Origin of the sequence: Streptomyces sp. NPDC093260, from assembly GCF_040683715.1 — a bacterium.
Classification (GTDB): domain Bacteria; phylum Actinomycetota; class Actinomycetes; order Streptomycetales; family Streptomycetaceae; genus Streptomyces; species Streptomyces sennicomposti.
On record NZ_JBFBEK010000012.1, the window covers coordinates 1 to 230,686 of the forward strand.

The 230,686-nt window shown below is 72.6% G+C and carries 179 protein-coding genes, 3 tRNA genes, 6 pseudogenes and 2 riboswitches (1 of these 190 cut by a window edge); of the genes and pseudogenes, 111 read left to right on the plus strand and 77 right to left on the minus strand.

The annotated features are described in order from the left end of the window. The 5 genes from AB0N63_RS17035 to AB0N63_RS17055 form a co-directional block, all read left to right on the plus strand. On the plus strand, window positions 1-480 hold a 480-nt coding region (locus AB0N63_RS17035; protein WP_365529787.1), incomplete at its 5' end, for a flavodoxin-dependent (E)-4-hydroxy-3-methylbut-2-enyl-diphosphate synthase. Window positions 481-510: 30 nt separating this feature from the next. After that, on the plus strand, window positions 511-2,457 hold the full coding sequence (gene dxs, locus AB0N63_RS17040; protein ID WP_365529789.1) for a 1-deoxy-D-xylulose-5-phosphate synthase: 1,947 nt from the start codon (window positions 511-513) through the stop codon (window positions 2,455-2,457). Then, window positions 2,454-3,836: an aspartate aminotransferase family protein gene (locus AB0N63_RS17045; RefSeq protein WP_365529790.1), complete on the plus strand. Its 1,383-nt coding sequence runs from the start codon at window positions 2,454-2,456 to the stop codon at window positions 3,834-3,836. The genes dxs and AB0N63_RS17045 overlap by 4 nt, the downstream gene beginning before the upstream one ends. Window positions 3,837-3,955: 119 nt before the next feature. After that, window positions 3,956-4,579: an XRE family transcriptional regulator gene (locus AB0N63_RS17050; protein WP_365529791.1), complete on the plus strand. Its 624-nt coding sequence runs from the start codon at window positions 3,956-3,958 to the stop codon at window positions 4,577-4,579. Further along, complete coding sequence (locus AB0N63_RS17055; RefSeq protein WP_019984828.1) at window positions 4,576-4,695, plus strand: DUF6126 family protein; 120 nt, start codon at window positions 4,576-4,578, stop codon at window positions 4,693-4,695. Before AB0N63_RS17050 ends, AB0N63_RS17055 begins: the two co-directional genes overlap by 4 nt. Before the next feature lie 67 nt (window positions 4,696-4,762). On the opposite strand, the gene AB0N63_RS17060 is transcribed toward AB0N63_RS17055, so the two are convergent. Further along, on the minus strand, window positions 4,763-5,560 hold the full coding sequence (locus AB0N63_RS17060; protein WP_365529792.1) for a tyrosine-protein phosphatase: 798 nt from the start codon (window positions 5,558-5,560) through the stop codon (window positions 4,763-4,765). A gap of 268 nt (window positions 5,561-5,828) precedes the next feature. Here AB0N63_RS17060 and AB0N63_RS17065 point away from each other — a divergent pair, with 268 nt between their 5' ends. Further along, window positions 5,829-6,614 (plus strand): SGNH/GDSL hydrolase family protein, encoded by a 786-nt coding sequence (locus AB0N63_RS17065; RefSeq protein WP_365529962.1) that lies wholly within the window; start codon window positions 5,829-5,831, stop codon window positions 6,612-6,614. Window positions 6,615-6,860: 246 nt separating this feature from the next. On the opposite strand, the gene AB0N63_RS17070 is transcribed toward AB0N63_RS17065, so the two are convergent. Beyond that, window positions 6,861-7,457 (minus strand): TetR family transcriptional regulator C-terminal domain-containing protein, encoded by a 597-nt coding sequence (locus AB0N63_RS17070; RefSeq protein ID WP_365529793.1) that lies wholly within the window; start codon window positions 7,455-7,457, stop codon window positions 6,861-6,863. Between the two features lie 190 nt (window positions 7,458-7,647). Here AB0N63_RS17070 and AB0N63_RS17075 point away from each other — a divergent pair, with 190 nt between their 5' ends. Together AB0N63_RS17075 and AB0N63_RS17080 are read left to right on the plus strand one after the other, a co-directional pair. Then, the gene (locus tag AB0N63_RS17075) at window positions 7,648-8,829 is read left to right on the plus strand and encodes an MBL fold metallo-hydrolase (RefSeq protein ID WP_365529794.1); all 1,182 of its coding nucleotides are present in this window, start codon (window positions 7,648-7,650) and stop codon (window positions 8,827-8,829) included. Between the two features lie 107 nt (window positions 8,830-8,936). Next, a complete protein-coding gene (locus AB0N63_RS17080) occupies window positions 8,937-9,776 on the plus strand; it encodes a PhzF family phenazine biosynthesis isomerase (RefSeq protein ID WP_365529795.1) in 840 nt (279 codons plus the stop codon). Between the two features lie 281 nt (window positions 9,777-10,057). Here the strand turns inward: AB0N63_RS17080 and AB0N63_RS17085 are convergent. Together AB0N63_RS17085 and AB0N63_RS17090 are read right to left on the minus strand one after the other, a co-directional pair. Then, a pseudogene (locus AB0N63_RS17085) lies at window positions 10,058-10,701 on the minus strand (NAD(P)H-binding protein); the annotation flags it as partial. 87 nt (window positions 10,702-10,788) lie between these two features. Then, on the minus strand, window positions 10,789-11,811 hold the full coding sequence (locus tag AB0N63_RS17090) for an EamA family transporter (protein ID WP_365529796.1): 1,023 nt from the start codon (window positions 11,809-11,811) through the stop codon (window positions 10,789-10,791). Between the two features lie 78 nt (window positions 11,812-11,889). Between AB0N63_RS17090 and AB0N63_RS17095 the strand changes: the two genes are divergently transcribed. Continuing rightward, window positions 11,890-12,780, plus strand: coding sequence for a LysR family transcriptional regulator (locus tag AB0N63_RS17095; protein WP_365529963.1), 891 nt, complete (start codon window positions 11,890-11,892; stop codon window positions 12,778-12,780). A 184-nt stretch (window positions 12,781-12,964) separates the two neighbouring features. Here AB0N63_RS17095 and AB0N63_RS17100 read toward each other — a convergent pair whose 3' ends face one another. After that, window positions 12,965-14,491, minus strand: coding sequence for a chitinase (locus AB0N63_RS17100; RefSeq protein WP_365529797.1), 1,527 nt, complete (start codon window positions 14,489-14,491; stop codon window positions 12,965-12,967). A gap of 508 nt (window positions 14,492-14,999) precedes the next feature. On the opposite strand from AB0N63_RS17100, the gene AB0N63_RS17105 reads away from it, so the two are divergent. From AB0N63_RS17105 to AB0N63_RS17150, 10 genes are all read left to right on the plus strand, one after another. Beyond that, window positions 15,000-17,240 carry an ATP-binding protein gene (locus AB0N63_RS17105; RefSeq protein WP_365529798.1) on the plus strand — a complete coding sequence of 747 codons (2,241 nt, stop codon included), beginning with the start codon at window positions 15,000-15,002 and terminating at the stop codon, window positions 17,238-17,240. 77 nt (window positions 17,241-17,317) lie between these two features. Beyond that, window positions 17,318-17,752, plus strand: coding sequence for a roadblock/LC7 domain-containing protein (locus AB0N63_RS17110; protein WP_009191637.1), 435 nt, complete (start codon window positions 17,318-17,320; stop codon window positions 17,750-17,752). Further along, entirely contained in the window at window positions 17,749-18,126 is a 378-nt protein-coding gene (locus AB0N63_RS17115; protein ID WP_009191638.1) for a DUF742 domain-containing protein, read from the plus strand. The genes AB0N63_RS17110 and AB0N63_RS17115 overlap by 4 nt, the downstream gene beginning before the upstream one ends. Further along, window positions 18,104-18,739 carry an ATP/GTP-binding protein gene (locus AB0N63_RS17120; RefSeq protein WP_365529799.1) on the plus strand — a complete coding sequence of 212 codons (636 nt, stop codon included), beginning with the start codon at window positions 18,104-18,106 and terminating at the stop codon, window positions 18,737-18,739. Before AB0N63_RS17115 ends, AB0N63_RS17120 begins: the two co-directional genes overlap by 23 nt. A gap of 97 nt (window positions 18,740-18,836) precedes the next feature. Next, complete coding sequence (locus AB0N63_RS17125; RefSeq protein ID WP_365529800.1) at window positions 18,837-19,442, plus strand: GAF domain-containing protein; 606 nt, start codon at window positions 18,837-18,839, stop codon at window positions 19,440-19,442. Between the two features lie 241 nt (window positions 19,443-19,683). After that, window positions 19,684-20,712 (plus strand): L-threonine 3-dehydrogenase, encoded by a 1,029-nt coding sequence (gene tdh, locus AB0N63_RS17130; protein WP_365529801.1) that lies wholly within the window; start codon window positions 19,684-19,686, stop codon window positions 20,710-20,712. A gap of 35 nt (window positions 20,713-20,747) precedes the next feature. Next, entirely contained in the window at window positions 20,748-21,947 is a 1,200-nt protein-coding gene (locus AB0N63_RS17135; RefSeq protein ID WP_365529802.1) for a glycine C-acetyltransferase, read from the plus strand. A gap of 97 nt (window positions 21,948-22,044) precedes the next feature. Continuing rightward, entirely contained in the window at window positions 22,045-22,956 is a 912-nt protein-coding gene (locus AB0N63_RS17140; RefSeq protein ID WP_365529803.1) for a LysR family transcriptional regulator, read from the plus strand. A gap of 119 nt (window positions 22,957-23,075) precedes the next feature. Next, on the plus strand, window positions 23,076-23,435 hold the full coding sequence (locus tag AB0N63_RS17145; protein ID WP_365529804.1) for an MmcQ/YjbR family DNA-binding protein: 360 nt from the start codon (window positions 23,076-23,078) through the stop codon (window positions 23,433-23,435). Between the two features lie 338 nt (window positions 23,436-23,773). Then, window positions 23,774-25,192 carry an MFS transporter gene (locus AB0N63_RS17150; RefSeq protein WP_365529805.1) on the plus strand — a complete coding sequence of 473 codons (1,419 nt, stop codon included), beginning with the start codon at window positions 23,774-23,776 and terminating at the stop codon, window positions 25,190-25,192. Here AB0N63_RS17150 and AB0N63_RS17155 read toward each other — a convergent pair. Both AB0N63_RS17155 and AB0N63_RS17160 read right to left on the minus strand, forming a co-directional pair. Continuing rightward, the gene (locus AB0N63_RS17155) at window positions 25,145-26,056 is read right to left on the minus strand and encodes a transketolase (RefSeq protein ID WP_365529806.1); all 912 of its coding nucleotides are present in this window, start codon (window positions 26,054-26,056) and stop codon (window positions 25,145-25,147) included. The two genes, AB0N63_RS17150 and AB0N63_RS17155, sit on opposite strands and share 48 nt — an antisense overlap. Before the next feature lie 80 nt (window positions 26,057-26,136). After that, the gene (locus AB0N63_RS17160; protein ID WP_365529807.1) at window positions 26,137-26,844 is read right to left on the minus strand and encodes a transketolase; all 708 of its coding nucleotides are present in this window, start codon (window positions 26,842-26,844) and stop codon (window positions 26,137-26,139) included. 172 nt (window positions 26,845-27,016) lie between these two features. On the opposite strand from AB0N63_RS17160, the gene AB0N63_RS17165 reads away from it, so the two are divergent. Next, a tRNA-Pro gene (locus tag AB0N63_RS17165) sits at window positions 27,017-27,090 on the plus strand. Window positions 27,091-27,233: 143 nt separating this feature from the next. On the opposite strand, the gene AB0N63_RS17170 is transcribed toward AB0N63_RS17165, so the two are convergent. Then, the gene (locus AB0N63_RS17170; protein WP_365529808.1) at window positions 27,234-27,371 is read right to left on the minus strand and encodes a hypothetical protein; all 138 of its coding nucleotides are present in this window, start codon (window positions 27,369-27,371) and stop codon (window positions 27,234-27,236) included. A gap of 12 nt (window positions 27,372-27,383) precedes the next feature. Then, window positions 27,384-27,929, minus strand: coding sequence for a flavin reductase family protein (locus tag AB0N63_RS17175; RefSeq protein ID WP_365529809.1), 546 nt, complete (start codon window positions 27,927-27,929; stop codon window positions 27,384-27,386). Window positions 27,930-28,078: 149 nt separating this feature from the next. Between AB0N63_RS17175 and AB0N63_RS17180 the strand changes: the two genes are divergently transcribed. Continuing rightward, window positions 28,079-29,134, plus strand: a complete 1,056-nt coding sequence (locus tag AB0N63_RS17180; protein WP_365529810.1) for a 3-oxoacyl-ACP synthase III family protein — start codon at window positions 28,079-28,081, stop codon at window positions 29,132-29,134. A gap of 1 nt (window position 29,135) precedes the next feature. Further along, entirely contained in the window at window positions 29,136-29,369 is a 234-nt protein-coding gene (locus AB0N63_RS17185) for a phosphopantetheine-binding protein (protein WP_365529811.1), read from the plus strand. Here the strand turns inward: AB0N63_RS17185 and AB0N63_RS17190 are convergent. Together AB0N63_RS17190 and AB0N63_RS17195 are read right to left on the minus strand one after the other, a co-directional pair. Then, the gene (locus AB0N63_RS17190) at window positions 29,348-29,737 is read right to left on the minus strand and encodes a hypothetical protein (protein ID WP_365529812.1); all 390 of its coding nucleotides are present in this window, start codon (window positions 29,735-29,737) and stop codon (window positions 29,348-29,350) included. The two genes, AB0N63_RS17185 and AB0N63_RS17190, sit on opposite strands and share 22 nt — an antisense overlap. A gap of 454 nt (window positions 29,738-30,191) precedes the next feature. Continuing rightward, a complete protein-coding gene (locus tag AB0N63_RS17195; RefSeq protein WP_365529813.1) occupies window positions 30,192-30,965 on the minus strand; it encodes an AfsR/SARP family transcriptional regulator in 774 nt (257 codons plus the stop codon). Window positions 30,966-31,168: 203 nt separating this feature from the next. Between AB0N63_RS17195 and AB0N63_RS17200 the strand changes: the two genes are divergently transcribed. Continuing rightward, window positions 31,169-31,363, plus strand: a complete 195-nt coding sequence (locus AB0N63_RS17200; RefSeq protein WP_365529814.1) for a DUF6059 family protein — start codon at window positions 31,169-31,171, stop codon at window positions 31,361-31,363. 120 nt (window positions 31,364-31,483) lie between these two features. Here AB0N63_RS17200 and AB0N63_RS17205 read toward each other — a convergent pair whose 3' ends face one another. After that, window positions 31,484-32,056, minus strand: a complete 573-nt coding sequence (locus AB0N63_RS17205; RefSeq protein WP_365529964.1) for a heme-binding protein — start codon at window positions 32,054-32,056, stop codon at window positions 31,484-31,486. A 343-nt stretch (window positions 32,057-32,399) separates the two neighbouring features. On the opposite strand from AB0N63_RS17205, the gene AB0N63_RS17210 reads away from it, so the two are divergent. Together AB0N63_RS17210 and AB0N63_RS17215 are read left to right on the plus strand one after the other, a co-directional pair. Next, window positions 32,400-33,860, plus strand: a complete 1,461-nt coding sequence (locus AB0N63_RS17210; protein WP_365529815.1) for a sensor histidine kinase — start codon at window positions 32,400-32,402, stop codon at window positions 33,858-33,860. Between the two features lie 68 nt (window positions 33,861-33,928). Next, window positions 33,929-34,549 (plus strand): response regulator transcription factor, encoded by a 621-nt coding sequence (locus AB0N63_RS17215; protein ID WP_365529965.1) that lies wholly within the window; start codon window positions 33,929-33,931, stop codon window positions 34,547-34,549. Window positions 34,550-34,765: 216 nt separating this feature from the next. On the opposite strand, the gene AB0N63_RS17220 is transcribed toward AB0N63_RS17215, so the two are convergent. From AB0N63_RS17220 to AB0N63_RS17230, 3 genes are read right to left on the minus strand one after another with little or no spacing between them, the layout of a single operon-like run. Continuing rightward, window positions 34,766-35,293 carry an NUDIX hydrolase family protein gene (locus AB0N63_RS17220; RefSeq protein ID WP_365529966.1) on the minus strand — a complete coding sequence of 176 codons (528 nt, stop codon included), beginning with the start codon at window positions 35,291-35,293 and terminating at the stop codon, window positions 34,766-34,768. 24 nt (window positions 35,294-35,317) lie between these two features. Further along, a complete protein-coding gene (locus AB0N63_RS17225; RefSeq protein WP_365529816.1) occupies window positions 35,318-36,556 on the minus strand; it encodes an amidohydrolase family protein in 1,239 nt (412 codons plus the stop codon). Further along, window positions 36,556-37,959 carry a glutamine synthetase family protein gene (locus AB0N63_RS17230; RefSeq protein WP_365529817.1) on the minus strand — a complete coding sequence of 468 codons (1,404 nt, stop codon included), beginning with the start codon at window positions 37,957-37,959 and terminating at the stop codon, window positions 36,556-36,558. The genes AB0N63_RS17225 and AB0N63_RS17230 overlap by 1 nt, the downstream gene beginning before the upstream one ends. Window positions 37,960-38,277: 318 nt before the next feature. Between AB0N63_RS17230 and AB0N63_RS17235 the strand changes: the two genes are divergently transcribed. Next, on the plus strand, window positions 38,278-39,177 hold the full coding sequence (locus AB0N63_RS17235) for a Cof-type HAD-IIB family hydrolase (RefSeq protein WP_365529818.1): 900 nt from the start codon (window positions 38,278-38,280) through the stop codon (window positions 39,175-39,177). A 54-nt stretch (window positions 39,178-39,231) separates the two neighbouring features. Here AB0N63_RS17235 and AB0N63_RS17240 read toward each other — a convergent pair whose 3' ends face one another. From AB0N63_RS17240 to AB0N63_RS17260, 5 genes are all read right to left on the minus strand, one after another. Then, window positions 39,232-39,903 (minus strand): endonuclease, encoded by a 672-nt coding sequence (locus AB0N63_RS17240; protein WP_365529819.1) that lies wholly within the window; start codon window positions 39,901-39,903, stop codon window positions 39,232-39,234. After that, window positions 39,900-40,247 (minus strand): DUF3140 domain-containing protein, encoded by a 348-nt coding sequence (locus AB0N63_RS17245; protein WP_365529820.1) that lies wholly within the window; start codon window positions 40,245-40,247, stop codon window positions 39,900-39,902. Before AB0N63_RS17245 ends, AB0N63_RS17240 begins: the two co-directional genes overlap by 4 nt. Window positions 40,248-40,320: 73 nt before the next feature. Continuing rightward, window positions 40,321-40,803 carry a DNA starvation/stationary phase protection protein gene (locus tag AB0N63_RS17250; RefSeq protein ID WP_365529821.1) on the minus strand — a complete coding sequence of 161 codons (483 nt, stop codon included), beginning with the start codon at window positions 40,801-40,803 and terminating at the stop codon, window positions 40,321-40,323. Continuing rightward, entirely contained in the window at window positions 40,800-41,057 is a 258-nt protein-coding gene (locus AB0N63_RS17255; protein ID WP_365529822.1) for a WhiB family transcriptional regulator, read from the minus strand. Before AB0N63_RS17255 ends, AB0N63_RS17250 begins: the two co-directional genes overlap by 4 nt. A 194-nt stretch (window positions 41,058-41,251) precedes the next feature. After that, the gene (locus AB0N63_RS17260; RefSeq protein WP_365529823.1) at window positions 41,252-42,067 is read right to left on the minus strand and encodes an alpha/beta fold hydrolase; all 816 of its coding nucleotides are present in this window, start codon (window positions 42,065-42,067) and stop codon (window positions 41,252-41,254) included. Window positions 42,068-42,254: 187 nt separating this feature from the next. Between AB0N63_RS17260 and AB0N63_RS17265 the strand changes: the two genes are divergently transcribed. Continuing rightward, on the plus strand, window positions 42,255-43,442 hold the full coding sequence (locus AB0N63_RS17265) for a thiolase family protein (protein WP_365529824.1): 1,188 nt from the start codon (window positions 42,255-42,257) through the stop codon (window positions 43,440-43,442). Window positions 43,443-43,536: 94 nt separating this feature from the next. Beyond that, entirely contained in the window at window positions 43,537-45,045 is a 1,509-nt protein-coding gene (locus AB0N63_RS17270; RefSeq protein ID WP_365529825.1) for a long-chain fatty acid--CoA ligase, read from the plus strand. A 142-nt stretch (window positions 45,046-45,187) separates the two neighbouring features. Here the strand turns inward: AB0N63_RS17270 and AB0N63_RS17275 are convergent, their stop codons facing one another. Next, on the minus strand, window positions 45,188-45,376 hold the full coding sequence (locus tag AB0N63_RS17275; RefSeq protein ID WP_365529826.1) for a hypothetical protein: 189 nt from the start codon (window positions 45,374-45,376) through the stop codon (window positions 45,188-45,190). 296 nt (window positions 45,377-45,672) lie between these two features. Between AB0N63_RS17275 and AB0N63_RS17280 the strand changes: the two genes are divergently transcribed. Continuing rightward, on the plus strand, window positions 45,673-46,806 hold the full coding sequence (locus AB0N63_RS17280; RefSeq protein ID WP_365529827.1) for a serine/threonine-protein kinase: 1,134 nt from the start codon (window positions 45,673-45,675) through the stop codon (window positions 46,804-46,806). A gap of 109 nt (window positions 46,807-46,915) precedes the next feature. After that, window positions 46,916-47,374 carry an RpiB/LacA/LacB family sugar-phosphate isomerase gene (locus tag AB0N63_RS17285; RefSeq protein WP_365529828.1) on the plus strand — a complete coding sequence of 153 codons (459 nt, stop codon included), beginning with the start codon at window positions 46,916-46,918 and terminating at the stop codon, window positions 47,372-47,374. Between the two features lie 35 nt (window positions 47,375-47,409). On the opposite strand, the gene AB0N63_RS17290 is transcribed toward AB0N63_RS17285, so the two are convergent. Beyond that, on the minus strand, window positions 47,410-48,600 hold the full coding sequence (locus AB0N63_RS17290) for a galactosyldiacylglycerol synthase (RefSeq protein ID WP_365529967.1): 1,191 nt from the start codon (window positions 48,598-48,600) through the stop codon (window positions 47,410-47,412). Window positions 48,601-48,891: 291 nt separating this feature from the next. Between AB0N63_RS17290 and AB0N63_RS17295 the strand changes: the two genes are divergently transcribed. The 3 genes from AB0N63_RS17295 (at window position 48,892) to AB0N63_RS17305 (ending at window position 51,677) form a co-directional block, all read left to right on the plus strand. Further along, entirely contained in the window at window positions 48,892-49,740 is an 849-nt protein-coding gene (locus AB0N63_RS17295; protein ID WP_365529829.1) for an SDR family NAD(P)-dependent oxidoreductase, read from the plus strand. 10 nt (window positions 49,741-49,750) lie between these two features. Next, window positions 49,751-50,698, plus strand: a complete 948-nt coding sequence (locus tag AB0N63_RS17300) for a DMT family transporter (protein ID WP_365529830.1) — start codon at window positions 49,751-49,753, stop codon at window positions 50,696-50,698. 139 nt (window positions 50,699-50,837) lie between these two features. Beyond that, a complete protein-coding gene (locus AB0N63_RS17305) occupies window positions 50,838-51,677 on the plus strand; it encodes a polysaccharide deacetylase family protein (RefSeq protein WP_365529831.1) in 840 nt (279 codons plus the stop codon). An 84-nt stretch (window positions 51,678-51,761) separates the two neighbouring features. Here the strand turns inward: AB0N63_RS17305 and cobF are convergent, their stop codons facing one another. Both cobF and AB0N63_RS17315 read right to left on the minus strand, forming a co-directional pair. Then, window positions 51,762-52,532 carry a precorrin-6A synthase (deacetylating) gene (gene cobF / locus AB0N63_RS17310; protein ID WP_365529832.1) on the minus strand — a complete coding sequence of 257 codons (771 nt, stop codon included), beginning with the start codon at window positions 52,530-52,532 and terminating at the stop codon, window positions 51,762-51,764. Between the two features lie 93 nt (window positions 52,533-52,625). After that, on the minus strand, window positions 52,626-53,174 hold the full coding sequence (locus AB0N63_RS17315; RefSeq protein WP_365529833.1) for a DUF309 domain-containing protein: 549 nt from the start codon (window positions 53,172-53,174) through the stop codon (window positions 52,626-52,628). A gap of 102 nt (window positions 53,175-53,276) precedes the next feature. Between AB0N63_RS17315 and AB0N63_RS17320 the strand changes: the two genes are divergently transcribed. From AB0N63_RS17320 to AB0N63_RS17330, 3 genes and pseudogenes are all read left to right on the plus strand, one after another. Beyond that, window positions 53,277-53,350, plus strand: a tRNA-Pro gene (locus AB0N63_RS17320). Window positions 53,351-53,549: 199 nt separating this feature from the next. Further along, window positions 53,550-53,726 carry a hypothetical protein gene (locus AB0N63_RS17325; protein WP_365529834.1) on the plus strand — a complete coding sequence of 59 codons (177 nt, stop codon included), beginning with the start codon at window positions 53,550-53,552 and terminating at the stop codon, window positions 53,724-53,726. 459 nt (window positions 53,727-54,185) lie between these two features. Next, window positions 54,186-54,464, plus strand: a pseudogene (locus AB0N63_RS17330) (TauD/TfdA family dioxygenase); the annotation flags it as partial. A 118-nt stretch (window positions 54,465-54,582) separates the two neighbouring features. On the opposite strand, the gene iolD reads toward AB0N63_RS17330, so the two are convergent. The 3 genes from iolD to iolC form a co-directional block, all read right to left on the minus strand. Continuing rightward, entirely contained in the window at window positions 54,583-56,472 is a 1,890-nt protein-coding gene (gene iolD / locus AB0N63_RS17335) for a 3D-(3,5/4)-trihydroxycyclohexane-1,2-dione acylhydrolase (decyclizing) (protein ID WP_365529835.1), read from the minus strand. 63 nt (window positions 56,473-56,535) lie between these two features. Then, complete coding sequence (gene iolB, locus AB0N63_RS17340) at window positions 56,536-57,429, minus strand: 5-deoxy-glucuronate isomerase (protein ID WP_365529836.1); 894 nt, start codon at window positions 57,427-57,429, stop codon at window positions 56,536-56,538. Window positions 57,430-57,495: 66 nt separating this feature from the next. Continuing rightward, window positions 57,496-58,542 carry a 5-dehydro-2-deoxygluconokinase gene (gene iolC / locus AB0N63_RS17345; RefSeq protein ID WP_365529837.1) on the minus strand — a complete coding sequence of 349 codons (1,047 nt, stop codon included), beginning with the start codon at window positions 58,540-58,542 and terminating at the stop codon, window positions 57,496-57,498. A gap of 300 nt (window positions 58,543-58,842) precedes the next feature. Between iolC and AB0N63_RS17350 the strand changes: the two genes are divergently transcribed. Then, complete coding sequence (locus AB0N63_RS17350; RefSeq protein ID WP_365529838.1) at window positions 58,843-59,745, plus strand: sugar phosphate isomerase/epimerase; 903 nt, start codon at window positions 58,843-58,845, stop codon at window positions 59,743-59,745. Window positions 59,746-60,033: 288 nt separating this feature from the next. Next, window positions 60,034-60,639, plus strand: a complete 606-nt coding sequence (locus AB0N63_RS17355) for a GPP34 family phosphoprotein (RefSeq protein WP_365529839.1) — start codon at window positions 60,034-60,036, stop codon at window positions 60,637-60,639. Window positions 60,640-60,690: 51 nt separating this feature from the next. On the opposite strand, the gene AB0N63_RS17360 is transcribed toward AB0N63_RS17355, so the two are convergent. Further along, window positions 60,691-61,050, minus strand: coding sequence for a cupin domain-containing protein (locus AB0N63_RS17360; RefSeq protein ID WP_365529840.1), 360 nt, complete (start codon window positions 61,048-61,050; stop codon window positions 60,691-60,693). Window positions 61,051-61,295: 245 nt separating this feature from the next. On the opposite strand from AB0N63_RS17360, the gene AB0N63_RS17365 reads away from it, so the two are divergent. From AB0N63_RS17365 to AB0N63_RS17375, 3 genes are all read left to right on the plus strand, one after another. Then, complete coding sequence (locus AB0N63_RS17365; protein WP_365529841.1) at window positions 61,296-61,808, plus strand: hypothetical protein; 513 nt, start codon at window positions 61,296-61,298, stop codon at window positions 61,806-61,808. Window positions 61,809-62,074: 266 nt separating this feature from the next. Further along, a complete protein-coding gene (locus AB0N63_RS17370) occupies window positions 62,075-62,602 on the plus strand; it encodes a MarR family transcriptional regulator (protein ID WP_365529842.1) in 528 nt (175 codons plus the stop codon). A gap of 90 nt (window positions 62,603-62,692) precedes the next feature. Beyond that, window positions 62,693-62,766, plus strand: a tRNA-Pro gene (locus tag AB0N63_RS17375). A gap of 347 nt (window positions 62,767-63,113) precedes the next feature. On the opposite strand, the gene AB0N63_RS17380 is transcribed toward AB0N63_RS17375, so the two are convergent. Beyond that, entirely contained in the window at window positions 63,114-63,479 is a 366-nt protein-coding gene (locus tag AB0N63_RS17380; protein WP_365529843.1) for a metalloregulator ArsR/SmtB family transcription factor, read from the minus strand. Between the two features lie 80 nt (window positions 63,480-63,559). Continuing rightward, a riboswitch (cobalamin riboswitch) is annotated at window positions 63,560-63,770 on the plus strand. Window positions 63,771-63,797: 27 nt separating this feature from the next. Here AB0N63_RS17380 and AB0N63_RS17385 point away from each other — a divergent pair. The 10 genes from AB0N63_RS17385 to AB0N63_RS17430 all read left to right on the plus strand — a co-directional run bounded on the left by AB0N63_RS17385 (window position 63,798) and on the right by AB0N63_RS17430 (window position 74,128). Further along, on the plus strand, window positions 63,798-64,925 hold the full coding sequence (locus tag AB0N63_RS17385; RefSeq protein ID WP_365529844.1) for a HoxN/HupN/NixA family nickel/cobalt transporter: 1,128 nt from the start codon (window positions 63,798-63,800) through the stop codon (window positions 64,923-64,925). 952 nt (window positions 64,926-65,877) lie between these two features. Further along, a complete protein-coding gene (locus AB0N63_RS17390) occupies window positions 65,878-66,018 on the plus strand; it encodes a putative leader peptide (protein WP_365529845.1) in 141 nt (46 codons plus the stop codon). A gap of 102 nt (window positions 66,019-66,120) precedes the next feature. After that, entirely contained in the window at window positions 66,121-67,002 is an 882-nt protein-coding gene (locus tag AB0N63_RS17395; protein ID WP_365529846.1) for a glutathione S-transferase C-terminal domain-containing protein, read from the plus strand. Window positions 67,003-67,077: 75 nt separating this feature from the next. Continuing rightward, a riboswitch (SAM riboswitch) is annotated at window positions 67,078-67,187 on the plus strand. A 34-nt stretch (window positions 67,188-67,221) separates the two neighbouring features. Beyond that, window positions 67,222-67,365, plus strand: a complete 144-nt coding sequence (locus AB0N63_RS17400; RefSeq protein ID WP_158694059.1) for a hypothetical protein — start codon at window positions 67,222-67,224, stop codon at window positions 67,363-67,365. Between the two features lie 186 nt (window positions 67,366-67,551). Beyond that, window positions 67,552-68,571, plus strand: coding sequence for an amino acid ABC transporter permease (locus AB0N63_RS17405; RefSeq protein WP_365529847.1), 1,020 nt, complete (start codon window positions 67,552-67,554; stop codon window positions 68,569-68,571). Then, complete coding sequence (locus tag AB0N63_RS17410; RefSeq protein WP_365529848.1) at window positions 68,568-69,371, plus strand: amino acid ABC transporter ATP-binding protein; 804 nt, start codon at window positions 68,568-68,570, stop codon at window positions 69,369-69,371. Before AB0N63_RS17405 ends, AB0N63_RS17410 begins: the two co-directional genes overlap by 4 nt. 85 nt (window positions 69,372-69,456) lie before the next feature. Beyond that, window positions 69,457-70,482 carry an ABC transporter substrate-binding protein gene (locus tag AB0N63_RS17415; RefSeq protein ID WP_365529849.1) on the plus strand — a complete coding sequence of 342 codons (1,026 nt, stop codon included), beginning with the start codon at window positions 69,457-69,459 and terminating at the stop codon, window positions 70,480-70,482. 42 nt (window positions 70,483-70,524) lie between these two features. After that, the gene (locus AB0N63_RS17420) at window positions 70,525-71,730 is read left to right on the plus strand and encodes an LLM class flavin-dependent oxidoreductase (protein WP_365529850.1); all 1,206 of its coding nucleotides are present in this window, start codon (window positions 70,525-70,527) and stop codon (window positions 71,728-71,730) included. A 20-nt stretch (window positions 71,731-71,750) separates the two neighbouring features. Beyond that, window positions 71,751-73,124, plus strand: coding sequence for an NtaA/DmoA family FMN-dependent monooxygenase (locus AB0N63_RS17425; RefSeq protein ID WP_365529851.1), 1,374 nt, complete (start codon window positions 71,751-71,753; stop codon window positions 73,122-73,124). Next, window positions 73,121-74,128, plus strand: a complete 1,008-nt coding sequence (locus AB0N63_RS17430) for an LLM class flavin-dependent oxidoreductase (RefSeq protein WP_365529852.1) — start codon at window positions 73,121-73,123, stop codon at window positions 74,126-74,128. Before AB0N63_RS17425 ends, AB0N63_RS17430 begins: the two co-directional genes overlap by 4 nt. Before the next feature lie 443 nt (window positions 74,129-74,571). Here the strand turns inward: AB0N63_RS17430 and AB0N63_RS17435 are convergent, their stop codons facing one another. The 5 genes from AB0N63_RS17435 to AB0N63_RS17455 form a co-directional block, all read right to left on the minus strand. Continuing rightward, the gene (locus AB0N63_RS17435; protein WP_365529853.1) at window positions 74,572-75,891 is read right to left on the minus strand and encodes a cytochrome P450; all 1,320 of its coding nucleotides are present in this window, start codon (window positions 75,889-75,891) and stop codon (window positions 74,572-74,574) included. Window positions 75,892-76,170: 279 nt separating this feature from the next. Further along, on the minus strand, window positions 76,171-78,390 hold the full coding sequence (locus AB0N63_RS17440; RefSeq protein ID WP_365529854.1) for an NADP-dependent isocitrate dehydrogenase: 2,220 nt from the start codon (window positions 78,388-78,390) through the stop codon (window positions 76,171-76,173). 151 nt (window positions 78,391-78,541) lie between these two features. Then, window positions 78,542-79,039 carry a DUF4186 domain-containing protein gene (locus tag AB0N63_RS17445; protein WP_365529855.1) on the minus strand — a complete coding sequence of 166 codons (498 nt, stop codon included), beginning with the start codon at window positions 79,037-79,039 and terminating at the stop codon, window positions 78,542-78,544. 237 nt (window positions 79,040-79,276) lie between these two features. After that, the gene (locus AB0N63_RS17450) at window positions 79,277-80,359 is read right to left on the minus strand and encodes a mechanosensitive ion channel family protein (protein WP_365529856.1); all 1,083 of its coding nucleotides are present in this window, start codon (window positions 80,357-80,359) and stop codon (window positions 79,277-79,279) included. A gap of 304 nt (window positions 80,360-80,663) precedes the next feature. Beyond that, window positions 80,664-81,428 carry a crotonase/enoyl-CoA hydratase family protein gene (locus AB0N63_RS17455; RefSeq protein WP_365529857.1) on the minus strand — a complete coding sequence of 255 codons (765 nt, stop codon included), beginning with the start codon at window positions 81,426-81,428 and terminating at the stop codon, window positions 80,664-80,666. A 212-nt stretch (window positions 81,429-81,640) separates the two neighbouring features. On the opposite strand from AB0N63_RS17455, the gene AB0N63_RS17460 reads away from it, so the two are divergent. Beyond that, on the plus strand, window positions 81,641-83,566 hold the full coding sequence (locus AB0N63_RS17460; RefSeq protein WP_365529968.1) for an ABC transporter ATP-binding protein: 1,926 nt from the start codon (window positions 81,641-81,643) through the stop codon (window positions 83,564-83,566). Here AB0N63_RS17460 and AB0N63_RS17465 read toward each other — a convergent pair. Both AB0N63_RS17465 and AB0N63_RS17470 read right to left on the minus strand, forming a co-directional pair. Continuing rightward, window positions 83,523-86,897, minus strand: a complete 3,375-nt coding sequence (locus AB0N63_RS17465; RefSeq protein WP_365529858.1) for a LamG-like jellyroll fold domain-containing protein — start codon at window positions 86,895-86,897, stop codon at window positions 83,523-83,525. The genes AB0N63_RS17460 and AB0N63_RS17465 overlap by 44 nt on opposite strands. 204 nt (window positions 86,898-87,101) lie before the next feature. Beyond that, window positions 87,102-89,069, minus strand: coding sequence for a tachylectin-related carbohydrate-binding protein (locus AB0N63_RS17470; RefSeq protein WP_365529859.1), 1,968 nt, complete (start codon window positions 89,067-89,069; stop codon window positions 87,102-87,104). 494 nt (window positions 89,070-89,563) lie between these two features. Between AB0N63_RS17470 and AB0N63_RS17475 the strand changes: the two genes are divergently transcribed. From AB0N63_RS17475 to AB0N63_RS17485, 3 genes are read left to right on the plus strand one after another with little or no spacing between them, the layout of a single operon-like run. Then, the gene (locus tag AB0N63_RS17475; RefSeq protein ID WP_365529860.1) at window positions 89,564-99,220 is read left to right on the plus strand and encodes a polymorphic toxin-type HINT domain-containing protein; all 9,657 of its coding nucleotides are present in this window, start codon (window positions 89,564-89,566) and stop codon (window positions 99,218-99,220) included. A gap of 17 nt (window positions 99,221-99,237) precedes the next feature. Further along, window positions 99,238-99,531, plus strand: coding sequence for a hypothetical protein (locus AB0N63_RS17480; protein ID WP_365529861.1), 294 nt, complete (start codon window positions 99,238-99,240; stop codon window positions 99,529-99,531). A 60-nt stretch (window positions 99,532-99,591) separates the two neighbouring features. Next, complete coding sequence (locus tag AB0N63_RS17485) at window positions 99,592-99,831, plus strand: hypothetical protein (RefSeq protein ID WP_365529862.1); 240 nt, start codon at window positions 99,592-99,594, stop codon at window positions 99,829-99,831. Window positions 99,832-99,858: 27 nt separating this feature from the next. Here AB0N63_RS17485 and AB0N63_RS17490 read toward each other — a convergent pair whose 3' ends face one another. From AB0N63_RS17490 to AB0N63_RS17500, 3 genes are all read right to left on the minus strand, one after another. Next, window positions 99,859-101,079 (minus strand): metallophosphoesterase, encoded by a 1,221-nt coding sequence (locus AB0N63_RS17490; protein ID WP_365529863.1) that lies wholly within the window; start codon window positions 101,077-101,079, stop codon window positions 99,859-99,861. 177 nt (window positions 101,080-101,256) lie between these two features. Further along, the gene (locus AB0N63_RS17495) at window positions 101,257-103,473 is read right to left on the minus strand and encodes an FUSC family protein (RefSeq protein ID WP_365529969.1); all 2,217 of its coding nucleotides are present in this window, start codon (window positions 103,471-103,473) and stop codon (window positions 101,257-101,259) included. 327 nt (window positions 103,474-103,800) lie between these two features. After that, on the minus strand, window positions 103,801-104,910 hold the full coding sequence (locus AB0N63_RS17500; RefSeq protein ID WP_365529864.1) for a hypothetical protein: 1,110 nt from the start codon (window positions 104,908-104,910) through the stop codon (window positions 103,801-103,803). Between the two features lie 338 nt (window positions 104,911-105,248). Here AB0N63_RS17500 and uvrA point away from each other — a divergent pair, with 338 nt between their 5' ends. The 3 genes from uvrA to AB0N63_RS17515 all read left to right on the plus strand — a co-directional run bounded on the left by uvrA (window position 105,249) and on the right by AB0N63_RS17515 (window position 110,685). Continuing rightward, window positions 105,249-107,717, plus strand: a complete 2,469-nt coding sequence (uvrA, locus tag AB0N63_RS17505) for an excinuclease ABC subunit UvrA (RefSeq protein WP_365529865.1) — start codon at window positions 105,249-105,251, stop codon at window positions 107,715-107,717. 175 nt (window positions 107,718-107,892) lie between these two features. Further along, a complete protein-coding gene (locus AB0N63_RS17510) occupies window positions 107,893-108,555 on the plus strand; it encodes an SDR family oxidoreductase (RefSeq protein ID WP_365529866.1) in 663 nt (220 codons plus the stop codon). Window positions 108,556-108,903: 348 nt separating this feature from the next. Beyond that, window positions 108,904-110,685 carry a helix-turn-helix domain-containing protein gene (locus AB0N63_RS17515; protein WP_365529867.1) on the plus strand — a complete coding sequence of 594 codons (1,782 nt, stop codon included), beginning with the start codon at window positions 108,904-108,906 and terminating at the stop codon, window positions 110,683-110,685. A 49-nt stretch (window positions 110,686-110,734) separates the two neighbouring features. Here the strand turns inward: AB0N63_RS17515 and AB0N63_RS17520 are convergent. Beyond that, window positions 110,735-110,836, minus strand: a pseudogene (locus tag AB0N63_RS17520) (IS5/IS1182 family transposase); the annotation flags it as partial. A gap of 173 nt (window positions 110,837-111,009) precedes the next feature. Here AB0N63_RS17520 and AB0N63_RS17525 point away from each other — a divergent pair. Then, the gene (locus tag AB0N63_RS17525) at window positions 111,010-111,330 is read left to right on the plus strand and encodes a DUF2795 domain-containing protein (RefSeq protein ID WP_365529868.1); all 321 of its coding nucleotides are present in this window, start codon (window positions 111,010-111,012) and stop codon (window positions 111,328-111,330) included. A 282-nt stretch (window positions 111,331-111,612) separates the two neighbouring features. Beyond that, window positions 111,613-111,993: a DUF2267 domain-containing protein gene (locus tag AB0N63_RS17530; protein ID WP_365529869.1), complete on the plus strand. Its 381-nt coding sequence runs from the start codon at window positions 111,613-111,615 to the stop codon at window positions 111,991-111,993. A gap of 75 nt (window positions 111,994-112,068) precedes the next feature. Here AB0N63_RS17530 and AB0N63_RS17535 read toward each other — a convergent pair whose 3' ends face one another. After that, window positions 112,069-112,968 (minus strand): LysR family transcriptional regulator, encoded by a 900-nt coding sequence (locus tag AB0N63_RS17535; protein ID WP_365529870.1) that lies wholly within the window; start codon window positions 112,966-112,968, stop codon window positions 112,069-112,071. A gap of 266 nt (window positions 112,969-113,234) precedes the next feature. Between AB0N63_RS17535 and AB0N63_RS17540 the strand changes: the two genes are divergently transcribed. The 3 genes from AB0N63_RS17540 (at window position 113,235) to AB0N63_RS17550 (ending at window position 115,983) form a co-directional block, all read left to right on the plus strand. After that, window positions 113,235-114,422, plus strand: coding sequence for an MFS transporter (locus tag AB0N63_RS17540; protein ID WP_365529871.1), 1,188 nt, complete (start codon window positions 113,235-113,237; stop codon window positions 114,420-114,422). A gap of 93 nt (window positions 114,423-114,515) precedes the next feature. Next, window positions 114,516-115,361 carry an aldo/keto reductase gene (locus AB0N63_RS17545; protein ID WP_365529872.1) on the plus strand — a complete coding sequence of 282 codons (846 nt, stop codon included), beginning with the start codon at window positions 114,516-114,518 and terminating at the stop codon, window positions 115,359-115,361. Between the two features lie 13 nt (window positions 115,362-115,374). Beyond that, the gene (locus tag AB0N63_RS17550; RefSeq protein ID WP_365529873.1) at window positions 115,375-115,983 is read left to right on the plus strand and encodes an NAD(P)H-dependent oxidoreductase; all 609 of its coding nucleotides are present in this window, start codon (window positions 115,375-115,377) and stop codon (window positions 115,981-115,983) included. Window positions 115,984-116,278: 295 nt separating this feature from the next. On the opposite strand, the gene AB0N63_RS17555 is transcribed toward AB0N63_RS17550, so the two are convergent. From AB0N63_RS17555 to AB0N63_RS17565, 3 genes and pseudogenes are all read right to left on the minus strand, one after another. Then, entirely contained in the window at window positions 116,279-117,313 is a 1,035-nt protein-coding gene (locus AB0N63_RS17555; RefSeq protein ID WP_365529874.1) for an LLM class oxidoreductase, read from the minus strand. Window positions 117,314-117,330: 17 nt separating this feature from the next. Then, window positions 117,331-117,579, minus strand: a pseudogene (locus AB0N63_RS17560) (hypothetical protein); the annotation flags it as partial. A 126-nt stretch (window positions 117,580-117,705) separates the two neighbouring features. Beyond that, window positions 117,706-118,095, minus strand: a complete 390-nt coding sequence (locus AB0N63_RS17565) for a DUF2267 domain-containing protein (RefSeq protein WP_365529875.1) — start codon at window positions 118,093-118,095, stop codon at window positions 117,706-117,708. Window positions 118,096-118,769: 674 nt separating this feature from the next. Here AB0N63_RS17565 and AB0N63_RS17570 point away from each other — a divergent pair. The 11 genes and pseudogenes from AB0N63_RS17570 to AB0N63_RS17620 form a co-directional block, all read left to right on the plus strand. Then, the gene (locus AB0N63_RS17570) at window positions 118,770-119,219 is read left to right on the plus strand and encodes a DUF1931 family protein (protein WP_365529876.1); all 450 of its coding nucleotides are present in this window, start codon (window positions 118,770-118,772) and stop codon (window positions 119,217-119,219) included. Between the two features lie 315 nt (window positions 119,220-119,534). After that, a complete protein-coding gene (dnaK, locus tag AB0N63_RS17575; RefSeq protein ID WP_365529877.1) occupies window positions 119,535-121,439 on the plus strand; it encodes a molecular chaperone DnaK in 1,905 nt (634 codons plus the stop codon). 5 nt (window positions 121,440-121,444) lie between these two features. Beyond that, window positions 121,445-122,029: a nucleotide exchange factor GrpE gene (locus AB0N63_RS17580; RefSeq protein WP_365529878.1), complete on the plus strand. Its 585-nt coding sequence runs from the start codon at window positions 121,445-121,447 to the stop codon at window positions 122,027-122,029. Between the two features lie 6 nt (window positions 122,030-122,035). Further along, window positions 122,036-122,974 carry a J domain-containing protein gene (locus tag AB0N63_RS17585; RefSeq protein WP_365529879.1) on the plus strand — a complete coding sequence of 313 codons (939 nt, stop codon included), beginning with the start codon at window positions 122,036-122,038 and terminating at the stop codon, window positions 122,972-122,974. Further along, window positions 122,971-123,345 carry a chaperone modulator CbpM gene (locus AB0N63_RS17590; protein ID WP_365529880.1) on the plus strand — a complete coding sequence of 125 codons (375 nt, stop codon included), beginning with the start codon at window positions 122,971-122,973 and terminating at the stop codon, window positions 123,343-123,345. The genes AB0N63_RS17585 and AB0N63_RS17590 overlap by 4 nt, the downstream gene beginning before the upstream one ends. Further along, window positions 123,336-125,975, plus strand: a complete 2,640-nt coding sequence (gene clpB, locus AB0N63_RS17595) for an ATP-dependent chaperone ClpB (RefSeq protein WP_365529881.1) — start codon at window positions 123,336-123,338, stop codon at window positions 125,973-125,975. The genes AB0N63_RS17590 and clpB overlap by 10 nt, the downstream gene beginning before the upstream one ends. After that, a complete protein-coding gene (trxA, locus tag AB0N63_RS17600; protein ID WP_365529882.1) occupies window positions 125,972-126,418 on the plus strand; it encodes a thioredoxin in 447 nt (148 codons plus the stop codon). The genes clpB and trxA overlap by 4 nt, the downstream gene beginning before the upstream one ends. Before the next feature lie 5 nt (window positions 126,419-126,423). After that, on the plus strand, window positions 126,424-126,687 hold the full coding sequence (locus AB0N63_RS17605) for a UBP-type zinc finger domain-containing protein (RefSeq protein ID WP_365529883.1): 264 nt from the start codon (window positions 126,424-126,426) through the stop codon (window positions 126,685-126,687). Further along, window positions 126,687-128,501, plus strand: a complete 1,815-nt coding sequence (locus AB0N63_RS17610; RefSeq protein ID WP_365529884.1) for an FAD-dependent oxidoreductase — start codon at window positions 126,687-126,689, stop codon at window positions 128,499-128,501. Before AB0N63_RS17605 ends, AB0N63_RS17610 begins: the two co-directional genes overlap by 1 nt. Window positions 128,502-129,221: 720 nt before the next feature. After that, entirely contained in the window at window positions 129,222-129,584 is a 363-nt protein-coding gene (locus tag AB0N63_RS17615; protein ID WP_365529885.1) for a hypothetical protein, read from the plus strand. Beyond that, a pseudogene (locus AB0N63_RS17620) lies at window positions 129,581-129,980 on the plus strand (nucleotidyl transferase AbiEii/AbiGii toxin family protein); the annotation flags it as partial. The gene AB0N63_RS17615 and the pseudogene AB0N63_RS17620, both read left to right, overlap by 4 nt. Here AB0N63_RS17620 and AB0N63_RS17625 read toward each other — a convergent pair. After that, entirely contained in the window at window positions 129,917-131,935 is a 2,019-nt protein-coding gene (locus AB0N63_RS17625) for an N-6 DNA methylase (RefSeq protein WP_365529886.1), read from the minus strand. The pseudogene AB0N63_RS17620 and the gene AB0N63_RS17625 overlap by 64 nt on opposite strands. A gap of 166 nt (window positions 131,936-132,101) precedes the next feature. On the opposite strand from AB0N63_RS17625, the gene AB0N63_RS17630 reads away from it, so the two are divergent. The 4 genes from AB0N63_RS17630 to AB0N63_RS17645 all read left to right on the plus strand — a co-directional run bounded on the left by AB0N63_RS17630 (window position 132,102) and on the right by AB0N63_RS17645 (window position 142,173). Beyond that, window positions 132,102-133,019, plus strand: a complete 918-nt coding sequence (locus AB0N63_RS17630) for a serine/threonine-protein kinase (protein WP_365529970.1) — start codon at window positions 132,102-132,104, stop codon at window positions 133,017-133,019. 181 nt (window positions 133,020-133,200) lie between these two features. Next, a complete protein-coding gene (locus AB0N63_RS17635; RefSeq protein WP_365529887.1) occupies window positions 133,201-134,463 on the plus strand; it encodes a serine/threonine-protein kinase in 1,263 nt (420 codons plus the stop codon). A 145-nt stretch (window positions 134,464-134,608) separates the two neighbouring features. Then, window positions 134,609-137,851 (plus strand): DISARM system SNF2-like helicase DrmD, encoded by a 3,243-nt coding sequence (gene drmD, locus AB0N63_RS17640; RefSeq protein WP_365529888.1) that lies wholly within the window; start codon window positions 134,609-134,611, stop codon window positions 137,849-137,851. Continuing rightward, window positions 137,848-142,173 carry a DNA methyltransferase gene (locus AB0N63_RS17645; protein ID WP_365529889.1) on the plus strand — a complete coding sequence of 1,442 codons (4,326 nt, stop codon included), beginning with the start codon at window positions 137,848-137,850 and terminating at the stop codon, window positions 142,171-142,173. The genes drmD and AB0N63_RS17645 overlap by 4 nt, the downstream gene beginning before the upstream one ends. 85 nt (window positions 142,174-142,258) lie before the next feature. Here the strand turns inward: AB0N63_RS17645 and AB0N63_RS17650 are convergent, their stop codons facing one another. Continuing rightward, complete coding sequence (locus AB0N63_RS17650; protein WP_365529890.1) at window positions 142,259-142,465, minus strand: DUF397 domain-containing protein; 207 nt, start codon at window positions 142,463-142,465, stop codon at window positions 142,259-142,261. Then, the gene (locus AB0N63_RS17655) at window positions 142,462-143,283 is read right to left on the minus strand and encodes a helix-turn-helix transcriptional regulator (RefSeq protein ID WP_365529971.1); all 822 of its coding nucleotides are present in this window, start codon (window positions 143,281-143,283) and stop codon (window positions 142,462-142,464) included. The genes AB0N63_RS17650 and AB0N63_RS17655 overlap by 4 nt, the downstream gene beginning before the upstream one ends. 282 nt (window positions 143,284-143,565) lie before the next feature. Between AB0N63_RS17655 and AB0N63_RS17660 the strand changes: the two genes are divergently transcribed. After that, the gene (locus AB0N63_RS17660; RefSeq protein WP_365529891.1) at window positions 143,566-144,021 is read left to right on the plus strand and encodes an ATP-binding protein; all 456 of its coding nucleotides are present in this window, start codon (window positions 143,566-143,568) and stop codon (window positions 144,019-144,021) included. 10 nt (window positions 144,022-144,031) lie between these two features. Here the strand turns inward: AB0N63_RS17660 and AB0N63_RS17665 are convergent, their stop codons facing one another. Beyond that, window positions 144,032-144,400: a hypothetical protein gene (locus AB0N63_RS17665; RefSeq protein WP_365529892.1), complete on the minus strand. Its 369-nt coding sequence runs from the start codon at window positions 144,398-144,400 to the stop codon at window positions 144,032-144,034. A gap of 193 nt (window positions 144,401-144,593) precedes the next feature. Between AB0N63_RS17665 and AB0N63_RS17670 the strand changes: the two genes are divergently transcribed. From AB0N63_RS17670 to AB0N63_RS17680, 3 genes are all read left to right on the plus strand, one after another. Next, entirely contained in the window at window positions 144,594-146,165 is a 1,572-nt protein-coding gene (locus tag AB0N63_RS17670; RefSeq protein WP_365529893.1) for a hypothetical protein, read from the plus strand. Window positions 146,166-146,253: 88 nt separating this feature from the next. Further along, window positions 146,254-147,321 carry an EcsC family protein gene (locus AB0N63_RS17675; protein ID WP_365529894.1) on the plus strand — a complete coding sequence of 356 codons (1,068 nt, stop codon included), beginning with the start codon at window positions 146,254-146,256 and terminating at the stop codon, window positions 147,319-147,321. A gap of 98 nt (window positions 147,322-147,419) precedes the next feature. Then, complete coding sequence (locus AB0N63_RS17680) at window positions 147,420-147,818, plus strand: hypothetical protein (RefSeq protein ID WP_014676363.1); 399 nt, start codon at window positions 147,420-147,422, stop codon at window positions 147,816-147,818. A 22-nt stretch (window positions 147,819-147,840) separates the two neighbouring features. Here the strand turns inward: AB0N63_RS17680 and AB0N63_RS17685 are convergent, their stop codons facing one another. From AB0N63_RS17685 to AB0N63_RS17695, 3 genes are all read right to left on the minus strand, one after another. After that, on the minus strand, window positions 147,841-151,032 hold the full coding sequence (locus AB0N63_RS17685) for a type ISP restriction/modification enzyme (protein WP_365529895.1): 3,192 nt from the start codon (window positions 151,030-151,032) through the stop codon (window positions 147,841-147,843). Window positions 151,033-151,432: 400 nt separating this feature from the next. Beyond that, a complete protein-coding gene (locus AB0N63_RS17690) occupies window positions 151,433-152,515 on the minus strand; it encodes a MerR family transcriptional regulator (RefSeq protein ID WP_365529896.1) in 1,083 nt (360 codons plus the stop codon). A 73-nt stretch (window positions 152,516-152,588) separates the two neighbouring features. Then, window positions 152,589-154,598 carry a serine/threonine-protein kinase gene (locus AB0N63_RS17695; RefSeq protein WP_365529897.1) on the minus strand — a complete coding sequence of 670 codons (2,010 nt, stop codon included), beginning with the start codon at window positions 154,596-154,598 and terminating at the stop codon, window positions 152,589-152,591. 535 nt (window positions 154,599-155,133) lie between these two features. Between AB0N63_RS17695 and AB0N63_RS17700 the strand changes: the two genes are divergently transcribed. Next, window positions 155,134-155,529 (plus strand): hypothetical protein, encoded by a 396-nt coding sequence (locus AB0N63_RS17700; protein ID WP_365529898.1) that lies wholly within the window; start codon window positions 155,134-155,136, stop codon window positions 155,527-155,529. A gap of 519 nt (window positions 155,530-156,048) precedes the next feature. Here AB0N63_RS17700 and AB0N63_RS17705 read toward each other — a convergent pair. The 5 genes from AB0N63_RS17705 to AB0N63_RS17725 form a co-directional block, all read right to left on the minus strand. Next, entirely contained in the window at window positions 156,049-158,727 is a 2,679-nt protein-coding gene (locus tag AB0N63_RS17705; protein ID WP_365529899.1) for an ADP-ribosylglycohydrolase family protein, read from the minus strand. 127 nt (window positions 158,728-158,854) lie between these two features. Next, complete coding sequence (locus tag AB0N63_RS17710) at window positions 158,855-159,667, minus strand: hypothetical protein (RefSeq protein ID WP_365529900.1); 813 nt, start codon at window positions 159,665-159,667, stop codon at window positions 158,855-158,857. A gap of 40 nt (window positions 159,668-159,707) precedes the next feature. After that, the gene (locus tag AB0N63_RS17715; protein ID WP_365529901.1) at window positions 159,708-160,316 is read right to left on the minus strand and encodes a hypothetical protein; all 609 of its coding nucleotides are present in this window, start codon (window positions 160,314-160,316) and stop codon (window positions 159,708-159,710) included. A gap of 28 nt (window positions 160,317-160,344) precedes the next feature. Beyond that, on the minus strand, window positions 160,345-162,897 hold the full coding sequence (locus tag AB0N63_RS17720) for a DUF262 domain-containing protein (RefSeq protein ID WP_365529902.1): 2,553 nt from the start codon (window positions 162,895-162,897) through the stop codon (window positions 160,345-160,347). A gap of 104 nt (window positions 162,898-163,001) precedes the next feature. After that, window positions 163,002-163,352: a hypothetical protein gene (locus tag AB0N63_RS17725; RefSeq protein WP_365529903.1), complete on the minus strand. Its 351-nt coding sequence runs from the start codon at window positions 163,350-163,352 to the stop codon at window positions 163,002-163,004. Between the two features lie 850 nt (window positions 163,353-164,202). Here AB0N63_RS17725 and AB0N63_RS17730 point away from each other — a divergent pair. Further along, entirely contained in the window at window positions 164,203-170,010 is a 5,808-nt protein-coding gene (locus tag AB0N63_RS17730) for an AAA domain-containing protein (protein ID WP_365529904.1), read from the plus strand. Window positions 170,011-170,085: 75 nt separating this feature from the next. Here AB0N63_RS17730 and AB0N63_RS17735 read toward each other — a convergent pair whose 3' ends face one another. Next, window positions 170,086-172,257, minus strand: a complete 2,172-nt coding sequence (locus AB0N63_RS17735; RefSeq protein ID WP_365529905.1) for a UvrD-helicase domain-containing protein — start codon at window positions 172,255-172,257, stop codon at window positions 170,086-170,088. Window positions 172,258-172,439: 182 nt separating this feature from the next. Between AB0N63_RS17735 and drmA the strand changes: the two genes are divergently transcribed. The 4 genes from drmA (at window position 172,440) to panD (ending at window position 179,729) form a co-directional block, all read left to right on the plus strand. Further along, complete coding sequence (gene drmA, locus AB0N63_RS17740) at window positions 172,440-176,261, plus strand: DISARM system helicase DrmA (RefSeq protein WP_365529906.1); 3,822 nt, start codon at window positions 172,440-172,442, stop codon at window positions 176,259-176,261. After that, entirely contained in the window at window positions 176,258-178,153 is a 1,896-nt protein-coding gene (locus AB0N63_RS17745; RefSeq protein WP_365529907.1) for a DUF1998 domain-containing protein, read from the plus strand. The genes drmA and AB0N63_RS17745 overlap by 4 nt, the downstream gene beginning before the upstream one ends. Further along, on the plus strand, window positions 178,150-178,914 hold the full coding sequence (gene drmC, locus AB0N63_RS17750) for a DISARM system phospholipase D-like protein DrmC (RefSeq protein ID WP_365529908.1): 765 nt from the start codon (window positions 178,150-178,152) through the stop codon (window positions 178,912-178,914). The genes AB0N63_RS17745 and drmC overlap by 4 nt, the downstream gene beginning before the upstream one ends. A gap of 392 nt (window positions 178,915-179,306) precedes the next feature. Then, window positions 179,307-179,729: an aspartate 1-decarboxylase gene (gene panD / locus AB0N63_RS17755; RefSeq protein WP_365529909.1), complete on the plus strand. Its 423-nt coding sequence runs from the start codon at window positions 179,307-179,309 to the stop codon at window positions 179,727-179,729. A gap of 640 nt (window positions 179,730-180,369) precedes the next feature. Here the strand turns inward: panD and gndA are convergent. Beyond that, window positions 180,370-181,809, minus strand: a complete 1,440-nt coding sequence (gndA, locus tag AB0N63_RS17760) for an NADP-dependent phosphogluconate dehydrogenase (protein ID WP_365529910.1) — start codon at window positions 181,807-181,809, stop codon at window positions 180,370-180,372. Window positions 181,810-182,172: 363 nt separating this feature from the next. Between gndA and AB0N63_RS17765 the strand changes: the two genes are divergently transcribed. Next, the gene (locus AB0N63_RS17765) at window positions 182,173-183,429 is read left to right on the plus strand and encodes a transglycosylase family protein (protein WP_365529911.1); all 1,257 of its coding nucleotides are present in this window, start codon (window positions 182,173-182,175) and stop codon (window positions 183,427-183,429) included. A 243-nt stretch (window positions 183,430-183,672) separates the two neighbouring features. Here the strand turns inward: AB0N63_RS17765 and AB0N63_RS17770 are convergent, their stop codons facing one another. After that, a complete protein-coding gene (locus AB0N63_RS17770) occupies window positions 183,673-185,130 on the minus strand; it encodes a DMT family transporter (RefSeq protein ID WP_365529912.1) in 1,458 nt (485 codons plus the stop codon). Between the two features lie 328 nt (window positions 185,131-185,458). Between AB0N63_RS17770 and AB0N63_RS17775 the strand changes: the two genes are divergently transcribed. The 3 genes from AB0N63_RS17775 to glgC are packed head-to-tail and all read left to right on the plus strand — an operon-like array spanning window position 185,459 to window position 188,773. Further along, window positions 185,459-186,259: a (2Fe-2S)-binding protein gene (locus tag AB0N63_RS17775; RefSeq protein ID WP_365529972.1), complete on the plus strand. Its 801-nt coding sequence runs from the start codon at window positions 185,459-185,461 to the stop codon at window positions 186,257-186,259. Between the two features lie 55 nt (window positions 186,260-186,314). After that, window positions 186,315-187,502, plus strand: a complete 1,188-nt coding sequence (gene glgA, locus AB0N63_RS17780; protein WP_365529913.1) for a glycogen synthase — start codon at window positions 186,315-186,317, stop codon at window positions 187,500-187,502. 50 nt (window positions 187,503-187,552) lie between these two features. Then, a complete protein-coding gene (gene glgC, locus AB0N63_RS17785; RefSeq protein WP_027758698.1) occupies window positions 187,553-188,773 on the plus strand; it encodes a glucose-1-phosphate adenylyltransferase in 1,221 nt (406 codons plus the stop codon). A gap of 23 nt (window positions 188,774-188,796) precedes the next feature. Here glgC and AB0N63_RS17790 read toward each other — a convergent pair whose 3' ends face one another. Further along, complete coding sequence (locus AB0N63_RS17790) at window positions 188,797-189,174, minus strand: hypothetical protein (RefSeq protein ID WP_365529914.1); 378 nt, start codon at window positions 189,172-189,174, stop codon at window positions 188,797-188,799. Window positions 189,175-189,436: 262 nt separating this feature from the next. Here AB0N63_RS17790 and AB0N63_RS17795 point away from each other — a divergent pair, with 262 nt between their 5' ends. From AB0N63_RS17795 to AB0N63_RS17805, 3 genes are all read left to right on the plus strand, one after another. Next, the gene (locus AB0N63_RS17795; RefSeq protein WP_365529915.1) at window positions 189,437-191,758 is read left to right on the plus strand and encodes a GH92 family glycosyl hydrolase; all 2,322 of its coding nucleotides are present in this window, start codon (window positions 189,437-189,439) and stop codon (window positions 191,756-191,758) included. A gap of 145 nt (window positions 191,759-191,903) precedes the next feature. Beyond that, window positions 191,904-193,277 (plus strand): wax ester/triacylglycerol synthase family O-acyltransferase, encoded by a 1,374-nt coding sequence (locus AB0N63_RS17800; RefSeq protein WP_365529916.1) that lies wholly within the window; start codon window positions 191,904-191,906, stop codon window positions 193,275-193,277. A 104-nt stretch (window positions 193,278-193,381) separates the two neighbouring features. After that, a complete protein-coding gene (locus tag AB0N63_RS17805) occupies window positions 193,382-194,905 on the plus strand; it encodes an SDR family NAD(P)-dependent oxidoreductase (protein WP_365529917.1) in 1,524 nt (507 codons plus the stop codon). Between the two features lie 24 nt (window positions 194,906-194,929). Here the strand turns inward: AB0N63_RS17805 and AB0N63_RS17810 are convergent, their stop codons facing one another. Next, window positions 194,930-195,373 (minus strand): hypothetical protein, encoded by a 444-nt coding sequence (locus tag AB0N63_RS17810; RefSeq protein WP_365529918.1) that lies wholly within the window; start codon window positions 195,371-195,373, stop codon window positions 194,930-194,932. 429 nt (window positions 195,374-195,802) lie between these two features. On the opposite strand from AB0N63_RS17810, the gene AB0N63_RS17815 reads away from it, so the two are divergent. Both AB0N63_RS17815 and AB0N63_RS17820 read left to right on the plus strand, forming a co-directional pair. Continuing rightward, a complete protein-coding gene (locus AB0N63_RS17815; RefSeq protein ID WP_365529919.1) occupies window positions 195,803-195,976 on the plus strand; it encodes a hypothetical protein in 174 nt (57 codons plus the stop codon). A gap of 162 nt (window positions 195,977-196,138) precedes the next feature. Then, window positions 196,139-196,520, plus strand: a pseudogene (locus AB0N63_RS17820) (GNAT family N-acetyltransferase). 32 nt (window positions 196,521-196,552) lie between these two features. Here AB0N63_RS17820 and AB0N63_RS17825 read toward each other — a convergent pair. Both AB0N63_RS17825 and AB0N63_RS17830 read right to left on the minus strand, forming a co-directional pair. Next, the gene (locus AB0N63_RS17825) at window positions 196,553-197,923 is read right to left on the minus strand and encodes an amidase family protein (RefSeq protein WP_365529920.1); all 1,371 of its coding nucleotides are present in this window, start codon (window positions 197,921-197,923) and stop codon (window positions 196,553-196,555) included. 338 nt (window positions 197,924-198,261) lie between these two features. Next, the gene (locus AB0N63_RS17830; RefSeq protein WP_365529921.1) at window positions 198,262-199,683 is read right to left on the minus strand and encodes a lipase maturation factor family protein; all 1,422 of its coding nucleotides are present in this window, start codon (window positions 199,681-199,683) and stop codon (window positions 198,262-198,264) included. 166 nt (window positions 199,684-199,849) lie between these two features. Here AB0N63_RS17830 and AB0N63_RS17835 point away from each other — a divergent pair, with 166 nt between their 5' ends. Next, window positions 199,850-201,937 (plus strand): SpoIIE family protein phosphatase, encoded by a 2,088-nt coding sequence (locus AB0N63_RS17835; RefSeq protein WP_365529922.1) that lies wholly within the window; start codon window positions 199,850-199,852, stop codon window positions 201,935-201,937. Window positions 201,938-202,032: 95 nt separating this feature from the next. Next, entirely contained in the window at window positions 202,033-202,896 is an 864-nt protein-coding gene (locus tag AB0N63_RS17840; RefSeq protein ID WP_365529923.1) for a DNA-formamidopyrimidine glycosylase family protein, read from the plus strand. Window positions 202,897-202,959: 63 nt separating this feature from the next. Here the strand turns inward: AB0N63_RS17840 and AB0N63_RS17845 are convergent, their stop codons facing one another. The 3 genes from AB0N63_RS17845 to AB0N63_RS17855 all read right to left on the minus strand — a co-directional run bounded on the left by AB0N63_RS17845 (window position 202,960) and on the right by AB0N63_RS17855 (window position 205,078). After that, complete coding sequence (locus AB0N63_RS17845) at window positions 202,960-203,619, minus strand: zf-HC2 domain-containing protein (RefSeq protein WP_365529924.1); 660 nt, start codon at window positions 203,617-203,619, stop codon at window positions 202,960-202,962. A gap of 248 nt (window positions 203,620-203,867) precedes the next feature. After that, entirely contained in the window at window positions 203,868-204,383 is a 516-nt protein-coding gene (locus AB0N63_RS17850; protein WP_365529925.1) for a hypothetical protein, read from the minus strand. A gap of 146 nt (window positions 204,384-204,529) precedes the next feature. Further along, the gene (locus AB0N63_RS17855) at window positions 204,530-205,078 is read right to left on the minus strand and encodes a sigma-70 family RNA polymerase sigma factor (RefSeq protein WP_365529926.1); all 549 of its coding nucleotides are present in this window, start codon (window positions 205,076-205,078) and stop codon (window positions 204,530-204,532) included. 332 nt (window positions 205,079-205,410) lie between these two features. Between AB0N63_RS17855 and AB0N63_RS17860 the strand changes: the two genes are divergently transcribed. Then, window positions 205,411-206,571, plus strand: coding sequence for a CapA family protein (locus tag AB0N63_RS17860; RefSeq protein WP_365529927.1), 1,161 nt, complete (start codon window positions 205,411-205,413; stop codon window positions 206,569-206,571). A 115-nt stretch (window positions 206,572-206,686) separates the two neighbouring features. Here the strand turns inward: AB0N63_RS17860 and AB0N63_RS17865 are convergent, their stop codons facing one another. Together AB0N63_RS17865 and AB0N63_RS17870 are read right to left on the minus strand one after the other, a co-directional pair. Further along, window positions 206,687-208,123, minus strand: coding sequence for an amino acid permease (locus tag AB0N63_RS17865; RefSeq protein ID WP_365529928.1), 1,437 nt, complete (start codon window positions 208,121-208,123; stop codon window positions 206,687-206,689). A 123-nt stretch (window positions 208,124-208,246) separates the two neighbouring features. Then, window positions 208,247-208,726 (minus strand): universal stress protein, encoded by a 480-nt coding sequence (locus AB0N63_RS17870; protein ID WP_365529929.1) that lies wholly within the window; start codon window positions 208,724-208,726, stop codon window positions 208,247-208,249. Window positions 208,727-208,895: 169 nt separating this feature from the next. On the opposite strand from AB0N63_RS17870, the gene AB0N63_RS17875 reads away from it, so the two are divergent. Then, window positions 208,896-209,732 (plus strand): polysaccharide deacetylase family protein, encoded by an 837-nt coding sequence (locus AB0N63_RS17875; protein WP_365529930.1) that lies wholly within the window; start codon window positions 208,896-208,898, stop codon window positions 209,730-209,732. A 96-nt stretch (window positions 209,733-209,828) separates the two neighbouring features. Here the strand turns inward: AB0N63_RS17875 and AB0N63_RS17880 are convergent, their stop codons facing one another. Then, window positions 209,829-210,512, minus strand: coding sequence for a class F sortase (locus AB0N63_RS17880; protein WP_365529931.1), 684 nt, complete (start codon window positions 210,510-210,512; stop codon window positions 209,829-209,831). Between the two features lie 330 nt (window positions 210,513-210,842). On the opposite strand from AB0N63_RS17880, the gene AB0N63_RS17885 reads away from it, so the two are divergent. Then, window positions 210,843-211,925 (plus strand): hypothetical protein, encoded by a 1,083-nt coding sequence (locus AB0N63_RS17885; RefSeq protein WP_365529932.1) that lies wholly within the window; start codon window positions 210,843-210,845, stop codon window positions 211,923-211,925. Between the two features lie 92 nt (window positions 211,926-212,017). Here AB0N63_RS17885 and AB0N63_RS17890 read toward each other — a convergent pair whose 3' ends face one another. The 3 genes from AB0N63_RS17890 to AB0N63_RS17900 all read right to left on the minus strand — a co-directional run bounded on the left by AB0N63_RS17890 (window position 212,018) and on the right by AB0N63_RS17900 (window position 213,605). Continuing rightward, entirely contained in the window at window positions 212,018-212,425 is a 408-nt protein-coding gene (locus tag AB0N63_RS17890) for a hypothetical protein (protein ID WP_365529933.1), read from the minus strand. Window positions 212,426-212,694: 269 nt separating this feature from the next. Further along, window positions 212,695-213,459 carry a hypothetical protein gene (locus tag AB0N63_RS17895; protein WP_365529934.1) on the minus strand — a complete coding sequence of 255 codons (765 nt, stop codon included), beginning with the start codon at window positions 213,457-213,459 and terminating at the stop codon, window positions 212,695-212,697. Window positions 213,460-213,476: 17 nt separating this feature from the next. Further along, window positions 213,477-213,605, minus strand: a complete 129-nt coding sequence (locus AB0N63_RS17900) for a hypothetical protein (RefSeq protein WP_365529935.1) — start codon at window positions 213,603-213,605, stop codon at window positions 213,477-213,479. 865 nt (window positions 213,606-214,470) lie between these two features. Between AB0N63_RS17900 and AB0N63_RS17905 the strand changes: the two genes are divergently transcribed. From AB0N63_RS17905 to AB0N63_RS17915, 3 genes are all read left to right on the plus strand, one after another. Continuing rightward, a complete protein-coding gene (locus AB0N63_RS17905) occupies window positions 214,471-215,433 on the plus strand; it encodes an SCO0930 family lipoprotein (protein ID WP_365529973.1) in 963 nt (320 codons plus the stop codon). 338 nt (window positions 215,434-215,771) lie between these two features. Beyond that, window positions 215,772-216,584 (plus strand): SAM-dependent methyltransferase, encoded by an 813-nt coding sequence (locus AB0N63_RS17910; RefSeq protein WP_365529936.1) that lies wholly within the window; start codon window positions 215,772-215,774, stop codon window positions 216,582-216,584. Continuing rightward, window positions 216,581-218,722, plus strand: a complete 2,142-nt coding sequence (locus tag AB0N63_RS17915) for an EAL domain-containing protein (protein ID WP_365529937.1) — start codon at window positions 216,581-216,583, stop codon at window positions 218,720-218,722. Before AB0N63_RS17910 ends, AB0N63_RS17915 begins: the two co-directional genes overlap by 4 nt. 139 nt (window positions 218,723-218,861) lie before the next feature. Here the strand turns inward: AB0N63_RS17915 and AB0N63_RS17920 are convergent, their stop codons facing one another. After that, window positions 218,862-219,695 carry a LysR family transcriptional regulator gene (locus AB0N63_RS17920; RefSeq protein ID WP_365529938.1) on the minus strand — a complete coding sequence of 278 codons (834 nt, stop codon included), beginning with the start codon at window positions 219,693-219,695 and terminating at the stop codon, window positions 218,862-218,864. 174 nt (window positions 219,696-219,869) lie between these two features. Between AB0N63_RS17920 and AB0N63_RS17925 the strand changes: the two genes are divergently transcribed. Beyond that, the gene (locus tag AB0N63_RS17925) at window positions 219,870-220,766 is read left to right on the plus strand and encodes an NAD(P)H-binding protein (protein ID WP_365529939.1); all 897 of its coding nucleotides are present in this window, start codon (window positions 219,870-219,872) and stop codon (window positions 220,764-220,766) included. Between the two features lie 179 nt (window positions 220,767-220,945). Here AB0N63_RS17925 and AB0N63_RS17930 read toward each other — a convergent pair whose 3' ends face one another. Beyond that, window positions 220,946-221,833, minus strand: coding sequence for a LysR substrate-binding domain-containing protein (locus AB0N63_RS17930; protein ID WP_365529940.1), 888 nt, complete (start codon window positions 221,831-221,833; stop codon window positions 220,946-220,948). Window positions 221,834-221,952: 119 nt separating this feature from the next. On the opposite strand from AB0N63_RS17930, the gene AB0N63_RS17935 reads away from it, so the two are divergent. From AB0N63_RS17935 to AB0N63_RS17955, 5 genes are all read left to right on the plus strand, one after another. Next, complete coding sequence (locus AB0N63_RS17935) at window positions 221,953-222,624, plus strand: succinate dehydrogenase (RefSeq protein ID WP_365529974.1); 672 nt, start codon at window positions 221,953-221,955, stop codon at window positions 222,622-222,624. Between the two features lies 1 nt (window position 222,625). Beyond that, a complete protein-coding gene (locus AB0N63_RS17940) occupies window positions 222,626-224,575 on the plus strand; it encodes a fumarate reductase/succinate dehydrogenase flavoprotein subunit (protein ID WP_365529941.1) in 1,950 nt (649 codons plus the stop codon). Next, complete coding sequence (locus tag AB0N63_RS17945; protein WP_365529942.1) at window positions 224,572-225,321, plus strand: succinate dehydrogenase/fumarate reductase iron-sulfur subunit; 750 nt, start codon at window positions 224,572-224,574, stop codon at window positions 225,319-225,321. Before AB0N63_RS17940 ends, AB0N63_RS17945 begins: the two co-directional genes overlap by 4 nt. Before the next feature lie 229 nt (window positions 225,322-225,550). Next, window positions 225,551-226,336, plus strand: a complete 786-nt coding sequence (locus AB0N63_RS17950; protein WP_365529943.1) for a GNAT family N-acyltransferase — start codon at window positions 225,551-225,553, stop codon at window positions 226,334-226,336. Next, the gene (locus tag AB0N63_RS17955; protein ID WP_365529944.1) at window positions 226,336-227,226 is read left to right on the plus strand and encodes a lysophospholipid acyltransferase family protein; all 891 of its coding nucleotides are present in this window, start codon (window positions 226,336-226,338) and stop codon (window positions 227,224-227,226) included. Before AB0N63_RS17950 ends, AB0N63_RS17955 begins: the two co-directional genes overlap by 1 nt. Window positions 227,227-227,260: 34 nt before the next feature. Here AB0N63_RS17955 and AB0N63_RS17960 read toward each other — a convergent pair whose 3' ends face one another. The 3 genes from AB0N63_RS17960 to AB0N63_RS17970 all read right to left on the minus strand — a co-directional run. Next, window positions 227,261-229,648 (minus strand): excinuclease ABC subunit UvrA, encoded by a 2,388-nt coding sequence (locus tag AB0N63_RS17960; protein WP_365529945.1) that lies wholly within the window; start codon window positions 229,646-229,648, stop codon window positions 227,261-227,263. Window positions 229,649-229,753: 105 nt separating this feature from the next. Beyond that, complete coding sequence (locus AB0N63_RS17965; RefSeq protein ID WP_365529946.1) at window positions 229,754-230,002, minus strand: hypothetical protein; 249 nt, start codon at window positions 230,000-230,002, stop codon at window positions 229,754-229,756. Between the two features lie 25 nt (window positions 230,003-230,027). Further along, window positions 230,028-230,686, minus strand: the 3' portion of a protein-coding gene (locus tag AB0N63_RS17970; RefSeq protein WP_365529947.1) for a serine/threonine-protein kinase. It continues 1,333 nt past the right edge of the window; the window shows 659 of its 1,992 coding nt (coding positions 1,334-1,992); the start codon falls outside the window, past its right edge — the gene reads right to left on this strand; it ends in the stop codon at window positions 230,028-230,030.

Consider the following 230,686-nt stretch of genomic DNA (forward strand, 5'->3'; position numbering starts at 1 on the left):
GCGGTGGCGTTCGGTGCGCTGCTCTCGCAGGGGATCGGGGACACGATCCGGGTGTCGTTGTCGGCGCCGCCGGCGGAGGAGGTCAAGGTCGGTATCCAGATCCTGGAGTCGTTGAATCTGCGGCAGCGGGGTCTGGAGATCGTGTCGTGTCCGTCGTGCGGGCGGGCGCAGGTGGATGTGTACAAGCTGGCGGAGGAGGTCACGGCGGGTCTGACGGGTATGGAGGTGCCGTTGCGGGTCGCGGTGATGGGGTGTGTCGTCAATGGTCCGGGTGAGGCGCGTGAGGCGGACCTGGGTGTGGCGTCGGGCAACGGCAAGGGGCAGATCTTCGTGAAGGGCGAGGTCATCAAGACCGTGCCGGAGTCGAAGATCGTGGAGACCCTGATCGAGGAGGCCATGAAGCTGGCCGAGCGAATGGAGGAGAACGGCGTCACGACGGACGCCTCCGGCACCGGGACACCGACGGTGACGGTGAGTTGACGAACGGCACGGACCGAGAGGGGGCCCAGTGTGACCATTCTGGAGAGCATCCGGGGACCACACGACCTGAAGGCGCTGTCCGAGGCGGAACTCGGGGAACTGTCCGACGAGATACGTGACTTCCTGGTGCAGGCGGTCGCCAGGACCGGTGGTCACCTCGGGCCCAACCTGGGGGTGGTGGAACTCACCGTCGCACTGCACCGGGTCTTCGAGTCGCCCGCCGACCGGATCCTGTGGGACACCGGCCACCAGAGCTACGTGCACAAACTCCTGACAGGACGTCAGGACTTCTCCAAGCTGCGCGGCAAGGGCGGCCTGTCCGGCTACCCCTCGCGCGAGGAGTCCGAGCACGACGTCATCGAGAACAGCCACGCCTCGACCGCGCTCGGCTGGGCCGACGGCCTGGCCAAGGCGCGCGACGTGCGCGGGGAGAGCGGACACGTCGTCGCGGTCATCGGCGACGGCGCGCTGACCGGCGGCATGGCCTGGGAGGCGCTGAACAACATCGCCGCCGCCCGCGACCGGCCCCTGATCATCGTCGTCAACGACAACGAGCGCTCCTACGCGCCCACCATCGGCGGCCTCGCCAACCACCTCGCCACCCTGCGCACCACCGACGGCTACGAGAAGTTCCTCGCCTGGGGCAAGGAGGTGCTCCAGCGCACCCCGGTCGTCGGCGGCACCCTCTACGAGTCGCTGCACGGCGCCAAGAAGGGCTTCAAGGACGCCTTCGCCCCCCAGGGCATGTTCGAGGACCTGGGACTGAAGTACGTCGGCCCGATCGACGGGCACGACCTGCGCGCCCTGGAGTCGGCGCTGCGCCGCGCCAAACGCTTCCACGGGCCGGTCCTCGTCCACTGCCTCACCGAGAAGGGCCGCGGCTACGAACCGGCCCTCGCGAACGAGGAGGACCACTTCCACACCGTCGGCGCGATGGACCCGCTCACCTGCGCCCCGCTCGCCCCGTCCGGCGGACCGTCCTGGACCTCCGTGTTCGGCGACGAGATGGTGCGCATCGCCGAGGAGCGCGAGGACGTGGTGGCGATCACCGCCGCCATGCTGCACCCGGTGGGTCTCGCCGAGTTCGCCGAGCGCTTCCCGGACCGGGTGTGGGACGTCGGCATCGCCGAGCAGCACGCGACCGTCTCCGCGGCCGGCCTCGCCACCGGGGGACTGCACCCCGTCGTCGCCGTCTACGCCACCTTCCTCAACCGCGCCTTCGACCAGCTCCTCATGGACGTGGCCCTGCACAGGTGCGGGGTCACCTTCGTCCTGGACCGGGCCGGCGTCACCGGCACCGACGGCCCCTCCCACAACGGCATGTGGGACATGTCCGTCCTCCAGGTCGTCCCCGGACTGCGCATCGCCGCGCCGCGCGACGCCGCCCAGCTCCGCGCCCAGCTGCGCGAGGCCGTCGCCGTGGACGACGCGCCCACCCTGGTCCGCTTCCCCAAGGAGTCCGTCGGACCGGAGATCCCGGCCGTGGACCGGGTGGGCGGCATGGACGTCCTGCACCGGGCGAAGCGGCCCCAGGTGCTGCTCGTCGCCGTCGGCGTGATGGCGCCCGTCTGCCTCCGGGCCGCCGAACTGCTCGAGGCCCGCGGCATCGGCTGCACGGTCGTCGACCCGCGCTGGGTCAAACCCGTCGACCCCGCCCTGCCGGGCCTCGCCGCCGCACACCGGCTGGTGGCCGTCGTGGAGGACAACAGCCGGGCGGCCGGTGTCGGCTCCGCCGTCTCCCTGGCTCTCGGCGACGCCGACGTGGACGTTCCCGTACGGCGGTTCGGCATCCCCGAGCAGTTTCTCGCGCACGCCAAACGCGGCGAGGTGCTCGCCGACATCGGGCTGACGCCGGTCGAGATCGCCGGCCGGATCGGCGCGAGCCCGGCCGTACGGGAGCGCAGCGCGGACGTACCGGCCCCGCGGTCCGCCGAGGCGGCCGGGGCCCCCATGCCAGTCAAGGAGACAACTGAATGACCACGGAGTTCGACCTCGGGGCCCTGCTGGCCGAGCGGGGAGCCGAGCGCTACGAGCTGCACGCCAAGCACCTCAACCACCAGCTGCCGCGCATGCTGCACACCATCGGCTTCGACAAGGTGTACGAGCGGGCCGAGGGCGCCTACTTCTGGGACGCGGACGGCAACGACTACCTCGACATGCTCTCCGGGTTCGGGGTGATGGGCCTCGGCCGCCACCACCCCGTCGTCCGCAAGGCGCTGCACGACGTGCTGGACGCCCAGCTCGCCGACCTGACCCGGTTCGACTGCCAGCCGCTGCCCGGCCTGCTCGCGGAGCGGCTGCTCGCCCACAGCCCGCACCTTGACCGCGTGTTCTTCGGCAACAGCGGCACCGAGGCGGTGGAGACCGCGCTGAAGTTCGCCCGCCGCGCCACCGGACGGCCGCGCGTCCTGTACTGCGAGCACTCCTTCCACGGCCTGACCGCCGGCTCGCTGTCCGTCAACGGCGAGGAGGGCTTCCGGGACGGCTTCGCCCCGCTGCTGCCCGACACCGCCGTACCCCTCGGCGACCTCGACGCGCTCGCCCGGGAGCTGGGGAAGGGCGACGTGGCAGCCCTGATCGTCGAGCCCATCCAGGGCAAGGGCGTGCACGAGACCCCGCCCGGCTATCTGCGTGCCGCCCAGGAGCTGCTGCACCGGCACAAGGCGCTGCTCATCGCCGACGAGGTGCAGACCGGCCTCGGCCGCACCGGTGACTTCTACGCCTACCAGCACGAGGACGGCGTCGAACCGGACCTGGTGTGCGTCGCCAAGGCACTGTCCGGCGGCTATGTGCCGGTCGGCGCCACACTCGGCAAGGACTGGATCTTCAAGAAGGTCTACTCCTCCATCGACCGGGTGCTGGTGCACTCGGCGAGCTTCGGGTCCAACGCGCAGGCGATGGCCGCGGGCCTGGCCGTGCTGTCGGTCATGGAGAACGAGCAGATCGTCGCCAACGCCCGGGCCACCGGCGAACTGCTGAGGTCCCGGCTGGCGGAGCTGAAGGACAAGTACGAGCTGCTCGCCGACGTACGGGGCCGGGGCCTGATGATCGGCATCGAGTTCGGCCGGCCCAGGTCGCTGAAGCTGCGCAGTCGGTGGACCATGCTCCAGGCGGCCCGCAAGGGCCTGTTCGCGCAGATGGTCGTCGTCCCGCTGCTCCAGCGGCACCGCATCCTCACCCAGGTCTCCGGCGACCACCTGGAGGTGATCAAGCTGATCCCGCCGCTCATCGTCGGCGAGAAGGAGGTGGACCGGTTCGTGGATTCCTTCACCACCGTGATGGACGACGCGCACGGCGGCGGACTGATGTGGGACTTCGGGAAGACACTGGTCAAGCAGGCCGTCGCCAACCGCTGAAGGAGGTTCTTCGCAGCCGCTGAACGGGACCTCGGCGGACCGGGCCGCGGCCCCCGCGAGACTTTTGCCTCTGAGGCAACAAATTTGCCGCAGAGGCAAAGGTGCGGCTGAATGGAGGCATGAGCTCCTCCGAGTCCGAGCCCTCGGCGAGTCCGGCCGACAACCTGCACGCCGTCGCGCCCCAGCTGCGTGCGCTGCGCCGCCGCGCCTCCCTCACCCTGGAGGCCGCGGCCCGCGCCGCCGGGCTGTCGCCCGCCCACCTCTCCCGTCTGGAGACCGGACAGCGCCAGCCCTCGCTGCCGATGCTGCTCGCGCTGGCCCGTGTCTACGGTACGACGGTCTCCGAACTGCTCGGCGAGACGGTCGCCGACCGGGACGCGATCGTGCGCGCCGGGGACATGGAACCCACCCGGGCCGGCGGCTGGACGTACTGGCAGGCCGGTTCGCCCGGCCGCGGGATGCAGTCCCTGCGGGTGCGCGTCCCGCACGGCTCCCAGGGCGACATCGTCCGCGTCCACCCCGGCGAGGAATGGCTGTACGTCCTCAAGGGGCGGCTCAGGCTGCGGCTCGGCGACACCTCGTACCTGCTGGCGCCGGGGGACAGCGCGCACTTCGACTCGCTGACCCCGCACCGGATCGCCGCCGAGGACCCCGACGGGCTCGAGCTGCTCTTCGTCCACACCCTGCTGCAGAGTCCCACGGCCGCGCTGTGCCTGGGCCCCCACACCGGAGACACGCCATGACCGACATGGAAGAGAAGTTCCCCCGCGCCCTGTGGGTCCGGCTCATCATCTACATCGCCGTCGGGCACGTCTTCGCCGCCTTCATCTGGCTGCTGTTCGAGGTGGGCGCCAAGTAGCGGGCGCGCGGTGCCCGGGGGGGCGGACGGTTCGGGCCTCCGCCCGGCGCCGGACCGGCCCCGCCCGTCAGTCCAGCAGGCGCTCGCGCAGCCGCTCCCGGGTCGCCGGGGCGAGCCGCAGGCCCTGCTCCAGATAGGCGTCCACGTCGCCCCAGGTCTCCTCGATGGTCTCCAGGGCGGCCGTCAGATACTCGGCGCGGGCGTCGAACAGGGGGCTGAGCAGCTCCATGACCTCGGGGGAGTACGCCGAGGGCGAGGTGCTGGAGCGGTGCACCTTGTAGCGGCGGTGCTTGGCGTTCGACTCCAGGTAGTCCGCGACGATCGCGTCCCGCTCCACCCCGAGGGCGAGCAGGGTCACGGCGATGGACAGGCCCGCGCGGTCCTTGCCCGCGGCGCAGTGCATCAGCGCCGGGACGCTGTCCTCGGCGATGGCGTGCAGCACCCGCGAGTGCTCGCCGGTGCGCTCCTTGACGATCGTGCGGTACGAGGCGATCATCCGGGCCTCGCCCTTGCCGTCGGCCAGGATCGACCGCAGCTGGTCCAGATCGCCGTCGCGGACCATCTTCCAGAACTCCGCGCCGTCGGCCGGGTCGCTCAGCGGCAGGTTGACGTTGCGCACGCCGGGCAGCTCGACGTCCGGGCCCTCCAGCCTGCGGTCGGCCGCGTTGCGGAAGTCGAAGACGGTGTGCAGCCCCAGCGAGGCGAGGAACACCGTGTCCTTCGCGGTGGCGTGCGCGAGATGCCCGCTGCGGAACAGCACCCCGTGCCGCACCCGTCGTCCGTCCGTCGTGGGCAGCCCGCCCACATCGCGGAAGTTGCGCACTCCGGCCAGCTCGGGCTCGGTCGACGGGACCTGCTGCGTCACGGGAACTCCTCCCTGTCGGCCCCGCTCCACGGCTCGTCGGCGGGCGCGCTACGACGATACGACATGGCTTCCCGGGGCAACGGCGTGCCGACGGCCACGCGCCCCACCTGCCCCGTCACCGCCCGGCACCGTGTATTCCCGGATGATCCAGGAAGTTGAAGTGGCTTATCTCACCGACCGTCAACCCCTTCCTACGGTCGCGTAAGTCACATTCCAAGGTGAATCATGGGCCGACGTGGCAGACGATTCGAAGAGTGACAGCACAGCAGTGATCGGGTCGTACGTGGCGGTGGGGGACAGCTTCACCGAGGGCGTCGGCGACCCCGGCCCCGACGGGGCGTTCGTCGGCTGGGCCGACCGGTTCGCCGTCCTGCTCGCGGACCGCCGTCCCGAGGGCGACTTCCGGTACACGAACCTCGCCGTACGGGGGAAGCTGCTCGACCAGATCGTGGCGGACCAGGTGCCCCGGGCCGTGGAACTCGCCCCCGACCTCGTCACGTTCTGCGCGGGCGGCAACGACATCATCCGGCCCGGCACCGACCCGGACGACGTGGCCGAACGGTTCGAGAAGGCGGTGGCCCGACTCGCCGCCGTGGCCGGCACCGTCATGGTGACCACCGGCTTCGACACCCGCGGGGTGCCCCTGCTCAAGCATCTGCGCGGCAAGATCGCGACGTACAACGGGCATGTGCGGGCCGTCGCCGACCGCTACGGCTGCCCGGTGCTTGACCTGTGGTCCCTGCGGGCCGTCCAGGACCGCCGCGCCTGGGACCACGACCGCCTGCACCTCTCGCCCGAGGGGCACACGCGTGTGGCGCTGCGCGCCGGGCAGGTCCTCGGCCTGGAGATCCCGGCGGACCCGGAGCAGTCCTGGCCGCCGCTGCCGCCCCGCGGCACCCTGGAGGTCCGCCGAGACGACGTCCACTGGGCGCGCGAGTACCTGGTCCCGTGGATCGGCCGCCGCCTGCGCGGCGAGTCCTCGGGCGACCACGTGACGGCGAAGGGCACGCTGTCGCCGGACGACATCAAGTCGCGTATCGCCGCAGTGGCCTGACGCAGCGTCAGTGAGGCGGAGGGGCTTGCGGGACCCGGACGGGGGTCCCGCGAGCCCCTTCTCCGTGTCGTCGCCGCCGCGCTGCGGCCGTCGGATCCCCCGCCCGGCTCCGGGTGTGGTCGCCGGATCCGCCGCCCGCTCCGGGGGCGTTCGCCGCGCTGCGGCCGTCGGGTCCTCCGCCCGCTCCGGGTACCGCCGGCGGGCCGTGGCCGCAGGCAGGGTCCGCGCCCCCGCCCCGTACGTCGCTCACCGCGTCGTGGTCAGGGCCCCGCGGTCCAGGCCGAGTTCCCGGAGCAGGGCGTCGTCCACCCACTCCTGGGCGCGGGCCCGGGCGACCGTGCCGCCGTACGAGGTCAGCTGGACGGCGAGCCCGTCCAGGAGCGCGGTCAGCCGCAGCGCGGTGCCGGCCGGGTCCGGGCAGCAGAACTCGCCCGCCGCCACCCCCTCGGCCAGGACCTCGGTCAGGGCCGCCTTCCACTCCCGGTCGAGGTCCCGCGCCACCTCGCGCAGCGCCGGCTCGCGCAGCGCGGCCGACCACCCCTCGATCCACAGCCGCCAGCCCTTGGCCGTACCGGTGGGCGCGTACCAGCGCACGGCGGCCCGCAGCCGGCGCAGCGCCGTGGTGCGCCGGCCGAGCAGCTTGCGCAGGTGCGTGAGGTCGTCCTCGGCGGCGTGCGCGAACGCGGCGGCGACCAGCTTCTCCTTGGTGGAGAAGTGGTAGAGGACCAGCGCGTTGCTCACGCCGAGCACCGACGCCACGTCGGAGATCCGCACCGCCGAAACGCCCCGGGCCTCGATCTGCTCGATGGCGGCCCGCAGCAACTCCTCGCGCCGCTCAGCCACGCTCAACCGCAATCTCGCCACGCCGTCACCCTAACGGGTGTTGCCCGTGAGGCAATCGAATTGCCGTCCCGCGGTGCAACCCCCGCACGGGAGGGGCGGGCCCGGGCGGCAGCGCACGAACCGGAGGCGGAGTCCGGTTGTCGCGGGCTCCCTTCATAATGGAGATCTGACCGACCCCACTGGAGGTACCGTGTCCGGCTTCCGTCTCTCGAGCTCCGGGCTGCGCGCACTGCGCCCCGAGGCCTTCGGCGCGGACCCCGACGGAGCGCGCATGGCGCGTATCCGCCGCTCGCCCCACTTCAAGGACGGCGTCTTCCAGAACCCCGGAGGCCCCGCGCGCACCCGGCCCTCCGGCTCGATGCTCGACTTCGCCAGGCTGTACCTCGACAAGGAGCAGCGCCCCCGCCGCTCCCCGCAGGGCACGGTGCCGGTCCACCCGACCACCTACGCCGACCTGGCCCGCCCCGCGGCCACCGGCCTGCGGCTGACCTGGCTGGGCCACTCCAGCGTGCTCGCGGAGATCGACGGGCAGCGGGTGCTCTTCGACCCGGTGTGGGGCGAGCGCTGCTCCCCGTTCCCGTTCGCCGGTCCCGCGCGGCTGCATCCGGCACCGCTGCCACTGGCCGCGCTCGGCCCGGTCGACGTGGTCGTCATCTCGCACGACCACTACGACCACCTGGACATGCCCACGATCAAGGCGCTGGCGGGCACGGACACCCTCTTCGCCGTACCGCTCGGCGTCGGCGCCCACCTGGAGCGGTGGGGGGTCTCCGCCGACCGGCTGCGCGAGCTGGACTGGCACGAGGCCACGAAGGTCGGCGGCCTCACCCTGACCGCCACCCCGGCGCGCCACTTCTGCGGCCGCGGTCTGCGGAACACCCAGCACACCCTGTGGGCGTCCTGGGTGGTGGTGGGCGAGGAGCACCGCGTCTACCACAGCGGCGACACCGGCTACTTCGAGGGCTTCATGGACATCGGCGCCGAGCACGGCCCGTTCGACGCCACGATGATCCAGATCGGCGCCTACTCGGAGTTCTGGCCCGACATCCACATGACCCCCGAGGAGGGCGTGCGCGCCCATCTCGATCTCCAGGGGGGTGCGCCGCACGGTGTGCTGCTGCCGATCCACTGGGCCACCTTCAACCTGGCCCCGCACGCCTGGGCGGAGCCGGGGGAGTGGACGCTGGCCGCCGGCGAGGCGGTCGGCCAGGCGGTGGCCTGCCCGGTCCCGGGCCTGCCGTTCGAACCGGCCGGCGAGATCCCCGCCCACCCGTGGTGGCGGGACGTCTCCGAGAGCCTCGCCCGCGAGTGGCCGGCCCCGCACCTGGCCCTGAAGACGACCCGCGGCCTCGACCTGGTCGCCGAGGACTGACCCCGGCTCGCCGCAATCCGCGAACCTACGAGCGGTGCACGGGGGTTGCCCGTGCTGATCGTCCGTATCCCTTGGCGCTCCCGGCGCGCGGCGGCTACGTTCGGATCATGGACATCCTGCGCTACGTGGCCTTCAGCACCGACCCCCAGGGCGGCAATCCGGCGGGTGTGGTGCTGGACGCCACCGGTCTCGACGAGGCCGCCATGGGCGCCGTCGCGGCGGAGGTCGGCTACTCCGAGACCGCCTTCGCCGTGCCCCGCCCGGACGGGGCGCTCGACATCCGCTACTTCAGCCCGAAGGCCGAAGTGCCGTTCTGCGGTCACGCCACCATCGCCACCGCCGTCGCCCACGCCCGTCGGCACGGCGTCGGCGAGCTGCTGCTCCACACCCGGGCCGGTCAGGTCACGGTGACCACCTCGGCGCAGCCGGACGGGTCGGTCACCGCCACCCTGGTGAGCGTGCCGCCGCGCACGGAGGAGCTGGCCGAGGCCGATCTCGCCGAACTCCTCGCCGCGCTGCGCTGGTCCGCCGCCGACCTCGACCCCGCGCTGCCGCCCCGCGTCGCCTACGGCGGCGCCCGGCACCCGGTCGTCGCGGCCGGCAGCCGTGAGCGCCTGGCCGGCCTCGACTACGACATGGCCGCCCTCGACGCCCTGATGGCCCGCCGGGACTGGACCACCGTCGCGCTGGTCCAGCGTGAGTCGGACACCGTCTTCCACGTCCGCAACCCCTTCCCGCCCGGCGGCGTGGTCGAGGACCCGGCCACCGGCGCGGCGGCGGCCGCCTTCGGCGGCTATCTGCGCGAACTGGGGCTGATCGCCCCGCCCGCCGTCCTCACCCTGCACCAGGGCGTGGACATGGGGCGTCCGAGCCTCCTCACGGTGGGCGTGCCGGCCGACCCGTCGAGCGGCATCGAGGTCACGGGCGCCGCGGTTCCGCTTCCCTAGGTCCTCTCGTTCGGATCATGCCGGGCTCGCGGGCCCCGGCACCGTTCCCCCATGCTCTTCGAGCAGGGGACCCCCACGCCGCGTCGCCGTCGGTCGCCATGGCTCCGCCATGCCGCCCTCCTCCGCCTCGCGAGGCTCCCCCACTGCCTGGACGGCGTGGGAGGCGCCCCCCTCACCGGATCCCGCTCCCTGATCCGGCCTGATCCAGCCGAAAGACCCCAGCGGGGTTCCGCGACCGGCTCCCCAGGAGGATTCCGCGACCGGCGCGGGCCCCCGGCGGCGTGGACGACCGTGACGAGGCGTTCGCGGCCCGGGTCCTCGGCCTCGTCCAGCACGGCGACCGCCAGGTCCTCCACGCTGATCGACGACCGGCCGTCGGCGGCGGCGAGCAGGGTGTCGGTGCCGCGCCGACAGCGGCCGGTGCGCTCGCCGGGTTCCAGCAGGGCCGGCGGGCGCAGACAGAGCCGGTCCGCGTCGGGGTGGGTCCGGCAGGCCCGCAACCGGGCGGTTCCGGCGAGGGCCACCGGGCGTGTCGCGGCCGGTACGCGCTGCGGTCCTCAGCGCCCAGCAGCCCGGGGGCGCCGGGGCTGCGCAACGCTCCGGCGCCGCCGACCACCAGGACGCGGACGCCGAGCCGCGCGGCCGCGTCCAGCACCGTACGGGTCGCGCCGACCAGGAACTCCGGGTCCACCGGCTGCGTCCGGACGTCCGTCACCACGGCGTCCGCGGCGCCGTACGCCGCGGAGCCCGCGTGCGCGCGGTGTACGGTCCGGGGATCGTTCAGGTCGGCCGCGAGCGGCGTCACGGCCGGGCTCTCGCGCGCCGGTCCGCGGGACAGCGCGAGCACCCGGTGCCCTCGCGCGGCGGCCTCCGCGCTCACCCGGCCGCCGGCCGTGCCGGTGGCGCCGAGCACGGCGACGGTCAGGTCTTCCGGTTCCTTCCGGTTCCTCCGGTTCTTCCGTGCGGGCGGTCGCCGCCCCGAGGGCGGTGTCCGTCCGCGTGGCGGGCTGCATCACAGGTGTCCTTCTCGTACGGTCTCTTCGCGTGCCGCGTCCTCCCGCGGCGCGTGTGCGCGTGTGTCGTCCGCTCGTGGGTGTGGCGCCGGGGGCGGCTGCACAGGCGCGCGGCGGGCGGACCGGGGCGCAGGTGTGAGCTGCGCGGCGAGCAGCGCGGCCAGGGCGAGGGTGAAGCCGAGGCTCTGGACCAGGCTCAGCAACTCGCCGAGCGCGCCCCCGACGACCGCCGCGACCAGCGGCGACAGCAGCACCAGCGGCGCCGAGGCGCCGACGGGCAGCTTCCCGATCCCGTGGAACCACAGCGTGTACGCGATCAGACCGCCCACGCCGCCGAGCCACAGATAGCCGCCCACCGCCCCGGCGTCGATGTCCCGCGGCACGCCCTCGACGGTCAGGGTGACCGGGAGCAACAGCAGCCCGCCCGCGGTCAGTTGCCACCCGGCCAGCGCCATCGGGCCGACCCCCGCCGGGCGGCCCCAGCGCTTGGTGAGGACGACCCCGACGGCCATGGTCGCCGTCCCGCCGAGGCCGGCGAGGACCCCGGGGACGTCCAGCCGGGCGCCCGGCCCGAGCACGACGAGCCCGACGCCCGCCACGCCGATCACCCCCCAGGCCAGCCGCCACAGCGTCGGCCGGTCGTGCAGCACGGCGACGGCCACCGCGGCCACCAGCAGCGGCTGGGCCGCGCCGAGCGTGGCCGCGACACCGCCGGGGAGGCGTTCGGCGGCGAGGAACAGCAGCGGGAAGAACGCGCCGATGTTGAGCGCGCCGAGGACGGCGGCCTTCCACCACCAGTCGCCGCGCGGCAGGACGCGGGTGAGCGCGAGGGCGGCCAGCCCGGCGGGCAGGGCCCGCGTCAGCGACGCGAACAGCGGGTGGCCGGGCGGCAGGAGCTGCGTGGTCACCGCGTAGGTGGTGCCCCAGGAGGCCGGGGCGAGGGCGGTCAGGGCCACGGTCGCCGCCCGGTGTGCGGAGGAGGTCCGCGGCGGGCCCGGCGACCGTTCGGTCGAGGTGTGCATGCCCCCGAGTCTCGGCCCGGCCGGCCATGAATCCAAAGCATGCTTTTCATGGCAGCGATGAACGAGCACGATGGCCGGATGGACCTCCAGCAGATGCGCTACGTCGTCGCCCTCGCCGAGACCCGCAACTTCACCCGCGCCGCCGAGCGCTGTTCCGTGGTGCAGTCCTCGCTCAGTCACCGCATCGCCGGGCTCGAACGGGAGCTGGGGGTGAAGCTGTTCGCCCGCTCCAGCCGCCGGGTCGAGCCGACCAGCGCCGGGGAGGCGTTCCTCGCCGGCGCGCGGGAGTGCCTGGCCGCGGCCGACCGCGCGGCCGTGGACGCCGCCGCGGCGGCGGGCGTGGTGCGCGGCCGGCTGGCGGTCGGCGTGATCGTGACGACGGCCGCCGTCGACGTCCCCGAGCTGTTGCGGAGATACCGGGCCCGGCACCCGGACGTCCGGGTCGTCCTGCGCTCCGAACGCAGCGACCGGCTGGTCGCGGCGATCCGCGACGGCGACCTCGACATCGCCTTCCTCGGCCTGCCCGAGGACGAGCCCCCCTCCGGTGTGCGGACGCTCGTGCTCGACCGCGACCGGCACGTCCTGGTGGTGCCGGCCGGACACCGGCTCGCGGGCGCCGGCCGGGTCACGCTGCGGGAGATCGCCGGGGAGACGTTCGTGGACTTCGTGGGCGGCACACCCGCCCGAGCCCAGTCCGACCGGGCGTTCGCCGCCGCCGGACTGGCCCGTGACGTCGCCTACGAGGCGGGTGTCATCGAGCTGATGACCGGGCTGATCGCGCGCGGGCTCGGCGTCGCGCTGCTGCCGTCGGCGTTCGCCCGCCCGCTGGCCGAGGCCAGTGGGGAGCTGGCGCTCGTCCCGGTGGTCGACGGCCCGCGGCGGATCGAGTACCTGGCCTGGAGCCGCTTCAACCCGAGCCCGGCCACCCGCGCGCTGCTGGACGTCCTCGGCGTACGGCAGGAGGCGTAGCCCTGAACGAACGGGAGGGGGCGGACGGAAACGGCGTGGCGGGCCGCACTCCTCCTGCGAACCGCTCCGTCGAGGCGGGCCCCCGGTGCAGGGCCGAGCGGCCCGGAGGGCGCGCCGGGCGAGGCGCGGTCCGGGCCGCAGGCGGGCCGTGTGGGGGTCAGGCCCGGGGAGGAGGGTCGTCGGGTCAGCAGGCGCCGAGGTCCTGCCAGACACCCCACTCACCCGTGGTGCCGGGTTCCTCGCCCGTCGTCCACCACTTGGCCTTCCAGTTGTGGCCCTTGTACGAGACCGTCTGGCCGCCGGTGTAGACGGCGCTCCTGTCCCACGGCGCGGCGGTGCACTGGTGGCCGCTGCCGCCGGTGACGGTCAGGGTGTACGTCGCCGAGTGGCTGCCGGAGGCGCTGGAGCCGGTGACCGTGAGGGTGTAGGTGCCCGAGGCGGCGGCCGAGGTGGTGGCCACGGTGAGCGTCGCGGAGCCGCCCGCCGAGACCGAGGAGGGGCTCACGGAGGCGGTCACACCCGCCGGGGCCCCGCTCACGCCGAACTTCACCGTCTGCGCCTGGCCCGAGGTCACCGCGGTCTTCACCGAGGTGGTCGCGGACTGGCCGGCCGTCACCGTGCCGGAGGCGGAACCGAGCGAGACGGAGAAGTCGTTGCCCGGCTGGGTGCTGCCGCCGCCGGTGAACGGCGCGAAGATGTGGGTGAAGTCCCAGGTGTTCTGCTGGATGCCCGAGCAGTTGTCCGCGGCGGCGCCGCCCGCGCAACTGCCGTTGTCCCGTTGCAGCGCCCAGAAGGACAGGGTGTTGATGCCCTTGGAGACCGCCCAGTTGTACACCGTGGTGGCGTTGGCCAGGGTGAAGGTCTCGGCCGGGCCGAAGTCGTCGACGCCGGGCATCTCGGTGACGCCGACCATGTTCCACAGCTGCGCCGGGGTCTTGTTCGGGTACAGCTCGGCGAGCGTGTCGACCAGGCCCTGCGCGGCGGTCTGGGTGTCCTTCGCCATGTCGTGGGACTGGTTGTCGTAGTAGTCGAACGTCATCAGGTTCACGACGTCGATCCGGGTGCCGTTGCTGACGGCGTTGCGCAGCAGCGCCTCGCCGTTGTCGGCCAGGCCGTGCGTGGTCGTCGGCAGGGTGTACGAGAACTGCACGGTGCGCCCGTTGGCCGCCGCCCAGTCCTGGACCAGCTTGATGGCCTTGTTGCGGCGGTCGATGCCCGCGGTGTTGTCCAGCGAGTCGACCTCGATGTCCATGTCGAGCCGCGAGATGTCGTAGGTCGTGATGACCTTCTCGTACGCGGCGGCGATCTGCTGGACGTCGGTGCAGCTGTCGGCGATCTCGGTGCCGGTGGTGTCGGCCGTGTAGCCGCCGAACGAGGGGATGACGTCGCCGCCGTCGGCCTGGATGGTCTTGATGTCGCCGCCGAAGGTGGACGCGGCGATCGGCATGCCGGTGTCGCCGTTCCAGTACGGCGTGCACGAGCCCTTCGAGGCGGTCTGGAGGAAGGCCATCGTCAGGTGCTTGGCGCCGGACTGGGCGGCCAGCGCGGCCGGGCTCTCGCCGGTCCAGGCCTCGAAGTAGGGGGCGAAGACGTGGGCGGGCAGCGGGGTCGCCGCCTGGGCGCTGCCGGTGGCCGAGAGCGCGAGGCCCACCGAGGCCGCCGTGGTGACGGCCGCGGTGAGCGCCGCGCGGAAGGAACGCATGAGTCTCATGTCAGTCCCGGTGTGAGAGGTGGGGGAAGGTCAGTTCCCGTACGCGAGGAAGGGGTTGAGCCGTATGGGATGGTGCGCTCGCACACCGGGCAGGTCAATGGTCTGGACCAAAAAGGGACTAGACCAATTCTCGGTCAGGGCGGTCATGCTCCTGCACAGCGGCCGGGGGCTCGGACTGGACCAGCCGCGGGAAATTCGGAGCGAGGATGCTCGGCGCCCGTGATGTGGGCCGCGCCGGAGGGCCGTTCCGCGGTGCGCCCGTAACCCCTGTGGGGTCCGGCACGTTATCGGTCTGTCGTACGACGTCTCATACCAGAGCGGGGCGCTTCCCGGGGGATTTTGGCAACTGCCCGCCGCACATGACGGGTTGGTGACTACCGTGAGTGTCCGTCGGACGACGTAGCGCCGCATCGCCTGCGGTCCGGTCGGCCCGGCACAGCGATGGCGCACGCCCGCTCGCGCCCCCCCGCACGAGCACACCGGCCCGACGGACCCGTACGAGGAACAGATGTCTCACCTCCGCCCCCCGGCCGCCCGCGCAGACCGCCGTGAGGGCGGACGGCACGGACGGCCGGTGGCCCGCACCGCCCCCTCGCTGCCCGAACCCCGGCTGCGGCCCCAGCTGCTGCGCCTCGCCGTGCTGCCGCCCACCGCGGTCGCCCTCTGCGGAGTCGCCGCCGTGCTCTTCACCGTGCGGTCCACCGGGGCGCGCACCGGACCCGCCCTCTACGCGGTCCTCGCCGGGGCCTCGTCGGTGGCCTTCGCCGGCATCGTCATCGCCGCGGTCGCCGCCGGCCGCGCCGCCCGGTCCGTGCACGTACGGCTCGACGCGCTGCGCGACGCCACCACGCGCCGCGAGGCCGAACTGCACACCCTCGTCGACGCCCTGCGGCACGGCGAGGCCGCGCCCCAGCGCAGGTCGCGCGGCGGACCGCCCGACGACGCCGACGAGTTCGAACTCCTCGCCGCCGACCTGTCCCGCGCCCACGACGGGGCCGTCGCCGCCGTCGTCCAGGCCGCCCAGCTCTCCAGCCAGGCCGGCAGCGAACAGAAACTCGAGGTCTTCGTCAACCTCGCCCGGCGGCTCCAGTCCCTGGTGCACCGGGAGATCTCCATCCTGGACGAGCTGGAGAACGAGATCGAGGACCCCGACCTGCTCAAGGGCCTCTTCCACGTCGACCACCTCGCCACCCGCATCCGCCGCCACGCCGAGAACCTCGCCGTCCTCGGCGGCGCCGTCTCCCGCCGCCAGTGGAGCAACCCGGTCCCCATGACCGAGGTGCTGCGCTCCGCCATCGCCGAGGTCGAGCAGTACTCCCGCGTCAAACTCGTCCCGCCGGTCGACGGGCGGCTGCGCGGACACGCCGTCGCCGACGTCATCCACCTGCTGGCCGAACTCGTCGAGAACGCCACCGTGTTCTCCGCTCCGCACACCCAGGTCCTGCTGCGCGCGGGCCTCGTCACCTCCGGGCTCGCCGTCGAGGTCGAGGACCGGGGCCTCGGCATGCCGGTCGGCGAGCAGGTCCGGATGAACGCGCTGCTCGCCGACCCGGACCAGGTCAACGTCGCCAGCCTGCTCGCCGACGGCCGGATCGGCCTGTTCGTGGTCTCCCAGCTCGCCCGCCGCCACGGCATCACCGTCCGCCTCCAGACCAACATCTACGGCGGCGTCCAGGCCGTCCTCGTGGTGCCGCAGGCACTGCTGGGGGCCGAACCGGCGGCGCTCCCCGAGAGCGCCGGGGGAGTCGCGCAGGCGCGCAGGCCCACGCAGGCGCTTGCTGCGGCGGGCACGGCGGGTGCGGCCGGGCAACGGCCGCCCGGCGCGTCCGAGGGGCCGCGGACGACCGAGGCGCCGCAGTCGACCGAAGTGCCGAGGGCCGCTGAAGCGCCCCGTGCGCCCGAACCGGCCCACGCCGTCGAAACGACGGAGCCGGAGCCGGTGCCGGTGCCCTTCGGCACGGCCGACTCCTCCGGGCAGTTCAGCCTCGTCACCCCGCCCGGGTCCGTGACCCGGTCCGACCCGGCGCCGCCGTCCGGCCCCGCCGCTTCGTCCGGTCCGGCGACCGTGCCCGGCCCGGCCGCCCCGTCCGGCCCCGCTCCCCTGTCCGGCCTGTCGGTCTCCGCCGGCCCGGCGTCCGCTTCGGTACCGGCCGGTGACTTCGGTGCCTTCGAGCGGGCGGCCACGGAAGGCACCGGCCGTCCCGGCGCGGGAGCGCACGCCGCCGCCCCCGCCGGCAGCGCGGCGGGAACGGACGTACGCCTCCCGGACAGCGTTCCCGGGACGGACGTACGCACCCCGGACGCCACCCGGCCCGGCGGCGGTCCCGCGCCGCTGCCCCGGCGCGGCGACCGCGAGGGGCGGGCCAACCCGGCGGAGGCGGCGCCCGGAATCCGGCCCGGCGACCGGGCCGCCGTCGCCGCGCACGAGGGCGTCATGCCCACCCCCCGCACCGGCGTCGTGCGCGGCACCATGGAGCGGCCCCGACTGCCCCGCCGCCGCGCCCAGGAGCACATCGTCCCGCAACTGCGCGGCGGCCCCGCGCCCCGCCAGGACAGCGAGCACACCCCCGGCCACGACCCCGGTCTGATGGCCGCCTTCCAGCGCGGGATCGGACTCGCCGAGGCCGCCGAGCGCCGCCGTGAGCCCGACCGGCCGGACCCGTACCCGCCGAGCGCGTCCGACGCCCCCCACGAGACGCCCGCACCGGATCCCGCCCCCCGGCACGACGGGAGCGCGTCCGCCGGATGACCACCCCGACCCCCGCACCCGACCCCACCCCCACTTGCGCTCCCGCAGACCTTCGTACCCCAAGGAGTCGATCCACCATGGCGAGCGATGCGCCGACCGGCCATGCTTCCGACCTCGACTGGCTGATGAGCGGCCTCGTCCAGCGCGTTCCGCACACCACCAGCGCGGTCCTGCTGTCCTGCGACGGGCTGGTCAAGTCCGTGCACGGCCTCGATGCCGACAGCGCCGACCACATGGCGGCCCTGGCCTCCGGGCTGTACTCCCTCGGCCGCAGCGCCGGCGTCCGCTTCGGCGACGGCGGCGACGTACGGCAGGTCGTCGTCGAACTCGACTCGACCCTGCTGTTCGTCACCACCGCCGGCTCCGGCACCTGTCTCGCCGTGCTCGCCGGCCGCGAGGCCGACGCCGCCGTGCTCGGCTACGAGATGGCGATGCTGGTCAAGAGCGTCCGCCCCTACCTCGTGACCGCGCCCCGCCAGCACACCGCCGACCATCCGGCGCTGCGGCCTTGAGCGCGGCGGCGGCCGGCGACGGGCCCTGGCTCGACGACGCGGCCGGACGGCTGGTGCGCCCCTTCACGGTCAGCAACGGCCGCACCCGGCCCACCGTCGCACTCGACCTCATGTCGCAGGTGATGGCCACCGGCGTCACCCCCCTCGGGTATCTCGGCCCCGAGCACGGCCAGGCACTCGACCTGTGCCTCGCGCCGGTCTCGGTGGCCGAGGTCGCCGCCCAGCTGAGACTGCCCGCGGCGGTGGCCAAGGTGCTGCTGTCCGACCTCGTCGACTGCGGCGCGCTGACCACCAAGCCCCCCGAGTTCCACCACCACCCCACCGACCGGGCCCTTCTGGAGGCAGTGCTCGATGGACTACGACGACAGCTCTGACCACGCCGGCGGCCCCGACCACCAGGGCCGCTCCGACCCCTTCCCGACCGCGCTGAAGATCCTCGTGGCCGGCGGGTTCGGCGTGGGCAAGACCACCTTCGTCGGCGCCGTGAGCGAGATCGCGCCGCTCAGCACCGAGGAGCTGCTCACCACGGCCGGCGCGGACACGGACAACCTCGACGGCGTCGAGAACAAGGTCGAGACGACCGTCGCCATGGACTTCGGCCGCATCACCCTCGACCCGCGCCACGTGCTCTACCTGTTCGGCACGCCCGGTCAGGAGCGGTTCTGGTTCATGTGGGACGAACTGTCCGAGGGAGCCCTCGGCGCGGTGATCCTCGCCGACACCCGCCGTCTCGTGGAGTGCTTCGCCGCCGTCGACTTCTTCGAACAGCGCGGGCTCTCCTTCATCATCGCCGTCAACGAGTTCGACGGCGCCCACCGCTACGACCCCGAGGAGGTCCGCGCCGCCCTCGACCTCGCCCCGGACATCCCCGTGGTGCGCTGCGACGCCCGGATCTCCAGCTCGGGCGTCCAGACCCTGCTGACCCTGGTACGGCACCTCCTCGCCCAGACCCCCGCCCCCGCACCGACCCACGGCGCCCACATGTGACCGCCCGCCCCGCGACCCGCCCGCCGCCCCGATGTGAACCCCGCACCCCGCCACGGAGCCCGTACATGACACACCCGCACAGCGCCGGAGCCCGGCCATGAGCTACGACCCGCCGCGCCCGGCCGGTCGCCTGCTGCTCACCCCCGAGGACAAGGAGGCCCCCGCCCGCGCCGCACGTCTGCGCGAACTGGGCCTCGGGCAGCGTCCCGAACCGGCCCTCGACGCCTTCGCGGACCACCTCGCCGAGCTGACCGGGGCCCCGTACGCGATGGTCAACCTCCCGGACGAGGAGCGGCAGTTCTTCGCCGGACTGCACCGGCCCGAGCGCACCGTCCTGAACGTCGACAGCGCCGCCGCGCCGGCCGGCGCCGGCGCCGAGCGGGTCCGGCGCGAGGTGGGCCGCAGCCTGGAGCGCGGCCACGGCTTCTGCCCGCACGTCATGGTCCGGCGCAAGGCACTCGTGCTGGAGGACGTCCGCGACTACCCGCGCTTCGCGGGCAACCCCGTCGTGGACGAGTACGGCATCCGCTCCTACCTCGGCGCCCCGCTCATCGACAGCGCGCGGACCGTGCTGGGCACGGTGTGCGTCGTCGCGATGGAGCCGCGGCCGTGGGGACGCGAGGGCCTGGACGCCATCAAGTCCGCCGCCGCGGAACTCGTCCCGCGGCTGGAACGGCCGGGACCGGAGGGGCTGCGCCGCTGAGGCCGCCCGGCCTCCGGTCCGGGGCCGCCGCTCCTTCGGCCCGGGGCCGCCGTGAGCCCGGACCGGACCGCCGTGACTCCAGTCGGGCGGCGTGAAGCAAAGCTGTGGCCGCGCTTAAGAAAGTCTCGATGGACCAGCGCGCCGCCGTACGGCAGATTGCAGATCGAATCCACCCCTCACCCCGGATGCGGGCCCGTTCGGCATGCCTGGACCCGGGGCCCGACGTACAGGAGCCGTAGCGTTGAAGGCGCTGGTCAAGGAGAAGGCGGAACCCGGGCTGTGGCTCGCGGACGTGCCCGAGCCCGCCGTCGGGCCCGGTGATGTGCTGATCAAGGTCCTGCGGACCGGCATCTGCGGCACCGACCTGCACATCCGGGCCTGGGACGGCTGGGCGCAGCAGGCCATCGAGACCCCGCTGGTGATCGGTCACGAGTTCGTCGGCGAGGTCGTCGCCACCGGCCGCGACGTCACCGAGATCAAGATCGGCGACCGGGTCGGCGGCGAGGGCCATCTGGTGTGCGGCAAGTGCCGCAACTGCCTGGCCGGCCGCCGCCACCTGTGCCGCTCCACCGTCGGCCTCGGCGTGGGCCGCGACGGCGCCTTCGCCGAGTACGTCGCCCTGCCGGCAGGCAACGTGTGGGTGCACCGTGTCCCCGTCGACCTCGACATCGCCGCGATCTTCGACCCGTTCGGCAACGCCGTGCACACCGCGCTGTCCTTCCCGCTGGTCGGCGAGGACGTGCTGATCACCGGCGCCGGCCCGATCGGCCTGATGGCGGCGGCGGTGGCCCGGCACGCGGGCGCCCGCAACGTCGTGATCACCGACGTCAGCGAGGAGCGGCTGGAACTCGCCCGCAAGATCGGCGTCAGCCTCGCCCTCGACGTCACCACGACCACCATCGCCGACGGTCAGCAGGCGCTCGGCCTGCGCGAGGGCTTCGACGTCGGCCTGGAGATGTCCGGCCGCCCCGAGGCCATGCGCGACATGATCGCCAACATGACGCACGGCGGCCGCATCGCCGTACTCGGCCTGCCCGCCGAGGAGTTCGCCGTCGACTGGGCCCGCATCGTCACCTCGATGATCACCATCAAGGGCATCTACGGCCGGGAGATGTTCGAGACCTGGTACGCCATGTCGGTGCTGCTGGAGGGCGGCCTCGATCTGGCGCCGGTCATCACCGGCCGCTACGGCTACGCCGACTACGAGGCGGCCTTCACCGACGCCGCCGGCGGCAAGGGCGGCAAGGTCATCCTCGACTGGACCGCGTGACCCACACCAGCGCAAGCATCCCGGGAGCTATCCACATGTTCGACTCCGTGCGCGACGACCTGCGCGCCACCCTCGACGAGATCCGCGCGGCCGGACTGCACAAGCCCGAGCGCGTCATCGGCACCCCGCAGTCCGCGACCGTCGCCGTCACCGCCGGCGGCCGCCCCGGCGAGGTACTCAACTTCTGCGCCAACAACTACCTGGGCCTGGCCGACCACCCCGAGGTGATCGCCGCCGCCCACGCCGCCCTGGACCGCTGGGGCTACGGCATGGCCTCCGTGCGCTTCATCTGCGGCACCCAGGAGGTGCACAAGGAGCTGGAGGCCCGCCTGTCGGCCTTCCTCGGCCAGGAGGACACGATCCTCTACTCCTCCTGCTTCGACGCCAACGGCGGTGTCTTCGAGACCCTGCTCGGCCCCGAGGACGCCGTGATCTCCGACGCCCTCAACCACGCCTCCATCATCGACGGCATCCGCCTGTCCAAAGCCCGCCGCTTCCGCTACGCCAACCGCGACATGGCCGACCTGGAGCGCCAGCTGAAGGAGGCCGACGAGGGCGGCGCGCGCCGCAAGCTCGTCGTCACCGACGGCGTCTTCTCCATGGACGGCTACGTCGCCCCGCTGGACGAGATCTGCGACCTGGCCGACCGCTACGGTGCGATGGTCATGGTGGACGACTCGCACGCCGTCGGCTTCGTCGGGCCCGGTGGCCGCGGCACCCCCGAGCTGCACGGCGTCATGGACCGCGTCGACATCATCACCGGCACCCTCGGCAAGGCCCTCGGCGGCGCCTCCGGCGGCTACGTCGCCGCCCGCGCCGAGATCGTCGCCCTGCTGCGCCAGCGCTCGAGGCCCTACCTGTTCTCCAACACCCTCGCCCCGGTGATCGCGGCCGCCTCCCTCAAGGTCCTCGACCTGCTGGAGTCGGCCGACGACCTGCGGGTGCGGCTGGCCGAGAACACCGCGCTGTTCCGGTCCCGGATGACCGAGGAGGGCTTCGACATCCTCCCCGGCGACCACGCCATCGCCCCGGTGATGATCGGCGACGCGGCCAAGGCCGGCCGGATGGCGGAACTGCTGCTGGAGCGCGGCGTGTACGTGATCGGCTTCTCCTACCCGGTGGTGCCGCAGGGCCAGGCCCGCATCCGCGTCCAGCTGTCCGCCGCCCACTCGACGGACGACGTGAACCGCGCGGTGGACGCGTTCGTCGCGGCCCGCGCGGAACTGGAGGGCTGACCGCGGGCCCGGCCGGCGACCGGAGACCGCGCCGGGCGGGTTCCGGGCCGGGAGCCGCAGGTCCGGCGGGGGCCGAAGTCTTGCGATAATCGCTGACATGATCGAAGCGCGGCGGCTGCACATCCTCCGGGCGGTGGCCGACCACCGTACGGTGACCGCTGCCGCCGCCGCGCTGTACCTCACGCCCTCGGCGGTCTCCCAGCAGCTCACCGCCCTGGAGCAGGAGACCGGGCACCGCCTGGTGGAGCGCGGCGCCAAGGGCGTACGGCTCACCCCGGCCGGCGAGATCCTGCTTGCCCACACCCATGTCGTCCTCGCCCAGCTGGAGCGGGCCGAGGCCGAACTCGCCGCCTACGGCTCGGGGCAGGCCGGCACGGTCACCGTCGCCGCCTTCGCCACCGGCATCGCCGAGGTCGTCGCCCCCGCGGTGGCCCGGCTGTCCCGCGCGGCCCCCGGCATCCGCATCCGCGTCCAGGACGCCGAGGGCGACGCCAGCCTGCCGATGGTGCTCGACCGGCAGGTCGACGTCGCCGTCGCTGTCGAGTACCGGGGCGCGCCGCCCGCCGACGACCCGCGCCTGACCCACGTCCCGCTCTACGCCGAGCCCTTCGACGCCGTCGTTCCGGTGGACCACCGTATGGCCGGCGCCGCCGAGGTGCCGCTCGCGGAGCTGGCGAAGGACCCGTGGATCGGCCCGTACCCCGGCAACCCCTGCCATGACGTGGTCGTCCTGGCCTGCGAGAGCGCCGGCTTCCAGCCCCGCCTCGAACACTCCTCCGACGACTTCCGCGCGGTGGTGGCGCTCGCCTCCGCCGATGTCGGCGTGGCGCTTGTCCCGCGCTCCGCGCTGCGCGGGATGGACCTGACAGGCGTGGTCGTGCGCCCTGTGGACGGGATCGCCCCCACGCGCCGGGTGTTCGCCGCGGTGCGCCGGGGCGCGGAGGAGCATCCGCTGATCCGCCCGGTGCTGGACGCGCTGGGCGGGGTGGCGCGGGGCGGGACGGCGTAGGCACGGGGCGGGACGGCGGAGGCACGGGGCGGGACGGGCCGGCGTAGGGGCGCGCGGCTTCGCCGTGGCGGGCGTCGGCGTGGCGGGCGTTGTCAGTGGGAGGGGCTAGCGTGCGGGGCATGCCGGACGCAGAAGACGTACGCCGTGTCGCCCTGTCCCTGCCGGACACGGCGGAGAAGACCGCCTGGAACATGCCCACCTTCCGGGTCGCGGGCAAGATGTTCGCCACGCTGCCCGAGGACGAGACCTCCATAGCCGTGCGCTGCCCGAAGGAGGAGCGCGAGGAACTGGTCCTGGCGGAGCCGGAGAAGTTCTGGATCGCCGGTCACGAGGCGCAGTTCGCCTGGGTCCGGGTCCGTCTCGCCGCGCTGGAGGACGAGGGCGAGCTGCGCGACATCCTCGCCGACTCGTGGCGCCAGGCGGCCCCGTCCCGGCTGCTGGAGGCGCATCCGGAGCTGGGCCTGCCCGCAGCGCCCTGAAAAACCCCTCGGGCACCGTCCGCGGGCCGTGGCATGATCCGCGGTGATTCCCGGGAATGCGCGCGCCGCGGGACGTGGTTCAGACCACAGTTCGGAGTGGGCGGTCCGGGACTTCGGGACACGGGATCCGGAGACCCGGGTCGAGGACGCGTCGGCCGGGGACGGGAGTTGAGGCAGGGGTGGGGAGCGAAGCGGAGGCGGGGACCGGGACGGGAGCGGGCTCCGGGACCGGTGGTGCGGGGGCCGTGACCGGAGCGGGGTCCGTGTCCGTGGCGGGGAAGGACCCCGGCGGGGGGTCCGGGGCGGTGCCCGGGCCCGGGGCGGAGCACCCGGACGACATGGGCGGCGCAGGCGGTGTGGGAGGCGCGCGGCGGCGACCGGTCTGGTCGCGGGACTTCGGGCTGTTCTTCGTCGCGCGGGCCGTCGCCCGGCTCGGCGACACCATGCTGCCCGTCGCCCTCGCGGCGGGCCTGCTCCAGCACGGGTACGGCGCGGGCGCGGTCGGCCTCGCCATGGCCTCCACGGCGGCGTCCTTCGCCGGCCTGGTGGTCTTCGGCGGGGTGATCGCCGACCGGTTCAGCACCCGCAAGCTGATGATCGGCGCCGATCTGGTGCGGCTCGGCACCCAGGCCCTGGCCGCGGTGCTCTTCTCCTCCGGTCATGTGGTGCTGTGGGAGATCTGCGTCATCGGCTTCGCCAACGGCGTGGCCGGCGCGGTGTTCCAGCCCGGCGTGGCCAGCACGGTGCCCCGGCTCGCCGCCGACATCCAGGGCGCCAACGGGGCGATACGCATCGCCGAGTCGGCGGCCCAGCTCGCGGGCCCGGCGGTCGCCGGTCTTCTCGTCGGCTTCGCCTCGCCCGGCGGGGTCTTCGCCGCCCACGCCGCGACGTACGCCGTCAGCGCCCTGTGCCTGCTGCTGCTCAGGTTGCCCCCGGCGGCGCCCGGGTCCGGTGCCGTCGGCCACGATACGGCCACGTCGGGCACCTTCCGGGCCGATCTGGTCGAGGGCTGGCGGGAGTTCCGGGCGAGGCAGTGGCTCTGGGGCGTGATCGCCGTCTGGTGCCTCTACATGATCGCCGTGTGGGGGCCGACCGTCCCGCTGGTGGCCACGGAGGTGGTCCGGCAGCACGGTCCGCGCGCCTACGGCCTGGTCAACTCCGCCCTCGGCGCGGGCACCGTCGTCGGCGGCTTCCTGGCGCTGCGGCTCCGGCCCCGCCGGATGCTGCGGGCGGGCGCGTTCGCGCTGTTCGCCTTCGTCTGCTTCCCGGCGGCCGTCGGGGCGGGCCTCGGCGTGGGCGCCATGGCGGCGGGGGCGGCCGTGGCCGGCGCGGGGATGTCCTTCTGGGGCGTGATGTGGGCGACCAGCGTCCAGACCCAGGTCCCGCCCGACGTGCTCAACCGCCTGCACGCCTACGACGTGGCGGGCTCCCTGGCCATGATGCCCGTCGGCCAGGCCCTCGCCGGCCCGGCCGCCTCCGCCCTGGGCGCGGACCACGTGCTGCTGACGTCCGCCGCGATCAGCCTCGTCGTACCCGTCGCGCTGCTCGCGGTCCCGGCGATACGGGGGCTGGTGCGGGCGGACGCGGTGGAGGCGGCGCGGGTCGCGGGGGCGGGGAGTGCGCAGGGCTCGGGTGCCGGGCGCGGGCCTGCCTCGCCCTCGCTCACCGCCCCGGCCTCCGCGCGCCGTCGCGACCGCCGTCCCGCGCCCTCAGGCGGTGGCGCCGCCGCCGAGGAAGCCGGAGATCCGCTCCCGTAGGGACCGGGCGTCGAGGCCGTGGGCGGCGGTGTGCTCGTCCACGGTGCCGTAGCGGCGCAGCTCGGCGCGGCCCACGCCGAGACCGAGGACGCGGTGGGGAACGTCGGCGAGGGCGTCGTTCGCCGCGCCGACGGACGTGCCCGCCAGGTACGGCTCCACCAGCACGACGTCCGTCCGGGCCGCCGCCGCGGCACGGCGCAGCGCCGCCGCGTCGAAGGGCCGTACCGTCGTCGCGTACAGCACGGTCACGTCCAGGCCCTCCGTCGCGGCGAGCACCGGTTCGAGCAGGGGCCCCACGGCGACGACCACTCCGGAGCGGCCCTCGCGCACGGGCAGGAAGCCCCGGCCGTCCACCGGTCGAGCCTGGGCGTTGGACTGCGTGGACAGGCGTACGTAGACCTTGTCGTCGCCCGCGGCGACCGCGTGCCGCAGCAGCGTCTCGGCCTCGTCCGGGTGTCCGGGGACGTGGACGGTCCAGCCGTCGAGGGTGTCCAGGAGGGCCACGTCGCCGGGGGCCATGTGGGTGTAGCCGCCGGCGGGCCAGTCGTAGGAGGCGGCTGCGCTCACCAGCACCGCGCCCACGCCCTGGTGCCCGAGGTCGAGCTTGACCTGCTCGAACGGCCGCTCGACGAGGAAACTCGCGAAGGTGTGCAGCACGGGCCGCATCCCGGTCAGGGCGAGCCCCGCGCCGACGCCCACGAGCAACTGCTCGCGGATGCCGACGTTGAGCACCCGGTCGGGATGCCGGCGCAGTGTCTCGGCGAAGCCGTCCTTGCCGATCTCGGCGAGGACGACCGCGACCCGGGGGTCCTCGTCGAGGAGACGGGAGACGGTGGGCGCGAGGCGGTCGCGCATGGTGTCCATGGGGAGGGGCCCTTTCTTGCGGAAGGCTGGTGCGGGAGACCTTTCCCGGGGCTTGCGGGGCGTCCGGGGGGGAGGCGCGGTCAGGAGTTCTTGGGCTCCACGCGGGCGACGACCACGTGCGGCCGGCCCGGGTGCGGTGCGGTGAACGCGGCGTACAGCGCCTCGTGGTCGCGGCCGTCGACGGTGGCCGCCGACCAGCCGGCGGCCACGAACCGGGCCGCGATGCCGCCGGGGCGGGCGTGGCTGGCGGAGGAGTTGTCGACCACGACGGTGTGCAGGTTCTCCAGTCCCGTGGGCCCGGCGTAGGCGACGGCCTCGTGGTTGCTGCCCTCGTCCAGCTCGGCGTCGCCGATCAGCGCCCACACCCGGGGCCCGTGCAGCCCCTGGGCGCGCAGCCCCAGGGCGGTGCCGACGGCGATCGGCAGTCCGTGCCCGAGCGAGCCGCTGCCGATCTCGGCGCCCGGCACGAGCATCCGGTCCGGGTGGTGGCCGAGCGGCGAGTCGTACGCGCCGAAGCGGGACAGCCAGTCCACGGGCAGGAAGCCCTTCGCGGCGAGGACCGCGTAGTAGGCCATCGGCCCGTGGCCCTTCGAGAGCAGGAACCGGTCCCGCTCCGGGTCCTCCCGCAGCTCGGGACTGACCCGGAGCACCCGGTCGTAGAGCACCCACAGCACGTCGAGCGTGGACGTGGCCGCGGGCCCGTGCTTCTCGTCGCCCGTCATGAGCCCCATGAGACGGGGCAGGTCGGCGTATCCGTGGACGCGTCCGGATTCCTCGGTGATCGTCATGTGCCGATCGTGCAACCTCAACCAAAGTCGAGGTCAAGCGCGATCAGTACGCCTTCCCGGTCGGTGCGCCGGGGCGCCGTCCCGGCCGGAAAGGGGTGCGCGACCACCGACCCGAGTGCGGTATTGTTTCCCTGCGCGTTCGGTCAGGGGAAACCCCAGGTCAGACGGGCAACGGGACGTGGCGCAGCTTGGTAGCGCACTTGACTGGGGGTCAAGGGGTCGCAGGTTCAAATCCTGTCGTCCCGACTCATGAGAGTCGTGGATCAGGGCCGGGTCGGAGCAATCCGAGACCGGCCCTCGGTCGTTTCCGGGTGGGCCGGGAACCGGTGGCGCGGAGCGCCGGGCCGACGGCCCACGTCCCTACGGCTGCTCCGGGCCAGTACGACGGCTCAAGCCCGTACCGGGGCCAGGGGCGGAAGCACCTCTTCCACGATTCCGTCGACCCCGCCGGGATCGACCGTGCGTTTGTCCGCGGACTCGGCGATGACCAGGCGGGGGTCCACGGCGGCGACGCGGAGGCCGTCCATGCTCAGCGGCCCTCACGCCGGAGTGAAGCGGCCGTAGCCGCCCCGGTAGAACAGCAGCGGGCCGTCGCCGTCCGTCGTCCCGAGTGCGTGGACCCGTGCCACCACTATGTGGTGGTCGCCCGCCGGGTGCTGGGCCTCCACCGTGCACTCCAGCCAGGCGATCGTGCCGTCCAGGACCGGCTGGCCAGCGGGGGAGGGCGACCACGGCACCCCGGTGAACTTGTCCGGTCCGCTGCGGGCGAGCCGGCGGGAGGTCTCCTCCTGGGCCGCGCCGAGGATGTTCACACAGATCCGCTCGGCCGTCTGGAGCACCGGCCAGGTGCGGCTGGTGCGGCCGGCGCAGAACGACACCAGCGGCGGGTCCAGCGACACCGATGTGAAGGAGTTCACGGTGAGCCCGGCCGGCCGCGCCTCCGCGCCGACCAACCCGGTGACCACCACCACACCCGTCGCGAAACGGCTCAGAGCGCCACGGAAGGACGCCGCGTCCGGGTGCGCGGGCACGGGCGCACGTGCGGACTCGGACACGGACACGGACGCCGGGCGGGTGACTGTCACCCGCCCACCCTCCACGACCCCGCTGAAGCCGCGCTAAAGCAACGCCCCGCCGCCCGCACAGGATTAGGGCTGCTTTAGACCGCGCTCCTAGCGTCCGGACGGAAGCCGGAACCGCAACCGGAACGACCGGAACGAGAGGAGGACGCCACGTGGTTGACCTGCATCAGGACCGTACGGTGCGCGTTCTGTCCGCGGGGACCGCCCTGCCCGGACACCCCGTCGACACCGAGGCGCTGGCCGAACGGTTCGGCATGGACCGGCTCTGGCGGCAGTGGGTCGACACCTTCATCGGCACCCGCACCCGCCATCTCGCCCTCGACCTCGCCACCGGCGAACCCCGCGAGTCCCTCGCCGACCTCGCCACGACGGCCGCCGGGACCGCGCTCGCCAGGGCCGGGATGTCCGCGCAGGACATCGACGTCGTCGTCCTCGGCTCCGCGACCCCCGACACCCTGATGCCGGCCACCGTCAACGTCGTCGCCGACCGGCTCCGCATCGACGGCATCCCCACCTTCCAGCTCCAGTCCGGCTGCTCGGGCGCCGTGCAGACCTTCGACGTGGCCACGGCCCTGCTCGCCGCCGGCCGCCACCGCACCGCCCTCGTCATCGGCGGCGACGTCATCGCCAAGCACTACGACGTGAGCGCCGACCTGAGCACCCTGCTGCCCGAACTCCTCGTCAACTACGTCCTGTTCGGCGACGGCGCCGGCGCCGCCGTCCTCACCACCGAGCCCGGGCACGACGACGCCCCGATCGTCCGCACCGTACTGACCCGGCTGGCCGGCCTCGACCGCGAGCCCGGCCAGGTGCTGCGCTGGTACGGCACCGCCGACCGCGACCGCGCCGACACACCCGCGAACGAGGACTACAAGGCCATCGAGGAACTCGTCCCCGAACTCGCCGCCGAGGTGACCGACGAACTCCTCGACGACCTCGGCTGGGAGCGCGACGAGATCGCCTACCTGCTGCCCCCGCAGCTGTCCGTCACGATGACCGAGAAGATCGTCGAACGGCTCGACTTCCCGCTCGCCGAGGAGATCACCGTGGTCGGCGAGACCGGCAACAACGGCAACGCCCTGCTCTTCTTCCAGCTGGAGCGCCTGCTCGACACGATGAGCACGCCCTCCCGGGCCGTCGCCGTCGCCATCGAGTCCAGCAAGTGGATCCGCTCGGGCCTCGCCCTCGAACGCGACGGAGGCCGCTGAGATGAGCGCGACACTCGACCGGGCGGACTTCGCCGACCTCGTCCGCGACGAACTCGGCATCGACATCGCCGAGACCGAACTCGACTGTCCTTTCGACGCGTTGCCGGGCTGGGACTCCGTCCATCTGCTGACCCTGCTCAGCCTGCTGGAGAAGGAGACCGGAACCCCGCTGTCGCTGCCCGACTTCCTCGACGCACAAAGCCTCGCGTCCATCTACGAGTTGGTGACCCGTTGAGCGTACGACCGTTTCCCACCCAGCGCCGGCACACCCTCTTCTTCCTCGACCAGATACGGGACTTCGCGCCCGTCCACCTCGACACCGAGGTGGACGCGAGCGCGATCGTCGCCGCCCGCGCCAAGGCCCGCGAGAACGGCCGGCGCCGTTCCGTCGTCGCCTGCGTCGTCCACGCCGCAGCCGGAGTGCTGCGCAAGCACCCCGAGGCCAACGGCGCCATCCAGGGCCGACTCGACCCGACCGTCGCCACCTACGACACCGTCAGCGCCAAGGTCACCCTCGACCGCACCCTCGACGGCCGCCGCGTGGTCCTCGCCACCGTGATCCCCGGCCTGCAGGATGCCACCCTCGACACCGTCCAGGACCACCTCGAGGGTGGTGCGGCGCGGGGCGGTGCCTCGCGGGCGGGGCGAGGGGTGTGTGGGGGAGGACGCCTCAGGGAGGGTGCACGCGCCGGCGCGCCCGCCGGCGCCCGGCACTCCGGAGGTCCTCCGGCCCGGCCGGCCACGCTCGGCGCCGACTGCGAGGGCGGCGCGTCCTGCCCGGTGCTCGCCCGGTCCGTGCCCGGATCCCGCCCGGGCTGCGCCGGCGGCGCGTCAGCGTCCCGCGACGGCCCGGCACCGCGGCCGTCCGGCGGCCGGGACACCGTCCGGCGGCCGAGCCGCCGCGCCGCAGCCGGGACACCGCCCCTTGGCCGGGACACCGCCGCCGTGGCCGAGCCGCCGTCCCGAGGCCGACGGGCACGCGTCGTCGTCCGGAGAAGCCGATGCACGGGCCCGTACGCGGCCTCGTGCATCGGCGGCCTCGGGCCCGCGGGCCCGGTCAGCTCGCCGCGGGCAGGTCCAGCACCCGGTCGGAGGCCAGGATGGCCTGGTGCAGCCTGCGCAGCGAGCGGTGCGGGTCCAGGCCCAGTTCGGCGCGGAGCACCCGCTGCGCCGAGCGGTACACCTGCAACGCCTCCGCCTGCCGCTCCGAGCGGTACAGCACCAGCATCAACTGCCGGTAGAACGACTCACGCAACGGATACTGCGCGGTGAGCGTGCTCAGCAGTCCGATCACCTCACGGTGCCGTCCCAGCGCGGTACGCGCCTCCACCGACAGCTCCAGGCACTGCAACCGCTCCTCCTCCGCCCAGGTGGCGAACGAGGTGAGCGCCGGCCCCTCCGCGATCCCCTCCAGCACCGGCCCCCGCATCAGCGACAGCGCCCGCTCGAAACTCTCCAGCGCCCCCTCGTGCCGCCCGGCGGCCCGTAGATCGCGGCCCCGGCGCATCGCCTCCTTGAAGTCGTCCACGTCCCAGCCGGCCCCGTCGAGGCGCAGCTCGTACCCGAGCGGCCGGGTGACGATCGCCCGGCCCCCGGTGTCGCCCGCGCCCACCAGGAACTTGCGCAACTGCGAGATGTACACGTGCACCGCGGCCGAGGCCCGTCTGGGCGGCCGGTCTCCCCACAGCTCCGTGACGAGCTGCTCCTTGGTGATGACCCGGCCGCTGCCGATCAGCAGGGTGGCCAGCGTCGTCTCCACCTTCGGGGCGGACAGCGAATGGCTCTGCTCCGTGTGACGGACGCGGAGGGGCCCAAGGAATTCGTAGCGCATCGATTCCTCGTCCAGTAGGGGAACACGCGTTTGGTCGGTGGCGTGGTGATTCACTGTCATCTCCACGCCGCCGTCCGCGCATCGGGGAAAGTGCGTACGTACCGCGTATTGGCCGAAAACCTGCGCTCGCCGACCGGGGGCGGCGAGGCCGGGACGGGCCCCGCCTTTGGCCGCGCTTTGGCGCGCGCCCCCACAGTGGCGGGATGTCACTGTTCGTTCTGCGCTTCCTGATGGCCGTGGGGGAGGCGCTCACGATCTTCGGCGCCGTCTGGACCCCTGTGCCCGCCGACCCGCCCGCCGAACCGGCCCTGCCCGGCCCCGGCCACCCCGAACAACTGTGCCCCTGGGTCCCGCCGACAGAGCAGGAACAGGCCATCTGGGACGACGTCCGCGGGTGAGACGAGGGGAGACCGGGACCGGACGCCCCCGGAAACACGCTGGGGAGCGAACCCCGCCGGGCCGCCCCCAGGACGCGAGGCTGAGAGGAAGGACGAGAAGCGTGCCGGCCGGCCGCCGGATCAGCGGCCGTCGCCGAGCGCGGCCACGCCGGCCCGTGCGAACTTCTCGTCCAGGTCGCCCGAGGGCGCGCCCGCCACGCCGATGCCCGCGATCGGCGCCTCGCCGTGGGCGACCGGCGCGCCCCCCGCCAGGAACAGCGTGCCCGGGATGTCCTTGAGGGTGGGCGCCGACGCCAGGCGCTCGACCAGTTGGGAGGTGGGCGCGTTCCAGGACACGGCGGTGTACGCCTTCTTGATCGCGGAGTCGTACGACTGCGGCCCGGCGCCGTCGCCGCGCAGGGTGACGAGGGTGTTGCCGTTGCGGTCCACCACCGCGACGGTCACCCGCTGACCCTCCTTCCGCGCGGCCTTCAGGGCCGCCTCGGCGGCGTCGGTGGCGGCGTCCACCGTCAGATGGGTGCTGGTGGTGGTGGCCTTCGCCCTCACCGAGGTCACCGCGGCCACCGGCGCGGCGGCCGGGGTGCCGGCGGAGGCGGACACCGCGCCGGCCACACCGGCGCCGACCGCCGCGAGCGCCGCCGCCGTGGCGACGACCTTGACGCGGGCGGAGAACTTCCTGGCCTTGTGCTGCATCACGGGCAACTCCCCAGTCGTGTCGCGTCCCCGCGCCCGCGGCCGGCCGATGCGATCGGCGGCGGCCTCCTGTAGGCCGGGCGGTGGAGACGCAGCGCTTCCTGCGCTGTGCCTCCAGCCTCGGCCCGGAGTCGGCGCGCACCCGTCGGCGTACCGGCTGGTCCCGGCGACCGGGACGGACGACGGCGGGGTCATCCGAACGGTTGACCCCCCGGCCCGGCACCCGGGCGACAATGGCAGGGCACGCCCGGCTCGTACGGCACAGCAGGCGCCCATGGCGCGGACGGGGCCACCGGGCGGCAGCAATGACCGTACGCACGTCCCGGCCGGGGAGGAGCAACGCATGCCGTCCACGAGCCGTCCCTCCCCGGGCGCCCCGAACGCCACCGGGGAGGAGGCGCACCGCCCGTCCGGCGCCGGGAAGCCGCGGCCACCGGCCGACGCCGAGGCGCACCGCCTCGCCTTCGTCATCCACCTCGCCTTCTTCCTGCTGCTCGGCTCCGCCCTGGCCCGCTACGTCCAGCGGCACGGCGACCAGCCGCAGGAGCCCGCCGTCCTCGCCCTGGCCGGGGCGCTCGCCGCGCTGTACGTCATCGGCCGACGCACGGCGGCGGGCGCACCCCCGCCGCCGACGCCCCCGACAGCTCCACCGGCCTCGGCGCCCCGACCCGCCTCACCAGCCCCAGCTCGTGCGACCGCATCAACGCCCGGAACCGGCCCGAGGCCCCCGGCGGACACCCCCGCGCCCGTCCCCGCCCCCGCCGCCTCCGCACCCCGGGGCCTCCCGCCCCTCACCGCCCTGCTCTGGCTCGGCGCGCTCGTCGCCGTATGGGCCGTGCTGGTCGCCCTCGCCCCGAGCTTCGCCTGGTGCGCCGTACCGCTCTTCTACACCGCGCTGCGCACCCTGCCGACCCGCGCCGCCTACACCCTCGTCGCGCTGTTCACCGTCTTCGTGGTCGTGGCGCGACTGCGGCTGGCCGACCGGATCGACGTGGACCTGGTGGTCGGGCCGCCGGCCGTCGCCGTCCTCGCGACCGCGGTCTTCACCCACATGGACCGGCAGGCGACACGCCAGGCCGCCCTCATCCGCGACCTGGTGCACACCCGCCGCGAACTGGCCGCCACCGAACGCCGGGAGGGCACCCTCGCCGAACGGCAGCGGCTGGCCATGGAGATCCACGACACCCTCGCCCAGAGCCTGTCCAGCCAGCGGATGCTTCTCCAGGCCGCTGAGCGAGTGTGGGAGACCGACCCCGAACGGGCGCGGGCCCACATCGGCGCCGCCGCCGACATCGCCGAGAGCAGCCTCGCCGAGGCCCGCCGCTTCGTGCACGACCTGGTGCCCGCCGACCTGGCCGGAGGCAGCGGCCTGGACGTGGCGCTGCGCGGCCTGGCCGCCCGCGAGAGCACGGCCGAACGCACCGTGACCTGCCTGATCGACGGCGCCGCGGGGACGCCCGGCCTGCCCGACCGGGTCCAGTCGGCGCTGCTGCGCATCGCACAGGGCGCCCTCGCCAACGTCCGCGAGCACTCGGGCGCCACCCGGGCCGCCCTCACCCTCACCTATCTGGACGACGAGGTACGGCTGGACATCGCCGACAACGGGCGGGGCCTGGAGCCCGCCGCCCTGCCGGAGCGCGCCACCGGGGTCCGCGGGCACGGCCTGCCCGCGATCCGGGCCCGGGTACGCCAACTCGGCGGCACCCTCACCGTCGAGTCCGCGCCCGGCGACGGCACCGTCGTCTCCGCCGCCGTACCGTCCCACCCCGCCGCCCCCAGCGCCCCGGAGGCCACCGCCCCGTGATCCACAGCACCGGACCGTTCGAACCCACCGAGCCCGAGCCTGCCGAGCCCGCCGAAGCCGCCCCGCCGCTGCGGCTGGTGCTGTGCGACGACCACGCCGTGGTCCGCGCCGGACTGCGCGCCCTGCTCGGCAGCGATCCGGACGTGGCGGTGGTGGGGGAGGCGGACAGCGGGGCGGAGGCCGTCGCGCTCGCCGCGAAGCTCACCCCGGACGTGGTGCTGATGGACCTGCAACTGGGCCCCGGCATGGACGGCGTCGAGGCCACCCGCCGGATCACGGCGGCGTCCGGCGGCTCGGTCCACGTACTGGTGCTGACCACGTACGACACGGACGCCGACATCACCCGTGCCATCGAGGCGGGCGCCACCGGCTATCTTTTGAAGGCCGAGCGCCCCGACGAGCTGTTCACGGCGATCCACAGCGCCGCCGCGGGCCGCACGGCCCTGTCCGCGCCCGTCGCCCACCGGGTCATGGCGCGGATGCGCAGCCCGCGCCCCACCCTCACCGACCGCGAGCGCGACATCCTCGGCCAGCTCTCGCGCGGCCTGACCAACCGGGACATCGCCAAGGCCCTCTTCCTGAGCGAGGCGACGGTCAAGACCCATCTGGGACGCATTTACGACAAGCTCGGCGTCGACACCCGCGCGGGCGCCGTGGCCGTCGCCAAGGAGCAGCGCCTGCTGCCGTGAGCGGGGGAGCGGGCACGGGGGCCACCGCAGGAGTGCGGCGACCGGCCCGCGCATGTGGACCGCGTACAGCGCGGCGGCGTCCACGAGGCCCACGGGGAGCGCGAGGTCCATGCCGCCCGGGGCGGTGGCGGTGCGGGAGGAGGGTGTCCAGACAGGGGCCTGCCCGGCGGTGCCGACGAGCAGGGCGAGCGACGGCGCCGGCCGGTCCGACAGCCGTCAGCCCACGTACCCCACGTGCGCCAGCGCCTGCTTCAGCAGCACTCCGTGCCCGCCGGGCATCTCGCTCTGCACCGCCTCGGAGACGGCCTCCTGCGGACTGAACCACACCAGGTCCAGCGCGTCCTGCCGGGGGCGGCAGTCACCGGTGACCGGCACGATGTAGGCCAGCGACACCGCGTGCTGGCGCGGGTCGTGGTACGGCGTCACGCCGAGCGTCGGGAAGTACTCGGCCACGGTGAACGGCTGCAGCGAGGCGGGCACGCGGGGCAGCGCCACCGGACCGAGGTCCTTCTCCAGATGGCGCAGCAGCGCGTCCCGCACCCGCTCGTGGTGCAGCACCCGGCCGGAGACCAGGGTCCGGCTGACCGTTCCGTCCGGGCCGATGCGCAACAGGAGGCCGATGCTGGTCACTTCGCCGCTGTCGTCGACGCGCACGGGAACCGCCTCGACGTACAGGATCGGCATCCGGGCGCGGGCCGACTCCAGCTCGTCCGTGCTCAGCCAACCGGGCGTGGTCTCGGTCATGTCAGACATTGTTTGATCATACTTTCAGTCGTTCTCCATGGGCGGAACCGGTGCGGCGGTCGCCGCAGGGCCCCCGAAGTCCGTGGGGCTGTCGGAGTCCGTGGGGCCCCCGGAGCCCCGGGAGGCCGCGGGGTCCGTGAGGCCGTATACCCGCAGTGCGTTGTCCCGCCCCGTCCACCGCGCGATCCGTTCCGCGTCGGTCCGGCTCAGCTCGTCGGCGCTCACCCGGTCCGTCAGCAGTCCCGCGAGGCCACGCCGGAACGCCACCGCGCCGAGGTAGTGGAACTCGGCCAGACCGTACGCGTCGGAGCTGTACAGCAGCTTGCGGAACGGGGTGATCTCCAGGGCCTCCGCCAGGACGGCGCCGGCCCGGGCGGGGCCGACGTGGTGCAGGGCGAGGCCGACGTCGAGGTACACCTGCTCGAAGACGGCGGCGAGGTAGGCGGCCTGCCGCTGGTAGGGCCAGCAGTGCAGCAGCATCACCGGGACCGTGCCCGCCGTCAGGCGCAGCCAGTCCGTCAGCAGCAGCGGATCGGCGTGGTGCAGTCGCAGGTCGGCGTCCCCGAACCCGGTGTGCAGTTGCAGCGGCAGGCCCAGCTCGACGGCGGTCCACAGCAGGTGCCGTACCAGGACCGGGTCGGCCAGGCGGGTGCCGGGGCGGGCGAGCCAGCCGGCCGCCGCCCGCGCGACCTCCGCGGCCGAGGGGCGGGCCGGGTCCAGGGCGAAACCGGTGCGGTAGGCGGCCACCGACTTCACCGCCACGACGCCCGGCCGCCGCGCCGCGGCCTCGGCGGCGGCCCGCACGGCCGCCCCGTACTCCCCGGCCGTCACCCCGCCCGCCGCGACCGCCTCGGCGACGCTCTCCAGCCGTACGACCTCGTACGCCGCCGCCCCGGACGGCGCCGCCAGTTCGGCGGGGGTGGCCAGGCGGCCGGAGTCGAAGCCGGTGTCGACGCAGAGGACGGCGGCGCCCGCGGCGGCGAGGAACCGCCGGTTCACCTCGCGTGCCCCCAGCTCCGCCCGCCGCGCGAGATAGTCGTCGGCCGGGGCGTGCCGGGGCAGGCCGAGCACCGGGGCGCAGTGCCGACGCACGGCCGCCCCGACCGGCGTGTCGAAGAGCGAGATCCCGCTGCCCGGCCACACCTCGCCCTCGGTGAGCAGCGACTCGAAGCCCGTGCGGTCCAGGTCGGCGGTGACCACCCCGTGGCAGTGGTGGTCCACCAGCGGCAGCCCGGCGAGCAGCTCGTCCACCGGATCGGCCATCAGTACTTCCAGCGGTAGGCCGCCGCGATCTGCTCGTCGTCCAGTCCGGCCACGGCCGCGCTCTCGCCCTCCCGTACGGCGGTCACCGCGTCGGCCAGCACCGGCCCGAGCGCCTCCCGCAGCAGCGCGTCCTCACGGAACGCGGCCACGGCCTCCGGCAGTCCGGCCGGCAGCCGCCGCACGCCCCGCTTCGCGGCCTCCGGCGCGTCGAACCGCGCCGGGTCGCCGGTGATCTCCTCGGGCAGCGGCGCCGACGACGCCATGCCGTCCAGTCCGGCCGCGATCAGACAGCCGAGTGCCAGATACGGGTTGGCGGCGAGGTCGACGGGCTTGACCTCCAGGTTGGCGGCCTGGTCGCGCAGGCCGCGGGTTCCGGTGACGACGCGCAGCGCCGCCTCGCGGGTCTCCAGGCCCCACGCGGTGAACACGCCTGCCCACTGGGACGGCCTGAGCCGGAGATAGCTGGCCGGGCTCGGCGCGGTCACGGCGGTGAGCGCGGGCAGCCGGTTCAGCACCCCGGCGGTGAACGCCTCGGCGTCCGCCGTCATCCCGTGCCGCCCGGCGCCCCCGGCGTACAGGTTCGCGCCGTCGCGCCAGGCGGACAGGTGGACGTGGCCGCCGTTGCCGACGCCCTCGCCGCGCACCGCCGGGGCGAACGAGACCCGCAGCGCGTGCCGTCGGGCCACGGCCCGGACGGTCTGGCGCACCAGCACGCTGCGGTCGGCCGCCGCCACCGGGTCCAGCGCGCCGACCGAGATCTCGAACTGCCCCGCCGCGTACTCGGGATGGACCTGGTCGACGTCCACCCCCTGCGCCGCACAGGCCGCGAGGAGTTCGGCGAGGAAGTCGCTCAGCTCCACCTGGCGCGCCGCCCCGTACGCCGGACCCGTCGCCACGGGCTCGAAACGGTCCGCTGGCGCCGCGTCCGTGCCGACGGACCACTCGATCTCGACGGCCGCCTTGAACGTGACGCCGTGACGCTCCTCGGCGCCGGCGGTGATCCGGCGCAGGAAGGTGCGGGAGCAGCCGGGGTGCCGCTCGCCGTCCTGGGTGATCCGGTCCACCGGCGCCCACGCCCAGCCTGGCTGAGCCGCCAGGGCGACCAGCTGGTCCAGGTCCGGGTAGAGGCGCAGATCGCCGTCGGGGGAGCCGAGGACATCGGTGGTGACGGTCGAGTCGTTCGCCAGGAAGGTGTCGAACACCGGCGACATGCCCACGCCCCAGGCCGCCGCCGTGGGGAGCTTCGCGACCGGGATCGTCTTGATCCGGGTGATGCCGGCGGTGTCGACGTAGGACAGGACGACGCCGTGCACACCCCGTCCGGCCAGTTCGCCGCCGAGCGCGGTGGCCCGCTCGACATCACCGGGACGGCCGCCGGGTACGGGATCGGCGAGGGTGGTCATACGTCCTCCCCGCCCGGCAGGGGGTGGCTTACGGTCACGTCCGCGCTCCAGGGTGCTCTCGGGTCCGTCGTTGCTCGCGTGGCTGTCGTCGCTCTCGGGTCCGTCGTGCCGACGCCGCCCATTGTGCCGCCCGATGATCGGCGTGTCCCGGGAATCGGCGCACTCGACCCCGCCGGGCCTGTGCCTTTCCGGTGGCGCGTTTGCCCCGGGACGGTCCGACGTGTTTGCCTCGAAGGTCGGCGAGGACCGTGCCACGGCACCGGGACCCCGCCCCTCCAGCCCCCGGCGCGCCACCGCGCCCCGCACAGAGACCAGGACATGCCCAGCACCCCACAGCCCCTGCTCACCGGCCCCGCCTCCACCACCGTCCCCGGCCCGCAGCCCGCCGGCTCCACCGTCCCCGACGGTCCCGCCGACATACGGCTGATCGTCACCGACATGGACGGCACGCTGCTCGACGACGCCAAGCGGATCCCCGAGGGCCTGTGGTCCACGCTGGCCGAGCTGCGCCGCCGTGGGGTGCTGTTCAGCCCGGCCAGCGGACGCCAGTACGCGACGCTCGCCAAGGAGTTCGCCGGCGCGGACGAGGGCATGGTGTTCATCGCGGAGAACGGCGCCCACGTCGTCCGGGACGGGGAGGAACTCAGCTCGGACCCGATGGACCCGGCCGTCGCGCGGCGTCTGGTGCGGGCGGCGCGGGAGCTGGGGGCGGGCGGCACGGACGTGGGCGCCGTGGTCTGCGGCAAGCGGTCCGCCTACGTCGAACGCGGTGACGAGGCCTTCCTCGCCGAGGTCCGCAAGTACTACGTGGAGCACCGGGTGATGGCCGACGCGACCGAGATCGACGACGACGTCGTCAAGGTCGCCCTCTTCGACTTCGGCCCGGCCGAGCGGAGCACGGCGCCCGCCCTGGAGTCGTTCGCCGCCACCCACAAGGTCGTCGTCTCCGGCGAGCACTGGGTGGACGTCATGAACCGCACCGCGGACAAGGGCGCGGCCCTGCGCCGGCTCCAGCGGGCCACGGGCATCACGCCCGCGCAGACTTTGGTGTTCGGCGACTACCTCAACGACCTGGAGATGCTGGACGCCGCCGAGTGGTCGTTCGCCATGGCCAACGCCCACCCGGAGGTCGTCCGCCGCGCCCGCCACCTGGCCCCGTCCAACAACGACGACGGCGTCCTGCGCACCATCGCCCGGCTGCTGGACCTGCCGCGCTGAGCGCCGCGCCGCCTCCGGGGCGAACGGTCACCCGGAGGCGGTCTTCGACGGTGGTCACCCGGAGGCGACGGAATCGGCGATCTTCTTGTCCAGGGCCGCGCGCACCAGCGCCGCCGCGAGATGGGCGGGCGGGGTGTCGCCGGCCAGGTCGACGAGCCGGCCGGGGTCCTTGGGCAGGCCCAGCCGCTCGGCGCCGGACAGGGCCTTGGCGTCCAGGTAGGGGGCGGGCTCGGGCCACACGTCCTGGACCTCGCGCAGGAAGATGTCCGCGCCGGCCGGCCCCAGGCCGGGCACCTCCTGGAGCAGGCCGCGCAACGTGCCCACGTCGCCGCCCGCCTCCCGGTGCATCCGGCGCAGATCGCCGCCCCAGCGGTCCAGGACCAGCTCGGCGCCCTCGCCGAGCTGGGTGGCGGTGCGCTCGTCGTAGCGCCGGTAGCCGCCGCGGCCGAGCGCGTCCACGCGCTCCTGCCAGTCGGCGTCGGCCATGCGGCGCGGATCGCGCAGCCCGGCCTCGGCCAGCTCGCGGGCGGCGGCCACGGCGACCGAGCCGCGGATGCGGGCGCTGAGGAGGACGGCGAGGACCAGCAGCCGGTACAGCGGCTGCGGGGTGTCCTTCAGCGTGATGCCGGCCTCCTCGGCGAACGTCTCGCCGTGCGCATCGACCAGCTCGTGCAGCACCCGGCCGCCGTCCCGGTCCCGGCGGCCGCCGTCGCTCCCCTTGGTCACCGGCTCGCCTTGAGCGGGTCGTGGCCGATGGTCATCAGCCGGTGCCGGCGGCCGGTGTCCCCGGCGTCCTCCGGCTCGGGCTCGTTCTCGAGGTCCACCTGGGAGGTGACCGTGTCGACGACCTTCCGCATCACCCGGAGGTCGTCGTCGGTCAGGTCGGTGCGCCGCTTCTGGAGGATGGCGAGCACATGTTGCCCGGTGGGACTGCCCGCGTCGTCGGGCAGCGGCTCGGCGTCCTCCGCGGCGTCCCGGACCCGGAGCCAGGCGGCCAGTTCCTGCGAGGTCATGTTCACCACGCGGTGGAAGTCCTCCCACAGCGCGTCGAGTTCGAGGGCGTCGGTCATCTCTGCCCCTTTCGTTCGTGGTGCCGTTCGACGGGCCGGGCGCCCCGCACGGACCGGCGGGCGCCGTGCGGGGTCAGCCCTCGTGGGAGACGTTCTCGGCCGCGAACATCCAGCGCTGCTTCTCCAGTTCGGCGGTGATGGAGATCAACAGGTCCTGGGTGACCGGGTCGGGCTTGTCGGTCGCCTCGATGCGCTCGCGCAGCCGCACGATGGCGGCCTCCAGGGACTCGACCATCACCTCGACCACGTCGGAGTCGCGCACCCAGCCGTCCTTCGGGCCGGGCAGCGTGAACGCCGAGGCGATCGTCTCCGGCCGGCCGTCGGGGGAGACGCCGAGCGCGGCGGCGCGTTCGGCCACCGTGTCGGCGAACTCGCGGGCCGCGGACACGACTTCGTCCAGCTGCAGGTGGATGGAGCGGAACCGGGGGCCCACGATGTTCCAGTGCGCCTGCTTGCCGATCAGTGAAAGCCCGAGAAGATCCACGAGGGTGCTCTGCAACGCGTCCCCGGTGACCTGGAGGGCGGAGTCGGAAATCGTGCTCTTCACGACAGTCATACGGTGGTTCTCCTTGCGACATCGTCCTGGGCGGTACGGAGCAGTGCGACGCGTTCCTCCTCGCTCATCCCGCCCCACACACCCGTGGTCTGCGCGCTGCCGAGCGCGAAGGACAGACACTGGGTGCGCACGGGGCAGCGGGCACACACGCGTTTGGCCGCGGCGATCTCCCGCCGCGCCGGTCCGACGGCGCCCACGGGGAAGAACAACTCGGGGTCCTCGCCCACGCAGGCGGCACTGCGCAACCACTCCATGGTCGCGCGGGTGCCCGGTGCCGACGCCCGCAAACAGGGCGGACGCGCCCGGCACCGGTCCGCGCGGCGGGTCCCGGAGTCGCCCGGCCCGGACCGACGTGCCGGACTCGGCGCGTGTCCGCGCGCCGGGCCGGGCCCGGCCCCGGCCGGTGTCAGCGCGGCAGGCCGGGTCCGACCGGCCCCCCCGGCTGGTGTCAGCGCGGCAGGACCCGGTCCAGGAACCCGGTCAGGTCCGCGAACACCTCGGCCCGGTTCGTCTCCTCGAACACCTCGTGCCGGGCGCCGGGATACACGTGTTCCGTCAGGTCCCCGCCCGCCCCGGTCAGCCGCTCGACGCCGACCCGGCTCCCGGCGAGCGGGACCAGCCGGTCGTCGTCCCCGTGCAGCCACAGCACCGGCAGCGCCCCGACGCTCCCGCCCGCGGCCGCGGTCGCGAGGGTCCGGGCGAACGCCTCCAGCGTCGGCCGCTTCATCGGCCCGTGCCACACCAGCGGGTCGGCCGCGTATGCCGCGCCGACCGCCGGGTCCCGGGACAACGCGGCCGGACTGACGGACGTGTCCGGGATCTCGTCCAGGGCGAGCAGCCGGCCCGGCAGCTCCCAGTTCCCGACGACCGGACCCGACAGCACCAGCGCGGCCAGCTCCTCGCCGTGGCGCTGGGCGTAGCGGGCGGAGACCAGCCCGCCCATGGAGTGGCCGACCAGCACCAGCGGCAGTCCCGGGTGCGCGGTCCGGGCAAGATCGGCGACCGTGTGTACATCGCTCACCACGTCCTCGAAGTCGTCCACGACCACCCGCTCGCCGGCCGACCGGCCGTGGCCGATGTGGTCGGGCGCGTACACGACCGCGCCGTGCGCCCCGAGGACGCCGGCCACTTCCGCGTACCGTCCGCCGTGCTCGCCGTAGCCGTGGACCAGGAGGGCGGCGTAGCGCGGGCGGGGGTGCGGCCACTCGTGGACGTGGAGGGCGCCCCGGGTTCCGGCGAGGACGTGCGAGCGGGCGTCGGCCATGTCTTCCTCCTCCTGCTGCGGGGCGGGCGCCCGGCGGGGGTCCCCTTGCCGGGTGGGCTGGACGGGGGGATCTTCCCAGGGGGCCGGTCCGAGGTCTATAGTCCAAAACTAGCAGTGCTAATTAATGATTGGCAGTGCCGGTGAATCATCCGTGCGAGGCCGTGTGAGCCGTCTGAGGAGTTCTGTCGTGCGCCCCGTCCACTTCGCGGCCGCCCGCCGCACCCCGATCGGCAAACTGCGCGGGGCCCTGTCCGGCATCCGCCCCGACGACCTGGCCGCGCGGGTGATCCGCGCGCTGGTCGCCGATGTCCCCGCGCTGGACCCGGCCCGCATCGACGACGTCTACTGGGGCGCCGCCAACCAGGCGGGCGAGGACAACCGCAACGTCGCCCGGATGGCCGTCCTGCTGGCCGGCCTGCCCGACTCCGTCCCGGGCGCCACGGTCAACCGGCTGTGCGCCTCCGGCCTGGAGGCCGTCACCGCCGCCGCCCGCACCATCGCGGCGGGCGAGGCCGACATCGTGCTCGCCGGCGGCTCCGAGTCCATGAGCCGCGCCCCCTTCGTGCTGCCCCGCCCCGACGAGGCCCTGCCGCACCGGATGGAGACGTACGACACCCGGCTCGGCTGGCGCCTGGTCAACCCGGCGATGAAGGACCTGCACGGCGTGCTGGCCATGGGCGAGACCGCCGAGGAGGTGGCGGCCCGGCACGGCATCGCCCGCGAACGCCAGGACGAGTTCGCGCTGCGCAGCCACCGGCTGGCCGCCCGGGCCCGCAAGGACGGCCACTTCGACGACGAGCTGCTGCCCGTCGAGCACCCCGACGGCACCGTCGTGGACAGCGACGAGTGCGTCCGCGAGGACACCTCCTACGAGAAGCTGGCCCGCCTCAAGCCCGTCTTCCGCGCCGGCGGCACGGTCACCGCGGGCAACGCCTCCCCGATGAACGACGGCGCCGCCGGTCTCCTGCTGGTCAGCGAGGAGGCACTGAACGACCTCGGCCTTGAGTCCCTCGGCCGCTACGTCGCCGGCGCCTCCGCGGGCGTCCACCCCGACGTGATGGGCCTCGGCCCGGTCCCCGCCACCCGCAAGGCGCTCGCCCGCGCGGGCTGGGGCGTCGGGGACGTCGAGGAGGCCGAGTTCAACGAGGCGTTCGCCGCCCAGGCCCTGGCCTGCGTCGACCAGCTCGGCATCGCCGAGGACCTGGTCAACCCGAGCGGCGGCGCGATCGCCCTCGGCCATCCGCTCGGCTGCTCCGGCGCCCGCATCCTGACCACGCTGCTGCACCGCATGCGCCGCACCGGCGCGGCCCGCGGCCTGGCCACGATGTGCGTCGGGGTCGGCCAGGGCACCGCCGTACTCGTCGAACGGCACTAGCCGCAACAGCCGTACGACCGCCGACGGGGGCGTCCGACAAGGACCAGCACGACCACGAGCCGCAACGAAGCCGCACCGAAGGAAGTACCCCTCCATGGCAACCCTCTCCGTCGCCGCGATCCTCGCCGAGAACGCCAAGCGCCGCCCCGACCGCACCGCCCTGGTCGAAGGCGATCTGCGGCTCACCTTCGACCAGGTGTGGCGGCGGGCCCGCGCACAGGCCGGCGCCCTCGTGGAGCTCGGCGTACGGCCGGGGGACCGGGTCGCCCTGATGGCCCCCAACACCGCCGAGTTCCCGCTGGCGTACTACGCGATCGTGGCCGCCGGCGCGGTCGTCGTCCCGGTGCACCTGCTGCTGTCGGCGACGGAGGTCGAGCACGTCCTCAAGGACAGCGGCGCCGGCCTGCTGCTGTGCCACCCGGCCCAGGCGGCCACGGGCGGCGCCGCCGCGGACGCCGTCGGGGTGCGCGTGGTCACCCTCGGCGCGGAGCTGGAGCAGCTCGCCGCCGAGGCCGAACCGCTGCCGTCCTACCTCACCCGGGTCGCCGACGACCCGGCCGTCGTCTTCTACACCAGCGGCACCACCGGCGTCCCCAAGGGCGCCGTGCTCAGCCATTTCAACCTGGTGATGAACGCCACCGTCAACGCCTTCGACGCCAACGACATCCGCCCCGACGACATCGCGCTGGGCGCCCTGCCCCTCTTCCACGCCTTCGGTCAGACCGTCTCCATGAACTCCACCTGGCGGGCCGGGGCGACCCTCGTGCTGCTGCCCCGCTTCGACGCGGCGCGTGCCATCGAGCTGATGGTCAAGGAGGGCGTCAACACCTTCCACGGCGTGCCGACCATGTTCGTCTCGCTCGCCGCCGCGGCGGCCGACGCCGGCGCGCTGCCCGAACTGCGGGTGTGCGTCTCCGGCGGCGCCTCCCTGCCGGTCGCCGTGCTGGAACGGTTCGAGGCGGCGTTCGGGGCCACGATCTACGAGGGCTACGGCCTGTCCGAGACCTCCCCGACGGCCAGCGTGAACCAGCCCTGGTTCGGCACGAAACCCGGCACCATCGGCCACCCGCTGTGGGGTGTGGACGTGGAGATCGCCCGCGCCGACGCCGAGGACCGCATCGAACTGCTGCCGCCCGGCGAACTCGGCGAGGTCGTCATCCGCGGCCACAACGTCTTCTCCGGCTACCTCGGCCGCCCGGAGGCCACCGCCGAGGCGCTGGTGGACGGCTGGTTCCGCACCGGCGACCTCGGCACCAAGGACGACGAGGGCTTCCTCAGGATCGTCGACCGCAAGAAGGACGTGATCATCCGCGGCGGCTACAACGTCTATCCGCGCGAGGTCGAGGAGGTGCTGCTGCGCCACCCCGGCGTCGGCCAGGCGGCCGTCATCGGCCTGCCGGACGAACTGCACGGCGAGGAGGTGTGCGCGGTGATCGTCCCCGCGCCGGGTGCGCCGGCCGACGCGGACGAGGTGACCGCGTGGTCCAGGGAGCGGCTGGGGCGGCACAAGTACCCGCGCCGGGTGGAGTTCGTGGACGCCCTGCCGCTCGGCCCGAGCATGAAGGTCCTCAAGCGCGAGCTGCGGGCGAGGTACGGCGGCTGAGTGCTCCGGGCGGGCGCGGGGGCGGGACCGGGCGAGGGCGACAGAGGAAGTGACCTCGCCCGGACCAGGGGCGCGGACGACCGCGCGCCCGGCCCCCCGGACCCGCACACGGGACCAGATCGCCGAGGCGGGCGGCAGCCGCTCAGCCGCGCGAGGCGGAGCCCACCGGCACCTCGGAGTTCGCGGCGCGCTCCAGCGCCGCCCGCACCTGGTCGTAGCGCTGCACGTCCGACCAGACGTCGCTGCGCCGCGACCGCCCGGCGCAGCAACTCCACACGCTCGCCATGAACACGGTCGCCAACGGGATGAGCAGCCAGGTCAATGGGTCCAAGATCGTCCTCCCTTTCCCGTGCGGATCAGCGGGTACGGCGACGATGACATACATGATCAGTTCTACATATTTGTACGAGAAGCGACTTCCTGCTTTTCACTCATAAGGGTTCAGTGGGGCACACCGAACGCCCGCCGGCCGCCGTACCGGAGGCGAGGCGACGGTCGGCGGCACGCCAAGTGATCGTTAAGATGGGCCGGTTGCCGCGACCCGGAAGCGGTGTCCGGCTGCCGCCGCGCCCGTCACCGGGGGCGCGGTCATGAGGGTGGGACTTCGGGGATTGAGGCGGTCTACGGGTGCTGGTGGCGGATCGGTACCGGCTGCACACGGTCATCGGGCGCGGCGGGATGGGCGAGGTCTGGCACGCCCAGGACGAAGTGCTCGGCCGGCCGGTCGCGGTCAAGGTACTGCTGAACGACGTGGCCGACGCTTCGGCCGAGGCACGGTTCCGGCTGGAGGCGCAGACCTCCGCCCGGCTCAACCATCCCAACGTCGTCGGCACCCTCGACTTCGGCACCTGGGAAGGCCGCTGCTTCCTCGTCATGGAACTGGTCGACGGCGGCAGCCTCGCCGCCGAGCTGACCGGCGGCGGCCCGCTGCACGCCGACCGGCTCGCCCAGGTCGCCCAGGAGGCCGCCGAAGGGCTCGCCGCCGCACACGAACAAGGCATCGTGCACCGCGACGTCAAGCCGGGCAACCTGCTGAGCGACCGCCACGGCACCATACGCATAGCCGACTTCGGCATCGCCCGTTTCGTGGACGACCCCTCCGCAGGCCTCACCACCACCGGCCAGATCGTCGGCACCGGCCTGTACCTGGCGCCCGAGCGCGCCATCGGCACCCCGGCGTCCTCCGCCTCCGACATGTACTCGCTGGGCTGCGTCCTCTACCAACTGGCCGTCGGCCACCCGCCCTTCGAGGCCGACACCCCGACCGCGCTGCTCTACCAGCACGTCGACGCTCCGCCCGTGCCGCCGCACCAGCGGGGCGCCGCGCTGCCGCCCGCCTTCGAGGCGTATCTGCTGAGCATGCTCGCCAAGCGCCCCGAGGACCGGCCCACGGCTCGGCAGGCCGCGGACTGGTTCCGCAGCGGCGCCTGGCGCGGCGCGCCAGAACCGCTGCCGCCGGAGCTGCCGGGCGCCGTCGAGCCGTACCGGCAGGCGGGCCAGTGGGACACGGGAGCCGGCCGCCACCGGGGCGCGCGCCAGCCGTCCGCCGGACCGGCGCGTCACCAGGGCGCCCCGGGCCGGGGCCCCGCCACGCCCTCCCCCTCCGGGGCGGACACCGGCTGGAGCACGAGCGTGCACCGGGTGGCCCCGCGCCGCCCGGGCGTGCGCACCTCGGTGCGCCGCCACTTCCGCGTCCTCGCCGTCCTCGGCGGCGCCGCCCTGTTCCTCTGCGCGCTGCTCCTCGGCATGAGCCTGTTCTAGGTGTGGTGTCCCGGCCCGCTTCCCGCACCGGGTCCGGTTCCCCGTCGGCTCCGGACCCTGGGACTTCAGAGGTGCCGGCGCCCCGGCCCCGGGCGATACGCTCCGGGACATGCGGATCTCCGTCTCCTCCGACATGGACGAACCCGTGGCCCGAGCCCTGGTGGCCCGGTTGCGCGAACGCGGCCACGAGGTGCTCACCCACGGCGCCCTGCGGCCTGGCGCCGACCCCCAGTGGGCTGCGTGCTCGCGGGCCGCGGCCCAGGACGTCGCCGACGGCCGGGCCGACCAGGCCGTGGTCTGCTGCTGGACCGGCACCGGCGCGTCCATCGCCGCCAACAAGGTGCCCGGCATCCGCGCCGCCCTGTGCACCGACGCCTACACGGCCGACGGCGCACGCCGCTGGAACGACGCGAATGTCCTCGCCCTCGGGCTGCGCCTGACCTCCGAGCCGCTCCTGACCGAGATACTCGACGCCTGGTTCGCCGCCGAGCCGAGCCAGGACAGCGACGACCGGGAGAACGTCGCCAGGATCGCCCGCATGGACGAGGGCCGTACGGGGCGTTCGTAGGGCCTGCGGGGGTACGGATCTGCGGGGCCGTGAAGCTACGGGTACCCGCGGGTCTGCGAAGGCCCGCCGGCCGTCCCGGCGCGTACGACGTGGGTCAGCGTGTCCCCGCGGAACAGCGCGTGCCCGGCCGCGATCCGCCGCTCGCGTTCCGGACCGTCCGCCGTGAGGCGGGCCAGGGACCGCAGCAGGGCGGCCTCGTCCGGGGCGTGGTCGGACACCCCGAGCGTCGCCATCCGGCGTACGCCCTCGGCCCCGTGCCCGGGCAGCGGCCGGTACCCGACGACCGGCAGCGACGCGGCGAGGGCCTGCACGGCGGTCTGCCCGGCCGCGTTGTCCACCAGGGCGGCGCACGCGCGCAGCAGCTCCGGCATGTCCGTCACCCAGCCGGGGGTGAGGACGCCGGGCACGGCGGACAGGGCGCGGCGCAGCCGCTCGTTGCGCCCGCACAGCACGACCGGCAGAAAACCGTGCCCGGCCAGCAGCCGGGCGGTGCCCGCCAGACCCGCCCCCGCGCCCCAGGCGCCCGCCGACAGCAGCACGGCGGGCCGCCCGCCACCGAATCGCTCGAACCGGTCTGGCCATCCGGCCGACCCGCCCGTCCCAGCGCACGACCCGCCCGTCCCTGCCTCCGTTGACCCCGATCCGCCCGTTCCCTCATCTGGTGCCTGCGACCCGACAGCACCGGACCCGACCCCTCGTGACCCGGTGCCGAAAAAGGAGGGAGCCACCACGGGGCCCGGCGCCTCCGCCGGCCGGCCGAGCGCGCCGCGCACCTCGTCGGCGGCCTCGTCCGTGACGCACAGATGCAGGTCGTTGCCCGGATGGAGCCACTGCCGGTGCACCGCGAAGTCCACCACGACCACCGCGCTGGGGACCCGCAGCGTCCCGCGGGCCCGCAGGTGCCCGGTCAGTTGCGCCGCCAGATGGAAGACGGGCACGACGACGTCCGCGCGGGTCTCGCGCACCAGCCGCAGCAGCCGGCCGCTCGCCAACCGGGCCAGCGGGGTGCCACTGGGCCGGGGACGGGGGCCCGGCCTCAGAAAGAAGTCGTAGATGCCCCCGTAGACCCACGGACAGTGCCGGACGGCGGTCTGGTAGAAACCGCGCAGTCCGTCCCCCAGGCCGTACGGCAGCAGGGCTAGCACATCGACGACGTACGCCTCCTTGCCGGCGGCGCGGGCCCGCCGCGCCAGCTCCGCGGCCACCGTGTCATGTCCCGAGCCCATGCTCGCGCTGACGATCAGCAGCCGCGTGGCCTCCGGCTCGGACGAGTGGCCGTACGCCTGTCCACCCTGAGGGCCCCGGGCGGCGGGCAGGGGTGGCGGCGCGGGTGTTTGGGACGACACTGGAAGTGAGTAACCCTCACCCAGCGCAGTCAAACGAACAGCCCCGCAACCCCGACCGTTCCAGCGTTTCGGTTCCGGCCCCCGGGATACCTCACCCCCGGCACGGCCGTCCCGGACCGCCGGGGCCGCACCGGCGGCCCACGGTCACCGTCGACCCAGAGGTGCGCTCCGATGTCCCAAGCCCCTTCCCGCGCCCGGTCAGGCTCCAGGACCCCGGTCGAGGCCCCGGCGGTGCCGAGCACCTCGCGCCGCCACGCGGTCGGCGGCACACCGCTCGGCGGGGGCGCGCTCGTGACCGGCGCCTCCTCCGGGATCGGCGCGGCCGTCGCCCACCGGCTGGCCGCGGAGGGCGGCTGGCACCTGGTCCTCAACGGACGCGACCGCACCCGACTGGAGGAAGTCGCCCGGGGCACCTCCGCGCTCGCCTATCCGGCGGATCTGTCCGGGCCGGACGCCGAGCGGCGCCTCGCCGAGTTCGCACTGGACAGCGTCGGCCGGGTGGACCTGCTGGTGGCCGGGGCGGGCATCGGCTGGGCCGGACCGTTCCACACCATGCCGCAGCACACCATCGACGAGATGTTCGACGTCAACGTCCTCGCCACCCTGCGGCTCGTACGGCTGCTGCTGCCCGGCATGGTCGGCCAGGGCGCCGGCCGCGTGGTCATCATCGGCTCCCTGGCGGGCACGGTCGGGGTGCGCGACGAGGCGGCCTACTCCGCCACGAAGGCCGCGCTGAGCGCCTTCGCCGACGCCGTGCGCTACGAACTGCGGGGCACCGGGGTGGGCATCAGCCATGTCGTGCCCGGCGTCGTGGACACCCCGTTCTTCGACCGCCGCGGCGCACCCTACCGGCGCTCACGGCCGAAACCGGTCCCGGCGAGCCGGGTCGCCGACGCGGTGTGGGAGGCGGTCGCGCGCGGCCGGGACGAGGTGTACGTCCCCGGCTGGACACGGCTCCCCGGCCGGGTGCGCGGCGCGGCCCCCGCCCTGTACCGCCGGCTCGCCTCGCGCTTCGGCTGAGAGGGCCGGGGTGAACGCGCTCACCGTCCTCCTCGCCCTGCTCGCCGCCTGCGCCAACGCCACCGCCTCGGTCCTGATGCGGCGCGCCGCGATGGAGCCGGGGGCGATCCCGAGCGGTGCTGACGGCCTGTCCGGCTCGCCGAGCCCGTCGCGTCGCGGCCGGCGGCTGTCGTGGGCGGCCGGGGCCGGCCTGCTGGCCGGGTCCGCCGTGGCGCAGGCCGCCGCGCTCGCCGTGGGGAGCCTCTCGGTCGTCCAGCCGCTGCTGGCGAGCGAACTGCTGTTCATGCTCGCCATCGGCGGAGCCGTCTTCCACCGCCGCCCGGGCCGCACCACCTGGCTGTCCTTCCTGGCGCTGGCCGCGGGCCTCGCCCTCTTCCTCGGCGCCGCCGCGCCGTCCGCCGGCCGGTCCACCGCCGACGCGTCGCGCTGGGTCCCCGTCGCCGTGGGCGTGGGATGCGCGGTGCTCGTCCTGGTCGTGGTCGCACGGCTCGTCCGCGCCGCGCCCCGGGCGGCCGTCCTCGGTCTGGCCTCCGCCGTGCTGTTCGCGGTGACGGCCGCGCTTCTGAAGGAGGTGACGGGACGGTTCCCCGAGGGCCCGGAGGCCCTGGCGGCGCACTGGACGACGTACGCCACCGCCGTCGCCGGCCTCGCCGCCTTCGGGCTGCTCCAGTGCGCCTTCCGGGCCGGCTCCCTGGTCGCCTCCCAGCCCGCGCTCACCCTGGGGGACGCGCTGGCCGGCACGGCGCTCGGCTGGGCGCTGTTCGGGGAGCACATCGCGCTGGGCGCGCGCGTCCTGCCCGAGGCGGCCGGCCTCGTCCTGATCGCGGCGGGCACGGTCGGCCTGGCCCGCTGCCCCGAGGTCTCGGGCGAGTGGGACGCCCGACCCGCGGCGACGACCCCCCGCCCCGTGGCCGCGCGGAACGGACGACGCCGCCAAGCACCGGCCGAGAGCAGGTGACCGACACCCGAACGGGCCCGGGAGGGCACCACGACGGGCCTGAGCGCACCGAGGACGGCCTGACCGGAGCGGAGCGGCGGCCGTGACAGGGGCAGGGACCGGAGCAGAATTCCTCGACCGGAGCAGAAGGGAGCAGGCCATGGGGGAGACGACACCGACACGTGGCAGCGCGCGGACGGTCGCGGCGGCCCTGGCGCCGTTCGCCGTCGCCGCCGCGCACATCGTCCCGGCCGCCACCTGGCTGCCGCGCTTCCGCGCCGCCTGCCTCCCGCGCCTGGCCGGCCACGGCCACCCGGGCCATGTGGCGCTCACCTTCGACGACGGCCCCGATCCCGCGTCCACGCCCCGTTTCCTGGACGAACTGGACCGGCTCGGCGTGCGCGCCACCTTCTTCGTCCTCGGCGAGAGCGTCGTCCGCCATCCGGAAGTCACCCGGGACATCGCCGGGCGGGGCCATGAGATCGGCGTGCACGGCTGGACCCACAGCCGTCCCTGGCTGCCCGCACCCGGCCGCGACCTCGGGGAGACCGCGCGGGCCGTGCGCGCCGTGCACGAGGTCACGGGCATCCGCCCGGTCTGGTACCGGCCGCCCTACGGCATCCTCACCGGCGGCCGCTGGACGGCGGCCCGGCGGCTCGGCCTGCGTCCGGTGCTGTGGACCGCCTGGGGCCGGGACTGGACGGCGCGGGCCACGCCCGCCTCGGTCGAGGCCACGGTCCGTGCCGACCTGCGCGGCGGCGGCACGGTCCTGCTGCACGACTCCGACCGCGCCTCCGCGCCCGGCTGCTGGCACGCGGCCCTCGGCGCCCTGCCCGCCCTGGCGACCGCCTGCCGCGAGGCCGGCTGGCAGGTGGGCCCGTTGTCCGACCACGGGGTCGGCCGGAACGGGCCCGGACGGCCCCTGGACCGGCGGCCGCACCGGCCTGGCTTCCAGCACTCCGTATCCCGCGCGGCCACACCCGTGGCCGAGCCGCGGTGACACGGGACGCGACGCTCGCCAGGACGCGCTCGGCGTCGGGGGAGGCCTCGCCCCCGGCGGGCCGGCGCGCCCGCGCCCGACTGCTTACTCCCGTGGCCGGCGGCGCAGCAGATAGGTGTCCATGACCCATCCCTTCCGCTCCCGCGCCTCCGCGCGCAGCCGCTCGATCCGGGGGCCCGCCTCGGCGATCGGCCCCGAGACGAGGATCTCGTCCGGGGTGCCGATGTAGGCGCCCCAGTAGATGTCGATGTCCTGATCGGCGTACTGCCGGAAGACCTGGTGGGCGTCGAGCATCACCACCACGTCGTCCACGCCCTGCGGGAACCCCTCCGCGAGCCGCCGCCCCGTGGTGATCTGCACCGGCCGGGCGACCCGGTTCAGCCCCGTACGGTGCCGGGCCACCAGCGCGGAGACGCTGCTGACGCCGGGCACGACGTCGTACTCGAACGCCACCGAGCCCCGGTCCAGCACCTCCTCCAGAATCCCGAGCGTGCTGTCGTACAGGGACGGATCGCCCCACACCAGGAACGCGCCGCGCCCGTCCGCGTCCAGTTCCCCGGCGATCAGCCGCTCGTAGACGTCCGCGCGGGCGCTGCGCCAGTCCCCGACGGCGGGGGAGTAGCCGGCCCCGTCCGCCGCCCGGTCCCGCTCCGGGTCCCGCGCCTCGACCACGCGGTACGTCCCCGCCGGCACATGCGCCTCCAGGATGCCCCGGCGCAGCTGGACGAGGTCCGACTTCACCTCGCCCTTGTCCAGGACGAAGAACACGTCCGTGTCGCGCAGCGCCCTGACCGCCTGGAGGGTGAGCTGGTCGGGGTCGCCCGCGCCGATGCCGATGACATGGATCTTTCGCACGCCCCGAGTCTGCCGTACGGCGCGCACGGGGCGTACACCGGTGCGGCACCGACCGCGAGACCGGCGGGCCCGCTCGGGCCCCGGGGGGAACCGTCAGCCGCTGGGACCGCTGGGGCCGCTGGAGCCGCCGCGCAGCCGGGGCGCTCGCGCGGCCGCGTCCACGGTCCCGGCAGTGCCGTCCTCGACCGCGTCCGCCAGCTCCCGGGCCCAGGCGACCAGCCCGTCCGTGTCCATGCCGTGCGGATCGCGCACCCCGGTCTCAGCCGTCCACTGCGTCACGGCGCCCGCCCCGCGCCGCAGCAGCCGGGCGCCGCCGGTGGTGTTGCCGCGGGCCGCGTGGGTGAGCCCGACGGCCAGCTGCGCCAGCCCGCGCCACAGGGTGCGCTCGATGTCCGGGCCCGACTTCCAGGCGTCCTCGAACACCTCGTGTGCGTGGAACGGCCGCCCGGCGTCCAGCAGCGCCTGCGCCTCGGCCACCGTCTCCGGGGGCGTGCGCACCACCCCCTCGGGCTGCCGGGGCACGCCGTCGGCGCCGTAGGACAGGGGGCGGCCGAGCCCGTCGCGCGGCCGGGCGTTGCGCGCCCGCCCCTCGCTGTCCCGGTCCCGCGCGCCGTCGGGCCGCCTGGAGGATGCACTGCTCATGGGTCGATTCTCCCCCTGGCTCCGCGCCCCTTTCGGCGCGGGGCCGGACGTGCGGTAAAGTGACGTTCGCGCGATCACGCGGTTCACCCGCCGTGACCGCGACGGGACGTGGCGCAGCTTGGTAGCGCACTTGACTGGGGGTCAAGGGGTCGCAGGTTCAAATCCTGTCGTCCCGACTCGTGAGAGTCGTAGTCCAGGGCCGGCTTCGGAGACATCCGAGACCGGCCTTCGGCATTCCCGGGGGCCGCGTCGGCGAGGACGAGCGGGGCGTGGGCGGGCTGCTGTACCTCCTGCGTCCGGTTCGGGGCCGCACTCGGTCTGTCGTCGGCCGGCGCGGTCCTCACCGCCGCGACCGACGGCGCCGGGCCGCAGGCCGTGCTGGACGGCTACCGCGCCGCGCTCGTCGTGCCGCTGCTCGCCGTGTCCGTCGCCGCCCTCGGTCTGCACGGCCGCGCGGGGGAGCTGGCCGGTGGCCCGGCCTCGGCGAGAGGCCCGCTGCCGGAGCCGGCGGGAGCGGCGGGTTCGGCGCGAACGGCGGATGTCCCGCGCTGACCCATCGGTGGCGGATGAGGGCCGGAACCGGCCCTCATCCGCCACCGGGTCGTGGTCCGTCCCCCGGGCGCTTCTCCTGCACACCGGACACCAGCACCGGCACCGGCACCCGGTACGTCGGCCATGGGCCAAGTGGCCTATGTGACGGCCTTGTTCACACTATGAGATCACCCCACTCGACGCCCCGGGAGAAGAAGCGCAGTTCAGCGATGTGATCGTGACGCCCAGCAGGCGTGCGTGCCGTCGCCACCGCGACCGGTCTCAACCGGCCGTCCACTAAGTGGGACGTCTCTTGGTGCCGTGCTGTGGCTCCTGTAGAAATGGGCCCCATGAATCACGAGCCTTTGGTGCGACGCCTGGTCATCGACCTGTGCCGACGCGCGGCTCCGTGTTGTCGCTGACCCCGCGTCGCTGACCTCCGACGCTCCCCACCACCGTCCGACGGTCCCGCTCGGGCCGGTGTTCGTCAACCCGGGCTTCACCTCGCACATCGTCGGCGTCTCCGAGCACGAGAGCCGGGGCCTGCTCGACATCCTCTACGCCCACCTCACCAAGCCGGAACACGTCGTGCGCCACCGCTGGCAGCGCGGCGACGTCGCCCTGTGGGACAACCGCAGCACCGCTCACTACGCCAACCGCGACTACGGCGACCAGCACCGCGTGATGCACCGCATCACCCTGCGTGGCGACACACCCGTCGGCCCGGCCGGCGTGCCGTCCGCAACCGGCGGCACGTAGCCACGACACACACCTGGCCAGCCGCGTCCACCCGGGTTCCGAAGCCGCCCGCCGCGCCGGCGGCGGCGTCCCGGCACCCGCCCCGCCGCGCTGCATCCGCAGTCCCGGCCCGCCGCCCTCACAGCGGGCGGCGCCGCCGCGCCGCCTCGCGGACGTAGCGCTCGCGGGCCTCGACCGCCGCCGGCCGGGCGGCCACCTCCGCCACCGGCACGTCCCACCACGCCTGTGCCCCGGGAGCGTCCCCGGACGGGTCCGTCTCGACGTACACGCACGTCGGACGGGCGGCGGCGCGGGCCGTGCGCAGCGCCGCGCGCAGCTCCGCCACGGTCCTGGGGCGCAGTACGTCCATGCCGAGGCTCGCGGCGTTGGCGGCCAGGTCCACGGGCAGCGGCTCCCCGGTCAGCGAGCCGTCGGGCGCGCGCCGCCGGTAGGCCGTGCCGAAGCGTTCGGCGCCCACCGACTCCGACAGGCCGCCGATCGAGGCGTACCCGTGGTTCTGGATCAGCACCACCTTGATCGGCAGTTCCTCCTGGACGGCCGTGACGATCTCGGTCGGCATCATCAGATACGTCCCGTCGCCGACCAGCGCCCACACCGGGACGTCCGGCGCGGCCTGCTGCACGCCGATCGCGGCCGGGATCTCGTAGCCCATGCAGGAGTAGCCGTACTCCACGTGGTACTGGCGCGACGAGCGAGCCCGCCACAGCTTGTGCAGATCGCCGGGGAGCGAGCCGGCCGCGTTGATCACCACGTCCGTGTCGTCCACCACCGAGTCCAGCGCGCCGAGCACCTGCGTCTGGCTCGGCACGGCGCTGTCGTCCGCCGCCCGGTACGCCGCCTCGACCACCTTCCCCCACCGCTCCTTGCCCGCCCGGTACCCGGCCTCGTACGCGGCGGCCACCCGGTGTCCGGCCAGGGCGTCGGCGAGCGCGGTCAGCCCGGTGCGGGCGTCGCAGACGAGGGGGGACGCCGCCAGCTTGTGGGCGTCGAACGAGGTGATGTTCAGGTTGACGAACCGTACGTCCGGGTTCTGGAAGAGGGTGCCGGAAGCGGTGGTGAAGTCGGTGTAGCGGGTGCCGACGCCCACGACCAGGTCGGCCGTGCGGGCCAGCTCGTCGGCGACCGCCGTGCCGGTGTGCCCGATGCCGCCCACCTCGGCCGGATGGTCGTGGCGCAGCACACCCTTGCCCGCCTGCGTGACGGTGACCGGGATGCCGGTGGCGTCCGCCAGCGCCGCCAGCGCGCCCTCGGCCGCGCTGTGCCGGACGCCGCCGCCGGCCACGATCAGCGGACGGGCGGCGCGCCGGATCGCGGCGGCGGCGTCGGCGAGTTCGGCCGGGTCGGGAGCGGGCCGCCTGACCCGCCACACCCGCTCGGCGAAGAACTCCACCGGCCAGTCGCGGCTCTCCGCCTGCACGTCCTGCGGCAGCGCGAGGGTGACCGCGCCCGTCTCGGCCGGATCGGTCAGCACCCGCACCGCCTCGAGCGCGGACCCGATCAGCGCCTCGGGCCGGGTGATCCGGTCGAACCAGCGGGAGACGGGCCGCAGGGCGTCGTTGACGGACACGTCCCCCGCCGAGGGGTGCTCCAGCTGCTGGAGGAGCGGATCGGCCACGTGGGAGGCGAAGTAGTCGCCGGGCAGGAGCAGCACCGGCAGGCGGTTGATCGTGGCCAGCGCCGCGCCGGTGACGAGGTTGGTCGCGCCCGGCCCGATGGACGTGGTGACCGCCTGGGTGGACAGCCGCCCGCGCTGCCGGGCGTAGCCGACCGCCGCGTGCACCATCGCCTGTTCGTTGCGGCCCTGGTGATAGGGCATCACGTCCGCGTGGTCGACGAGGGCCTGGCCGATGCCGGCGACGTTGCCGTGCCCGAAGACGCCCCACATCCCGGCGATCAGCCGGTGCCGTACGCCGTCCCGCTCGGTGTGCTGGGCGGCGAGGAAGCGCACCAGGGCCTGGGCGACGGTCAGCCGGACCGTGGACGCGGGCGGCCCGCTGGGCTCGGTCATGGTCGGTACCTCACTGACATCGGGGATCTCACGGGGGTCGGGTCGCCGGGCCGCTTCGGCGGCTTACGGAGAAGGAGGCGTGTACAGGGGCAGCCGGGGGTCGACCGGCTGGTCCGGCCAGGTGTCGCGGACCCAGGCGTGGTCGGGGTGGTCGCTGATCAGCCAGGCGCGCTCGGGGTCCGGGCCCGCCATGACGTTCAGGTAGTACATGTGGTGGCCGGGCACGGCCATCGACGGACCGTGCCAGCCGTCCGGGATCAGGACGACGTCGCCGCCGCGCACCTCGGCCAGCACGTCCGTGGCCCGGCCGTGTCCCGACGGCGCGACCCGCTGGTAGCCGAGGCCCGGGACGCCGTCGTGCGCGGCGAACTCGAAGTAGTAGATCTCCTCCAGCACGGACTCCTCGCCGGGGCGGTGCTCGTCGTGCTTGTGCGGAGGGAAGGAGGACCAGTTGCCGCCCGGCGTGAGCACCTCGACCGCGATCAGCCGGTCGCAGGCGAACACCCCGGCCGCCGCGAAGTTGTTCACCTGCCGGGAGCAGGCGCCGCTGCCGCGCAGCTCCACCGGCACCCCGGCGGCGGGACCGTAGCGGGCGGGCAGCCGCCGGGTGCACCGGGCCCCGGTGAGCGCGAACTGTCCGCCGCGGGGCGCGAAGACGGTCGCCCGGGCGTCGCGCGGCACGTACGCGAAGTCACTGACACCGTCGAACACGCTGTCGCGGCCGGTGAGGCGGAACATCTCGTGGCCGAAGTCGTCCACGGCCGTCACCGTGCAGCCGCCGCCGAGCGGGAGCACGATCCACTCGCTGTCGCCGGTGTCGAAGGTGTGCGAAGCGCCTTCCGGCAGCTCCAGCACGCGCAGCCCGGCGTGGCCCCAGCCGGCGTACTCCGGGGTGACGGCCACGGCGTACGGGCCGTCGGCGGCCTGGCCGGCGGGCAGATGGTACGGGCTGGACATCGGCTGCCTCCTCGACGGGCGGGCGAAACACCGGGGTATCGGGCGGGGTGTCGGAAGAGGCCGTGATCAGGGCGGGGGCGGGGAGGTTCCGGCGGCGGCGCGGGCGAGGAGGGCGTCGACCTCGGCGCCGGTGGGCATCGCGGCCGAGCAGGCGAGTCGCGAGGCGACCAGCGCGCCGGCCGCGTTGGCGTAGCGCATCGTCGTCGTCAGGTCCCAGCCGGCCAGCAGCCCGTGGCAGAGCGCGCCGCCGAACGCGTCGCCCGCGCCGAGCCCGTTGACGACCTCCACCGGTACGGGCGGGACCGAGGCCCGGGCGCCGTCGCGGTGCACCGCCAGCACGCCCGCGGGACCCTGTTTGACCACGGCCAGCTCCACTCCCGCCGCCAGCAGCGCCTCGGCGCAGGCCTCCGGCTCGCGCACACCGGTGGCGACCTCGCACTCGTCCAGGTTGCCGACCGCGACGGTGGCGTGGCGCAGCGCCTCGGCGTAGTGGGGGCGGGCCCGCTCGGCGCCGCCGGGAGGGCCGGGCCGGACCGGACAGACGCCGTCGGAGGCTTCGCCGCCGCCCGGCCAGAACATGGGGCGCCAGTCGAGGTCGAAGACCGTCGTGCCCGTCCGGGCGCGGGCCGCCAGCGCGGCGAGTGTGGCCGAGCGGCTGGGCTCCTCGCTCAGCCCGGTGCCGGTCACCCAGAAGACCCGGGCCGCGCGGATCGCGTCCAGGTCCAGTTCGCCCGGGTGGATCTCCAGGTCGGGCGCCTTGGGGCGGCGGTAGAAGTAGAGCGGGAAGTCGTCCGGCGGGAAGATCTCGCAGAACGTGACCGGCGTCGGGAGCGCGTCGACCGGCGCGACCCAGCGGTCGTCCACGCCGAACTCCTTCAGCGCCTCGTGCAGGTAGGCGCCGAACGGGTCGTCGCCGGTGCGGGTGATCACGGCGGCGGACCGGCCGAGCCGGGCGGCGGCGACGGCCACGTTGGCCGCCGAGCCGCCCAGGAACTTCCCGAAGGTCTCCACCCGCGCCAGGGGCACCCCGGACTGCAGCGGGTACAGATCGACCCCGATGCGGCCCATGGTGATCAGGTCGAAGACCTGGGCGGACCCGTCTGGCTCGGCCATGCGCGACGCTCCTCGATCGAACCGGGGCGGCGCCGGATCGCGGGGCCGCCGCCTCCCAGGTGTAGGTCCCCCGGCGCACTCCTGTCCATGCTTGGCTTTGTACATACATACGGACCTGTCCGGGGAAGGACGGGTTGACGGCGTCCCAGGGTGCGGGAAGCATGGACCGCTCCCCGCTCCCCGCTCCCCGCTCCCCGCTCCCCGCATCCCGCTCTCACACCCCGCGGACCCGCCCGAGGCCATGGCCGCCGGGTCGGCTCCCGGACCCGTACCGGCGTCTTCGGAAGGGAAACCGCTGACATGGCCCCCGTCCTCGACCGCATCCGGGTCGGCTCGGCCCCGGACTCCTGGGGCGTCTGGTTCGCCGACGACCCCCGCCAGGTCCCCTGGCGGCGCTTCCTCGACGAGGTGGCCGAGGCCGGCTACTCCTGGATCGAACTCGGCCCCTACGGCTACCTCCCGACCGACCCGGCCCGTCTCGCCGACGAGGTCGCCCGGCGCGGCCTGCGCGTGTCGGCGGGCACCGTCTTCACCGGACTGCACCACGGCCCGTCCGTCTGGGAGTCCACCTGGGACCAGGTCGGCCGGGTCGCCGCCCTCACCCGGGCCATGGGCGCCCGGCACCTCGTCGTCATCCCCTCCTTCTGGCGCGACGACAAGACCGCCGAGATCCTGGAACCGCCCGAGCTGACCACCGAGCAGTGGGTCCACCTGACCAAGGGCATGGAACGCCTCGGCCACGAGGTCAAGGAGACCTACGGCCTCGACATCGTCGTCCACCCGCACGCCGACACCCACATCGACACCGAGGTCCACGTCGAACGCTTCCTCGACTCCACCGACTCCGAACTGGTCAACCTGTGCCTGGACACCGGGCACTACGCCTACTGCGGAGGCGACAGCGTCGAACTGATCGAGACCTACGGCGAGCGGATCGGCTATCTGCACCTCAAGCAGGTCGATCCGGCGGTCCTCGCCGAAGTCGTCGCGGACGGGCTGCCGTTCGGACCGGCCGTCCAGCGCGGGGTGATGTGCGAACCGCCGTCCGGCGTACCGGAGCTGGAGCCGGTGCTGGTGGCCGCGCAGCGGCTGGGGGTGGACCTGTTCGCCATCGTGGAGCAGGACATGTACCCCTGCGACCCGGAGCGTCCGCTGCCCGTTGCCGTACGCACCCGGCGCTTCCTGCGGTCCTGCGGGGCGTGAGGGGCGGTTGCCGTGGGGCGTCGGGAGCCGCTCCCGCGAGGTGTGGCGGGCGGTTCCCGCGGGGGTGCGACCGGGTGGCCTTGCGCGAGGGAGCGGGCGGTCCCGTGGGGCGTGTGCGAGACGGTGCGGGGCGGCGCCGGGACGGGGAGCCCGCCCGAGCCGGCTCCCGCCCGCCGTACGCCCGTGACCTTGCCGCGCTACAGTCGGCCGGTAAGAGAACCGAGCGCCATGTCCCACGCCGGTCATCCGGCGGCGCAGTGTCGGACACGCCCTTTGACGGGGAGCACCATGAGCACACCGCGGGATCTGATGATCGTCGCCCTGGACGTGGCGCCCAGCCGGCCCCTGGGACGCGGAGACCTCTCGCTCGCCCTGGCCGGCGCCGAGGCCTACGACCTGCTCCGGACCGGGACCGTCCGGCTGCGGGGCGACCGTCTCGCGCCCCTGACCGGCCCCGACCCGGAGGACGGCCTGCTGGCCGAGGCCGCCGCCGCGCTCGTGCAAGAGGAGCCGTACGAGCCGCTGCCGGACTGGCTCTGGCGGCGCGGCCGCGGCCTGTCGTCGGCGTATCTCGCCGCGCTGGAGGCGGAGGGCCAGGTCACCTGGGAGCGCAGCCGCTGGCTGCCCTTCCGGGGCGGACGCACCGTGCTCAGCGACACCGAGGCCCGGCGGCGGGCGGCGTACCGGTGGGCTGCGGACGAACCGGTGCTGCTCGCGCTGGCCGCGGCCGTCGGGATCCGCGAGGAGCTGACCCCGGCGGACCCGGCGGTCGCCGACGACACGGCCCTCGCCGTCCTGGCCGCCGTCCACGACGCGGTGATGGAGCTGGAGGCCGTACGCCAGCGCCGCGCTATCGAGGCCGCGGCCTTCGCGAACGTGTGGCGGGGCGCGTGAGCCGGGCCGCCGAGGCCTGCGAGCGGCACCGGGCGCGCCGCCGGCGCGCCGTCAGAGGCTGATCGCGTACACCTTGCGCAGCGTCTCGTGCACCGTCCACGTCGTACGGTCGCCCGCGCGGAGCACCGCCAGGTCCCCGGGCCCCACGCGCAGGGTGGGGCCGCCCTCGACCTCGACGGTCGCCGAACCGCTGAGCACCACGAACATCTCGTCCGCCTCCGTGTCGGTGACGACGCCGGGGGTGATCTGCCAGATGCCGCGGATCTGGCGGCCGTCCGCCGACTCGTGCACCACCTTGCCGGTCACCTCGGGCGCCCCGGAGAGGATCTGCGCCGGGTCGAGCGGTTCGGGCACGAGGTCGGCGTCGGGCACATGGAGCGGGAAGCTGGCGAGCGGGAAGCTGTCGGTCATGCGCCGACCCTAACGGCGGCCACCGCCCCCGCGACCTGGACAGAGTGTGGGGGAGCGGGGCACCGGGACGGACACTTCGTCGCGCACGTGGAGGTGACGGGCGAGCGCCCGGCGCCGTTGACGCGTGCCCGGGAGCGCCGCACCGCTGTCGCGCCGCTGCGGGCCGTGCGAAGTGGCGTCCGCCGCAGGTCCGGGCGATCGTTGAGGGAACCGTCCCGCACGCCACGCCCGCGAAGAGAGCACCCATGGCGGACCCCACGGCGGCCGTCCCCCGGCGGCCGGCGCACGACGCCCGTTCCATGCTGCTGTTCGGCGGGGTCTACGGGGCCGTGGTGGCCAGCGCGATGGTCGCCGCGCTCACCTTCCACGGCCACGAGTCCGGCGCGAGCCGCCGATACGACGCCGCCTGGCTGCTGGTGACGGCCTTCGCCTCCGCCCTCGCGCACGGCTACGCCCACTACATCGCGGACCGCGGCCCGCACCGCCGCGGGCAGGTCCTGCGCGCCCTGGCCGCCGAGTGGCCGCTGGTGGCGGCGATGTTGCCCACCGTCCTCATCCTGGCGGGCGCGGGCTGGGGCTGGTGGCCGGCCGACGGCGTCGAGTACCCGGCCTTCACGCTCAACATCACCCTGCTGTTCGTCCTCGGCCTGCTGTCGGCCAGATGGGCGGGCCGCCGCTGGACGATCGCGCTGGCGACGGGTGTGGGGGACGCCCTGCTGGGGCTGTTCGTGGTCGTGGCCAACGCGATCATCAAGTAGGGGCAGAGGGTGGGGCGCTTCGGGGGGCGGATGTGACGCCGGTGGTGCGTCCCACGCCGGACGGGGTACCCGCGACACCGAAGGTGTGGTGCGAACTGGCCTGTGGCGCGGCTCGGTTGGGCCCGGCCCCGCACGAGCCGGCGAGCGCCGGGCGTCACACCGCGCGTGCCGCCGGCCGTCCGAGGGGGACGGCCGGCGGCCCCTGCTCACACTGTGCGCGTCCGCAAACTACTTGAGTAACGCAACGATATGGTAGGCTGGGGCGCATGCCCATTGCATCATCGCCGACCGGTCCCGTCTCGCCCGAGGTGGCCGAGATCGAGCGAGCGCTGACCCGGATCACCTACCTGAGCACGCGGGCCCGGCAGCACGAGAAGCTGATGGGCCTGGCGGGCGTGCCGCTGGACCGCGCGGCCGTGGCGCTGCTGCGCCAGATCGCCGACTCCGAGCCGCAGCGCCCCGGTGAACTGGCCAACCGGCTGGGCGTGGAAGCCTCCCACGTCACGCGGACGGTGCAGCAGCTGGAGAAGTCCGGTTACGTCTCCCGGGTCCCCGACCCCGACGACCGGCGCGCGCAGCGCATCCGCCTCACCGAGGCGGGCCGGGACGCCATCGCCCGGATCCGCGAGGTCGGCGCCCGTGGCATGGAGGCCGCCCTGTCCGGCTGGTCGGCCGGCGAACTGCGCCAGCTGGCCACCCTGTTCCACCGCATGGTCGACGACTTCGTCGCCTACGCCAAGGACGTGGACCCGGAGTCCGACTTCGCCGCCGAACCGACCGCGAGCCCCCGCTGAGCACCCGCCGGCCCTGACCCGCGCGGGGGCACCCGCTCACGTGCGGTAAGGTTTACCTGCGCGTTCGCGCGGTTCACCGCACGAACGCATCGGGACGTGGCGCAGCTTGGTAGCGCACTTGACTGGGGGTCAAGGGGTCGCAGGTTCAAATCCTGTCGTCCCGACTCGATGGAGTCGCAGATCAGAGGGCGGTTTCGGAGGAATCCGAAACCGCCCTCTGATCATTTCTGGGGACCAGGTGGGGACCAGCGTCCCTTGACTCGTGTCAGCAGGCGAGGACGGTCGGGGCTGGAGGTGATCCGTCCTGCGCTTCTGCCCGCCCGACCAGGCCGTCGCCACCCGCTACGACCATGACACGCAGGGGAACGGCAGGTGAGTGGTCGTCACTCCGGCCGGGTCGGATGGGTGGTCGGCGACGATCGGTGGCCTCCGGTCATGAAGCCAGGTGACTTCTGATGTGGTTCGACGGCAGGGTGGAGATGCCGACCGGACCGCCGTCCGCCTCTGTCCGTCAGGTGGCCCGGTCAAGTGGCTTGCAGCGCTCCAGCAGGTCGGAAGTGATCGGGTCGACGATCCGGTAGCGCACCACACGTCCCTCCTTCTCGCCCGCCACGACACCGGCGGCGCGCAGCAGGCGCAGGGCCTGGGAGACGGCGGGGTCGTTCATGCCGGTCGCGATCGCGAGGTCCGACACGGCGAGCGGGCCGGTTCGGTGCAGAGCCATGAGCAGGGCGAGGCGTCCGGGGTCGGAGAGCAGGGAGAACCGCTCGGCCCAGGCGTGGACGTGGCCGGGCTCACCGATGGCGGCGATGGCGTCGCAGACCCGGTGGCCGTCGATGGTGCGTCGGCCGGCGCGCTCTGAAGGGACCAGGTGCATGGGGCCATCTTCGCAGGCGGACGATTGTGATCTTGCGCACCTGCACGGCTGCGCAGCTATGCAGCAATGAGCGCAGCCTCCTATCGTGACCGGGCCGTGGTGCTCGGGAAGACCGGTGACGGTCCCTCGCTGGTGGAGGGATCCAGGCCGGAGCGGCCCTCGCCACTGTGATCGGGGAGTTTCCGTCCCAGTAGTGCACGGTCACTGTCCGCCGTCCGGCGGGTGGGAAGACCGGGACGGACACGCGCGTACCCGTAAGCCAGGAGACCGGCCACGGCGCTTCACGAAGTGATCCACGAGGTGCTGGAGCGTGACCGCATGACCCTGCCCACCGGACCCGCGGGACCTGCGGGACCCGCCGGACCCACCCGCCCCGCCGGCTTCCACTGGCGGCGTGAGGACACCGTCCGCACCGCCGGACTCCTGACGGTGATCGCCGCGCTGCACGTCGTGGCGTTCGGCGTCCTGTTCCTGCTCGTGGTGCCGGGGCACTACGAGATCGGTTCCAAGGCGTTCGGGATCGGCCTCGGCGTGACCGCGTACACCCTGGGCATGCGGCACGCGTTCGACGCCGACCACATCGCCGCCATCGACAACACCACCCGCAAGCTGATGGCCGACGGCAAGCGGCCGGTGTCGGTCGGCTTCTGGTTCGCGCTCGGCCACTCCAGCGTAGTGATCGTCATGGCGGCGCTGGTCGCGGGAGGCGCGCACGTCGCCGGCACCCTGCTCGACGACGACTCCCGCACCCACCAGACGCTCGGCGTGGTCGGCACGACCGTCTCCGGGACCTTCCTCTACCTCATCGCGGCGCTCAACCTCGTGGCCCTCGCCGGCATCCTGCGGGTCTTCCGGGCGATGCGATCGGGCACGTACGACGAGGAGGCGCTCGAAGCGCACCTGGACTCCAGGGGTTTCATGAACCGCGTCCTGGGCCGTTTCACCAGGTCGATCACCCGCCCCGGGCAGATGTACCCGCTGGGCTTCCTGTTCGGCCTCGGCTTCGACACCGCCACCGAGGTGACCCTGATGGTGATGGCGGGCAGCGGCGCGGCGGCGGGACTGCCGTGGTACGCGGTCCTGTGCCTGCCGCTGCTGTTCGCCGCGGGCATGAGCCTGTTCGACACGCTGGACGGCACCTTCATGAACTTCGCCTACCAGTGGGCGTTCTCCAACCCGGTGCGCAAGGTGTTCTACAACCTCACCATCACCGGCCTGTCCATCGCCGTCGCCTTCCTGATCGGCACCATCGAACTGGTCGGGGTGCTGCACGAGAAGCTCGATCTGACCGACGCGGTGACCGGCTGGATCGCTGACCTGGACCTGGACAACGTCGGGTACATCATCGTCGGCCTGTTCGTGGTCGTGTGGGCGGCCGCGCTGGGGTACTGGCGGCTGGCCAAGGTGGAGCAGAGGTGGGCGGCCCGTATCGCTGACGGCGGCTGACGACCGACGGGCGATCCCGGAGAACGGGCCGCCACACCTCCTGCGGAACGTGACGCGTGCCGCGATCGGGTGCCGGAACCCGCCGCCCTCCTGATCCGGCCACCGGCGGCGCGGCCTGTGTCTCGTAGCGGCACCGGCCGCCGACCGGATCGTGGGCGCGGGTCCGCAGAGCGGGCGAGATCCACAGCGCCTCGCCGTCCGGGGCGGTGGCGGACCGCAGCTCTGCCTGCGGCACAGGTGCCCCTGGCGACCTGCACGCGGCCCTCCGACAGGGCATCCGATCGGGACAGTGGAGCCTGGGACGGCCGGGCTCCCGCTCGCTGGCGGCCCTGCGGAGCTGTCTCCAGCCCGTTGCCGCCCAGACCGCACTCGGGGCCGGCGAGGGGCCCACGACCTCGCGAAGGCAGCTCTCGACCACCTGCAGAGCGCTGTCTTCTGACCGCCGCCCTGCCGGAAGACGCTTCGCGCCGCCTCGGCGCCGCCTGGTGCCGCGGAGCGGCCCAGCCGCAGGCCGAAGGCCGGTTTCGGAGGTGCCCGCGGCCCCGAAGGCGGCCCGGGCAGGGAGCCGAGGGGCCGTCGGCCGCGATGAGCACGCCGACCCCTTCGGGGTTCCGACACCGTGCTCCGGCAACCGGACACCGAGTTCCACAGCGCCGCCGCAGCAGGCGCACGGCACCGACCGCGGGCCCTCGGAGGAGGAGCGCTTGAGTGCTTCCCTCTGTCCGTCCCGGGTCGTGAGACGCGGGCGTGGGGCGGAGCGGAGGAGCCGGTGTGCGCTTAGGCCGTTTTCCCGCGCTGCTTCCCGGGTCGCCTGCGGTCGCTTCACTCCGGAGGCCGTCCCCCGGCCGCCATGGCCGTCTCACGTTCCGGACGGCGGCGTGCGCTCCTCTTGACTGGCACTCGGGGCGGCATGACACTCCAGTGAGGAATCCTAGTGAACAGGTAGGGAATCATGGGGCGCCTTGAGCCGGTCACCGACCGTGCGAGCCGCAGCCGTACGGCGCGGCCCTCGTCCCCGCGCACCGCGCCCCTGCTCACCTCCCGCCGTCACATCGATCTGCTGCGCGTCTCCAGCGCCGTCCCGCTGGCCTGAGCGCGGGGGCGGCACCCCCGCCGAACCGGCCGCCGCGGCCGTCACGACTCCGTCATCGCTTCCGCAGCGCGCGCGTCCGCGCGCCCGTACCCGGGGAGACCCATGTCCGTCACACCGCAGGCCGCCCACCCCGCCGCCCGGACCGCCCCCGCCTTCCGGGGCCGTATCGGCCGGGACCCGCGCAGCGGCCACTACGCCGTGCCGCGCCGCTACCGCCTCCATCTGTCCACCGCCTGCCCGCAGGGGCTGGCCATCGCCGTCACGCACAGCCTGCTCGGCATCGGCGACACCTGTCCGGTGACCTTCCTGCCCGCCGTCCCCGACTGTCCCGGCGGGCACACGGCACTGCGCCCGCTGTACGAGGCGAGCGCCCACCGCTACCAGGGGCCGGCCCTGGCGCCGGTGCTCAGCGACGACTGGTCCGGCCGGATCGTCAGCACCCACGCCCCCGACATCATGCGCGACCTGGACCAGCACTTCGGCGACGGCCGGGCCGCCCTCTACCCGCCCGCCGCCGAGGCCGGGATCCGCGCCGTCGAGCGGCTGTGCGCCCAGGGCGTCGACGAGGCGGCGCAGCGCGCCGGGCGGGCCGACGCCGGGCCCGAGGAGCGGGCCGAGGCGCTGGAGGCACTGCTCGGCGCACTGGGCGAACTGGACCGGATGCTCACCGGGAGCGAGTATGTGAGGGGCAATCAACTCACCGCTGCCGACGTGGTGTTGTGGGTGGCGCTGGTCCAGCTCGACACCGTGCACCGCCATCACCTCGACGCCCGGGCCGTGCACCGCGTCGCCGACCACCCGGCCCTGTGGGCGCACGCCCGCCGGCTCACCGCCCATCCCGCCTTCGGCGCCCACCTCGACCTCGACGGCATCGCCCGACGGCATCACGCCGGCTGCCGGGGCCTGGAGGCCGCCGGCTCGGCCGTCCAGATCCTGGACTGGCACGCCCACGCCGACGCCGCCCGACGCGCCCACCGGCCCTGATCGTCTCATTCGGCGTTCCATCAGGTGGACGACCGTTGACTTCGACGGGGACGCCTGACTTACTTACGCCAGAACGGTCATGAGCGTCAGCGACAAGCCCTGGCTCGCTGACCGGCAACCCTCGCGCCGCGGTGGGGTGCCCCAGGTGACGACCGGACCGGACGACGATTCGGTAAGCGCGAGGGCCCCACGGGGCCGGAACGGTGACAGGTGACGGACATGTACGCAGCTCCCCGGACGGCCCCGCGCCGCCCCCAGGGCTGCGTACCCCCCGCCGCACAGCTCCTCGTCGCCAACCGCGCCGTCGACCTGCTCCGGGTCAACAGCGCCCTGTGTACGGCGTCCGGCCGCAGCCGGGGCTGACGACCCACCGCAGCCCCCGGCTCCCTGCCGCACACCGCCCGAGCGGTGTGCCGTTGTCCGCCCAGCTCCCGGCCCCGTACGTCCCTGGCGCGCCGCCCCCACCGCGAGACGTCTCCCCGTCCTCGCGGTGCCGTGGGCCGCCCCCACCACGACGGGTCCCGGGTTCCCGACTCCGCTGGAGCCGCCATGAGTGAACTCCCGGGGACAGTCGTGTCCCTCGACGCCGCAGCCAAGACCCACGATCCGTCCGCCGAGGCCGCCACCGGTCTCGCCGCCCGCGAAACCGACCGCCCCGCGCACGCCCAGCGCGTCCAGCCGCTGCGCCGGCCCGGCCGGTGGATCGCCACCGCCGTCGTCCTCGTCCTGGCCGCCCAGTTCGTCCACGGGCTGGCGACCAACACGTTCTACCAATGGGACCGTTTCGCCTACTGGTTCACCCGCCCGACCATCCTGGAAGGCCTCCTCACCACCCTGGAGGTCACCGCCCTCAGCGCCGTCCTCGGCCTGCTCGGCGGCGTGCTGCTCGCGCTGGCCCGGCTCTCCCGCAACCCCGTCCTGCGCACGGTCGGCTGGCTCTACGTGTGGGCGTTCCGGTCCATCCCGCTGATCGTCGTCCTGATCTTCCTCTACAACTTCTCCGCGCTCTACCAGACCCTCAGCATCGGCGTCCCCTTCGGCCCGGCCATCTTCCGCTTCGAGGAGTCCCGCCTGGCCACCGACATGGCCGTCGCCGTCGTCGGACTCAGCCTCAACGAGGCCGCCTACGCCGCCGAGGTCGTCCGCGGCGGCGTCCTCTCCGTCGACCAGGGCCAGCACGAGGCCGCCGCCGCCCTGGGCCTGCCCCGTGGCTACCGCTTCACCCGCATCGTCCTCCCGCAGGCCCTGCGCTCCATCGTGCCCAACTACGTCAACCAGCTCATCGGCCTGGTCAAGGCCACCTCGCTCGTCTTCTACGTCTCCCTGCTCGACCTGTTCGGCACCGCCCAGACCATGGGCTCCACCTACCCCGGCGACATCGTGCCGCTGCTGCTGGTGGTCACCGTCTGGTACCTGATCCTGACCAGCCTCTTCTCCGTCGTCCAGTTCTACGTCGAGCGTCACTACGCCCGCGGCGCCACCCGCACCCTGCCGCCCACCCCCCTCCAGAGACTGCGGACCGCCCTCACCACGGCCCGCACCCGCCTGCGCAGCGAGGCCGCGATATGAGCGCCGAAGTCCAGCTCCCCGCGGACAGCGACCGGAGTGCCCCGGCCGCCGTCGAGGTGCACGACGTGCACAAGTGGTACGGCGCCCACCGGGTGCTGAACGGCGTCGACCTGACGATCCGGCCAGGCGAGGTCACCGTCATCCTCGGCCCGTCCGGCTCCGGCAAGTCCACCCTGCTGCGGGTCGTCAACCACCTGGAGAAGCCCGAGGCCGGCCACGTCAGCGTGGGCGGGGAGCCCATCGGCGTACGCCGCGACGGCAAGCGACTGAAGGAGCTGAGCGAGCGGATCATCCTCGCCCAGCGCAGCCGCATCGGCTTCGTCTTCCAGAACTTCAACCTCTTCCCGCACCTGACCGCCCTGGACAACGTCGCCGCCGCACCCGTCGCCACCGGCCGCCTCAGCCGGGGCGAGGCCCGCGAACTCGCCCGGAACCTGCTGCACCGCGTCGGACTCGGCGACCGCGCCGGCGCCTATCCGAGGCAGCTGTCCGGCGGCCAGCAGCAGCGCGTCGCCATCGCCCGCGCCCTCGCGCTGCGCCCCGGCGTGATCCTCTTCGACGAGCCGACCTCCGCCCTCGACCCCGAACTCGTCGGCGAGGTGCTGTCCGTCATCAAGGACCTGGCGGCCGGCGGCACCACCCTCGTCATCGTCACCCACGAGATCGGCTTCGCCCGCGAGGTCGCCGACCGGGTCGTCTTCCTCGACGGCGGACGCGTCGTCGAACAGGGGCCGCCCGCCCAGGTGTTGGACAACCCGAGTCACCCGCGCACCAGGGACTTCCTGAGCAGGGTCCTCTGACCGCCGCCACCCGCCGACATCCCCACCGCGGCCCGCCGGGCCGCGCCCCCCCACGCCACACCGCCACACTCCGACAAGGACAGCCATGCCCGCCTCCCGCCTCCCCAGCCGGTTCCTGCGCCACCTCACCGCCACCGCCGCGGTCGCCTCCCTCGCCCTGTCCCTCGCCGCCTGCGGCGGCGACAGCGACGCGGCCACCACCACCGGCAGCGCCGCGGACGGCACGGTCACCGTGGGCCGGCTGTCCAACGGCGCCGCACGGCAGGCCACCCTCAAGGTGCCCGAGGTGAAGTCCCTCAACGCCGAACTGCCCTCCGCCGTGCGCAGGAGCGGCAAGCTCGTCATCGGCGTCGGCGCCCTGCCGGCGGGCTTCCCGCCGCTGGCGTACGTGGGCAGCGACCAGAAGACCCTCACCGGCGCCGAACCCGACCTCGGCCGCCTCGTCGCCGCCACCCTCGGCCTCGAGCCCGAACTGCGCAACTCCACCTGGGAGAACCTCTTCGTCGGCGTCGACAGCGGCAAGGTCGACGTCGCCTTCTCCAACGTCACCGACACCGAGGAGCGCAAGAAGAAGTACGAGTTCGCCTCCTACCGGCAGGACAACCTCGCCTTCGAGGTGCCCAAGAAGAGCACCTGGAGCTTCGGCGGCGACTACCAGAACCTCGCCGGCCGCACCGTCGCCGTCAGCTCCGGCACCAACCAGGAGAAGATCCTGCTGGAGTGGAAGGCGAAACTCGCCAAGGAGGGCAAGAAGCTCACCGTCAAGCACTACCAGGACTCCAACAGCACCTATCTGGCCCTGGCCAGCGGCAGGATCGACATCTACTTCGGCCCCAACCCCGGCATCGCCTACCACACGCGTCAGGTCGCGAACACGCCGCGCGCCACCCGCACCGCCGGCACGTTCTCCGGAGCCGGCGCCTCGCTCCAGGGCCTGATCGCGGCCACCGCGAAGAAGGGCAGCGGGCTGGCCAAGCCGGTCGCCGACGCCATCAACCACCTGATCGACGAGGGTACGTACGCCAAGTGGCTCGCCGCCTGGAACCTCTCCAACGAGGCCGTCGCCAAGGCCGAGATCAACCCGCCCGGCCTGCCGCTCGACAACTCCTGACCCGGCGCGCCCGCCGACCCCGTAGGAAGGAACAACCCACCCGTGTCCTCCACCCCTTCCGCACCCCTCCACCTCGCCGTGGCCCTCGACGGGGCCGGCTGGCACCCGGCCGCCTGGCGGGAGCCCGTCTCCCGCCCCCGCGAGCTGTTCACCGCCGGCTACTGGGCCGACCTGGTCGCCGAGGCCGAACACGGCCTGCTCGACTTCGTGACCTTCGAGGACGGTCTCGGCCTGCAGTCCTCGCACCCCTTCGGACCCGACGAGCGTACCGACCAGGTCCGCGGCCGGCTCGACGCGGTCCTGACCGCCGCCCGGATCGCCCCGCTGACCCGGCACATCGGCCTGGTGCCGACCGTCGTCGTCACCCACACCGAGCCGTTCCACATCTCCAAGGCGATCGCCACCCTCGACTACGTCAGCTCCGGCCGCGCCGGACTGCGGGTCCGGGTCGACGCCCGCCCGGACGAGGCCGCGCACTTCGGCCGCCGCACCGTTCCGGAGATCGACCTGGACGATCTGCCCGCCGCCCGGGAGGCGGTGGCCGGACTCTTCGAGGAGGCGGCCGACTACGTCGAGGTCGTCCGCCGGCTGTGGGACAGCTGGGAGGACGACGCCGAGATCCGCGACGTGGCCACCGGCCGCTTCGTCGACCGCGACAAACTCCACTACATCGACTTCGAGGGCCGCCACTTCAGCGTCAAGGGCCCCTCCATCACCCCCCGCCCGCCGCAGGGCCAGCCGCCCGTCAGCGCCCTCGCCCACCACACCGTGCCCTACCGGCTCGTGGCGCAGCAGACCGACATCGGCTACGTCACCCCGCAGGACGCCGACGAGGCCCGCGCGATCGTCGCCGAGATCCGCACCGAACAGGAGGCGGCCGGCCGGGACGGCGAACCGCTGCACGTCTTCGGCGACCTGGTCGTCTTCCTGGACGACGACGCCGCCACCGCGAGCGCCCGCCGCGACCGGCTCGACGAGCTGGCCGGCGAGCCGTACAGCGGCGACGCACCGGTCTTCACCGGCACCCCGGCACAACTGGCGGACAGGCTGCAGGAGCTGGCGGAGTCCGGGCTGACCGGGTTCCGGCTCCGGCCCGCCGTCGCCGGGCACGACCTGCCGGCCGTCAGCCGGAAGCTGGTGCCCGCACTCCAGCGCCGCGGCGCCTTCCGACAGGCCTACGAGGCCGACACCCTGCGGGGCCTGCTGGGCCTTGACCGCCCCGCCAACCGCTACGCCGCCACCGTCTGAGCCGGAGGAGAGAGACGACCATGAGCAAGCCGCTCAAGCAGATCCACCTGGCCGCGCACTTCCCCGGGGTCAACAACACCACCGTGTGGAGCGACCCGGCCGCCGGCAGCCATATCGAGTTCAGCTCCTTCGCCCACTTCGCGCGCACCGCCGAACGCGCCAAGTTCGACTTCCTGTTCCTCGCCGAGGGCCTGCGCCTGCGAGAACAGGGCGGAAGAATATACGACTTGGACGTCGTCGGCCGCCCCGACACCTTCACCGTCCTCGCCGCGCTGGCCGCCGTCACCGACCGGCTCGGCCTGACCGGCACCATCAACTCCACCTTCAACGAGCCCTACGAGGTGGCCCGTCAGTTCGCCAGCCTCGACCACCTCTCCGGCGGCCGCTCCGCCTGGAACGTGGTCACCTCCTGGGACGCCTTCACCGGCGAGAACTTCCGGCGCGGCGGCTTCCTGCCCAAGGAGGAACGCTACGCGCGCGCCAAGGAGTTCCTGGCCACCGCGGGCGAACTCTTCGACTCCTGGCACGGGGACGAGATCGTCGCCGACCCCGAGACCGGGGTCTTCCTGCGTGACGCCAGGGCCGGGGCCTTCGTCCACCAGGGCCCGCAGTTCGACATCCACGGCCGGTTCGACGTGCCGCGCTCGCCGCAGGGCCGGCCGGTGATCTTCCAAGCCGGGGACTCCGAGGAGGGCCGCGAGTTCGCCGCCTCCGACGCCGACGCCATCTTCAGCCGCCACGCCTCCTGGGACGACGGCCGCGCCTTCTACCGCGACGTCAAGTCCCGCCTGGCGAAGTACGGACGCCGGGACGACCAGTTGCTCATCCTGCCCGCCGCCACCTTCGTGCTCGGCGACACCGACGCCGAGGCCGAGGAACTCGCCCACGAGGTGCGCCGGCAGCAGGTCAGCGGCGCGACCGCGATCAAGCACCTGGAGTTCGTCTGGAACCGGGACCTCTCCTCGTACGACCCGGAGGGCCCGCTGCCCGACATCGACCCGGACACCGGCGAGGACCACATCGCGCGCGGCCGCGCCCAGGTCCGCATGTACCGGGACCCGCTGGCCACCGCCCGGGAGTGGCGCGAACTGGCCGCCGCCAACAACTGGTCCATCCGTGACCTGGTCATCCACACCGGCAACCGGCAGACCTTCGTCGGCTCGCCCGCCACCGTCGCGAAGACCATCAACGAGTTCGTCCAGGGCGACGTCTCCGACGGGTTCATCCTCGTTCCGCACATCACCCCCGGCGGCCTCGACGCGTTCGCCGACAAGGTCGTCCCGCTCCTCCAGGAACAGGGCGTCTTCCGCGCCGACTACGGGGGGACGACCCTGCGCGACCACCTCGGCCTCGACCACCCGGACGAGGCGCGCGAGCGCCGGGTGGCATCGTGAAGTTCCTCGCCATCACCCTGATCGCGCACCGCCCGGACCCCGTGACGGGGGTGCTCAAGTCCACCCACGAACGTTTCCGGGAAGTCCTCGACAACGCCCAACTCGCCGAGGAACTCGGCTTCGACGGCTTCGGCGTGGGGGAGCGCCACGAGCGGCCCTTCATCTCCTCCTCGCCGACGGTGGTGCTCAGCCATGTCGCCGCGCTCACCCGGCGCATCCGGCTGTTCACCGCGGTCACCACCCTGAGCCTGCTCGACCCGGTCCGCGCCTACGAGGACTACGCGACACTCGACCACCTCTCCGGCGGCCGCCTCGACCTCGTCATCGGCAAGGGCAACGGCACCGCCCAGCGCGAGCTGTTCCACGTCACACCCGAGGACCAGTGGGACCGCAACGCCGAGAGCTACGAGGTGTTCCGGCAGCTGTGGCGGCAGGACAAGGTCACCGCCAAGACCCGCTTCCGGCCCGAGCTGACCGACGCCGAGGTCTGGCCGCGCCCCTACCAGCAGCCGGTCCGGGTCTGGCACGGCAGTGCGACCAGCAAGGAGAGCGTCGACCTCGCCGCCCGCTACGGCGACCCGCTGTTCTCCGCGAACGTCACCCATCCCATCGAGCCCTACGCCGAGTTGATCGACCACTACCGTGAGCGCTGGGAGCACTACGGCCACGACCCGGCCCGGATCGCCGTCGGCGCGGGCTCGGCCGGCCTCCACGTCGCCCGCACCTCCCAGGAGGCCCTGGACGCCTACCGGCCCGTCTTCGAGAGCAACCTGGCGTTCCAGCGCGAGCACGGCCTGCCAGAGTGGAGCGAGGAGGACCGGGAGCTCGTCCAGGACCGCCTGGACACCCGGTTCGTGGGCTCCCCGGGCCGCGTCGCCGACCAGCTGGAGCAACTGCGCGACGCGACCGGCGCGGACGAACTCCTCGTCACCACCATCACCCACGACCACACGGCGCGGGTGCGGTCGTACGAACTCCTGGCCGAGGAGTGGGGCAGGCGGTGAGGAACGGCCGGGCGGACCACCGACGGTGCTCCGCCCGGCCCGCCCTCCCGTCCGGTGAGGCCCGTCCGGCCCGGGCCGCCGGGCGGGGCACGCTCGCCGGGCCGGGTGCGCTCCCGGTCCGGCGGGCCGGTCCCGTGCCGGCGCGCTCCCGGCCGCCCGGCCTGCCAGCCCCGCCCGGCCGGCATCCCGTCCGGCCGATGGCCTGGCGGTCGGCACCCTGGCCGGTAGGCGGCTTGCCCGGTCGGCGCCGTACCCGGTGGGCCCTCTGCCTGGTCGGCGTCCTGCCCAGCCGGTGGAGCGTCCGACCGGGCGCCCGGCCTTGCACTCCACCTACGACGCCTGCCGGTTCGGCTTCACCTACGCCTGCGCCTGCCGGTCCCCGCGCCACACCGGGCTGTCGAGTGCTCGCCGAACGGCCGTGGGCGCGAGCGCACCCGCGTCGCTCACCAGGTGACCGGCAGGGCCTGCGGGCCACGGATCATCGTCTGCCGGCGCCAGACGACCTGACCGGGCGAGACCGCGAGCCGCAGGCCGGGCAGCCGGTCCAGGAGCGTGTCGATCAGCAGCTCGGTCTGGAGCCGGGCGAGCACCGCGCCGGTGCAGTAGTGCGGGCCGTTGCCGAAGGACAGGTGCGGCCTCGGCTCGCGGTCCGGGTCGATGCGGTCCGGGTCCGCGAAGACGTCCGGGTCGCGGTTGGCGGCCAGATACGAGACGTAGACCGGCTCGCCCGCGGCGATGCGCACCCCGTGCAGCTCCACGTCCTCGAGCGCGATCCGGGCCAGGCCCACGGTGCTGCGGTGCGGGATGTGGCGCAGCAGCTCGTCCACGACGGGACCGCGCTCGTCCGGCCGCTCCCGCGTCCGCGCCATCAGCTCGGGTCGGGTCAGCAGCAGGTACAGCATCTGGCCGCAGTTGTGGGTGACGGCCTCGCCGCCGATCTGCAGCGGGCCGGCCAGGCCCACCGCCTCCTCCTCGGTGATCTCGCCCCGCCCCACGGCGGCGCCGAGCAGCGACAGGACGTCCTCGGCGGCGCTGCTTCGGCGCTCGCGCACGGTCCGCCTGATCCAGCCGTACATGCCCTCCTTGGCGCGGTCGGCGGCCTCGGCGCCGCCGCACATGGAGATGATCTGCCGGGTCCAGGCGTGCACCTGCTCGCGGTCGGAGGGCGGCACCCCCATGACCTCGCTGACCACCGCGATCGGGAACGGTTCGAGCACCCGCTCGACCAGATCGGCGGGGGGTCCCGCCTGGACCAGCGCGTCCACCAGCTCGTCCAGCAGTTCCTGCGCGCGGGGCCGCAGCCGTTTCATCGCGCCGACGGTGAAGGCCGCCGAGACCGGCTTGCGCAGCCGGTTGTGGTCGGGCTGGTCGGCCCAGGCCAGTGAGCCCGGACGCGGCTTGAAGTGCGGCGCCAGCCGGGTCACCTGCCGCCGGGTGACCTCCGCGCGGCTGAAGCGCGGATCGTTGGTGATCAGCTTCACGTCGTCGTAGCGGGTGGCCAGCCACGCCCAGCCCTCGCCGTGAGGCAGGCGTATCCGGGTGATCGGGCCCTCCCGCATCAGCTCCCGGAGCACCGGGTCGAACTCCGTGCCCGCCAGGTCGAGGGCGGGCCAGTCGCGTATCGGGGGCGGCGCGGGCTCCTCGGGGAGCGGGGCCACCTCGGTGATCTGAGCGATCTCGGTGATCCGAGTGACCTGGACGGCCGGGGCGGCAGGGCGCTGCGCCACCCGGTCGGGCGAGGGCGTGGTGATCTCCTGCGTCATACACCCACCCTCACCGCACCCCGCCCGCTTGTCGCGCGGGACCGCCCCGACGGGCGGCCATCCGAGTGGCCCCGGACCCGGCACAGCCCCGGCGGACGGGACGCGGGGGTGCGGGGGCGCCGCTGGGTCGGGGGCGCCGCTCCGTCCCGGGGGCGCGCCCATGGCGGGCAGGACCGGCGGCCCATGTCGCTCCGCCCCCGCCGGCACGGGTCCGGGCGGGGGCGGAGCAGGGGTTGGCGAGCGGTGCGTCCCGCGGGGACGGGACGCACCGGTGCCAGGTCAGCTCAGGGCGGCCAGGGCCTCGTTCCAGGTGGCCGACGGGCGCATGACCTCGGCCGCCTTGGCCGGGTCGGGCTGGTAGTAGCCGCCGATGTCGGCCGGCTTGCCCTGGACGGCGATCAGCTCCTCGACGATCTTCTGCTCGTTCGCGGCGAGCGTCTCGGCGAGCGGCGCGAACGCCTTGGCCAGGTCGGCGTCGTCGGTCTGCTCGGCCAGCTCCTGCGCCCAGTACAGGGACAGGTAGAAGTGGCTGCCGCGGTTGTCGATGCCGCCGACGCGACGGGTCGGGGACTTGTCCTCGTTGAGGAAGGTCGCCGTGGCCCGGTCCAGGGTGTCGGCGAGGACCTTGGCCTTGCTGTTGCCGGTGGCCTCGGCGTACTGCTCCAGGGACGGCACCAGGGCGAAGAACTCGCCGAGGGAGTCCCAGCGCAGGTAGTTCTCCTTGACCAGCTGCTGCACGTGCTTGGGCGCGGAGCCGCCGGCGCCGGTCTCGAACAGGCCGCCGCCCGCCATCAGCGGGACGACCGACAGCATCTTGGCGCTGGTGCCCAGCTCCAGGATCGGGAACAGGTCGGTCAGGTAGTCGCGCAGCACGTTGCCGGTGACGGAGATCGTGTTCTCGCCGCGGCGGATGCGCTCCACCGACAGCTTGGTGGCCTCCACCGGGGACAGGATCTTGATGTCCAGGCCCTCGGTGTCGTGCTCCGGCAGGTACTCCTTGACCTTGGCGATCAGGTTGGCGTCGTGGGCGCGGGTCTCGTCCAGCCAGAAGACGGCCGGGTCGCCGGTGGCCCGGGCGCGGGTGACGGCCAGCTTGACCCAGTCGCGGATCGGCGCGTCCTTGGTCTGGCAGGCGCGGAAGATGTCGCCGGCGGACACCGTCTGCTCCAGCACCACGGTGCCGTCCTGGTCGACCAGGCGGACCGTGCCGGTGGTGGCGACCTCGAAGGTCTTGTCGTGGGAGCCGTACTCCTCGGCCTTCTGCGCCATCAGACCGACGTTCGGCACGGAGCCCATGGTCGACGGGTCGTAGGCGCCGTTGGCGCGGCAGTCGTCGATGACGGCCTGGTAGACGCCCGCGTAGGAGGAGTCCGGGAGGACGGCGAGGGTGTCGTGCTCCTGGCCGTCGGGGCCCCACATGTGGCCCGAGGTGCGGATCATGGCCGGCATCGAGGCGTCCACGATCACGTCGGAGGGCACGTGCAGGTTGGTGATGCCCTTGTCGGAGTCGACCATGGCCAGCTCCGGGCCCTCGGCCAGCTCGGCGTCGAAGGACGCCTTGATCTCGGCGCCCTCCGGCAGGCCCTCCAGCCCCTTGAAGATGCCGCCCAGACCGTCGTTCGGGGTCAGACCGGCCGCGGCGAGCGTCTCGCCGTACTTCGCGAACGTCTTCGGGAAGAAGGCGCGCACCACGTGACCGAAGACGATCGGGTCGGAGACCTTCATCATCGTGGCCTTCAGGTGCACGGAGAACAGCACGCCCTCCTGCTTGGCGCGGGCGATCTGCTCCGTGAGGAACTCGCGCAGCGGCGCGACGTGCATCACGGAGGCGTCGACGACCTCGTCCTTCAGCACGGGCACGGACTCGCGCAGCACGGTGGTCGTGCCGTCGTCGCCGACCAGCTCGATGCGCAGCGCGCCGTCCTCGGCGATCACCGCGGACTTCTCGGTGGAGCGGAAGTCGTCCACGCCCATGGTGGCCACGTTCGTCCGGGACTCCGAGGTCCAGGCGCCCATGCGGTGCGGGTGGGTCTTGGCGTAGTTCTTCACCGAGGCCGGGGCGCGGCGGTCGGAGTTGCCCTCGCGCAGGACCGGGTTGACCGCGGAGCCCTTGACCTTGTCGTAGCGGGCGCGGATCTCGCGCTCCTCGTCGGTCTTCGGGTCGTCCGGGTAGTCCGGCAGCGCGTAGCCCTGCGCCTGCAGCTCGGCGACGGCGGCCTTGAGCTGGGGGATGGAGGCCGAGATGTTCGGCAGCTTGATGATGTTGGCGGCGGGCGTCTTGGCCAGTTCGCCCAGCTCGGAGAGCGCGTCGGGAATCCGCTGGTCCTCGGTCAGGTACTCCGGGAACACGGCGATGATGCGCCCGGCCAGCGAGATGTCACGGGTCTCCACAGGCACACCGGCCTGCGAGGCGTACGCCTTGACCACCGGCAGGAAGGAATACGTCGCCAGGGCCGGGGCCTCGTCAGTGTGTGTGTAGATGATGCTCGAGTCAGTCACCGGGTGCTCCGCTCCACGTCCACGTCTGCAACATTGCTCGACATCAAGATATCTCGTGATCGGGCCCGGCTCGACAGGGGTCCGCCCCGGAACTTCGCCGTGGCCAGGTCCCGACCCCGCGCCGCGGGCCGCCGTCGCGCGGCGAGGTGCCTCACGCGCCCGCCACCTCGCGCTCGATCCAGCGGCAGATCACCTCGACGACGTAGGCCCGCTCGGCCCGGCTCAGCTCGCGCCCCTTGGGGATCTCGTGCCAGCGCCGCAGGCAGCTCCGGCAGCAGGTCGCGGTGGCGTGCTGCGCGACGAAGACCGGGTGCCCCCGGTAGGGCGTCTGCTTGCCGTCCTTGTACGGCTCGGCCGGCGCCAGCCGCTTGGCGATGAGGTCCCGCGCGTGCCACCGCAGGGTGGCGGGGCCGTGCAGCCGGGCCGTGACGAGGTCCCGGCCGCGGAGGTGGAACTTGGCGCGGAAGGGCTGCCGCCCGATGGCGTCGATCCGCCGGTCCAGACCGGCGGCCGACGGCGGGGCGGGGACGGAGCCGGGGGCAGCGACGGGGGACGGGCCGGTCGCCGGGTGCGGCCCCGGTCCGGCCGTCGGGACGGGTGTGGGGCCGGGCGCCGGGGCCGGTGCGGGGGTGTCGGAGGAGGAAGTCATGCTCCTTCGAGCATATGGCCGAGCGTGCCGTACCGCCGGACCGCACGGATCCGGCCGCTCGTGGCCGGCCCCTCACGGCTGACCGGAGACGGCCGCGCCGTACCGCACGGGAGCGGCCGCCTGAGACCGGACACCACCCGCCGCACCCCGCGGACCCGCACCCCGCGGACCCGCGCCCCCGCGGACCCGCGCCCCCGCGCCCCCCGGGCGGACCTACCCCCCGCAGACCACGTGCCCTCAGTTCACCCCCGTCCCCGCGTCCGCGCCGCTGCGCTGGTGCGGTATGGCGACCGCGCCCTGGTGCAGGGTCACCGTGCGCGTCGGGGCCGGGACGGTGACGCCCTCGTCGCGGTAGCGGCGGTGCAGCCGCTTGATGAACTCGTGCTTGATCCGGTACTGGTCGCTGAACTCGCCCACGCCCAGGATGACCGTGAAGCCGATCCGGGAGTCGCCGAAGGTGTGGAACCGGATCGCGGGCTCGTGCTCCGGCAGCGCGCCGGTGATCTCGCGCATCACCTCGGCGACCACCTCCAGCGTCACCCGCTCGACGTGCTCCAGGTCACTGTCGTAGCCCACCCCCACCTGCACCAGGATCGTCAGCTGCTGCTCGGGCCGGGTGAAGTTGGTCATGTTCGTCTTGGCGAGCTGGCCGTTGGGGATGACGACCAGGTTGTTGGAGAGCTGGCGGACCGTCGTCTGCCGCCAGTTGATGTCCTCGACGTACCCCTCCTCGCCCGTGCTCAGCCGGATGTAGTCACCGGGCTGGACGGTCTTGGAGGCGAGGATGTGGATGCCGGCGAAGAGGTTGGCGAGGGTGTCCTGGAGGGCCAGGGCCACCGCCAGACCGCCCACACCCAGGGCGGTGAGCAGGGGCGCTATCGAGATGCCCAGGGTCTGCAGCACCACCAGGAAGCCGATCGCCAGCACCAGTATCCGGGTGATGTTGACGAAGATCGTGGCCGAACCGGCGACCCCGGAACGGGACTGCGTCACCGACCGCACCAGTCCGGCCACGACACGGGCCGCGGAGAGGGTCACCACGAGGATGATCCACACGGTCAGGCCCTGGTTGACGTGGTGCTGCACCGACCGGTGCAGCGGCAGGACCGCCGCGGCGGCCGCCACGCCGCCCGCGATCGACGCCCACGGCACCACCGTGCGCAGCGCGTCCACGACGACGTCGTCACCGCTCCACTTGGTCCGCTTGGCGTGCTTGGCCAGCCACCGCAGCACCGTGCGGGACAGGAACGCCCCGGCCAGCCCCGCGGCCACGGCGATGCCGGCGAGGGTGAGATCGTCCAGGGTCATGGCGCGGTTCATCGGCGACCTCCGGGGGAACGCTCTGCGGCGCGCGGGGCGGCCGCCGCCGGCCGGAAGTGAAGTTGCGTCACGTTGTCACCTGCTCGATTGCGGGATGTGCGAACGCGCCGCCGGTCCCAGGGGACTTGGGGTGTTCCGCGTACGGCGCGCCCGCTCATCCTGCCGTATCCGGCAGGGCGGTCCGCACCGCGACGGCCTGCCTGACGCCCATCGCCCTCGACGGCTCACCGCCCCCCACGCCCCCACACCCCGCCCGCTCCCGGCACCTCGCCGACTCCCCGCCGCTCGCCCGGCCCCCGCCGGCTCACCCGTCCCCGAACGCGCCGTGCCGCCCCGCCCCCGCCGCGAACCGTCCGGCGCCCTCGACGCCGGCCGGCAACACGGCGGCCCCGTACCGCAGTTCACGGCGCATCGCCTCGTCCTCCGGCAGCCCCTCCTGGTCCAGGGCGGAGGCGCGGTCGGAGCGCAGGCACTCCTGCGGGAACCGGGCGATGCCGGCGGCCAGCCGCTCCGCCTCGGCGCGGGCCCGCCCGGTCGGCACGACTCGGTTCGCGAGCCCCATCTCGTACGCCTCCCGGGCCGGGACCGGGCGACCGGTGAGGATCAGGTCCATCGCGCGCCCGGCCCCGATCAGCCGGGGCAGCCGGACCGTGCCGCCGTCGATCAGCGGCACGCCCCAGCGGCGGCAGAACACCCCGAACACGGCGTCCTCCTCGGCCACCCGCAGATCGCACCAGAGGGCCAGCTCCAGCCCGCCGGCCACCGCGTGCCCGGCGACGGCCGCGATCACCGGCTTGGACAGCCGCATCCGGGTCGGCCCCATCGGGCCGTCGCCGTCCTCGGCGACCCGGTTGCCGCGCTCGGTGCCGACCGCCTTCAGGTCCGCGCCCGCGCAGAACGTGCCGCCCTCGCCCCACAGCACCGCGACCCTGGCCTCCTCGTCGGCCTCGAACTCCCGGAAGGCGGCGGAGAGTTCGGCAGCGGTGGGACCGTCCACCGCGTTGCGCGCGGCCGGCCGGGACAGCACGACCGTGGTGACGTATCCCTGGCGCTCGACACGGACCGGCATGACGGTGGCCTCCTTCGGCGGGACGGGAACGGCAGGCTACTCCCGGTCGCCCACACCCGGCCGATCACACCCGCGTGCCGCCGGTCTCGTCCGCATGCGGCCGACCTCACTCCCACCGGACCGCGCGCACCCGCCTCCCGATCACATCTGTCACACCGGCACCGCACCGTTGACCTCGACGTCGCTTGAGGTCCTACGTTCACCTCATGAGCATGGAGACCACCGCCTGGGCCCAGCTGCGCAGCGTCATCGACGCCCAGCAGGGCCACCGCCCCTTCGCCCGCGCGACGCTGCGCCGCATCGGCGCGTTCGCCCGCCCGCACCGCCGTCGCATCGCCGCCTTCGTCGCCCTGGGGGTGGTGACCGCGCTGCTCGCGGTGGCCACCCCGGTCCTCGCCGGACGGGTGGTGGACGCGATCGTCTCGCACGGCGACCGCGCCGTCGTCGTCCGCCTCGCCCTGCTGATCGCGGCGATCGCCGTCGCCGAGGCGGCGCTCGGCATCCTCGGCCGGCGGCTGTCGGCGACGCTCGGCGAAGGGCTCATCCTCGACCTGCGCACGGCCGTCTTCGACCATGTGCAGCGCATGCCTGTCGCGTTCTTCACCCGCACCCGCACCGGGGCGCTCGTCTCCCGGCTCAACAACGACGTCATCGGCGCCCAGCGCGCCTTCAGCACCACCTTGTCCGGAGTCGTGAGCAACGTGGTCACCCTGCTGCTCACCCTCGCTGTCATGCTCACCCTGTCCTGGCAGATCACCCTGCTCGCGCTGACGCTGCTTCCGCTGTTCGTGCTCCCGGCCCGGCGGATGGGCGCCCGGATGGCCCGGATGCAGCGCGAGGCGGCCACGCTGAACGCCGCGATGGGCACCCGGATGACCGAGCGCTTCTCCGCCCCCGGCGCCACCCTCGTCAAGCTCTTCGGCCGCCCCGGGGAAGAGTCGGCGCAGTTCGCGGCCCGCGCCCGACGGGTCCGGGACATCGGCATCCGCACGGCGACGGCGCAGTCGGTGTTCCTGACCGCCCTGACCCTGGTGTCCTCCCTCGCGCTCGCCCTGGTCTACGGCCTCGGCGGCTGGTTCGCCCTGCGCGGCGCCCTGGAACCGGGCGCCGTGGTCTCCCTCGCCCTGCTGCTCACCCGCCTGTACGCCCCGCTCACCGCGCTGGCCGGGGCGCGGGTGGAGGTGATGAGCGCCCTGGTCAGCTTCGAGCGGGTCTTCGAGGTGCTGGACCTCCGACCGCTGATCCAGGAGAGGCCGGACGCCCGCGAGGTCCCGGACGGCCCGGTCGCGGTCGAGTTCGACGGCGTCCGCTTCGGCTACCCGGCCGCCGACAAGGTCTCCCTCGCCTCCCTGGAGGAAGTGGCGAGCCTCGACACCCGAGGGGGCGAACAGGTCCTGCACGGCGTCTCCTTCCGCGCCGAACCCGGCCGCACCGTCGCCCTGGTCGGCTCCTCCGGCGCCGGGAAGTCCACCGTCGCGGCGCTGCTGCCGCGCCTGTACGACGTTGACGCGGGCGCCGTGCGCGTCGGCGGCGTGGACGTGCGCGACCTGAGCGCCGCCTCCCTGCGGGCCACGGTCGGCATGGTCACCCAGGACGGCCACCTCTTCCACGACTCGGTCCGCGCCAACCTGCTGCTGGCCCGGCCGGAGGCGAGCGAGGCGGACCTGTGGGACGCGCTGCGCCGGGCCCGCCTCGACGCCCTGGTCCGCGCCCTGCCCGACGGCCTGGACACGGTCGTCGGCGAACGCGGCTACCGCCTCTCCGGCGGCGAACGCCAGCGGATGACCATCGCCCGGCTGCTGCTCGCCCGCCAGCGGGTCGTCATCCTGGACGAGGCCACCGCCCACCTCGACAACACCTCGGAGGCCGCCGTCCAGGAAGCCCTCACCGAGGCCCTGGCCGGCCGCACCGCCCTGGTGATCGCCCACCGGCTGTCCACGGTGCGCGCCGCCGATCTGATCCTCGTCCTGGAGGCGGGCCGGATCGTCGAACGCGGCACCCATGACGAGCTGCTGGCGGCGGGCGGCCGGTACGCGGAACTGCACCGCACCCGGTTCACCGAGCGGGCGCGGCCGGGCGGGGCCACGCAGCAGCTCACATCCGGGCGTACGGCCGGGGCGACAGCGTCTCGAACGTGAGCCGGACGGTGGTGGCCGTCCCGGTGTCCGCGTCGGAGGTCCGCAGCGCGGTCACCTCGTCCGCCGTCAGCGCGCGCCGCACCAGCCGGAACTCGTCCAGGGAGCCCTTGAGCCGGTCGGCCCCGTCCGGCCGGGCCCCCAGATGGAACCCGGCCACGGCGAAGCCGTCGTCGTACGTCACCGAGCCGGCCGGGGCCGCGGCCTCGCCGGGCGTCCCGCCGTCCACCGACAGGCTCAGCTTCCCGCCCGAGCGCTGGAGCACCACGTGGTGCCAGGCGCCGTCGCCGAAGGCGGAGGCCGCGCTGCCGTCGGCGGCGTAGACGGTGGTGGTGGCCGTGTCGGTCTGGAGCACGGCGGCGAGCCGGTCCTGGCCCGGCTGCGCCCGCAGATACAGCTGCCGTTCGGCGCTGCCGACACCGTAGGCCCAGAAGACCACCTGGTTGGCGCTGGTCTGGCCGGCCGTGTAACGCAGCCAGGTCGCCACGGTGAAGTCACGGGAGCCGAAGGCCGTGTCCGCGCCGTAGGGCACCTCGACGGAGTCGTCCGTGCCGTCCAGGGCGAGCCCGGCGCCGAACCTGCCGCCGCCGGCCGAGGTCACCGGCCGGGCCCCGCCCCGCACGTAGGCGTGGTCGCAGTGCACCGACGCGTCGGGAGTGGCCGGCCCGGGGGCCGGCCGGGCCACCAGATGCGACTCGGTGCTGCCGTTCTCCATCGTCCACGCCAGGGCGGGCCGGTCGGCCGGATAGCCGCCCGCGGAACCGGCGGCGGACCGCGCCACCCGGGTCAGCTCGTCCGCCGTCAGCGCCCGCTTGTAGAGCCGGACCTCGTCCAGGGAGCCGGTGAACACGTCCAGGTCGCCCGGCTTGGAGCCGACCCGCAGTCCTTCCGGCGTGGCGGCGGAGGTGAGCGCGCCCGACAGGCCGGTCGCCTCGGCGGACGCGGTGCCGTCGACGCTCAGCCGCAGTGTGCTCCCGCTGCGGGTGAGGGCCAGCAGATGCCAGGCGCCGTCCCCGAAGGCGGGCGCCGTGCCGGTGTCCGCGAGCGTCACCTGCACCGGGCCCGCGGGGGTCTCGGCCCACCCGAACAGCCGCCGCTGGGCGGGCTGTGCCCGCACCCACAGCGAGGGTTCGCCGGAGACCGAGCCGTAGGCCCACAGCAGCGCGGCGTTCGGGTCGGACGCGGTCAGGGTGTGCCGGAACCACAGGGTGTAGGTGAAGTCGCCCGCGCCGACGTCGAGGGCCGGCAGATAGGGGACCTCGACGCCGGGCCGGGACGACGAGAGGGAGACCGCGCCCTTGCCGATCCGGCCGGCCACCTCGCCGGGCACCCCGCCGAGGAGGGTGCCGTCGGCGCAGTGCCCGGTGACGTCGTCCTCGATCGGGACCTGGGTCAGCGCGGGCGCGTCGGCCGTGTCGACGACCTGGAACGGCAGCCGCACCGCGAGCGAACCGGCCGCCGGGGCGGCGTCGTTGGCCGTGCGCAGCGTGGCGAGCTGTGCGTCGGTCAGGGCGGCGCGGTACATCCGGAACTCGTCCAGGGCGCCGTTGAAGGGGTCGCCGGCCGCCGTCTCGGGCTTGGCGCCGAGCCGGATGCCGTCGGCCCCGGCGACCCGGCCGGAACTGACGGACCCGGCCACCCCGGCGGCCTGCGCCGAGGTCGTGCCGTCCACCGCGAGGGTGATCCGGCCGCCCTCGCGCACCAGCGTCAGCTGGTGCCAGGCGTCGTCGCCGAACGCCGTCGACGGACCGGAGTCGGGCAGGGCGACGGAGGCGGTGCCGCCGGTGCCCTGCACCCAGGCGTACAGCCGGTCCTGGCCGGGCTGGGCCCGCACCCACACCTGCGGTTGCGCCGCGCCGAACCCGTAGGCCCACATCAGCACCCGCGCCTGGGTGTCCGTGGCCTGCGCCTTGTACTTGAAGAACAGCGAACAGGTGAAGTCGCCGTCGCCCGGGTCGAGACCCGGCGCGTACGGCACGTCGGCGTACTCGCCGGTGGCGTCGAGGACCAGACCCTGGTTCCAGCGTCCGGCGCCGAGCGTCGAACCGCCCGCCAGATACGCGTCGTCGGCGTCCGCGGCGGTGTCCGGGGTGGTGCGGCCGGCGGCCCGGGAGGCCTGCGGGTAGACCGCACCGGTGAAGGTGCCGGGCACGCCGGCCGCCGCCGGGGTGAAGCGGTTGAAGTAGACGTTGGCTGCGGAGAACCCGTCGCCGCCCTCGTAGACCAGGCCGATCTCGCCGTCGGTCAGCTCGGCCAGGTCGGAGTACCCGGCCCGCTTGGCGTTGATCTGCGCCCCGTCCTTCCAGGTGGCGCCGCGGTCCGTGGAGTAGCGGATGCGCATGTTCTGCCGGTCCGTGGCGTGCCCCGGCGCCGACAGGACGAGCGTGTCGCCCGGCCTGGTCCGGTACGTCTGCTCCAGCGCGAGGACGGAGCCCTGCACCTCCGGCGTGGTCAGCGAGGGCACCACCTGTTGCGCGGGCACGGTCGCGCCTGCGTCGCTGCTGACGGCGTGGGTGCGGTGTCCGGACGACGTGCCGTTGTTGTTGCGGGCGTTGAGGTAGACCTGCCCGTTGTCGAGTTCGGCCACGGAGGGCTCGCCCGGCGCCAGCCCGGGCCCGGCGGAGTCGGCCGTGTCGCTCGCGAACCACTGGTCGCCGTCGTCGCTGTAGATGACCCCCACGAGCTGGCGGTGATCGGCCCCCGGCGGCGACTCGTACGCCCCCACCACCAGCCGGCCCGGCTTGTCGCCGCGTTCGAGCTGGATGCCGTGCGAGGGGCCGGTGCCGAACCAGCCGTCCTGCGGGTCGGACAGCCGCGGCAGCCGCTCGGGCGCGCCGAAGGTCAGCCCGTCGTCCGTGCTGCGCTGCACCCACGGCAGCCGTCTGCCGCCGGGCTCGGCCGGTTCCGAGGTGGAGAGCAGGTGCACGTCGCCGGTGCGCAGGTCGGCGACGGGGGAGGGGTTGCCGCGCGTGTAGGGGGCCTCCGGGTCGGTGTCGCTGCCGGCGAGCGCCACCCGGATCGGGCCCCAGGTGCGGCCGTCGTTGGTGGAGCGGCGGACGACGATGTCGATCGCGCCCCGGTCGGCGCAGGAGGGCGAGCGGCGGGCCTCGGCGAAGGCGAGCAGGGCGCCCGTCTTGGTGCGGACGATGGTGGGGATGCGGAAACAGCCGTACCCGGCGGTCCCGGAGCGGAAGAGGATCTGTTCGCTTCCGACGAGACCGTCGGCCGACGGCTGCGTGCCGCTCGCGACGGCGGGCGGGGCGAGGGCCCCGAGGAGGATCAGGGCCAGGGTGAGGAGGGCGGCGCCTGGGCCGCGTATGCGTAGCCGGGACACGGCGATGCAGACCTTTCTGAGGCGGGAGGGATGTGCGGTGCGGACCGCAGGGCGCGGACGCGACGGGCCTTCGGGCCCGGACCCCGGCCGTCGACGGACCGCGCCCGGCCCGCCCCGGACCCCGGCGGAGCGAGGGCGGGGCGGGCGGCGGCCGGCGCGGTGGTGACGGGCGTCGGGCCGCCGCCGACCGGCCCTAGCGGGCGCTCACTTGGCGGGCGGCGCGGGCAGCTCGGCGTCGCGGAACGTCGGCGCGTCGGCCGCGGCGCGCATCGCGCTGAGCGAGGAGGACTGCTGGACCTGGTAGATGCGGGTCTGGTTGTCGGTGGTGCGGAAGGTGTAGGCCCAGGTCGGGCCGGTGGGGTTGGTGTAGGTGAAGGCGGTCGGGTCGGTGGCCGAGGTCTCGTAGCTCTCCTGCTTCCAGGCGCGCCACTGACCGCTGCCCTGGGCGGTCTCGCCCGTGCCGTAGACGTAGCCGTCGGTACCGCGCACGACGATCTCGGTGAGGCCGGTCAGCGGGGAGATGACGGCGCTGGGGGAGCCCTGCGCGGTGATGCCGGGGACGGTCTCCCAGGCGCCGTAGGCCCCGCCCTCGGCGGACTGCGCGGTGGTGAGCACGTTGCCGCCGGCGTCCGTGGCGAAGACCCGCACGCGGTAGCCCGGGTAGACGATGACCGACGGCGTGCCGGCGACGGCCTGGACGCCGAGGCCCGTCCACGCCGACAGCGTGCCGTTCTCCTTGAACTGGGCGGTGGCCAGTGTGCCGTCGGTCTTCCGGCCGAAGAGCTGGATGCCGTCGCGCACGGTGACGGCGGTGAAGGGGCCGGAGAAGCCGGTGCCGGCGAGCGGCGTCCAGCCCATGAAGTCGACGTTGGCACGCTGCTGGATGCGGTACCAGGGCTTGCCGTCGGCGTCCACGGCGAACTGGGTCATGAGACCGCTGGGCGTCTTTCCGGTGACCGGGTGCTGCCGCATGGCGCCGGCCAGGTTGATCCAGTTGCCCCAGTCGGCGCCGCCCACGGCGCTCTGGTTGCGCTGCCAGACGCTGCCGGAGGTGTTGTGGGCGGTGACGACGACGCGGCCGTCGCTGTGCGCGGAGAGCGAGGGCCGGCCGGTGAAGGCTTCCTGGCCCGAGATCACCGTCCACTGGGCGTTGTTGATGTCGGCCGGGTCGGTGCGGCCGTGGACCAGGCGGCCGATGTTGTCGGTGTAGGCGATCTCCAGCTTGCCGTCGGACGCCTGCATGACCGTGTTGGGGGTGTACGGCTCCAGCGGCACGGGCGTCGCCGCGGGCGTGTGGTCGACGTTCAGCTTGCAGATGTCGGGCGCCGCCGAGACCGAGACGTAGCCGGCCCAGCCGGACGCCTCCACCTGCTTGTTGTAGACGGGGAAGTCCCGGGTGTCCTCGTCGTAGCGGTAGTAGGCGACCGCGCCGCCGCCCTTGACGCGGAACAGCGTGTCGCCGCCGTACGACGACATGAACCTGGTGTCGCTCCAGTCGGCGGCGGACGCCAGCACGTGGCGCTCGATCCAGCGCTGGCTGGTGTAGTCGTAGCGCGACCGGTAGAGCCTGCCGTCGGTGGCGTCGCGGCCGTAGATGACGCCCGTCTCGCCCGCGTAGACGGCGTCGTAGTTCCAGCCCTTGTCGACGATCTTGCCGCTGCCCTCGACGAACTTGTCGGCGTCCGCGTCGTAGCGGTACCAGCGCAGGTCGTTGGTGGCGCCGGAGAGCGACCAGATGTAGCCGCCCCGGTCGATGGTGATGTCGTCGGTCCGGCCGGCGGCCCTGAACTGGGTGAAGTCGGAGCTGATCTTGCGGTGGTGGACGTCCCAGGTGGTGGTGGCGGTGACCCGGTGGCTGTAGTACAGGCCGTCCGACTTGATGCCGTAGAACCGGGCGCCGGGGCCGGCGAGCATGACGCCGTAGCCGGTCCAGGTGCTGTCGATGGTGTTGCCGGCGGGCAGGGCGTTGCCGACCGCCGGGTTCGGCATGTCGGCTCTGTTGAGCTTGCCCGTGGAATCCAGGGTGTACGTCGCCCCGTTGGTGCCGCAGGTCAGCGACACGGCGGCCGCCGCGGGAGCGGAGGGCAGCGCGCCGGTGAGCGGCAGGGCCGTCGCCAGGGCCGCGGCCAGAGCGGTGGCGGAAACGAGTGCGCGAGGTGAGATCCGATGCATGACGTGGACGGTAAGCATCGGACGGTGAACGCTGCCGTTTCAGTCAGATGAACAGAGATCTCCGCTAGGAATCCTGAAGGTAAACGGATCGTCTCAACCGCGTTCGGATAGAGCCAAGTTGATGGTATATCGGTTCGGCACTCCCCGAATTCGGCGGCGCCGGCCCGCCGAGAGGGCTTTCTTCGCGGCGCGAGATGAACGCCGGGTGTACTTTCCTCCTCATTCCGCTGAACGTGGTTTCCGGCGGTCGCCGGGCCGTCCGGCCGCAGGTGAAAGGGAATCGGGGGGCCGAGACTGTAAGTGGCCTGTGGAAATACTGAGTTCCGGCGGGTGACGGGCCCCAGGACATGATCACAAGGTGATCACGCCCGGATGAATGGACTGGACATCCTGTCGACAAGCAACCCGACGAGCCGTCAGTCTCGCTGCCGATCATCTGTTCGGCCTGTGGGGGAACCGTGACGGCGTACCGGAAACGTGTGTGCAAGCTGCTGATGCCCAGACTTGTGCGCTCGCGCTGGGGCACGGCCGTCGCGCTCGCCCTGGCGACGGTGATCGCCGTCGGCTCGCTCGCCGTGGCGGGCGCCGGCATCCATCTCTTCCCCCCCGATCCGGCCGCCGCCGAGGGCCCCGGCCAGCGCTGGGGCAGTGCCGAGGGGCTGAGCCACGAGGCGGGCGGCCGGCGCAACAACGAGGTGCCCCGGTCGCTGCGGGCCAAGTACCCGCTGAAGAACCCGGCCGTCGCACGGCCCGCGGTGCGCAGGAACACCGTGCGGGTGAGCGCCCCGGATCCCGCGCCGGTCAAGGGCTTCGACCGCGCGACGAGCAAGGAGATCGTCGCCGAGCGCGACGCCCGCAGCCGCACCTACGCCAACGAGGACGGCACCCGCACCAGCGAGATCTCCACCGACCCCGTCAACTACCGCGACGCGCGCGGCGACTGGCGGCCCATCGACACCTCGCTCGTCCAGGACGGCGACGGCTGGACCAACGCCGCGGACTCCGTGGCCCTGCACCTGGCCGGCCGGGCCGACGCCGGCGAACTGGCCGGCGTCACCCTGCCGTCCGGCGAGTCCTTCGGCTACGGGCTGAGCGGCGCCGCCTCCGTGCCGGGCCGCGCGGACGGTGCCCGCGTCGGCTACGAGCAGGTGCTCCCCGAGACCGACCTCTGGCTGGACTCCCGGGCGGGCGGGGTCAAGGAGACCCTCGTCCTGAAGTCCGCCACCGCCCCCGGCAGCTTCCTCTTCCCGCTCCGCCTCAAGGGCCTCACCGCCGAGGCCCACGGCGGGGCGATCACGCTCACCGACGCCCAGGGACACGCCCGCGCCGTCATTCCGGCCGGGTTCATGGAGGACGCCGCCCAGGCCGTCTCGCACGACGTGTCCTACGAACTCGTCCGGCAGCCCGGTGGCGGCCAGGCGCTCAAGGTGACCGCCGACCCCAAGTGGCTCGCGGACCCGGCCCGTTCCTTCCCCGTCCGCATCGACCCCTCCGTCGACACGACGACCGCCTCCACCTCCATGACGGTGCGCGGCGGCGGCTCCCTCGTCGGCTCCAGCGAACTCCAGGTCGGCAAGGGCCCGGACGGCGCCTCCGCCGCCTACCTCGGCTTCCCCGGTCTGGACGAGGAACTGCGGTACCACCAGATCTTCGGCGTGCAGCTCCAGGTCGTGAACTTCGACTCCGCCTCCTGCAAGCCGCGTTCGGTCTCCGTGCACCCCGTGACCCAGGCGTGGACCGCCGGCACCGGCACCGCCTACCCCGGCCCCTCGGTCGGCGGCGCTCTCGCCTCGAAGTCCTTCGCCTACGGCCACATCGACTTCGGCCAGTCGAGGTCCGCCTGCCCCACCGCCGGGGAACTCTTCGACCTCGGCAAGGGCGGCCGCGACCTCGTCCAGCGCTGGGTCGACGGCACCCAGGCCAACTACGGGCTGTCCCTGCGGGCTTCGGCCACCGACCCGCTCGGCTTCAAGAAGTTCACCGGCCACGCCACGGCCAACCCGCCCAAGCTGTACGTCACGCACTCCCCGTACAACGCCTCCTACAGCTTCCCCAAGCCCGTCCCCGACCCGCCGGTGCTCCAGAACCAGGCCGGGAAGGTGCAGGTCTCCGTCACCAACAAGGGCGCCGAGACCTGGACGCCGTCCACCTACTACCTCGCCTACCGCGCCTACGACAAGAAGGGCAAGCTGGTCACCCAGCAGCGCGCGGGCGCCCTCACCGGCAACGTCGCGCACGGTGCCAGGGCGACGGTGGACGCCACCATCAAGGCGCTCCCGCCGGGCGTCTACCTGCTCGACTTCACGATGGTCCGCCAGGGCGGCAAGGTCTTCACCGACGAACAGGTGCCGCCGGGCCGGCTCACCCTCCAGGTCTTCGACATCGCGCCGGTGGTCAAGGAGCAGTTCCCGCCCAACGGCTACCAGGCCCAGACCCTGACCCCGCAGCTGTGGGCGGCCGGCGTCGACATCGACGCGCCCCCCGGCTCCGCGCTCCAGTACAAGTTCGAGATCTGCGAGGCCGGCAAGGACGGCAAGCCGACCGCCTGCACCACCTCGTCGTACCAGACGAGTTCGGCGTACCCGGTGCCCGCCGGCCGGCTCAAGTGGGGCACCACCTATCTGTGGCGCGGCTTCGTCAAGGACGCCTCCAACGAGGTGCCCACCCAGCAGGTGGCCCTGGTCGCCACCGTGCCGCAGCCCGAGATCACCTCGCACCTCTCCGGGGCGCAGGGCAAGGAGTTCGACCCGAACGTCGGCAACTTCACCGCCAGCGCGACCGACGCCTCCCTCGCCGGCGTCGGCCCCGACCTGACCCTCATCCGCACGTACAACAGCCTCGACCCGCGGCGCGACCTCGCCTTCGGCGCGGGCTGGACGACCCGCTTCGACATGCGGCTCACCCCCGACGACGACGGCAGCGGCAACGTCGTCATCCGCTACCCCGACGGCCAGGACGTCCGCTTCGGCAAGAACGCCGACGGGACCTACGCCCCGCCGCCCGGCCGGTTCGCCAAGCTGACCTACGACTCCGCCGGCGACACCTACCGTCTCCAGGACAAGTCCGGCACGACGTACGACTTCAGCACCGGCGGCCTGCTCGCGAAGATCACCGACCCGTACTCCAACTCGGTCACCTACACCTACAGCGCCGGCAAGCTCGCCACCGCGATCAACAACCGCACCACCCGCTCGCTGACCTTCACCTGGACCGGCGCGCACGTCACCAGGGTCCAGACGACCCCCGTCGACGGCGCCCCGCTGACCTGGACGTACAGCTACACCGGCGATCTGCTCGACAAGGTCTGCGACCCGCTGAACGGCTGCACCCAGTACGCCTACGGCGGCGGCAGCCACTACGCCTCCACCGTGCTCGACTCCCGCCCCGAGTCCTACTGGCGCCTGGGCGAGGAGGAGGGCACCGCGGCCGCCAGCGCCAACCAGGCCAACCTCGGCAAGGACCGCGGCACCTACCAGAACGTCACCCTCAAGGCCGCCGGCGCGATCAGCGGCGACCCGGGCACCGCCGCCTCCTTCAACGGCTCCACCTCACGCGTCGACCTGCCCGCCGGCACCCTGAAGAAGAGCCGTGACGAAGCGGTCGAGGTGTGGTTCAAGACCATCGCCGGCGGCGTCGGCGGCCCGCTCGTCGGCTACCAGGACAAGGCCTGGGGCACCACGCCCGGCACCGGCGTCCCGATGCTGTACGTCGGCACCGACGGCAAGCTGCGCGGCCAGTTCTGGACCGGTACGGCCGCCCCGATCACCGACATCACCAAGAACGTCAACGACGGCCAGTGGCACCACGCGGCGCTGTCGATGTCCGGCACCACCCAGAGCCTCTACCTGGACGGCAAGCTGTCCGGCACCCTCACCGGCAAGCAGCCGCTCCAGACCGGCCTCACCTACAACCAGATCGGCGCCGCCCACGCCACCACCCCCGCCTCCTGGCCAGGCTGGGGCGCCACCGCCGCCAGGTCCTTCGCCGGCGCCATCGACGACGTCGCCGTCTACCACCACCCGCTGGGCGCCGCCGCCGTCACCGCCCACCACCGCGAGGGCGGCCGCACCGCCGACGTCCTGAGCCGGACCACCCTGCCCAGCGGCCGCACCGCGTCCGAAGTCCAGTACGACACCGCCCGCGACCGCGTCCAGGAGTACACCGACCGCAACGGCGGCACCTGGAAGGTCGGCGCCCCCGCCGTCTTCGGCGACGACAAGGACCTGCGCCGCACCGTCGAGGTCCGCGACCCGATGGACGCCCCCTACTTCTACGAGTACGACGGGCTCTCCTCCCGGCTGCTGCGCTACGGCGAGCCGATGGCGCTCGGCGCCCGCGAGTCCGGCACCCCCTCCCCGTCCCCGTCGCCGACCGGCCCCGGTCAGATCTGCACCCACCCCGACCCGGGCGACCCCGTCTTCTGCACCGACCCGCCCGGCGGCGGCGGCGACGGACCCGACTTCATCCGCTATCCGGTCGACGGCGTCGCCATCCGTTCCTTCGAGTACGACGACAACGGCTTCCAGACCGGCATCACCAGCGAGAACGGCGACAAGGTCACCCTCGGCTACGACGACCGGGGCAACGTGACCAGCCGGACCACCTGCCGTGCCGCCGGCGACTGCCACACCACGTACACCACCTACCCCGCGGCCGCCGGCGACTTCGACCTGCGCGCCGACCAGCCCACCGAGACCCGCGACGGCCGGTCCTCCGGCCCCACCGACGACCGCTACCTCATCAAGTACACGTACAACACCAGCGGGGCGCTGCTCACCCAGACGGCGCCCGACGGCGGCACGGCCCGCAACACGTACACCACCGGCGCCGAACCGGCGATCGGCGGCGGCAACACGCCCACCGGGCTGCCGCTCACCACCGCCGACCCGCGCGGCAAGGTCACCCGCTACCAGTACTACAAGAACGGCGACCTGGCCTGGGTGACCGAGCCGTCCGGCCGCGTCACCAAGTACACGTACGACGCGCTCGGCCGCAAGCTCACCGAGACCGTCGTCACGGACGCGCAGCCGGCCGGCACGACCTCCGCCTTCGCCTACGACAAGCTCTCCCGCGTCCACACCCTCACCGACCCGGCGGCCACCAACGCCTTCACCTCGGGCCGGCACCAGCGGCGCACCACCACGGACTACGACGCCGACGGCAACGTGGTGCGCACCGAGATCAGCGACCTGCTCGGCGGGGACGCCGCTCGCGTGATGTCCTTCGACCTGGACGACCACGGCCGCCCGGAACGGGTCACCGACGCCGAGGGCGACGAGACCACGTACACCTACGACGTCTTCGGCAACAAGACGTCGATGGTCGACGCGGGCGGCAACCACTTCGACTACGTCTACACCGCGCGCAACATGATGGCCGAGACCCGGCTGCGCGACTGGGACGACGACGGCGGCGACGACGACTACACGGTCCTCCAGTCCTACGCCTACGACATGGCCGGCCGGCTCGTCCGGCACACCGACTCCATGGGCCGCTCGCTGGTCTACCAGTACTACGGCGACGACCTGGTCAAGTCGATCACCCTCAAGGACTTCCACAACCCCGACGGCACCAAGCGCGACCTCGTCGTGGAGTCCGACACCTACGACGGCGCCGGCAACGTCCTGACCGAGACGACGGCCAACGGCAAGCTCGTCACCCAGTACACCTACGACCCGGTCGGCCGGGTGAAGTCCGAGGTCGCCGACCCCGACGGCCTCGCGCGACGCACCACGTACACCTACGACCCCGCAGGCAACGTGCTGACGACCGCCTCCAGCGGCGCCCCCTCCAACGTCCCCTGGCCGGTCAACGTCAGCGGCGACTCGGTCCGCTACGAGTACGACGACGCGGGCAACGTCGTCCACGAGACCCTGGAGAACGGCGCCGACTCGCGCACCACCGACTACACCTACGACGACCGCGGACTCACCACCTCGAAGACCGACCCGGCGGGCAACAAGACCGAGTACGGCTACGACGAGCTGGGCCGCCCCGTCTCCGTCACCGCGCCCGCCGTGCGGACCGAGTCCGGCGGCAGCGCACCCGCCACCTCCCGGCCCACCACCTTCACCGGCTACGACACCTTCGGCGCCGTGACCGAGTCGGTCGACGCCCTCGGCAACGTCAACCGCACCGCCTACGACCGGCTGGGCCGCGCGATCACCGAGACCGCGCCCTCCTACACCGCGCCCGGCTCCGCCGACACCGTCGCCCCGACCGTCACCAACGCCTACGACGCGCTCGGCAACCTCGTGGAGACCAAGGATCCGCTCGGCCGCGTCACCAAGTTCGAGTACGACCGCCAGAACCGGCTCACCGTCAAGGACGCCCCGGTCGGCACGGGCGACGAGCGGGCCCGCTGGAAGTACACCTACACCCGCACCGGCGAACTGCTGTCGGTCACGGACCCGAACGGCGGCCGCGCCGAGACCACCTACGACGACCTGGACCGCCCGGTCACCACCACGCAGATCGAGCGCAAGCCGCAGCCCGGCGCGTTCACCACCCGCAACGAGTACGACGACGCCGGCAACGTGGTGAGGCAGACCTCGCCGAGCGGCGCCGTCAGCCAGTTCGCCTACGACGCCCTCGGGCAGCTCACCCGCATGCAGGAGCCCAGCGGAGTCGTCACCCAGCTCGGCTACGACGCCGAGGGCCGCGAGGTCCGCCACACGGACGGCATGGGCCGCACCACGGCGAAGATCTACGACCAGCTCGGCCAGCTCGTCCAGGACCAGGACCTGGACGCCGCGAACAGCCAGCTGCGCAAGGTCAGTTACACCTACGACAAGGCGGGCAACCTGGTCAGCTCGACCAACCCGCTCAACCGCACGACGACGTACACCTACGACGCCCTCAACCGGATGACCGGCCAGACCGAGCCGGTCTCCGACACCAAGTCCATCACCACCTCCTTCGGCTACGACGCGCTCGGCAACCGCACCCGCTACACCGACGGCCGCGGCAACTCGACGGTCTACACGGTCAACTCGCTCGGTCTCGCCGAGTCGGTGATCGAGCCGGCCACCGCCCGCGACCCGTCCCCGCAGGCCCGCACCTGGACCACGGCGTACGACGCCGCGGGCCAGCCCGTGAAGCTCACCGCCCCGGGCGGCGTGGTCCGCGAACGCGAGTATGACAAGGCGGGACAGCTGGTCCGCGAGACCGGCGGCGGCGCCGCCGCGACCACCCCCGAGAAGCGGTTCCGCTACGACCCGGTGGGCCGGCTGGTCCAGGCCTCGTCCCCCAAGGGCGACGACACCTACGACTACGACGACCGCGGCGGGCTGCTGAGCGCCGCCGGCCCGTCCGGCGACGCCACGTACACCTACGACAGCGACGGCCTGCTCACCAGCCGCACCGACGCGTCCGGCACCGCCTCCTTCGGCTACGTCAAGCAGCAGCTGTCCTCCGCGACCGACCCGCTCACCGGGGTGCGCCAGAGCTACGCCTACGACGGCTCGGGCGCGGTCAAGCAGGTCGACTACGGCGCGGGCCAGTCCCGCAGCCTCACCTACGACGACCTGGGCCGGCTCGACACCGACACGCTGAAGAACAGCGCCGGGCGGACCATGGCCTCCACCGACTACGGCTACGACGACGACGACCGGCTGACGTCCAAGACCACCGCCGGCACCGCCAGGGCCGGGACCAACGCCTACGGTTACGACTACGCTGGCCGCCTCACCTCCTGGACCGCCGACGGCACGACGACCCAGTACGGCTGGGACGACAGCGGCAACCGGGTGAAGAACGGCGCCAAGACGGCGACCTTCGACGAACGCGACCGGCTCCTGACCGACGGCGACTACACCTACGACTACACCTCGCGCGGCACCCTCGCCTCCCGCACCAGCTCCGGCCTGAAGGAGGAGTTCACCTTCGACGCCTTCGACCGGATGGTGAAGGCGGGCGGGTCCGGGACGCAGTACTCCTACGACGCGCTGGACCGCGTCGCGTCCCGCAACGGCGTGGACTTCTCCTACGCCGGCCTTGCCCCCGACCCGGTCAAGGACCAGAGCGCCGCCTACGGCCGCGGCGCCGCCGACGAGCTGCTGTCGGTGGCCGAGAACGGCGGCCCGGCCCGGCTGACGCTGGAGGACGAGCACGGCGACGTCGTCGGCAGCATGTCCGCCGCGGACGGCGCGGCCCCCGCCCTGGACGAGTCCACGGCCTTCGACCCGTTCGGCCAGGTCCTCGGCACCTCCGACGTGTCCGGCAACGCCGGCTACCAGGGCGACTGGACCGACCCGGACACCCGGCAGGTCGACATGCAGTCCCGCTGGTACGACCCCGGGACCGGCGCCTTCGACTCGCGGGACTCCTCCACCTACAGCTCCGGCGCCTCGATCCTCGCCAACCGCTACGCCTACGGCGCCGGCGATCCGCTGGACTACACCGACCCGGACGGCCACTGGCCGAGCTGCGGCTGGTGCAAGAAGGCCGTGAGCTGGACGAGCAAGAAGTTCCACCAGGGCGTCGACTACGTCTCCAAGACCGCTCAGTCCGTCTGGCACGGCGTGCAGTGGGCGTGGCGCAACCCGGGAGCGGCGTTCAAGCTGGCGCTGAACTACGTCGGCAAGGCCGCCAACTGGGTCTACCGGAAGTCGGGTCTGAAGACGGTCGTCGACGCCACCGTCAACGCCGTCACATGGGTCGGCCAGAAGACCGGCGTCGCCCAGTGGGCCCGGGAGAAGGCACGCCAGGCGGCCAGAGCGGCCTACCAGGCCAAGGTCTATCTGACGAAGAAGGCCAAGCAGGCGGCCTCCTTCGCGGCCCGGCACAACCCGATCCCGGCGATCGTCGCGGCCACCAGACCGCTGATCGCCGTCGGCAAGGCGATCGTCACCGCCGACCCCAACCTCCCGGCGATCATCGTCGGCGCCGCCGTCCAGGTGGTCGCCGACGCCGCCAAGGCCGCGGACGCCATCCGCGACGAGGTCGTCAAGCAGGTCGGCAGCGTCGTGGAGACCGTCTCGGACGCGGTCGACTGGGGCGAGGTCTGGGACGGCGTCAAGACGGTCGGCAACATCGTCGGCGACGTCACCGGCTTCAACGACATCAAGAACTGCGTCACCACCGGCGACATGGAGTCCTGCGCCTGGGCGGCGGCCACCGTGGGCGGCATCGTCCTCGGCGGCGCCGGCGCGGCGGCGGTCCGGGCGGCCAAGGCCGGCCGGATGGCGGCCAAGGCGGCGAAGTACGCCGACGAGATCGCCAAGGCGGCGGAGAAGGGCAAGAAGGTCCTCAACGAGGCCGAGGAGGTGGCCGACTGCGTCTCCACGGCCGGCGACGTGGCTTCGCTGGCCAGCGCCAACAGCTTCGTCCCCGGTACGGACGTCGTGATGGCCGACGGCAGCCGCAAACCGATCGAGGAGGTGAAGGAGGGCGACGAGGTCCTCGCCACCGACCCGACCACCGGCGAGACCTCCAAGGAGAAGGTCACCGGCACCATCGAGGGCGAGGGCGCCAAGCACCTCGTCCGGATCACCGTCGACACCGACGGCGACCGGGGGCAGGCGACCGACACCATCACGGCGACCGAGGGCCATCCCTTCTGGGTCCCGGACCTGAAGAAGTGGCTGAAGGCCGGCGAACTGAAGCCCGGCCAGTGGCTCCAGACCGGCTCCGGCACCTGGGTCCAGGTCGACGCGGTCACCGCCTGGACCCAGCAGGCGGCCGTCCACAACCTGACGGTCGACACCGCCCACACGTACTACGTCGCGGTGGGCGACACGTCGACGCTGGTCCACAACTGCGGCCCGTCCCCGGACCTCGTCGGATACGCGGACTTCCTCCGCCCGCACTCCAAGAAGCGCGGAGTGGTCTACGCGGCGAAGTACACCTCTCCCTCGGGCCGGAGCTACTTCGGCTACAACGGACACGGGCTGGAGGCGAAGCCCGGAGGACTCCTCGACCGGATGATCCGCCAGAAGGGCAAGCGCGGCCACGACCAGTGTGCCGAGACCATGTGCATGATTCTCGCCGAGCAGGCGGAAGGCGACTCGGCCCTGCTCAACGGGACGATGGAGGTGGTGAGGGTCCGGGGACTGAATTCCGGGGGCACCGCCCACGGCACCCCTGCGACGCCCTGCGCGCACACCTGCCAGCCACGTCTCGACTGGGTCGGCATCGACCACGACAAGTAGCCGAGGAGGACAAGGACATGCCCGGCATCACGGACGAGCAGGCGTTCAGGAAGGCGGCGGCGCGGGTGGTCGACCTCGTGTTCACCGACGACGACGCCTATCTGGACGCTCTGCCCGAGGCGGTGGAGAGCGCCATCGCGACGCCTCTCGCGGAGGTCTATCTCGCACTGGAGGAAGGACGCCCGCTGGAGCGACTCGACCGGGCGGTACGCCTGCTGGTCGACGTGGCCGGGGGCGTGATGTCCGAGATGCCGCCCGAACTGGCGGACCTGCTGCGAGAGCTGCGGTTCGCCGGGCGAGGACGCAGGTGAGGCGCTCTCCGGATCCGCCCGGCCCCGGCCGCCGACCGGGCGGGGGCCGCTGACGACGGCATGGCGCGTCGCACTGCGACGCCACGACTGGCCCGCGCTGCGCTGCGGCTGCGGGCGGCCGGGGGCGTGGCCGTGGTGCGCGAGGGCGTCGTCACGCCGTACGCCGAGGGCGCGTCCGGGGACGCCGGGGGCGTCTTCGGCATCCTGGGGTTCGTCGGCGAGGACGACGACCGGCTGGAGTTCTGCCGGTCCGCCCGCGCCGCGGCCCCCCGAGGCGACGTGACCGGTGCCTCGCCGTAGCCCCGGGCGGCCCTTTCCCGCCCGGGGCTACGGCGCGGTGGGCGTCTGCCGGGAGCGGAGGACGAGCAGGGTGATCTCGCTGGGGGCGAAGACGCGGAACGGCGGGCCCCAGAAGCCGGTGCCACGGCTGGTGTAGAGCAGGGTGCGGGCGCCGTGCCGGCTCAGGCCGGCTAGGGCGGGCTGGTCGATGCGGACCAGGTGGTGGAACGGCCAGATCTGGCCGCCGTGGGTGTGACCGGAGAGCTGGAGGTCGACGCCGCCGGCCGCCGCCCGCTCGACGAACTTGGGCTGGTGCGCCAGGAGCAGCACGGGCAGGTCGGGGTCGGCGCCGTGCAGGGCTCCGGCGAGGTGGGCGCGGTGGCCCGCCACGCCGGAGGACTCGGCGGTGACGTCGTCCACGCCGGCGACCACGAGGGTGTCGCCCCCGCGTTCGAGCAGCAGATGCCGGTTGCGCAGCGGCTCCCAGCCGAGCTCCTCCATCAGGTCGACCCAGCCCTGGGCCTCGCCGTAGTACTCGTGGTTGCCGGTGACGTAGACCCGCGCCCGGGTGGCCCGCACGGTGCCGAGGGGGACGGCCTGTGCGCGACGGCGTTCGGCCGTGCCGTCGGCGATGTCGCCGGTGTGACAGACCAGGTCGGCCTCCAGGGTGTTCACCGTCTCGCACACCCGCTCCGACCAGCGGGCGCGGTCGAGGGGGCCGTAGTGGGTGTCGGTGACGAGGACGACCCGCAGGCCGTCCAACCCGGGGCCCAGCCGCGGGAGATGCACGTCGACCCGGCGCACACGCGGCACCCGGCGGGCCTCGGCGTACCCCCAGGCGAGCAGGGCGGCGGACACGCCGAGTACGGCCCAGGTGACGATCCGGGCCCGGTCCTGGCCCTCGCCGACGCCGGCCAGGGTCAGCACGAGCCGCAGGACGACGCCGAGCAGCACGGACCAGGTGAACAGGACCCAGCTCGCGCCCAGCAGGGTGTCGCCGATGATCGCCGCCCGGTCCTGCTGGCGCCGGCCGTGACCGCGCGCCATCGCGAGCGGCATGCCGACGAGACCGAGCGCGAACAGGGCGGTGCCGGCCAGGCCGACGGGCAGCGGCCAGTGCTGGCCGGCGTGCAGCAGCACCCAGCAGGGCACGGCCCACAACAGGAGGGGGGCGATCAGCGGGATGTACCGCATCACGCGGCGCAACAGGCTCCGCCGCGGCGCCTGCGTCTCCCCTTCGGCGGGCCGGGTGTCACTGGTGTCGGTCACGCTTCCCCTCCCTGACCGGCTGACGTCCCGCGCACTGTATCCGCTGGGAAAGGTGTTCTTCACGCGGGGGCGAGCGCATGCCGGTGGGGAGCCGGCACGTCGACAGCTCCATCCCCCGCAGGGAGCCGGTGGACGAGGGCGACACCGGCGTACGTGGCGCTCGACGCCGCCGGGGGACTATGTCCCGTTCCAGGAGGCGCGGCGCTCTCCGTCGCCGTCCCCGCTCCGGTGCGCGGGTCCGGATCCGTCACCTTCCGAGGCCACGGTCGCCCGCACCCGCTGCTCCTCGCGGGCAGGGCCGACGTCCCGTTCCAGTGGGGTGCGGCTCACGGCTGTCGCGAGGTCTTCCAAGGCCCGTTTCTGCAGTTCCGCTTCGCGCCGCACGACCGGGCTCCCCCTGCCGTCGGCGGCGTCCTGCCACGCGTGGAGCGCCTTCTCCACGCGTTCCCAGTCCGGATTCCTGTGCTCGCGCACGGCGACTGCGGCCTTCGCGGTCTCCGTCTCCAGGGCGTCGGCGAACCGTTCCGCCTCGGGGACGTGACGGCTGCCGGTCCGCGGGACGTGGCTCTCCATGAGCATCGCCGCGCGGCCGAACCCCTTGAGCGCCTCCTGCGCCTCCTGCGCCTCGCGCGACGTCAGACCCCTGGGGCGGACCGGTTCCCGCCTCGCGCGGTCGTATGCCTCCTGCCAGGCTGCACGTGCCTCCCTGCTCTCCAGCAGTGCCCGGCGCATGTCGGCGTGATGCTCCCGGGTCGGTTCGGCGTAGTCGCGGAGCACCGCGGCCGCGTAGCGGCCGTTGGCGGCGAGCCAGTCCGCGAGCCGGCCCGGCAGCCGGGGTGTCTCCCAAGCGGGGAACACCACGTACCCCAGCATCGCCAGAACCCCGCCGAGCAGGGTGAGCACCACCCGCTCCGGGACCGTCTGCTCCCATGCCTGGCCGCCCATGCCGAGCAGGAAGACGACGTAAGCGGCGGTGAAGGACTGGGAGTAGGCGTAACCGGTACGGTTCAGCGTGTACGACAGGCCCGCCGAGACCACCGCCAGCGCGCCGGACACATGGGCGTCCGGGCCCAGGGCCCGCACCACGCCGGTGGCGAGCGCGACCCCCGCCAGGGTCCCGGCGAGACGGGCCACCGCACGCGCGTACGTCCGGTGGAAGTCCGGCCGCATCACCATCACCGAGGCGATGGGCGCCCAGTAGCCGTGCCCCAGGGGCAGCCGGGCGGCGATCAGATAGCCGAGCGTGGCCACCGCCGCCAGGCGGACGGCGTGCCGGAACACGGGCGAGTCAGGGCGGAGCTCGCGGCGGACCGCCCGGACGACGACGGGAACCAGCCGCAGCATTGTCGGGCGCATCAGGAACTCGGCGCCGGCCGGGCCGCGCGGTGTCGGCGTCCTCCCGGGCGCGCAGCCGCTTCCGGCGATCTCCAACGCCTCGCCGAGCAGTTCCACGAGCCGCTCGGCGGCCTGCCGCGCGGAGCCCTCCAGCACCTCGTGCTCCTCGTCGACGCACAGCGCGTCCATGCTCTCGGGCCGCACCGCGGCGGGAGTGCCGCGCCGGATCGAACGGGCGGCCGCGTCCAGGACGTCGGCGGCGGCGTCGAGCAACTCCCGCGCGCGGTCCCGCCCGGGTCCCTCCGCCGGGGCGCCCACGGCCGGGTCGGCGAGCGCCGCGACCACCGGGCGAATGCGTTCGGCGAGCCCCCGGGGGCCGTGCAGGGCGGGGGGCCGGGTGCGGGCCTGCGACGGCGTCACGGCGGCCGCGTCCCGGGCCGTCATCAACGGCTCCGGGTCGAACGGGGCGGTCGGATCGTGCCGCAGCCGGCGGGCGTAGTCCGCCACGGCGGCAAGCGCGTCGGCGAGCGCGTCACGATGCGCCCCCCAGCGCCGGATCGGGAACAGCAGGATCAGCAGGGCCTGCGTCACGCCCCCGAGTGCGATGACCCCGGCGTGCTCCAGGGCCCGCCCGGTGCTCGTGGGCAAGGTGATGGTCACCAGCATGCTGCCCACGGTCGTGGCCGCGATGATCCCGGCGGTCGATCCGACGGCCCACGCCATCCCCGCCACGAAGGCCCACACGGCCAGCAGCGGCAGGAACGTCACGAGTCGCCCCGCCGCCAGGTAACCCACGAACGTGCTGAGCGCCAGGCCCGCGCCCGCCCCGAGGGCCACCACCTTGCGCGGACGCCAGCTGCGCTGGAAGGTGGCCCCGCCCGCGGAGTAGGCGCCGAGGGCGGCGGACGCCGCATACGCGGGGGAGACCAGCCACAGCGTCGGCCCGATGACGATCGCCACCCCAGCGGCCGTCCGCAGCGCGAGCAGGGGCTCCAGCCGCGTCTCCTCGATCCTGAGCCCGGATCGCACGACCTCCCCGAAGGCCCGCAGCCACGTCACGGGTGTCCGCCTGGCCGGGAAGCCCTGCCGGGTCGCGTCGGCCTGGTCGAGGTGCGGCAGCCGTCGGGCAAGGGAGCCTCCCACACGGCCTGCTGACCGGCCGGGCGGCCGCGGCCGCCGACGAGGTGCTGCCACAGCGGGCACCGCTCGGCGTCCGCCAGTCCGTCCTCCGGGCCGCAGCGGCCGAACCACAGATGTCGGTGGCGGTGATCTCTACGACGTCCGGGTCCCCGTCGGCCCCCGGGGCGAAACAGCCACGCACGGACCGATCAGCGTAATCCCCGGACCCGGACCACCACCGAACCGACGGCACGTCTCCGACCGAGGTCACCCGTCAGACAGGCCCTGGTCACCGCGGTCGTCCCGCAGCACGCTGCGGCGCTCCTGTTCACGCTTGGAGTAGGCGGCTGCCCGGATCGCCTCATCGCTCTCCAGGCCCGATCCCAGCGCGCCGCCCACCGTGGCGACCGAAGCGACGAACCAGGACAGGATCCAGTACTGCGTGGCGTGCAGCGGGGACCGTGTCATGGAGGCGAAGAGGCGGTCATTGAGGATGAACAGGGCCCACACCAGGTTGATGACCACCAAACCCGCGTAGCAGACGATCACCCCGATACCCACGGTCACGACCGTCGAGGCGTTGTAGAGGGTCGCCTTCTTCCTCGCCTCCCGCGAGACCTCGTCCGTCCGATGCCACAGGCTCGCGTCCACGATCAGCCAGCCGATCATGAGCGCGACGGACCCGACCGTGGCGATCGCCAGACGTGGCGTGCTCAGCGAGGTGGCGAGGGTCCAGATGGTGGAGTTCACGGTGGCGACCGCTCCCGTGGCGAGTGCGGCCGCCAGGGCTTTCGACAAGCCGGGCACCAGGCGCCACGGCCGGTTGGCGCGGACCATGCCGCCGAGCACCCTCAGGTAACCGCGCGGCCCACAGACGATGTACCGCAGGTCGGCGATCTCCTCCGCACCGACCTGGCCCGGACGGACGGGCGCGAGACGACCGGTGAAGGGTCCCCGCAGCGGCTGACTTCCCCAAGGCTCCTCGGCCGCACTGGCCCGCGGGCCCGCCAACCTGAGCACGGCTTCTTCCACGGCCTGCCGGGCCCTGGTCTGCAGCCGGAAGCCCCCCAGCGCGGGAAGGGACAGCAGTGCCAGGCCGTGTTCGTGACTCAGATCCACCGCGAGCTTGCGCCCGCGCGAGTGCAGCGGAAGATCGGTGAGGGCCACGACGATGTCCCAGTTGCCCGCACTTCGGCGGTCCATGATCCGCCGCGTCAACGTGGACAGGTCCTCGGTCCCCGCGGTGAAGGGCTCGCTGACCACCTCGACGTCGAACCGGCGCCCCCGGCCCGAGCTGTCGGCGAGCCGATCAGGAAGCATCCGGACCATGCGCTGCGCGATCTCCGTCGGCGCATCGGGATCCGCCAGAAGAGCCACGACCGTAACGTCCCGAGACGACACCCGCATGACTCCTTACCGTCGGCTGCCCCCGCGATCGAACGGGGCCACAGGATCTCCCCCGAGGCAACGCCGACGCCGCGTGACACGCTGGCGCCTGCCGGCAGGTGCGGGCCGTTCGGTCGGATCTCCTCGTGCTGCCCCGTGCGGGGCCTGCCCCACCAGCCGGCCACCCGGTCGCGTGCGCCACCACGAGCGCCCGCTCGGCGCCTCCGGTCGGCACATCCACGGGTGAAGGACTCTCGGATGTTCCCCGGGAGCGGGGCCCGGCGACGGCCTGTCGCGCGGTTCCCGGCGCGATCAGGTAATCAGGAACGGTGAACGAGGACGCGACCGACCCCTTCGTGCATGTCCGGGGCGCCGGTGAGAACAACCTGCGGAACATCGACGTCGACGTGCCGCGGGACGCGATGGTCGCCTTCACCGGCGTCTCCGGTTCGGGCAAGTCCTCGCTCGCGTTCGGCACGCTCTACGCGGAGGCCCAGCGGCGCTACTTCGAGTCCGTGGCACCGTACGCCCGAAGGCTGTTGCAACAGGTCGGCGCACCGCACGTGCAGGAGATCACCGGACTGCCACCGGCCGTGGCCCTGCAGCAGCGACGCGGGGCGCCCAGCTCGCGCTCGACGGTCGGCACCCTCACCACGCTGTCCAATCTGCTGCGCATGCTGTACTCCCGTGCCGGTACCTACCCACCCCGGGCCGCACGGCTGGAAGCCGAGTCGTTCTCACCCAACACCGCGGCCGGCGCCTGCCCGGAGTGCCACGGACTGGGCGTCGTGCACGACGTCGCCGAGGACCTGCTCGTCCCCGATCCCTCGCTGAGCATCCGCGAGGGGGCGATCGCCGCCTGGCCGGGCGCCTGGCAGGGCGCCAACCTGCGCAGTGTCGTGAGCAACCTGGGGATCGACATCGACCGGCCGTGGCGCCGGCTCAGGAAGAAGGACCGGGACTGGCTGCTGTACACGGACGAGCAGCCCTCCGTGTACATCGAGCCGGAGGAGGGCCGCGTCGACTACGGCTACCAGGGCAGGTTCTGGAGCGCCCGCAAGCACGTCATGCACGTCCTCGCCGACTCCAAGAGCGAGAAGATGCGCGAACGGGCGCTCCGGTTCGTCAGGAGTGTGCCCTGCCCCGCGTGTGACGGCAGCGGACTGCGGCCCGAGGCGCTCGCCGTGACCTTCGCCGGGCGTTCCATCGCAGAGATCAACGCGATGCCGCTCAGCGAGGTCGTGGCGCTGCTGCGGCCCGTAGCGGGGCGCTCCGAGGCCGACGCCACCACGTCGACCGCCCGATCCGGGGAGACGACCGAGGTCGCGGTGCGGATCTGCGGCGATCTGGTCGCGCGCATCGACGTACTCCTCGACCTGGGCCTCGGGTATCTCAGCCTCGGGCGCCGCTCGACCACCCTGTCGCCCGGCGAGGCACAGCGCCTGCGGATCGCCACCCAGCTGCGCTCGGGGCTGTTCGGCGTCGTCTACGTCCTCGACGAGCCCTCCGCAGGCCTGCATCCGGCTGACGCGGAACCGCTGCTGGACGTGCTGGACCGCCTCAAGGCGGCGGGCAACTCGCTGTTCGTCGTGGAGCACGACATGGAGGTGGTCCGGCGGGCGGACTGGGTGGTCGACATCGGTCCCGGCGCGGGCGAGGGCGGCGGACGCGTGCTGTACAGCGGCCCCGTCGACGGTCTTGAGCGGATCGGGGAGTCGGCCACGAGCCAGTACCTGTTCGGGCGCGCCCGACCGATCGATCACCGCCCCCGTGCCCCGCACGGCTGGCTGCACCTGCGCGGCGTCTCCCGCCACAACCTGCACGACGTCTCCGTCGACATACCGCTGTGCGTACTGACGGCGGTGACGGGCGTGTCCGGTTCCGGAAAGTCGACGCTGGTGACGCAGGTGCTCGCGGAGGTCGTCCGCGGCCACCTCGGACTCGTGCCCGAGGAACCCGACGAGGCGCAGCTGGAGGTCGACGTCCAGGACGCGTCGGGGGTCGAGTCGTTCGACCGGCTGGTCCGGGTCGACCAACGGCCCATCGGCCGCACGCCCCGGTCCAACCTGGCCACGTACACCGGGATGTTCGACGCGGTGCGCAAGCTGTACGCGGCGACGGACGAGGCCAGGGCGCGCGGCTACTCGGCCGGGCGGTTCTCCTTCAACGTGCCCGAGGGGCGGTGCGAGACCTGCCAGGGCGAAGGATTCGTCGCGGTGGAACTGCTGTTCCTGCCCGGCACCTACGCGCCGTGCCCGACCTGCGAAGGCGCCCGGTACAACGCCGAAACGCTGGAAGTCACCTACCGCGGCAAGAACATCGCGGAAGTACTGGCGCTGTCCGTCGACGCCGCCGCCGAGTTCCTGTCCGCCGTCCCGGCCGCCTCCCGCAGTCTGGAGACGCTGCGCGAGGTGGGACTGGGGTACCTGCGGCTGGGCCAGCCCGCGACGGAACTCAGCGGCGGTGAGGCGCAGCGCATCAAACTGGCCACCGAACTGCAGCGAGCCCGCCGCGGGCACGCGCTCTACCTGCTCGACGAGCCGACGGCGGGGCTGCACCCCGCGGACATCGCCCTGCTGCTGCGACAGCTGCACCGGCTCGTCGACGCCGGCAACACGGTCGTCCTCGTCGAGCACGACCTGGACACGATCGCCACCGCCGACTGGGTCATCGACCTCGGTCCCGGCGGCGGCGACGCGGGCGGGCGGGTGATCGCGGCGGGCCCGCCGGCCAAGGTGGCGAGGGCCCGGCGCAGCGCCACCGCGCCCTATCTCGCGGCCCGGCTCGCGCGCTCCTGACGACGGAACCGCGATCGCGGATTCCCGAGCACCTGCGGCGCGACCCGGTGGCCGGGTGGCCCCGCGCGCCGGCGCGGTGCGCGAGTACGCCGACTGCGCGGCAATCGCGGGATCCGGCCTGCCGCGGCGGTCCCGCAGCCCGGCGTGAGCGGCCGTCTGTGGCAAGAATGACCCCATGCACATCGTGATCGCGGGTGGACACGGAAAGATCGCGCGCCGGCTGACCCGGCTGCTCTCGGCGCGCGGCGACAACGTCACAGGGCTGATCCGCAACCCGGACCACGCCGGCGACCTGCGCGCGGACGGTGCGGAACCGGTGGTGTGCGATCTGGAGCACGCCTCGGTGGACGAGGTGGCCGGCCACCTCGACGGCGCCGACGCGACACTGTTCGCCGCGGGCGCCGGACCGGGCAGCGGCGCGGCCCGCAAGCAGACGGTGGACCGGAACGCGGCCATCCTCCTCGCCGACGCGGCCGAGCGCGCCGGGCTGCGCCGCTTCCTGGTGATCTCCGCGATGGGCGTGGACAGCCCGCCGCCGCCCGGCACCGACCCGGTGTTCGCCGCCTACCTGAAGGCCAAGGGCGAGGCGGACGCCGACATCGCCTCCCGTCCGGAACTGGACTGGACGATTCTGCGCCCGGGGATGCTGACCGACGACCCCGGTAGCGGCCGCGTCGAGCTCGCCACGCACACCGGCGAAGGCCAGGTGCCGCGCGACGACGTGGCTGCGGTGCTCGCCGCCCTGCTCCACGAGCCCGGGACCGCCGGGCGCATCCTCGAACTGGTCAGCGGGTCCACCCCGGTCGAGGAGGCGGTGCGCGCCGTGGCCGGCGGCTGACGCCGCAGCCCGCCCTCGCCCGGGTGCGGGAGATGACTCATACCCGGGCGCTTCCGAAGGAAAGGGCCAGGGGGGGGCGACCGGTCCGAAGGCGCGGGGCTGACCATGCGGCAGGCGCCAGGTGGCCCACGCCGGGTTGCTACCGGTGCACTTGGAGAGTCCCGGGCACTTCCCGGGGTGACGAGCCGGTTGGCCTCCGTCTCTGCGTCCGGCGAGCCGGTGACGCACCGGCCGGGTCGCTCCGCGAGTACGAGAGAAAGGATCCCCACATCTCCGGTGAGCCGGGCGTGAGCGGGTACGCGATATGCCGCTCGGTTCTCTGGAGGCTTCGAGGGAGGGAGTGGTCCTATGGCCGACAGTCGGGCGCACAGCCTGCACCACGGCTACTCCCAGCGGAAGGACGGCCTTCCGCTGGGCGGCGCCGGGCGGCACTCCAAGGCCGCGCGCGGTGGGGCCCGCCCGCCCGCTCGCACCCCCGCCGACCACGCCCTCCACGAACTGGTCGCGCTCTCCCGCGCCCTGTTCGGCAGTACGGACGAAGTCGAGATCCTGCGCCTGGCCATGGACCACGTGGCCGCCGCGGGGCCGTACAGCGCCGAGGCCGGATACCTCAATGTGGGCGGCGCCCTGGTCCCCAGTCCGAGGGACGGGCGAACGCCCGCTCCGGCCGTGAGCCGGAGGGTGGGGGAGCTGGCCGGGCAGGACGGCGACGTGACCGTACCCGGCAGGCCCTGGGGGCGGGCCCTGGGCCTGCGGGGAACCGAGGGACTCCACGGCTACCTCGTGGTGACGTCCCGCTCCCGGCCCACCAAGGCCGAGAGGTCTCTGCTCGCCACGCTCGTACGGCACACCAGCGCCGCACTGTCAGTCGCTTTCGCCCATCGCCGCCGACGTGAGGACACGCTGGAGCTGCACCGACTGAGGGAGGAACGCACAGCCCTCCAGCAGCAGCTGATCTCCGTGGTGGCTGAGCTGGGTTTCGAGCGAGCCTTCCACTCGTTCACGGCCCGCGTCACTGCCTCGGGGGGCGGCGAGGAAGCTGTCACCCGCGCACTGCACGGGCTCACCGGACTTCCCGCGCTGGTCGAGGACCGCTTCGGTCGGCTGAGGTCCTGGACCGGCCCCAGCCGCCCCGTCCCCTATCCCGAACCGGACCCCGTGCGCCAGGACGAGATGCTGCACGCCGTCGCCCGTCAGGCCGGGCCGGTGCGGATCAAGGACCGGCTGATCACCCTGATCCGCCCGCACGGCGAGATCCTGGGCGTGCTGGCCCTGGTCGACACCTGGGACGAGGCCGACGAGCACACCGTGCTCGCGCTGGAACACGCCGCCGCGTCACTCGCCCCCGAGCTGACGCACCTGCGCGATCTGGCCGAAGTGGAGCTGAGGCTGCACCGCGAGCTGGTGGACGACCTCCTGGCAGGGACGGACGAGGCGAGCGCCTACGCCCGGTCCGAGGCAGTCGGATACGACCTGCACCGCAGCCACTACGTCGTCGTGGTGCAGTGGTCGAACCGGGCCGCCGACGATTCCTTCGCACAGACCGTGGGGCGGGCGGCTTCCGCCGTGGGCATGCGCTCGCTGCTGACCCGGCGCTCCGACCACGTCGTCCTGGTCGCCGACGACAGGCCGCACGCCCGCGCGCTGTACGAGGCGCTCGTCCGGGAGACCGGGACGCGGTCCGGGACGATCGGGGTGAGCGCCCTTTCCGACTCTCTGACCGACATCCCCCGCCACTACCAGGAGGCGCAACGCGCCCTGGACGTACGCCGCCACTCCCGCGAGCACTACGGCACGACGTTCTTCGACGAGCTCGGCCTCTACCGCATTCTGGGGCCCGGCAACGGTTACCGGGAACTCGAGACCTTCGTACAGGAGTGGCTCGGGCAGCTCATCGACTACGACTCCCGGCACCAGGCGACCATGGTGGAGACGCTGTCCCGGTACTTCGACTGCGGCGGCAACTACGACGAGACCGCGGAGTCCCTCGCCATCCACCGCAGCACGCTGCGCTATCGGCTGCAGCGCATCCGCGACATCAGCGGCAGCGACCTCTCGAACGTCGAGGACCGGCTGAACCTCCAGGTGGCGACCCGAGTGTGGAAGATCGTGCTGGGCGGGCGCGGCTGACACCCGGAGGCGCCTGTGGGCCGCCCCGCTGATGCCGGGACGCCCCGCTGATGCCGGGACGGCCGGCGGCGAGCTGGTCCGGCGGCCGGGCGCCGGCTGCGCAGTCCTGGATACCGGCCGCGGTGACCAGCACCGCCAGGAGGAGGCCGACAGGTCGGTCCGCACGCGTCGCTTGCGGCCATGATCACCTCCTGCGGGGCAGGGTCCTCCCGGCCCGGGCCGGCGAACCGGTGGAAATCCGGTGGGTGTAAGAGGTGAGTGAGCGGTCCCCGCCGGTTACCCGGGTGGCCCAGGAATCCGGATTCCGATGAGGGAGAAGGAGCCATGACCCACAGTACGAGCGCCCGGGACGTGGTGGAGGCCATCAAGGATGTCGACTTCCCCGCCGGCAAGGACCGGCTGATCGAAGCGGCGAGCCGGTCGGGCGCCGCGCCGGGTGTCGTCAAGGCACTGCGCGGCATCCCGCCCGAGCAGTACGCCAACCGCGAGGAGGTGGCCCGGTCGGTCCGCGTGGACCCCGACTCCGACCTCGGGCTGAGCCCGGCTCAGCGGGCCGAGCAGGCCCGGGAGGGCGGCAGGCCGGGACAGTCGCAGCATCTGCGCGAGGTGCCGAAACCGCCAGTCGAGGAGGAGCTGGACAGCTGACGGCCGGGCCGCTCGGCACCGGCAGCGCCCGCAGCGGGCGTGCCGCCTCACAGCCCGGTCGGCGCCGGCGTCGAGCGGCCCGGCCGGAGCGGGCTCTTCGACCTCCTGGGGCGGCCTGCCGGCGAGCCACGTGCGGCACCGGTGGTGGCAGCACGGCCCGTGGGCACGCTGTCGGTGGAGGTGGTCACCGCCGTCCGCGGGCGGGCGCGGGCCAAGTCGGCGTGGCACGCTCGCAGGGGTCCGCGCCGTCCGTCGCAACAGAGCAGGGAACGAGGACGACCCATGGATGAGCAGGAATTCGTCCGTACCGTCGCCGAACGCACCGGACTTGGCCGGGAGGAGGCGGCGGACCTGACGTGGGCAACGCTCGAGACGCTGGCCCACCGGCTGAGCCCGGGGGAGGCCAGGGACCTGGTCACCGAGCTCCCCGAGGGCCTCGCGGAGGCGGTGCGCCGGGGAACCACGGATCGCATCGAGCGCTTCGGCCACCAGGACAGCGTGCGACGCGTGGCCGAGCGCACCATGCTCAGGGAGGAGGAAGCCGACCGGGGTGTGCGAACCGTACTGGCCGTGCTCCGCGAGGCGATCAGCGAGAAGGAGTTCACCGACCTGATGTCGCAGCTCGGCAAGGACTTCTCCCAGGTCATGAAATCCGCCGGGTGACACCTGCGGACCGCCGGTCCCTCGCGGCCGTGATGGCGCGAGGCGCACAGGGGGCCCGGGCCCCGGCCCGGGCCGTCACAGGGCGATGACGTGGAGGTCGACCAGATCGAGCAGCGCTCGCAGTGCCGCGCTGGGCCGCCGGGTCGACGACGTGCCGAGATGCATGCTCCAGCGGAGCGTCGTGTCGTGGACGTCCAGGACGTCCACGACGTGCAGGCCGGGGGTCCGGGCGACGGCGAACGCGGGCAGGAAGGCGATGCCCAGACCGTGCCGGACCAGTGCCGCCCCCATGTCGATGTCGGGCACTTCCAGTGCCACCCGGCGTACGACGCCCGCCGCCGCGAACGCCCGGTCGACCACCTCACGGTTGCCGTAGCCCGGCGGGAAGTCCACGAAGGGCTCGCCCGCGAGGTCCGCGAGCGCCACCTTTCCCCGCCGCGCGAGCGGATGGGCGGCGTCCACCACCAGGACGAGCGGCACGGTGGCCAGTTCCCGTGCGTCGATCCCGGCGGGCTTGCGTTCGGGCAGCGACAGGAAGGCCACGTCAAGGTCCCCGCTGAGCAGCGCGTGTGCCAGTCCCGCCGAGCCGGCCGTCGCCAGCCGCAGCCGGACGTCGATCGCCGGATGCCGCGCGTGCAGCTGTCCGAGGAGCGCGGGCAGGTCCACCACCTCGACCGAGGCCATCGCGCCCACGTTCACCGTGCCACGCAGCGTGTCCTGCGCGGCACGCACGGCGTCCTGGGCGGCCTGGGCGGCGTTCAAGGCAGCCCGGGCCTCCGGCAGCAGCGCGGCGCCCGCCCCGGTGAGCCGGACCTGCTGCGACGTGCGCTCGAACAGCGCGCAGCCGAGTTCGCGCTCCAGGGAGCGGATCGCGGCGGACACCCCCGACTGCACCACGTGCAGCCGACGGGCGGCACGCGTGAAACTCAGCTCCTCGGCGACCGCGATGAAGTGCTCCAGCTGACGTAGCTCCACCCGAGAAGTATCACTCACATTGCTGGAGCTCAGCAAAAACATTCGTTGGCGTTGATGCTGGCTGGTGAGGAGGATGGAAAGCGTCATCCACTTTCGCCTGAGGAGGGGTACCCCTGCCTGCCGTACCGACGCCGCTGAGCCGTCCCACGACCGATGCCCCCGGCGACCCGACCCACCGGAACCCAGCACCCGCACCCGCCTACTGGCCGCCCCGTGCCCCCGTCCGGCGCCGTGCCTCGCACGCGACCGGCTTCTGGTTCGTGGCGGTGGCCTTCACCGTGCTGATGGCCTTCGGCACCGCGCCGACCCCGCTGTGGCCGCTGTACGAGGCCCGGGACCACTTCGGCGCGACCACGGTCACGGTGGCGTACGCCTCGATGGTCGTGGGCGCGGCGGTCGCCTTCCTGGGACTGGGACACCTGTCGGACCGGCTCGGCCGGCGGCGCATCATCGTCCCGGCGCTGCTGGTCGGCATCGGCGCGTCGCTCGTACTGATCATGTGGCGGGATCTGCCGGGGCTGATAGCGGGCAGGATCCTGAACGGTGCCGGACTGGGGCTGATGGCCTCGACCGCGACGACGTACCTGCACGACCTCCACCACGAGGCGCGTCCGGAACGGACGGGGTCGGTGCTGCCCGGCATCGTGGCGACCGCCGCCAACCTCGGCGGTCTGGCCTCAGGACCCCTGGTCGCCGGAGCCGTCGCGGAGTGGCTTCCCCAGCCCCTGATCACCGCCCAGGCGATCTTCACCCTCGCCATGGCCGTGTGCCTGGCGCTGGTGCTGTCCACCCCGGAGACCGTGGACCTGGAGCTGCCGGCGGCCGAACCGCCCAGCAGGTTCGTCCTGCGGCCCGGCGGCGGGCGGACGTTCGGCGCGGCCGGCGCGCTGGGCGCCTTCGCCTTCGCGATCCTCGGCCTGATCTCCTCCCTCGGGGCGAGCGTGCTCCACGGCACCCTGCACACCGACTCGCACCTCGTCGTCGGCCTGGCGGCCTTCCTCATGTTCGGTTCCGCGGCGGCCGCCCAACTGGTGCTGGGCCGCCTCCCCCTGCCCCGGGTCCTGACCGTGGGGGCCGTGGTCTTCCCGGTCGGCCTGGTCCTGTGCGCCGTCTCCCTCTACCACCCGGCGCTCTGGCTCTACCTGGTCGCCGTGTCCCTGTCGGGAGCCGGCTCCGGGCTGCTGTTCAAGGGAGGCGTCGAACGCGCCGTCTCGGTGGCCGAGCCCGCCTCACGCGCCGGGGTCCTCGCCGTGTTCTTCGTCGTCGCGTACCTGGGAATGGGCCTTCCCTCCGTCCTGTTCAGCATCGCCCTGAGGCATTTCGCCGTGCAGACCGCGATGATCGGCTTCGCGGCGGTCCTCTCCTGCGGCGCCGTCCTGTCGGTCGCCGTCGCCCTGCGTGATCGCGCCCCCGGCCCCGGCGAGCTCCTGGCGCGGTCCGTGCGCCCCTCCTGACCGTTCTGCGGCGCATCCGGCACCGGTTGTCTGGGAGGCGCGGACCTGGGCACCCGGTGCGGGACGCGGATCGCGGCAGACGGGAGGCCCGAGATGTCTGCGGAATCGGCCGGAACGATCGCGCTCCCCTCCGGTGAGGAGATCGCGGCGCTCGGGCAGGGCACCTGGTACCTGGGCGAGGACCCGGCCCGGCGAGAACAGGAGATCGCCGCGCTGCGGCTGGGCGTGGACCTGGGCATGACCGTCGTCGACACGGCGGAGATGTACGGCGACGGCGCAGCCGAGGAACTCGTCGGCGAGGCTCTCCGGGGCCGCCGGGAGGAGGTCTTCCTCGTCAGCAAGGTGCTGCCGGGACACGCCGACCGGAAGGGCACCGTCGCCGCCTGCGAACGCAGCCTGCGGCGGCTGCGTACGGAACGGCTGGACCTGTACCTTCTGCACTGGCGGGGGCGGTGGCCACTGGAGGAGACCCTTGCGGGATTCACCGACCTGATGGCGGCGGGAAAGATCCGTTACTGGGGCGTGAGCAATCTGGACGTCGCCGACATGACCGAGCTGACCACTCTCCCCGGCGGCGACGCCGCGGCCGTCGACCAGGTGCTGTACAACCTCTCCCGGCGCGGCATCGAGTGGGACCTTCTCCCCTGGTGCCGCGAGGCCGGGGTGACGGTCATGGCCTACTCCCCGATCGAGCAGGGGCGGCTCCTGAAGGTCGACGCGCTGGATGCGGTGGCCCGGGACCTCGGAGCAACGCCGACCCAGGTGGCACTCGCCTGGGTGCTGGAACAGGGGGTGGCCGCGATCCCGCGTTCCGGATCACCCGACCACGTCCGGGAGAACCGCGGCGCGCTGGACCTCCACCTCCCCACCGAGGTGCTCGACGCCCTCGACGAGGCGTTCCCGCCACCCAGCGGGTCCACGCCCCTGGAGATGCTCTGAAGGAGTTGACAGGATGACGCGCCCGCTCGTCGTCGGAATGGGAGGTTCGCTGCGCACCCCGTCGACCAGCCTCACCGCACTGCGCGTGGCGGTCGAGGGGGCGGCCGCTGCGGGCGCCGGCACCCTGGTGATCGACCTCAAGCGGCTGGATCTCCCGTTCTACACGCCCGAGCACGGGATCCCCGCGTCCGCCCGCCGGCTCGCGGACACCGTTCAGGCCGCCGACGCCCTGCTGTGGAGCAGCCCGACCTACCACGGGTCGGTCAGCGGCGCGTTCAAGAACGCGGTGGACTGGCTCGCCCTCCTGGCCGACCATGACCCGCCCTACCTCAGCAACAAACCCGTGGGGATGCTGACGACCGCCGGTGGGGTGCAGGGTCTGCAGGCGATCAACGCGATGGAGTTCATCGTGCGGTCGCTGCGCGGTTGGGCCGTGCCGCTGGTGTTCGCGGTGCCGCGGTCCTCCCGGGTCTTCGACGGCGACGGCCGCCTCACCGACCAGGCGGTCGCGGACCAGTTGCGGGGCCTCGGCGCGGAGGTGACCAGGGCGGCCCTGCAGTTCCGGACGGAGGGCACGTGCGACTACGCCCAGGAGCGGCTGTCCGGGGCCGTCCGGGACTGAGCCCTGTCCTGTCACACGAGGGCGCCCTTCGTGCTTCCCAAGGACGCGGTCCGCCGCACGGGCCGCCCATGCCGGGGTCTTTCGTCTGGGTCAGGCCGGATCAGGGAGCGGGGTCTGGTGAGGGGTCGTCTCCCACGCCGTTCCGGCAGTGGAGGAGTGTCGCGAGGCGGAGGAGGGCGTCATGGCGGAGCCATGGCGACCGACGACGACGCGGCGTGGGGATCCCCCCTGCTCGAAGAGCTTGGGAGGACGGTGCCGGGGCCCGCGAGCCCGGCATGATCCGAACGAGAGACCCCTAGGCCGGTGCCGGCCGCGCGCCCCCCGAGCGCCCGGGCGGGAAGTGCGGCAGCACGTGTTCGGCCAGTTCGTCGATCACGTCGGCGACCGGACGGCGGCTGTGCTTGAAGTTGATCATCAGCTGGTCGATGCCGATGTCCTGCCAGGCCCGCATCATCGCCAGGAACGACACCCGGCCCACCGAGAAGCCCTGGTGGATGCGCCGGGGCAGGGCCAGCGGGTCCTCGGTCAGATCCAGATAGGTGGCCTGGGCGTAGGGCTTGAACCCACCGCCGTCGCCTGCGGTCAGCTCCCGCCACCGCTGGATGTTCTCGGTCTGCTGCTGGATCGGCGGGGTGTAGTACAGCCAGCCGTCCGTGTTGTCGGCGATCCACCGGACGTCCTGTCGGCCGCGTCCCGTCATCAGTACGGGGATCCGCCGGTACACCGGCTTGGGCAGCAGATCGGTGCCGCTCATCCGGCCGAGCGGCGACTCCACGTGCGGGAAACGGTGCTCGAGGACGACACGGAAGTACTCCAGCGACTGCCGGAACCTCTCGGCCCGGCCGGCCAGGTCCTGACCGAGGGCCGGGAACTCCACGGGCCGGTCACCGGTGGCCACCCCGAGCAGGAGCCGTCCGCCGGACAGCTGGTCCACCGAGGCGGCCGCCTTCGCGGTGTGCAGGGGATGCCGCAGCGGCATGACGATGCTGGCGGTCCCCAGCGTGATCGAGGTGGTGCGGGCACTGAGCTGCCCCAGGTACACCCACGGGTCGAAGACCTGCCCGGCGTCCCCGAAGCTCGGGTCCAGCAGCGGCACGTCGCGGACCCACACCGACGCGAAGCCGGCCCGCTCGGCCTGCTGGATCCGCTCGATGTGCCCGGCCAGGGACGGCACGGGCCCGTCGAATCCCTCCAGGGGCGTGATGGCGCCCACGGTCATCCTGCCGCCGGGATACGCCCTGGCCATCGCCGCGTGCTCGGAGAACGGGCGCTGCGCCCCGCCTTCGACGTCCACGGGTGCGCCGGCTGAAGGAGCTGTCGATTGCGTCATGCGATCCTCCGGCGGTTTCATGCCGAGTCCGAGTCCGAGTCCGAGTCCGCGTCGGACGGGTGCTGAGGTTGCTCGACCGGAGGCCCCCGCGCATCCCCTCGCCCCCGTACCGACACGAGTTGCCTCTGTGCGCCGAATGGCGGGACGCGGAGACGAACGTTGCTGTGAGGGACCCTGGGAAAGCACGGTGAGGCGGTGCGCCGGTGGCCGTCCCCCCGGATCTGCCAGTCGGAGACGACCCGCGCGTCACGGAAGAACAGCCCCTGCGGTACCTCGGCTCCATGTCGTCCGAGGCGCCCGGGACGCGGAACGTCCGCCCTTCACGGAGTGCGAAGGCGGCCGCCGTCAGTACGGCCGCTTCCGTCTCCTCGATGACAGCCCGGCGCCGTCGGTCATGGCTCCTTCTGGCCCGGGGCGCCGACGAGAGCCTCGAAGTCCCGGGGCAACTGGGACATCACGTGGCGGAACTCGCCATCACTGACCGCGACCTTCAGGGTGCTCAGCTCTGCCCGTACGCCCTCGCGGGCCTCGTCCGGGCTCACCCCTGCTCGCCTGCTCACCCGATCGATGAACTCGTCGAGTCCGAAGGGCTCGGCCTCCGGAGTGGGGGAGACCAGCGGTTCCTTCAGCGGCTTGGGCAGTTCGGACGCGAGGTCCTCCGCCTCACCCCTGGTGAGCCGCTCGGCCAGGGTTTCCAGGGTGGCACGGGTGAGGGGCTCCGCCTTCTCCGGGGGGACAGGGGCGCGCCGGGTGATGGTGTCGAGGAAGGTGTCGTAGTCCATGAGCCGTTCCCTTTCCGAAGCTTCGCAACGGCCTGGCGTGGGACCTGGGACAGCCACTGAAGGGTGCGCCGTGCGTGTGGGGGTGGTGGGCCGACGCACGTCATGGCGCAGGCCCCTCAGCAGAGGCCACTTCCATGTTCGGGATGGGGGGCACACCCCGCCTGCTCCCGGCGGGCGGAAAATCGGCGGACTCCGTGGACCTCCGAGCACAAGTGCGGACGGCCCCGCCACGGCGAGGGGGACACCGCCGCGGATCTGCCGGATGTGCGTGCAGGCGCCGTGCCCGTGGGGCGCGGTCGGCTTTCCCGCCGTCGCGTTCCGGCCGGCCGTTCGGCCCGTTCGGCGTCCAGAGCGTTCGACGGTACGAGCTGTCGGGCGGTGTCCATCGGGCCACACCGCGAGGCCGATGGACCGTGGGGGCGCCCGGCGCGGCTCTCACCCGCGCGAGGCGCTGCGACGCCGGGCAGCTTCCTGCGGAGGGAGGGCCGTGCGGCCGGCCGGGGGGCCCGCGCATTTCATGCTGTTCCGCCAGGGTAGGAGGGGGTGTTCTTTTTCGGCCTGGGGTGCGGAGGCGCCCAGCAGGCGGCCTCTGCCAACCTCGACCGGTAACAGCCGATGGCGGCGCTGGCGGGTGCGAACGACGCCGTCCGGTTCCCGGTGAGGAGGCGAGAGGCATGACCGTGATGGCTGTGTCGAAGTTCGAGAGGTTCTTCCGCGCCGCCGCAGGCCTGGACGTGGACAAGAACGACCTGAAGCGGTACGGCGACTTCGTCGACGCCAAGCTCTACGACCTCCTGGTCGTCGGCCAGGCGTCGGCCAAGGCCAACGGCCGGGATGTCGTCGAACCGTGGGACCTACCGATCACCAAGGGCCTTCAGGAGAGCATCCACCGGTTCCGGCGGCTCGACGAGGAGGTCGAGCTGAAGCCGATCCTGGAACAGCTCGCCGCGCATCCTCCCCTCGACAGGACACCCACCGAGGAGACCGAAGAGCGCTACCCCGAGATCATCGGCGGGCTCAGCGTCGCCCTCGGCGAGACGTTCAAGATCATGTACCCGGATGTCAAGAACCCGCAGACCAGCCATTGGGACGGCGTGACCGCGGTGTTCGACCGGCTGCTGTAGCGATCGCGCCCTGGTGCACGTCACCCCGCCACCGATCCGAACCGACATGCCCCCGCAGACGTCGCCTCGGTCCGCTCGACGGAGCGCAGGCGGTACGGCGTCGCGGTAAACGAGGACGTCGCCGACGAGGGCGTCCGGCCGGTCGCCGGACAGGACAGCAGGGCCGGCGCGAACGCGGAGCCCGCCACCCCCAGGGGCGGCCGCCCGCGCAACGGTCCCGCCCCCAGCAGTTGTACGAGTTTCCGAGCCGGGCGGACAGGGCCCGGAGGATGAACGGTCGCCGACGGACGTCGACCGCCGCGGAAGGAGTTCCTCATGGCCAAGGCAGTGGGCATCGACCTGGGCACCACCAACTCGGTGATCGCCGTGTGGGAGGGCGGCGAGCCGTCCGTCGTGCCCAACAGCGAGGGCAACCGCACGACACCGTCCGTCGTGGCCTTCACCGACACCGGTGAGCGCCTGGTCGGCCAACTGGCCCGACGTCAGGCGATCCTCAATCCCAAGGGCACCATCTACTCCGCCAAGCGGTTCATCGGCCGGCGCTTCGACGAGGTCCCCGACGAGGCCCAGGCCGTCGCCTACGACGTCGTCCCGGGAGAGAACGGCGAGGCCCGCTTCAAGGTGCGTGACAAGCTGTACGCGCCCGAGGAGATCAGTGCCCTGGTGCTGCGCAAACTCGCCGAGGACGCCTCCAAGCAGCTGGGGGAACGGGTCACGGAGGCGGTCATCACGGTGCCCGCCTACTTCAACGACGCCCAGCGCACCGCGACCCGTGACGCCGGACGGATCGCGGGCCTGGAAGTGCTGCGGATCATCAACGAGCCGACGGCGGCCGCCCTCGCGTACGGCATGGACAAGAAGCAGCACGAGACCGTCCTCGTCTTCGACCTGGGCGGCGGCACCTTCGACGTGAGCATCCTCGATGTCGGCGACGGGGTGGTCGAGGTGCGGTCCACGGCGGGTGACGGCCATCTGGGCGGCGACGACTTCGACCGGCGTCTGGTGGACTACCTCGCGGACGACTTCCAGAAGGAGAACGGCATCGACCTGCGCAAGGACCCGCAGGCGCTGCAACGCCTGTTCGAGGCGGCGGAGAAGGCCAAGACCGAGCTCAGCTCCGTCACCCAGACCCAGGTGAGCCTGCCGTTCATCACCGCCGACGCCTCCGGGCCCAAGCACCTCACCGACTCGATCATGCGGTCCACGTTCGAGCAGATCACCGCCGACCTGGTGGAGCGCTGCCTCGGTCCGGTCCAGCAGGCCATGGCCGACGCCAAGGTCGGCGAGAACGACATCGACGAGGTCATCCTCGTCGGCGGTTCCACCCGCATCCCCGCCGTCCAGGCGCTGGTGCGCCGACTGACCGGCGGCAAGGAACCCAACATGAGCGTGAACCCCGACGAGGTCGTGGCCCTGGGCGCCGCGATCCAGGCCGGGGTGCTCAAGGGCGAGGTCAAGGACGTCCTGCTGCTCGACGTCACCCCCCTGTCGCTGGGCGTGGAGACGCGCGGCGGAGTGATGACGAAGATCATCGAGCGGAACACCACCATCCCGGTGCGCCGCAGCGAGACCTTCTCCACCGCCGAGGACAACCAGCCGGCCGTCGACATCGTCGTCCTCCAGGGCGAGCGCGAGCGGGCCGCCGACAACCGGGTCCTCGGCCGGTTCCAGCTCACCGACATCCGGCCGGCGCCGCGGGGCGAACCGCAGATCGAGGTCACCTTCGACATCGACGCCAACGGCATCCTCAACGTCAGCGCGCGCGACAAGGACACCGGCAAGGAACAGGGCATCACCATCAGCGAGAGTTCCAACCTGGACCGGAGCGAGGTCGAACGCATGGTCCAGGAGGCCGAGAGCAACCGGGGACAGGACCAGGCACTCCGCGAGGCCGTCGACGCCCGCAACGAACTCGACGCGATCGCCTACCAGGTCGAAAAGCGTCTGGACGAACTGGCCGACGCCGCGCCCGCGCACGAGAAGGCCCGCGCCGAGATGCTGCTGACCGAGGCCCGCGACGCGGTCAAGAACGAGGCCGGAGTGGACAGGACCAGGCCGCTGATCTCCGAACTCCAGCAGGTCTACGCCGGACTCGCCGCCCACCAGGCCCAAGGCGCGGCGTCGAGTGGTCCGTCGGACACCGCCGGGCCGGACGGCTCCGGGCAGGGCGGATCCGGCAGTGACGAAGACGTGGTCGACGCCGAGTTCGACAAGGGCTGACCGCCATGCCGCCCCCTCCCCAGGACCGATCGTCCGACCCGCCGCCCGAAGGCGCCGCACGGCCGCCGCGGGGCCACCTGCCCGACCCCGCGCCACCGACCACGGAGCCCGAACCCGGCCCCGACGCGGCCACCGCTCCGACCGGGGTCGAGGACGAGTACGCGGCCGCCCTGAAAGAGGTCGAGGACCGCTGGCGGCGTGCCCTCGCCGACCTGGACAACCTGCGCAAGCGACACGCCAGGGAACTCGACCGGGAGCGCGCCCTCGAACGCGCCCGCACGGCCGCGGCCTTCCTTCCCGTCGTCGACAACCTCGAACTGGCCCTCAACCACGCGGGCTCCGACCCCGGGGCGATCGTCGAGGGAGTCCGCGCCGTGCGCGACCAGGCCGTGTCCGTCCTCGAACGCCTGGGGTACGAGCGGCACGCCGAGACCGGCGTCCCGTTCGACCCCTCGCGGCACGAGGTCGTCGGCGTGGTCCAGGACCCCGACGCCGAACCGAACACCGTGGCGCAGGTGCTGCGCCCCGGCTACGGCGAGGCCGAGCGGCAGCTGAGGCCGGCCGCCGTGACCGTCGCCAAGCGGGAGTGAGCGGCCATGGCACGCGACTTCTACGAGGTTCTCGGGGTCCCGCGGGACGCCGACAAGGACGAGATCCAGCGGGCGTATCGCAAGCTGGCCCGCAGGTACCACCCGGACGTCAACAAGGACCCCGCGGCTGAGGAGCGGTTCAAGGAGATCAACGAGGCCTTCAGCGTCCTGTCCGACCCCGACCAGCGGGCCCGTTACGACCGCTTCGGCGAGGACTTCCGGAAGGTCCCCGAGGACTGGGAGGAGCGGGTCGGCGCCGGCGCGGGACCCGGTGGCGGCTTCCGCTGGTCCACCGGGGGCGGCCCCCGGGTCCGGTACGGCACCAGCGGCTTCGGCGCGGAGGGCGTCGACGTCGAGGACCTGTTCGGCTCGCTTTTCGGGGGCGGCGGACGGATGCGCGTCCCCGGCGCCGACCAGGAGGCCGAACTGCCGCTCACCGTCGAGGAGGCCTACCGGGGAGGCCGTCGCACCGTCACGCTCGGCGGTCCCACGGGGCAGCCGCGGCGGTACGAGGTCGACGTGCCACCGGGTGTCACCGACGGGCAGCGTATCCGGCTGGCGGGCGAGGGCGGCCGCGGCAACGGTGACGCCCCCGCGGGGGACCTGTACCTGCGAGTGCGGATCCAGCCGCACCCCCGGTTCCGCCTCGACGGCCGGGACGTGTACGTGCAGCTTCCGGTCACCCCCTGGGAGGCCGCGCTGGGCGCCACGGTTCCGGTGCCCACGCCGAGCGGGGCGACGGCGAAGGTCAGCGTGCCCGCGGGCTCCTCCAGCGGCCGGCGGCTGCGGCTGCGCGGTGAGGGCATGCCGAACCCGCGCGGCACGAACGGCGATCTCTACGCCGAGCTCCGCATCATGGTGCCGCCCAGGCTCGGCGACCGGGAGCGCGCACTTTTCGAGGAGCTCGCCGCCGTCTCCTCGTTCGACCCCAGGAGGACACGATGAGTGACCCGCGCGCCGGGGCGCGCCAGGCGTCCCGGCTGACAGCTCCCACGTCGGCACGCGTCCGGTACGCGATCGTGCCGGTGCCCAGGCTCTCCCTGCAGACCGTGGCCCGCCGCTCCGGGGTCCATCCCGACCTCATCCGCCGGTTCGTCGCTCTGGGCCTGGTCGAGGCCGAGCGCGACGCCTCCGGACGGCTGGCGTTCGAACCCACGGCACCGGCCGCCCTCGCCCGCGTCCAGCGGCTGCGCACCGGACTCTGCCTCAACTACGCATCCATCGGCCTGGTGCTCGACCTGCTGGACCGCATCAGCATGCTCGAAGCCGCCCTGCGCCGCGCCGGTACGAGGAGTGAAACACCCCCATGGACATGAACCGTCTCACGCAGAAGTCCCAGGAAGCACTCCAGGAGGCCCAGAGCGCGGCCGTCGGCATGGGGCAGACCGAGGTCGACGGGGAACACCTGCTGCTCGCCCTTCTCGACCAGGAGGACGGTCTGATCCCACGGTTGCTGCAACAGGCCGGCACCGAGCCGAAGGAGCTGCGCGCGGCCGTGCGCGAGGAACTCTCCCGCCGCCCCAAGGTCACCGGTCCCGGTGCGGCACCCGGCCAGGTCTTCGTCACCCAGCGCCTGTCCCGCCTGCTCGATGCCGCCGAGCGGGAGGCCAAACGCCTCAAGGACGAGTACGTGTCCGTGGAGCACCTCCTGCTCGCGCTGGCCGAGGAGGGCTCGGCGACCGCCGCCGGCCGCCTGCTCAAGGAGCACGGCGTGACCCGGGATTCGTTCCTGAGCGCGCTCACCCAGGTCCGCGGCAACCAGCGCGTCACCTCCGCCAACCCCGAAGTCGCGTACGAGGCTCTGGAGAAGTACGGCCGCGACCTCGTCCTCGAGGCCCGGTCCGGGCGACTGGACCCGGTCATCGGCCGTGACGCGGAGATCCGCCGCGTCACCCAGATCCTCAGCCGCAAGACCAAGAACAACCCCGTCCTCATCGGCGATCCCGGCGTCGGCAAGACCGCCATCGTCGAGGGCCTGGCCCAGCGCATCGTCCGCGGTGACGTCCCCGAGGGCCTGCGTGACAAGACGGTGTTCGCTCTCGACATGGGCTCCCTGGTCGCCGGCGCCAAGTACCGCGGCGAGTTCGAGGAACGGCTCAAGGCCGTCCTGTCCGAGGTGAAGGCCGCCCAGGGACGCATCCTGCTCTTCGTCGACGAACTCCACACCGTCGTCGGCGCGGGCGCCGCCGAAGGGGCCATGGACGCGGGCAACATGCTCAAGCCGATGCTCGCCCGCGGCGAACTCCACATGATCGGCGCGACCACCCTCGACGAGTACCGCAAGCACATCGAGAAGGACGCCGCCCTCGAACGCCGCTTCCAGCAGGTGCTGGTCGACGAGCCGAGCGTGGAGGACACCATCTCCATCCTGCGCGGACTGCGCGAACGCCTGGAGGTCTTCCACGGAGTGAAGATCCAGGACACCGCACTGGTCTCCGCGGCCACCCTCAGCCACCGCTACATCACCGACCGGTTCCTGCCCGACAAGGCCATCGACCTCGTCGACGAGGCGTGCGCCCGGCTGCGTACCGAGATCGACTCGATGCCCGCCGAACTCGACGAGATCACCCGCCGCGTCACCCGCCTGGAGATCGAGGAGGCGGCCCTGTCCAAGGAGACCGACGCCGCCAGCAGAACTCGCCTGGAGGAACTGCGCAGGGAACTGGCCGACCTGCGCGGCGAGGCCGACGCCAAACGCGCCCAGTGGGAGGCCGAACGGCAGGCCATCCGCCGCGTGCAGGAACTGCGCCAGGAGCTGGAGCAGGTCCGCCACGAGGCGGAGGAGGCCGAACGCGCCTACGACCTCAACCGCGCCGCCGAACTACGCTACGGCCGCCTCCAGGAGCTGGAGCGCCGGCTGAAGGCCGAGGAGGAGCAGCTGGCCACCAAACAGGGGCAGAACCGGCTGCTGCGCGAGGTCGTCACCGAGGAGGAGATCGCCGAGATCGTCGCCGCCTGGACCGGCATCCCCGTCGCCCGTCTCCAGGAGGGCGAACGCGAGAAGCTGCTGCGTCTCGACGAGATCCTGCGCGAGCGCGTCATCGGCCAGGACGAGGCCGTCAAACTCGTCGCCGACGCCATCATCCGCGCCCGCTCCGGCATCCGCGACCCGCGCCGCCCCATCGGCTCGTTCATCTTCCTCGGCCCCACCGGCGTCGGCAAGACCGAGCTGGCCAAGACCCTCGCGGCGGCCCTGTTCGACTCCGAGGAGAACATGGTCCGCCTCGACATGAGCGAGTACCAGGAGCGGCACACCGTCAGCCGGCTCATGGGCGCACCACCCGGATACGTCGGCTACGAGGAAGGCGGCCAGCTCACCGAGGCCGTACGCCGCAAGCCGTACTCCGTCGTGCTGTTCGACGAGATCGAGAAGGCGCACACCGACGTCTTCAACACCCTGCTGCAGATCCTCGACGACGGCCGCATCACCGATGCTCAGGGCCGCACCGTCGACTTCCGCAACACCGTGATCATCATGACGTCGAACATCGGCTCCGAGTACCTCCTCGACGGCGTCACCGCCGAGGGCGAGATCAAACCGGACGCCCGCGCCCTGGTGATGGGCGAGCTGCGCGGGCACTTCCGCCCGGAGTTCCTCAACCGCGTCGACGACATCGTGCTGTTCAAGCCGCTCGGCGAGCGGCAGATCGAGCGGATCGTGGATCTGCAGTTCGATGAGCTGCGCCGCCGACTCGCCGAACGCCGCATCACCATCGAACTCACCGAAGCCGCCCGGGAGCTGATCGCCCACCAGGGTTACGACCCGGTGTACGGGGCCAGGCCGCTGCGCCGCTACATCTCCCACGAGGTCGAGACGATGGTCGGGCGCGCCCTGCTGCGCGGTGACGTCCAGGACGGCGCGACGGTCCGCGTCGACGCCGAACACGGAGAGCTGGTGGTCACCTACGACCAGCCCGAAGACGTGAAGGGAGCGCGGGCGGCATGAGCACCGTGCAGGCCACCACCGTCACCTGTCCGCACTGCGGGCGCACCAACCGGGTGCCCGTGGCCGCGGAGGGCCGCCCCAAGTGCGGCCACTGCAAGCAGCCCCTACCGTGGATGGTGGAGGCGGGCGACGACGACTTCACCGAGGTCGTCGAGCGGGCCGACGTCCCCGTCGTGGTCGACCTCTGGGCCACCTGGTGCGGGCCCTGCCGCATGGTCAGCCCCGCACTGGAGAAGGTCGCCACCGACCTCGCCGGCCGCATCAAACTCGCCAAGGTCGACGTCGACAAGAACCCGCGACTGTCGCAGCGCTTCGAGGTCCAGGCCGTACCGACGCTGCTGATCCTCGACCGGGGCGAGACGGTCGCCCGGCAGGCGGGGGCGGCGCCCGCCCCCGCTCTGCGCCGGTGGGTGGAACAGTCGATCACCGCCCGGAAAGGGTGATCCGTATGACCCTGCACGCAGACCCCCACCTCGCGCTCGTCAGGCCGGTCCAGCCGCTGACCCCAGAAGGGTGTCAGGAGTGTCTGATGCTCGGCTCCCCGTGGGTCCACCTGAGGCTCTGCCTGACCTGCGGGCACGTCGGCTGCTGCGACTCCTCGCCGAACAAGCACGCGCGCAAGCACGCGGCTGCCGTCGCCCATCCGATCGTGCGATCGTTCCAGCCCGGCGAGGACTGGCGCTGGTGCTATGTTCACGAGGCGTTCGTCTGATGTCCGGCGACCAGTCGGCGCCGGGCGGAGGAACGGTGCCGGAGAAGGCGGACGAAACCGCCTTCTGGGAGACACCGGACGTCTACGGCGCGTATCCGCGCCTCACGGAGGACCAGATAGCCCGTCTGGCGGAGCACGGGCAACGCCGGACCATGGCCCCGAACGACGTGCTGATCCGGGAGGGGGAGCGCTGCGAGACGTTCTTCGTCGTCCTGAGCGGCAGCGTCGCCGTCGTCGAGGACCACGGCACTCCCGAGGAGCACGTGCTGCGCGTGCACGGCCCCGGTCGCTTCATCGGCGAACTCGGCCTGCTGTACGGACAGGTGGCCTTCTACACCGCTGTCGCCAGGGAGCCGGGCGAGGTCCTCGTCGTCTCCCTGGACCAGTTGCGTCATCTGGTGTCCCAGGACCCCACCATCGGGGACGTCGTGCTGCGCGCCTGCCTGGGCCGTCGGGCGCTGCTCGTCGGGCAGGGCGCCGGCTTCCGCATCATCGGCTCGCGCTACTCGCCCGACACCAGACGGCTGCGCGAGTTCGCCGTCCGCAACCGGTTGCCGCACCGCTGGATCGACCTGGAGACCGACAAGGAGGCCGAGGAACTGCTGCGCCGCTTCGGCGTCGGCCCGGCGGAGACACCACTCGTCATCTGGCGGGACACCACCCTGTTGCGCAACCCCAGCAACGCGGAACTGGCCCGGCTCATCGGCCTGCCGTCCCTGCCCGCCGGAAACCGTCACGGCGACGTCCTCATCGTGGGCTCAGGACCGGCCGGCCTGGCCGCCGCGGTGTACGCCGCCTCAGAGGGCCTGAACACCACGGTGGTGGAGGCGATGGCCACCGGCGGCCAGGCCGGCACGTCGTCCCGCATCGAGAACCTGCTCGGCTTCCCGTCCGGCATCTCCGGCGCCGAACTCACCGAACGAGCCGTGCTCCAGGCCGACAAGTTCGGCGCCAGGATCAGCCTTCCGCTGGAGGCGACCGGCCTCCATGCCAAGGACCAGGACCACTACGTGGTGGCGTTCGCCGACGGCAGCGAGATCGCCGCCCGCGCCGTCGTCCTGGCCATGGGGGCCCGCTACCGCCGACTCCACGTGCCCGGCATCGAACGCCTGGAGGGAACGAGCGTGCACTACTCGGCGACCGTCTACGAGGCCCAGCAGTGCCGCACCGACCCGGTGGCCGTCGTCGGCGGAGGCAACTCGGCGGGCCAGGCGGTGCTGTTCCTCGCCGGGTTCGCGCCGAAGGTGCACCTGCTGGTCCGAGGAGCCAGCCTCGAGGCCAACATGTCCCGCTACCTGGTCGACCAGGTCGAGCGCCATCCGCGGGTGGAAGTCATGCTGCACACCGAGGTCACCGAGGTCATCGGCCGGGAAGTGCTGGAGGAGCTCGACGTGGTCGACAACCGCACGGGCGCGCACCGCCGGCTCGCGGTACGGAGCCTGTTCGTCTTCACCGGAGCCGACCCCCACACCGAGTGGCTCGCCGGCACCATCGCCCTCGACTCCCGCGGCTTCGTCCTCACCGGACCGGAGGCCCAGGAAGCCTGCGCCTACCCCGAGGTGTGGCACGGCCGTGGGCGCCCGTGCATGACGCTGGAGGCCAGCCTGCCCGGCGTCTTCGCGGTAGGGGACGTCCGTAGCGGCTCGGTGAAGCGGGTGGCCTCCGCGGCCGGCGAGGGCGCGATGGCCATCCACTTCGTGCACCGGCACCTGGGGCACTCGGCCGTTCCCGGCACCACGGGCACCCCGACCGTCGCGGGCCACTCGGACGTCCCCCCACGTCTGCGTCACAAGGAGTCCGCATGGCTCGCCTGACAAGTGGCGGACGATGAGATCACGCGAAGCGACAGGGAGGCGACGGCGCGATGGCCACACCCGTCGGCCCCACCGCGGTGGCGCCGACAGGACAGGCCCGTCTCCCGTGCTCCTGGCGTTTCCGCAGGTCAGAGGCTTGATGGCCCCGCTCGGGTCAGCAAACGGTCAGCATCGGGCGCGGGAGCGTCCCAGCTTGCTGACCAGGTGGCCGCCCTGACGGGGACCTGGACACAGGTGCCTGGCTCCCGCTTGGGAGGTTTGCTGCGCGGCTCGACAGCTGTCCGCGGCGTGGGTCCTGAGCGACCGGGCTGCGTTCGGGGCCGGAGCGGCGTGCCCTATAGATGCCGTTTGCGCCCTCCGGCCGCTACCGCGGCCTCGCCCGCCCCCGTGTCCTTCTCGTCCACTGCGCCGGCGCCATGGGCCTCGGCTTCGGCACCGTCGTCATTTCCGAACCGAGACCGAAGCCGCAGCCGATTCCACTGCGGCGGCCCTCCGCGTGACCTGCTGCGTCATGATCACCTGTGCCCACGAGCAGGGCTGGTCCTGGGTCTACAGGGCCGCCGGTTGCCGCGCCACCTGGACGCCTGCGCGGGTAGGCGATGATGCGCTAAGCGCGCCCTGACTGAGATGTCCGAAAGAAGGGCGGACGCCCGACCCGTACGTACGACTGGGACCCCCGTATCCGCCATGCCGCCGCCTCCCAGCAGCGATACTGGATGCATGGACGCGACGATCACCGCCCCCCGCGCCGAGGTGCTGCGGGGCCGCTACCGTAGCCGACTGCCCGAGCGCTTGCAGGAGCTGGCCGGCCCCGTCGAGGGCAACGTGGACCTGCCGCTCCACATCGTCTGGTCCGGGCGGACGAGCTACAGCCTGGACCGTCCGAAGTCCCGCATGACGCTCTACCGAACCGTCCTCGCCGAAGGACTACGCGAGGACCTGGTGACCCTCCTGCACCACCGGCTGCTCGCCGAGCAGTGGCCCGTGCTGCGGCGCTTGATCAGTCCCTACATCCGCGAGGTCTGGGAGGACGCCTTCCCCGAGCTGCTGCGCTCCGCTCCGGCCGACGCGACCGCCGCGTGAAGCTCACTCCGCTCCACGAGCGTCTCCTCGCCGACATCCTCAACATCGGCTCCCCTTACCCTCTGGTCCTCACCGGTGGATACGCCGTGCAGGCCCACGGCCTGGTCGAACGTTTCAGTCGTGACCTCGACGTCGCCACTGAGAACCCCGCTCCGATGCAGGAGATCGTCGCCTCACTCACAGCCGGCCTCAGCGCGCGTGGATGGCGGACTACGCGTGTCCAGACCGATCCGCTCAGCGGCCGGTTTCTTGGCACCGATCCGAACACCGGCGAGGAGTGTGAGGTCGACGTCCTCAAGGAGGCGTTCTGGGGCCCAGCCTGCCCAGACCCCCTACGGCCCTGTTCTTTCCCTCGACGACGTGATCGGCACCAAGGTCCGTGCCCTCGCGAGTCGGTCGTTCACGTCGCCTGCCAGTTGCTTGCCCAAACCGTCAGCCTTGGTGAGCAGTGTCTCGAAGGCGCTGAGGCGACGGAACGCCTCGGCGTACGCCACCTGCTTCTCCATGGGTAGCTGGAGCACCTGGAGACGCCGGATGTCGACCCGGGACGAGCTGGAGGCGTGGGTGCCTGCCTGGCGCCCGTTTGCCGGCGCGCGCAGACAACCCGCGAGGAAGTGGGCGTTCAACTTCTCCGAGTCCACGCGCAGGACGTAGAGCTGGGGACCGACGGCCATCGGCGGTCCTTCGTGGACCCACGCTTGGAAGGCCCGGATCACTCCGGCGACCACGACGTCACCCTTCTCCGCGATGGCGTGTGCCGAGTTGGTGGACAGGAGCCCGCCGGGACTGCCGTCGTGCAGGAGGTCGGCGACGGTGAGGAGTGGCAGGGCGGCCCCACTGGTCGGTGCCGTCGTCTCCGGGGGTTGCTGGCCGGCGCTCAGCGTCAGGGCGCCAGCTTTGACCAGGTCCCCCACGGTCGTTGTGGTCGGGGACGTGCCGGCCTCGGCGCAGAGTCCGGAGAGGTGTTCCGCGTGATCGGCCAGATCGGTCAGCAGGGACCCGAACTGGTTCCACTTCGCGGCCAGTTCCTTGCCGGAAGGTTCCGTCATCGATGCTGTGTAACGACCCGGGGTGACATCCACCTCGTCGTCCAGGAGGTCGAGAAGAGGAACGCGGACAGCACCCTCCGGCGGCTCCTGGTCGGAATGGTCGAGAGTCGCCAGAGCGGTGAGGACGAACGAACCGAGAGCGTCCCAGTCAGGGTTCGGCTCGCGGGTCCCCAGTCGTGCGAAACGTGTGGCGTCCACGAGGAGGGCGTCCTGGCTCGGAGGAGCGGCTGCGGGGCCGTCCGCGGCTGCCCGCAGAACCCACAACTGTAGGGAGACACTGTGTGGTTGGGCGCTGCCAGGAGGCAGGGACACGACCGCCCGGAGGGCTCCGGTACGCAGTAGCGAGCTTCGGATACGGCGGCCCGCCTTGCGCGAGGCGACCGCCGGCGGAAGCACGAGCACGGCAGCCCCACCCGGCTTGAGGTGGGAGAGGAGGTGCTGGACCCAAGCCAGTTCGGGCTCGGTGCGCGGGGGCAGCCCATGGGTCCAGCGCTGGTCGGTGGCGAGCTCCTCGTAGCCCCAGTCGCGTTCGTTGAACGGCGGGTTGCAGAGTGCGATATCGGCACTGGCGAGAGCGAAAGGATTCTCTCGCAGCGCGTCGGCCGTGGCGATCCGGGTATGAACGTCACGCTCCTCCGCGACAAAGCCGAGCCGGGCGGACGCCAACGCGGCCAGCGCAGGATCCCGCTCGCACGCCAGCAGTTCGAACCCCGGGCCGTCGTATTCCTGCGCGGCCGCGGCGGCCAGGTGCCCTGTGCCGCATGCTGGATCGATGAAGGTCAGCCCGCCGTCCCCGGGACCGAGACGGACGGCGAGGGCGATACGGGTCATCAGCGTGGCGAGTGGGGGCGGCGTGGTGCTGAGTTGCCGGACATGGGTTTCCAGCCACCGTTGCAGCAGGAACTCGAAGGTCTCCCGGGGCCCCTCCTCTCGCCCCAGCTTCGCGGCCTCGGCCGCCAGGTCTCGGGCCTGCGCGGAGAGTTCGGGGTGGGCGTTCCGTGCCCTGGAGGAACGCATACGGCGAGCGGCCTCCGCAATGGCCAACCCCGACTCGTTCCTGCTGCCGAGCGCCTCGAAGCGGGGCCAGAGGAGCTCCCGGCGGCCGACGCCGTTGAGCTTGCCGTTCTCCCTCAGCCACTGCTCGACCTCAGCCAGCGAGAACTGCGGGCTCACGTCGGTGCCCGCGATCCGCGTGGGGAAGGAGTCATGGCGGCGGCGCCAGTTGCTCACCGCGGCGCGGCCCACGCCTGCGATCCGGGCGATCTCGGCCAGGCTGACGGGTACGGCGTCCGGGGTACTCATCGATCAGTCTCCGAGGTACTGGGCGGCTGGGCTGGTCGGCGTCCCAGCGGCCGTATTGCATGGAAGGCTACTACGCTCATTGACTTTGTTCACAGTGTTTTCGTTCCGCCTTGATGTGTGGGGAATGTGGAGGTCAAGGAATATGCCGGGTCTCGTGCCGGGATCGATGCTCTGTGAGCGCTATCGGCTGGAGTCGGTTCTGGGCCGAGGCATCATGGGGCAGGTATGGCAGGGGCGCGACCTGCCCCTCGACCGGCCCGTCGCGGTGAAGACCGTCGCCACGGAACTGCTGGCCGTGCCGAGCAGCCGAGACGCGGCTCTGGCACGGTTCAGCAGGGAGACACGGGCCGCCGCGCGTCTGGACCACACCAACATCACCACTGTCTTCGACGCGTCGATCACGGCCGACACCTGTTGCCTGGTGATGGAGCTGATCGAGGGAACCACGCTCGAGTACCTCTTCGACCAGCAGCAGGACAGGCGGTTCGACGTTCCCTCTGCAGTCTCCGTTGCTGCCCAGCTGTGCGCGGGACTGTCCGCGGTGCATGCCGCCGACCTCGTCCACCGTGACCTGAAGACACAGAACATCATGATCCGGCGGGACGGCATCGTGAAGATCCTGGACTTCGGACTGGTCAAGCTGCTCAGTGACACGGATCCCCGGCTGACGACGACCGGCGAGGGCGTCGGCAACCTCTTCTGCGCCTCACCCGAAATGCTGGCCGGGCGGGACGAGCTCGACGGCCGCAGCGACCTGTACGCCGTGGGCTGCCTGCTGCACCACATGCTCACGGGCGAACCCCCCTTCCCCACCCGGCAACCGGCACTCCTCGCCTCCCACCACCTCGCTTCGCCCCCGCCCCTCGTCGCCGACGCGGGGGTGGACGTACCCGGCGACCTCCAGAACCTGATCACGGCCCTGCTCGCCAAGCAGCCGGACGAGCGCCCCTCGTCCGCCGCAGAGGTCTACGCGGCTCTCGCACCCCATCTGCCGAAGCCGGATCCCGAGCTGGCCGTCAGGCGTACTCCGGCCGAGGATCCGCGCCGCCCGTTCCTGGTTCCGCAGGGCCCGATGCCCCTGTGAGCCGAGCCGGCTCGTCCGGGCGGCTGTGCGGGGCCGGTTGCAGGCACCACCTTTCTGGTCCCGCGGGGCGCAAGAGAGCCGTGACCAGTGACAGAATGGCCTCCTCGGCCGGGTGCCGTGCGTTCCCGGTCCACGGGAGGTGGTGGGCGCGGCAGGCGCCGGAACTGGGGGGCGAGGCGCGATGCGGCGAAGCCTTGGACGGTACGAGCTCACGCACGAACTGGGCCGGGGCGGCATGGGGGCGGTCTGGGCGGCCCATGACCGCGAACACGGCCGTGAGGTGGCCGTCAAGGTACTCGCGCCCCGTGGTCGCGGTGCCGAACTCAGCACGCTGGAGCGCCGTTTCCTGCGCGAGACCCGCCTGACCAGCCGCCTGCGTCACCCGGGTATCCCCGCCGTCCACGACCACGGTAACCACGAGGGCGAGCTCTACCTGGTCATGGACCTCGTCCCGGGCCGCGCCTTGGACGCCGTCCTCAAGAACGACGGCCCGCTCGGCATAGAGCAGGCCGCGGACATAGCCCGCCGAACGGCCGAGACACTGTCCTACGCCCACGGTCAGGGCATCGTGCACCGCGACCTCAAACCGTCCAACCTGATGATCACTCCCGAAGGGGAGGTGAAGGTCCTGGACTTCGGGGTCGCCGCCGCCCTGGAGCCCCAGCCCGGCGAAACCCGCTTCACCGCCTCCAACGCCACCCCCGGCACGGTCGTCTACATGGCGCCGGAACAGGCCGTGGGCCGGACGGTGCCCGCCAGTGACCTCTACTCGCTGGGCTGTGTCCTGTACGAACTGCTCACCGGCGCACCCCCCTTCACCGACGGCAGCCCCTTCATGCTGTACCACCGGCACGCCAACGAGCCCGTACCGCCGCTCGCCGACCGCCGCCCCGATGTTCCGGACGACCTGCGGACGCTGGTCGAGCGGCTGCTGGAGAAGAAACCGGAGGACCGGCCCGCCTCCGCGGCGGAGGTGGCCGCCCTGCTCGCCGCCTGGGCCCCCCGGCCGGCTCCTGCCGCCGAGGCGGTGCCCCCTCACCCGCGCCTGGCCGAGATCGAAGCCCTGCGTCGTGCCGGCCGTCCAGCCCGTGCTCTGGAGCAGTACCAGGAACTGATGGCCGTTCCCGGCCTGGATCGCGCGGACATCCTCGCCGCACGGGCCGGAGCCGCCCTGTGTGTGGGCGCGCTCGGCCGCACCCGCGAGGCCCTGGACGAACTGAAGTCCGTCCTCGCCGAACAGCGCAGCCTGCTCGGGCCGGGGCAACCCGCCGTGCTGGACACCCGCTACGAGATCGCCGTACTGCTGATCCGCACTGGAGAACGGCTTGCCGCGGAGGAACTGCTGCGGCGCCTGGCCGACGAGGAGGACCGGATCCTGCCCGCGGGGGACGCCGTGCGCGGGCGGAGCAGGGCCCTGATGGGTCGGCTGCGACGTATGAGCTGAAGCCGCGGTGTCCTGCCCGGATTGGAACTTTGTAATCTCTGTTCACAGTTGACGGATCGTGTTACGCTCCCGTCGCGTCGTTTCCGGTGGGGAGACAGGTCACTGTCTGCGGACGGCGCAGGAGACACCGAGGGGAATGGCGCTCATGACGTCGGCAGTTCAGCGTGCGACCGAGCGGACGGGGGCCGAACGGCTCCCCGAGGAAGGCAATCTCGTCGAAGTACGCGGACAGTCATGGGTGGTCGCCCGTGTCGAGCCGTCTCCGGCGGTCGAAGGCGAAGACGACCGCCGGAGCGCCACGCTGATCCATCTCCAGTCCGTGGCCGACGGCCGCTTCGGTGACACTCTCTCCGTCATCTGGGAGGTCGAGCCCGGCCGCCGTGTCCTGCCCGCGGGTTCCCTGCCCGACGCGTCCACCGGTTCGTACGACTCCCCGAGCCGCCTCGCCGCGTTCCTCGACGCCGTCCGCTGGTCCGCGGTCGCCTCGGCCGACGCCAAGACGCTGCAGGCGCCGTTCCGTTCCGGCGTCGCCGTGGAGCCGTACCAGTTGGAGCCGGTGGCGCGAGCGGTCGGCGCACCCCGCGTCAACCTCCTCCTGGCCGACGACGTCGGCCTCGGCAAGACCATCGAGGCAGGCCTCGTCGTGCAGGAACTCCTGCTGCGCGGCCGGGCCCGCCGAACCATGGTCGTCTGCCCGGCCGGCCTCACCCTCAAGTGGCGCGACGAGATGGCCGAGAAGTTCGGCCTGGAGTTCACCATCGTCGACTCCGAGCACTGCGCCCGCCTGCGTCGCACTCACGGCACGGCGGCCAACCCCTTCCGCGTCCACCCCCTCACCATCGTCTCCCTGCCCTGGCTGCGCGGCCAGAAGGCCCAGCGTCTCCTCGACGAGGTCATCGGCGCCCCCGAGGAGAGCGCTGACGGCGAGCACAAGCGCTTCTTCGACCTGCTCGTCCTCGACGAGGCCCACCACGTGGCACCCGCCGCGCCCAAGCAGGTGTACGCCGTCGACTCCCAGCAGACCAAGCTGATCCGGCGCCTCGTCCCGCACTTCGAGCACAGGCTCTTCCTCTCCGCCACCCCGCACAACGGCTACCCGGAGTCGTACACGGCACTGCTCGAACTCATCGACGACCAGCGCTTCGCGCGCGGCGTCGACCCGGACAAGGAGGCCCTGAAGGACACGGTCGTACGGCGCTTGAAGTCCACCGTCACCAACGCCGACGGCACGCCTCGCTTCCGCACCCGTAAGACCCTGGAACTCTCCGTCGACTACACGCCGCAGGAACGGGAGATCCACGCGCTGCTCGGCTCCTTCGCCGAACTGCGCCGCAAGAAGCTCACGCCGAAGGCCCGCGGCGGACGCCGCGCCGCCGACCTGGTGACACTGCTGCTGAAGAAGCGGCTCTTCTCCTCCCCGGCGGCCTTCCTCCACACCGTCCAGGTGTACCTCTCCCACCTGGAGGACACCGGCCCCGCACGTGGCCGCACGGCCGCGGCCGAAGTTCCCGAGTGGCTGGAGGAGTTCGCCGACCTCGTCGCCGACCTCGACGACACCGGCCTCGTCGACGCCGAGGACGACGCCCTCACCCGTTCCACTTCGCTCACGCCCGCCGAGGACGGACGGGAACTGGACCTGCTTCAGGAGATGGAGCGCTGGGCACTCACACATGAGGCCGCGCCCGACTCCAAGGCCGAGGCGCTGATCCGTGAACTCAAGGCGATCTGCCGGCCGTCCGACGGCAGGTTCTGGACCAACGAGCGGGTCGTCGTCTTCACCGAGTACCGTGACACGCAGGAGTGGCTGTACGACCTGCTCCAGCAGGAGCAGCTCACCGACGGCGGCCGCGTCGAACGCCTCCACGGCGGCCTGTCCGCCGAGGAGCGCGAGCGCATCCGGCTCGGCTTCCAGGCCGACCCGTCCCTCCCCGAGGGCAAGGTCCGCATCCTGCTCGCCACCGACGCGGCCGGCGAGGGCATCGACCTCCAGAACCACTGCCACCGCCTGATCAACTACGACATACCCTTCAACCCCAACAAGCTCGAACAGCGAATAGGCCGTATCGACCGCTGGGGCCAGAAGCGTGACCCGGAGATCACCCACTTCATCGGCTCCGGCTGGCAGCAGGCCCAGGCCGGCTCCTACGAGGCCGACCTCGAATTCCTCTCCCGCGTCGCCAAGAAGGTCGCGCGCATGGAGCACGACCTCGGCTCCGTCAACGCCGTCCTCGCCGACGCCGTACAACGCCGCATGACCGGCGACACCGCCCCCGTCGACATCGAGAACGCCAAGCCCAAGCCGATCAAGGGCCGCCGCACCGGCGGCGAGGTCGCGCCCGAGCAGAACGTCACCGCGCAGACGAAGCGGCTCGCGGACCAGTACGACGAGACGGTGACGGCGCTGGGCCTGACGCCGGGCAACGTCAAGCGGGTGGTCGACACGGCCCTGGCCCTGGACCACCAGCCGCCGCTGCTGCCGTCCGCCTTTCGGGCCGACGACTTCGAGTCCGGTGACCTCTTCGACGTACAGCCCCTGTCCGGCAGCTGGGAGCGGGCGACCCGCGGCCTGGCGCACAAGCTCCGCCAGAGCGAGCAACGCCCGCTCACCTTCTCCCCGGTGGTGGCCGCGCAGGCCAAGGACGACGTGGTCCTCGCCCACCTCAAGCACCCGCTGGTGGCCCTCTCCACGCGTCTGCTCACCGCCGCCGTCTGGAACGCCGACTCGGTGGGCCTCAGCCGCGTCACCGCCGTCGTGACGGACGATCCGGCGGTCACGACGACACTCGTCTCCGCCTACGCGCGCTACGTCCTCGTCGGCACCGACGGCACCCGCCTGCACGAAGAAGTCCTCTACGCGGGCGGCTGGTTCGGCGACACCGGCCGCTTCCGCCGTTGGGAGTCGGTGGGTGAGCAGGGCAGGGTCCTCTCCCAGGCACTCACCGAGGGCATCGAGGCCGCCCCGCACCTCCGCAAGGAACTGACGGAGGCCTGGCCGAGACTCCGCGACCCGCTCTACAGGTCGCTGGAGGCGCGCGCCGCCGAACTGGGCCGCCAGTTGGAGAGCCGGCTCGCCGACCGCAGGGCCGAGGAGGAGCGCCGTATCACGGCCACCCTCGACCGCTTCGAGGCCACCCTGCGCGCCAAGCTCAAGGAGGAGGGCGACGGCGACGGCGAACAACTGGCCCTGCTGTCCACCCACGAGCTGACCGGCCACGAGCGCCGCCAGTTCGAGGACGACCGCCGCCGCTGGGACGACCGCCTCAAGGGCATCCCCGCCGAGCGTGAGCGCGAACTCGCCGCCATCGCCGCCCGCTACCGCGAGCCCCGCTCCCACCTCTTCCCCGCCGCCGTCGTCTTCGTCGTTCCCGCAAAGGAGGCCCGCCGATGAGCCCCCGCCGCCCCGCGAACTCCGGAATGGCCGCAGCCAAGGCCCAGGCGGCCGACGGCCGCCGGCAGCACCAGGAGTGGCTGGACCTCACCGAGGTCTCCGGCCCCTTCCTCACCATGCCCGTACTGCTGCGCGCCTGGCCCCAGCTCGACGCCTTGGAGAAGGACGAACGGGCCCGGCTGCGCGCCCGGCACGCCGACTGGCAGACCGACACGACCGCGGGCCGCGACGAGTGGGTGGCGTACATCCTGAGCCGGCTGCTCGGCTGGAACGACGCCCTGACGCTCCGGTTGGGGGAGTCGGAGCACCACGGCCTGGACCGCCTCACCCTGCGCGTCGCGGAGCACAACACCGAGGTCCGCCCCGACTTCGCCCTGGTCGACCCGGGGACCGACCTTGCGACAGAGCCCAGCACCGAGGCCGCCGCCAAGCGGGTACGGCTGCTCGGCCTGACGGTCCCGGCGGGTACCGCGCCCACCGCACGGGCCGGAGGTGGCGGCGACTGGGCAGCGGCGCCGGCCGACCGCCTGGCCCGCTTGCTCCGCCACCACGGCGTGCCGCTGGGTCTGGTGACCGATGGCCGCTGGTGGTGCCTGGTGTGGGCCCCGCTGGGCGGCGTCACGACGACGGCCGTCTTCGACGCGATCGGCTGGAACGAGGCGGCGGAACGCAACGTCGTCCGCGCCTTCGTCTCCCTGCTGCGCCGGCGCCGCTTCTTCGAGTACGACGAGCCCGAGACGCTGGTGGGCCTGCTCAAGGAGAGCCTCGCGGCGGGCGAGGACGTCACCGAGGCGCTGGGCGTCCAGGTCCGCCAGGCGGTGGAGCTCCTGGTGGACGCGATCGGCCGCGCGGACGTACGGACGATGGAGGACGGCGCCCCCGGCCTGCACGCGTCGGGGGTCAGCGCGGGCGAGGTGTACCGCGCCTCGGTCGCCGTGATGATGCGCATAGTTTTCCTGCTGTTCGCCGAGGAACGCGGTCTGCTCCCGGCGGACAACGAGGTCTACGCCCGGTCGTACTCCGCACGCTTCCTACGCGACGAGCTGAAGGCGCGCGCCGACGAGGAGGGCGAGGCGTCGCTGGAGCACACCAGGTCGGCGTGGCACCGCCTGATAGCCCTGTTCCACGCGGTGCACGGGGGAGTGGACCACCAGGGCTCCGGCCTTCACCTCCCGGCCTACGACGGCTCGATCTTCGACCCCGACGCCTATCCCTGGCTGGAGCGCACCACCCCGCTCCTCCCGATAGACGACCGCACGGTACTGCACATGCTCCAGGCGGTGCAGGAGGTCCGCGTCGGCAAGGGCAAGGACCGAGAGGTCCGCACGCTCAGCTTCCGCGCGCTGGACGTCGAGCAGATCGGCTACGTCTACGAGGGCCTGCTGTCCTTCGACGGCCGCCGTGCGACCGAGCACATGGTGGGACTGATCGGCCCGGAGGGCCTGGAACACGAGGTACCGCTGCGGGAACTGGAGTCCCTGGCAGCGAAGTCGGGCGGCTCGCTGAAGACGCTCGCGAAGTCCGTCCACGAGAAGTGGAAGGACCCGAAGCCGCCCGCGACGGCCGGGCAGTTGGAGAAGAAGCTCGCCCCGGTGGTGGCCGAGGCCGCGGCGGAGACCCGTCGCCGCCTCAACGCCGTGACGAAGGACCCGGCCCTGACGGAGCGGCTCCTGCCCTTCGCCGGCATCCTCCGCGACGACCTGCGGGGCCTGCCGACGGTCATCCCGAACGGCGCCCTGTACGTCACGGAGTCCTCGCTGCGGAAGAACACGGGCACGCACTACACGCCCCGCTTCCTGGCAGAGGAGGTCGTGCTGCACGCCCTGGAGCCCCTGGTGTACGAGCCGGGCCCGCTCCAGACGGCGGACACGGCGGAGTGGCGCCTGAAGTCGGCGGACCAGATCCTCGACCTGAAGGTCGCGGACATAGCGATGGGTTCGGCGGCGTTCCTGGTGGCGGCCTGCCGTTACCTCGGCGACCGGCTGATAGAGGCCTGGGAGAACGAGGGCCGCGCGGACGCGATGGTCTACCGGGCGGGGCGCGCCGTGGAGGCCGTGACGGCGGCTGACGCGGAACAGGACCCGGTGGTTGTCGAGGCCCGCCGCCAGATCATCGAGCACTGCCTGTACGGGGTGGACATCAACCCCATGGCGGTGGAGATGGCCAAGCTGTCGCTGTGGCTGGTGTCGATGGACCCCGAGCGGCCCTTCACATTCCTGGACGACCGCCTGGTGTGCGGCGACTCGCTGCTGGGCGTACACAGCATGAAGCAGATCCAGGGCGTCCACATGAAGCCGGAGCAGCAGACCGACATCCTGGCCGAGCAGGCCCGGCAGCTGGTGGACCAGCTCACGCGGGAGCGCCTTGCGATCACGGCGATCAAGGGCGTGGACCTGCCGGCGCTGCAGAGGAAGCGGGAGCGCCTGGAGGAGGTCAACCGGCACTCGCGGCGACTGCGGCTGGTGGGTGACCTGATCGCGGGGGCGGCGATTGCCACTTGTGCTTCGGGGCGGGTGCCTTGGTACGCGGAGGACGGTGGGGAGAGAGTCAGGGATCTGTTCCCACAGGCGGCATGGATCGTCCAGCGGATTATGGAGGACGGGGTCCAGGACGACTCTGATGTGGTGCGCGAAGCTCGGGCCAGGGCAGAGGAGTGGCTGGGGGCGGAGCTGCCGGAGGGGGCGCTGGAGCGGCGGCCTGTGCATTGGCCGTTGGTGTTTCCGGAGGTGTTCACCAGTCGGGGCGGATTCGACGCAATCGTGGGGAACCCGCCATTTCTCGGCGGGCTGAAGTTGAAGACCTCGTTTGGTGAGGCGTACCGCGATTTTATGGTCGAGACAGTTGGTCGTGGAGTTCGAGGTGTTCGCGGCACCGCTGACTTGGTTGCATACTTCCTGCTTAGGCAGGCTGGCCTGCTCAATGCAAAAGGGCAGGTGGCGGTAATCTCCACCAATACGTTGGCGCAAGGTGATTCCCGTGCTGTTGGTCTTCAGCAGCTGGTAGATGACGGTTTCCAGATCAAGGCTGCCGTCAGAGGCAGGCCGTGGCCATCTCGCTCCGCGACGCTTCATTACTGCATCGCATGGCTGACTAGAGCTCGGCTCTCCAGTCTGCTGCGCTGCGCCCTAGATGGCGTGCCCGTCGCCGGTATCGACGCATCCCTGAGTCCAAAGACGCGTTCCTCTGGCCTGGTAGGCCGCTTGCTGCGTAACCAGGGAATTGCGTTCCAGGGATCCAACCTCCTAGGTACAGGTTTCACCCTCTCTCCGAGTGACGCTGCAAGCTACACGGCAGCGAATGCGAAGAATTCAGAAGTTCTTTTTCGGTACTTGAATGGGCAGGATCTGAATTCGCAAATCGATTCGGCAGCCAGTCGATGGGTAATTTCCTTCTGGGATTGGCCTCTGGGGAAGGCTGCGGATTATCCGGAACTCCTGGAAAGGGTTCGATCGCTAGTTAAGCCGCAGCGGGATAAAGATCCGATCAAGGCGTATCGCGAGTACTGGTGGAGGTTTGCGGCTCATCGGCCAAATCTTTATCGAGCACTACGAAATTTGGAGCGGTGTGTCGTTCTGGCGAGGTCGAGTGATCTAGTAATGCCTGCCCTCGTGTCGGCGAAGCAAATCTTTTCCGAAAAGGTCATCGCATTCGCTACAGCCGATTTGGGCGAATTTTCCTTCTTGTCTAGTTCGGTGCACTATTGGTGGGCAATTGATCGAGGGATTGCGCAACCTAAAGTGCCTAATTATGCGCCATCGGATGTGTTCGATACGCTGGTTCGTCCGGCTACTTCTTCGAATCTTCGAGTCCTCGGGGGGCATCTCGACAGTCTCCGCCGCGATCTGATGAGGCGGCGAAATATTGGTCTCACTGCCTCCTATAACTTGTTCCATGACCCGGCATGCTCGGATGGTGATGTCACACAGTTGCGTCGAATTCACGCGGACATCGACAGAGCCACTGTCGAGGCCTATGGCTGGCACGACCTGCTTGATGACTCCGGGGAAACCCCGCCAGCTGATCCGACTCATGAGACGTTCCGACTCGACCACGGCTTCCATGAGACCGACCAAGGCATCCGCTACACGATCGGCCTGCTCGCCCGGACCGAGATCATCGACCGGCTGCGCCAGTTGAACCATCAGGCGTACGTCGACGAGATCCACCTCGGTCTGCACAAGGGAGTAACGGAGAAGGAGGCGAGGGAGAAGCACCCCGATCTGCCCCCGCCGTCCCCAGAGGCCATCCGGAAGCGTAAGGAGCAGCTGGGTGCCCGAGGTGGTTCGGATTTCGGTGAGGGGGCCGAAGGCGCCCTCTTCTGAGCCGACGGCATGACAACGGGCTCGCTCCGTCAGCCCAAGTGACGGAAGCGAGCCCGTTTGTTGTGCGCAGAAACCGTGCTCGGCTCTACTCCACAGCGAGCGCCACGAACGACGCCCACTCGCCCCGACGGATCCGCAGCACCGGCCCACCATTCACGACCTTCGAGTCCCGTACATACACGGCGTCCAGGCCGGCGGCCACCTCCACGCAGTTGCCGCCGTCCGATCCGCTGTAGCTGCTCTTGAACCAGTGCAGCCCGTCCACGTGCTTGGTCATCCGCTCCACGCTCATGTCTCTCCCACCATCCGCTCGATGAGTCGCGCAGACTCCTCGACGTTCAAGGCCTGCGATCGCAGCTTGCCATATCGCAAGGCGAAGGTACTGACCTCGGTGGGCTCCGAGACGACGCACCCGACACCTTGGGACTCGAAGTATCCGACGTGCCTGTGCTCGTGCGTCTCCACCACTACAAACGCACCGTTCTTGCCAGGGTGGAAGCCTCGGCGGGCGGGCATGACCTGGACCTCCACGTTCCGCAACGCGGCCACTTCGAGCAGCCGTTGCCACTGTGCACGCATCACCTCAGGGCTGCCCACCGGATCGCGTAGAGCCTCCTCGTTGATGATGAAGGACAACTCTGCGAGCGGCACTCGCGTCAGTAGCTTCTGCCGTCCGAGCCGCGCTTCCGTACGCTGGTCGATGATCTCCTCGTTCAGCGGTGGGCAGTGCCCGGAGAACAGAGCCCGCGCGTACGCCTCCGTCTGCAACAGCCCTGGCACGAGCAGGGGCTCATAGTCGAATCGGCTCACCGCCTCGGCCTCAATCAGCGCGAAGTTACGGAAGAAGCGAGGCAGCTTCGCTCGGTCCACCTCATCCTGGAGCACCTCCAGAACCCCACCCGCCTCCAGCACCCGCTCCGCCGCCGCAGTGAACGCCGCCTTAGCAGGCCGCCGCCCCTGCTCGACCGAGGCCACCTGCTCCAGCGAGTACCCGATCGCGTCCCCAAGCTGCTGCTGGTTCAATCCGGCCCGCTTCCGCAGGTGTTGCAGCAGCACCCCGTACGCCGCCCACACGCCCGGCACGTCGGGCCCCTCCTCCCTCGCCTTCACCGCCCGCCGGTTCCGCGCATCCCGTACCGTCGTCACACTCCCACGCCCTTCCGTCCCGCAGCAGACCCCGCCACACCACCCCGGCCACGCGCGTCACCTGGCACACCACCGGGGCCATGTCCAACGCAGCCCGAAGAAGCAGGGACACGGATCGGGACCCGTACAAGGGCCGTACAAGCCCAGTACAACCGACGTCACCCGCACCGCCCCCGCCGTACTACGCCCCTGACGTACGGCCGTCGTGCCTGGTCACCGCCCCACCCACCCCGCCACGCTGACGACGTGACACAGCCCCACCTCGCCGACGAGGCACACCCCCGCACCCCCACCCACCACCTCACCCTGCGCTTCAGCAGCACCAGACGCGGCGCGCGCCTGGCCCGCCAACTCGCCGTCCAGCAGTTCACCGAGTGGACCGGCCTCCCGTACGACTCCGACCCCGCCCGAACCGTCGCCCTCCTGACGGCCGAACTCGCGGCCAACGCGATCCGCCACGGCAGCCTCCCCGGCCGCGACTTCCGCCTCGTGCTGCTCCTCCTGCCGCACACCCTCCGCATCGAGGTGACCGACACCCGCCCGGAACGCCGGCCGGCCCGCCCGTCGGCGCCGTCCTCCGACGAGACGTCGGGCCGGGGACTGCTCCTCGTCGAGGCCTACGCCGAACACTGGGGATGTGAGGTCCGCGACGCGTTCACGAAGACGGTCTGGGCGGAGGTGCGGATCCACCCCGCGGGCTGAAGAGGCGGGCTCAGCTCGCGGCGTAGTGCTCCGCGAGCTTCTCGATCTCCCGGGTCCACAGCACCACGTCGTCCCCCTGCCGCCCGTAGGGCGCGCGACGGGCCAGCTTGAAGAAGCCCGTGGACGGCCAGCCGGTGTCCTTCAACACCACCAAGGCCGACAGCAGGGGCAGCGACCCGTCAGGGCTCTCCTGGACCGAGGCGTCCTCAAGGAGATAGGGCATGGAACCCTCGTGGGGCGGGACGTGATGCCCGCGGCGCGCCAGTTCCCTGCTCAGGTCGCCGTACGGAATCGGTCTCGCGCCCATGCGTGCCTGCTGGCGCAGGATCTCGATCACGGCCTCCAGGGCCTCCTCGTACTCCGGCGTGCCCTTCTGCATGCATCCTCCCGGGTCTCGCACACGGACGACCGCAGAACCTATGTCACGGGCGGCGCTCCTGGGGGCGAAAGTCCGAAGATGAGCTGAACCTCTTGTGAACTCAGTGCACGGACAACATACTTGTGGCCATCGAGCGCCACTCGCCCCTTCCGCGGCGGGACAGGCGTGCCTGGCCCGGGGTGGGGGGACATTCGTGAGCGGTGCGGACGGCCGTCTGGTGCAGACGGCGGTGATCGGGGGCCCGAAGTCGGGACAGGCGATCATCTTGCCGACGGATGCGGACGAACTGGTCCGCTGGCGTCGGCGTCACCCCAATTACACCTACTGGTGCGGCACTCAGCTCGGCGGCTGCGGGAACGAGCTGTCGGACCGTCTGTACCGCGACAAGGTCTGCCACTTCGCCCACCGGCCCCACACCTCCTGCCACCGCACGGCCACCGGTGCGGCCAGCGCGGACCACCTGTTCATCAGGGACGATCTCGCCGCGTGGGCCGACACCCGGAAGCTGACGTGGCAGACCGTCGCCCGCAACCTCGGATCCGGTCCGGGCGACGCCGTCGACTTCAGTATCGGCACCGCCCGACGGCAGCACGTCCGTTTCCAGTTCAGCCGGCTCGAACACACCGACTGGCGGCGGGACAGACGGCGGCTGTCCCGCGAAGCGGCCACCCTCGACTGGGTGTTCGGTCCGGGCGCGGCCCATCCGGAGACGACGCAGGAGCTGTACGACGAGTACGGCTATGTGCTCCGCTTCCGCTTCGAGAGGCACGGCGCCGTACGGCACATCCGGCTCAGGGCGGAGGACCCTCGGCACAGCACCGAGTGGGTGCCTCTGGACGCCTGCACGGTGACGCCCGAAGGGTTGAGGCTGTCGGGCGTCGAGCCGCGCCGCCGAGAGAGCGCACGCCCGGCCGCCGGGGCAAGCGCCGGGCATGGGCCGGTACCGGGCGAGCGGTCTCGGGAGGAGCAGGCACGCGCGCTTGAAGAAGCACTGGTGAGCGCCGCCAGGCTCGGGACTCGGTCCACCTGGGAGGAGCTGGCCCGGACCGCTGGAAACGACCTGTTCGAGCTGCCCGTCCAGGATCGCGCCGACCTGCTGATCACCGTGGAGCGCACCAGAGGCGGTGCGAGTCGTCCGTTGCTGTCGGCGCTGATCAGGACCGAGGGGGGCGATCCGCCGGAGTACGTGGCGGACGTGGTGGCCGCTGCCGGATGCGGTACTCCTGCGACGACGGCGGTTCTCAAGCGGTGGTGCAAGCGTGAGGCGTACCGGGCGTTCGCCGTGTACGGGGTGCCGTCCCGCGAGCCCCCGCACCGCCTGGTGCTCACCCCGGGCGGCTGGCTCCCACCGCGGCAGGAGGAGGCGGATCAGCGCCTGACCTTCGTGCGTGCCCCCGATCGTCCCGTGCTGCTTCCGACGCCCCGACGGACGCCGGGGTCATCGCTCTCCGGAGTGCTCCTCCAGGACGAGGACATCCATCGCGCCCTGCGCCGGGAGAGGCGGAGGAGCGAGCGCAGCCCCGAGCATGTCGCCGACCTCCTGCTGCTGGCAGCAGAGGCGCTGACCAGACTGCCGGAACGGCAACGCTGCCTGCTGATTGCCGAGATGGCTGTCACGCGACTCTGGCTGAAAGACCGACCTGACACGAAAGCGGCCGAGACGACTGCGGGGAAGCGGGGCAAGAAGCCGAAGAACTCCCTGCAGGGCGCGCGTCCCCTGCCCGGATTCGGCGACACGGGAGCGAAGAAGAAGAGGACGACGTGAGTGCTCTTCCCCGGCGGAACCGCCGGCTCCGGGGCTCCGGAAACACACGCTGTCGCGCACAGACACTCTGACAACGGGGGGCGAGGACATGACTCTCTCTGACTACGAACTGCGCGAGTGGGACAAACTCCAGAAGCGCAAGGCGGCTTCCCTCGGCAAGGAGTCGAGGAAGCTCCTTCCGCAGCCGGCCCGCGACAAGCTCGCCTCGCTGGGCCAGAAGGTGAAGAAGGCGCCGGGTGCCGACAAAGTGGCGGCCGCCTACAGCGGAGCCGCACGAGGCCTCGGCAAGGCCGTGGGCGACACCGCGAACCGGACCGTGAGCAAGAAGCGCGTCATCGAGCAGTACCGGCGTGCGGGACACGACATCGCCGGGCTGGAGGACATCCGCAAGCTCGATCTCCGGGTCGTCGACGACGTCGTCCGGCACAACCTCCTCCGGTACGGTCACGCACTCTCAGGGGCGGCGACCGGCTTCGGCTCCGCCGCGGCGGTGACCGGCGGCGGTGTGCTCGCCGGGGCGGGAACCGTCGCCGGCGCGGGAGCGGGCGCCGCACCCGGGCTGGGGGCCGTGGCCGGGGCGATGGCCGCCGACACCGCGATGATGCTCGCCCTGTCCAGCCGTACGGCCGCTGCCACAGCCCTCTCCTACGGCTACGACCCGAGCGATCCCGAAGAGGAGATCTTCATCATGTCCGTGATCGCTCTCGGCATGTCCACCGGCACCTCCGCGAAGGGGGCCGCCTACGCCGAGCTGTCCCACCTGACCCAGTTGCTGGTACGGAACGCGCCCTGGGCCAAACTCAACGAGAAGGTGCTGACCAGGATCGCCCAGTCCTTCGCGGCGAAGTTCGCGCAGCAGCTGACGAAGAAGAAGCTCGGCCAGGTGGTGCCCATCGCCGGCATGGCGGTCGGCGCGGGCATGAGCTATCTGCTCATCGACCGGATGGCCGTCGCGGCGCGGGACGCGTACCGCGAGCGTTTCCTGATCGAGAAGTCGGACGGCGACCTGACCGTGGACCTCGACCAGAGCGATCTCGACCTGACACCGGAGGACGAGGAGACGATCGACGTCATGGGACTGCTCCGGGAAGAGGGAGCGCTGAGCGCGTCCACGTCTTCCGAATCCGAAGAGCCCGAGGGCCGCGTGGGCGGCTGAGGACAGCGCAGAGCAGGCGGCCGGGGGCGGCGAAACGCTCCAGGAACCGCGTACCGGCTTACCGGTGTCGGGGGCGCGCCGCGCGCCATACTGGGGTCATGCTCGTCCCCACCATCCAGCTGTCGCCGCTCCAGCACCACCTGTTGCGGGAAATGGATCTGTGCGATCTTCCGGCGCCCGACACGGCGCCGGAGTCCTACGCGGCCCGGGACCTCGACACGGACGAGGTCCGGGACGCCTTGCCGGGCCTGCTGTGGTCCGGGCTGGTCGAACAGCGCGGTGGCGACCGCGGCACCCTCCGGCTCACGCCCCTCGGCGCGGCGACGCTGCGGGAGGCGGAGCGCGACGAACTGACGGCCCGCCTGAGCGCGGTGGCGTCCTTCGCCGACACCGTGTCCCGGGGCGCGCCGCCCCGACTGGCAGGTCACGCGCTGCGAAGGCTCGCGGAAGGAACCTGGACCTTGGAGCAGGCGGAGTCCTACGTCCGCACGGGATAGGCGGGCGGTGGCACCGGCCCCCTCATGACTCGTCCGACTCGCCGAAGTCCAGGACGACGCGACGCCGAGCACGCCTCGCCGCGGGCTGGGGAGGAAGAACGCCCGCCGAGGCGAGGTCCGCGACAGTGACGACCGGCGAACTCACGATCTGCGCGGTGAGCGTCTGCTGCGCGGGCGCCAGGTCGACCAGCCGCCGCAGGACGCTGAGCAGGTCGATCAGCTCCTCCGTCCACTGACTCGGCCAGGACGTGACGTGGAGGTCGTCGAGCGGGCTGGTCCTCCGGCTGGTGGGGGACGCCTTCCGGTAGCCGAACCACTTCTTCACGACACGCATGCCGCCGACCTCGTACACCCACACAGCCGGCGGCACCCCAGTGATGGCACCCGGGCCCACATGCAGAGTGCTCCGCTCCTCGTCGTACGACAGAGTGTCGGGTACATCGGTGCCTATCGCGGTCGTGTACCGCACCTGCCGTGCATCTCCCCGGGCGAATCGGACGCCGTTCTGGTCGGAGGGCCGCACTTCGCCGGGAATGGCATGCTCGCCGTACGTCGCCGCCCACAGGAACTCATGGCCGACGCGGACCGCATCCCACCACAGATCCGGGTCACGGGTCAGTGGCAACCGGACTCCAGGGGTGAGCAGGTCCTCGGCGAAGTGCTCCGTGAAGGCGCTGTGCCCGGCGACGGCCACGGCGTAGGCCGCGAGGTCCTGCACGCGCACTTCACCCACGTCGAGAACGCCTGCCAGGTACCGCAGCAGCCCGCTGGGCACGTTGGCGGTGCCGTCCGGATGGAGGACGGGGTGCACTCTGCCGCCACGGCCGTTGAAGTGGTGCGTGTCGGGCAGCAACGCGGTGGCGACCAGGGCGGGGCCGGCGCTGATCTCGTGGCTGCTCTGCTGGTTGAGGAACAACTGCCCGGGTTGCAGGGACTCCCAAAGGTCGGGCCGTGGGAAGTCGAGCAGCCGGTTGTCGGCGATGAGCCAGTGGCGGTCGAAACTGCGCTGGGCGATGCGCATCAGCCGCGGCTGAGTGCCTGACTCTTCAAGCACGGTGCGGTCGGGGTGCGCGAACCCCGGTAAGCACGCCGCCCGGCCGGTGAGTCGGCGGTCTCGTGTCTCCTTGAACAGCAGCGCCTTCACCTCGGGATCGGACTCACCGATGAGTCGCGCCCACCGGCGCCGCAGAACTGTGTCGGAGGGTGAGGTCACCCACGACCGGTTGGTCTTGTTGCCGGGGCTGCCCCACGGGAACAACTCGTCCAGCACCGGATAGTCGTCCCACCCCGACAAGGTGGCCGGCGTAAAGGGCCGTACTCCCTGCGCGTGCGTGTCCCGCCAGCCCCCGTCGTCCAGGTGGACATCCCGAAGCTGGGCGAACTTCTCCGCGCGCCTGCCGTGCAGAGCCCGGTAGTGGATGCGTGCTGGGCGCTCGGTGTCGTGATCCGCGCGCCGTACGAAGACGCAGATCGACAGCGGCTGGGCGACGTGCGGGAACACGCGGGTGGCCACGTCCGGCCGCTGTCCCTCTGGAGACAGGTTGATGATCCACCCCTCGTCGCACGTCCTGCGCAGGTAGCCGCGCATGCCCCGTCCGGCGGGGCCGGTGGCGAACGCCGACGGGGTGATGAAGCAGACCACCCCGTGGCGGTCGTCCGCATGGGCGTCGAAGACCTTCCACGTGGCCCAGCGCCAGAAGTAGACGTACATGTTCTTCAGCGCGTGCTCGTAACGGCCGTTGCCCGGATGCCGGAAGTCGTCCAGGGGAGGGCGGCCTTGCCCCTTCACCCGCTTCTCGATCCAGCCGCCGCGGTTCTCGGCCTTGTCGTCGTACGGGGGATTGGAGATGACGACGGTGACGGGGACGTTGGCCTTCACGTGGTTGGCGCGGGCACGGGACACCGACAGGGCCGCGTACGTCGAGGCGAGCTGTTCCTCCTGGACGTACGGGTCGTCGAGCGTGTCCGTGACGTGGAGGTTGAGGCCGCCTGGCGGGAGCTGGGCCCCGTGCTTCTTCAGCAGGTCGGCCGCGCGCAGTTCCGCGACGGCGAACGGGCCCATCTGTAGCTCGAAGCCGTACAGGCGCTCGGCGAGGCGGCCGATCGCGTCGGGTGCCATGGCGTCGCCGTCCTGCTCGGCCGCCTGCCGGGCCACCCGCTCGATGATGGTGTGCAGGTAGGTGCCGGTGCCCATCGCCGGGTCGACGATGCGCACGCTCTCGTCGCCGTAGCCGCGTGCCTTGCCCAGGCGGGTGCGCAGCACTTCCTCGGTGAGCCGGACCATCTCCTCGACCACCTGGTGCGGGGTGTAATAGGAGCCGCTGCGCTGGCGGAGGCCGTCGTCGTAGACGGAGAGGAACGACTCGTAGAGGTGGAGATAGGCGTCCCGGTTGCCCTGGCGGATGACGTCCCACTCGACGGCCGCGACGGTGCGGGCGAGGAGATCCAGGGTGACCTCGAACCGCTCGTTGACGTTGTCGGTGAGCAGTTGGAGGGCCTTGCCCATCAGAGCGTGGCCCGCGTTGAGGCGGCGGCCGATCTCGTGAAAACTCGTGCCGGTGACCGGAATGCACTCCGTGCGGGCGAGGAGGAGCGCGAAGGTGACAGTCTGGGCGTAGCCGTCGGCGAAAGTCGCGTCGTCCGCGGTGGGGAAGAGGAGCCGGCGCCAATCACTGCGCAGACCGGTGAAGGGACGTTCGGATGTGGAGTCGGCTGCCTCCAGCCCGGCCTCGGCCCGTAGCTGCTCCCGTACCGCTTCGCGCAGCAGGCGGCACAGTGGCGCGATGTGCTGGACGAGAACCGAAACGCGCCGGATCTCCGGGGGTTTCCAGCAGAGTACGGCTTGGGCCAGTGCGTCGAAGGCGGCCAGGTCGCAGGCTGCCAGCTTCTCTCCGGCGCTCTTCAACGCGCCCTGCAGTACGACCTCGTCACCGATCTGCACGCCGTATTGGAAGACACGCCAATGGGTACCGTTGGTGTAGAGCAGGTTGGGGAGGTCCCGCAGGCGCTCCCACTGTCTTTTGTCGTGGCCGGTGAAGGTGTCGGGGTCGATGCTCTTGCCCGGCCGCTTCACCTCGATGTAGCCGGTGACGTTCGTGTCGACGCGCACGGCGTAGTCGGGACGGACGCCGAGGTGGGGGATGCGGGTCTCCGGGTGCCAGCTGATCTCGGGTAAGGCGTGGTGCGTGGCTATGGTGCGAAGCAGCTGCTCCAAAGGGCTGCGGATGGCTGCCTCGCGGTCACCGGGACCCGTCAGGTTCCGTTTGCATTCCGAGCCGAAGACGGAAACGGCTTCCTGGAGCCAACGAAGACGTGCGTCAGCCATCGATCGCCCCCCAACCCCCAGGGCCCGGACGAACGCGGGCCACCCCTCCCGAAGTATGGGGCAGGTACACGCAAAGCGGCAGAGGCGTGCAGGAGTTCAGTTCCGGTCGCCTGCGCTCCGTAGCACCGCCGTGGTCACATCGACACGGACAGCGTCCCGCCGCAGCAGCGCCCGCGTCATCGTGCACAGCAGAAGCGAGCCGCAGCAGGACCAGCAGGGCCGGATAATTCGGCGACCGCCCATTTCCCGGTCAGGGGCAGGTAGGCGGCCACCGTCGTCAAGACGCCCGTCAGTCCTCCAGACGGACCGGCATCAGGATCGAGAACGCCCCCTCGTCGTCGGCCCGGCGGATCGCGAGCGGCGCCGTGGGGGCGCCGAACTCCAGGAGCAGTTCGTCCCTGGCCCCGGCGGCGAGCGCCTGCAGCAGGAACTCGCGGTTGACGGCGACGTGGCTCTGGCCGTCGTCACCCTCCTCGCAGAGGGTCACCGTGCCGTCGACCGTCACCCCGAGCACACTGAGGTCGTAGGACACGCCGTCCTGTTCGCGCACCTCACTCGCCCGGACCGGACCGGACTCGAGCATGTTCCGGAAGGCCGTCACGCCGACGAGAGCCCGCCGCCCGGCGGGCAGGTGGATCAGGCGCCGGTAGTCGGGGAAGTCGTGATCGAGGCACTGGCCGACCGCCTGGCGCTCACCGGCCTCCAACGTCACACGGTCACCGTCCACGGCCAGCCGGACGGGTCCCTCGTCGCTCAGCAGCGCCCGCATGGCGTCGGCGAGGGGGAGGGGCACGACGAGCTGCACGCGAGGGCCATCGTGACCAGTGGCGCGCGCGTGTGCGACAGCCATGCGGTAACGGTCGGTGGCCACGACGCGGAGGTCTCCGCCCTCGATGTCGAACAGGATTCCGCCGAGCACCGGCAGCTCCGAGTCGGTACTGGCGGCGAAGCGGACCGCGTCCAGCGCGGCGGCCAGCTCCGGTCCGGGGACGGTCAGCCGGACGGTTGCGGTGCGGAGCGACGTCATGGGGTTCTCCCTGTGGTCGAGAAGGGCTCGGAGCGTGGAGAACTGGCTGCGGGCGTCGGACAGCCCCAGTTCGAGGCGGCGCAGGTGCCCTTGCAGGAGCCCGCGCACCAGATCCGTGTCCGCGCCGGCCCAGCCGGCCAGCACCAGGCGTATGTCCGCCAACGGCATACCGGCCCGGCGCAGCCTGGCCAGCACCCGGGCCTCTTCGAGCTGCTCCGGCTCGTACCAGCGGTACCCGCTGACGGGGTCCACCCAAGCGGGGACCAGGACGCCGGCACGGTCGTAGAACCGGAGCGCGCTCACGCTCAGTCCGCTGTCCCGGGCCATCTCCCCGATGCTGCGCATGTCGTTCTCCACACCCGGAACCCTGGGCCCTCGACAAGGTCGAGGGTCAACCGGCCCCGACTCGGCGTACCGCTCAGGCAGGGCACGCGGCCCGTGTGGTGGCGTTGCCCCAGCGCATCATCAAGTAGTGGTTTCCGCCGATCTGCGCCACGGCGTAGCGTGAGTACGGCCACGCGTTACCCGCGCTCTCCCGTTGGGCCACGAAAGCCCGGCACGCCTCGCCGGCGGCCATGGCCGCCCATGACTCGGCCTTGCCCCCGTTCCACGGTGCGTAGTCCGACCAGACGTACATCACCGAGTTGCCCGGGTCGAAGCCCACTTTGATCTGCGCGTTGCCGAGCACGCGATCGGTGCCGAGGGCCTGGCGCATGGCGTTGCTTCGCTGGATGATCCTCCGGGCGAGGTGGTCCGCGACCCGGATCTCGTCGCTGTCGGTACTGGGAATCATCGCCTGACCGAGGCCGTCCTCGTCCGGTGCCCAGTCCTGCGCGTTGCCGTCCGAGTCCTGCCCGCTGCCGTCGTCGGCCGCCACCTGGCACTTGGAGTTGGTGACGAAGTCGTCCTGCCAGGTGACCTCGGGGTCCTGGCCCGGTTCCTCCTTCACCATCACGTACCGGCGGTACGGACGATCCGGGTGCAGACGGAGTACGACATCTCGCGCCGTCAGACACATGTTCCTGGCGATCTCCGTCTCCGCGTACATCGCGCCCTGCTCGTCGGAGCTGAGTGTGTACGAGAGGTAGACCTCCCCGCGCGACTCGTGGAACCGCACGGTCTCCGGGGAGAAGTCGGCGCTGTCGCTCAGCTCCTGGGCGACGACACCCTCGTCGTGCAGGATGGCGCGCGCCACGTCGTGCTCGCCCGCGCCCTGAGCCCCTCGCGCCTTGCTCCAGCTCTCCGCGGTCGCCGAGTCGCCGCCCGCGGTCTGCTGCTTCGCCGTCGCGCCGCCCTTCACTGTCTTCGCGGAGCCTTGCGCGGATCCGGCCGAAGAGGACGGCGAGGCCGAGGCCGCCGACGCGTGTGTGGCGGGTCCCGTGTCCCCGGGCAGTAGCGCGGCCACCCCTCCGGCCAGACCGCCGGCGACGCCTGCCGCGAGGACCAGGGCGCCGACCAGCTGCTTCCTCGGCCGCGTCCGGCCCACGGTCAGGTGCCATGACGGATCATCCCCGGCCGGCACATTCCATACAGCGGCGACCATGTCCACGGCCGTCGCCGGTCCCGAGCCGGCGTTCCCCACCTGGGTTACCTCGGAGGCCAGCCGGACCGCGCACTCACGGGCGGCTTCGGCGGCCGACGGGCGGTCGCCGGGTTCCCGGGACAGTGCCTTCTCCACGATCCCGCGCAGGGCCGTGGGGACACCGTCCAGATCCGCCTCACCCGACATCACCCGGAAGGCCACCACGTCGGGCGCGCCCACCCCGAACGGCAGCCGCCCGGTGGCCGCGTAGGCCACGAGCGCTCCCCAGGCGAACACGTCACCCGCCGGGCCCGCTGTCCCCTGACGGTACTGCTCGGGGCTGATCCAGCCGGGGGTGCCGGTGATCACCCCGGTCCGGGTGACGCTGGTGCCGTCTGCGGCGTGGGCGATGCCGAAGTCCAGCACACGGGGCCCGGAAGGGGTGAGGAGGACGTTCGCCGGCTTCACGTCGCGATGCACCACCCCCGCGGCGTGGACAGCGGCCAGCGCTTGTGCCGTGGCGGCGGCGAATGCGTACAGGCTTCCTTCGTCGAGGGGCCCGTGCGTGCTCACGTGCTGGCTCAGCGTCGGCCCGGGCACGTAGGCGGTGGCCAGCCACGGCGTCGGCGCATCCGGATCAGCGGCGAGCAGCGGAACGAGGTGCGGCCCGCTGACACGGGAGGACAGTGCCACCTCACGCCTGAACCGTGCCCGGAACTCAGGGTCCTGGGCATGCTCGGGGGGGACCACCTTGACGGCCACCCGCATTCCGTCGGAGGTGACTCCGGCGTGGACGGTGCCCATGCCTCCGGCGCCGAGGCGGCCGACGATGCGGTACGGGCCTATGCGGGTGGGGTCGCCGGGGCGGGCGGGCTGGACTCTTCCGCCGGAGCCGTTCTCGCTCACGCATACTTCCTTGAACTGTTGATCTGCCCGCGCGGGCCGGGAGACTGACGGGTGGTCAGGTGGATCAGAGGTCCGAGGACGCCGCAACGGGCACGGCAGAGCGGATGCACCAGCGCGGCAGGTCGGCTGCGCGAGCGGGGCCGGGCTGTCAGTGGGCCAGCACCGAAGCGCCCAGCCGGCGTAGTCCGTTGCTCAGTTGGCCGTAATCAGTAGGCCGTTCTGCAAGGGGCCCGTCCCGGGAGGCGCTCGGCCGGCGACATTCCGATCAGGGTTTCCAGCGCCTGTTCGTGTACGTGGCTGCCCTTCCGCATGGACGGTCCCCTCCCCGTTTGCTTGTGCTGCCGGGCGAGCCTATGCGCGCAGGGCGTCAATGGACAGCCTGAGTGTGGAATTGGGTAGCGAATCGTTGTGAACTTAGCGCACGACGGTTCATACTGATGTTCTTTGACAACAGGTGCTGCCTCAGGGGACAGGTCACCAGGTCATCCAGCGACCGAGCGGGTCGTCGGCATCAGCGGAGTGGGAGGGCTTGGGCATGGGTGGGAACGACGCGGCCAGAGTGAGATTCCTCGAGTTGGGATGCAGCCTCGAAGAGGCCGACGTTCTGGTGCGTGCGGGCATCGACCCGGACATCGTCGGCACCTGTGCCCGTGAGGCGGTCCACTTCGCCTCCGCGGCCCTCCACCACGGTCTGGCCGACCCCAACGGCTTTCTGGAGGCCGCAGGCGGCGATCCGGACGAGGCATGGAAGGCCTGGACGATGGACTCCGTAGAGGAGCCCATGGACGAAGAGGACGAGGGTGAGGGTGACGAGTACGACGAGGACGAGAGTGACGGAGACCAGTACGACGAGGACAGCGGCGCGTGTCGCGTCCATGGCTGGGCGAGTGCCTACATCGGCAGCGTCGGCCCGGGTGAGTACACCATCTAGCTGTACGACGATCTGGGGCTGCCGGGCAACGCCACCTACCTGGACACTCTGGCCTTCTCCCTGCCCGTGACAGCCGAGGCCGCTTCTCCGGAGGACCGGGACGCCTGCGTCATCAAGGCGGCCACCGAAGAACTCGCCGCCTATGGGTGCATCCCCGGGTCCGACTTCCTCGGCAGGGACGGCAGCTTCAGCGTCCAGGTGCAGGCCAGCGAGCGTGCCCTGGAATGGCTCGAAGACCAGCGGCCGGTGGCAGAGAAGCTTGACCTGCTGCTCGCCGGGCTGCACGGTTCGCTGGCCGACCCGGCGGCTGTCCGCGCAGGCCGCGACCGGCGCGGCATCGAGGTCATCGCGGAGCCCCGCCCCGGCCAGCCGGGCCGGGCTCCGAAAGGCGCTCGCACATCGATCGTGGACTGGAACGACCGCGATTTGTTCTTGCAGGAGGTCGCTGATCAGCAGCCTGACCAAGTCCTGATCGAGCGCTATCACGGCGGCTGGGCACGCCACCGACAGGGCCGCTGGTCACCACCCGGGATAGCGGTCCCACCAGTGCGGGTCCCAGCCGGCGGTGTACTCGCCGCCGCTGGGGGAGTCGGTGAACTGGACGACGAGGTCGCGAGCCAGGGTGTCGAGGACCCAGGCCAGCTCATGACGGCTGATCAGGTCGACGGGCAGCGCCTCCACGCCGTGCAGCGCTCCGAGCAGCGCCCCGGCCACGCAGGCGACCGAGTCGCCGTCCGGCGCCCCGGCGGCGAAGCGCAGCGCTGCACTCACCTCGCCCCGGTCGGGGAAGGAAGCGGCGACGTACACACCGCCGAGCAGGGCCGAGGGTGCCGTGGCGTCCGGTGCGAGCCGCGCGAGCCGTGCCGCGTCACTGGGGTGCTCGTCCGCCTGCTTGAGTGCACCATCAAGCTGTTCGAGCTCAGCGGTGGTCAGTGCCTCGTCGGCGCGCGCGAGGGCACGAACGCCGTCCCTCAGCGCCTGCCGCGCCTGCGGGCGCTCGCCGACCGCGGCCAGGCAGTGGCTGGCCAGCACGACCGCGTGTGCCGCCGCGGAGTGCGCGGCAGGGTCGCCATGGGTGAGGGCGGCGAAATGGGGCGCCTGTTCTGCCCAGTACGCTCGGTCGCTTCCGGCGACGGCCACGGCGACAGGCAGGGTGCGGGTGAGGGCGTGGCAACCGCGGCTGGCCGTGGGTCTCTCCACCGGGCCGTGCTCCGCCTTGGCCAGCGCGGCCACCGTTGCCGGTGCCGAACCGCGCCGCTCGGCCAGCACGGGAACCTGGGCGAGCCAGCCGTCGGGTCTGTCGTCGGGCCAGGACCACCGCTTCGCCTTCAACCCCTGCAAGGCCGCCCACCGGCAGTAGGCATGCCACACGACGCCGTCCGGGGCGCAGATCCCCCTGTGTGCGCCTCGCACGAAGGCACGGATCAAGCCCTCGGTGGTGAAGCAGGCCAACTGGGTGCTGACCCCGGCCCGCAGCGGGCCGTCGGCCGGCAGCTTGCCCCGAGCGGCGCCCAGCGTGTCCCCCAGCGCCAGACCGAGCAGCAACCCCCGAACCCGGGACACCGCGCCCTTCTCCTTCAGGAACGCCCCGGACCGCTCCGGCTCGCCGACCGCGCCCTCCACTTCCCTGTGGCCGAGGGCCCCGTCCTCCTCCTGGGTCCGCGCGGCGCTGCCGTCCGAGCGGCCGCCGGCGGCCAGGTCGAGCACCGCGTCGTGCAACTCGGGGTGGGCCGACAACTGCCAGCCGTGCACCAGTACTTCGCGCAGGTCCGACAGCGCGGCCCTGGGGTCGGTGCCGGTGGCCAGGTGGCTGTAGAGCGCGGCGACGGCCGGGGTGCGGCTCTGCCCGGCAACGCAGTGGAGCAGGACCCGCTTGCCCTCCTGACGCAGCCGCAGCACCTGACGGGCGGCCTGGTCCAGCACGTAGTGGAGGTTGGCGTTCTCTCCCTGGCTGTCCACCAGCCAGACGCGCAGATGCTCGACGTCGGCACCGGCCAGGATCGGGTCGGTACCGACGCGGCACAGGGAGACCACGGCGTCGACCGGGACCGCCTCCGTACCCTGGGCCAGGGCCAGATTGCCCAGCACCACCCCCGCGTCGTGCGGGTGAGGGACCGCGAAGCCGTGGGGGGTGGAGGACGAGACGGGCAGGTGCGCGGCGGAGGGCCAGCCTGCCGCGTCATCGCTCCCACCGCGGGCGGTGAGCACGGCCAGCCGGACGAGGTCGGCCCCGGTGAAGCCAGGCCAGCCGTGCACGTCCCGCTGCCACTGAAGCGGGACGGCAGAACATCCCCAGCGTGCGCCGAGCAGGGCGCCGGCGATCGCCGCGACAGTGTCGGTGTCGTTCCCGGCCCGGACCGCCGCCTCCAGGGCGAGGCGCAGGTGCTGGGCGGGAAAGCTGTCTTCGGCCGGGCTCAGCTTGGGGACAGGGGTGCGGGTGATCGCCGACCAGGCGGCCTGCAACGCTTTGACGACCCAGCCGTTGGGGGAGAAGTGGTGCGGAGGGTGAGCCTCCGCCTCGTCCAGCCGCTCCGCCCACAGCGCTCGGCGCTCCGGGGGAAGCAGGTGCAGGCCGGCTCGTACGCCGTCGAAGGTCCCCTCCAGGACGGCGGTACGGATGCCGGAGCACCACAGCACGCAGGCATCGGCGCAATCGGGGTCCGGGTGGGTGAGCGAACTGACCGCGATGGCCGCCTCGGCCATCGCGACCGCGTCCCCCAGATGGGCGAGGGCAACGACCCCGGTCCGCATCAACGAGCCGTTGCCGGCGCTTTGAGGGTGGTGGGCGGCGTAGTCGCGGGCCGCTCCCAGCATGACCACGCCAGGAGAGCCGGACGCTTGCCGCGCGGCCGAGAGGACGGCCCTGGTCTGGTTGCCGACGTCGCTGGCGCCTAGGTTCAGCCAGCGCTGGAAGTTCGCCGCGATCGCGTCGAGGGCCGCGGCACCGCGCAGATCGGCTCCGGTCGCCGCCACCTCGGCGATGCACACCTGCATCTGGGTGTCGTCGGAGTATTCGCCGGGCTCGTACGGTCCCAGGCCGCCACCGACCATCTGCGGCTGCTGGTCGTCCCGCAGGGTCGCCTGGAACTCGTACGGTACGCCCAACGCGTCGCCCACGGCCGCGCCGAGCAGTACCCCGGCGGCACGATCGGTACCCCGGGCGTCCAGGCGGGGGTTCGGTATGTGTGCGCTGGCCATGGGGGCTCCCTAGGGTCGGCGGCATGCGGCAGGCCTCCCGGAGGAGGCCGACCGGCGTTGATCAGTGGCACGTCAGCTTGGCACCGCGAGCCACTTATCGTCAATAAGACGATTGCGGGGAGTCGTGTCAGAGGCCCGCGAAGTCGGGTGCCCAGGCCAACCGCAGACCGACGCTTCGGGCCAGCGCGACCCAACGATCTGCGGACGGGGATTTTTCGAGGATCAGCACCGGATGTACGAGGGTGCTGGGGTGCGCGATCCGCAGTTGTTGGGTGTAATCCAGCAGTTGTCCGATGCCCAAGCGGATCTGCTGTTCCTCATGTGCTCCCGTCAGGCTCTTGACTTCGGCGACGAACACCTCCTGACCGCAATGCCACCCGGCGTCGAACTGCGGAGCTCCGGGAGCGTGTGCACATGCCTCGATGCCCTGGCGTGACAGGTACGCGATGAGCGTTCCCACTGTCGTCTCGTGTGCGGTCGTCGCCCTGTCCAGAGCGCTGAGGTCCAGCGTCAGATCACCGGACAGGCGTTGCCCCGTGCGCCGTACGCGCAGAGGGCCGCCGAGAATGCCGCCCTTGGGGGTATGGGCTGCGACGGGACGGACGCGTCCGGTACGCGCCTTTCTCAGCTTCAGGCACGGTGCAGGGCGTCCCTTGAGCAACTCGGAGAAGCCGTCCGCGTCCACGACACAGACGTGCCGCCCGCGGCTGCGCTCGGCTTCGGCGTCGACGAGCGTGCTGCTGTAGGCGCGACTGTCGTCGGTCACGGCCTTGCTGGCCAGATCGCCGTAGACGACGAGCGTCACCTTCCGCGAGAAGTCGGTCTTGGAAACCGCGCCTCGCTGCGCGGCTCTCTTGGAGCAGGTGGCTCTGACCGTCCACACGCCGTCGACGAGAACCCGGCCCGTGAAGCAGACCGTGTGGCCCTTCAGTCCGTGCACCGTTCCTCTGCATGCTCCGTCCGGCACGGCTATCCCTCCCTCAGTCGTCGTTCGGCGACAGCCAGGCGACGTGCCGAAGAACGGGTAAGACCTTGAAGCACGTGAAGGCCACCACGGGCGTCTCGTCATCAGCTGCTGGGAAGAACAAGGCGTGCTGCAGTCGCTTTTCGTCCTGCGGATCGTCGAGGTCCACCACGGAGAGATCCGGGCGGTCGAAGGCGGCCCTCAATGTCACGCCCTCCCGGGCGGTCAACTCCCGGAGCCGGGACAGCCCCACTCGGCTGGCGAGATCCGCTGTGGTGAGGGACCTCATGAACCGCGGTCTGTCCTGCCCGTCCACGTGCGTGGGGTACACCATGATGCGTAGTTCCCCGCGCCGCTCAGTGGTGTCGATCCCCGAGCGCAGCCTGTTGTGCAGGTTGGAGAGGGCCGCGGGCATCTCCGGAACGATCGTGGGCTTGTAGAGCACGACATCCCGCTCGCCGTTCGCCCAGCGGTTGTCATGCACGGTTAGCACCGGCTGTCCCGGGAGCCGTAGCTCCCATTCGACGGCGGTCGCCCGGGAGAGCACACCGGAACAGGTTGTGCCGGTCTTCTCGCTGCGCGCCTCGTCGTTGCGGGTCAGCGCAATGCCGTTGATCAATTGCACGGAAGATTCCCCCTACCGGTGTGCTCGATCACATTCGGTCCCGTCGCGCCAGATCCAGAGCCGCCACCCCCACGAACCAGTCCAGCACCTCGCAGATCTCCTCACTGTGCTCCGTGAAGACACTCACCGGGAAGGACGGACGCAGCTCCAGCTTCGCCTCGGGCAGTTCGACGCCGTCGATCTTGTTCAGGCGGTTCAGCAACTCCCGGCGCTGTTCCGTGTCGTCGAAGGGGGTGCGGGACTTGAGGTACTGGAAGACCACCTCCACCGTGCCGCTCACGGGATAGACCGCGATCGGCCAGAGCAGGTGGGGGCTACGGCTCGTGCCGGCGTCCAGCACCGGAAAGCAACTGGTCTCCTCGTACCGGCCGTAGTTGACGTAACCGCCCTGTCGGCACCAGAAGTCGAGGGCCGCGACGACGCCGGGGTACGCGTCCGGCCAGTGCTCCTGCAACTGTGACCGGAACCGCTCGGCCGCCGCCGAGTCCTCCCCCTCGGGGAGCGGGCCGTGCCAGACCTGCTGCGCGACGTCCTTGCCCAGCAACGTGGCCAGCTCCGCGGCGGTCAGGCGTTGTGAGCGGTGCGCCCGGCCCCAGGAATCGAAGCGCACTCCCTCACTCGTCAGCAGGTCCTGCGGTGGTGGCCGGTCGTCGCCGTCCGCCCAGCGGAAGGAGGGCGAGATCTTGCCTTCCGCAGTGAGCACCCGGTAGGCACCGATCACCGTCGGGTTGGCGCTCAGATAGGCGCCGACGGCCACCGGATGGCTGCCGATCAGCTCGGCGACGTCGCCGTACGTCGTCCACCTGCCGCTCGGCATCGCGACCAGCGCGGCACGCAGCTCGGACCAGCCCGGCGACTCTCCGCCGACCGGCTTGGCCCCGCCGATCGGACCGGGCCACAGTTCCACCGCGCGGTCGGCCAGACGGTCGGCACGCTGCAGAATCTCCGCCTTGCCCCAGCGCTGCGCCGAGGCGATCTCGAGATTCATGCGCAGAGCGCTGGCGTCGAGGATCTGCTGCTTGCGCTCGAAGGGGTGGTTCGACAGCTTGGCGTTGTCGCCGGTCAGCGTGAGGTTGCCGAGGGTGTGCACCAGCAGATCGTGCAGTTCCTGCGGCGTCTGGTTCGGCTCCGTCTCCTCGGCGAGCAGGTCGAACCACGCGGGAGCGGGGCGCTGCGGCAGGACGTGCTCGACAGTGAGGGACGCCTTGGCGAAGTCCATGGGCTCGGAGGGACGGTAGCTCTCCTCCAGCCGACGGAGGATGTAACTGCGCTGTGGAGGACGGCCGCTCCAGTAGAACGGCTTGGTGCGGATCGCCTCGCGCAGCTCCTCGTCGCTCGGCCAGCGACGGCGCCGACCGGACAGGAACCGCCGTACCGCCTCGGCGGCCGGCCGGTCGGTCTCCAGCTCCTTCGGCGCCTCCATGAAGATCCGGTTGAGGCCGGTCGTCGGCGTCTGACAGATCAGGCGACGTACCAGATAGGACTCCACGTAGCGCAGGGCCTGCGCCGCGTCGTCGGGCGTCGTCCGGCCGCCCGCGACAAGGTCGAGCAGGTGCAGCGCCAGCGGATAGTGCGTCTGGCCACCCCAGGAGGCCAGACGCTCCAGGACCGCGCGGAGGGCGGGGGACTGCTCACGGGCGGGATCGACGATGCGCAGGAACCTCCCGGCCCGCTCGGCCAACTGCTCGATCTCCTGCTGCAGGGCGTCCTCGTCACCGGCCAGCGGCTGGAGCCGTTTCTGCTGCTCGCGGTAGATCTCACTCTGCTTGGTCTTGTAGTGGCCGCGCACCACCAGGTCGAGCCAGACCAGCAGTTCGAGATTCTTCGGGCCCAGGCTCTGCTGCATGGGCAACCACAGTTCCTGGTAGATCCGCTCGCCTCGCTTGGGCAGGAGCATGAACACGTAGTTGCGCAAAAGGTCGCTCTGACTGAGCCCGACACCCGTGTTGTTGATAGACTCGAAGATCCGGTAGACGTTGTCCCCGGACTCGGCGGTGATCTCGACGATGGACAGCAGGTCCTTGAGGACAGTCTCGACCGTGGCGGTCCACCGCTCGTCGCCGGCCTCGTGCCCCTCCGCCAGCGCGCCGCGGAAGAACCGGTAGGCGGCCCCGATGTTGTCGCCTCCGCCGGCGTCGGCCCGGGACTGGACGCAGGCGGTGTACGCCTCGCGGTCCGCCTGCGTGGGCAGCAACCGGTAGTGGTCCGCGCCTTCGTGGAACTCGTTGACCAGTATCTGGCGGTGCACCCGGTCCACCCCGCGGGCGTCACCGGTTTCCTTGAGGTGGTCGCGCAGCGCCGCGAAAGCCAGCATCAGCGTGGTCAGCCGCTGCTGTCCGTCCACCACCAGCCATCTCTGCACCCCGCCCGCCTGGATCCGGCCCGGTGCGAGCACCACCGAGCCGAGGAAGTGGGGAGCCGCCGACTCGCCAGCGAGATGCTGCTCGACGAGCTCACCGATGTCCTCCCACAGCCGCTGGAGTTGCTCCCTGCCCCAGCTGTACGTGCGCTGGTAGAGCGGCACCTGGAACTGTTTGTCCCCTTGGACGAGCTTGAGGAACGTGATCTCCTGGGCGCGCATGCGCCTCCTTCCTACGGGCGTCCCTGACGGGTGGGCAGGCCCGGCCCGTCCATGTCGGTCTCGCGGGAGGGCCAGGGGTGGCTGTCTGTTGAATCTATTCCTTGTCAGGCGTTGTCGTCTGCCGATGTCGGAGCCGAGCGGCTGGAGATGCGCGGCATCGTCTCGTTGGGTGAGCGCCGCAGCAGCTTGATGCTGCGGCGCTCGACCCAGGCGTTCCACGCCTTGAGGTAGTAGAGCAGGTGCTCGCGAGAGTCGTCGCGGCGCCGGTGTGCGTTGCCCAGGGCCAGGTTGAGCATGGTGTTGCGCAGAGTCAGACGCGGGTCGCCCGGCTCGAGACGCGCGCCCGTGACGACTCCCTCCTCCCAGGAGGACTGGTCGATGTCGGGTCGGGCCTCGCTGGTGACGTACCAGCCGATCGTGGCCGCCGTGACGGTGATGCGGCACCCCCGGTTCAACGCGATGCCGTGGTGCAGGGCGTCGCGGATACCGGGGTGCTTTCCGAGCAGATCCAGGAGTTGGTCGTTGTTCGTAACCGACGAGCCTCCGCTCCACGAGGAGTTGGGGGCGTTCAGGTACAGGTGCAGCCCACGCAGGGCGGCCGCCAGGTGGGTGGCGTTGGCCTCGCCGGGCGAGAGCGAGCGCGTCGCGGCCGGTGCGCTTGCGGCCCGTGTCCATCACGGTGAAGGCGGTGCGCGGAACGCCGTGCGTGACGGTCAGCGGCACGGTGACACCCGCCTTGACGATGGCCGCCAGGCGATGCTGTCCGTCGATCAGGCTCTGGTCCTCGTCTAAGGCGATGCCCTGGTGGGTCAACTGTCATTCGCCGCGCCGTATCAGTCCTGCCAGCTGCTGCACCGTGGCCTTGCTGAGAGGTCGGTTGTTGGTGTTGCGTGTGAGCCAATGCGCCGCCAACTCGGGCGAGACGTCGACCACTTCCATGTGCAAGGCGTGATTACCTCTCTCTGGGATTGGCATCACACAGACCGCATGGGTGATGCCAAGAACGTGCTGCCGTGTGGTTGTGAACTTAGTCAACAGTTTAATCGGCGACCGGTGGCGGCTATGGTGTCGCCGCAGGCGAGTTGGTGTCGCTGACTGATCGCGCATCAGTGGTGATGTGGACAGGGTGAGGCGTTCATGACGGGGTGGGATGTCCGCCCCTGCTGATACGCTCGCCGCGTGTGCTCAGTTCACACCCGGGTTCGGCGCGCCAGGGGGGTACCTTGTGGTCGCGCTCGGGGTGGCCGGGCGGAATGTCACCGGATGGGCCACCGGATGGCCCTCAGCAGCAGTGGGGTGGGGCGTGTGACCCAGGATGAGAGCGGGCGCAGCGAAGGTCTGCAGCCGGTCGGTTCCGTCTACCAGTACGGTGATGGCCTGTACGTACGGGTGGATGACGTGGTTCCGTACGAACTGTCCGATCCTGGCGACGGCCACGGGTACCGGCCGGGCGACGACCTGGTGCGCTGCACCCTGCACCTGAGCAACGGCACCGGACGGCCCGTCGACATCGACGGCATCACCTTGCTGGTGCGCGGCGGTCCGTTCGGCAAGACGGGCCGTCAGGTGCAGGACTACCGCAGTGACGTGCTCGACGACGCCCTGACGGGCACCCTGCGCAACGGACGCAGGGCCTCCGCGACGTGGGCCTACAGCATTCCGGCCGGCACCGCCGGCGAGCTGGACATAGAGGTCCGGTTTCCGCGAGCGCACGACCGGGAGAGCGTCACCTTCACCACGGCCGCGGCCCCCGTACCGGCATCCGTCGGCGCCGGCCTCGCCGATACGCGCACCGCGCAGGTGCTGTCCGACCAGGCCGTGTTGTTCGGTGAGCATCAGCAGTCCTTGTTCGCGGACACAGGCTCGCGGGACGAACCTGTGGGCGACCTCGGCCACTCCGCCGACGGAGCCGGGCGGCCGCGCGCCGGGCGTGTCGCCCTCGACGCCGTTCCGGCTCAGCCGGCCGGCCCCGGGCGCCAGGTCACGCAGTCAGAAGCACCGCAGTTGTCTGCCGACGAGCTCGACGCCACACGCGTCCGGCAGATCTTCCGGTTCCTTGCCGAGGCCGAGGAGTCGAAGACCCGCCCCGTGCGCACGCTCGACGGCGCGGCCGGCACCGTGTGGTTCGACGAACTGCCCGATGACGACGGCGTCGAGGTGATGATCGACGGCGTCCTCGCCGCCGGCGAGCCGGCCTGGCTGACTGTCGCGCGCCCCGAACGCGAGGACGCGCCGCATCCCAAGCCCCTGCTCGCGCCCTGGGTCGACGAGAGCCGTATCCGGGACTTCAAGCAGACCCGCGCCCCGCACCTGCGCCGGCGCATCGAGCCCGAGTTCCCCGACTGGTCGCGGGGCATACCGCTCGACAAGACCTACCACGAGCTGGACGAGCACCCCCAGCGGGAGAAGATCGAGAAGCTCTACGCCGCCTGGGAGCAGGAATGGCTCGCCTGGGCGGAGCGGCGCCGCGCAATCGACCCCGTCGTGAGGCTGTACGACCGGCTGCACAAGATGCACGAGGACGCCACCAACCTCGGAGAGGCCTACGAACTCGTCCTCGGACTCGGGCGGCTGATCTGGCAGACGACCTCCGGGCAACGGGTGGAACGGCACCTCGTCACTCACCGGGCCACCCTCCGGCTGGACCCGTCGACCGGCACGCTCACGGCCGCCCCGGACCCGACCGGAGCCGGCCTGGAACTCGAAGAGGGCATGCTCGAAGGGGCCCAGCACGTTCCCGGACCCGTGCGGGAGAAGATCGTCGAGGTGCTGGAAGGCGCCTCCGATGTGACGGACCCCGAACATCTCGACGCCGTGCACACCGCCCTGCGGAGCTGGGTCAACGCGGCACACAGTGCCGGAAGTTACGCCCCGAGCGTGGAGCGCGCCAAACCGCGCAGCCTCGACGTCCCGCACGTGGGACTCACTCCCGCACTCGTCCTGCGCGAGCGCAGCCGCCGCTCCACCATGGACGCTCTCAAGGCCATCGCCCGGCAGATCGACGCGGGTACCCCGCCCACCGAGCTGCTCGGTTACATCGCAGGCCGGGACGGTGCGCTGACGGCGGCGGACCTCGCGGCGGCGGAGGACGACAGCACGGCGAACGACACGGGCGAGATGCACTTCGCGCTGCCGGCCAACGAGGAACAGCGCACGATCGCCGAACGCCTGCGCGCCAACCGGCTGGTCGTCGTCCAGGGCCCACCCGGCACCGGCAAGACGCACACCATCGCCAACCTGGTCACCGACCTGCTGGCCCAGGGCAAGCGGGTCCTCATCACCAGCCACACCCCGCGCGCACTGCGCGTGCTGCGCGACAAACTGCCGGAGTCCATCCGTGACCTGTGCGTGAGCCGCACCGAGGACGGCGCGGCCGCCCAGCGCGAGCTGGAGGCGTCCGTGCACCGGATCCTCAGCGAATACGCCGGATACGACGCGAGGGAATCCCGGAAGCAGATCCAAGCGCTCCAGTCACGCCTCGCCAAGGCCCGCGCCGTCCAGCAGACCATGCTGCGCGACCTCGCCGTGCTGCGCGAACAGGAGACCCATCGCTTCGACGCGGAGATCGGCGACTACAGCGGCAGCCTCCAGGAGATCGCCGAGCGGCTCACCGCCGAGGCGGACCGGTACGACTGGCTGGGACCGGTCCCGCAGGAACAGCCGACGCTGACCGCCGACGATGCCCTGCGCCTGCTGCACACCACCCGGGCGTACACCTCGCACCACCGGGCCCTGGCGGCCGACGTGCCCGGCCCCTCCGAACTGCCGACCCCCGGCGACTTCGAGGACGCGGTGCGCGTCGTACAGTCGGCCGAGCAGGCGCATGCCGCCGCGCGTCAGGACCCTCTGTGCGCGCATTATGACACGGCCGTCCGGAGCCTGAGTGAAGCCGAACAGCAACGGCTGTCCTCGGCACTCGACGCGTTCTCCGCCGCCCGCGCCCGTGCGGCCTCCCTCGCCGTCCCGGCCGGCGACTGGGCCGGGACGCTCCTGAAGCAGGTGGCCGAGGGCCAGGACTGGCAGGCGCGCAGCCGCCGGGCCGCCGTCACCGAGACACTGGCGGCCGTGGACGTCTCCCTCGCCACTCTGGGCACGGCCATGGTCAGCGGCCTGGAGCAGTACGACCCGGCCGCGGCGCTGGCCCAAGCCACCGCGCTGCACGACGGGCTCGGCCAGGGCCAGAAGCTGCGCGGGCCCCTCGGCATGCGCCTCAAGCTGGCGAAAACGGTCGGTGCGTTCGTGGAGACCGTACGGGTCGACGGACGGGCCCCGGAGGACGTCGCGACGGCGGCGGTCGTCCTCGCCCGCGTTCAGCTCGAACTGCGCCTGTCGCAGGTGGAGTCCGAGTGGGGCACTCCCGTCGCCGCCTGGCAGGGACACGGGCCGCGCCTCGCACGGCTGCGGCAGGACGCGGAGGTGCTCGACGCACTGCTCGCCGTCGCCGCCGCTCGTACCGACGTGCTGACCGCCGCGGCCACCTCGCCGGCCCTGGCCGTCGCCACCTGGCACGACGCATCCGTCGAGAACGCCGTACGCGCCCTGCTGCGCGCGGCGACCACCCTGCGCGCGGCCGAGCAGTCCCGCAGGGTCATCGCGGACACCGAGGAACTTCTGAGGGCCTGGAACGACCGGCCCGGTGTCGCACCCTCGGTCGTGCACGCCCTCGACGCCGTGCGCGACCGGGACCCCGACGGTTACCGCTCGTTCAGCGACGAGATGGCCGAGGTGCGCGAGGCCGCCCGGCTGCGCGCCGAACAGGACATGGCTCTCACCCGTGTCCGCGATGCCTTTCCGGCTCTGGCCGACCGCATCGCGGGCACGCCCGAGGACACCGCCTGGGACACCAGGCTGTCCAGGCTCGCCGAGGCCTGGGCCTGGTCCGCGTGGCGCGAGCGCATGGAGCGGCTGACCGACCCGGAGGCCGAACGTGCCCTGCGCAGGCGGCTGACGGAGGCTGACGACGAAGCCCGCATCACGCTCGCGCGGCTCGCTGCCGCCCGCGCCTGGCACCGCTGCCTCGGCCTGCTGACCGGCGACCAGTCCCGGGCGCTCAGCGCGTATCAGCAGGCCGCCCGGCGCATCAAGGGCAAGTACCAGCACCGCTACCGGCGTGAGGCCCAGGCCGCCCTGCGCAAGGCGCAGACGGCGGTGCCGGCCTGGATCATGCCCCTGCACCAGGTCGCCGAGACGGTGCCCATGGACCGGCCCGGCATCTTCGACGTGGTCATCGTCGACGAGGCCAGCCAGTCGGGTCTGGAGGCCATGCTGCTGAGCTGGCTCGCCGACCGGATGGTCGTCGTCGGCGACAGCAAGCAGGTCAGCCCGTCCAACGTCGGCCTGAAGCAGGACGAGTACTTCCACCTCAGGGACCGTCTGCTCACCGCGCTGGAGCCGGACGTGCGCAGCCTGTTCGGTCCCGAGTCCAGCTTCTTCGACCTGACCGAAGCGCTCTCGGCGGGTCGCGGCACGCTCATGCTCAAGGAGCATTTCCGGTGCATGCCGGAGATCATCTCCTTCTCCAACGACCTCTGCTACAACCGTGATCTGCTGCCTCTGCGGCAGTACGGTGCGGACCGGCTGCCCCCGGTCCGCACCGTGTACGTGGAGAACGGCGAAGCCGTAGGCGCCAACTCCCGGCTGACCAACACCGCCGAGGCCGAGGCGCTGGTCGACGCGATCGTCCGCTGCTGCGCCGATCCCGCCTACGACGGCAGGACCATGGGTGTCATCAGTCTCCGCGCCAGCAAGGGACACCTGACGGAGCTGGAGAACCTGCTCGTCGAGCGCCTCGACTACGAGCAGCGCGAAGAACGGCGCATCCGGGTCGGCGACGCCGAGGACTTCCAGGGCGACGAGCGGCACATCATGTTCGTCTCCTGCGTCAACTCGGCGACCACGGCGGCAGGGACCGTTTCGGGCGGCTTCAACGGCAAGACCTACGAACAGCGGATCAACGTGGCGGCCTCCCGCGCCCAGGACCAGGTGTGGGTGTTCCACAGCGCGCGGGTCGAGCAGTTCCACGAGAACGATCTGCGCCGACGGTGGCTGGACCACCTCACCCGGCCTGCGGAGGAGGAAAGCGCCGCAGTCGAGGGCGAGGTGCTGCCCGACGTCCGGCACGAAGCGTTCGACAGTCTGTTCCAGCAGAAGGTGTACCTGGAGCTGACGGCGCGGGGCTATCGGGTCCGTCCGCGATACAAGGTGGGCCGCCACATGATCGACCTGGTCGTAGAGGGCGGCACACGGCGACTGGCGGTCGCCTGCGACGGCGACTCCTTCGCCGAGGGCGAGGACGCCCCCACCGGTGCTGCCCGGCAGCGGGACCTGGAACGCGTCGACTGGACGTTCGTCCGGATCCGGGGCAGCCGGTTCCACCTCGACCGTGAGCAGGCGCTGGCTCCGCTCTGGGCCGAGCTGGAACGGCTGGGCATCGAGCCGGTGCGGGATGAGCCGGAGGAGATCGTGGTCACCGCCGGCGAGGAGCACACCGAGGCCGAGCCGGCCGGTGAGGACGTTGCGATCGAGCAGCAGAGCGTGGTGAGCGCGGGCCTCGGGACCCACGCCGAACTCGTCCGGGCGGCTCCGGATCGGCCGGAGCCCACGGCAGCGGCCGACCCGCGCGAGTCGCTGCCCAGTCCGTCCCCGGAGACGGCTCCTGCTTCGGCCCGGGACATCCCCGCCACCGTGTTCCACCGGCTGGTCCGCGAGGTGCAGCAGTTGCAGGCCGCCCTCGACGCACCTGACGAGACACCCGAGGGAGCGGACCCTGCCCAGCTCGTCTTCCTCAGAAAGACTCAGGGCGACCGGCGTGACCGGCGCACGAAGCGCCTCACCTTCCTGCGGACGTTCCTGGACACCGTCCGCGTCGTTCGGGAACCGGCCGTCCCGGACGTTGTGATCCCCGGCGCGCTGCTCGTCTTGGAGTTCGACGGCCAGGTGGACGAGGACAACCTGTACACCGTCGCTGAACTGCCCACCGCGGAGGCGGACATCGTCTCCCCCTCCTCCCCGCTCGGGCACGCGTTGATGTGGCAGCCTGCCGGACGTGAGATTCCGTACGACACGTCCCAGGGCAAGCCGCGTACGGTCGTCGTGCGTGAGATCCGAGCCTGATACGGGTTACGGCACTCGCGCAGACGGCCTCTGTCGCACGGACCGCGGGGTCCGTGCGACAGAGGCCTGTGCGTCTCAGCCGGCGACCGGGTCCAGCATGCGGCTCCGCTCGCCGCTCCAGGAGACCGCCAGCGCATCGCGCGCCCGCGTACAGGCGACGAAGAGCAGGCAGTGCTCGGCCAGCAGGTCCGAACGGTGCTGCACGGCGTCCTCGTCGGCGGGCGTCACCTGCGGAGCGAAGGGAAGCACGCTCGACGTCACGCCCACGACGGCCACGCAGCGGAACTCCAGCCCCTTCATCGCGTGCATCGTCGCCACACGCACACCCGACACCTCCGGCCCCGGGTCGTCCTTGACCGCGACCGCCGGGACGCCCTCCCGGCGCAGACGCGCGATGACCGCGTCGACCACGGTGTTGAACCGGGCGCACACCGCCACGTCGGACGGTTGGATCCCGTCCTGGTCGACCCAGGTCCGGATCTGTGCCACCAGTGCGCGCAGTTCCTCGTCCTGGCTGGCGTAGCCCCGGGCCACCGGTGTGCGTCCGTGCAGCTCGGAGCGGTAGCCCCGCAGCGAGTCCCGGCCGCCGTCCTCGTCGTCGTCCTCACCGAGCCGGCCCACCGGCTGACCGTCGAGAAGGGACGCCGACCAGCGCAGAATCTCCTCGGTGCTGCGGTAGTTGACGCGCAGGCGGGACGTTCGTCCGCGCACGTCGATGCCCAGCGAGCGCAGCGAGACCCGGGAGTCGTAGATGCGCTGGTGGGGATCGCCGACGAGGAACAGGTCGTCGGACTGCGGAGCGACGCAGGCGCGCAGCACCCGCCACTGGGCTGGGTGCAGGTCTTGCGCCTCGTCCACCACGACGTGACGGTAGCGCGGCCCCTTCTCGGCCAGGATGCGGGCGGCCTGGTCGCACAGCATGGTGTACGTAGCCGAGTCGCGCGAGGCCAGATCCCCGGTGAACCGTTCCATGACCCGCCAGAGCCGCGCGCGTTGCACCCGCCCCACCTGAGTGCCGCGCCCCCGGCGCACACACCGCAGGTACTCCTCAGGCGTGCGCAATCCCTGGGCCAGGACGACGTTGCGGAACTCCTGGGACAGGAAACGTTCCGACCAGGGCAGGTCCTCGCGCGCCGCGGCACGGGTCCAGGCACTCTTCTCGGCCGCCGCCGACAGCGGTTTCGGTGAGCTGCCCCGCGCCTCGCGTATGACCCGCGCGGCCAACGAGTCCACCGTCGTGACGTCCACACGGTCGAGCAGATGGGCGTCGGCGTCCCCGAGCAGCAAGGCCAGGCTGTCCCGCAGGGCGGCCGCCATGGCGTTGGTGAAGGTGGTGAGCAGGATGCGGTCACCCTCGCGCCCGGAGCGCAGCAGATGCCGTACGCGATGGAGGGCGACGACGGTCTTACCGGTGCCGGGGCCGCCCGTCATCTGGGCCGGTCCGTTGAAGCCGGGGTGGTAGGCGTACCGGCGCTGAGCAGGGTGCAGGAAGACGCGCCAGCGGGTGAAGTCCTCGGTGAGGATGCGCTCGAGCTCACCGGGGCCGGTCACTTCGACAATGCGATTGGGTGTGTTGCGGATCGCCTCGCTGAGGGTGACGGCCGGCCGGTCCTCGGCCGTGCGTACCGTCTGCCCGCGCGGTGCGATCAGCTGCTCCCAGACGTCCTCGGGAGAGTAGCCGGCCGCCAGGTACTCCAGCACCTCGTACTGGTCGGCGGGCATCATGGGCGGCGCCATGACCGCCAGATCGTCGCCCGTGACGCATACGCGCGCCAGTCGCAGGACCTGCTCGTCGATGCCGAGGTCGCGCAGCACAGTGTCGGAGTGCTCGGCGAAGAGCCGACCCGGGGCTTCGAGCGCTTTCGTCTCGAAGTAGGTCTCCATCTGTTCGAGCGCCTCGACGTTGCGGACCTCGAGGCCGCCGGTGGCGCCGTTGACCGAGTAGGCACGCTTGCAGGCCCAGCTGATCGCCTCGTCGTGCGGAGCGACCCGCAGCAGCGTGTACAGCTCGCTGCCGTCGTCCGGGGCGAGGAGCACCCCCCGGTAGAACCTGGTGATCCGGATGGTGCGGATCCGGGGGTCGCGCGCCCCTTCGAGCTTCTCCAGGTGCATCCCCTTGCTGGCATGGAGCTGAGGCACGGTCAGGCTCCGGAACATCTGGATCGCGTCGTTGACCTCCTTCTGGACCGGTCTCTGCAAGGAGATCAGATCGGCGACGAAGTCGTCGGCGAGGGCGAGACGGGGCATGGGCGTCCTCGGATCGCAGGCGGGCGGTGGGCGTGCAACAGCCTAAAGACTGATGCCGATACTGAGCGACGGGACTGCCCATAATCGTTGTGTGAACTCAGTCAACGATCTATATTTCTGATGCCGTCACACCATCGGCGCACGCCCGTACTCCAACGGACTCGTCCGAAAGGACCCACCGCATGCCGGCCCAGGCCGATGTACCGCACCCGCTCGACGAAGTCCCCCAGACGTTCCTGCCCGGGGACTCCTACGCGGTGAGGGACGCACTCGTGAGCTATGTCCGCCGGGATCTGCTGGGTCCCTGGGACGGTGAGACGGAGACCCTGCCGAGTGCTTCCTCCGGGCCACGCGACCGGTACCTCGTCGGCATGCTCGGCCCGCGCCCCCAGGCCGTCACCACCGACCGCATCGCCCGCGCGGCCGCTCAGAGCGCGGACGGCGAGTCGGGTGACGAGCAGGAGGGCGACGACAGTGATCTGCAGGACCGGTTGAGCCCGCAGGCCGCCGGACACATCTGGGCGTCCTCCATGGGGCTGTCCTTCACCGTCCCGGCCTCCGTCGGCACCCTCAGCGCCACCGTCCGCTGGGGACGCTACACGCAGTCGGAGGAGGCCACCGACCGGGGCACGACCCGCAGGGTCTGGTCGCGCGAGCCCGTCGAGCGTCTGGTGGACATCGACGTGACCGGCGGAGCCGACCGGGCCGTCGAACTCGACGGCGACGCCGTGGTCCTCGACGTCCAGGTACGCCGGCACACCGGCCGTACGGGCGCAGAAGACCTGCGCATCGTCGAGCTGGCGCTGGTGAACCGGCAGCCGGACAGCCGGGACGCACGCGACGCCCACTGGCTCTTCCAGACCGAGATCGACGTCACCGCCTTTCCCGACGAGCAGGCCGCGGTCTTCCTGCCGGTCGACGATCCGCTTGACACGCCCGGCCAAGGCAACGTACCGGAAGACGCCGAGGAGCGACGGCTGCGCCTCCTGTATCGGGACAGCCTCAGCCACGCCAAGGGCCGCAATGTGGCCGTCCACGCGCACGTCCGTGAGGGCGAGCGCAACGCCCACCGCCTGACCACCGTCTGGCTCCCCGAATACGACGTGAGAGCCACCACCGCGCCGTCACCGGAGGAGCAGGACCTGCTCCAGGGGCTCGAGCTGGGCATGGACGAACTGGCGGCGCTCGCCGTGCCCGACCGCCGGGCCGAACTCAGCGCGGCCCTCGCTCCGCTGGCCGACGGGTACGCCGCCTGGCTGGAACGGCAGCGCCACGCCGCGCGCTCGCTCCCCGCCGACCTGCGCGAGTCAGCCGAGGTCGCGATCGAGCAGGCACTTGAGGTGTGCGACCGCATCACTCTCGGCATCGACCGGCTCGTGGCCGACGACACCGCCCTGACGGCTTTCCGGTTCGCCAACCGCGCCATGGCCCTGCAGCGACGCAACACCGCCATCGCAGCCGCCCGGGCCGGCCGCGAGAACGACCACCTCTCCTACCGCGAGGCCCACTCCGAGGTCCACGGCAAGGGCAAGGCGGCGGCCAGCTGGCGTCCGTTCCAGCTCGCCTTCGTCCTGCTGAACATCGCCTCACTCACCGAGCCCGGACACCCGCATCGCGGCACCGGCCGCCAAGCCCTCGTCGATCTGCTGTTCTTCCCGACCGGTGGTGGCAAGACCGAGGCGTATCTGGGCCTGGCCGCCTACACCTTCGCGCTGCGGCGCCTGCAGGGCACGATCGGCTCGGGAGCCGAGGCCCGCAGCGGCGAGGCCGGGGTGGGCGTCCTCATGCGCTACACCCTGCGGCTCCTGACAGCCCAGCAGTTCCAGCGCGCGGCCGCCCTGGTGAGCGCCTGTGAAGTCCTGCGCCGCCACGAGTTCGCGCGAGACCGGCGCTGGGGTGCCACCCCGTTCCGCATCGGACTCTGGGTGGGCACCTCCGTCTCGCCGAACTGGTTCGAGGAAGCGAAGGAACAGATCGCCGAAGCCAAGGAGAACGCCAGCGACAAGCACGCCCGCGTCCTCCAGGTCCTCACCTGCCCCTGGTGCGGCAGCGGACTGACCGCGCGCTCCAACATGGAGTACGACGAGGGACGCCGCCGAATACTGCTGTACTGCCCGCGCGGTGAGGGGGAGGACCGCTGCCCCTTCTCCCGCCGCGAGGCGCCCGGCGAGGGCATTCCCGCCCTCACTGTCGACGAGGAGATCTACCGGCTGGCGCCCTCGCTGCTGATCGCCACGGTCGACAAGTTCGCCCAGCTCCCGTGGAACGGCTACGCCGGCCTGCTGTTCGGCAAGGTCACCGACCTGTGCCCCCGCCACGGTTACCGCCATGACGACCTGGACGCCAAGACCGGTTGCGGTGCCCGGCACAACGCCAGGGGCGACCTCCCCGGTGTCACCGCCCAGCCCGTCACCCGTCTGCGGCCGCCGGACCTGATCATCCAGGACGAGCTGCACCTGATATCCGGGGCTCTCGGCACCACGGTCGGCCTCTTCGAAGCCGCCATCGACCAGTTGTGCACGTGGAGCTTCACCGACGCCCACGGACGGCGCCGGGAAACCGGTCCCAAGATCGTCGCGTCCACCGCGACCACCAAGCGGGCCGCCGACCAGGTGCGCGGTGTCTTCGGCCGCGAGGTCGCCGTCTTCCCGCCCCAAGTGCTCGACGTCGGCGACACGTTCTTCTCCCGGCAGGCGGAGCTGAGCAGGGACAACCCCGGCCGTCGTTATCTCGGCGTGTGCGCGCACGGCACGCGTCTGAAGGCGGCCGAGATCCGCGTCGCGGAGATCCTATTGCTCGCGGGGCAGCAGCTCTTCGACGACTACGGCCGGCCGGCGGACCCGTACATGACCCTCGTCGGCTACTTCAATGCGACGCGTGAGCTCGCCGGCATGCGGCGGTACATGGACGACGACATCACCACCCGTGTGCGGGCCAACGGCAGCCGCAAGGGCCAGGACACGCTGTCCGACCGCATCGTGAGCAGAGCGGGAATGCTCAGCATCCAGGAGCTGACCTCCCGTATCTCCTCGGCGGACATCGGCGCCGCCCTGAAGCGACTGGAGATCGAGTTCGACCCCGAGCGCGACACCTCGGTCCGACGCCGAGCCCTCCTGCGCGAGTACGCGGCCGCAGTGAAGGAGAAGCGCGAACCCCGTGCCTCCATGACCCCGACCGTCCGTCAGGCCGTGGACGTGGTCCTCGCCACCTCCATGCTGCAGGTCGGTGTCGACGTCTCCCGCTTCGGCCTGATGCTGGTCGTCGGTCAGCCCAAGAACACCGCCGAGTACATCCAGGCGTCCTCCCGGGTCGGCCGTGACGCCGCACGTCCCGGCCTGGTCGTGACCCTCTACAACTGGTCGCGCCCCCGCGACCTCGCACACTACGAGGACTTCGAGCACTACCACGCCACCTTCTACCGCCAGGTGGAGGCCCTCTCCGTCACCCCGTACACCCGCCGGGCACTCGACCGGGGCGTCGCCGCCACCTACGTCGCCGCCCTGCGGCACGCGGCTTACGACACCTCCCGCAACCTCGACGCCCACCACGTGGACCTCGATGGACCGCTCGCGCAGGACGTGGAACGGCGGCTCCTGGAACGCGCCGAACGGGTGGGACGCGACCGGGCCCGCCAGTACCTGAGTGAACGGCTGGACCGGCTGAAGGACGAATGGCGCCGCAAGCGCGACGAGAGCAGCTCGGCGCTCGGCTACCGCAAGGAGAAGCACAAGACGACCGTCGTGAACGGACTGCTGAGGCGGGCGGACGGGTCCCGGTGGACCGAGCTCACCGTCGGCATGTCGATGCGTGAGACGGAGAACGAGATCAACCTGCTCCTGCCCGGCGGGGGAGCGTTCCTGGAGGAACCCTCGGGCGGCGGACCCGATTGGTCGTTCGGCGCCTCGGGGGCCGACACCGACACCGACCCCGACACGGCGACCACCGTGGACAGCGACGAGTACGGCCCCGTCACGGCCGACACGGTCAGGAAGGCGCAGCGATGAGCACCCATGGCGGCAACCGCAGGGTCGGTGCCGTACGCCCGAGCCACCTCATGTTCACCGCTGGTGTCGGCGCCCTCGTCGACCTGCCCAACTTCTCGGTGCTCATCCGGGGTCTCGATTCCTGGAGCCACTCCGGGGTCACCGACTACGACATCGACGAGCCGCGGCTCCGCGCCGCCGTCAACCGGTCCCTGCAGCGCTACGGGCGCGGACAGGTCGAGCAGCTGCGCGCCGCTCCCTGGCTCGAGGGCGCCGACACTGACCCCAAGGGCTGGGCGGCCCAGGGGGTGGGAGTGCCCGTCACGCCCTTCCCGCAGTGGCTGCGCTGCACCGCGTGCAACGTCCTGGCCGCCATCGACTCAGGGGAGTTCGACTTCGTCAACTCCAACCCACGGGCACCGCACGAGGCGAAGTTCGTCCACGACTGCAAGCGGGGAAAACCACTCGCCGTGGCCGCCCGCTTCACGCTGGTCTGCACCGCCGGCCATCTCGACGAGTTCCCTTACACCGCGTACGTCCACCACGGCCAAGCCTGCGGCAAGACTCCGCGCCCCAAACTGCGCATGAAGGACCACGGCGGCAACCAGGCCGCCAACGTGACCATCGAGTGCGTCGCCTGCGGCGTGAAGCGCAACATCAGGGAAGCCATGGGCGAGCGGGGCCGCCGTAACCTGCCTTCGTGCCGTGGACGGCACCCGCACCTCGGTACCTACGAGCCGAACGGCTGCGAGAAGGAGCCGGTCCTGATGGTGGCGGGAGCGTCCAACCAGTGGTTCCCGCTCACCCTCAGTGCCCTGGCCCTGCCCAAGGCACAGGGCGGAGACATCGACAAGCTCCTCGACGACCACTGGCCCGACCTGGAACTCATCGAGGACCGCGTGCAGTTCGACTTCATGGCGCGCATGCCCAAGTTCGCCTTCCTCAAGGAGTTCGACGCCGACGCGGTGGTCGCGGCGATCACAGCCCGCAAGCAGGGGACGGCCGGACCGGCTCCCTCCGCACCCGACGTCCAAGCCGACCTCTTCGGACCCGAATGGGAAGCACTCTCCGGGCCCGTCCCCGCACCCAGCGACGACTTCGCACTGCGCCAGATCCCGGTCCCGGCCCTTCTGAGCGAGTTCTTCGCCGACCTACGGCAGGTCGAACGGCTGCGCGAGGCGCGGGCGCTGATCGGCTTCACCCGACTCGACGCGCCCGACCCGGAATCGCCGGAGATCGCCACGCGTGTCGAGCTGTCCCGCGGGGTCCGGAACTGGGTGCCGGCCAGCGAGGTGCGCGGCGAGGGCGTCTTCCTGCGTGTGCGGGACGACCTGATGGCCGAATGGGTCATGCGCATGGACAAGTCCGCACAGATGGAAGCGCACCGGGAGGCATACGCGCGGTTCCGCTCCAACCGGAAGTCGGACCGCAAGACCAGCGACTTCGATCCCTATTACGGCTGGCCCGGAGCACGGTACATCGCGCTGCACACCCTCTCCCATCTACTCATCCGCACCATCGCGCTGGAGTGCGGCTACAACTCCGCCTCGCTCGCAGAACGGATCTACGCGGGAGACGAGCACAACCCGCGGACCGGCATTCTCATCTACACCGCGGTTCCGGATTCCGAGGGCACTCTGGGCGGTCTCGTCTCCCTCGCCGAGGAGCGGGAGTTCGACCGGATCGTGCGCCGCGCTCTGGCGGATGCCGGTCACTGCTCGGCCGACCCGCTCTGCGCCGAACGCCTGCCGCACGACCCGGCCGACTTCCTTCACGGAGCCGCCTGCCATGTCTGCCTGTTCGTGTCGGAAACCACGTGCGAACGCGGCAACAGGTTCCTGGACCGTCGTTTCCTCGTCCCGCTGGCGGGAGACAAGGATCCGGTGCTGACGCCGACCGGTCTGCTGCCGTGAGCCGACCCGCGTTCGAGGCCGCTGCCGAGGCCGCCGTCGCGGCCCTCGGACTCTCCCGGAGCAAGGACCTCGCCGGCCTGCTGGCCCAGGCACGTTCCAGGGAACGGATACTGACCGAACTGGCGACTCCGGGAGTCGGCGAGGCCGTCGCGCGACTCTGCGACGCGATGCAGTCGGAGTCGGTGCCGCCCGCCGAGGCGGCTGCCTATGTGCGCGGCTATGTCGCCGCCCGGCGACTGGCCCGGGACACGGTCCGGGTCCGCACGGTGTGGAGTGGCCCCTCGACACCGGCCGTGCCGGTGCGCGCCACAGCCCAGGTTCTCATCGAGGTCATCAACGGGGTGCAACACGAACTGCTGGCCATGACGTACGCGGCCCGTCCTTATCCGGCACTGACCCGAGCCCTGAGGACGGCTGCGGACAGGGGCGTGGAGATACACGTCGTGGTCGAGACACTGGCAGGCTCCGGCGGACTTCTCTCGGGAAAGGAACCCGCCGACGCGTTCGCCTCCGTGCCCGGGCTGGTTCTGTGGGTATGGGACCGGAACCCGGCCGAACAGGCGGGCTCACGCCAGCACGCCAAGCTCGCGGTCGCCGATCGCCGCACCCTCTTTCTCGGCAGCGCCAACCTGACCGAGTCCGCGGTTCGGCGCAACATCGAGGCTGGTGTGCTGGTGACAGGCGGGGAAGCACCACGGCGAGCGGCAGAGCACATCGTGGAGCTGCAGCGTCTCGGCGTACTCAGGCACTTTCCGACCTGAACGAGTGGCTGTCTTCAGCCCCGCTCTGGCCTGCCTGCCGTTCGCCAGTGAGGACGAGGCACCCGGGTCGCCAACGACACCGTATACGGGGCTGGCCGACCAATGTCTTCAGTGTCGGGCGCGCGAGCCGCGAGATCCAGGCGGGCTGCGTCTGGATCGACGACTGCACCCCGGTCATCAGCGAGATGCCTAGGTCGTCAGCGCACGGAAGTCAAGGACTGAATGGGGCCTCGACGCCGACCTGGCGGTGCGTTGGAAAAGTCAGCAATAGGTCAGTGTGAGTCCTGAAACACCTGGGGACAGCTGACCAAAGACGCAGATGGTTGTAGCCTCCGGACACGGCCCCTGACCTGCAAAGGCAGGCAGGGAGCAGACAAACCGGGAGTTTCTCCATGTTCCGTACAATGTTCAAGTCCAAGATCCACCGCGCCACCGTCACCCAGGCCGACCTGCACTACGTGGGATCGGTGACGATCGACGCGGACCTCCTGGACGCCGCCGATCTGCTGCCCGGTGAACTGGTCCACATCGTGGACATCACCAACGGGGCCCGGCTGGAGACCTATGTCATCGAGGGCGAGCGCGGCTCGGGCGTCATCGGCATCAACGGTGCGGCCGCGCACCTCGTGCACCCCGGCGACCTGGTGATCCTCATCAGCTACGCGCAGGTGACCGACGCCGAGGCACGGGCGCTGAAGCCGCGGGTCGTGCACGTGGACGCGGAGAACAGGATCGTGGCCCTGGGCGCCGACCCGTCCGCCCCGGTGCCGGGCACGGACCAGCAGCGCAGCCCGCAGGCCGTTCTCCCGGCCTGACCCGCGGCCTCCACCCACCCGCCCGGTCCGGGGGCCGGGCGGGTTGCGCATGCCTGCCCCCGGGTGACTGGCCGTGCGGGTGCCGGGTAGGCGGGGGAGTAGTCCAGAGCCGAGGCCGACCGACTGGCGGGAGGACAGCATGACGAACCCGTACCCCGACCCCGTACCGCCCGGGCCCACCCCGGGTCCCGGCCCGCAGCCTCCGGAGCCGCACCCGGATCCCGCGCCCACGCCCGATCCGCCGCAGCCGTACCCGGACCCGGTCCCCACGCCCGCACCGCACCCGGCCCCCGAGCCGCCCCCGGTGCCAGGACCGCCGACGCCGGTACCGCCACCGCCGCCCGAGCCGACACCGCCGCCGGCGCCCACCCCGCCCCCGGCTCCCGTGCCGCCGCCTGGCCCGGTCCCGACGCCGCCCCCCAACCCGACCCCCGAGCCGCCCCCGTCCCCGATCCCGCCGGGCCCGGACCCGACCCCCACCCCGGAACCGGGACCGCCGCTGACCTGAGGGACCCGAGGCACACGGCCGGTCGGTGGGCGTCCGGCGAGGAGGGCGGCCGGTGAGGCGGACGGCGGGTGCGGCCGACCACGCGGCCGCACCGCCACGCCCGCCTGCCCGGCAGCGGCCCCGCCGCGTCTCTTACGCACCCACCTCGGACCGGTCCCCGCCCCACAGGGTGTGGAACGTGCCCTCGCGGTCCACCCGCCGATAGGTGTGCGCGCCGAAGAAGTCGCGCTGGGCCTGGGTGAGGGCGGCGGGCAGACGTTCGGCGCGCAGGGCGTCGTAGTAGGCGAGGGCCGCCGCGAAGCCGGGCGTCGGCACGCCCTGCCGCGTCGCCGCGACCAGCACCTCGCGCCAGTCGTCCTGCGCCGCCGCGATCTCCTGGGCGAACGTCTCGTCGGACAGCAGGCTCGGCAGGTCCGGCCGGGCGTCGTAGGCCGTGCGGATCCGGTCCAGGAAGGCCGCGCGGATGATGCAGCCGCCTCGCCAGATCGAGGCGATCGCCCCGAGGTCGATGTCCCAGTCGTACTCCTCGCTGCCCGCCGCGATCTCGTGGAAGCCCTGCGTGTACGACACGATCTTCGACGCGTACAGCGCCTGCTCCACCCGGTCGGCGAAGGCCGCCGCCTCCGCCTCCGGCAGCGGCGCGGCCTTCGGCCCCGCCAGGCCCCGGGAGGCCTCCCGCAGCGCCGCGTGGCCCGACAGCGACCGCGCGAAGACGGCCTCGGCGATGCCCGACACCGGCACCCCCAGATCGAGCGCGATCTGCACCGTCCAGCGGCCCGTGCCCTTCTGCTCGGCCTGGTCCACGACCACGTCCACGAACGGCTTGCCGGTCGCCGCGTCCACGTGCGACAGCACCTCCGCCGTGATCTCGATGAGGTACGAGTCCAGCCGCCCGGTGTTCCAGGTGCGGAAGATCTCCGCGATCTGCGCGGGGGAGTAGCCGGCGACGTCCCGCAGCAGCTGGTACGCCTCGCCGATCAGCTGCATGTCGGCGTACTCGATGCCGTTGTGCACCATCTTGACGAAGTGGCCCGCGCCGTCCGGGCCCACATGCGTCACGCACGGCGCGCCGTCCTCCGCCTTCGCGGAGATCTTCTCCAGCATCGGACCCAGCGAGTCGTACGACTCCGTCGAGCCGCCCGGCATGATGCTCGGCCCGTGCAGCGCGCCCTCCTCGCCGCCCGAGATGCCGGTGCCGACGAAGTGGATGCCCTGCTCGCGCAGTTCCCGCTCGCGCCGCCGGGTGTCGGCGAAGTGCGCGTTGCCGCCGTCGATGATCATGTCGCCGGGCTCCAGCAGCGGGGCGAACTCCTGGATCACCGCGTCCGTCGGATCGCCCGCCTTGACCATGATCACCAGTCGGCGCGGCCGCTCCAGCGCCGCCACGAAGTCCTTCGCGGCCTCGGTCGGAATGAACTCGCCCTCGTGCCCGAACTCCTTCACCAGATCGTGCGTCCTCGACGCCGTCCGGTTGTGCAGCGCGACCGTGTAGCCGTTGCGTGCGAAGTTGCGGGCGAGGTTGCGGCCCATGACCGCGAGCCCGGTGACGCCGATCTGGGCTGTAGTGCTCATACCGCCTGCTCCTTGGGAATCCGGTGGATCATCGGCTGGGACGTCTTCGACCATCCTGGCGCGCCGGTACGGCGAGCGCACATCCGTACCGGTCCGCCGCCCGGCACCCGGACCGGGGCGCGGTCCGGCTCGAGGTCCCGTGGACCCTTCCATACGTAGCGCACACCCCCAGCGCCTCAGCGCGGACCGGCCGGACCGTGCGGCCCGGTACCCACCCCGCTATCCGGCCGAACCGGACGAACCGGCCAACCAAAGCCCCTTACCGGCCACTTGAGGCTCAATGCGGCCGATAGCCCTCTTGTCGCGGCTCGTTGGCGGCGTCTACTTTTGCCGCTCCTGACGCAGGGCGAAGGGGCTTCAGACATGGCCGCACGCGGCCGGCACCGCCGGTACCAGCCGAACAGGATCAACCGCGCCTCCCTCACCGTCACGGCGGGCGGCGCCGGAATGGCCATCCCGCTGATCGGCGCCGGCGTCGCGCACGCGGCCGACGCGTCCACCTGGAACAAGGTGGCGGCCTGTGAGTCGAGCGGCGACTGGAGCATCAACACCGGCAACGGCTTCTACGGCGGACTGCAGTTCACCGGCTCCACCTGGGCGGCCTACGGCGGCCCGCGGTACGCGCCGCGCGCCGACCTCGCCACCCGGGACCAGCAGATCGCGGTCGCCGAGAGGGTGCTCGACGGGCAGGGGCCCGGCGCCTGGCCGGTGTGCTCGGTGCGCGCCGGACTGACCCGCGGCGGCGGCCCCGGCGTCCACCCGGACAGCGCGGCGACCCGGCCGGTGCACACCCAGAGCGCCAAGAGCGCCCCGCAGAAGCGGAGTCTGGCGCACGACGTACGGCCGCAGACCACCCCGCAGTCGCGGGCCGGCACCGCCGAGATGTACACGGTGGTCCGCGGCGACACCCTCTCCGGGATCGCCGACGACCAGCATGTCCGGGGCGGCTGGCACCAGTTGTACGCGGCCAACCGCGCCACCGTCGGCGACGACCCCGATCTGATCATGCCCGGCCAGCGTCTCTCGCTGCGCTCGACGCACACCGCGCCGCACCAGGGCGGCTCCACCGCCACCCGCCCGGCCGCCGAGCCGAGGAAGCACGCCGAGCCGAAGACGCAGAGCAGGCCGAGAACCGAGGCGGCGAAGCTGAAGACCAGGGCCAAGCCCGCGACCCGGTCCGGGACGAGCCACGCCGGGACGTCGCACACCGCCGAGCACGCCCTCGTCGCCCCCGTGCGGGCCTCCGTCGGCACCGGTTACCGGGCGAGCGGCTCCCACTGGTCCAAGGGCTACCACACCGGCGTCGACTTCGAGGTGCCCACCGGCACCTCGGTGCACGCGGCCGCCGCCGGCCACGTGGTCAGCGCCGGCTGGGGCGGCGCCTACGGCTACCAGGTGGTCATCCGGCACGCCGACGGCCGCTACACCCAGTACGGGCATCTGTCGGCGATCTCGGTGCGCACCGGGCAGACGGTCGGCGCGGGACAGCGCATCGGCCGCTCCGGCGCCACGGGCAATGTGACGGGCCCGCATCTGCACTTCGAGGTGCGCACGGGGCCCGGTTTCGGCTCGGACATCGACCCGCTCGCCTATCTCCGTGCCGGCGGCGTCAGGATCTGAGGCACGGGTGAGGGCGGCCGGCGTCCGCCCTCGGGCGATGCGCGTCCACGCCCGGCCCCGGGCGACGCCCGTCGGCCGCTGGGTCTCCGGCCGATGCCCGGCCGGGTCTCCGGCCCGCCCGCGTCTCCCGTCGTGATCCGACGTCCGGGTGCCGCGCCTCGGCCTCTGGTCTCCGGGCGATGCCCGTCCCCGTCTCGGGCTCGCGGGCGTCGCCTTCGGCATCTGGCCCCCGGCCGACGCCCGTCAGGATCCGACGCGCGGGCGGTGCCGGTCCGTGGTCGGCGTCGGGACGAAGGCGGCCATGCGGAAGGGCACGGCGCGCAGCGCCTCGCCCAGGAGCGACGCCGGGCTCGGGGACGGTTCGCCGTGGTCCTCCGGTCCGGTGCCGCGCGCGCCGTCCCCGGAGGCCGCGCGTGCGGGCCCCGGACCGCCGCCGTCCACGGGAGTGCCGAGCTGCGCGGGAATCCCGCCCGCGAGCACCGACGCTGACGGGAGGTCGGCGAACACCGCCCGCACCGGCCCGACCACCGGCACCGCCCCCGCGGGCGCCTCCGCGTGCCCCGTCCCGGTCGGCCCCGCCACGGACGCCGCCCGCGCCCGGGCGTCCGCGGGCAACGCCCGCCCCGGCACGCCCCCAGGCGCCGCACTCGTCGGCGCCTCCACAACCGTCACCCCGGCGGGCACGTCCGCCCGCACCCGTCCCTGCGCGGGCCCGGCGCCGGCCGGCACCCCGCCGGCCGGTGCCGCGGCGGCCGACGGTGGCTCGTCGAAGCACCCGGCCTCCACCCCGTCCGCCGTCTCCGCCCGATCCGCCGCGTCCTTTCCGGCGGCCCCGGTCGCCCCCGTCGCCCCGGCCCGGACCGGCCGCGTCGTCCGCCCCATGCGTTCGGTGGTGAGCAGGATCAGACCGCCCACGGCCACCACCCCGCAGCCGAGCGCCAGCAGGGCGCCCGTCGTCCCGTACCGGAAGCCCTCGCCGAACATCGTGAGGCCGACCACGGCCGCCGCCACCGGGTTCACCACGGTCAGCGTGGCCAGCGGCGCCGTCAGACCGCCGCCGCGGTAGGAGGCCTGGGACAGCAGCATGCCCGCCGTGGCCAGCACGGCGATCGCGGCCAGCGACGGCAGCTCCGCCGCCGCGACCCCGTCCGTCCAGTCCACCGCGACCGTCTTGGTGAACACCGAGGACATGCCGAAGGCGAGCCCCGCGCCGACGGCCAGCAGCACGCTGCGCACCGCCGGATGCCGGTGCGCAGCCCGGCCCGCGACCGTGAGCGCGGCGAGCGCGCCGCCCGTGACCACGGCGAGGGCCACCCGCTGCGCCGCGCTCAGCGACTGCGTGGGGGAGGCGCCCACCAGCGACAGCAGACCGGCCAGGCCGGCCGTCGTCATGATCGCGCCCCGCCACGCGGCGGCGCCCGCCCGGCGGCCGACGAAGAGCGCCGCCATCGGCAGCGCGAACACGATGGTGAGGGCGCCCAGCGGCTGCACCAGGCTGAGCGGGCCGTAGGCCAGCGCCACCACGTGCAGCAGTCCGCCCAGCCCGTTCAGCGCCACCGCCGCCCACCAGGCCGCGCGGCGCAGCGGCGCGTACCGCTTGCCGGGGGTGGTGACCGCGACGCGCTCCTGCACGATCGCGCCGCCCGCGTAGGCCACGGCGGACACGAACGACAGCAGCACGGACAACGCGAGGGCGCTCATCGGCTGCTCCTCTGCGGGCGGCGGGGGCGGTCGGCCCGGCGCGGCGAACGGTCGGCTTCCATGGTCAGACAGCCTGCCGCGCCGATCTCTTCCCGTCGTCCCCCCTGAGCACGCATTGGGTCATACTGCCGATGGAGTACGCCTGTTGCCCTCTCCTCCCCTGGGTGGGCGACGGAGGATGGGGTTCCCGTCCCGGGACCCTCGGCGGACCCCCGTACGCCCCCTGCGGAAGCCTCCCAGGATCTCCGAAGGTCGTCCGGAAACAGCCCTCTCCCGGCACCTCCCCGCGTCCTCCCGCGCACCCGGCGGCCCGTCCGCCGGCCCGGTGTTGGTAGTACTGCTCCTCGTGCACCTCGACGCCCGACTCGCCGCGCTCGCCCCCCTCGGCGGCTTCTTCGCCCTGCGCACGGGCGCGCCCCCGCAGGGCCCGCTGCCCACCCTCGCCCAGGCCTACGACCGCACCACCCCCGCCCCCGACTCCGGCCCGCACCCCCGTCCCGGCCTTCCGTCCCCGCACCCGCTCGACACCCGCGTCCGCCGGGTCGCCGCCGGCATCGGCGCCCGCGAACCCCGGGTCGCCGCCTCGGTCGCGCACCAGGCCCTCGCCGCCCGGCTGTGGTCCGTCGCGCTCGGCTGCGCCGTGCGGTACGGGCGCCTCCCGGACCTCGATCCGTGCCTCCTGCGCTGGGACCCGGCGGGCAGCGCGCCCGAGGACCTGTGGCTGACCGAGGTGCACGAGCGGCCCGCCGACCCGGCGACGCTCGCCGACACCGTCCTGCACGGGCACCTGGAGCCCCTGGCGGCGGCCCTGCGCGCCCGCCACCGCCCGGCCGCCGGCCTGCTGTGGGGCAACGCGGCCTCGGCGCTGGCCGGAGCGGCCCGCCAGCTCGCCCGGTGGGCGCGGGAGAACGGCGACCCCGCGGCCGCCGGCCGCGCCCGTGCCCTGGCGGCGGACCTCCTCGCCCACCCCCTGCTCGCAGCCGCCGGAACGCTCACCGCGCACGGGACGGACCTCGCCTTCCGGCGGCGCAGCTGCTGCCTCTACTACCGCGTGCCCGGTGGCGGGGTCTGCGGTGACTGTTGTTTCGCACGAGTCCCGCGCTCTTCCCCGCGCGGCCCGTCCGGGTGACCATGAAAGGGGACCGGCCACGGCGGCCGGCCGCCGAGAACCCAGGGGGTTGCGCGTGCGAGTGGGACTGCTGACCCGGGAGTACCCGCCGGACGTGTACGGCGGCGCCGGCGTCCACGTCGAGTTCCTCGCCCGGGAACTGCGGCGCCTGGTCGACCTGGAGGTGCACTGCTGGGGCGAGTCCTCCACGGGCGACCGCGCCGCGGGCGTCGTACGCCACCGCTCCTGGCGCGCCCTGGACGGCGCCAACGACGCCCTGCGCACCTTCTCCGTCGACCTCGCCATGACCGCCGCCCTCCAGGACCGAGAGCTGGTCCACTCCCACACCTGGTACGCGAACCTCGCCGGGCATCTCGCCAAGCTGCTGCACGGCGTGCCGCACGTGGTGACCGCCCACTCGCTGGAGCCCCTGCGCCCCTGGAAGGCGGAGCAGCTCGGCGGCGGCTACGCCCTGTCCGGCTGGGCCGAGCGCACCGCGTTCGAGGCCGCCGACGCGGTGGTCGCCGTCTCCGGGGCCATGCGCGAGGACATCCTCGCCTGCTACCCGGCCCTGGACCCGGCCCGCGTCCACGTCATCCACAACGGCATCGACACCGCCCTGTACCGGCCCGACCCCGGCACCGACGCGCTCACCCGGATCGGCGTGGACCCAGACCGCCCCTACGTGCTGTTCGTCGGCCGCATCACCCGCCAGAAGGGCGTGCCCCATCTGCTGCGCGCGGTGCGCGGCATCGACCCGGGGGTGCAGGTGGTGCTGTGCGCGGGCGCCCCCGACACCCCGGAGATCGACCGGGAGTTCCGCGAGCTGTACGAGGAACTGAGCCGGGCCCGGCAGGGCGTGCACTGGGTGCCGCGGATGCTGCCGCGCCCGGAGGTGGTCCAGCTGCTCACCCACGCGGCCGTGTTCGTCTGCCCCTCGGTGTACGAGCCGCTCGGCATCGTCAACCTGGAGGCGATGGCCTGCGGCACCCCGGTCGTGGCCTCCCGCGTGGGCGGCATCCCGGAGGTGGTCGAGGACGGCCGCACCGGCGTGCTCGTGGACACGGGCGACGACACCGGCGACGGCATCGGCGGTGACTTCGAGGCGGGACTGACCCGCGCCCTGGACGAGGTGCTCGGCGACCCGGACACCGCTCGCCGGATGGGCGAGGCCGGGCGGCGGCGGGCGGTCGAGGAGTTCGGCTGGGACGCGGTCGCGCGGCGCACCGCGCAGCTGTACGAGGAGATCCGCAAGCAGGCTTAGCCGACCGCGCACCAGGGCAGTAGTGGTGCAACCGGGTGAGGGGAGCGGCCATGCGTCGTGGTGGACCTTCGGTCCTCGGAATCGTCCTTGCGGGCGGAGAGGGCAAACGCCTGATGCCCCTGACCGCCGACCGCGCCAAGCCCGCGGTCACCTTCGGCGGCACCTACCGGCTCGTCGACTTCGTCCTGTCCAACCTCGTCAACGCCGACATCCTGCGCATCTGCGTGCTGACCCAGTACAAGTCGCACTCGCTGGACCGGCACATCACCACCACCTGGCGGATGTCCAGCCTGCTCGGCAACTACGTCACCCCGGTGCCCGCGCAGCAGCGGCTCGGCCCGCGCTGGTACCTGGGCAGCGCCGACGCGATCCTCCAGTCCCTCAACCTGGTCCACGACGAGCAGCCCGAGTACGTCGCGGTGTTCGGCGCCGACCACGTCTACCGCATGGACCCGCGGCAGATGCTGCGGCAGCACATCGAGGGCGGCGCGGGGGTGACCGTCGCCGGCATCCGGGTGCCGCGCGCCGAGTCCTCGTCCTTCGGGGTGATCACGCCGGGCTCCGACGGGCTGACCGTCGAGCGCTTCCTGGAGAAGCCCGCCGACCCGCCGGGCCTCGCCGACGACCCGGAGTGCGTGTTCGCCTCCATGGGCAACTACCTGTTCACCACCAAGGCGCTGATCGAGGCGCTGCACCGGGACGCCGAGGACCCGGACTCGGTGCACGACATGGGCGGCTCGATCCTGCCCCAGCTCACCGAGCGCGGCGAGGCCCAGCTCTACGACTTCAGCGCCAACCACGTGCCCGGAGAGACCAGCCGCGACCAGGGCTACTGGCGGGACGTGGGCACCCTCGACGCGTACTACGACGCACATATGGACCTGATCGCCGAGCGCCCCGCCTTCAACCTGTACAACCGCGACTGGCCGATCTACACGCACTCCTACCAGCTCTCGCCGGCCCGGTTCAACGCGGGCGGCATCGCCGGGGAGTCGATCATCAGCGCGGGCTGCCTGATCCGCGGCCAGGTCACCCGCTCGGTGCTCTCGCCGGGCGTGCGGGTCGATCCGGGGGCGGTGGTCCAGGGCTCGGTGCTGCACGACAACGTCCACATCGGCCGGGGCGCGGTGGTGCGCGGGGCGGTGCTGGACAAGAACGTGGAGGTGCCGCCCGGCGCGACCATAGGCGTCAACCCGGAGCGCGACGCCGAGCTGTACACCGTGTCCAAGGGCGGCGTGATCGCCCTCGGCAAGGGGCAGCGGGTGCCGTAGGCGGACCCGGGGGAGCGGCCCGCTCAGCCGGCCAGCGGCGGGAAGTGGTTGAGCGTGATCGCGCTGGCCCGGCGCACCTCGTCGGTCGGGCTGAACTGCACGTACTCGGTGCCCGGCGCGGTGTGCACGGGTACGTGGCCGGGCGGGGCGTAGAAGGCCTCCCCGGCCGTGTACACCTCGTCGTGGTCGGGGTAGCGCAGCCTCAGCTCGCCCTTGAAGACGTATCCCCAGTGCGGGCACTGGCAGCGGCCGTCGGGCAGTTCCTTGAGCAGCGGGGTCAGGTCGACGTCCTCGCGGAAGCTGCGGAAGTCCACCGTGTACGGCTCCAGGTCCTCGGACTGCTCGACGACCGGGCCGTAGTCGCCGCCCTGGGTGGCGGTGTCCCGGGAGACCTTGGGCATCTGGTCCACTTCCCTTCCGCGGATGAGGTGCGTCGCCGGGGCCGGCACGACGCGGAAGCGACGCCCCCATGGTGCGCGCCCCGCAGGCCGCGGGTCCACTTGGATCTCCGCGGCCGGGACCGGGCGGCCGACCCCGAGCGAGCGGACCTCGGCGGCCGACTGCCGCGCGACGCGTGGCGCGCGACACCGCCGGGATGCCCGGCTCACCGGCCGCCAGACGTGATCATGCAGGCAACGTCGTCTCCTCCAAAGGACTGCCCGCATGAGATGGACCCGGCGCCTGCGTCTGTGCCTGGCGGGGGCGGTGACAGCGTCCGCGCTGTCCGCGGCCCCGGTCACCGCACGGGCCGCCGAACCGCGTCACGCCCGGCTCACCGACCTGGTCAACCCGTTCATCGGAACGGCCGACGAAGGCAACACCTTCCCCGGCGCGGCCGTGCCGTTCGGCATGGTGCAGCTGTCGCCCGACACGGGCCACAGCACCGGCTACGACTACACCCAGAGCCGCATCCGCGGCTTCTCCCTGGTCCATCTCTCCGGCGTCGGGTGCCGCCTCGGCGGCGACCTGCCGGTGCTGCCGACCACGGGCGACATCACGCAGACCGACAACGCCAAGTACGCCGCCGGCTTCCGCCACGAGGACGAGACGGCGAGCCCCGGCTACTACCGGGTCGGCCTGGACTCGGGCATCCGGGCGGAGCTGACCGCGACCACCCGCACCGGCGTGCAGCGCTACACCTTCCCCGCCACCGACAAGGCCAACGTCCTCATCGACGCGGGCCAGGCCCTGCACCGGATGGTCGCGAGCACGGTGGAGATCCTGGACGACCACACGGTGCGCACCGCGATCACCGGCCGCGGCTTCTGCAAGGACACCCTGCCCTACACGGTCTACACGATCACCCGCTTCGACCGGCCCTTCACCGCCTACGGCACCTGGGACGGCCCCACCGTCACCCCCGGCGCACGCACCGGCCGCGGCGGCGCCTACCTGCGCTTCGACACCACCGAGGACCGCACCGTCGAGGCCACCACCGCGCTGTCGTACGTGGACCCGGCCGGCGCGGCCGGCAACCTGCGCGCGGAGGGCGGCCGCCCCTTCGACGCGGTGCGCACCGCCGCCCGCAGGGCCTGGGAGGACCGGCTGGCCGACGTACAGGCCCACGGCGGCGCCGACACGCTCCGGCGCACCTTCTACTCCGCGCTGTACCGGGCCTTCCTCGCGCCCAACGTCGGCAGCGACGCCGACGGCCGCTACACGGGCTGGGACCGGCGGGTCCACCGCGCCGACGGGTTCACCTACTACCAGAACTGGTCGCTGTGGGACACCTACCGCACCCAGGCCCAGTTCCTCGCCCTGCTCGCCCCCCACGAGTCCCGTGACATGGCGGTCTCCGTCGTCCGCATCGCCGAGGAGAGCGGCTGGCTGCCCAAGTGGGGTTACGGCACCGTCGAGACCAACGTCATGACCGGCGACCCGGTGACCCCCTTCCTCACCAACGCCTTCCACCACGGCCTGCTCAAGGGCTACGAGGAACGCGCCTACCGGGCGCTCAGGCGCAACGCCGACGAGGTGCCCCCGGCCACCTCGCCCGCGGTGGGCCGCGACGCCGCCCCCGACTACCTCGCCCGCGGCTTCGCCCCCTACATCCAGGGCCACGAACCGGCCAAGGCCGGCCACTCCGACTACGCCTTCGGCGGCTCGGCGACCCTGGAGTACGCCCTGTCGGACGCCATGCTCGCCCAGATGGCGCGCGCCCTCGGGCACCGCGAGGACGCCGACCGCTACGCCGCCCGGTCGCTGAACTACCGCAACCTGTTCGACCCCTCGACGCGCTTCTTCCGCGCCCGCGACACCTCCGGCGTCTTCACCGGGCCGTGGAGCCCGGCGCGGAGCGTCGGCTTCCACGAGGGCACCGCCTGGCAGTACCAGTGGCTGGTGCCGCAGGACCTGCCCGGTGTGGTGCGCCTGATCGGCGGCGAACGGCTCACCAACGAGCGGCTGGACGAGTTCTTCGCCTACGGCCAGCTGCTGAAGGACCCGGCGAAGACGGCCCGCGAGGTGTGGGTCAACGGCCCCTACGCCTACTACGACACCGACAAGTACAACCCGCAGAACGAGCCCGACCTGCTCGCCCCCTACACCTATCTCTCCACCGGGCAGCCGTGGAAGACCACCGACGTGGTGCACGCCGCGCTGACCCTGTTCACCGACGAGCCGACCGGGCTGACCGGCAACGACGACCTCGGCACCATGTCGGCCTGGAACGTGCTGTCGTCCATCGGCCTCTACCCGGTGCAGCCCGGCTATCCCACCTGGGGCCTGTCCACGCCCGTCTTCGACCGCGTCGACCTCAGGCTGGACCGCCGCTACTACCCGCGCGGCGCCCTCACCATCACCGCGCCCGGCACCTCCCACGACACGCGGTACGTCCAGACGGTGCGCGCCGACGGAGTGACGTACGAGCGGACGTATCTCACCACCCGGGCACTGCGCTCGCTGCGCACCCTGCACTACACCGTCGGCCCGCGGCCCTCGTCCTGGGGGACGTCGGCGCAGGCGGCGCCGCCCGCGCTGCGCTGAGCGCCCGTCCCGCCCCGCGGGCCCGGTGCGGATCACGGGGCGGGACGCCATCCGCATGTCACCGTGCGTATCCTGATCGTGCTTGACCGTAATCGGTCGAGAGCGGTTGACTGCAGACTCACTCACCGCCGACGCGAGGCAAGCCATGACTTCCGACCCACTCGCTCCCCTCGACCTGGCGTTCTGGAACATCGAGTCCGCCGACCACCCCATGCACCTCGGCGCCCTCGGCGTCTTCACCGCGCACCCGGCCACCGCCGCCGCGCACGCCGCCGACCTGCTCGCCGCCCGCGCCGCCGCCGTCCCCGGACTGCGCATGCGCATCCGCGACATCTGGCGCCCCCTCGACCTGCGCCACCCCCTCCCGCACGGCCTGCGCGACGGTCTGCGCCGGCCCCTCGCCCTCGGCGGCGCCACCCGCGAACCCGATCCCTGCTTCGACCCGCTCCACCACGTCCGGCTGCACGCCCCCGCCCGCGACTTCCAGGCGACGGCGGGCCGGCTCATGCAGCGCCCGCTGGAGCGCAACCGGCCGCCGTGGGAAGCCCATGTGCTGCCCGGCGAGGCGGGCGACTGCTTCGCGGTGCTGTTCAAGTTCCACCACGCCCTCGCCGACGGCCTGCGCGCCCTGAGCCTCGCCGCCGCGATCATGGATCCGATCGACCTGCCCGAGCGCCGCGCCCGCCCCGCCGAACCCGCCCGCGGCGCCCTGCCCGACGTGCGCAGACTGCCCGAGCTGGTGCGCGGCGCGCTCGCCGACGTCAGCCGCGCCCTGGACATCGGCGCCTCCGTCGCCCGCTCCACCCTCGCCACCCGCTCCCTGCCCGCGCTCACCGCCGAACCCACCGGCACCCGTCGCACCGCCGGCGTCGTCCTCGACCTCGACGACGTGCACCTGGTGCGCAAGGCCGTGGGCGGCACCGTCAACGACGTGCTGATCGCGGTCGTCGCCGGCGCCCTGCGCAACTGGCTCGACGAGCGCGGCGACTCCAGCGAGGGGGCCGCCCCACGCGCCCTCATCCCCGTCTCCCGGCGCCGCCCGCGCACCGCCCACCCGCAGGGCAACCGGCTCTCCGGCTATCTGATGGAACTGCCCGTCGGCGTCGCCGACCCGCTGCGCCGTCTCGCCGCCGTACGCACCGCCATGGACCGCAACAAGGACGCCGGACCCGACCGGGGCGCGGGCGCCGTGGCCCTCCTCGCCGACCACGTCCCCGCCCTCGGCCACCGGCTCGGCGGCCCCCTGGTCGGCCAGGCCGCCCGGCTGTGGTTCGACATCCTCGTCACCAGCGTCCCGCTGCCGGGCTTCGGCCTCCGGCTCGGCGGCCACCCCCTCACCGCCGTCTACCCCTTCGCCCCCCTCGCCCCCGGGCAGTCCCTCGCCGTCGCCGTCTCCACCTACCGCGGCCGCGTCCACTACGGACTCGTCGCCGACGCCAAGGCCGTACCCGACCTGAACCGGCTGGCCCGCGCCCTGTCCGAGGAGGTGGAGACCCTTCTCACGGTCTGCGCGCCTTGATCGCCGCGCGTTTGGCGGTACGCCCCGCCGCTGCCGTAAAATCCCCCGTTCGAAAGCGAGCGCGACTCACGCGCCGTGTGGACGACCAGGGAAGCGGCAGCGCGATGACGGTGACAGACGACGGCTCCACGGCCACGGACGAGGTGGTGTACGCACCGGGCGGTGAGCCCGCGTACGAGCCGGCCGACGGGACCGGGTACGGCCCCGGCATCGACCCCGAGCGCCTCGCCGTCTGCCTCGACGTGCTCCAGGAGCTGGACCGGATAGAGGTCGACCACCCCGACGCCATCGCGGTGCGCCGGGCCACCTCGCACATCTACCGCATGGTCAAGCAGCGCCGCCGCCAGGAGCGCCGGGCCGCCAAGACCGCCCACGACAAGGCGGTCACCGAGGCCACGGCCACCGGCTCCGCCCAGCGCATCGACGACGAGACCGAGGGCATCCTGCCCTCCTCGCGCACCGAGGAGGGGGCGATCGCCGGCGTGCTGCGGCGCCCCCGCTCCTGCTACGTCTGCAAGCAGCGCTACGTCGAGGTCGACTACTTCTACCACCAGCTGTGCCAGAAGTGCGCCGCCGACAACCGCGCCCGCCGCGACGCCCGCACCGATCTGACCGGCAAGCGCGCCCTGCTCACCGGCGGCCGCGCCAAGATCGGCATGTACATCGCGCTCAGGCTGCTGCGCGACGGCGCGCACACCACGATCACGACGCGCTTCCCGAACGACGCGATCCGCCGCTTCAAGGCGCAGCCCGACAGCGCCGACTGGATCCACCGGCTGAAGATCGTCGGCATCGACCTGCGCGACCCCGCCCAGGTGGTCGCCCTCGCCGACTCGGTCGCGGCCGAGGGCCCGCTGGACATCCTGATCAACAACGCCGCCCAGACCGTACGCCGCTCCCCGCAGGCCTACAGCGAGCTGGTCGCCGCCGAGTCGGCCCCGCTGCCCGCCGGCGAGCTGCCCGCGGCCGAGGTGATCGGCACCTTCGGCTCCGGCGCGGTCGCCGCGCTGCCGGTGGCCGGCCCGGGCGCGCTCACCGCCCAGGACGTCACCGGCCTGGCCCTGGTGTCCGGCTCGGCCTCCCTGGAGCGGATCGCGGCCGGCACCGCCATCGACGCGGGCGGCCTCGTCCCGGACCTGCACGACACCAACAGCTGGATCCAGACGGTGGAGGAGGTCACGCCGGTCGAGCTGCTGGAGGTCCAGCTGTGCAACTCGACGGCGCCGTTCATCCTGATCAGCCGGCTGCGCCCGGCGATGGCCGCCGCCGCGGCCCGGCGGACGTACATCGTGAACGTCTCCGCGATGGAGGGCGTCTTCGACCGCGGCTACAAGGGAGCGGGCCACCCGCACACCAACATGGCCAAGGCCGCCCTGAACATGCTCACCCGCACCAGCGCCCAGGAGATGTTCGAGAAGGACGGCATCCTGATGACGGCCGTCGACACCGGCTGGATCACCGACGAACGCCCGCACCCCGACAAGGTGCGCCTCGCCGAGGCCGGCTTCCACGCCCCGCTCGACCTGGTCGACGGCGCGGCCCGCGTCTACGACCCGATCGTGCGCGGCGAGGCGGGCGAGGACCTGTACGGCGTCTTCCTGAAGGACTACGCGCCGGGCAAGTGGTAGGCCGGGACCTCTCCTGGCAGTCCGTCAGTCGACGGCTCCGAGGCGCGAGTCGCGCGCCGCGAGCAGTCCGAGGAGCGTGCGCCAGTCCTCCAGGACGCCCGCGTCGGAGCCGTCGGTCAGGGCCTCCTCGGCGGCCTGGCGCAGGGCGGCCGCGTCCTCGTCCGGTCCGTCGGCGGCCGTCGCCCGCACCAGCCGGGCCACGCGGGCGCCCAGCAGCGGGCCGACCGCGTCGGCCGCACGCTCGGCCGGGCCCGTGCCCAGGCCCGGCCCCAGCAACCGCCCGATACCCCGCACCAGGCCCGCCACCTGGAGTTCCTTGTCGGCCGGGCGGCGCCGGCGCAGCAGCGCGGCGGTGCGCAGGGCGTGCTCGTGCGCATCGACACGGCGGCCGGGCCCGGCCGGAGCGAGGGCGGTGCCCCGGCAGGCGTACAACAGGTCCATCAGCTCCTCGACACTGCGCAGCTCCATGCGCCCGTCCTCCCGCGAGACAGCCGTTCGGCACCTCAGCAGATCATGGCCAGCTTTCGACGCGGCCAACGGGATCTGAACGACGAGACGTAGGCCGAACGGGTGATTTCCGGTCCTCGTCGTGGAGACAAATCGCCGCGAAGCCACGCAAGCAACACGCTTGACTCCAGATAGTTACCCGCTCTTTGCAGCCCCATCGAGCAGGGGGCCGCTCATTTGGTTAATCTGGAGCAGACGGACAGCACCGAAGGGTTCCCACCACACCCACGGTCCGTCCCGGGGCGAGCCGGTGCACAACGGCCGGAGCGGACCTCGGTTGCCGACGCCACCGCGTCCGACCTGCTTGACCCATACCCGAGCGGGACCCAGGCGCCGTGGCTCACGGTGGCTGAAGGGCCCCGAGGGTGACCGACACATAAGGAGTGCGCGGTGACACCGGAGAAGACGAATCTCGAACAGGGAACCAGCGAGCGCGCGGAGCGTTCGGGCCGGCGGCCCGGAGACCTCGGCAGCCTGGACGTGTGGGCTCGCTCCGCCCCCATCCGCCTCGCGGGCTACGAGGAAGATCTCGCCGAGCCGCACATCCTGCCCAGCGTGGACTGACCGGCGCCGCGGACCGGCCTCGCGCCGGCCCTCCGTCCGCCGACGGCATGGGCGTGACCCGTACGAGACGCACGCGCCCATGCTGGCGTGAGACGCACGCCCATGCCGATCAGAGAAGCCGTGGCCGGCGACTGGCCGCGCATCCGGCCGTTCTGACACCGCATCGTCGCCGCCGAGACCTGTGCCGGGGACCGTGCGCTGTGGACGAGCCCGGCCAACCGGGTGTTCGTCGCCGAGGACAAGACCGGCGCGATCCCTCGGCTCCGCCTGCCTCACCCCCGACCACGGCGGCCCCGCCCGGAGCGCCCGCGCGGGCTTCGTGGTCGACCCGGAGCGGACCGGCCGGGGCGCGGGCCGCGCCCTCGCCGAACACGTCCTGGCCGCCGTCGCGGCCGACGGTAATCGCGGCGTGGTCTTCAACGCCGTCGTGGAGTCCAACTCCGCCGGGGCGCTGTGGACTTCACTGGGTTTCACCGTCCTCGGCGCCGTGCCGCGGGCTTATGAGCACCCCCGGCGCGGCCCGGTCGCGCTGCACATCATGTAGTACAAGGACCTCTGAGCCGACCGCCGTACGCGTCAAGCGGTGCGCGACTCGCCCCGTTCCCGGGCCGGTTCGGCGGTCCTGCGCCACGGCCGCAGCTCCTCGATCCGCTGTGCGACGTCCAGCAGCACCGCCTCGGAGCCGGGGCGCGCCACCAACTGCACGGCGCACGGCGCCCCCGAGGGCAGCGTGCCGAACGGGACCGCCATCGCCGGCCAGCCCGTCAGGTTCCACGGCGGCGTCATCGGTGAGTAGGCGGTGTCGGCCAGCACATTGCGCAGCCAGCCCCGCTCGTGCCACGGCCCGGCCTTCGGGGAGCGGCGGGCGAGCGCCGGGGTGAGCAGCACGTCGTGCTCGGCGAAGAACGGCTCCAGCCGCCCGCGCAGTTGTTCCCGTGCGGTGCCGGTGCGCACGCCGGACAGGAACCGCCGCCCGACGGCCGCGTGCACCCGGGTGCGCCGGGCCAGCCGGCGCGGGTCCAGGCCCGCGGCGTCCACGGCGGTGCCGGCCGTCCAGTGCCGCAGGGCGGTCAGCCCCAGCGAGAGCGGATACGGCGGGTCGGCGCGCCGCACGCGGAGACCGGCCCCGGCCAGCAACCGGGCCGCGTCCCGGACGGCGACGGCGTACGGTCTGCTCACCGCGGTCCCGGCGAGCGGGCTGCGCACGGACACCGCGACGCCGGGTGAGCCGTCCCCGCCGCCGCGCGGGAACCCGGCCCCGGCCAGCACGGACAGCATCACCCGCGCGTCCTCGACCGTGGTGGCCAGCGGCCCGTTCTCCGACATGCCGAACCAGTCGCCCTCACCGATGCCCGCGGGCACCACCCCGTACCCCGGTTTGATCGTCACCAGGCCGCAGTTGGCGGCCGGGATGCGCAGCGAGCCCATGCCGTCGTTGCCGAGCGCGATCGGCGTCATCCCGGCGGCCACCGCGGCCGCGCTGCCGCCGGAGGAGCCGCCCGCCGTGCGCGCGGGGTCCCACGGGTTGCGGGCGGTGCCGAACACGCCCTCGGTGGTACCGAAGACGCACAGCTCGGGCACATTGGTCAGCCCGACGACCACCGCGCCCGCCGCCCGCAGCCGGGCCACGGTCACATGGTCCGTGGCGGCGGGCTCGTCGCTCGTCGCGGCCGTGCCGACGCGGACGGACTCGCCGCGCACCGCGAGGTTGTCCTTCACGGCCACCGGCACGCCCGCCAGCGGCAGTCCGCCGAGATCGGCGCGGGCCGCGACCGCGTCGGCCTCGGCGAGCGCCGCCTCGGCACGGACCGTGCGGAAGGCGCCGATCCGGCCGTCCAGCCGCTCGATCCGCGCCAGATGCCCGGCCACCACCTCGCGGGGCGTGGCCCGTCTCTCGCGTACGGCGGCGGCGATCTCGGCGGCGCTGCGGCCGGCCCAACTGGTCACGGGCGCTCCTCGGAACGGGACGGCGACCCCGCACCGGGGTCGTACTCGCGAGTAGGTAGGGAGAACTCTGCCCGGACTCGAGCCGTACGTCGAGGGGCCGGCCACTGCCGCAGGGGTTCACCCGCCGGTCGACTCCAGGTGGACGCGGGCGTCGACCGGCGGGGCAGACGGGGTGCACTCCTGGTGTGACGCCCCGCCCGGCCCGCGGACACCCCGTCCCGGCACCGCTACGTCAGCGCCTACTACCTGAGCACCGGGCACACCCAGAGCTACGTGTCCCACTGCTGACCGGCGGCCCACGAGCGGCGAGCGGGCGCCCGGCACCTGGGCGCGCCCGCTCAGCCAGTCCGCGACACCCGCTCCAGCCTGGTCGGCGGCAGGAACTCGCGGACGTACTCCCGGTGCCAGCAGGCGCCGCTCTCACGCAGCTCCCGCCAGGTGGTGTAGCGGTAGCGGAACAGACGTGCCCGCACATGGCGCGGCGGCGTGTCAGGCGGGAAGGGGGAGCGGCGCAGCAGCCGCAGGGTGGCGCGGTCGTTCTCCAGCAGGCGTTCCACCAGCGCCCCGAACCAGGCGCCGGCGTACGCCGGGGACAGCGCGGCGAACCACATCATCCAGTCCAGGCGCAGATGGTAGGGAGCGAACTGGCGCGGCCAGCGCCGAGGGTCACCCGGCTTGCCCTTGAACTCGTACGCCCGCCAGTCGGAGTCCTCACGCGGCACCTCGTCGAGCGTGCCCTCCACCACCACCTCGTAGCGGACCCGGCTGACGCTGCCGAACGCGCCGTAGGTGTTGACCAGGTGCAGCGGGTCGAAGGAGCGGTTCATGACCTGGCGGCGCGAGACCATGTTCACCACCGGCCGGTAACTCAGCACCACCACCAGCACGGCCACGGCGCAGACCACCACCTCGTACCACAGCGGCGCCGCCGCCGTGGAGGGCGGACGGACGGGGAAGCGCACCGCGGACAGCGCGAGCACGATCGTCAGCCAGTTCAGCCAGGCGAAGTTCCCCGACAGCACCAGCCACAGCTGGGTGAGGATCATCAGCGCCGCGCCGGCCGTCGCGATCGGCTGCGGGGTGAACAGCAGGAACGGCACCAGCAGCTGCGTGACGTGGTTGGCGGCCACCTCGACCTTGTGCAGCGGGCCGGGCAGATGGTGGAAGAACCAGCTCAGCGGGCCCGGCATCGGCTGGGTCTCGTGATGGTGGTGCAGACAGGTCAGCCTGCGCCAGCACTCGTCGCCGCGCAGCTTGATCAGCCCCGCGCCGAACTCGACCCGGAAGAGGATCCAGCGCAGCAGGAACAGCACGAGGACCGGCGGGGCGACCTCGTCGTTGCCGAGGAACACCGCGAGGAAGCCGGTCTCCAGCAGCAGCGACTCCCAGCCGAAGCCGTACCAGGTCTGCCCCACGTTCACGATCGACAGGTACAGCGCCCACGGCACCAGCCACAGCAGCATCCCGCCCCACAGCGGCAGCCATGCGTCCAGCCCCGCCAGCAGCGCCGCCGCCACCGCGCAGCCCGTCCACGCGACCGCCCCGAAGAGGGCGTCGGAGTAGTGCAGGTGGAACAGGCTCGGCGCCCGCCTGAACGGCACCCGCCGCACGAACCGGGGGATCGGCAGCATGCCCCGTTCGCCGAGCAGCGCCCGGTACTGGAGCGCCGCCGTCAGGAACGCCACCAGGTAGACCGCGGCCAGCGCCCGCTGGAACACCAGCCGGCTCAGCCAGTACTCGGGTGCGGTGAACCATCCCACGGTGTGCACTCCCTGGTGACGACGGTGCCGCCGGGCGCCGTGGACGTCGTCCGCGCCCGCCGCCCGGCCCGCGTGACACCGGTGTGTGAAGGCGGACACCGGTCACGGGCTCCGGCTACCCCGCTCCCCGCTCGAAGAATCAGGCAAATCCTGGCAAGGTGGCCCCATGGCTGAACGGGGAGCGCGCACCCTGTCACTCCCGGCCGACTGGCCCGCCAACCGGGATCCGATCCTCGCGCTGAACCGCATGGGCAGCTTCGACTGGGACCTGGACACCGGTCTGCTCAGCATGGACGCCCAGGCCTACGAGATCTTCGACGTCACCCCCGAGGAGTACGACGGCCACGCCGTGAGCCTGGCACCCCGCGTCCCCGGCGGCGAGGGCCAGCGCCTGGACGCCCTGGTCGCACGGGCGATCAAGGAGGGCCGCGAGAACTACGGCACCTACATCCGCCTGCGCCGCCGCGACGGCTCCCGGCGCTGGGTCTACACCCAGGGCTACATCCGCCGCGACGAGAGCGGCCGCCCCCGCCGGGTCTTCGGCATCATCCGGGACGCCACCGAGGAACTCGACGACATCGCCGGCCGTGGGGAGCGCGCGGCCCGCGAGGCCGCCCGCCGCGACCAGACCAACGTCGTCCAGATCACCACCGCCGCCCTCGCCCACGCGCACACCGTCCAGGACGTCATCGACATCGTCAAGGACACCCACGGGCTGCCCCTGCTCGGCTCCACCAGCCTCGTCCTCGGGCTGGTCGAGGCGGGCAGGATCCGGCTCGTCGCCGAGGGCCCCGAGGGCGCCTCCGTGCCCGGCACCCGCGTCACCCGCATCGACGAGCCGTACCCGATGAGCGAGGCCGTGCGCACCCTCAGCCCGCGCTTCATCGAGTCCGCCGAGGACTTCGCCGACCTCTACCCGATCCTGTGGCCGCACATCACCGGCCTGGACATCACCTCGGCCGCCTACCTCCCGCTGATCGCCCAGGGCCGCCCGATCGGCGGGATGGGCCTGCTCTACAGCGGCCGGCACGGTTTCACCACCGAGGAGCGCAACGTCCTCGTCGCCCTAGGCAGCAGCATCGCGCAGAGCCTGCAACGGGCCATGCTCTACGAACAGGAGAAGGACCTCGCCCAGGGCCTCCAGCAGGCCATGCTGCCGCGCACCATCCCGAGCGTCCCCGGCGCCGACGTCGCCGTGCGCTACCGCTCCGGCTACGCGGGCGGCTCCCTCGGCCGCGACATCGGCGGCGACTGGTACGACCTGATCCCGCTGCCCGGCGGCCGGGTCGGCGCCGTCATCGGCGACGTCCAGGGCCACGACACGCACGCCGCCGCCGTCATGGGCCAGCTGCGCATCGTGCTGCGCGCCTACGCCTCCGAGGGCCACGCCCCCGCCACCGTGATGGCCCGCGCCTCCATCTTCCTGCACGAACTCGACACCGACCGGTTCGCGACCTGCCTGTACGCGGAGGCCGACCTGTCCACCGGCGTCGTCCAGGTGGTCCGGGCCGGCCACATCGACCCGCTGGTCCGCCTGGACGACGGCACCTGCCGGCGCGTGGAGGTCGAGGGCGGCCTGCCGCTCGGCCTGTCCGCCGAGTTCGGCAGCCTGGAGTACCCGGTGTGCGCCATGGAGCTGGACCCCGGCCAGTCGCTCGTCCTGTGCACCGACGGCCTGGTGGAGCAGCCCGGCGCCGACCTGGACGACGGCATGCGCGCGCTGGCCGCCTCCGTCGCCACGGGTCCCGACGACGTACGCGAACTCGCCGACCGGCTGATCGCGCTGGCCGAGGCGCGCGGCGGCGACGACGACGTCGCCCTGCTGGTGCTGCGCCGCCGCGCCCTGACCGAGCGCCAGCCGGTCGGCCGGCTCCAGCAGCACGTGGCGCCCGGCGACCCCGAGGCCCTGATCCAGGCCCGGCACATGATCGGGGCGGCGGTCCGCTCCTGGGGCGCCCGGGAACGCTCCGACGAGATCGAACTCGTGGCCGACGAACTGATCACCAACGCCCTCATGCACACCGAGGGCGCGGCGGTCGTCACCCTGCGTGTGCTCAGCGGCACCGACCGGCGGCTGCGCGTCGAGGTGGAGGACTCCTCCAGCGCGCTCCCGCGCCGCCGCGAGCCGGGGGAGCAGGGCGTCTCGGGACGCGGGCTGCTGCTCGTGGACCGGCTCACCGACGTGTGGGGCGTGGAGGCGCGCGGCGGCGGCAAGTGCTTGTGGTGCGAGTTCGTGGTGCCGGAACGGGACTGACCGGCGGGGAGACCGCTCGTGGTCGGGCCGTCCCGCGTACGGGGGCCGGCGCCCGTGCCGGGCCGTTGTCGGCGCCGGGTGGCACTCTGGGAGGCATGCCGGAACTGCCCGAGGTGGAAGCGCTCAAGGACTTCCTCACCGAGAACCTGGTCGGCCACGAGATCGTCCGGGTGCTGCCCGTCGCCATCAGCGTCCTGAAGACGTACGACCCGCCGGTCACCGCCCTGGAGGGCCACGAGGTCACGGCGGTGCGCCGGCACGGGAAGTTCCTGGACCTGGAGACCGACGGCGGCCCGCATCTGGTCACCCACCTGGCCCGCGGCGGCTGGCTCCAGTGGAAGGACCGCCTCCCCGACGGCCCGCCCCGCGCCGGGAAGGGGCCGCTGGCGCTGCGCGTCGCCCTGGAGACCGGCGCCGGCTTCGACCTCACCGAGGCCGGTACCCAAAAACGCCTCGCCGTGTACGTCGTACGGGGCCCGCAGGAGGTGCCCGGAGTGGCCCGGCTCGGCCCCGACCCGCTGGCCGACGACTTCGACGAGGAGCGCTTCGCCCGCCTTCTCGCCGGGGAGCGGCGGCAGATCAAGGGCGCCCTGCGCGACCAGGGCCTGATCGCGGGCGTGGGGAACGCCTACAGCGACGAGATCCTGCACGCCGCGCGGATGTCCCCGTTCAAACTCACGGCGGCGTTGACCGAGGAGGAGGTCGCGGGTCTGTACGCGGCGCTGCGCACCACGCTCAGGGAGGCGGTCGAGCGGTCCCGAGGGGTCGCGGCCGGGCGGCTGAAGGCCGAGAAGAAGAGCGGCCTGCGCGTGCACGGCCGCACGGGCGAGCCGTGCCCGGTGTGCGGCGACACCATCCGTGAGGTCTCCTTCAGCGACTCCTCGCTCCAGTACTGCCCGACCTGCCAGACCGGCGGCCGACCGCTGGCCGACCGCAGACTCTCCCGGCTGCTCAAGTAGCCGGGACGGACGGGCAGCCGGGACGCACGCTCGCGGGACGGGCACACGCGGGACGGGCCGCGCTCAGGACGGGTCCAGCGTCACCAGATGCCGTCCGTCCGTGGTGCGCACCTCGAACCGGGCGATCTCCCCGGGCCGCAGCGCCGCGCCGCCCGTCATGGTGGCGGGGCGGGTCTGCCGGGAGCGGACCGTCCAGGTCGCCACCGTCTGCTCCGAGCCGTCGTGGCCGACCGCGACGAGCCGGCACGCGTGCGGCCCGGTCCCGTCCGCGACCCGCAGCCACACCTCGCTGCCCCAGGCCGCGTCCGCCGCCCTGACCTCGGCCCGCACCCCTGTCCGCGCGTCCGTCGCGGCCACCGCGACCGGCCCCGGGACGCTCCCGTGCTGCCGGGCGAGGGCCGTCGCCGCGGGACCGCCCACGGCGAGCACCGCACAGGCGGCCAGCGCGAACAGCGACCGCCGTCGGCCCACCCGCCGGCGCCGCGTCACCTCGCCGGCCAGCCGCTCCAGCAGCCGCGGCCCGGGCTGCGCCGTCGGATGCACGAATCGGGGCGTGGCGCGCCGGTACAGCAGCAACTGCCGCGCCGTGGGACCGAACTCGGTGACCTGCGCCGCGCACCTGGGGCACTGCGCGAGGTGGTCCTCGAAGCGGAAGGCGTCCGCCTCGTCCAGCACGCCGAGCGCGTACGCGCCGACGTCGCGATGCCGTTCCAGGGACCTCATGCCGAATCCTCGCGGTGGGTGCGGGCGGGGTTACTCCTTGCTCCCACCCGTACGCACCGCACAGCCGAATCACTCAAGCCACGCACCGAATCGTCGTCAAGAGATTCGGAGCGGCCGGGCCCGCGGATTGGTCCGGCTCGGAAAATGGCTTCCGAGCTGCGCCCCGGAGCCGGAAACGGAACCGTGCGCGCCACCCCGGCGCCCCCGCTCGGCCCCGCCGCGGGGCCGGTCCGGAGGCCGGGAAGAGGCTAGAAAAGGTGGATGGCGAGATGACCGAGAGGCAGCCCGAGCTGCCAGGCCGGCGTCCACACCTTCGGACCCTCGTCCTCGCCCACCGCGCCCGCGCCGTCCGGCACCGCGTCCAGGTCGGGCGCGAGCAGTTCCGTCTCCACCAGCCAGCGCCAGGCCGTCTCGGCCAGCGCCAGGTCCGGCGACCCGGCGCCGCGGGCGTGGACGTCGGCCGCCAGGGCGGCCAGCCGCTCGCACACCCAGTCCTGCCACGGCTGGTCGTACGCCGTCAGCGACAGCCAGGTCTCCAGCTGCGAGATCACCCGGATGCCGGACAGCTCGCCGCCGGTGTCGGACAGGAAGACGGTCAGCGCCAGCGCGTCCCGCCCCGCGCGGAACTCCACCGACGCCGGCGGCATCAGATCCCCGGTGCGCAGCAGTTCGTCGGCGATGTACTCGGCGTAGAACCAGGCCATGGGGACGGCCGAGGCGTCGCCGCCCTCGCCGTCCGTGCCCTCTTGACCTCTGTGCAGCATCCCTTCCTGCCTTCCTCCGGTGCGTGCGCGTCACCCGGCCCCGGCTCGTCGGGCCAGGCGCGTCCGGAACACGCCTGAGGACAGCCGATTACTCAACCGTGGTCCACAGCAAGGCGCTTTGCGAAGGCTTGACGCTGCCGCCGGTTTCACCGCAGGTCGGCCGCGTAGCCCGGCAGCATCCGGCGCAGGGCGCGCAACGCGTAGTACGCGCGGGATTTCACCGTACCGGGCGGAATGCCCAGGACCTCCGCGGCCTCCGCCACACTGGCCCCCTGGAAGTACACCAGCACCAGGACTTCACGGTGGCGCGGAGTGAGAGTCTTCACAGCCTCGCGCACGTCGAGCGTCGCGGCCGACCGTTCGGCGTGGTCGGCGATCACCCGGGCGCTCTCCAGCACGGCGTCCCCGACCTCCGGCGGCCTGGCCTGACGGGCCCGGCGCGCGTCGATGGCGAGCCGGCGCGCGACGGTCAGCAGCCAGGGGCGCACCGAGTCGAACGCGTCGGCGCGCAGCGCCTCCGGGTGCTGCCAGGCCCGTACGAGGGTCTCCTGCACCAGGTCCTCCGCGCGCTGCCGGTCGCCGTCGCACAGCCTCAGGAGCAGGGCGAACAGGGGCCGGCCGTGCTCGCGCTGGAGCGTTGCCAGCTCGTGCTCGGCGGTCGTGGGCACACGGGTGAGGGTGGTTCCGGCCGTCATGGCCGTATGGCACCGCAGCGGGCCGCACGGGGACAGGGGGCGGACACGGCTGTGCGACGGACGGTCGATGGCGTCGGCGAACGGTACGACGAACGGTCCGTCAGGCCCCGTGTCCTCGACCGGACGGGCTAACGGCCGCGGTCGCGCCGTTTGCGACGGCGGACGACTTCGTAGTCATTGTCTGTCTTGTCCGTCCATATGACCGACATCGCCCGCCCGTGGACCCCCGCCCGCGCCTTTCCGGGACCCGTCCGCACGGCTGTCCCGCCCCCGTCCGCACGACCGTCCCGGCGCACCGGCGCCCCGACGCACGCTCGCAGTGAGGTGAACCGATGATCGCACGCAGACACCAGGTGGCCCTGGCCGTGACGGCCCTCCTCGCCGCGGGCGCCGCCTGCCGGGCCGAACTCCTGGCGCGGGACGCCGCGCCGCCCCGGCCCGCCCCCGCGCCGCCCGGACCGCGCGCGGCCGCGGGAGCCTTCACGCTGCTGGCCTCCGGCTCCCTCCTCGTGGACGGCTCCGCCGCCGACCGGGCCGCCTTCGACGCGGGCGGCACGGGCCACGACTTCCGGCCGATGCTGGCGGACGTACGGCCCCTGGTCGCCGGCGCCGACCTGGCGCTGTGTCACCTGGACACCGTCCTGGGCGTGAGCGGCCTGCGGCAGAGCGGCCCGCCGACCCCGCCCGAACTGGCCGCGGGCCTGGCCGCGACCGGCTACGACGGCTGCGCTACCGCCTCCGAGCACACCCTGGACGGCGGCGGCGACGGCGTACGGAGCACCCTGGACGCCCTCGACCAGGCCCGTGTACGGCACGCCGGGTCGGCGCGCGCCGAGGCGGAGGCGCGCGGCGTCGCGCTGCTGGGCGCCGGCTCCGCCCTGGTCGCCCACCTGTCCTACAGCGACGGCACGGACCGGCCGTTCCCGCCCGGGCAGCCGTGGGCGCTGAACCTGGCCGACGCCGACCGGATCGTCGCCGACGCCCGTGCCGCCCGGAAGGTCGGCGCCGACGTGGTCGTCGTCTCCCTGGACTGGGGCACGCGCGGGCAGGACCGGCCCGACGCGCGCCAGCTGGACCTCGCCCGGCGGCTGACCGCCGCCCGCGACGGCGAACGCCCCGCCGTCGACCTGGTCCTCGGCGGCGGCGCCCACGCCCCGCAGCCCTACGAGAAGGTCAACGGCACCTGGGTGGTCTACGGCGCCGGCGACCAGATCGGGGGCGGCCCGGCCGACGCGCGCGGCACCGCCGGTCCAGGGGCCGGCGAGAGCACCCTCGCCCGCTTCACCTTCGCCCCGCCCACCCGGCCGGGCGGACGCTGGGAGGTGGTCCGCGCCGAGTTCGTCCCCACGCTGTACGACAGGGACGCCGGCCGGGTGGTGGACCTCGGCGAGGCCATCGCACGCGGCGCCGACCTGGAGGGCGTACGCGAGCGCATCCGCGCCACGGTCCTCGCCCGGGGCGCGGCGAAGGACGGACTGGTGATGGACCGCTGACGGCGCGTCGGCGGTACGGGGCGCGCGGCGCCGGTGCGGTGGGGGCCGGTCGGGCGGTGGCCGGTCCGGTGCGCGCGATCCCGTGGCGGCCGGTCCTACGGCGGCGTCCGGCCGGTCAGTCGCCGGTGCGGTCGGCGGACCGGGGGCGGGCCAGTGCCGACCGCTTGTACGAGTACCCGAAATAGATCACGCAGCCGATCAGGAACCACACCACGAACCGCAGCCACGTCTGCCACTGGAGGAACGTGATCAGCCAGATCGAGAAGACCACGCCGAGCGCCGGCACGAACGGCATCCACGGCGTGCGGAAGGCGCGCGGCAGCTCGGGCTGCCGGTAGCGCAGCACGATCACCGCGGCGCACACCACCACGAACGCCAGCAGGATGCCGATGTTGGTCAGCTCGGCCGCCTCCGCGATCGGCAGGAACCCGGCGATGAGCGCGGAGGCCACCCCGACGATCCAGGTCACCCGGGTCGGCACGTGCCGCGTGGGATGGGTCTTGGCGAACCAGCGGGGCAGCAGCCCGTCGCGCGACATCGCGAACCACACCCGGGTCACGCCCAGCATGAACGTGAACATCACCGTGAGGATGCCGATGATCGCGCCCACCGCGATCACGTCCGCCAGCCGGTTCAGCCCCACCGACTTGAAGGCGGTCGAGAAGCCGCTCTCCTTGTCGATGTCCTTGTAGTTCTGCATCCCGGTCAGCACCAGACAGGCCGCCACGTACAGCACCATCGCGATCACCAGCGAGTAGATGATCGCCCTCGGCATGTGCCGCTGTGCGTCCTTCGACTCCTCGGCCGCCGTGGACATGGCGTCGTAGCCGAACACCGCGAAGAACACGGTCGCCGCGCCCGTGAACGCCCCGCCGACGCCGTAGGGGAAGAACGGGTGGTAGTTGGCCGTGTTGATGTGGAAGACGCCGACGAGGATCACCACCAGCACCACGATCACCTTGAGCGCCACCACCACCGTCTCGAAGCGGGCGGCGCTGCGGATGCCGAGGGTCAGCAGCCAGGCGATGAGCAGACACAGGATCGCGGCGAACAGGTCGACCTTGTGCCCCGGCCCGGTCCCCGGCGCTCCCAGCATCCAGGCGGGCAGATGCGCGCCCATGTCCTCGACCAGGAAGCTGAAGTAGCCGGAGATGCCGATGGCGACCACCGCCACGATCGCCGTGTACTCCAGCAGCAGGTCCCAGCCGATGAACCAGCCGGCGAACTCGCCGAGCACCGCGTAGCCGTAGGTGTAGGCCGAGCCCGCCTTCGGGATCATGCCCGCGAACTCGGCGTAGGACAGGGCCGCCGCCGCGCTGGCGACGCCCGCGATGAGGAAGGACACCAGTACCGCCGGGCCCGCCGTGCCGTTGGCGACCGTGCCCGCCAGGGTGAAGATGCCCGCGCCGATGATGCCGCCGACGCCGATCGCGGTCAGCTGGAACAGACCGAGCGAACGTTCGAGCCGGGGTCCCTCGGCGGCTTCCGTCTCCTCGATGTGTTCGATGGGTTTACGGCGGAGGATTCCCTCACCCATCCGGAGTCCGGCCATGAGCCTCACCTCTTCGCAGACGGCAGTCGGCTGACGGCGGATCATGATGGCCCAGGGTCGACGGCCCCGGAAGACCCCGTACCGCCCGGACGCCGAGCGCGGCGGCCGGCCGGTCGCACCGGTCTACGGCACCACCGTCACCGGCCATCGTCCCGCCTTCACCAGACGGATCGCCACCGAGCCGATGATCCGATGACCCGCCTGCTCCGAGGCGCCGACGACCACCGCGTCCGCCTTCAGCTCGTCCGCCGCCTTCACCAGACCGTTGTACGGGTCCCCGCGGAAGGTGTGGAACTCCCAGCGCACGGCGAATATCCCCTTCAGCCGCTCGGCGGACTCCCGGATCTGCTGGACCAGATCCTCGGCGATCTCGTCGGTCGTGTCCGCCACCGGCGCCCCGAGCGCGGCCCCCGCCGTCATCACCGGCTGGACGTACACCAGAGCGAGCAACGCGCCCTGGCGCCGGGCCAGTCCGGCGGCGTACGCGGCAGCCCGCATCGAGGACTCCGAGCCGTCCACCCCGGCCACGATGACCTTCGGCCCGTCCGTGCCCCGTTCGAAACGGTGCTGCTGCCGCTCGTGCTCCTCGTGCTGTTCCGTCACGCCGCGAGGTTATCGGAAGGACGCCTTCCCGTTGAGGTCCGGGCGGCTCCGAAGTACGGGACCGGGGCCGAGCGGGCGGTTGTCGAAGCAGTTCGCCCCGAATGGGCCGGGCGGGTGCTTTCGTGCCGCCGTGCCGGTGCAGGACGGACGCTCCGGTCACTGATGAGTCATGCAGAAGGATCAGTTGATCACACGGCGCCGACTGCTGTTCGCCGGCGCCGCCGCTCTAGGGGCGGGCGCTGCGGGCACGGCCGGCCTGCTGCTCACCGGCTCCTCCGACACCCGGTCCGCCGCTCCCGCCGCGGGCCCCCAGGCGCGCGGCCCCCAGAACTCCTCCGCCTACCGGCTGCGGCCGTTGACCGGCGACGTCCCCCAGCGCGCCCAGCCCCTGCCGACCAAGGTGCGCACCGCGCCGATCCTGCACTTCCCGGGGCGCGGCAACACCATGCTGCTGACGTTCGACGACGGCCCCAACCCCGAGTACACGCCCCACATCCTGGACACCCTCGCCAAGTACGACATCCGGGCGACCTTCATGGTGTGCGGGGAGATGGCCGACTGGAACCGGGGCCTGCTGGCCCGGATGGCCGACGAGGGGCACGTCGTCGGCAACCACACCTGGACCCACCCGCTGCTCACCCAGCTCAGCCGCAGCGAGGTCCGCGACGAGATCGAGAGCACCAGCGACGTCATCGAGAAGGCGTACGGCTCGCGGCCGCTGTGGTTCCGCGCCCCCTACGGGGCCTGGAACCGCACGGTGTTCCAGCTCAACGCCGACATGGGCATGGAGCCGCTGGCCTGGACCGTGGACAGCCTCGACTGGACCACCCCCGGGACCGGCACCATCGTCCGCCGGGTCGAACGCGGCGCCGCTCCCGGTGTCGTGGTGCTCTCCCACGACGCCGGGGGCGACCGCACGCAGACGGTGCGGGCGCTGCGCAAGTACCTGCCCGAACTCCTGGACAGGGGCTACCGCTTCACGGTGCCGCGCCGGACGTACACCTGACGCCGGGCGCGCCCCGTCCGCCCGGCCGACCCGCCCGGACCGGTGCCCCGACCCGGACCGGCTGACGGACGCGGAGCGGCCGACGGGCCGGCCCGGTCAACGGGACTGGATCAGGCGGGCGAAGACGACTACGTTCCCCTGGTACCCGGTCTGTTTGGTGTATTCGCCGCCGCAGGTGATGAGCCGCAATTCCGGCGCCCCTTTCGAGCCGTACACCCGGTCGCCGGGGAAATCATCCTTCTCGAACACCTCCACGCCGTACACCTCGAATACGGCCGTCTTTCCGTCCTGCCGCCGGACTTCGACGTGGTTTCCCTTCTTGAGGGCGCCGAGTCCGTAGAAAACCGCCGGGCCCATTTTGTTGTCGACATGGCCGACGACGACCGCCGTGCCCTTCTCGCCGGGCGTGACCGCGCCGTTGAACCAGCCGGCCAGGTTCGGGTCGTCCGGCGGCGGCGCGGCGACCCAGCCGTCCGCGTCCACGCCGACCGGGGTGATCGGCGCGTCGACCTGGATCACGGGGATCCTGACCCGGTCGGGCACCGAGCGGTCCAGCGCCTGCACACCGCTCGCCGGCGGCGCGCTGGGCGGCGCGTGGGCGATGTCCGGAGCGGCGGCCTTCGCGGGCTGGGGCGGGCCGACGTCGAACTCCCCGGAGCCGTTGCGGATGAGAGCGAGCCCGGTGAGCAGGACCAGCGCTATCACGCCCCACGGAGCACGCTTGCGCAGCGGCTCGTGCTCGTCCTCGGCGGCACCACCGGACAGCTCGCTCACAGACATTCGCCATCCTCTCTCGGCGTGGCCGTCGCCCCGCCGTTCGCGCATACGAGAACGCTAAGTCGCGCACGCGCAACCGGCGACGGGACGGCGGCGAACGGGTGGCCGCCGCGCTTTCCGTGCGCCATCCGGGACGAGCCGGGCGGGTGTTTCCCCGCAAGTCGTGACCTGCGCCGTTGGCCAACGGAGTGAATTCCGCGGCATATCGGCTCACCGAGACGGACCAGCTCCGAAATGCGGCCCGGAACAGGGCGTCCGAGGGTTCCTTTCGGGAGGTGCTTTCTCGCCGAACGTCCGGGTACGGGTCCCGGGGCGCCTTCCGCGGAGGAGCACATGCGCACTACTCGTACCCCCTTGCCGGTCCTCGTCGTGGCCCTGGCGGCGGTCGGGCTGGCGGCGCCGGCGGCCGTCGCGAAGGGCGGCGACGTCCCCGGCGCCAACGCGGGAGGCGGCCCCGGAAACGGGCAGGTCGGCGGCAACGGGCAGGTCGGCGGCTTCGGCAACGCTCCTGGGGGCGGCTTCGGCACGGGGCCGGGGAACGGCTTCGGCAACGGTCCCGGGAACGGTCCGGGTGTGGGGCCCGGGAACGGCTTCGGTAACGGTCCCGGGAACGGTCCGGGCGCGGGGCCGGGGAACGGTTTCGGTAACGGTCCGGGCGCGGGGCCGGGGAACGGTTTCGGTAACGGTCCGGGCGCGGGCCCCGGGCACGGCTTCGGCAACGGGCCGGGGAACGGCCGGGCCGGGGGCGTGGAGAACGGCCGCGGGCACGGGCACGGCTCCCACCACGGGCGGCCGGACAACGGTCCCGGGTTCGGTCCCGGCGGCGGTCCGGGGGGCTTCGGCCCCGGAAACGGCTTCGGCAACGGCCAGGTGGGGCCGGGCAACGGCCCCGGTCCGGGCCCCGGCGGCGGCCCCGGCGGCGGCCTCGGCAACGGTCCCGGCGGCTGGGGCGGCGGCATGGGCGGTGCCGGAGGCGTCGGCGGCGGTCCGGGCGGCGGGGTCGGCGGGGGCAGCGGCGTCCGCGACATCACGGCCCTGCCCGCCGCGATCGCCCGCGGCGGACGGCTGACGATCACGGTCGGGGGCTGCCGCAACGGCGGCACCGTTTCCTCGCCGGCCTTCGCCCCGACCCCGCTCAGGCCCTTCAACGGGGCGGGTGAGACCGCCCGCGGCATCGCCACGGTCCGCTTCGACGCCCGCCCCGGCACCTTCGACATCACCGCCGACTGCGACGGCCGCTCCCTGACCCGCCCCGCGGCCCTCACCGTGGTCGGCGGCGTCGACGGCGGAGTCGGCGGTGGCACCACCACCGGCGCCACCAAGGCCGACGTGGCCATCGGCGGCGGACTGCTGGCCGCGGGAGCCGTCGGCGGCGGGGTGTTCTGGCTGCGCCGCCGCGCCGGCAAGCGGGTCTGACGGAGGACCGCGCACAGCACACAGCCTTCGCCCCGGACCTTCCGAGGTCCGGGGCGAAGGCTGTGTGCTGTGCGCCGAGGCGGAAGGCGCGGTCAGGCGGTGCCCTCCTCGGAGGTGCGGCGGCGCGAGAGGTAGTACGCCGCGCCCACCGAACCGCCGATCAGGGCGGTGCCCATGCCGATCTCCTTCAGGTCGAAGCCGGCGATGGTGCCGCCCTCGCCCGCACGGACGCCGTGCTGGAAGTGCTCCGGCTTGCCGCCGCCACCGCCCCGGCCGCCGCCGTATCCGCCGTCACCGCCCTCGCCGGAGCCGCCGCCGTACCCCCCGCCACCGCCACCGCCGCCGTACGACCCGCCGCCGTAGGAGCGGTCGCCGCCGCCCCCGCCGCCGTCGCTGCCGTAGGAGTGGCCGTCACCGCCGCTCGCGAGGGCGGCGGGCGCGGCGAAGGTGAGGGCGCTGACGCCCAGCACCGCGGCCGAAACGACGCCTATTACGCGCATGATGGTTCCTCCGGTCCCCGAGGAGCAGCCGCGGACTTTTTCCGCGTATGCCGGAAATGCGCCTCGATGATCGAAACGCTAGGAACATGTGCGCCGGGGCGCGATCACACTCGGGCGAACGGGGCAACGGTGTGCGCCGCACGGGGGACGGGGCTCCCGCCGGTCTGAAGCGGGAGCGGGGACGGGGTGGAGGAGGCGGCCGGGGTCGCGCGGCCGTGAGGCGGTGTCAGGCGACGTGCCCGCCGCACCGTTGAGGGGACGTCAGCCCGTCACCGGGTGAGGTTCGGGAACAGGTCCAGGAAGGCGCCCGCCGACGCTCCGACGCCCCGGCTGTAGGGCGCGTCGAAGTCCCAGATCAGGAAGAGCAGGAAGGCGATCAGCGCGGAGAACAGCCCGGCCAGCACCAGTTCGCGCGCGGTGCGCCGGATCTGGAGCACGAACACCATGCCGATCGTGACGACGGCCCCGGCGATCAGTCCGAACCAGACCACGCCGGGCATCGTCGACCCGGTGGAGTCGGCGCGCGCCGCGCGGGCCTGGTCGGCGGCGGTCACCTGGTCCACCAGCGGTTGGTAGGCCTGCGCCTCGAAGTCCGACTTCGGCCGGTAGTCGGTGACGTCCGCGCGGATCTTCTCCAGCAGCCGGTCGCCCTCAGGGGTGACGCGGCCGTGCTCGGCCATCGTCTTCCACTCGGTGTCCACGACGTGCGAGACATAGGCGTGGACGTCGGCGCGGATGCCGTCGCGCACGTCCGGCGGGTAGACACGGACCCGTTCGGAGATCTCGTGCAGCGCCAGGGCCTCCGCCTGCACATGGTCCTGGGCCGCGACGCGCGCCTCCCAGACGCCGGCGATGGCGAGCCCCAGCACGATGGCGTACACCACGCCGATCCACATCGTCATGTACTCGATGACGTCCGGGGTCTCACTGGGATCGTCGTCCTCGGCCGCCGTGCGGTGCCGCAGCAGGGTGATGACGACCACCACGGCGCAGGCGGCCAGCATCGCAAGGAGCAGAACAAGCCATTCCGACAACGGGTTCCTCCAGAAGGTCAGCGCGGACGGAGCGCGACTACGGCGGCCAGGGCGGGCACCGCGATGAGCAGGACGTAGGTGAGCGGCGACGGGGCACGCGGCGGGGTCCGCCGGTGCGGCTGGGCGTGGTACTTCGGGTACGTCACCGGCTTCACCGACGGGCGGGGCCGCGGCCTGGGTGTCGGTCTCGGCTTCGGCGCGGGCTTCGGTGGCGGGGGAGGCGTCGTCCGGGGCGGCGGGGTCACGGGGGCCGGGCGCGCGGGCGGCGGCTCGGGCGGCGGGGTGGGCCTGGGGCTCGGCTTCGGGGTGGGCGTCGGGCGGGGCGTGGGCTTGGGCTTCGGCGGGGGTGGAGGCGGCGGGGGTGGTGGAGGCGGCGGGGGTGTGGGGGTCGGGCTGGGGGTGGGCGGAGGAGGTGTCGGGGTGGGTTTCGGGCAGGGCGGGAAGGAGGGCCACAGGCCGCCGCCTGCCGCCGACACCGCCACCGTCCCGTCCGGGCCCGTGACGGCGTACGCGCAGGCGTCGGCCACGGCCGGCGCCGCCGGCGCGCCCACGCACGCCCAGGCCAGGGCCGTGGGCGCCAACACCCGCAGCGCCCGGGCGAATCGGATCGGATTCGGTCGATGCACGAGCAAGATCATGGGCCGCGCGGACGGGGACCACGCCCCGGTGTGCGCGGATTGGTCCGAACTGGGGAAATGCGGCGGACCGGGGTTTGCGGCGCGGGCCGTGGGGCCGCCGCGGAACCGGACGTGCGTACGCCCCGGCACCCGCCCGCAGGCCGAAGCGTGCCGCCCGTACCGAAGCCGCCCCTTCCGGCACCGCCCGCCAGGAACCGCCCGCCACGAGCCGCCGCTCGGAAGCCGTCCCGTCCGGGTCGGCCGAAACGCACCGCACCCCCGGAGAAGAAATTCGCGCCGCCGTTGAACACGACCGCCCCCGCGGTGCGTAACCAATGTCGTGCGGCGGCGCAGCAGGGCGCTGCAACACCCTTGTGATTATGGGGAGTTGACGATGAAGACCTCCTGGCGGAGCGCCTCACTCGTGGCGACGGCGGTGGCCGTCCTGGCTTTGACGACGGCGTGCGGTCAGGACGGCACCCCCGCGGCGGGCAGCCAGAACGTGGGCGCGACGGCCCCGGCGAACGGCCTCGGCGGCTCCGGCGCGAGCGCCGGCATCGGCAACCAGACCGGCGCGGGCGCCGGCAACGGCTACGGCGCCGACGGACAGCAGGGCGCCGCCGCCGAGCCGGCCGGACAGCTCGCCGCGACCGACAACGCCGAGCTGGGCAAAGTGCTCACGGACAGTGCGGGGATGACCCTGTACCGCTTCGACCAGGACACCGCCGAGCCGCCCAAGTCCAACTGCGACGACGGCTGCGCCACGGCCTGGCCGCCGGTCCCCGCCGACGACGCCACCGCCGGCGCAGGCGTCGACAAGGCCATGCTCGGCGAGGTCACCCGCTCCGACGGCAGCAAGCAGCTCACGATCGGCGGCTGGCCCGCGTACCGCTACGCGAAGGACACCAAGGCCGGGCAGGTCGGCGGCCAGGGCGTCGGCGGCAAGTGGTACGCGTTGGCGCCCAACGGCAAGAAGGCGTCGCTGGCGAGCCTGCCGGGCCTTTCCGTGAAGAAGACCGAACTCGGCGACATCGTCGTCGACAAGAACGGCATGACGGTCTACCGCTTCCTCAAGGACGAGGCCTGGCCCAAGCCGGTCTCCGCCTGCAGCGGCGCCTGCCTGGAGAAGTGGCCGGCCGTGGCGCCCGTGCCCGCGAACGACACCAAGGGCGTGCAGAAGAAGGGCCTGATGGGCTTCACCCGGCCGGACGGCGTCAAGCAGATGACCGTCAACTGCTGGCCGATCTACACCTACTCCGGGGACAGGCTGCCCGGAGACACCAACGGTCAGGGGATCGGCGGCACGTGGTACGCCGTCTCCCCGGACGGAAAGCCGGTCGGCGCGCCCAAGAAGTGATCACCCCAGGGCCGATCGCCCGTCCCCCGGTGCCGGATCGGCGAAGAGAGGTCTGACGGGGAAACCGAAGCACCGGACGAGCACGACGGCGCACCGAGGACCGGGCCGCCCCCTCCGCACCGCACGGAGGGGGCGGTTCGCCATGTTGGCGACGTATCGGAGTGTGCCGCACCATGCCCGCACATGGGCGGCAATCCACCCCGATACCGGGCCGGACGGGCGCGTGAGCGCAGGTGGTGACCGGGAACGGATGGTCAATTTCCGGTTCTGCTCGCTCCTTTGGCGGGCGATCAGTAGCCTCAGCTCGAACACCGGATCGCCAACGTTGTGGAGAGCAGATGGAGCGTCCCGCCTGGGCGCCGCGGAGCATCGACATCTCGGTGCCGAGCGTCGCCCGCATCTACGACTACTACCTGGGCGGTTCGCACAACTTCGAGGTGGACCGGGAAGCCGCCCGCAGGGCCATGGGACACCTGCCGGGGCTGCCCAAGATCATGCAGGCCAACCGGGCGTTCATGCGGCGCGCCGTGCGCTTCGCGCTGGACGAGGGGGTCACCCAGTTCCTGGACATCGGTTCCGGCATCCCCACCTTCGGCAACGTCCACGAGGTCGCCCAGGCGGCCCGCCCCGGCAGCCGCGTGGTGTACGTCGACCACGACCCGGTGGCCGTCACCCACAGCGAGGCCGTCCTGGCCGGCAACGACGACGCCGACGTGGTCGCGGCCGATCTGCGCAAGCCCCGGGACATCCTCGACAGCCCCCGGCTGCGCGCCCTGATCGACGTGAATCGGCCAGTGGCACTGCTTCTCGTTGCCATACTGCACTTCGTGGAAGACACGGACGACCCGTACGCTGCGGTCGCCGAGTTGCGCGACGCGCTCGCGCCCGGCAGCCTGCTCGTCCTCACGCATGCCTCGTACGAGGGGATCCCGCTGCCGCCGGAGCGCGGCGAGGGCGCGGTCGACGTGTACAAGGACATCCGCAACCCGCTGATCATGCGCTCGCGCGAGGAGATCGCGCGGTTTTTCGAGGGGTACGACATGGTGGAGCCCGGACTGGTGCCGATGCCGCTCTGGCGGCCCGAGACGGCGCCGGAGGACGAGGATCCTTACGCCTTCTCCGGTTACGCCGGCGTGGGACGTACGGCGTGAGCGCGCAGCCGGACGGGCCGGAGGACAGGCTGCGCCGGCTCACGACGATCTGGAGCCGGGCGGTCTTCCCGGTGACCTCCACCTCGCTGACCCGCCCGGAGTTCGAGGAGCGACTGCTGCCGCTCGCCCGCCGGTTGAGTCGGGCGCTGCGGGCGAGAGCCTTCGACGCGGCCGAGGGCGAGGCGGTCGGCGCCGCGCTCGTCGACGTCCACTGCACCGCCCCCGAGGCGCTCAGCCGCTCCCTGGACTGCGTCGACGCCTACCTCGTGCTCTACTGCGGCGAGGACGGCGACCAGGAGGACCTGCGCGCCCGCTCCTCGCGGCTCCAGCACGCGATGGCCGCCGGGTTCGCACGTGCGCTGCGCGAACGCACGCTCGCCGAGCAGGAGGCGATCGCCCAGGCCGCGCTGCGCGCCCAGGGGGTCGTCGCGCAGGCGCTGCACGCCAGCGAGGCCCGCTTCCGGGCGGTGTTCGAGGGCGCGGCCATAGGTATCGGCATCGCCGATCTGGAGGGCAACATCCTCCAGGTCAACGGCGCGCTGCTGCGCATGTTCGGCGGCTCCGAGCAGACCATGCGCGACCGCAAGGTGCAGGAGTGGACGCACGCCGAGGACGCGCCGCAGATCTGGCGGCTCTACGAGGAGCTGGTGCGCGGCGAACGCGAGCACTACCACGTGGAGAAGGCCTTCTACCGCCCCGACGGGACGGTGCTGTGGACCAACCTGACCGTCTCCCTGCTGCGCGACGCCGACAACAACCCCCAGTACCAGCTGGCGCTGATGGAGGACACCACCGAGCGGCGACTGCTCAACCTGCGGCTGCGCTACGAGGCCACCCACGACGCGCTCACCGGGCTGCCCAACCGCACGCTGTTCTTCGAGCGGCTGGAGAAGACCCTCAACTCGGGCGAGGGCCGCCGCTTCGGCCTGTGCTACCTCGACCTCGACGGTTTCAAGACCATCAACGACAGCCTCGGGCACGCGGCCGGCGACCGGCTGCTGGTCGAGGTCGCCGACCGGCTCCAGTCGTGTGCGACCGCGCCCGGCGAGATGGTGGCCCGCCTCGGCGGCGACGAGTTCGTCGCGCTGACCACCGGCCCCGACAGCCGGCGCGAGGTGGACGAACTCGCGGCCCGCATCATGAACGCGCTCGTCGCCCCGATCCGTATCGACGGCCGCGAACTGACCGTGCGCGGCAGCATCGGCGTCGTGGAGGGCCCGGTGGGGGAGCGCAGCGCGGCGGAGGTGCTGCGCAGCGCCGACATCACCATGTACCGCGCCAAGTCGGCCGGCGGCAACCGCTTCGAGCTGGCCGACCCGGAGGCCGACGCTCGCGCCATCACCCGGCACGGACTGACCACGGCGCTGCCCGCCGCGCTGGACCGGGGCGAGTTCTTCATCGAGTACCAGCCGCTGGTGCGCCTCGGCGACGGCAGCGTGCGCGGCGCGGAGGCGCTGGTGCGCTGGCTGCACCCACAGCACGGGGTGCTCGGCCCCGACCGGTTCATCCCGCTCGCCGAGCACACCGGCCTGATCGTCCCGCTGGGCCGCTGGGTCATGGAACAGTCGGTCCGCCAGGCCGGCAAGTGGCGCGAACTGTACGGCGACGACGCGGAGGGCTCGCTGCGCATCAACGTCAACCTCTCGCCGTGCCAGCTCCAGCACCCCGGCCTGGTCCAGGACACCGTGGACATCCTGGAGCGCACGGGGGTGGCGCCCGACGCGCTGTGCCTCGAGGTGACCGAGTCGGCGCTGATCGGCGCGGACGACGACGTGCTCAAACCGCTGCACCGGCTGGCCGAGATGGGCGTCGACATCGCCCTGGACGACTTCGGCACCGGCTACTCCAACCTGGCGAATCTGCGCCGGCTGCCGGTGAGCGTGCTCAAGCTGGACCGTTCCTTCACCCGGAGCATGCAGCAGTTCCCGGCCGACCCGGTCGACCTGAAGATCGTCGAGGGCATCGTGGCCCTGGCCCACAGCCTGGACCTCGCGGTCACCGTCGAGGGCGTGGAGACCGGCGCGCAGGCCGAGCAACTGCGCATACTCGGCTGCGACACGGCCCAGGGCTGGTACTACGCCCGCCCGGGCCCCCCGGACCGCCTCCACGAGCTGGCCCTGGCAGACGCCACAGGCTGACCCCCCGCGCCCCGTCAGGGGCGCGGGGAACCGCGCGCCCGGCCAGGAGGCACCCGCACCCGGCAACGCGGCAGGCGCCCTGCCGGGGAAGCAGCCGGTCCCGACGGACCCGCACCCTACGAACCGGCGGAGTCCGCTTTCACGGCCGTACCGCCTCGGCCGCGGCGACCGCGGCCCGGACCAGCGCGGCGACCGCCGTCGAGCGGGACTGCTGCGGCCAGGCGATCGCCAGCACGGCCGGCGGCGCGTCCGGGACCGGCCGGTACACGACGCCGGGCCGCGGGTAGCGCCCGGCGACGGAGCCCGGCAGCAGCCGGACCGTCTCGCCCAGCGCGACGAGTGTCAGCACCTGCGCGAGGTCGCGCCCCGCGTCGCGCGCCCGCACGCGCGGCCCGAACGCGTCCTCGGGCAGGGGGTCGAGGTCGCCGAGAGCGAGGACCGCGCGGGCGGCGAGCGGATGGTCCGCCGCCAGGGCGACCACCCGCGGCTCGGTGGCCAGCGTCTCGCTGTCGAGGCCGGTACGGTCGTACGGCTCGTGCACGAGCGCCACATCGGCCTCGCCCCGGCGCAGCAGCCGGGGCGCCTCGCGCCACCCGCACAGCCGGACCGCGACCGGCACGGACCCGGGCTCGTCCGCGTACCGCTTCAGGAGCGGCTCCAGCAGCCCGGCGTCGCCGTCGGCCTTCACCGCCAGCGCCAGTTCCCGGGCCGGGGCCGCCGCACGCCGCGCCCGGCGCCCGGCCGCCTCCAGGGCGTCCAGCGCGATCCGCGACTCCACGAGCAGTACCTCACCGGCCCGGGTCAGCGCCACCCGGTGGGTGGTCCGCTCGAACAGCGTGACGCCGAGGTCGGCCTCCAGCCGCCGGATCGCACGGGACAGCGGCGGCGGCGAGATGCCGAGCCGTTCCGCCGCACGCGCGAAGTTCAGCTCCTCGGCGACGGCGACGAAGTAGCGCAGCGGGCGCGACTCCACGACGTCCCCCTCTCCTCGGCATTACCCCCAAGGTAACAGGCCGGACCGGAACGGTCCTTCAGTTCGACCGTGCCGCGACGCAGGATCGAGTCGGGCCGGGGCCGTTCCCACGTCCCCGCCCGAGCCGCCGTACAGGCGTCCTTCTCATCCCCTTGTCTCTCCTCGGAGTTCGACGTGATCGTTGTGACCACACCGACCGGCCGGATCGGCCGGCAACTGCTCGACCGCCTCCTCGACGCCCCGGACGACGCGGTGGGGGGCCTGCGCGTCATCGCCCGCGACCCGGAGCGGCTGACCGCGCGGGCGCGGGAGCGCGCGGAGGTGTTCCGGGGCTCGCACGCGGACCCCGACGTCCTCGCCGCGGCCTGTGCGGGCGCCGACCGGGTGTTCTGGCTGGTGCCGCCCGTCTTCCGGGCGGACAGCGTCGAGGGCCACTTCGCCGCCTTCACCGAGGCGCTGTGCGAGGTGATCGGGTCCCGGGGCGTGGAGCGCGTGGTAGCCGTCTCCACGCTGGGGCGGGGCGTGGCGAAGAACGCCGGGCAGATCTCCGCGTCGCTGGCCATGGACGACCGGATCTCGGCCACCGGCGTGCACTACCGGGCACTGTGCCCGCCCTTCCTGATGGAGAACCTGCTCGGCCAGGCGCCGTCGATCCGCGACCGGGGCGAGTTCGCTCTGGCCATGGGCCGGGACCGCGTCCTGCGCACCTGCGCGACCCGTGACATAGCGGCCACGGCGGCCCGGCTGCTGCTCGACGGCTCCTGGACCGGGCAGCGGGACGTCCCCACGGTCGGCCCCGACGCGCTGACCACCGAGCAGATGGCGGGCGTCGTCTCCGACGTCCTGGGACGCCCCGTCCGGGTACGGCGGACCGCCCCGGCGGAGTACCGTGAGACGCTGCTGGGCCTCGGGGCTTCCGAGGCCTGGGCCCAGGGCCTGGCCGACATGGCCCAGGCCCTCGACGACCAGGACTTCTACGGCATCGAAACCCCCAGCACCCCGGACACCGCCCCGACGAGCTTCCGCCAGTGGTGCGAGGAGATCCTGGAGCCGGCCACCCGAACGGCCTGACCCGCCCGCGACAGGAGCACGGGCAACGGCGCGCTCGACCCCGGCGGACCCGCACCCGACAACCCGCCGAAACGCCCCGCAAGGGGCGCGGGGAACGGCGCGCCCAGCCCTCCGGCACACCCCACCCGGAAACACCGAGCGACCACACCCACAAGCCGGTCGAACCCCCGGCGGGCACTTCACCGCTGCAACAGCATCCGCTGCAGCTCCCGAGCCGCCCGAGGCGGAGCCACATCACTGCGATGCGCCAGCGCGATGGTCCGGTGCAGACCGGGCCGGGCCAACGCCGTCACCCGCAACCCCCGCCCCGACCGGGTGGCGACCATCCGCGGCACCACCGCGATCCCCAGCCCCGCCCGCACGAACCCCAGCACCGCGTCCATCTCCCCGCCCTCGACCGCGAACTCCGGCTCGAACCCCTCCGCCCGGCACGCCGCGACCGTCAGCTCCCGCAGGTCGTACCCGTGCCGGAACATCACCAGCCGCTCCCCCTCCAGGTCGGCGATCCGCACCGTCCGCCGCCCCGCCCCGCCGGGCGCCGGCGCCTCCGGCGAGGACACCACCACCAGGTCCTCCCGCAGCAGCTCCACCGTGGTCAGCGCGGGCGACGGCGACGGCAGCGGCAGCACCACCAGGGCGAGATCGAGCGCCCCGCGCGCCAGATGCCGTACGAGATCGTGGGAGCCGCTCTCCTCCACCAGCAGGTGGACGCCGGGGTAGCGGTCGTGGAAGGCGCGCAGCACATCCGGCAGCAGCCCGGTGCACACGCTCGGCGTCGCCCCCAGCCGCACCCGCCCCCGCCGCAGCTGCGCCAGCTCCAGCACCTCGTGCCGGGCGGTGTCCGCGTCGGCGAGGATGCGCCGGGCCAGCGGCAGCAGCGCCTCCCCGGCGTCGGTGAGCGTGATGTTGCCCCGCGCCCGCAGGAAGAGGTCCGCCCCCAGTTCCCGCTCCAGCGCCTTGATCTGCTGGGACAGCGACGGCTGGGCGACATGGACCAGTTCGGCGGCCCGGGTGAAGTGGCGGGTCTCGGCCACCGCCACGAAGTACTGGAGCTGTTGGAACTGCACCCAGCTACGATAGCTCTTACCTATCGAATCCAGGCGGACCATGTCTTGGACCGATCGGGCCGTTCGGCCCTAGCGTCGTCCCCATGGCTCTGGCAACGCGGACGGACCGACGGCCGTCCATGGCGCGTACCGTGTGGGACTCGACCGTCGGCAAGAAGACCGTGATGGCGGTCAGCGGCCTCGTCATGCTGCTGTACCTGGTCGTCCACATGATCGGAAACCTGAAGATCTTCTTCGGGCCGGGCGAGTTCAACCACTACGCCCACTGGCTGCGCACCGTCGGCGAGCCGTTCATGCACTACGAGTGGACGCTCTGGCTGATCCGCGTCGTCCTCGTGGTCGCCGTGGTCGCCCACGCCGTCTCCGCCTACCAGCTCAGCCGCCGCGACATCAGGGCGCGCCCGAGCAAGTACGTGCACAAGCGGCCCCGGGCGAGCTACGCGACCCGCACCATGCGCTGGGGCGGGATCATCCTCGGCCTGTTCATCGTGTGGCACCTGCTCGACCTGACCACCGGCACCGTGCACTCCGGCGGCTTCCAGCCGGGCCACCCGTACCAGAACGTCGTGGACACCTTCTCCACCTGGTACGGCGACGTGATCTACATCGTCGCCATGCTGGCGCTCGGCCTGCACATCCGGCACGGCTTCTGGAGCGCCGCCCAGACCCTCGGCGTCGGCAGCCGCGCCCGCGACCGCGCCCTGAAGACCGTCGCCAACGTTCTCGCACTGCTGCTCACGGCCGGTTTCATCGCCGTACCGGTGGGCGTCATGACCGGACTGGTGAGCTGACATGACCTCCTACGCCGCATACACGACCGGCGAGCCCGTCGCCGACACCAAGGCGCCCGCCGGCCCCATCGAGGAGCGCTGGGACAAGCGCCGTTTCGAGGCCAGGCTGGTCAATCCGGCCAACCGGCGCAAGCAGACCGTGATCGTCGTCGGGACCGGCCTCGCGGGCGGCTCCGCCGGCGCCACCCTCGCCGAACAGGGCTACCGCGTCGTCCAGTTCTGCTACCAGGACTCCCCGCGCCGCGCCCACTCCATCGCCGCCCAGGGCGGCATCAACGCCGCCAAGAACTACCGCAACGACGGCGACTCGGTGCACCGGCTGTTCTACGACACCGTCAAGGGCGGCGACTTCCGCTCCCGCGAGTCCAACGTCCACCGCCTCGCCCAGATCTCCGTCGAGATCATCGACCAGTGCGTGGCGCAGGGCGTACCGTTCGCCCGCGAGTACGGCGGCCTCCTCGACACCCGCTCCTTCGGCGGCGTCCAGGTCTCCCGCACCTTCTACGCCCGCGGCCAGACGGGCCAGCAACTGCTCCTCGGCGCCTACCAGGCGCTGTCGCGGCAGGTCGCCGCCGGCAACATCGAGCTGCACCCGCGCACCGAGATGCTCGACCTGATCGTCGTCGACGGCCGGGCCCGCGGCATCGTGGCCCGCGACCTGATCACCGGGAAGATCGACACGTATGTCGCCGACGCGGTCGTCCTCGCCTCCGGCGGCTACGGCAACGTCTTCTACCTGTCGACCAACGCGATGAACTCCAACGCGACCGCCGTCTGGCGGGCGCACCGGCGCGGCGCCTACTTCGCCAACCCCTGCTTCACCCAGATCCACCCCACCTGCATCCCGCGCACCGGCGACCACCAGTCCAAGCTGACGCTGATGAGCGAGTCGCTGCGCAACGACGGCCGCATCTGGGTCCCCAAGGCCAAGGGCGACACCCGCCCGCCGAACGAGATCCCCGAGGACGAGCGCGACTACTACCTGGAGCGCATCTACCCCTCCTTCGGCAACCTGGTCCCGCGCGACATCGCCTCCCGCGCCGCGAAGAACGTGTGCGACGAGGGCCGGGGTGTGGGCCCCGGCGGCCAGGGCGTCTACCTGGACTTCGCCGACGCCATCAGGAGGATGGGCCGGGGGGCCGTCGAGGCCAAGTACGGCAACCTCTTCGACATGTACCAGCGGATCACCGACGAGGACCCGTACCAGGTGCCCATGCGGATCTATCCCGCCGTGCACTACACGATGGGCGGCCTGTGGGTCGACTACGACCTGCAGACCACCGTCCCCGGCCTGTTCGCGATCGGCGAGGCCAACTTCTCCGACCACGGCGCCAACCGCCTCGGCGCCTCCGCGCTGATGCAGGGCCTGGCCGACGGCTACTTCGTCCTGCCGGCCACCATCAACGACTACCTGGCCCGCCATCCGCACCAGGACCCGGTCACCGACGACCACCCGGTCGTCCAGGAGGTCCTGGCCGAGACCGAGGACCGGCTCAACCTCCTGCTGTCCGTGGACGGCGACCGCACCCCCGACTCCTTCCACCGCGAACTCGGCGAACTCATGTGGGAGCTGTGCGGCATGGCCCGCACCGAGGCCGGACTGCGCAAGGCCCTGGAACGCATCCCGCAGATCCGCGAGGAGTTCTGGCGGCGCATCAAGGTGCCCGGTAACGGAGAGGAGTTCAACCAGTCGCTGGAGAAGGCCAACCGCATCGTCGACTACCTGGAACTGGCCGAGCTGATGTGCCTCGACGCCCTGCACCGCCGCGAGTCCTGCGGCGGCCACTTCCGCGAGGAGTCCCAGACCCCCGACGGCGAGGCGGCCCGCAAGGACGACGAGTTCGGCTACGCCGCCGCCTGGCAGTTCACGGGCACCGGCGAGGCTCCCGTCCTGCACAAGGAAGACCTGGTCTTCGAGTACGTCCACCCCACCCAGCGGAGCTACGCATGAAGCTCACCCTGCGCGTCTGGCGGCAGAAGAACGCCGGCGCCGACGGAGCCATGTCCACCTACCAGGTGGACGACATCTCGCCCGACATGTCCTTCCTGGAGATGCTGGACGTCCTCAACGAACAGCTCATCCTCGCCGGCGAGGACCCGGTCGCCTTCGACCACGACTGCCGCGAGGGCATCTGCGGCGCGTGCAGCCTCGTCATCAACGGCGACGCGCACGGCCCCGAGCGCACCACCACCTGCCAGCTGCACATGCGGTCCTTCCGGGACGGCGACACCATCGACATCGAGCCGTGGCGGGCCGCCGCCTTCCCGGTGGTCAAGGACCTGGTGGTCGACCGCTCCGCCTTCGACCGGATCATCCAGGCCGGCGGCTACATCACCGCTCCCACCGGCGCCGCGCCCGAGGCCCACGCCACGCCCGTACCGAAGCCGGACGCCGACTTCGCCTTCGAGCACGCCGAGTGCATCGGCTGCGGAGCCTGCGTCGCCGCCTGCCCCAACGGCGCGGCCATGCTCTTCACCTCCGCCAAGGTCAACCACCTCAACGTCCTGCCGCAGGGCGCGCCCGAGCGCGAGACCCGCGTCCTGGACATGGTCGCCCAGATGGACGAGGAGGGCTTCGGCGGCTGCACCCTGGCCGGCGAGTGCGCCACCGCCTGCCCCAAGGGCATCCCCCTGGTCTCCGTCACCAGCATGAACAAGGAGTGGCTGCGGGCCACCCGCAAGGCGGCCAAGCGGTAGCCCCGCCGCCGACGGACGTTCGCCGACAGGGTGCGGACGGGCGGGACCGGGAGTGGTGCTCCTCCGCGGTCCCGCCAGGCACCCCGGGCATTCAACCACCGCACACCCGCCCTCTTGGCACCGGTCACGCCGAGGACAGCCGGCATCGGGAGAACAGGGACGACGGACCGCACCGCCGGTCCGCCGTCCCCTTCCGTCTTCCGCACCGGACCGCGACCAGGAGGCACCCATGACCGGCGGCACCGCACTCGCCAGCCCCCCACAGTCCACGGCCCCCACCCGCTACACCGTCGGCCTGGCGCGCGACGAGGAGGACGTACGGGCCGCGCAACGGCTGCGCCACGACGTCTTCGCCGGCGAGATGGGCGCCCTGCTCACCTCCCCGCAGCCCGGCCACGACATCGACGCCTTCGACGCCTACTGCGACCACCTGCTGGTGCGTGACACCGGCACCGGACAGGTCGTCGGCACCTACCGCCTGCTGCCGCCCGAGCGGGCCGCCGTCGCCGGACGCCTCTACGCCGAGAGCGAGTTCGACCTCAGCCGACTCGACGCCATCCGGCCCGGCCTGGTCGAGGTCGGCCGCTCCTGCGTGCACCCCGACCACCGCGACGGCACGGTGATCGGCCTGATCTGGGCCGGCCTGGCCCGCTACATGGTCGACCGCGGCCACGAATGGCTCGCCGGCTGCTGCTCCATACCCCTCGCCGACGGCGGCACGCTCGCCACGGCCACCTGGAGCCGGGTCGCCGCCAAACACCTCGCGCCGCCGGAGCACCGGGTGCGCCCGCTGCTGCCGTGGGCGCCGCGCCCCGCGACCACCGGCCCGGCCGGACCCGCGCACCGCACCGAACTGCCCGCCCTGCTGCGCGGCTACCTGCGCCTGGGCGCCCGGGTGTGCGGCGAACCCGCCCACGACCCCGACTTCGGCGTCGCCGACCTGTACGTGCTGCTGTCGATGCGCCAGGTCAACCCGCGCTATCTGCGGCACTTCCTCTCCCTCGTCCCGGCCTGATGAGCGCCTGGCTGCCCACCGCCCCCTGCACCCCGGGGGCGTGCGTGAAGGCGACGCGCTCGGCGGCGGCCGTACCCCGCGCCGTGCTGCGGCTCACGGCGGTCCTGGCACTGCTGCTCGCGGGGGTGGCCGTCTCGCCGTTCGGCCGGCGCGTCCCGGCAGGCTGGATCCGTCGGTGGTGCCGGGCGATCCTGCGCGCGGCGGGCGTCCGGGTCCGCGTCAGCGGCCCCGCCGTCCCCACCGGCGGCCTGCTGCTGGTCGCCCACCATGTCTCCTGGCTGGACGTCCCGCTGCTGGCGGCGGTGCGCCCGGCCAGGATGCTCGCCAAGACCGAGATCCGCCGCTGGCCGGTGGCAGGGGCGCTCGCGGCACGGGGCGGCGCCCTGTTCATCGAACGCGACCGGCTGCGCGCCCTGCCGGAGACCGTCGCCCGGATCGCCGCAGCGATGCGCGGGGGCTCGGCGGTCACGGCGTTCCCCGAGGGCAGCACCTGGTGCGGGCGGGCCCGGGGCCGCTTCCACCGGGCCGTTTTCCAGGCCGCGCTGGATGCCCGCGTACCGGTGCAGCCGGTCCGCATCCGCTACCTGGAGGCCGGGGGAGAGGCCAGCACCGCACCGGCCTTCGTCGGCGACGACACCCTCCTGGCGTCGGTGTGGCGGGTCCTCTCGGCACGCGGCCTGATGGCCGAGGTCGAGATACGTCCCGCCCTCCCGCCCGGCGCCCACCCCGACCGCCGCACCCTGGCGCGGGCTGCCGAGCCGGACGACGACGCGGGGGCGTGTACGGGCCGGGTGGGTCTGGTGGGACCTTCGGAGCCCTCGGAACCGTCAGGGCCCACCGGGCGTACGGGGCCGCGGGTGCTCGCGAGGCAGGCGGGGCACGCGCCCTGAGCGACGCCCCGCCCTGCGGCTGCCGCTCCCGCGCTCAGCGAGGCCCGTCAGCCCCGCCGCCCTGACCGTCTCCGCCGCCCTCGCCGTCCGCCCTGCCCAGCGCCCGCGCCAGATAGCGCGCCGTGGCGCTCCCCGCCGCACGGGCCACCTCCGCCGGGGTGCCCGCCGCCACGATCCGGCCGCCCGCGTCGCCGCCGCCCGGCCCCAGGTCGATGACGTGGTCGGCGCCCGCGACCACGGACATGTCGTGCTCGACCACGATCACGGTGTGCCCGCCGTCCACCAGCCCGTGCAACTGCCGCATCAGCACCTCGACATCGGCCGGATGCAGCCCGGTCGTCGGCTCGTCGAGCAGATAGAGGGTGTGCCCGCGCCGCCCGCGCTGCAACTCGCTCGCGAGCTTGATCCGCTGCGCCTCGCCGCCGGACAGCTCGGTCGCGGGCTGCCCGAGCCGCAGATAGCCGAGGCCCACGTCCAGCAGGGTGACCAGGCTGCGGGAGACGGCCGGATTGTCGGCGAAGAACTCCGCCGCGGCCTCCACCGTCAGATCCAGCACCTGCGCGATGTTCCGCCCCCGGTACGTCACCTCCAGCGTCTCGGGGTTGTACCGGGCGCCGCCGCAGTCCGGGCACGGGGCGTACGTGCTCGGCAGGAACAGCAGCTCCACGCTCACGAACCCCTCGCCCTGACAGGTCTCGCACCGCCCGCCGGACACGTTGAACGAGAACCGCCCGACGCCGTACCCGCGGGCGCGGGCCTCGTCCGTGCCCGCGAACACCTTCCGCACGGTGTCGAAGAGACCGGTGTAGGTGGCCAGGTTGGAGCGCGGGGTGCGCCCGATCGGCTTCTGGTCGACGCGGACCTGCCGCCCGACGCCGGGCAGATCCTCGGTGATCTCACCGATGAGCGTGGACTTCCCCGACCCGGACACACCCGTGACGGCGGTGAACGCGCCGAGCGGGAACTCGGCGGTGACCTCTCGCAGGTTGTGCCGGCTCACCGGTCCGACCTTCAACACGCCATGTCCTCGACGGACTTGGCGAACGGGTCCCTCGGTCCGCCCGAACAGGAACCGGGCGGTGGCCGACCCGGCGACGCCCGCCAGTTCGGCCACGGGCCCACTGTGCAGCACCCGCCCGCCGTGCTCCCCGGCGAGCGGCCCCACGTCCACGACCCAGTCGGCGCCCCGTACGACATCGAGGTGGTGCTCCACCACGAACACCGAGTTCCCCGCCGCCTTCAGCTGCCGCAGCATCGTCAGCAGGGCCTCGGTGTCCGCCGGGTGCAGTCCCGCCGACGGCTCGTCCAGCACGTACACCACACCGAACAGCCCCGAGCGCAACTGCGTCGCGAGCCGCAGCCGTTGCAACTCGCCCGACGACAGGGTGGGCGTCGCCCGGTCCAGGCTGAGATAGCCCAGGCCCAGTTCCACGACGGGCGCGATACGGGACTTGAGGTCGTCGGTCAGAACCCGGGCGACCTCGCCGGTACCGCACAGACTCCGGGCCAGCTCGGACAGCGGCAGCGCCGCCAGTTCGGCGATGGTGCGCCCCGCGAAGGTCACCGCCAGCGCCTCGGGCCGCAGCCTGCTGCCACCGCACACCGGGCAGGGGGCGGAGGCGAGGAACTGCTCGGCCTTGGCCCTGAGCGTCGGGCTCTTCGAATCGGCGAACGTCTTCATCACGTACCGGCGGGCGCTCATGTACGTGCCCTGATAGGGGCGTTGGATGCGGTCGGCGTCGCGCACCGGATGCACGGTGACCACGGGCTGCTCGTCCGTGAACAGGATCCACTCGCGCTGCCCGGCGGGCAGTTCGCGCCAGGGCCGGTCGACGTCGTAGCCGAGGGCGTCCAGGATGTCCCGCAGGTTCTTGCCCTGCCAGGCCCCCGGCCACGCGGCGATCGCGCCCTCGCGGATCGACAACGACGGGTCGGGGACGAGCAGTTCCTCGCTCGTGCGGTGTACCCGCCCGAGCCCGTGGCACTCCGGGCAGGCACCGGCCGCGGTGTTCGGCGAGAAGGCGTCCGAGTCCAGCCGCTGCGCGCCCGGCGGATACTTCCCGGCCCGTGAGAACAGCATCCGCAGCGAGTTGGACAGACTGGTCACCGTCCCGACGGACGACCGCGAGGTCGGCGCGGCCCGCCGCTGCTGCAACGACACGGCCGGCGGCAGCCCGCTGATCTCCCCGACCTTCGGCGCCCCCACCTGATGGATCAGCCGTCGCGCGTACGGCGCCACCGACTCGAAGTACCGCCGCTGCGCCTCCGCGTACACCGTCCCGAACGCCAGCGACGACTTCCCCGACCCCGACACCCCGGTGAACACCACCAGCGCGTCCCGCGGAATGTCGACGTCCACCCCCTGGAGATTGTGCTCCCGAGCACCACGCACACGGACGTAGGGGTCGTGGCTGCTGCACATGTGACGACACTCCGAACATAGGGGCAGACAAACCCCGCCATTCTACGCGGACCCGGCCGCCGCTTCCCGCCGCACGCCGCTCAGCCCCGGCCCAGGCGCGGCGCCTCAGGTCCGTCCGTCGTCCTGCCCGCTCGGTCGCACCGGCATCAGGATCGAGAACGCGTCCTCGTCGTCGGGTCGGCGGACGGCCGGGAGGGTGGCGGGGGTCCCGAACTCCAGGGTCAGGGCGGGACGGGCCGCTGCTGTCGGGGCGCGCGGCAGGTGGTCGCGGTCGAAGGCGCCGGCGTCGGACGTGTCGTCGCCGTCCTCGCACACGGTCACCGTGCCGTCGACCAGGCCGAGGGGTCGAGTCACGGCCGGCCGGACCCCGACTCTCGTGTCAGGCGGGGCAGTCGGCCAGGGTGTCGGCCGTGCCCCAGCGGGCCATCAGGTAGCCGGAGGCGCCGACCTCGGCCACGGCGTAGCGGTCGTACGGCCAGTTCGCGCTCGCGTCCCGCTGGGCGACCAGGGCGCGGCAGGCCACCTGCGCGGCCACGGCCGCCCAGGTGTCGACCTGTTCCTGGTTCCACTGTACGTAGTCGGACCACACGTACATCGCGGAGCCGCCCGGGTCGAAGCCCACCTTGATCTCCGCGTTGCCGAGCGTCCGGTCGGTGCCGAGCGTCGGGCGCAGCGCGTTGCTCCGCCCGATGACGTCCCGGGCGGCGCGGTCGGCGACGCGGATCTCGTCGCCGTCGGTGCTGGGGATCATCGCCTGTGCCAGGCCGCTGTCGTCGGGCTGCCAGTCCGGTACGGAGCCGGTGTCCTGGCCGTCGTCGTGTTCCGCGCCCGATGTGCACCGGGTGTCGGTCACGAAGTCGTCCTGCCAGGTCACCTGCGGGGCGTGGCCCGTCTCCTCCTTCACCATGACATACGTGCGGTACGGCAGGTGCGGGTACAGGCGCAGGACGACGTCCCTGAGGGACTCGCACATCGTCCCGGCGATCCGCGTCTCCGCGTACATCGTCCCTGCCTCGTCGGAGGCGAGCCGGTAGGAGA

Coding starts and splice junctions, on each gene's coding strand:
- AB0N63_RS17045 (WP_365529790.1), top strand. CDS start 2,454: ATGACCACGGAGTTCGACCTCGGGGCCCTGCTGGCCGAGCGGGGAGCC.
- AB0N63_RS17050 (WP_365529791.1), top strand. CDS start 3,956: ATGAGCTCCTCCGAGTCCGAGCCCTCGGCGAGTCCGGCCGACAACCTG.
- AB0N63_RS17055 (WP_019984828.1), top strand. CDS start 4,576: ATGACCGACATGGAAGAGAAGTTCCCCCGCGCCCTGTGGGTCCGGCTC.
- AB0N63_RS17080 (WP_365529795.1), top strand. CDS start 8,937: ATGGACATCCTGCGCTACGTGGCCTTCAGCACCGACCCCCAGGGCGGC.
- AB0N63_RS17090 (WP_365529796.1), bottom strand. CDS start 11,811: ATGCACACCTCGACCGAACGGTCGCCGGGCCCGCCGCGGACCTCCTCC.
- AB0N63_RS17095 (WP_365529963.1), top strand. CDS start 11,890: ATGGACCTCCAGCAGATGCGCTACGTCGTCGCCCTCGCCGAGACCCGC.
- AB0N63_RS17100 (WP_365529797.1), bottom strand. CDS start 14,491: ATGAGACTCATGCGTTCCTTCCGCGCGGCGCTCACCGCGGCCGTCACC.
- AB0N63_RS17105 (WP_365529798.1), top strand. CDS start 15,000: ATGTCTCACCTCCGCCCCCCGGCCGCCCGCGCAGACCGCCGTGAGGGC.
- AB0N63_RS17110 (WP_009191637.1), top strand. CDS start 17,318: ATGGCGAGCGATGCGCCGACCGGCCATGCTTCCGACCTCGACTGGCTG.
- AB0N63_RS17120 (WP_365529799.1), top strand. CDS start 18,104: ATGGACTACGACGACAGCTCTGACCACGCCGGCGGCCCCGACCACCAG.
- AB0N63_RS17125 (WP_365529800.1), top strand. CDS start 18,837: ATGAGCTACGACCCGCCGCGCCCGGCCGGTCGCCTGCTGCTCACCCCC.
- AB0N63_RS17135 (WP_365529802.1), top strand. CDS start 20,748: ATGTTCGACTCCGTGCGCGACGACCTGCGCGCCACCCTCGACGAGATC.
- AB0N63_RS17140 (WP_365529803.1), top strand. CDS start 22,045: ATGATCGAAGCGCGGCGGCTGCACATCCTCCGGGCGGTGGCCGACCAC.
- AB0N63_RS17145 (WP_365529804.1), top strand. CDS start 23,076: ATGCCGGACGCAGAAGACGTACGCCGTGTCGCCCTGTCCCTGCCGGAC.
- AB0N63_RS17150 (WP_365529805.1), top strand. CDS start 23,774: ATGGGCGGCGCAGGCGGTGTGGGAGGCGCGCGGCGGCGACCGGTCTGG.
- AB0N63_RS17155 (WP_365529806.1), bottom strand. CDS start 26,056: ATGGACACCATGCGCGACCGCCTCGCGCCCACCGTCTCCCGTCTCCTC.
- AB0N63_RS17160 (WP_365529807.1), bottom strand. CDS start 26,844: ATGACGATCACCGAGGAATCCGGACGCGTCCACGGATACGCCGACCTG.
- AB0N63_RS17170 (WP_365529808.1), bottom strand. CDS start 27,371: ATGGACGGCCTCCGCGTCGCCGCCGTGGACCCCCGCCTGGTCATCGCC.
- AB0N63_RS17185 (WP_365529811.1), top strand. CDS start 29,136: ATGAGCGCGACACTCGACCGGGCGGACTTCGCCGACCTCGTCCGCGAC.
- AB0N63_RS17195 (WP_365529813.1), bottom strand. CDS start 30,965: ATGCGCTACGAATTCCTTGGGCCCCTCCGCGTCCGTCACACGGAGCAG.
- AB0N63_RS17200 (WP_365529814.1), top strand. CDS start 31,169: ATGTCACTGTTCGTTCTGCGCTTCCTGATGGCCGTGGGGGAGGCGCTC.
- AB0N63_RS17205 (WP_365529964.1), bottom strand. CDS start 32,056: ATGCAGCACAAGGCCAGGAAGTTCTCCGCCCGCGTCAAGGTCGTCGCC.
- AB0N63_RS17210 (WP_365529815.1), top strand. CDS start 32,400: ATGCCGTCCACGAGCCGTCCCTCCCCGGGCGCCCCGAACGCCACCGGG.
- AB0N63_RS17220 (WP_365529966.1), bottom strand. CDS start 35,293: ATGACCGAGACCACGCCCGGTTGGCTGAGCACGGACGAGCTGGAGTCG.
- AB0N63_RS17225 (WP_365529816.1), bottom strand. CDS start 36,556: ATGGCCGATCCGGTGGACGAGCTGCTCGCCGGGCTGCCGCTGGTGGAC.
- AB0N63_RS17230 (WP_365529817.1), bottom strand. CDS start 37,959: ATGACCACCCTCGCCGATCCCGTACCCGGCGGCCGTCCCGGTGATGTC.
- AB0N63_RS17235 (WP_365529818.1), top strand. CDS start 38,278: ATGCCCAGCACCCCACAGCCCCTGCTCACCGGCCCCGCCTCCACCACC.
- AB0N63_RS17245 (WP_365529820.1), bottom strand. CDS start 40,247: ATGACCGACGCCCTCGAACTCGACGCGCTGTGGGAGGACTTCCACCGC.
- AB0N63_RS17250 (WP_365529821.1), bottom strand. CDS start 40,803: ATGACTGTCGTGAAGAGCACGATTTCCGACTCCGCCCTCCAGGTCACC.
- AB0N63_RS17255 (WP_365529822.1), bottom strand. CDS start 41,057: ATGGAGTGGTTGCGCAGTGCCGCCTGCGTGGGCGAGGACCCCGAGTTG.
- AB0N63_RS17260 (WP_365529823.1), bottom strand. CDS start 42,067: ATGGCCGACGCCCGCTCGCACGTCCTCGCCGGAACCCGGGGCGCCCTC.
- AB0N63_RS17270 (WP_365529825.1), top strand. CDS start 43,537: ATGGCAACCCTCTCCGTCGCCGCGATCCTCGCCGAGAACGCCAAGCGC.
- AB0N63_RS17285 (WP_365529828.1), top strand. CDS start 46,916: ATGCGGATCTCCGTCTCCTCCGACATGGACGAACCCGTGGCCCGAGCC.
- AB0N63_RS17290 (WP_365529967.1), bottom strand. CDS start 48,600: ATGGGCTCGGGACATGACACGGTGGCCGCGGAGCTGGCGCGGCGGGCC.
- AB0N63_RS17295 (WP_365529829.1), top strand. CDS start 48,892: ATGTCCCAAGCCCCTTCCCGCGCCCGGTCAGGCTCCAGGACCCCGGTC.
- AB0N63_RS17305 (WP_365529831.1), top strand. CDS start 50,838: ATGGGGGAGACGACACCGACACGTGGCAGCGCGCGGACGGTCGCGGCG.
- AB0N63_RS17315 (WP_365529833.1), bottom strand. CDS start 53,174: ATGAGCAGTGCATCCTCCAGGCGGCCCGACGGCGCGCGGGACCGGGAC.
- iolD (WP_365529835.1), bottom strand. CDS start 56,472: ATGACCGAGCCCAGCGGGCCGCCCGCGTCCACGGTCCGGCTGACCGTC.
- iolB (WP_365529836.1), bottom strand. CDS start 57,429: ATGTCCAGCCCGTACCATCTGCCCGCCGGCCAGGCCGCCGACGGCCCG.
- iolC (WP_365529837.1), bottom strand. CDS start 58,542: ATGGCCGAGCCAGACGGGTCCGCCCAGGTCTTCGACCTGATCACCATG.
- AB0N63_RS17350 (WP_365529838.1), top strand. CDS start 58,843: ATGGCCCCCGTCCTCGACCGCATCCGGGTCGGCTCGGCCCCGGACTCC.
- AB0N63_RS17355 (WP_365529839.1), top strand. CDS start 60,034: ATGAGCACACCGCGGGATCTGATGATCGTCGCCCTGGACGTGGCGCCC.
- AB0N63_RS17360 (WP_365529840.1), bottom strand. CDS start 61,050: ATGACCGACAGCTTCCCGCTCGCCAGCTTCCCGCTCCATGTGCCCGAC.
- AB0N63_RS17365 (WP_365529841.1), top strand. CDS start 61,296: ATGGCGGACCCCACGGCGGCCGTCCCCCGGCGGCCGGCGCACGACGCC.
- AB0N63_RS17370 (WP_365529842.1), top strand. CDS start 62,075: ATGCCCATTGCATCATCGCCGACCGGTCCCGTCTCGCCCGAGGTGGCC.
- AB0N63_RS17380 (WP_365529843.1), bottom strand. CDS start 63,479: ATGCACCTGGTCCCTTCAGAGCGCGCCGGCCGACGCACCATCGACGGC.
- AB0N63_RS17385 (WP_365529844.1), top strand. CDS start 63,798: ATGACCCTGCCCACCGGACCCGCGGGACCTGCGGGACCCGCCGGACCC.
- AB0N63_RS17390 (WP_365529845.1), top strand. CDS start 65,878: ATGGGGCGCCTTGAGCCGGTCACCGACCGTGCGAGCCGCAGCCGTACG.
- AB0N63_RS17395 (WP_365529846.1), top strand. CDS start 66,121: ATGTCCGTCACACCGCAGGCCGCCCACCCCGCCGCCCGGACCGCCCCC.
- AB0N63_RS17400 (WP_158694059.1), top strand. CDS start 67,222: ATGTACGCAGCTCCCCGGACGGCCCCGCGCCGCCCCCAGGGCTGCGTA.
- AB0N63_RS17405 (WP_365529847.1), top strand. CDS start 67,552: ATGAGTGAACTCCCGGGGACAGTCGTGTCCCTCGACGCCGCAGCCAAG.
- AB0N63_RS17410 (WP_365529848.1), top strand. CDS start 68,568: ATGAGCGCCGAAGTCCAGCTCCCCGCGGACAGCGACCGGAGTGCCCCG.
- AB0N63_RS17415 (WP_365529849.1), top strand. CDS start 69,457: ATGCCCGCCTCCCGCCTCCCCAGCCGGTTCCTGCGCCACCTCACCGCC.
- AB0N63_RS17425 (WP_365529851.1), top strand. CDS start 71,751: ATGAGCAAGCCGCTCAAGCAGATCCACCTGGCCGCGCACTTCCCCGGG.
- AB0N63_RS17435 (WP_365529853.1), bottom strand. CDS start 75,891: ATGACGCAGGAGATCACCACGCCCTCGCCCGACCGGGTGGCGCAGCGC.
- AB0N63_RS17445 (WP_365529855.1), bottom strand. CDS start 79,039: ATGACTTCCTCCTCCGACACCCCCGCACCGGCCCCGGCGCCCGGCCCC.
- AB0N63_RS17450 (WP_365529856.1), bottom strand. CDS start 80,359: ATGAACCGCGCCATGACCCTGGACGATCTCACCCTCGCCGGCATCGCC.
- AB0N63_RS17455 (WP_365529857.1), bottom strand. CDS start 81,428: ATGCCGGTCCGTGTCGAGCGCCAGGGATACGTCACCACGGTCGTGCTG.
- AB0N63_RS17460 (WP_365529968.1), top strand. CDS start 81,641: ATGGAGACCACCGCCTGGGCCCAGCTGCGCAGCGTCATCGACGCCCAG.
- AB0N63_RS17470 (WP_365529859.1), bottom strand. CDS start 89,069: ATGCATCGGATCTCACCTCGCGCACTCGTTTCCGCCACCGCTCTGGCC.
- AB0N63_RS17475 (WP_365529860.1), top strand. CDS start 89,564: ATGCCCAGACTTGTGCGCTCGCGCTGGGGCACGGCCGTCGCGCTCGCC.
- AB0N63_RS17480 (WP_365529861.1), top strand. CDS start 99,238: ATGCCCGGCATCACGGACGAGCAGGCGTTCAGGAAGGCGGCGGCGCGG.
- AB0N63_RS17485 (WP_365529862.1), top strand. CDS start 99,592: ATGGCGCGTCGCACTGCGACGCCACGACTGGCCCGCGCTGCGCTGCGG.
- AB0N63_RS17510 (WP_365529866.1), top strand. CDS start 107,893: ATGCACATCGTGATCGCGGGTGGACACGGAAAGATCGCGCGCCGGCTG.
- AB0N63_RS17515 (WP_365529867.1), top strand. CDS start 108,904: ATGGCCGACAGTCGGGCGCACAGCCTGCACCACGGCTACTCCCAGCGG.
- AB0N63_RS17525 (WP_365529868.1), top strand. CDS start 111,010: ATGACCCACAGTACGAGCGCCCGGGACGTGGTGGAGGCCATCAAGGAT.
- AB0N63_RS17530 (WP_365529869.1), top strand. CDS start 111,613: ATGGATGAGCAGGAATTCGTCCGTACCGTCGCCGAACGCACCGGACTT.
- AB0N63_RS17545 (WP_365529872.1), top strand. CDS start 114,516: ATGTCTGCGGAATCGGCCGGAACGATCGCGCTCCCCTCCGGTGAGGAG.
- AB0N63_RS17550 (WP_365529873.1), top strand. CDS start 115,375: ATGACGCGCCCGCTCGTCGTCGGAATGGGAGGTTCGCTGCGCACCCCG.
- AB0N63_RS17555 (WP_365529874.1), bottom strand. CDS start 117,313: ATGACGCAATCGACAGCTCCTTCAGCCGGCGCACCCGTGGACGTCGAA.
- AB0N63_RS17565 (WP_365529875.1), bottom strand. CDS start 118,095: ATGGACTACGACACCTTCCTCGACACCATCACCCGGCGCGCCCCTGTC.
- AB0N63_RS17570 (WP_365529876.1), top strand. CDS start 118,770: ATGACCGTGATGGCTGTGTCGAAGTTCGAGAGGTTCTTCCGCGCCGCC.
- dnaK (WP_365529877.1), top strand. CDS start 119,535: ATGGCCAAGGCAGTGGGCATCGACCTGGGCACCACCAACTCGGTGATC.
- AB0N63_RS17580 (WP_365529878.1), top strand. CDS start 121,445: ATGCCGCCCCCTCCCCAGGACCGATCGTCCGACCCGCCGCCCGAAGGC.
- AB0N63_RS17585 (WP_365529879.1), top strand. CDS start 122,036: ATGGCACGCGACTTCTACGAGGTTCTCGGGGTCCCGCGGGACGCCGAC.
- AB0N63_RS17590 (WP_365529880.1), top strand. CDS start 122,971: ATGAGTGACCCGCGCGCCGGGGCGCGCCAGGCGTCCCGGCTGACAGCT.
- clpB (WP_365529881.1), top strand. CDS start 123,336: ATGGACATGAACCGTCTCACGCAGAAGTCCCAGGAAGCACTCCAGGAG.
- trxA (WP_365529882.1), top strand. CDS start 125,972: ATGAGCACCGTGCAGGCCACCACCGTCACCTGTCCGCACTGCGGGCGC.
- AB0N63_RS17605 (WP_365529883.1), top strand. CDS start 126,424: ATGACCCTGCACGCAGACCCCCACCTCGCGCTCGTCAGGCCGGTCCAG.
- AB0N63_RS17610 (WP_365529884.1), top strand. CDS start 126,687: ATGTCCGGCGACCAGTCGGCGCCGGGCGGAGGAACGGTGCCGGAGAAG.
- AB0N63_RS17615 (WP_365529885.1), top strand. CDS start 129,222: ATGGACGCGACGATCACCGCCCCCCGCGCCGAGGTGCTGCGGGGCCGC.
- AB0N63_RS17625 (WP_365529886.1), bottom strand. CDS start 131,935: ATGAGTACCCCGGACGCCGTACCCGTCAGCCTGGCCGAGATCGCCCGG.
- AB0N63_RS17630 (WP_365529970.1), top strand. CDS start 132,102: ATGCTCTGTGAGCGCTATCGGCTGGAGTCGGTTCTGGGCCGAGGCATC.
- AB0N63_RS17635 (WP_365529887.1), top strand. CDS start 133,201: ATGCGGCGAAGCCTTGGACGGTACGAGCTCACGCACGAACTGGGCCGG.
- drmD (WP_365529888.1), top strand. CDS start 134,609: ATGACGTCGGCAGTTCAGCGTGCGACCGAGCGGACGGGGGCCGAACGG.
- AB0N63_RS17645 (WP_365529889.1), top strand. CDS start 137,848: ATGAGCCCCCGCCGCCCCGCGAACTCCGGAATGGCCGCAGCCAAGGCC.
- AB0N63_RS17650 (WP_365529890.1), bottom strand. CDS start 142,465: ATGAGCGTGGAGCGGATGACCAAGCACGTGGACGGGCTGCACTGGTTC.
- AB0N63_RS17665 (WP_365529892.1), bottom strand. CDS start 144,400: ATGCAGAAGGGCACGCCGGAGTACGAGGAGGCCCTGGAGGCCGTGATC.
- AB0N63_RS17675 (WP_365529894.1), top strand. CDS start 146,254: ATGACTCTCTCTGACTACGAACTGCGCGAGTGGGACAAACTCCAGAAG.
- AB0N63_RS17680 (WP_014676363.1), top strand. CDS start 147,420: ATGCTCGTCCCCACCATCCAGCTGTCGCCGCTCCAGCACCACCTGTTG.
- AB0N63_RS17690 (WP_365529896.1), bottom strand. CDS start 152,515: ATGCGCAGCATCGGGGAGATGGCCCGGGACAGCGGACTGAGCGTGAGC.
- AB0N63_RS17700 (WP_365529898.1), top strand. CDS start 155,134: ATGGGTGGGAACGACGCGGCCAGAGTGAGATTCCTCGAGTTGGGATGC.
- AB0N63_RS17705 (WP_365529899.1), bottom strand. CDS start 158,727: ATGGCCAGCGCACACATACCGAACCCCCGCCTGGACGCCCGGGGTACC.
- AB0N63_RS17720 (WP_365529902.1), bottom strand. CDS start 162,897: ATGCGCGCCCAGGAGATCACGTTCCTCAAGCTCGTCCAAGGGGACAAA.
- AB0N63_RS17735 (WP_365529905.1), bottom strand. CDS start 172,257: ATGCCCCGTCTCGCCCTCGCCGACGACTTCGTCGCCGATCTGATCTCC.
- drmA (WP_365529906.1), top strand. CDS start 172,440: ATGCCGGCCCAGGCCGATGTACCGCACCCGCTCGACGAAGTCCCCCAG.
- AB0N63_RS17745 (WP_365529907.1), top strand. CDS start 176,258: ATGAGCACCCATGGCGGCAACCGCAGGGTCGGTGCCGTACGCCCGAGC.
- panD (WP_365529909.1), top strand. CDS start 179,307: ATGTTCCGTACAATGTTCAAGTCCAAGATCCACCGCGCCACCGTCACC.
- gndA (WP_365529910.1), bottom strand. CDS start 181,809: ATGAGCACTACAGCCCAGATCGGCGTCACCGGGCTCGCGGTCATGGGC.
- AB0N63_RS17765 (WP_365529911.1), top strand. CDS start 182,173: ATGGCCGCACGCGGCCGGCACCGCCGGTACCAGCCGAACAGGATCAAC.
- AB0N63_RS17770 (WP_365529912.1), bottom strand. CDS start 185,130: ATGAGCGCCCTCGCGTTGTCCGTGCTGCTGTCGTTCGTGTCCGCCGTG.
- glgC (WP_027758698.1), top strand. CDS start 187,553: ATGCGTCGTGGTGGACCTTCGGTCCTCGGAATCGTCCTTGCGGGCGGA.
- AB0N63_RS17790 (WP_365529914.1), bottom strand. CDS start 189,174: ATGCCCAAGGTCTCCCGGGACACCGCCACCCAGGGCGGCGACTACGGC.
- AB0N63_RS17795 (WP_365529915.1), top strand. CDS start 189,437: ATGAGATGGACCCGGCGCCTGCGTCTGTGCCTGGCGGGGGCGGTGACA.
- AB0N63_RS17800 (WP_365529916.1), top strand. CDS start 191,904: ATGACTTCCGACCCACTCGCTCCCCTCGACCTGGCGTTCTGGAACATC.
- AB0N63_RS17805 (WP_365529917.1), top strand. CDS start 193,382: ATGACGGTGACAGACGACGGCTCCACGGCCACGGACGAGGTGGTGTAC.
- AB0N63_RS17810 (WP_365529918.1), bottom strand. CDS start 195,373: ATGGAGCTGCGCAGTGTCGAGGAGCTGATGGACCTGTTGTACGCCTGC.
- AB0N63_RS17835 (WP_365529922.1), top strand. CDS start 199,850: ATGGCTGAACGGGGAGCGCGCACCCTGTCACTCCCGGCCGACTGGCCC.
- AB0N63_RS17840 (WP_365529923.1), top strand. CDS start 202,033: ATGCCGGAACTGCCCGAGGTGGAAGCGCTCAAGGACTTCCTCACCGAG.
- AB0N63_RS17845 (WP_365529924.1), bottom strand. CDS start 203,619: ATGAGGTCCCTGGAACGGCATCGCGACGTCGGCGCGTACGCGCTCGGC.
- AB0N63_RS17850 (WP_365529925.1), bottom strand. CDS start 204,383: ATGCTGCACAGAGGTCAAGAGGGCACGGACGGCGAGGGCGGCGACGCC.
- AB0N63_RS17855 (WP_365529926.1), bottom strand. CDS start 205,078: ATGACGGCCGGAACCACCCTCACCCGTGTGCCCACGACCGCCGAGCAC.
- AB0N63_RS17860 (WP_365529927.1), top strand. CDS start 205,411: ATGATCGCACGCAGACACCAGGTGGCCCTGGCCGTGACGGCCCTCCTC.
- AB0N63_RS17865 (WP_365529928.1), bottom strand. CDS start 208,123: ATGGCCGGACTCCGGATGGGTGAGGGAATCCTCCGCCGTAAACCCATC.
- AB0N63_RS17875 (WP_365529930.1), top strand. CDS start 208,896: ATGCAGAAGGATCAGTTGATCACACGGCGCCGACTGCTGTTCGCCGGC.
- AB0N63_RS17880 (WP_365529931.1), bottom strand. CDS start 210,512: ATGTCTGTGAGCGAGCTGTCCGGTGGTGCCGCCGAGGACGAGCACGAG.
- AB0N63_RS17885 (WP_365529932.1), top strand. CDS start 210,843: ATGCGCACTACTCGTACCCCCTTGCCGGTCCTCGTCGTGGCCCTGGCG.
- AB0N63_RS17890 (WP_365529933.1), bottom strand. CDS start 212,425: ATGCGCGTAATAGGCGTCGTTTCGGCCGCGGTGCTGGGCGTCAGCGCC.
- AB0N63_RS17905 (WP_365529973.1), top strand. CDS start 214,471: ATGAAGACCTCCTGGCGGAGCGCCTCACTCGTGGCGACGGCGGTGGCC.
- AB0N63_RS17910 (WP_365529936.1), top strand. CDS start 215,772: ATGGAGCGTCCCGCCTGGGCGCCGCGGAGCATCGACATCTCGGTGCCG.
- AB0N63_RS17935 (WP_365529974.1), top strand. CDS start 221,953: ATGGCGCGTACCGTGTGGGACTCGACCGTCGGCAAGAAGACCGTGATG.
- AB0N63_RS17940 (WP_365529941.1), top strand. CDS start 222,626: ATGACCTCCTACGCCGCATACACGACCGGCGAGCCCGTCGCCGACACC.
- AB0N63_RS17945 (WP_365529942.1), top strand. CDS start 224,572: ATGAAGCTCACCCTGCGCGTCTGGCGGCAGAAGAACGCCGGCGCCGAC.
- AB0N63_RS17950 (WP_365529943.1), top strand. CDS start 225,551: ATGACCGGCGGCACCGCACTCGCCAGCCCCCCACAGTCCACGGCCCCC.
- AB0N63_RS17955 (WP_365529944.1), top strand. CDS start 226,336: ATGAGCGCCTGGCTGCCCACCGCCCCCTGCACCCCGGGGGCGTGCGTG.
- AB0N63_RS17960 (WP_365529945.1), bottom strand. CDS start 229,648: ATGTGCAGCAGCCACGACCCCTACGTCCGTGTGCGTGGTGCTCGGGAG.